Annotated in this window: 215 protein-coding genes, 2 tRNA genes, 1 pseudogene and 2 riboswitches (2 of these 220 cut by a window edge); of the genes and pseudogenes, 191 read left to right on the top strand and 27 right to left on the bottom strand. The window is 48.0% G+C overall.

What is annotated here, in order from left to right:
- From RHOM_RS01615 to RHOM_RS01670, 13 genes and pseudogenes are all read left to right on the top strand, one after another.
- Positions 1–50, top strand: partial view of an RNA polymerase sigma factor gene (locus RHOM_RS01615; protein ID WP_014078529.1) — the 3' portion only. The gene continues 373 nt to the left of window position 1, outside the view; the window shows 50 of its 423 coding nt (coding positions 374–423); the start codon falls outside the window, past its left edge; the stop codon is at positions 48–50.
- Positions 43–255 carry a helix-turn-helix domain-containing protein gene (locus RHOM_RS01620; protein ID WP_002586615.1) on the top strand — a complete coding sequence of 71 codons (213 nt, stop codon included), beginning with the start codon at positions 43–45 and terminating at the stop codon, positions 253–255. The genes RHOM_RS01615 and RHOM_RS01620 overlap by 8 nt, the downstream gene beginning before the upstream one ends.
- Before the next feature lie 520 nt (positions 256–775).
- Positions 776–1,174, top strand: coding sequence for a plasmid mobilization protein (locus RHOM_RS01625; RefSeq protein WP_044024773.1), 399 nt, complete (start codon positions 776–778; stop codon positions 1,172–1,174).
- Positions 1,146–2,768, top strand: coding sequence for a relaxase/mobilization nuclease domain-containing protein (locus tag RHOM_RS01630; RefSeq protein WP_014078531.1), 1,623 nt, complete (start codon positions 1,146–1,148; stop codon positions 2,766–2,768). Before RHOM_RS01625 ends, RHOM_RS01630 begins: the two co-directional genes overlap by 29 nt.
- A gap of 185 nt (positions 2,769–2,953) precedes the next feature.
- The gene (locus RHOM_RS16770; protein ID WP_005927784.1) at positions 2,954–3,166 is read left to right on the top strand and encodes a hypothetical protein; all 213 of its coding nucleotides are present in this window, start codon (positions 2,954–2,956) and stop codon (positions 3,164–3,166) included.
- A complete protein-coding gene (locus tag RHOM_RS01640) occupies positions 3,156–3,905 on the top strand; it encodes a phage replisome organizer N-terminal domain-containing protein (protein ID WP_014078533.1) in 750 nt (249 codons plus the stop codon). Before RHOM_RS16770 ends, RHOM_RS01640 begins: the two co-directional genes overlap by 11 nt.
- Entirely contained in the window at positions 3,902–4,759 is an 858-nt protein-coding gene (locus RHOM_RS01645; protein ID WP_014078534.1) for an ATP-binding protein, read from the top strand. The genes RHOM_RS01640 and RHOM_RS01645 overlap by 4 nt, the downstream gene beginning before the upstream one ends.
- Complete coding sequence (locus RHOM_RS01650) at positions 4,756–4,944, top strand: transposon-encoded TnpW family protein (RefSeq protein WP_014078535.1); 189 nt, start codon at positions 4,756–4,758, stop codon at positions 4,942–4,944. Before RHOM_RS01645 ends, RHOM_RS01650 begins: the two co-directional genes overlap by 4 nt.
- Before the next feature lie 111 nt (positions 4,945–5,055).
- Complete coding sequence (locus RHOM_RS01655) at positions 5,056–6,666, top strand: recombinase family protein (RefSeq protein ID WP_014078536.1); 1,611 nt, start codon at positions 5,056–5,058, stop codon at positions 6,664–6,666.
- 25 nt (positions 6,667–6,691) lie between these two features.
- Positions 6,692–6,784, top strand: a pseudogene (locus RHOM_RS18410) (Maff2 family mobile element protein); the annotation flags it as partial.
- A gap of 160 nt (positions 6,785–6,944) precedes the next feature.
- Positions 6,945–7,217 carry a helix-turn-helix domain-containing protein gene (locus RHOM_RS01660; protein ID WP_002593556.1) on the top strand — a complete coding sequence of 91 codons (273 nt, stop codon included), beginning with the start codon at positions 6,945–6,947 and terminating at the stop codon, positions 7,215–7,217.
- Complete coding sequence (locus RHOM_RS01665; RefSeq protein WP_009296082.1) at positions 7,177–7,566, top strand: TnpV protein; 390 nt, start codon at positions 7,177–7,179, stop codon at positions 7,564–7,566. The genes RHOM_RS01660 and RHOM_RS01665 overlap by 41 nt, the downstream gene beginning before the upstream one ends.
- A 16-nt stretch (positions 7,567–7,582) precedes the next feature.
- On the top strand, positions 7,583–8,545 hold the full coding sequence (locus RHOM_RS01670; RefSeq protein WP_014078537.1) for a DUF3658 domain-containing protein: 963 nt from the start codon (positions 7,583–7,585) through the stop codon (positions 8,543–8,545).
- Positions 8,546–8,606: 61 nt separating this feature from the next.
- Here the strand turns inward: RHOM_RS01670 and RHOM_RS01675 are convergent, their stop codons facing one another.
- A complete protein-coding gene (locus RHOM_RS01675; protein ID WP_006573790.1) occupies positions 8,607–9,413 on the bottom strand; it encodes a helix-turn-helix transcriptional regulator in 807 nt (268 codons plus the stop codon).
- A gap of 483 nt (positions 9,414–9,896) precedes the next feature.
- Between RHOM_RS01675 and RHOM_RS01680 the strand changes: the two genes are divergently transcribed.
- The 4 genes from RHOM_RS01680 (at position 9,897) to RHOM_RS01695 (ending at position 12,919) form a co-directional block, all read left to right on the top strand.
- Positions 9,897–10,085 (top strand): hypothetical protein, encoded by a 189-nt coding sequence (locus RHOM_RS01680; protein WP_002584330.1) that lies wholly within the window; start codon positions 9,897–9,899, stop codon positions 10,083–10,085.
- Positions 10,082–10,423 carry a DeoR family transcriptional regulator gene (locus tag RHOM_RS01685; protein ID WP_002584329.1) on the top strand — a complete coding sequence of 114 codons (342 nt, stop codon included), beginning with the start codon at positions 10,082–10,084 and terminating at the stop codon, positions 10,421–10,423. The genes RHOM_RS01680 and RHOM_RS01685 overlap by 4 nt, the downstream gene beginning before the upstream one ends.
- Positions 10,416–10,712 (top strand): DUF3847 domain-containing protein, encoded by a 297-nt coding sequence (locus RHOM_RS01690; RefSeq protein ID WP_002584328.1) that lies wholly within the window; start codon positions 10,416–10,418, stop codon positions 10,710–10,712. Before RHOM_RS01685 ends, RHOM_RS01690 begins: the two co-directional genes overlap by 8 nt.
- Before the next feature lie 746 nt (positions 10,713–11,458).
- Positions 11,459–12,919: an Lsa family ABC-F type ribosomal protection protein gene (locus RHOM_RS01695; protein ID WP_002584327.1), complete on the top strand. Its 1,461-nt coding sequence runs from the start codon at positions 11,459–11,461 to the stop codon at positions 12,917–12,919.
- A 301-nt stretch (positions 12,920–13,220) separates the two neighbouring features.
- Here the strand turns inward: RHOM_RS01695 and RHOM_RS01700 are convergent, their stop codons facing one another.
- Positions 13,221–14,516 carry a tyrosine-type recombinase/integrase gene (locus RHOM_RS01700; RefSeq protein ID WP_014078538.1) on the bottom strand — a complete coding sequence of 432 codons (1,296 nt, stop codon included), beginning with the start codon at positions 14,514–14,516 and terminating at the stop codon, positions 13,221–13,223.
- An 86-nt stretch (positions 14,517–14,602) separates the two neighbouring features.
- Positions 14,603–15,232, bottom strand: a complete 630-nt coding sequence (locus RHOM_RS01705) for a helix-turn-helix domain-containing protein (protein WP_003505395.1) — start codon at positions 15,230–15,232, stop codon at positions 14,603–14,605.
- A 174-nt stretch (positions 15,233–15,406) separates the two neighbouring features.
- Here RHOM_RS01705 and RHOM_RS01710 point away from each other — a divergent pair, with 174 nt between their 5' ends.
- From RHOM_RS01710 to RHOM_RS01730, 5 genes are all read left to right on the top strand, one after another.
- Positions 15,407–15,637: a helix-turn-helix domain-containing protein gene (locus RHOM_RS01710; RefSeq protein WP_003505382.1), complete on the top strand. Its 231-nt coding sequence runs from the start codon at positions 15,407–15,409 to the stop codon at positions 15,635–15,637.
- A gap of 144 nt (positions 15,638–15,781) precedes the next feature.
- The gene (locus RHOM_RS01715) at positions 15,782–16,096 is read left to right on the top strand and encodes a hypothetical protein (protein WP_041254741.1); all 315 of its coding nucleotides are present in this window, start codon (positions 15,782–15,784) and stop codon (positions 16,094–16,096) included.
- The gene (locus RHOM_RS01720; RefSeq protein ID WP_014078540.1) at positions 16,096–16,401 is read left to right on the top strand and encodes a hypothetical protein; all 306 of its coding nucleotides are present in this window, start codon (positions 16,096–16,098) and stop codon (positions 16,399–16,401) included. The genes RHOM_RS01715 and RHOM_RS01720 overlap by 1 nt, the downstream gene beginning before the upstream one ends.
- Positions 16,377–18,098: a MobA/MobL family protein gene (locus RHOM_RS16780; protein ID WP_014078541.1), complete on the top strand. Its 1,722-nt coding sequence runs from the start codon at positions 16,377–16,379 to the stop codon at positions 18,096–18,098. The genes RHOM_RS01720 and RHOM_RS16780 overlap by 25 nt, the downstream gene beginning before the upstream one ends.
- Positions 18,076–18,786, top strand: a complete 711-nt coding sequence (locus RHOM_RS01730) for a DUF6040 family protein (RefSeq protein ID WP_044024774.1) — start codon at positions 18,076–18,078, stop codon at positions 18,784–18,786. The genes RHOM_RS16780 and RHOM_RS01730 overlap by 23 nt, the downstream gene beginning before the upstream one ends.
- 278 nt (positions 18,787–19,064) lie before the next feature.
- On the opposite strand, the gene RHOM_RS01735 is transcribed toward RHOM_RS01730, so the two are convergent.
- Positions 19,065–20,033, bottom strand: coding sequence for an AraC family transcriptional regulator (locus RHOM_RS01735; RefSeq protein WP_014078542.1), 969 nt, complete (start codon positions 20,031–20,033; stop codon positions 19,065–19,067).
- Between the two features lie 186 nt (positions 20,034–20,219).
- Here RHOM_RS01735 and RHOM_RS01740 point away from each other — a divergent pair, with 186 nt between their 5' ends.
- From RHOM_RS01740 to RHOM_RS01760, 5 genes are read left to right on the top strand one after another with little or no spacing between them, the layout of a single operon-like run.
- Positions 20,220–20,831, top strand: coding sequence for an MptD family putative ECF transporter S component (locus RHOM_RS01740; protein ID WP_009203546.1), 612 nt, complete (start codon positions 20,220–20,222; stop codon positions 20,829–20,831).
- Positions 20,828–21,553, top strand: a complete 726-nt coding sequence (locus RHOM_RS01745) for an energy-coupling factor transporter transmembrane component T (RefSeq protein ID WP_014078543.1) — start codon at positions 20,828–20,830, stop codon at positions 21,551–21,553. The genes RHOM_RS01740 and RHOM_RS01745 overlap by 4 nt, the downstream gene beginning before the upstream one ends.
- The gene (locus RHOM_RS01750; protein WP_014078544.1) at positions 21,550–23,022 is read left to right on the top strand and encodes an ABC transporter ATP-binding protein; all 1,473 of its coding nucleotides are present in this window, start codon (positions 21,550–21,552) and stop codon (positions 23,020–23,022) included. The genes RHOM_RS01745 and RHOM_RS01750 overlap by 4 nt, the downstream gene beginning before the upstream one ends.
- 3 nt (positions 23,023–23,025) lie before the next feature.
- The gene (locus tag RHOM_RS01755; RefSeq protein WP_014078545.1) at positions 23,026–24,789 is read left to right on the top strand and encodes an ABC transporter ATP-binding protein; all 1,764 of its coding nucleotides are present in this window, start codon (positions 23,026–23,028) and stop codon (positions 24,787–24,789) included.
- Positions 24,782–26,491 (top strand): ABC transporter ATP-binding protein, encoded by a 1,710-nt coding sequence (locus RHOM_RS01760; protein WP_014078546.1) that lies wholly within the window; start codon positions 24,782–24,784, stop codon positions 26,489–26,491. The genes RHOM_RS01755 and RHOM_RS01760 overlap by 8 nt, the downstream gene beginning before the upstream one ends.
- A gap of 158 nt (positions 26,492–26,649) precedes the next feature.
- Here RHOM_RS01760 and RHOM_RS01765 read toward each other — a convergent pair whose 3' ends face one another.
- Positions 26,650–26,880 carry a DUF6061 family protein gene (locus RHOM_RS01765; RefSeq protein WP_009203541.1) on the bottom strand — a complete coding sequence of 77 codons (231 nt, stop codon included), beginning with the start codon at positions 26,878–26,880 and terminating at the stop codon, positions 26,650–26,652.
- A gap of 337 nt (positions 26,881–27,217) precedes the next feature.
- Between RHOM_RS01765 and RHOM_RS01770 the strand changes: the two genes are divergently transcribed.
- From RHOM_RS01770 to RHOM_RS01860, 21 genes are all read left to right on the top strand, one after another.
- Complete coding sequence (locus RHOM_RS01770; protein WP_002584326.1) at positions 27,218–27,763, top strand: AAA family ATPase; 546 nt, start codon at positions 27,218–27,220, stop codon at positions 27,761–27,763.
- A gap of 196 nt (positions 27,764–27,959) precedes the next feature.
- Positions 27,960–29,540 carry a MobQ family relaxase gene (gene mobQ / locus RHOM_RS01775; RefSeq protein WP_014078547.1) on the top strand — a complete coding sequence of 527 codons (1,581 nt, stop codon included), beginning with the start codon at positions 27,960–27,962 and terminating at the stop codon, positions 29,538–29,540.
- A 65-nt stretch (positions 29,541–29,605) separates the two neighbouring features.
- The gene (locus RHOM_RS01780; protein ID WP_002584324.1) at positions 29,606–30,250 is read left to right on the top strand and encodes a CHC2 zinc finger domain-containing protein; all 645 of its coding nucleotides are present in this window, start codon (positions 29,606–29,608) and stop codon (positions 30,248–30,250) included.
- Positions 30,219–31,556 carry a virulence-associated E family protein gene (locus RHOM_RS01785; protein ID WP_002584323.1) on the top strand — a complete coding sequence of 446 codons (1,338 nt, stop codon included), beginning with the start codon at positions 30,219–30,221 and terminating at the stop codon, positions 31,554–31,556. The genes RHOM_RS01780 and RHOM_RS01785 overlap by 32 nt, the downstream gene beginning before the upstream one ends.
- Before the next feature lie 241 nt (positions 31,557–31,797).
- Positions 31,798–31,995, top strand: coding sequence for a hypothetical protein (locus tag RHOM_RS01790; RefSeq protein ID WP_002592708.1), 198 nt, complete (start codon positions 31,798–31,800; stop codon positions 31,993–31,995).
- On the top strand, positions 31,996–33,666 hold the full coding sequence (locus RHOM_RS01795) for a recombinase family protein (protein WP_014078548.1): 1,671 nt from the start codon (positions 31,996–31,998) through the stop codon (positions 33,664–33,666).
- A 105-nt stretch (positions 33,667–33,771) separates the two neighbouring features.
- Complete coding sequence (locus RHOM_RS16790) at positions 33,772–33,843, top strand: hypothetical protein (protein WP_118736852.1); 72 nt, start codon at positions 33,772–33,774, stop codon at positions 33,841–33,843.
- A 69-nt stretch (positions 33,844–33,912) separates the two neighbouring features.
- The gene (locus RHOM_RS01800; RefSeq protein WP_005335866.1) at positions 33,913–34,782 is read left to right on the top strand and encodes a VirB6/TrbL-like conjugal transfer protein, CD1112 family; all 870 of its coding nucleotides are present in this window, start codon (positions 33,913–33,915) and stop codon (positions 34,780–34,782) included.
- 20 nt (positions 34,783–34,802) lie between these two features.
- Positions 34,803–35,258 carry a PrgI family protein gene (locus tag RHOM_RS01805; protein ID WP_005335865.1) on the top strand — a complete coding sequence of 152 codons (456 nt, stop codon included), beginning with the start codon at positions 34,803–34,805 and terminating at the stop codon, positions 35,256–35,258.
- The gene (locus RHOM_RS01810) at positions 35,215–37,617 is read left to right on the top strand and encodes a VirB4-like conjugal transfer ATPase, CD1110 family (protein ID WP_014078549.1); all 2,403 of its coding nucleotides are present in this window, start codon (positions 35,215–35,217) and stop codon (positions 37,615–37,617) included. The genes RHOM_RS01805 and RHOM_RS01810 overlap by 44 nt, the downstream gene beginning before the upstream one ends.
- Entirely contained in the window at positions 37,617–37,997 is a 381-nt protein-coding gene (locus tag RHOM_RS01815; RefSeq protein WP_014078550.1) for a DUF3851 domain-containing protein, read from the top strand. Before RHOM_RS01810 ends, RHOM_RS01815 begins: the two co-directional genes overlap by 1 nt.
- Positions 37,990–39,726 carry a C40 family peptidase gene (locus RHOM_RS01820; RefSeq protein ID WP_014078551.1) on the top strand — a complete coding sequence of 579 codons (1,737 nt, stop codon included), beginning with the start codon at positions 37,990–37,992 and terminating at the stop codon, positions 39,724–39,726. Before RHOM_RS01815 ends, RHOM_RS01820 begins: the two co-directional genes overlap by 8 nt.
- Before the next feature lie 28 nt (positions 39,727–39,754).
- The gene (locus RHOM_RS01825; protein WP_009003366.1) at positions 39,755–40,012 is read left to right on the top strand and encodes a DUF4315 family protein; all 258 of its coding nucleotides are present in this window, start codon (positions 39,755–39,757) and stop codon (positions 40,010–40,012) included.
- A complete protein-coding gene (locus RHOM_RS01830) occupies positions 40,002–40,766 on the top strand; it encodes a DUF4366 domain-containing protein (RefSeq protein WP_014078552.1) in 765 nt (254 codons plus the stop codon). Before RHOM_RS01825 ends, RHOM_RS01830 begins: the two co-directional genes overlap by 11 nt.
- Complete coding sequence (locus RHOM_RS16795; RefSeq protein ID WP_009003368.1) at positions 40,763–40,966, top strand: hypothetical protein; 204 nt, start codon at positions 40,763–40,765, stop codon at positions 40,964–40,966. The genes RHOM_RS01830 and RHOM_RS16795 overlap by 4 nt, the downstream gene beginning before the upstream one ends.
- A complete protein-coding gene (locus tag RHOM_RS01835; RefSeq protein WP_014078553.1) occupies positions 40,953–43,061 on the top strand; it encodes a type IA DNA topoisomerase in 2,109 nt (702 codons plus the stop codon). The genes RHOM_RS16795 and RHOM_RS01835 overlap by 14 nt, the downstream gene beginning before the upstream one ends.
- Positions 43,058–43,336: a hypothetical protein gene (locus RHOM_RS01840; RefSeq protein ID WP_014078554.1), complete on the top strand. Its 279-nt coding sequence runs from the start codon at positions 43,058–43,060 to the stop codon at positions 43,334–43,336. Before RHOM_RS01835 ends, RHOM_RS01840 begins: the two co-directional genes overlap by 4 nt.
- A 6-nt stretch (positions 43,337–43,342) precedes the next feature.
- A complete protein-coding gene (locus tag RHOM_RS01845; protein ID WP_014078555.1) occupies positions 43,343–46,627 on the top strand; it encodes a YodL domain-containing protein in 3,285 nt (1,094 codons plus the stop codon).
- 1 nt (position 46,628) lies between these two features.
- Positions 46,629–46,844, top strand: coding sequence for a transposon-transfer assisting family protein (locus RHOM_RS01850; RefSeq protein ID WP_014078556.1), 216 nt, complete (start codon positions 46,629–46,631; stop codon positions 46,842–46,844).
- Positions 46,845–46,941: 97 nt separating this feature from the next.
- On the top strand, positions 46,942–47,646 hold the full coding sequence (locus tag RHOM_RS01855; RefSeq protein WP_014078557.1) for a DNA alkylation repair protein: 705 nt from the start codon (positions 46,942–46,944) through the stop codon (positions 47,644–47,646).
- A 52-nt stretch (positions 47,647–47,698) separates the two neighbouring features.
- Positions 47,699–48,760, top strand: a complete 1,062-nt coding sequence (locus RHOM_RS01860) for a hypothetical protein (RefSeq protein WP_014078558.1) — start codon at positions 47,699–47,701, stop codon at positions 48,758–48,760.
- Positions 48,761–49,058: 298 nt separating this feature from the next.
- Here the strand turns inward: RHOM_RS01860 and RHOM_RS17870 are convergent, their stop codons facing one another.
- The gene (locus RHOM_RS17870) at positions 49,059–49,826 is read right to left on the bottom strand and encodes a hypothetical protein (RefSeq protein ID WP_014078559.1); all 768 of its coding nucleotides are present in this window, start codon (positions 49,824–49,826) and stop codon (positions 49,059–49,061) included.
- Between RHOM_RS17870 and RHOM_RS17875 the strand changes: the two genes are divergently transcribed.
- From RHOM_RS17875 to RHOM_RS01885, 6 genes are all read left to right on the top strand, one after another.
- Positions 49,825–50,169: a TnpV protein gene (locus RHOM_RS17875; protein ID WP_014078560.1), complete on the top strand. Its 345-nt coding sequence runs from the start codon at positions 49,825–49,827 to the stop codon at positions 50,167–50,169. The genes RHOM_RS17870 and RHOM_RS17875 overlap by 2 nt on opposite strands.
- A 110-nt stretch (positions 50,170–50,279) precedes the next feature.
- Entirely contained in the window at positions 50,280–57,830 is a 7,551-nt protein-coding gene (locus tag RHOM_RS01865; protein ID WP_330364848.1) for an SNF2-related protein, read from the top strand.
- A 1-nt stretch (position 57,831) separates the two neighbouring features.
- Positions 57,832–58,650: a DUF3849 domain-containing protein gene (locus tag RHOM_RS01870; protein ID WP_014078562.1), complete on the top strand. Its 819-nt coding sequence runs from the start codon at positions 57,832–57,834 to the stop codon at positions 58,648–58,650.
- Positions 58,651–58,652: 2 nt separating this feature from the next.
- Positions 58,653–58,991, top strand: a complete 339-nt coding sequence (locus RHOM_RS01875) for a plasmid mobilization protein (protein ID WP_003526263.1) — start codon at positions 58,653–58,655, stop codon at positions 58,989–58,991.
- A gap of 151 nt (positions 58,992–59,142) precedes the next feature.
- Positions 59,143–59,445 (top strand): hypothetical protein, encoded by a 303-nt coding sequence (locus RHOM_RS01880; protein ID WP_014078563.1) that lies wholly within the window; start codon positions 59,143–59,145, stop codon positions 59,443–59,445.
- On the top strand, positions 59,442–59,741 hold the full coding sequence (locus RHOM_RS01885; protein ID WP_007886655.1) for a CD1845 family protein: 300 nt from the start codon (positions 59,442–59,444) through the stop codon (positions 59,739–59,741). The genes RHOM_RS01880 and RHOM_RS01885 overlap by 4 nt, the downstream gene beginning before the upstream one ends.
- Before the next feature lie 74 nt (positions 59,742–59,815).
- Here the strand turns inward: RHOM_RS01885 and RHOM_RS01890 are convergent, their stop codons facing one another.
- Complete coding sequence (locus tag RHOM_RS01890; protein WP_005335801.1) at positions 59,816–61,228, bottom strand: ATP-binding protein; 1,413 nt, start codon at positions 61,226–61,228, stop codon at positions 59,816–59,818.
- Positions 61,229–61,354: 126 nt separating this feature from the next.
- Between RHOM_RS01890 and RHOM_RS01895 the strand changes: the two genes are divergently transcribed.
- Positions 61,355–62,767, top strand: coding sequence for a relaxase/mobilization nuclease domain-containing protein (locus RHOM_RS01895; RefSeq protein ID WP_014078564.1), 1,413 nt, complete (start codon positions 61,355–61,357; stop codon positions 62,765–62,767).
- Between the two features lie 222 nt (positions 62,768–62,989).
- Here RHOM_RS01895 and RHOM_RS01900 read toward each other — a convergent pair whose 3' ends face one another.
- Positions 62,990–63,346, bottom strand: a complete 357-nt coding sequence (locus tag RHOM_RS01900; RefSeq protein ID WP_005335798.1) for a helix-turn-helix domain-containing protein — start codon at positions 63,344–63,346, stop codon at positions 62,990–62,992.
- Between the two features lie 162 nt (positions 63,347–63,508).
- On the opposite strand from RHOM_RS01900, the gene RHOM_RS01905 reads away from it, so the two are divergent.
- The 11 genes from RHOM_RS01905 to RHOM_RS01955 all read left to right on the top strand — a co-directional run bounded on the left by RHOM_RS01905 (position 63,509) and on the right by RHOM_RS01955 (position 75,145).
- Entirely contained in the window at positions 63,509–63,688 is a 180-nt protein-coding gene (locus RHOM_RS01905; RefSeq protein WP_005335797.1) for a hypothetical protein, read from the top strand.
- 50 nt (positions 63,689–63,738) lie between these two features.
- A complete protein-coding gene (locus RHOM_RS01910) occupies positions 63,739–64,422 on the top strand; it encodes a response regulator transcription factor (RefSeq protein WP_014078565.1) in 684 nt (227 codons plus the stop codon).
- Positions 64,419–65,471 (top strand): sensor histidine kinase, encoded by a 1,053-nt coding sequence (locus RHOM_RS01915; protein WP_014078566.1) that lies wholly within the window; start codon positions 64,419–64,421, stop codon positions 65,469–65,471. Before RHOM_RS01910 ends, RHOM_RS01915 begins: the two co-directional genes overlap by 4 nt.
- 118 nt (positions 65,472–65,589) lie before the next feature.
- Positions 65,590–66,255, top strand: coding sequence for an ABC transporter ATP-binding protein (locus RHOM_RS01920; protein WP_014078567.1), 666 nt, complete (start codon positions 65,590–65,592; stop codon positions 66,253–66,255).
- A gap of 13 nt (positions 66,256–66,268) precedes the next feature.
- Positions 66,269–68,785, top strand: coding sequence for an ABC transporter permease (locus tag RHOM_RS01925; protein WP_014078568.1), 2,517 nt, complete (start codon positions 66,269–66,271; stop codon positions 68,783–68,785).
- A 179-nt stretch (positions 68,786–68,964) separates the two neighbouring features.
- A complete protein-coding gene (locus tag RHOM_RS01930) occupies positions 68,965–69,879 on the top strand; it encodes an ABC transporter ATP-binding protein (protein WP_014078569.1) in 915 nt (304 codons plus the stop codon).
- The gene (locus tag RHOM_RS01935; protein WP_014078570.1) at positions 69,872–70,726 is read left to right on the top strand and encodes an ABC transporter permease subunit; all 855 of its coding nucleotides are present in this window, start codon (positions 69,872–69,874) and stop codon (positions 70,724–70,726) included. The genes RHOM_RS01930 and RHOM_RS01935 overlap by 8 nt, the downstream gene beginning before the upstream one ends.
- Positions 70,727–71,288: 562 nt before the next feature.
- Complete coding sequence (locus RHOM_RS01940) at positions 71,289–71,702, top strand: sigma-70 family RNA polymerase sigma factor (protein WP_014078571.1); 414 nt, start codon at positions 71,289–71,291, stop codon at positions 71,700–71,702.
- A 551-nt stretch (positions 71,703–72,253) separates the two neighbouring features.
- Positions 72,254–72,484: a helix-turn-helix domain-containing protein gene (locus tag RHOM_RS01945; RefSeq protein WP_009321998.1), complete on the top strand. Its 231-nt coding sequence runs from the start codon at positions 72,254–72,256 to the stop codon at positions 72,482–72,484.
- A gap of 84 nt (positions 72,485–72,568) precedes the next feature.
- A complete protein-coding gene (locus tag RHOM_RS01950) occupies positions 72,569–73,786 on the top strand; it encodes a tyrosine-type recombinase/integrase (protein WP_014078572.1) in 1,218 nt (405 codons plus the stop codon).
- A 147-nt stretch (positions 73,787–73,933) separates the two neighbouring features.
- A complete protein-coding gene (locus tag RHOM_RS01955; protein WP_007045816.1) occupies positions 73,934–75,145 on the top strand; it encodes a tyrosine-type recombinase/integrase in 1,212 nt (403 codons plus the stop codon).
- Positions 75,146–75,476: 331 nt separating this feature from the next.
- On the opposite strand, the gene RHOM_RS01965 is transcribed toward RHOM_RS01955, so the two are convergent.
- The gene (locus RHOM_RS01965; protein ID WP_014078574.1) at positions 75,477–76,532 is read right to left on the bottom strand and encodes a tyrosine-type recombinase/integrase; all 1,056 of its coding nucleotides are present in this window, start codon (positions 76,530–76,532) and stop codon (positions 75,477–75,479) included.
- Positions 76,533–76,589: 57 nt separating this feature from the next.
- Positions 76,590–77,021 (bottom strand): helix-turn-helix domain-containing protein, encoded by a 432-nt coding sequence (locus RHOM_RS01970; protein ID WP_014078575.1) that lies wholly within the window; start codon positions 77,019–77,021, stop codon positions 76,590–76,592.
- A gap of 151 nt (positions 77,022–77,172) precedes the next feature.
- On the opposite strand from RHOM_RS01970, the gene RHOM_RS01975 reads away from it, so the two are divergent.
- From RHOM_RS01975 to RHOM_RS02030, 12 genes are all read left to right on the top strand, one after another.
- Positions 77,173–77,409, top strand: a complete 237-nt coding sequence (locus RHOM_RS01975) for a hypothetical protein (protein WP_014078576.1) — start codon at positions 77,173–77,175, stop codon at positions 77,407–77,409.
- Between the two features lie 14 nt (positions 77,410–77,423).
- Entirely contained in the window at positions 77,424–78,419 is a 996-nt protein-coding gene (locus RHOM_RS01980) for an AAA family ATPase (RefSeq protein WP_014078577.1), read from the top strand.
- Between the two features lie 257 nt (positions 78,420–78,676).
- Positions 78,677–80,062 (top strand): plasmid recombination protein, encoded by a 1,386-nt coding sequence (locus RHOM_RS01985; RefSeq protein WP_014078578.1) that lies wholly within the window; start codon positions 78,677–78,679, stop codon positions 80,060–80,062.
- Positions 80,063–80,327: 265 nt separating this feature from the next.
- Positions 80,328–81,185: a DNA-methyltransferase gene (locus RHOM_RS01990; protein WP_014078579.1), complete on the top strand. Its 858-nt coding sequence runs from the start codon at positions 80,328–80,330 to the stop codon at positions 81,183–81,185.
- An 11-nt stretch (positions 81,186–81,196) separates the two neighbouring features.
- Entirely contained in the window at positions 81,197–82,738 is a 1,542-nt protein-coding gene (locus tag RHOM_RS01995; RefSeq protein ID WP_143761640.1) for a hypothetical protein, read from the top strand.
- A 168-nt stretch (positions 82,739–82,906) separates the two neighbouring features.
- Positions 82,907–83,293, top strand: coding sequence for an IS66 family insertion sequence element accessory protein TnpA (gene tnpA / locus RHOM_RS02000; RefSeq protein ID WP_007888257.1), 387 nt, complete (start codon positions 82,907–82,909; stop codon positions 83,291–83,293).
- Positions 83,290–83,643 (top strand): IS66 family insertion sequence element accessory protein TnpB, encoded by a 354-nt coding sequence (gene tnpB, locus RHOM_RS02005; protein WP_007888256.1) that lies wholly within the window; start codon positions 83,290–83,292, stop codon positions 83,641–83,643. The genes tnpA and tnpB overlap by 4 nt, the downstream gene beginning before the upstream one ends.
- A gap of 287 nt (positions 83,644–83,930) precedes the next feature.
- The gene (gene tnpC / locus RHOM_RS02010; protein ID WP_014078582.1) at positions 83,931–85,625 is read left to right on the top strand and encodes an IS66 family transposase; all 1,695 of its coding nucleotides are present in this window, start codon (positions 83,931–83,933) and stop codon (positions 85,623–85,625) included.
- Positions 85,626–85,663: 38 nt separating this feature from the next.
- Entirely contained in the window at positions 85,664–86,908 is a 1,245-nt protein-coding gene (locus RHOM_RS02015; protein WP_143761642.1) for a hypothetical protein, read from the top strand.
- Between the two features lie 78 nt (positions 86,909–86,986).
- Positions 86,987–87,835 (top strand): DUF6414 family protein, encoded by an 849-nt coding sequence (locus RHOM_RS02020; RefSeq protein WP_014078584.1) that lies wholly within the window; start codon positions 86,987–86,989, stop codon positions 87,833–87,835.
- Entirely contained in the window at positions 87,828–88,982 is a 1,155-nt protein-coding gene (locus RHOM_RS02025) for an AAA family ATPase (RefSeq protein ID WP_014078585.1), read from the top strand. The genes RHOM_RS02020 and RHOM_RS02025 overlap by 8 nt, the downstream gene beginning before the upstream one ends.
- Entirely contained in the window at positions 88,972–89,742 is a 771-nt protein-coding gene (locus RHOM_RS02030; RefSeq protein WP_014078586.1) for a hypothetical protein, read from the top strand. The genes RHOM_RS02025 and RHOM_RS02030 overlap by 11 nt, the downstream gene beginning before the upstream one ends.
- 119 nt (positions 89,743–89,861) lie before the next feature.
- Here RHOM_RS02030 and RHOM_RS02035 read toward each other — a convergent pair whose 3' ends face one another.
- Complete coding sequence (locus RHOM_RS02035; RefSeq protein ID WP_014078587.1) at positions 89,862–90,101, bottom strand: DUF6061 family protein; 240 nt, start codon at positions 90,099–90,101, stop codon at positions 89,862–89,864.
- 326 nt (positions 90,102–90,427) lie between these two features.
- Between RHOM_RS02035 and RHOM_RS16825 the strand changes: the two genes are divergently transcribed.
- Together RHOM_RS16825 and RHOM_RS02040 are read left to right on the top strand one after the other, a co-directional pair.
- A complete protein-coding gene (locus tag RHOM_RS16825) occupies positions 90,428–90,679 on the top strand; it encodes a DUF4160 domain-containing protein (RefSeq protein WP_278244839.1) in 252 nt (83 codons plus the stop codon).
- Between the two features lie 13 nt (positions 90,680–90,692).
- Complete coding sequence (locus RHOM_RS02040; protein WP_014078588.1) at positions 90,693–90,968, top strand: DUF2442 domain-containing protein; 276 nt, start codon at positions 90,693–90,695, stop codon at positions 90,966–90,968.
- Between the two features lie 398 nt (positions 90,969–91,366).
- On the opposite strand, the gene RHOM_RS02045 is transcribed toward RHOM_RS02040, so the two are convergent.
- Positions 91,367–91,936 carry an AEC family transporter gene (locus tag RHOM_RS02045; RefSeq protein ID WP_330364890.1) on the bottom strand — a complete coding sequence of 190 codons (570 nt, stop codon included), beginning with the start codon at positions 91,934–91,936 and terminating at the stop codon, positions 91,367–91,369.
- A 373-nt stretch (positions 91,937–92,309) separates the two neighbouring features.
- On the opposite strand from RHOM_RS02045, the gene RHOM_RS16830 reads away from it, so the two are divergent.
- The 9 genes from RHOM_RS16830 (at position 92,310) to RHOM_RS02085 (ending at position 98,558) form a co-directional block, all read left to right on the top strand.
- Complete coding sequence (locus RHOM_RS16830) at positions 92,310–92,492, top strand: glutathione peroxidase (protein ID WP_197736943.1); 183 nt, start codon at positions 92,310–92,312, stop codon at positions 92,490–92,492.
- Between the two features lie 31 nt (positions 92,493–92,523).
- On the top strand, positions 92,524–93,390 hold the full coding sequence (locus RHOM_RS02050; RefSeq protein ID WP_014078594.1) for an NAD(P)/FAD-dependent oxidoreductase: 867 nt from the start codon (positions 92,524–92,526) through the stop codon (positions 93,388–93,390).
- An 11-nt stretch (positions 93,391–93,401) separates the two neighbouring features.
- Positions 93,402–93,719 (top strand): thioredoxin, encoded by a 318-nt coding sequence (trxA, locus tag RHOM_RS02055; RefSeq protein WP_014078595.1) that lies wholly within the window; start codon positions 93,402–93,404, stop codon positions 93,717–93,719.
- Between the two features lie 30 nt (positions 93,720–93,749).
- On the top strand, positions 93,750–93,950 hold the full coding sequence (locus RHOM_RS18280) for a glutathione peroxidase (protein ID WP_014078596.1): 201 nt from the start codon (positions 93,750–93,752) through the stop codon (positions 93,948–93,950).
- A gap of 15 nt (positions 93,951–93,965) precedes the next feature.
- The gene (locus RHOM_RS02065; protein WP_014078597.1) at positions 93,966–94,406 is read left to right on the top strand and encodes a MarR family winged helix-turn-helix transcriptional regulator; all 441 of its coding nucleotides are present in this window, start codon (positions 93,966–93,968) and stop codon (positions 94,404–94,406) included.
- A gap of 81 nt (positions 94,407–94,487) precedes the next feature.
- Positions 94,488–94,829 carry a DUF4234 domain-containing protein gene (locus RHOM_RS02070; protein WP_014078598.1) on the top strand — a complete coding sequence of 114 codons (342 nt, stop codon included), beginning with the start codon at positions 94,488–94,490 and terminating at the stop codon, positions 94,827–94,829.
- 17 nt (positions 94,830–94,846) lie between these two features.
- Complete coding sequence (locus tag RHOM_RS02075) at positions 94,847–95,233, top strand: DUF2752 domain-containing protein (RefSeq protein ID WP_014078599.1); 387 nt, start codon at positions 94,847–94,849, stop codon at positions 95,231–95,233.
- Positions 95,234–95,358: 125 nt separating this feature from the next.
- A complete protein-coding gene (locus RHOM_RS17880; protein ID WP_014078600.1) occupies positions 95,359–97,227 on the top strand; it encodes an ICP22 family protein in 1,869 nt (622 codons plus the stop codon).
- Positions 97,228–98,006: 779 nt separating this feature from the next.
- The gene (locus tag RHOM_RS02085) at positions 98,007–98,558 is read left to right on the top strand and encodes an NUDIX hydrolase (protein ID WP_014078601.1); all 552 of its coding nucleotides are present in this window, start codon (positions 98,007–98,009) and stop codon (positions 98,556–98,558) included.
- Between the two features lie 25 nt (positions 98,559–98,583).
- Here RHOM_RS02085 and RHOM_RS02090 read toward each other — a convergent pair whose 3' ends face one another.
- Positions 98,584–99,441 carry a hypothetical protein gene (locus RHOM_RS02090; RefSeq protein WP_014078602.1) on the bottom strand — a complete coding sequence of 286 codons (858 nt, stop codon included), beginning with the start codon at positions 99,439–99,441 and terminating at the stop codon, positions 98,584–98,586.
- Between the two features lie 162 nt (positions 99,442–99,603).
- Between RHOM_RS02090 and RHOM_RS02095 the strand changes: the two genes are divergently transcribed.
- The 15 genes from RHOM_RS02095 (at position 99,604) to RHOM_RS02165 (ending at position 115,781) form a co-directional block, all read left to right on the top strand.
- Positions 99,604–100,542: a tRNA dihydrouridine synthase gene (locus RHOM_RS02095; protein ID WP_334290587.1), complete on the top strand. Its 939-nt coding sequence runs from the start codon at positions 99,604–99,606 to the stop codon at positions 100,540–100,542.
- A gap of 186 nt (positions 100,543–100,728) precedes the next feature.
- Positions 100,729–101,646: a sensor domain-containing diguanylate cyclase gene (locus tag RHOM_RS02100; protein ID WP_014078604.1), complete on the top strand. Its 918-nt coding sequence runs from the start codon at positions 100,729–100,731 to the stop codon at positions 101,644–101,646.
- 39 nt (positions 101,647–101,685) lie between these two features.
- Positions 101,686–101,767: riboswitch (ZMP/ZTP riboswitch) on the top strand.
- A 281-nt stretch (positions 101,768–102,048) separates the two neighbouring features.
- Complete coding sequence (gene pflB, locus RHOM_RS02105) at positions 102,049–104,277, top strand: formate C-acetyltransferase (RefSeq protein WP_014078605.1); 2,229 nt, start codon at positions 102,049–102,051, stop codon at positions 104,275–104,277.
- Positions 104,278–104,421: 144 nt separating this feature from the next.
- Positions 104,422–105,183, top strand: coding sequence for a pyruvate formate-lyase-activating protein (pflA, locus tag RHOM_RS02110; protein ID WP_014078606.1), 762 nt, complete (start codon positions 104,422–104,424; stop codon positions 105,181–105,183).
- A 24-nt stretch (positions 105,184–105,207) separates the two neighbouring features.
- On the top strand, positions 105,208–105,429 hold the full coding sequence (locus tag RHOM_RS02115) for a hypothetical protein (protein WP_014078607.1): 222 nt from the start codon (positions 105,208–105,210) through the stop codon (positions 105,427–105,429).
- Positions 105,430–105,498: 69 nt separating this feature from the next.
- Positions 105,499–105,735, top strand: coding sequence for a hypothetical protein (locus RHOM_RS02120; protein WP_014078608.1), 237 nt, complete (start codon positions 105,499–105,501; stop codon positions 105,733–105,735).
- Between the two features lie 68 nt (positions 105,736–105,803).
- Positions 105,804–107,555: a GNAT family N-acetyltransferase gene (locus tag RHOM_RS17560; RefSeq protein WP_014078609.1), complete on the top strand. Its 1,752-nt coding sequence runs from the start codon at positions 105,804–105,806 to the stop codon at positions 107,553–107,555.
- Positions 107,556–107,673: 118 nt separating this feature from the next.
- Entirely contained in the window at positions 107,674–108,204 is a 531-nt protein-coding gene (gene hpf, locus RHOM_RS02130; protein ID WP_014078610.1) for a ribosome hibernation-promoting factor, HPF/YfiA family, read from the top strand.
- A gap of 235 nt (positions 108,205–108,439) precedes the next feature.
- On the top strand, positions 108,440–108,757 hold the full coding sequence (locus tag RHOM_RS02135) for a hypothetical protein (protein WP_014078611.1): 318 nt from the start codon (positions 108,440–108,442) through the stop codon (positions 108,755–108,757).
- Positions 108,758–108,881: 124 nt separating this feature from the next.
- The gene (locus RHOM_RS02140; protein ID WP_014078612.1) at positions 108,882–109,937 is read left to right on the top strand and encodes a D-alanine--D-alanine ligase family protein; all 1,056 of its coding nucleotides are present in this window, start codon (positions 108,882–108,884) and stop codon (positions 109,935–109,937) included.
- A 26-nt stretch (positions 109,938–109,963) separates the two neighbouring features.
- Complete coding sequence (locus RHOM_RS02145; RefSeq protein WP_044024784.1) at positions 109,964–111,382, top strand: UDP-N-acetylmuramoyl-tripeptide--D-alanyl-D-alanine ligase; 1,419 nt, start codon at positions 109,964–109,966, stop codon at positions 111,380–111,382.
- 15 nt (positions 111,383–111,397) lie between these two features.
- Entirely contained in the window at positions 111,398–111,904 is a 507-nt protein-coding gene (locus RHOM_RS02150) for a shikimate kinase (protein WP_014078614.1), read from the top strand.
- Positions 111,901–113,457 carry a M23 family metallopeptidase gene (locus RHOM_RS02155; RefSeq protein WP_014078615.1) on the top strand — a complete coding sequence of 519 codons (1,557 nt, stop codon included), beginning with the start codon at positions 111,901–111,903 and terminating at the stop codon, positions 113,455–113,457. Before RHOM_RS02150 ends, RHOM_RS02155 begins: the two co-directional genes overlap by 4 nt.
- Positions 113,458–113,627: 170 nt before the next feature.
- On the top strand, positions 113,628–114,920 hold the full coding sequence (locus tag RHOM_RS02160; protein ID WP_014078616.1) for a UDP-N-acetylglucosamine 1-carboxyvinyltransferase: 1,293 nt from the start codon (positions 113,628–113,630) through the stop codon (positions 114,918–114,920).
- 171 nt (positions 114,921–115,091) lie between these two features.
- A complete protein-coding gene (locus tag RHOM_RS02165; protein WP_014078617.1) occupies positions 115,092–115,781 on the top strand; it encodes a DUF6198 family protein in 690 nt (229 codons plus the stop codon).
- A gap of 300 nt (positions 115,782–116,081) precedes the next feature.
- On the opposite strand, the gene RHOM_RS02175 is transcribed toward RHOM_RS02165, so the two are convergent.
- Together RHOM_RS02175 and RHOM_RS02180 are read right to left on the bottom strand one after the other, a co-directional pair.
- Positions 116,082–117,302 carry an IS110 family RNA-guided transposase gene (locus RHOM_RS02175; protein WP_014078619.1) on the bottom strand — a complete coding sequence of 407 codons (1,221 nt, stop codon included), beginning with the start codon at positions 117,300–117,302 and terminating at the stop codon, positions 116,082–116,084.
- A 480-nt stretch (positions 117,303–117,782) separates the two neighbouring features.
- Entirely contained in the window at positions 117,783–118,847 is a 1,065-nt protein-coding gene (locus RHOM_RS02180) for an HD-GYP domain-containing protein (protein ID WP_014078621.1), read from the bottom strand.
- Positions 118,848–118,993: 146 nt separating this feature from the next.
- Positions 118,994–119,095, top strand: a riboswitch (SAM riboswitch).
- 129 nt (positions 119,096–119,224) lie between these two features.
- Here RHOM_RS02180 and metK point away from each other — a divergent pair.
- The 16 genes from metK to RHOM_RS02260 all read left to right on the top strand — a co-directional run bounded on the left by metK (position 119,225) and on the right by RHOM_RS02260 (position 133,891).
- Positions 119,225–120,406 carry a methionine adenosyltransferase gene (gene metK / locus RHOM_RS02185; RefSeq protein WP_014078622.1) on the top strand — a complete coding sequence of 394 codons (1,182 nt, stop codon included), beginning with the start codon at positions 119,225–119,227 and terminating at the stop codon, positions 120,404–120,406.
- A gap of 133 nt (positions 120,407–120,539) precedes the next feature.
- The gene (locus tag RHOM_RS02190) at positions 120,540–122,042 is read left to right on the top strand and encodes a HAMP domain-containing sensor histidine kinase (protein WP_044024786.1); all 1,503 of its coding nucleotides are present in this window, start codon (positions 120,540–120,542) and stop codon (positions 122,040–122,042) included.
- Positions 122,020–122,709: a response regulator transcription factor gene (locus tag RHOM_RS02195; protein ID WP_014078624.1), complete on the top strand. Its 690-nt coding sequence runs from the start codon at positions 122,020–122,022 to the stop codon at positions 122,707–122,709. Before RHOM_RS02190 ends, RHOM_RS02195 begins: the two co-directional genes overlap by 23 nt.
- Positions 122,710–123,117: 408 nt before the next feature.
- On the top strand, positions 123,118–123,387 hold the full coding sequence (locus tag RHOM_RS02200) for a hypothetical protein (protein WP_014078625.1): 270 nt from the start codon (positions 123,118–123,120) through the stop codon (positions 123,385–123,387).
- Between the two features lie 36 nt (positions 123,388–123,423).
- On the top strand, positions 123,424–123,939 hold the full coding sequence (gene bilS, locus RHOM_RS02205) for a flavodoxin family protein BilS (protein WP_014078626.1): 516 nt from the start codon (positions 123,424–123,426) through the stop codon (positions 123,937–123,939).
- A gap of 3 nt (positions 123,940–123,942) precedes the next feature.
- The gene (locus tag RHOM_RS02210; protein WP_014078627.1) at positions 123,943–124,596 is read left to right on the top strand and encodes an RluA family pseudouridine synthase; all 654 of its coding nucleotides are present in this window, start codon (positions 123,943–123,945) and stop codon (positions 124,594–124,596) included.
- 84 nt (positions 124,597–124,680) lie between these two features.
- Positions 124,681–126,123, top strand: a complete 1,443-nt coding sequence (proS, locus tag RHOM_RS02215; RefSeq protein ID WP_014078628.1) for a proline--tRNA ligase — start codon at positions 124,681–124,683, stop codon at positions 126,121–126,123.
- Positions 126,124–126,133: 10 nt separating this feature from the next.
- Positions 126,134–127,492 (top strand): CCA tRNA nucleotidyltransferase, encoded by a 1,359-nt coding sequence (locus tag RHOM_RS02220; protein ID WP_014078629.1) that lies wholly within the window; start codon positions 126,134–126,136, stop codon positions 127,490–127,492.
- Between the two features lie 72 nt (positions 127,493–127,564).
- Positions 127,565–128,557, top strand: coding sequence for a CotS family spore coat protein (locus RHOM_RS02225; protein ID WP_014078630.1), 993 nt, complete (start codon positions 127,565–127,567; stop codon positions 128,555–128,557).
- A gap of 171 nt (positions 128,558–128,728) precedes the next feature.
- Entirely contained in the window at positions 128,729–130,144 is a 1,416-nt protein-coding gene (locus tag RHOM_RS02230) for a hypothetical protein (RefSeq protein WP_014078631.1), read from the top strand.
- A 93-nt stretch (positions 130,145–130,237) separates the two neighbouring features.
- Entirely contained in the window at positions 130,238–131,971 is a 1,734-nt protein-coding gene (locus RHOM_RS02235; protein ID WP_014078632.1) for a phospho-sugar mutase, read from the top strand.
- A gap of 151 nt (positions 131,972–132,122) precedes the next feature.
- Positions 132,123–132,398, top strand: coding sequence for an HU family DNA-binding protein (locus tag RHOM_RS02240; protein ID WP_014078634.1), 276 nt, complete (start codon positions 132,123–132,125; stop codon positions 132,396–132,398).
- Between the two features lie 111 nt (positions 132,399–132,509).
- A complete protein-coding gene (locus RHOM_RS02245) occupies positions 132,510–132,752 on the top strand; it encodes an RNA-binding S4 domain-containing protein (protein WP_014078635.1) in 243 nt (80 codons plus the stop codon).
- A 55-nt stretch (positions 132,753–132,807) separates the two neighbouring features.
- Positions 132,808–133,101 (top strand): sporulation protein YabP, encoded by a 294-nt coding sequence (gene yabP, locus RHOM_RS02250; protein ID WP_014078636.1) that lies wholly within the window; start codon positions 132,808–132,810, stop codon positions 133,099–133,101.
- Positions 133,102–133,554, top strand: coding sequence for a spore cortex biosynthesis protein YabQ (gene yabQ, locus RHOM_RS02255; RefSeq protein WP_014078637.1), 453 nt, complete (start codon positions 133,102–133,104; stop codon positions 133,552–133,554).
- 34 nt (positions 133,555–133,588) lie between these two features.
- Entirely contained in the window at positions 133,589–133,891 is a 303-nt protein-coding gene (locus RHOM_RS02260) for an FtsB family cell division protein (protein WP_014078638.1), read from the top strand.
- Between the two features lie 73 nt (positions 133,892–133,964).
- Here RHOM_RS02260 and RHOM_RS02265 read toward each other — a convergent pair whose 3' ends face one another.
- Positions 133,965–134,957 carry an aldo/keto reductase gene (locus RHOM_RS02265; protein WP_014078639.1) on the bottom strand — a complete coding sequence of 331 codons (993 nt, stop codon included), beginning with the start codon at positions 134,955–134,957 and terminating at the stop codon, positions 133,965–133,967.
- Between the two features lie 274 nt (positions 134,958–135,231).
- Here RHOM_RS02265 and RHOM_RS02275 point away from each other — a divergent pair, with 274 nt between their 5' ends.
- Genes RHOM_RS02275 through ftsH (RHOM_RS02290) form a run of 4 tightly spaced genes read left to right on the top strand, consistent with a single transcriptional unit; the run spans position 135,232 to position 140,896 of the window.
- Complete coding sequence (locus RHOM_RS02275) at positions 135,232–137,073, top strand: SpoIIE family protein phosphatase (protein WP_014078641.1); 1,842 nt, start codon at positions 135,232–135,234, stop codon at positions 137,071–137,073.
- 30 nt (positions 137,074–137,103) lie between these two features.
- Entirely contained in the window at positions 137,104–138,543 is a 1,440-nt protein-coding gene (gene tilS / locus RHOM_RS02280) for a tRNA lysidine(34) synthetase TilS (RefSeq protein WP_014078642.1), read from the top strand.
- Complete coding sequence (gene hpt / locus RHOM_RS02285; RefSeq protein WP_014078643.1) at positions 138,524–139,054, top strand: hypoxanthine phosphoribosyltransferase; 531 nt, start codon at positions 138,524–138,526, stop codon at positions 139,052–139,054. Before tilS ends, hpt begins: the two co-directional genes overlap by 20 nt.
- A gap of 12 nt (positions 139,055–139,066) precedes the next feature.
- Entirely contained in the window at positions 139,067–140,896 is a 1,830-nt protein-coding gene (ftsH, locus tag RHOM_RS02290) for an ATP-dependent zinc metalloprotease FtsH (protein ID WP_014078644.1), read from the top strand.
- Between the two features lie 780 nt (positions 140,897–141,676).
- Here the strand turns inward: ftsH (RHOM_RS02290) and RHOM_RS02295 are convergent.
- A complete protein-coding gene (locus RHOM_RS02295; RefSeq protein ID WP_044024588.1) occupies positions 141,677–143,563 on the bottom strand; it encodes an HD-GYP domain-containing protein in 1,887 nt (628 codons plus the stop codon).
- A 261-nt stretch (positions 143,564–143,824) separates the two neighbouring features.
- Here RHOM_RS02295 and RHOM_RS02300 point away from each other — a divergent pair, with 261 nt between their 5' ends.
- The 4 genes from RHOM_RS02300 (at position 143,825) to RHOM_RS02315 (ending at position 147,337) form a co-directional block, all read left to right on the top strand.
- Positions 143,825–144,412, top strand: a complete 588-nt coding sequence (locus RHOM_RS02300) for a TetR/AcrR family transcriptional regulator (RefSeq protein ID WP_014078646.1) — start codon at positions 143,825–143,827, stop codon at positions 144,410–144,412.
- 107 nt (positions 144,413–144,519) lie between these two features.
- Entirely contained in the window at positions 144,520–146,496 is a 1,977-nt protein-coding gene (locus tag RHOM_RS02305; RefSeq protein ID WP_014078647.1) for an oleate hydratase, read from the top strand.
- A 169-nt stretch (positions 146,497–146,665) separates the two neighbouring features.
- Positions 146,666–146,747: transfer RNA gene (locus RHOM_RS02310), tRNA-Tyr, on the top strand.
- A 179-nt stretch (positions 146,748–146,926) separates the two neighbouring features.
- A complete protein-coding gene (locus RHOM_RS02315; RefSeq protein WP_014078648.1) occupies positions 146,927–147,337 on the top strand; it encodes a YbaN family protein in 411 nt (136 codons plus the stop codon).
- Between the two features lie 94 nt (positions 147,338–147,431).
- Here the strand turns inward: RHOM_RS02315 and RHOM_RS02320 are convergent, their stop codons facing one another.
- From RHOM_RS02320 to RHOM_RS02335, 4 genes are all read right to left on the bottom strand, one after another.
- The gene (locus RHOM_RS02320; protein ID WP_014078649.1) at positions 147,432–147,998 is read right to left on the bottom strand and encodes a glycerol-3-phosphate responsive antiterminator; all 567 of its coding nucleotides are present in this window, start codon (positions 147,996–147,998) and stop codon (positions 147,432–147,434) included.
- Positions 147,999–148,090: 92 nt separating this feature from the next.
- On the bottom strand, positions 148,091–148,456 hold the full coding sequence (locus tag RHOM_RS02325; protein ID WP_014078650.1) for a DUF1667 domain-containing protein: 366 nt from the start codon (positions 148,454–148,456) through the stop codon (positions 148,091–148,093).
- 19 nt (positions 148,457–148,475) lie between these two features.
- Entirely contained in the window at positions 148,476–149,765 is a 1,290-nt protein-coding gene (locus RHOM_RS02330) for an NAD(P)/FAD-dependent oxidoreductase (protein ID WP_014078651.1), read from the bottom strand.
- Between the two features lie 14 nt (positions 149,766–149,779).
- Positions 149,780–151,231 (bottom strand): NAD(P)/FAD-dependent oxidoreductase, encoded by a 1,452-nt coding sequence (locus tag RHOM_RS02335; protein ID WP_014078652.1) that lies wholly within the window; start codon positions 151,229–151,231, stop codon positions 149,780–149,782.
- Positions 151,232–152,143: 912 nt separating this feature from the next.
- Here RHOM_RS02335 and ltrA point away from each other — a divergent pair.
- From ltrA to RHOM_RS02350, 3 genes are all read left to right on the top strand, one after another.
- Positions 152,144–153,427, top strand: a complete 1,284-nt coding sequence (gene ltrA, locus RHOM_RS02340; protein ID WP_014078653.1) for a group II intron reverse transcriptase/maturase — start codon at positions 152,144–152,146, stop codon at positions 153,425–153,427.
- Between the two features lie 202 nt (positions 153,428–153,629).
- Positions 153,630–154,634, top strand: a complete 1,005-nt coding sequence (locus RHOM_RS02345; RefSeq protein ID WP_014078654.1) for a helix-turn-helix transcriptional regulator — start codon at positions 153,630–153,632, stop codon at positions 154,632–154,634.
- Positions 154,631–155,206 carry a M48 family metallopeptidase gene (locus RHOM_RS02350; RefSeq protein ID WP_014078655.1) on the top strand — a complete coding sequence of 192 codons (576 nt, stop codon included), beginning with the start codon at positions 154,631–154,633 and terminating at the stop codon, positions 155,204–155,206. Before RHOM_RS02345 ends, RHOM_RS02350 begins: the two co-directional genes overlap by 4 nt.
- A 27-nt stretch (positions 155,207–155,233) precedes the next feature.
- Here the strand turns inward: RHOM_RS02350 and RHOM_RS02355 are convergent, their stop codons facing one another.
- The gene (locus RHOM_RS02355) at positions 155,234–155,413 is read right to left on the bottom strand and encodes a DUF4250 domain-containing protein (RefSeq protein WP_014078656.1); all 180 of its coding nucleotides are present in this window, start codon (positions 155,411–155,413) and stop codon (positions 155,234–155,236) included.
- Between the two features lie 73 nt (positions 155,414–155,486).
- On the opposite strand from RHOM_RS02355, the gene RHOM_RS02360 reads away from it, so the two are divergent.
- The gene (locus tag RHOM_RS02360; protein ID WP_014078657.1) at positions 155,487–155,870 is read left to right on the top strand and encodes a hypothetical protein; all 384 of its coding nucleotides are present in this window, start codon (positions 155,487–155,489) and stop codon (positions 155,868–155,870) included.
- A gap of 28 nt (positions 155,871–155,898) precedes the next feature.
- Positions 155,899–156,078: a DUF6472 family protein gene (locus tag RHOM_RS02365; protein WP_014078658.1), complete on the top strand. Its 180-nt coding sequence runs from the start codon at positions 155,899–155,901 to the stop codon at positions 156,076–156,078.
- A gap of 51 nt (positions 156,079–156,129) precedes the next feature.
- Here RHOM_RS02365 and RHOM_RS02370 read toward each other — a convergent pair whose 3' ends face one another.
- Positions 156,130–157,737: a CTP synthase gene (locus RHOM_RS02370; RefSeq protein ID WP_014078659.1), complete on the bottom strand. Its 1,608-nt coding sequence runs from the start codon at positions 157,735–157,737 to the stop codon at positions 156,130–156,132.
- 280 nt (positions 157,738–158,017) lie between these two features.
- On the opposite strand from RHOM_RS02370, the gene ftsH (RHOM_RS02375) reads away from it, so the two are divergent.
- The 14 genes from ftsH (RHOM_RS02375) to RHOM_RS02440 all read left to right on the top strand — a co-directional run bounded on the left by ftsH (RHOM_RS02375) (position 158,018) and on the right by RHOM_RS02440 (position 174,901).
- Positions 158,018–160,066 carry an ATP-dependent zinc metalloprotease FtsH gene (ftsH, locus tag RHOM_RS02375; protein WP_014078660.1) on the top strand — a complete coding sequence of 683 codons (2,049 nt, stop codon included), beginning with the start codon at positions 158,018–158,020 and terminating at the stop codon, positions 160,064–160,066.
- Positions 160,066–161,952, top strand: coding sequence for an excinuclease ABC subunit UvrC (gene uvrC, locus RHOM_RS02380; protein ID WP_014078661.1), 1,887 nt, complete (start codon positions 160,066–160,068; stop codon positions 161,950–161,952). Before ftsH (RHOM_RS02375) ends, uvrC begins: the two co-directional genes overlap by 1 nt.
- 67 nt (positions 161,953–162,019) lie before the next feature.
- Complete coding sequence (hprK, locus tag RHOM_RS02385; RefSeq protein WP_014078662.1) at positions 162,020–162,964, top strand: HPr(Ser) kinase/phosphatase; 945 nt, start codon at positions 162,020–162,022, stop codon at positions 162,962–162,964.
- Between the two features lie 47 nt (positions 162,965–163,011).
- Complete coding sequence (locus tag RHOM_RS02390; RefSeq protein WP_014078663.1) at positions 163,012–164,409, top strand: aminopeptidase; 1,398 nt, start codon at positions 163,012–163,014, stop codon at positions 164,407–164,409.
- On the top strand, positions 164,406–165,314 hold the full coding sequence (murB, locus tag RHOM_RS02395) for a UDP-N-acetylmuramate dehydrogenase (RefSeq protein WP_014078664.1): 909 nt from the start codon (positions 164,406–164,408) through the stop codon (positions 165,312–165,314). The genes RHOM_RS02390 and murB overlap by 4 nt, the downstream gene beginning before the upstream one ends.
- A gap of 51 nt (positions 165,315–165,365) precedes the next feature.
- On the top strand, positions 165,366–166,244 hold the full coding sequence (gene rapZ / locus RHOM_RS02400) for an RNase adapter RapZ (protein ID WP_014078665.1): 879 nt from the start codon (positions 165,366–165,368) through the stop codon (positions 166,242–166,244).
- 54 nt (positions 166,245–166,298) lie between these two features.
- Positions 166,299–167,168 (top strand): DNA-binding protein WhiA, encoded by an 870-nt coding sequence (gene whiA, locus RHOM_RS02405; RefSeq protein ID WP_014078666.1) that lies wholly within the window; start codon positions 166,299–166,301, stop codon positions 167,166–167,168.
- A gap of 34 nt (positions 167,169–167,202) precedes the next feature.
- Positions 167,203–167,451, top strand: coding sequence for an HPr family phosphocarrier protein (locus RHOM_RS02410; protein WP_014078667.1), 249 nt, complete (start codon positions 167,203–167,205; stop codon positions 167,449–167,451).
- A 28-nt stretch (positions 167,452–167,479) separates the two neighbouring features.
- Positions 167,480–168,382: a diacylglycerol/lipid kinase family protein gene (locus RHOM_RS02415; protein ID WP_014078668.1), complete on the top strand. Its 903-nt coding sequence runs from the start codon at positions 167,480–167,482 to the stop codon at positions 168,380–168,382.
- 131 nt (positions 168,383–168,513) lie between these two features.
- Positions 168,514–169,383, top strand: coding sequence for a class II fructose-1,6-bisphosphate aldolase (gene fba / locus RHOM_RS02420; RefSeq protein WP_014078669.1), 870 nt, complete (start codon positions 168,514–168,516; stop codon positions 169,381–169,383).
- A gap of 325 nt (positions 169,384–169,708) precedes the next feature.
- Entirely contained in the window at positions 169,709–171,829 is a 2,121-nt protein-coding gene (locus RHOM_RS02425; RefSeq protein ID WP_014078670.1) for a glutamine synthetase III family protein, read from the top strand.
- 290 nt (positions 171,830–172,119) lie between these two features.
- Positions 172,120–172,458 carry a P-II family nitrogen regulator gene (locus RHOM_RS02430; RefSeq protein WP_014078671.1) on the top strand — a complete coding sequence of 113 codons (339 nt, stop codon included), beginning with the start codon at positions 172,120–172,122 and terminating at the stop codon, positions 172,456–172,458.
- A 180-nt stretch (positions 172,459–172,638) separates the two neighbouring features.
- Positions 172,639–173,835, top strand: coding sequence for an ammonium transporter (locus tag RHOM_RS02435; protein WP_014078672.1), 1,197 nt, complete (start codon positions 172,639–172,641; stop codon positions 173,833–173,835).
- 358 nt (positions 173,836–174,193) lie between these two features.
- Positions 174,194–174,901, top strand: coding sequence for a response regulator (locus RHOM_RS02440; RefSeq protein WP_014078673.1), 708 nt, complete (start codon positions 174,194–174,196; stop codon positions 174,899–174,901).
- Positions 174,902–174,962: 61 nt separating this feature from the next.
- Here RHOM_RS02440 and RHOM_RS02445 read toward each other — a convergent pair whose 3' ends face one another.
- Positions 174,963–177,683, bottom strand: a complete 2,721-nt coding sequence (locus tag RHOM_RS02445) for a transglycosylase domain-containing protein (protein ID WP_014078674.1) — start codon at positions 177,681–177,683, stop codon at positions 174,963–174,965.
- Positions 177,684–177,879: 196 nt separating this feature from the next.
- Here RHOM_RS02445 and RHOM_RS02450 point away from each other — a divergent pair, with 196 nt between their 5' ends.
- The 5 genes from RHOM_RS02450 (at position 177,880) to RHOM_RS02470 (ending at position 180,800) form a co-directional block, all read left to right on the top strand.
- A complete protein-coding gene (locus RHOM_RS02450; protein ID WP_014078675.1) occupies positions 177,880–178,530 on the top strand; it encodes a YigZ family protein in 651 nt (216 codons plus the stop codon).
- 44 nt (positions 178,531–178,574) lie between these two features.
- Positions 178,575–178,646, top strand: a tRNA-Gln gene (locus RHOM_RS02455).
- Positions 178,647–178,782: 136 nt separating this feature from the next.
- Positions 178,783–179,505 carry an acyl-[acyl-carrier-protein] thioesterase gene (locus tag RHOM_RS02460; protein WP_014078676.1) on the top strand — a complete coding sequence of 241 codons (723 nt, stop codon included), beginning with the start codon at positions 178,783–178,785 and terminating at the stop codon, positions 179,503–179,505.
- Between the two features lie 18 nt (positions 179,506–179,523).
- Positions 179,524–180,357, top strand: a complete 834-nt coding sequence (locus RHOM_RS02465) for a CvfB family protein (protein WP_044024590.1) — start codon at positions 179,524–179,526, stop codon at positions 180,355–180,357.
- Between the two features lie 68 nt (positions 180,358–180,425).
- Positions 180,426–180,800: a RidA family protein gene (locus RHOM_RS02470; protein WP_014078678.1), complete on the top strand. Its 375-nt coding sequence runs from the start codon at positions 180,426–180,428 to the stop codon at positions 180,798–180,800.
- Between the two features lie 124 nt (positions 180,801–180,924).
- Here the strand turns inward: RHOM_RS02470 and RHOM_RS02475 are convergent, their stop codons facing one another.
- The gene (locus tag RHOM_RS02475) at positions 180,925–181,137 is read right to left on the bottom strand and encodes a YjfB family protein (protein ID WP_014078679.1); all 213 of its coding nucleotides are present in this window, start codon (positions 181,135–181,137) and stop codon (positions 180,925–180,927) included.
- 316 nt (positions 181,138–181,453) lie between these two features.
- Here RHOM_RS02475 and RHOM_RS02480 point away from each other — a divergent pair, with 316 nt between their 5' ends.
- The 27 genes from RHOM_RS02480 (at position 181,454) to RHOM_RS18100 (ending at position 210,563) form a co-directional block, all read left to right on the top strand.
- Positions 181,454–182,662: a C40 family peptidase gene (locus RHOM_RS02480; RefSeq protein ID WP_044024591.1), complete on the top strand. Its 1,209-nt coding sequence runs from the start codon at positions 181,454–181,456 to the stop codon at positions 182,660–182,662.
- A gap of 606 nt (positions 182,663–183,268) precedes the next feature.
- Positions 183,269–183,958: a WecB/TagA/CpsF family glycosyltransferase gene (locus tag RHOM_RS02485; RefSeq protein ID WP_044024592.1), complete on the top strand. Its 690-nt coding sequence runs from the start codon at positions 183,269–183,271 to the stop codon at positions 183,956–183,958.
- A 192-nt stretch (positions 183,959–184,150) separates the two neighbouring features.
- Complete coding sequence (locus RHOM_RS02490) at positions 184,151–185,239, top strand: PucR family transcriptional regulator (RefSeq protein ID WP_014078683.1); 1,089 nt, start codon at positions 184,151–184,153, stop codon at positions 185,237–185,239.
- Between the two features lie 121 nt (positions 185,240–185,360).
- Entirely contained in the window at positions 185,361–186,116 is a 756-nt protein-coding gene (ftsE, locus tag RHOM_RS02495) for a cell division ATP-binding protein FtsE (RefSeq protein WP_014078684.1), read from the top strand.
- Complete coding sequence (gene ftsX, locus RHOM_RS02500; protein ID WP_014078685.1) at positions 186,106–187,014, top strand: permease-like cell division protein FtsX; 909 nt, start codon at positions 186,106–186,108, stop codon at positions 187,012–187,014. The genes ftsE and ftsX overlap by 11 nt, the downstream gene beginning before the upstream one ends.
- Before the next feature lie 37 nt (positions 187,015–187,051).
- Positions 187,052–188,251: a murein hydrolase activator EnvC family protein gene (locus tag RHOM_RS02505; protein WP_143761648.1), complete on the top strand. Its 1,200-nt coding sequence runs from the start codon at positions 187,052–187,054 to the stop codon at positions 188,249–188,251.
- 99 nt (positions 188,252–188,350) lie between these two features.
- Complete coding sequence (locus tag RHOM_RS02510) at positions 188,351–189,670, top strand: S41 family peptidase (RefSeq protein WP_014078687.1); 1,320 nt, start codon at positions 188,351–188,353, stop codon at positions 189,668–189,670.
- Positions 189,671–189,688: 18 nt separating this feature from the next.
- Positions 189,689–190,231 carry a VanZ family protein gene (locus RHOM_RS02515; protein WP_014078688.1) on the top strand — a complete coding sequence of 181 codons (543 nt, stop codon included), beginning with the start codon at positions 189,689–189,691 and terminating at the stop codon, positions 190,229–190,231.
- Positions 190,218–191,358, top strand: a protein-coding gene (prfB, locus tag RHOM_RS02520; protein WP_118097229.1) for a peptide chain release factor 2 whose coding sequence is annotated in 2 segments (ribosomal slippage) — positions 190,218–190,292 and positions 190,294–191,358 — 1,140 coding nt in all. Because the reading frame shifts where the segments join, the coding sequence is not laid out codon by codon here. Before RHOM_RS02515 ends, prfB begins: the two co-directional genes overlap by 14 nt.
- Complete coding sequence (locus RHOM_RS02525) at positions 191,348–192,034, top strand: TIM44-like domain-containing protein (RefSeq protein WP_014078690.1); 687 nt, start codon at positions 191,348–191,350, stop codon at positions 192,032–192,034. Before prfB ends, RHOM_RS02525 begins: the two co-directional genes overlap by 11 nt.
- Positions 192,035–192,135: 101 nt before the next feature.
- Positions 192,136–193,458: an SPFH domain-containing protein gene (locus RHOM_RS02530; RefSeq protein ID WP_014078691.1), complete on the top strand. Its 1,323-nt coding sequence runs from the start codon at positions 192,136–192,138 to the stop codon at positions 193,456–193,458.
- A 2-nt stretch (positions 193,459–193,460) separates the two neighbouring features.
- A complete protein-coding gene (locus RHOM_RS02535; protein ID WP_014078692.1) occupies positions 193,461–194,588 on the top strand; it encodes a TFIIB-type zinc ribbon-containing protein in 1,128 nt (375 codons plus the stop codon).
- Entirely contained in the window at positions 194,582–195,442 is an 861-nt protein-coding gene (locus tag RHOM_RS02540; RefSeq protein ID WP_014078693.1) for a TPM domain-containing protein, read from the top strand. Before RHOM_RS02535 ends, RHOM_RS02540 begins: the two co-directional genes overlap by 7 nt.
- 161 nt (positions 195,443–195,603) lie before the next feature.
- A complete protein-coding gene (locus RHOM_RS02545) occupies positions 195,604–196,047 on the top strand; it encodes an ACT domain-containing protein (protein ID WP_014078694.1) in 444 nt (147 codons plus the stop codon).
- A 36-nt stretch (positions 196,048–196,083) separates the two neighbouring features.
- Positions 196,084–197,289 (top strand): homoserine dehydrogenase, encoded by a 1,206-nt coding sequence (locus tag RHOM_RS02550; protein ID WP_014078695.1) that lies wholly within the window; start codon positions 196,084–196,086, stop codon positions 197,287–197,289.
- A 55-nt stretch (positions 197,290–197,344) separates the two neighbouring features.
- On the top strand, positions 197,345–198,544 hold the full coding sequence (locus RHOM_RS02555) for a cofactor-independent phosphoglycerate mutase (RefSeq protein WP_014078696.1): 1,200 nt from the start codon (positions 197,345–197,347) through the stop codon (positions 198,542–198,544).
- Positions 198,545–198,624: 80 nt separating this feature from the next.
- Positions 198,625–199,008, top strand: a complete 384-nt coding sequence (locus RHOM_RS02560; RefSeq protein ID WP_014078697.1) for a cyclomaltodextrinase — start codon at positions 198,625–198,627, stop codon at positions 199,006–199,008.
- Between the two features lie 34 nt (positions 199,009–199,042).
- A complete protein-coding gene (locus RHOM_RS02565) occupies positions 199,043–200,515 on the top strand; it encodes a sugar ABC transporter substrate-binding protein (RefSeq protein WP_143761650.1) in 1,473 nt (490 codons plus the stop codon).
- A gap of 19 nt (positions 200,516–200,534) precedes the next feature.
- Positions 200,535–201,854 carry a carbohydrate ABC transporter permease gene (locus RHOM_RS02570; protein WP_014078699.1) on the top strand — a complete coding sequence of 440 codons (1,320 nt, stop codon included), beginning with the start codon at positions 200,535–200,537 and terminating at the stop codon, positions 201,852–201,854.
- On the top strand, positions 201,851–202,708 hold the full coding sequence (locus RHOM_RS02575; protein WP_014078700.1) for a sugar ABC transporter permease: 858 nt from the start codon (positions 201,851–201,853) through the stop codon (positions 202,706–202,708). Before RHOM_RS02570 ends, RHOM_RS02575 begins: the two co-directional genes overlap by 4 nt.
- A gap of 108 nt (positions 202,709–202,816) precedes the next feature.
- Positions 202,817–203,437: a manganese efflux pump gene (locus tag RHOM_RS02580; protein WP_014078701.1), complete on the top strand. Its 621-nt coding sequence runs from the start codon at positions 202,817–202,819 to the stop codon at positions 203,435–203,437.
- A 289-nt stretch (positions 203,438–203,726) separates the two neighbouring features.
- Positions 203,727–205,241 carry a glycerol kinase GlpK gene (gene glpK / locus RHOM_RS02585; protein WP_014078702.1) on the top strand — a complete coding sequence of 505 codons (1,515 nt, stop codon included), beginning with the start codon at positions 203,727–203,729 and terminating at the stop codon, positions 205,239–205,241.
- A gap of 222 nt (positions 205,242–205,463) precedes the next feature.
- Positions 205,464–206,219 carry a GNAT family N-acetyltransferase gene (locus RHOM_RS02590; protein WP_158307315.1) on the top strand — a complete coding sequence of 252 codons (756 nt, stop codon included), beginning with the start codon at positions 205,464–205,466 and terminating at the stop codon, positions 206,217–206,219.
- A gap of 62 nt (positions 206,220–206,281) precedes the next feature.
- Entirely contained in the window at positions 206,282–206,851 is a 570-nt protein-coding gene (locus RHOM_RS02595) for a TetR/AcrR family transcriptional regulator C-terminal domain-containing protein (protein WP_014078704.1), read from the top strand.
- 130 nt (positions 206,852–206,981) lie between these two features.
- Positions 206,982–208,127 carry a lactaldehyde reductase gene (fucO, locus tag RHOM_RS02600; protein ID WP_014078705.1) on the top strand — a complete coding sequence of 382 codons (1,146 nt, stop codon included), beginning with the start codon at positions 206,982–206,984 and terminating at the stop codon, positions 208,125–208,127.
- A 354-nt stretch (positions 208,128–208,481) separates the two neighbouring features.
- Positions 208,482–210,218 carry a hypothetical protein gene (locus tag RHOM_RS16455; protein WP_014078706.1) on the top strand — a complete coding sequence of 579 codons (1,737 nt, stop codon included), beginning with the start codon at positions 208,482–208,484 and terminating at the stop codon, positions 210,216–210,218.
- Positions 210,219–210,431: 213 nt separating this feature from the next.
- Entirely contained in the window at positions 210,432–210,563 is a 132-nt protein-coding gene (locus RHOM_RS18100; protein WP_014078707.1) for a hypothetical protein, read from the top strand.
- On the opposite strand, the gene RHOM_RS02610 is transcribed toward RHOM_RS18100, so the two are convergent.
- Positions 210,558–212,453, bottom strand: a complete 1,896-nt coding sequence (locus RHOM_RS02610) for a helix-turn-helix domain-containing protein (protein ID WP_014078708.1) — start codon at positions 212,451–212,453, stop codon at positions 210,558–210,560. The two genes, RHOM_RS18100 and RHOM_RS02610, sit on opposite strands and share 6 nt — an antisense overlap.
- A gap of 191 nt (positions 212,454–212,644) precedes the next feature.
- Between RHOM_RS02610 and RHOM_RS02615 the strand changes: the two genes are divergently transcribed.
- The 7 genes from RHOM_RS02615 (at position 212,645) to RHOM_RS02645 (ending at position 223,392) form a co-directional block, all read left to right on the top strand.
- Complete coding sequence (locus RHOM_RS02615; protein ID WP_014078709.1) at positions 212,645–214,036, top strand: hypothetical protein; 1,392 nt, start codon at positions 212,645–212,647, stop codon at positions 214,034–214,036.
- An 11-nt stretch (positions 214,037–214,047) separates the two neighbouring features.
- Positions 214,048–214,779 carry an ABC transporter ATP-binding protein gene (locus RHOM_RS02620; protein ID WP_014078710.1) on the top strand — a complete coding sequence of 244 codons (732 nt, stop codon included), beginning with the start codon at positions 214,048–214,050 and terminating at the stop codon, positions 214,777–214,779.
- Complete coding sequence (locus RHOM_RS02625) at positions 214,757–215,854, top strand: ABC transporter permease subunit (RefSeq protein ID WP_014078711.1); 1,098 nt, start codon at positions 214,757–214,759, stop codon at positions 215,852–215,854. Before RHOM_RS02620 ends, RHOM_RS02625 begins: the two co-directional genes overlap by 23 nt.
- Positions 215,855–217,471 carry an ATP-binding cassette domain-containing protein gene (locus RHOM_RS02630; protein WP_014078712.1) on the top strand — a complete coding sequence of 539 codons (1,617 nt, stop codon included), beginning with the start codon at positions 215,855–215,857 and terminating at the stop codon, positions 217,469–217,471. It abuts the gene before it with no gap.
- A gap of 254 nt (positions 217,472–217,725) precedes the next feature.
- Entirely contained in the window at positions 217,726–218,811 is a 1,086-nt protein-coding gene (locus RHOM_RS02635) for a carbamoyl phosphate synthase small subunit (RefSeq protein WP_014078714.1), read from the top strand.
- Positions 218,811–222,017 (top strand): carbamoyl-phosphate synthase large subunit, encoded by a 3,207-nt coding sequence (carB, locus tag RHOM_RS02640; RefSeq protein ID WP_014078715.1) that lies wholly within the window; start codon positions 218,811–218,813, stop codon positions 222,015–222,017. Before RHOM_RS02635 ends, carB begins: the two co-directional genes overlap by 1 nt.
- 505 nt (positions 222,018–222,522) lie before the next feature.
- Positions 222,523–223,392: a helix-turn-helix transcriptional regulator gene (locus tag RHOM_RS02645; protein WP_014078717.1), complete on the top strand. Its 870-nt coding sequence runs from the start codon at positions 222,523–222,525 to the stop codon at positions 223,390–223,392.
- Between the two features lie 516 nt (positions 223,393–223,908).
- Here the strand turns inward: RHOM_RS02645 and RHOM_RS02650 are convergent.
- On the bottom strand, positions 223,909–225,216 hold the full coding sequence (locus tag RHOM_RS02650; RefSeq protein ID WP_044024795.1) for an HD-GYP domain-containing protein: 1,308 nt from the start codon (positions 225,214–225,216) through the stop codon (positions 223,909–223,911).
- A gap of 154 nt (positions 225,217–225,370) precedes the next feature.
- Between RHOM_RS02650 and RHOM_RS02655 the strand changes: the two genes are divergently transcribed.
- The 5 genes from RHOM_RS02655 to RHOM_RS02675 form a co-directional block, all read left to right on the top strand.
- A complete protein-coding gene (locus RHOM_RS02655) occupies positions 225,371–226,525 on the top strand; it encodes a cell wall hydrolase (RefSeq protein ID WP_014078719.1) in 1,155 nt (384 codons plus the stop codon).
- A 452-nt stretch (positions 226,526–226,977) separates the two neighbouring features.
- Entirely contained in the window at positions 226,978–228,162 is a 1,185-nt protein-coding gene (locus tag RHOM_RS02660) for an acetyl-CoA C-acetyltransferase (protein WP_014078720.1), read from the top strand.
- Positions 228,163–228,313: 151 nt separating this feature from the next.
- On the top strand, positions 228,314–229,186 hold the full coding sequence (locus RHOM_RS02665) for a 3-hydroxyacyl-CoA dehydrogenase family protein (protein WP_014078721.1): 873 nt from the start codon (positions 228,314–228,316) through the stop codon (positions 229,184–229,186).
- A 31-nt stretch (positions 229,187–229,217) separates the two neighbouring features.
- Positions 229,218–230,372, top strand: coding sequence for an acyl-CoA dehydrogenase (locus RHOM_RS02670; protein WP_014078722.1), 1,155 nt, complete (start codon positions 229,218–229,220; stop codon positions 230,370–230,372).
- 45 nt (positions 230,373–230,417) lie between these two features.
- Positions 230,418–230,686 carry the 5' portion of an electron transfer flavoprotein subunit beta/FixA family protein gene (locus RHOM_RS02675; protein ID WP_014078723.1) on the top strand. The gene runs 514 nt beyond the window's last position, so 269 of the gene's 783 nt are visible here — the first part of the coding sequence; the start codon lies at positions 230,418–230,420; its stop codon lies beyond the right edge, outside the window.

Consider the following 230,686-nt stretch of genomic DNA (forward strand, 5'->3'; position numbering starts at 1 on the left):
TTGCCTTGCAGCGGCTACGCGAAGAAATGGGGGTGAGCCGGTATGAGTAGACTTCTCCCCTATGAAACAATCCTCAAAGCCCGTGAGGGCGACCCAGAAGCCGTGAACGCTGTCCTGCTCCACTACGCCGGATATATCCGCTATTTCTCAAAAGTGAACGGGCAGGTCAACGCCGAGGTGGAGGACTATGTAAAGCAGCGGTTAATTGACTGTCAATTCAAGTTCCGGCTTGACGAACCACCGGACAAGTCATAAAAACTGAATACCAGCCGCCACCGACGCGGCCAGCGAAAGCAGTAAGTCTTGAAAAAGATTTACTGCTTTTTTTGTTGTCCGGCTCCGCTCCCGGCCATTTTGCCCCCTGCCGGTTGTAGTAGTAAGCGAGGAGGGAATTTTTCTGCCCTGGTGTTTGGCATTTGGAGCATTTACCCGTAGTAGAGGGCAAAGAGAAAGGATTTCTCCAACACCGGGTAGAAACCACTGCGTCCGGTGTCATTTTAGCGAAAGCGGGCAGGAATGCCCTTTACAGGATTAGTAGTAGCAGAAAAAGAGAAACAAACTTTTGTGGTTGCAGTTTTCCAAAAAAGTGGCGGACGGAAGTGAGAGAAAGTTTGCAGTCACGGAGAGCAAGATTCTACCGCAGTACCAAAATTCGCTTATCGCTCATTTTGCCCCTGCGGGAATCTTGTTGGGGAGTGCCTTCCCCAAACCCTGCCATGCGGCTTACGCCGCTTATCCCGCCGCAGCCATGCGGCAGTCGAAAGGAGGTTTTACCATGCGAAAACGATACAACACACCGCACCGCAGCCGGGTAGTCAAGACACGCATGACCGAGGAAGAATATGCCGAGTTTGCGGAAAGGCTTTCTGCCTGCAACATGAGCCAATCCGAGTTTATCCGGCAAGCCATAACCGGGGCAGCCATACGCCCCATCATAACTGTTTCCCCCGTCAATGACGAGCTGCTTGCCGCTGTTGGGAAGCTGACCGCCGAATACGGCAGGATCGGCGGCAACTTAAACCAGATAGCCCGGACGCTGAACGAGTGGCACAGCCCCTACCCGCAGCTTGCCGGGGAGGTACGGGCGGCGGTTTCCGACCTTGCTGCCCTAAAGTTTGAAATCTTGCAGAAAGTGGGTGACGCGGTTGGCAACATTCAAACATATCAGCTCTAAAAATGCAGACTATGGCGCAGCGGAAGCCTACCTCACATTTGAGCATGACGAGTTTACCATGAAGCCCACCCTTGATGAAAACGGGCGGCTGATACCGAGGGAGGATTACCGCATTTCTTCCCTTAACTGCGGGGGCGAGGATTTCGCTGTTGCCTGTATGCGGGCTAATCTCCGCTATGAGAAAAACCAAAAACGGGAAGATGTGAAAAGCCACCACTATATCATAAGCTTTGACCCACGGGACGGGACAGACAACGGCTTGACCGTAGACCGGGCGCAGGAGTTGGGCGAGCAGTTCTGCAAGGCACATTTCCCCGGACACCAAGCCCTAATCTGCACCCACCCGGACGGGCATAACCACAGCGGCAATATCCATGTGCATATCGTCATCAACTCCCTGCGGATTTATGAAGTCCCGCTTCTGCCCTACATGGACAGACCAGCCGATACACGGGAGGGCTGCAAGCACCGCTGCACCAACGCCGCTATGGAATATTTCAAGAGTGAAGTCATGGAGATGTGCCACCGGGAGGGGCTTTACCAAATCGACCTCCTAAGCGGCAGCAAGGAACGGATAACGGAACGGGAATACTGGGCGGCAAAGAAAGGGCAGCTTGCCCTTGATAAAGAGAACGCCGCCAGAGAAGCCACCGGACAGCCAACCAAGCCCACCAAGTTTGAAACGGACAAGGCGAAGCTGCGCCGGACGATACGGCAGGCACTTTCCCAAGCTGGTAGCTTTGACGAGTTTTCTTCCCTTTTGCTGCGGGAGGGTGTGACCGTCAAGGAGAGCCGGGGGCGGCTTTCCTACCTCACGCCGGACAGGACAAAGCCTATCACAGCCCGGAAGCTGGGGGACGATTTTGACAAGGCTGCTGTCCTTGCCCTGCTTACACAGAACGCCCGCAGAGCCGCAGAACAGACCAAAGCCATACCCGAATACCCTGTCGCAGTTAAAAAGCCGTCACAAGGGGAAAAAACCACAAAAACCACCCCGGCAGACAACACCTTGCAGCGCATGGTTGACCGGGAAGCCAAGCGAGCCGAGGGCAAGGGCGTGGGCTATGACCGCTGGGCGGCAAAGCACAATCTAAAGCAAATGGCGGCTACCGTTACCGCCTACCAGCAGTACGGCTTTTCTTCCCCGGAGGAACTGGACGAAGCCTGTTCTGCCGCCTATACCGCCATGCGAGAAAGCCTTACGGAGCTGAAGCAGGTGGAAAAGACGCTGGACGGGAAAAAGGAGCTGCAACGGCAGGTGCTTGCCTATTCCAAGACCCGCCCTGTCCGGGACGGGCTGAAACAGCAGAAAAACGCCAAAGCAAAAGCAGCCTACCGACAGAAGCACGAAAGCGACTTTATCATAGCAGACGCAGCCGCCCGCTATTTCAGGGAGAACGGCATTTCCAAGCTGCCGAGCCATAAAGCCCTGCAAGCAGAGATTGAAAGCCTTATCAAAGAGAAAAACAGCGGCTACAACGATTACCGGGCAAAACGGGAGGAATACCGCCGCTTACAGACTGTCAAGGGCAATATCGACCAGATTTTACGCCGGGAACGCAAGCCTGTGAAAAGGCAGGAACAGGAGCGATAAAAACCACCCCAAAATGTACCCGAACCCATACCGAACAAGGGGGCTGCCCCGTACCCTATCCGGCAATACCAAAGGATTTTTTAACGGGCTTACAGGGCAGAAAAATCCCGAAAATGATACCGAGATGATACAGAATTATCGCCGATACCGCCACACCAGCGGAAACGGCAGAAAGGAGCGCACCCATGCCAAGAATGAGCAAGAAACGGCGGCTGGAATGGTCTTTTTTCCTGCGGCAAGTAAAAGTCGGGAATACCACCTGCGACCGTATCACATACAACGACCTCTGCCGGGGCTGTACCCATAGCTGCAAGCAGAGCTTCCGGGCGGTTATCATACTCTGCCCCCGCTACTACTCCAAACGCCGGAAAAAGGAGGACAGGGACAATGGCAGATAACCGCAAGTATTACTACCTCAAGCTGAAAGAGAACTTTTTTGACAGCGACTCCATTGTGCTGCTGGAAGATATGAAAGACGGGATTTTATATTCCAATATCCTCTTGAAGCTGTACTTAAAATCGCTGAAAAACGGCGGGAAATTGCAGCTTGACGAGCATATCCCCTACACAGCACAGATGATAGCGACACTGACCCGCCACCAGATAGGGACAGTTGAGAGGGCTTTAGAGATTTTCCGGCAGTTGGGGCTTGTGGAGCAGCTTGACAGCGGGGCTTTCTATATGACCGACATTGAGCTGATGATAGGACAGTCCTCTACCGAAGCCGAGCGAAAACGGGCTGCAAGGCTGGAAAACAAGGCACTTTTACCGCCCCGGACAAAAGGCGGACATTTGTCCGACATTCGTCCACCAGAGATAGAGATAGAGTTAGAGAAAGAGATAGAGATAGAAAAAGAGAGAGAGGGAAAAACGGGGCACCCCGCCCCCGCCGCTTATGGCAGATACAACAATGTGATACTGACCGATACAGAGCTTTCCGGGCTGAAAACAGAGCTGCCCGACAAGTGGGAGTATTATATTGACCGGCTTTCCTGCCATATCGCTTCCACCGGGAAGCAGTACCACAGCCATGCAGCCACCATTTACAAGTGGGCGCAGGAGGACGCTGCCAAAGGCAAGGCTGCCCCGAAACAGGGCATACCCGATTATTCATGCAAGGAGGGCGAGAGCTTATGAAAAACGAGATTGAAGCTATGATTACGGACATTACAGCCACTACCGCCGAAGCGGAGGACTACACAGGCGAGGACGGGCTTTTATACTGCGGCAAGTGCCATACGCCCAAAGAAGCCTATTTTTCAAAAGAAACCGCCCAATGGTTAGGGCATGACCGACACCCGGCAGAGTGCGACTGCCACCGGGCAGCCCGTGAAAAACGGGAAGCCGCTGAAAGCCGACAGAAGCACCTTGAAAAAGTGGAGGACTTGAAACGCCGGGGCTTTACCGACCCCGCTATGCAAAACTGGACATTTGAGCATGACAACGGCAGAAACCCACAGACCGAAACCGCCCGCTTTTATGTGGAGAGCTGGGAAACCATGCAGGCTGAAAATATCGGCTACCTGTTTTGGGGCGGCGTGGGGACAGGAAAAAGCTACCTCGCTGCCTGTATCGCCAACGCCCTTATGGAGAAAGAAGTTGCCGTCTGCATGACAAACTTTGCAACGATACTGGGTGACCTTGCCGCCAGCTTTGAGGGCAGGAACGAATATATTTCCAGCCTTTGCAGCTATCCTCTACTGATACTTGATGATTTCGGTATGGAGCGAGGGACAGAGTACGGGCTGGAACAGGTTTACAGCGTGATTGACAGCCGTTACCGAAGCGGCAAGCCGCTGATCGCCACGACCAACCTCACGCTGGAGGAATTGCAGCACCCGCAGGACACGCCCCACGCCCGTATCTATGACAGGCTGACTTCCATGTGCGCCCCCGTCCGCTTCACGGGCAGCAACTTCCGAAAGGAAACCGCACAGGAAAAGCTGGAACGCTTAAAGCAACTGATGAAGCAGCGAAAGGAGAGCCTATGACAGAAACGAAACAGACAAGCACCACCAAAACAGACCGCCGCCCGGACTGTGTGACGGAAATCCGCATGGGCAACTCCGTCCTTACCGTTTCCGGCTTCTTCAAGCAGGGCGCAACCGATACCGCAGCCGACAAGATGATGAAAGTGCTGGAAGCGGAAGCTGCTACACAAAAAATGGCGATTTGACCGACCATAAAGAAGCAGATTTGACGCTTTTGCCGCTATACAGACAGCCACCCCATGTGGTACAATCAAGGTACGGAATAGTGGGGCTGGCTGTCGGAAACGGAGGATTTTATGTTAAGACAGACCAACCAACAACCAATTACCGCCCTTTACCCAAGACTTTCCCATGAGGACGAGCTGCAAGGCGAGAGCAATTCCATTTCCAATCAGAAGCGTATCCTTGAAACCTATGCGAAGCAGAACGGCTTTTCCAATCTGCGCTGGTACACGGACGACGGTTATTCTGGTGCGAACTTTCAAAGACCCGGTTTTCAAGCCATGCTTGCGGACATTGAAGCCGGAAAAGTCGGGACAGTTATCGTAAAGGATATGTCGAGGTTAGGGCGAAACTACCTGCAAGTGGGAATGTACACGGAAATGATTTTCCCACAGAAAGGCGTCCGCTTCATCGCTATCAATGACGGAGTGGACAGCGCACAGGGCGACAATGACTTTGCCCCGCTGCGGAATATCTTTAACGAATGGCTGGTGAGAGATACGAGCAAGAAAATACGGGCGGTAAAACGCTCAAAAGGCATGAGTGGCAAGCCCATCACAAGCAAGCCTGTGTATGGCTACCTCATGGACGAGGACGAAAATTTCATCATTGACGAGGAAGCTGCACCCGTAGTCAAGCAGATATACAACCTCTGTCTTGCCGGGAATGGTCCGACCAAGATAGCCCGTATGCTCACAGAGCAGCAAATCCCCACGCCGGGAACGCTTGAATACCGCAGGACGGGCAGCACCCGCCGCTACCACCCCGGCTATGAGTGCAAGTGGGCGACCAATACCGTAGTGCATATCCTTGAAAACCGGGAATACACAGGCTGTCTGGTAAATTTCAAGACAGAAAAACTTTCTTACAAAGTCAAGCACAGTGTAGAAAATCCCCCGGAAAAGCAAGTGATTTTCGAGAACCACCACGAGCCTATCATAGACACCCAAACATGGGAACGGGTGCAGGAGCTTCGCAAACAGCGCAAACGCCCAAACCGCTATGATGAAGTGGGCTTGTTCTCCGGCATACTGTTCTGTGCGGACTGCGGTAGTGTCATGTATCAGCAGCGATACCAGACGGACAAGCGCAAGCAGGACTGTTATATCTGCGGCAACTACAAGAAACGCACCCATGACTGTACGGCGCACTTTATCCGCACCGACCTCTTGACCGCTGGCGTACTCTCCAATCTGCGGAAAGTGACAAGCTATGCGGCAAAGCATGAAGCCCGGTTTATGAAGCTCTTGATTGAGCAGAACGAGGACGGGGGCAAGCGCAGGAACGCCGCCAAGAAAAAGGAGCTGGAAGCCACCGAGAAACGCATAGCCGAGTTATCCGCTATTTTCAAGCGGCTGTATGAGGACAGCGTGACCGGGCGCATATCAGACGAGCGTTTCACAGAGCTGTCGGCAGACTATGAAGCAGAACAACGGGAGCTGAAAGAAAGAGCCGCTGCTATCCAAGCGGAGCTTTCCAAAGCACAGGAAGCCACCGTGAACGCAGAAAAGTTTATGAATGTTGTTCGGCGGCATACCAGCTTTGAAGAACTTACCCCTACTCTGTTGCGGGAGTTTGTAGAGAAAATCGTTGTGCATGAGTGCAGCTATGACGAGAACAAGACCCGTAGGCAGGACATTGAGATTTATTATTCTTTTGTTGGCAAGGTGGACTTGCCCGAATAACCGCCCGACCTATCCGACATACCTCATGTGCCGGATAGGAACGGCAAAATTCTTTACACTTCTATTACTTCTTTATCACACATCAGTAAAATCTCAGGGCATGAAGCAGTTCATGGCTAATTAAAGGGAACAAAAAAGAAAGGAAAACCAATCCAGACGGTATCAGCGGCAGGATACAAGAATAAATTGTGATTTCACAAGATTGGTGCTATAATAAGAGAAAAGTTCCTGCCGGGGCAGCCGCCCCGGTGGTATGGATAGAAAGGCAGGAAAACAATATGCACATCAGCTATAAACCACTCTGGCACACACTGTTAGAGCGTGATATGAGGAAAGAGGATTTAAGGCTTGCTGCTGGTATGACAACAAATATGATTGCCAACATGAGCAAAGAGGGAAAGCACATCAGCATGGATACATTAGCCCGTATCTGCGAAACGCTGAATTGTGAGATTACCGATGTGATTGAGTTAGTACCAGACGAGCCTGCTTCCACAGGAGGTAAGGAACATGAGAGAATTGAAACCAAGAATAACGGAAAACGGAATTGATTATATCCTTGTCGGAGATTACTACATCCCGGACTTGAAACTGCCGGAGGAACACCGCCCTATCGGAAAGTACGGACGGATGCACCGGGAATATTTAAGGGAAGTCCACCCAGCCAGATTGAATACATTGATACTGACCGGAGAATTGTGGACATATCTTGCAGACCTGAACGAACAGGCACAGGAACGGTTAGACACTATCATGGAGCAGATGAAAGCCACCGAGGGCGTGACAGAGGAATTGAAGCGAACTCAACAAATGGAATGGGTGCAGCGTTGTAATAACATTCACAACCGGGCAGAAGAAATTGTTTTGCATGATATAATTTATTCATACGGGAGTAATTAAATCGGAGGTATATAAGATGATTGAAATTGTATTTGGTGAAAGTGCCTGTGGAAGTTTGAAAATTGCCCAAACTTACGGTAAGGGAAAGTATAGAGGAAGTGCAGTTTCGGTCTTTATGAGGCACGAAGATGGGAGTGTTCCATCTTCAGATGAAATGAAAGAAGCACAAATTCAAGCACAGGAACAAGAACATATTGCTTGGGAGAATGCTATTCCATTGGGAGGCAAGAGCAGTGATGTTTATTGTTTTGATATGGCTCTTAGTGTGGGAGATATTTCTGATAATGGAATTGGCGAACAGCGGAAAAATGTTCTCAAGAAAATGCTGTCTGTCTGGTTTGTAGAGGATTTAGACTATCAGGTTGAAGAAAAAATACAGAAAATTAAAACTACATTGTCTTCGGTTATTGAACGATATGTAGCTGGGGAAGAAGTTCGTATTTGGTATAGCTATAATCCGGATGAACTTTGCGGTATGTACTGGCTTATGAAACAACTTCGACCATTAAACTGTCAGACAACAATTTATTTGGTTAAGTTACCTGCCTGGGAATATGGAAAAGAAAATACTATGACATCCAAAATAGCATGGGGTGAGGTTTCTCCTGGCGAATGGGGAAAATATATAACTCTACAAGAAAAAGCTAAGCCTGTATTTCTTTCAGCTTGTGCTATGAAATGGAATCAACTTCAAAATGAAAATGCACCTTTGCGTGCAATGCTAAATGGTAAATTGCAAAGTGTTTCAGAAGATATATATGATAGTTTCATTCTTCGTGAAATTGCGGAACAGCCAGAGCAATTCAAAATGGCTATTGTTATAGGTAATGTTTTAGGAAAATATCAACTTGGAATTAGTGATGTATGGATTTCTAATCGCATTGATAAAATGCTTGAAGATGGTGTGTTGGAAATTATACAGGACGCACCAAAGGGAGAAACAAATTATCGCCGGATATTAAGAAAACGAATGAAATAATAACCACAGCAAGAACCGCTGCTACATGGAAGGCACCCCAACCATGCAACAGCGGTTTTTTTTACCGTTTTTTCCTCTGGCTGATAGGCGTTCCCATTTTCTTTGATTTTTTGAGAATCCGAATCAGCCAGCGAAATTCTTCGTCTGACAGATTTTTATAGTTGATGCCGAGCTGTTTGCAGTAAAGTACAACGAGCTTTTCATCCCGGCTGCCCTTGAAATTTTCGACCGCTTCCAGATTTTCTTTCAGTTCATCGGCAACGGTGGTCTGGGGCGCACTTTCACTGTCCTTTTTGTGAGCTTCCCGAATATCCCGGATAATGAGATTGAGGTCATCCCGTACCATGTGACTGAAATATTCATCATCACTGATATGGGCAGCTTGCAGCACCTTCAAATGCGGGTCATCTTCGCCGGGGCGATACCGTTCAATGATTTCATGCCGGACGGTATCGACAAGGGCGTTGAGGTTTTGAATCTGCATGGTGGCAATCCCATCCACATAAATCTCAATGTCCGCAAGAAACTTGATAAAGTCCTTATGGGTGGCAAGCTCACAGAGCAGACGGTTGTTAATCCGACCGCTTTTCAGAAGTGCTACCATCTCATCACTCAAATGCAGCTCCCTTAATGGCGTGTTGATCTCTGCCCGGTTCTCTGTCCGGCAAAAGAGATAATCAAGGGACACCCCATAAAAATCTGCCAGCAGGATAAGGTTGCCATGATTGATTTCCTTATAGTCATCTTTTTCATAACTGCCAAGAGCCGATTTTGAAATACCCGTTTGTTCAGCCAGTTCTTCCAGTTTTAATCCTTTGTTTAATCGTAAATCTTTTAGCCGTTCCTGTATTGTAGTAGCTCCGTTCATTGAAGCAGTTCCCCCTTCTGACGACATTTATAACCGTTGAATTGATTATACCATATCAATTCCGCAATCGTGGAAATTTCTGATTTTTACCCCGAATTCCTACTTTGTGGACATACGGCACAGGGCACAAAAATGTTCTATGATACAGGTAGTTCATCGATGGATTATTCCAATCGAATGACCAGCCTGTGTGGGATATGCTTCCCCGGCGATGTAGCGCCATGACTTTTGGCAGGGATATGGAGGAACCCTGACCGAAACGAGCGTACCAAAGGGAGCAATACGCCGCTGTGAGATTCAGGGGAGGAACGACACCGGGGAGAACTGGCGAACTGATACCGAAATGATACCGAAACACGACAATCTGATAGGGGGATAGTCTACCCTATTGCTGATACTTCTGGAGATTTTAGACGGCTCTATGACCGTAATTTTGCCGAAAATCGCCCCGAAACTATACACTAAAACGGGAGGAAACGCAATATGCCGAGAATGAGCAAAAAGAGGAAGCATGAGCTTTCTTTTTACCTCAATGACCGGGGGCGTGTCACTTACAACGAATTATGCCGGAAATGCAAGCATGGGTGCAAGCAGAGCTTCCGGGCGGTTGTGGTTGACTGCCCCCGTTATTTATCCAAAAGAGCAAAGAAAAAGGAGGAACACACCGAATGAATTTTGAATTTATGACGATAGGCACACCGTTGCCGCCCTGTATGCCCTTTCCCAGAGCGTTGACAGGATTTCCAGTCAGCAGCACCGCAAAGGTCATGTACTGCCGGATGTTGGACGCTATGCTATCCAACGGACAGGAGGACGAGAACGGAATCCTGTTTATCTGCTTCCCTGTCACAGCCATTGCCGCAGTCCTGTCCCGCAGCCCCATGACGGTCAAGCGTTCTCTGAATGAACTGGAAACCGCCGGACTGATCATGCGAGTGCGTCAGGGCGTTGGAGAACCAAACAGGATTTATGTGCTGATACCGGGAAAGGAGGACGCTGCCCTTGCCTGATACCTCAAAGCTGGAAAAGCTCAACCGAGAGTTGGAAAAGAGTGAAAAGAAACTGCGGAAAGCCATCAATGATGAAAAGGCATTGCAGCACCAGCTAAAGCAGCTTACCCGAAAAGAACGGACACACCGGCTCTGTACTCGTGGCGGTATGCTGGAAAGTTTTCTGCAAGAGCCGGAACGCCTGACAGATGATGATGTCATGCTGTTGTTGACACTCATTTTTCACAGGCAGGACACGCAGGAACTATTGAAGAAACTGCTGGAACGTGAGAAGCCGGAAACCCCTTAGTTTACTAAGGGCGCAATTATACACCACCCAAAGGTTGGTGCATTGCGTTCTCCGAAGGCTCCTTGCCGGAGGGCTGTGATTTTTCGCAGTCATGGTCTGCTCCAAATCATACAGGGGACGCTACGCTTCCCCTGCGCTGGCTACCGCCAGCTACCCTTTTGTGGACTTGTCATCTGGGGACACCTTGCGTTGCAAGCTGTTCCCAGCCGACAAGTTTCATAAAATATGCTATCTTTTCGATAGGCAATAAAGTATAATAAAGTCAGCAATAAATCGGAATTTTACGGTCAGTAAGGAATGCGTAAAGTTATATGATTGTATTATAAGCGATTTGTTAAATTTTTATAACCACTTGTATTTGCCTGCGATTTATGGTATAATATTTTGAAATTTAGAAAGAGGTGGGAAGATGATTAACTTTTCTTGCAAATAAAATCAAAATATGCGGTAGTGCTATACTTTGGCATTATTGTGTCTATTGCAAGAAAGTTATATGTCTATCTTACTCAATATAGTGCTGTTGCCACTTTTGCTTAGTGGTGTTATTTTATGCTATGACGAGCTGCAAGGATAAACTTTCTTGTGGCTCTTATTTTGTTTTGGAGGTGCTTTATGAATAGTGCAGAACAGATAGTTACACATGATTCACTCCGTATAGTGTCGGTTCCTTTTGGTGAAATCTATACGTAGTAAACATTCACCGAACCGACTTTGTATCGTATGACATGCAAAGGAGGATAATATTTATGTCAATGATTAAAATTGAAAACCTTACGTTTTCATATCCGACAAGTTATGATAATGTTTTTGAAAATGTCAGTTTCCAGGTTGATACCGATTGGAAGCTTGGTTTTGTGGGCAGAAACGGACGAGGTAAAACAACCTTTCTGAATCTTCTGCTTGGGAAATATGAGTATAGTGGAAAAATCCTATCATCCGTACAGTTTGATTATTTTCCTTATCCCGTTTCAGATAAGAATCGTATTACAGAGGATATATTGCAGGAGATTTGCCCACTTGCGGAAGAATGGGAACTTATGCGAGAACTTTCTTATCTTGATGTTGATGTCGATGTGCTTTGGCGACCTTTTGAAACACTTTCCAACGGAGAGCAGACAAAGGTTTTGATTGCCGCTCTTTTTCTTAATGAAGGGCATTTCCTACTGATTGATGAACCTACCAACCATTTGGATGCCAAAGCGAGAAAAAGTGTGGCGGCATATCTGAAAAAGAAAAAGGGATTCATCTTAGTTTCTCACGATCGTCGCTTTCTTGACGATTGTGTTGACTATATTCTATCGATTAACCGAGCGAATATCGAAGTGCAAAGAGGAAACTTTTCATCATGGATGTCAAATTTTGAGCGACAGCAAGAATTTGAACTGGCTCAGAACGAACGTTTGCAAAAGGACATCAGACGATTACAGCAGTCGGCAAAACGCGCTGCAGTATGGTCTGAACGTGTAGAAGCTTCCAAAATTGGGGCAGCAGATAAAGGTTATGTCGGTCATAAAGCCGCCAAAATGATGAAGCGTTCAAAATCTATAGAAGCGAGACAACAACAGACAATCGAACAAAAATCAGCATTGCTGAAAAATATGGAAACCGCAGAAGCCCTCAAGATACAACCGCTTAATTACCATACAGATTTGCTTGCATCATTATCGAATGTAGTAGTTTATTATGATGGCATTTCAGTTTGTGAACCCGTTTCGTTTGAAATAAGACAGGGAGAACGCATTGTGCTTGATGGAAAGAACGGCAGTGGCAAAAGTAGCCTGTTAAAGTTGGTAGTCGGGCAGTCCATAGATTATACGGGTACAGTAACACTTGGCTCTGGGCTTGTAATTTCTTATGTGCCACAGGATACATCGTATTTATGTGGAACCCTTTCCGAGTTTGCAGAAGAAAACAACCTTGATGAAAGTTTGTTCAAGGCAATTCTTAGGAAAATGGACTTTGAGCGTGTACAGTTTGAAAAGGATATTAAAGACTTTTCTGGCGGGCAAAAGAAGAAAGTCCTAATTGCGAAAAGCCTTTGTGAAAAGGCACACTTGTATGTATGGGATGAACCGCTCAACTTTATTGATGTGTACTCACGTATGCAGATTGAACAACTCATAACGGAGTTTGCCCCGACCATGCTCCTGGTAGAACATGACAGTGTTTTTCGAGATACTGTGGCAAGTAAAATTGTGAATATCTAAATTGGTTCTTCCGCAATTTTACGTTTTTCGCTTTAATAAAAATGGAGAATGCTGATTTACACTGGCATTCCAGTATTGAAAAATTACAAAATACGGATAATTGCGTAAGAACCTCTAAATTAAAATAATTGTATGGGTTAATTCCAGCTTTACAGAGACTCAAATTCCAGTTTGCCGAAATATTTTTATAACTTTCCCTATTTTACAGGCTTTTTAGCCTATTCATTAGTGAAATGATATGTATTTTCCCTTATTTTTGCCCTTATGAGATAATCGTAAGGGAAATAAGGGAAAGTTTTATTTAGTCGTTGCCTACCACTTTATCAAGTAACTTTGCGGATTCCCGTTTGGCTTTTCTCGTGGAGTGGGCGTAGACATTCATTGTGGTACTGACATCTGAGTGTCCTAACAGTTCCTGCACATCCTTTGGTGCTGCTCCGTTTGCCAGAAGGTTGCTTGTATAGGTGTGTCGCAGCTGGTGAAAATGAAATCCTTCAAATCCATCCAGTTTCTGAGCAATCTTCCTACAAATAGTTCCTAACGTGCTTGGCAGTTCCAAACTTCCATCCGGTCTTAAGCAGACAAAGGATATTTCCTTATAATCTTCTGGAACATTCTCTGTTCCGTCCAGATGATAGAACTCATAGTAAACTCTGTTTTTGTCTTTTACTTCTCTGTAGTAGTTTTTATGGTAAAGTTCTCCGTACTGCATTCGGTTTTTAAGTTGTTCCTTTCGGGCATTGCGAAGAATCTCTGCCAGTGTATCTCCAAAATCAACAATCCTTACCTTTTTTCGTTTGGTTGGTCCGATGATATTCTTGTGCCTTGAACCATCATATCGGATACTGCGTCTGATTGTAAGGCACTGTTCTTCAAGATTCACGTCCTGCCATGCCAGACCACAGGCTTCACCGATACGAAGTCCTGCATAATAAGCTATCTGGATTGGAAGTATTGCCGGTGGATTGTAATTCTGTAGAAATTCAATCAGTCTTTCATAATCCTCTCGTGGAATTGGCTGTATATCGCCATCCATGTCATCATCGGAAAACAGGTCAACCTCATCCGTCTGGTATTTCAGCTTAATATACTGCATCGGATTGAAAGTGATATATTGCTTTGGTGATACTGCAAATCGGAATGACTGCTGTAATACTGCCGAGAAAGAACGAATGTAATCTTTGCTATAACCTTTTCTTTCTGAACCATCTGGATAAGTGCCACCAAAGGAAAGCAGATTGAAGAAGGCTTGTAAATGCTCAGATGTTACATTTTTCAACTTTCTCTCTGAAATTGGATGCTTCTTGATGTTGGTAATGGCACCGAGGTAATTCTGGACTGTCCCATTACTGAGCGTACCGGTCTTTAATTCTTCCTCTGCCCATATATCAAGTAATTCTCCAATTGTAATATTTTCCGACTTTGCAATGAATTTCTTGCTTTCGTAATCGTCCATTGCCTGACGGAGCAGTTTTTCCGTTTCACTTTTACTTTCTGTTCCAGCGTATTCTTTCTGAACCAGATTGCCGCTTGCATCTTCTACATAGAAGCGGTAGTACCATTTCTTTCCTTTTTTTCTTACAGATCCTTTTGCCATAATCGTGTGTCTCCTTTCGATATCAGACAATCGGAACTGATGAAATGCTTCTTGCGTGTAAGTATATCATAACTCCGGTTGTCGTTCTATACCGAATCGGAATCCTCATACAAAACTTCTGATAAAAGATTTTCAAGCCTTTGTTCTGCCATTTCCGGTTTCTTGGAATAAAGCCTTACGATATCTGCCATGTCGTTAAAGGCATTAACAGTGTGGGTGATCTCCCGGAGAAACATAATCTCGTTATATTCATCATTCGATTCAAACCCCATTACTTTTGCAATATCAGCTTCATTCGTGTTGCCCTTGTAATTCTTGCAGGCAAACTGGAATGATTCCAGAAACAGGTTATATTGCTTTAACATCAACAGCAGTAAATCTTTGGAAAAAGCATCTTCCTTTTTACTAAGGTCGAGAGGTAACTGTTTGAGAATATCGCCCATTGCATCACGAATCTGTAATTCTTTCTTATCCGTAATATCGGTTTCGTATTCATCGGTTTCCCCTCTGAGCCATTCAATAGATACATGAAGTGCTTCCGAAAGACCTTCCAGCACCATCTTTTTGGTATTGTCAATCGAACCATTCTCATAACGCAGGATTGTGGAAGCTGTAACTCCCATCTTCTCTGCAACATAAGGCTGTGTCAGATTTAATTCCAGACGACGCTGTTTTGCCCTGCTGCCTATCAGCTTGCGTAGTTCTTTATCTTTCATGCTGATTGCCTCCTTTTTCGGTATGTATGAATTATAGCATGTACCTCACATAATTGCAATATGCAATTTAATGATTATTTTTAAAATTTCATAACGCTTGACAACGCAATATAAAACCGCTATACTAACAGCACAATAGAAATTGCATAATGCAATTTGCAAGGAGGTGACGAGATGACGGAAAGAAAGATTGCATTATCCATCGAGGAAGCAGCCGACTATACAGGGATTGGCAGAAACACTTTGAGAAAACTGGTTGAATGGAAGAAACTTCCGGTATTAAAGGTTGGAAGAAAAGTCCTTATTAAAACTGACATTCTGGAAAAGTTCATGGAAGCCAACGAGGGACGAGATCTGAGGGATAAAGGAAATGTAAAAGCTGTCACAAGAAATGTGGCAACTTAAAAAGGCGGCTTCTTACGAAACCGCCAAAGGTTCTATCAGACCGAAGCCATGATATACCTACACGCAAGAGGATTATACCATGTGCTTCTCCTGATATGCAACCGGGAACTGTTGTTTATCGGAAAAAGAAAGGATGAAGACGATATGGCGAAATCAACAAAGACTTATGAAGAAAGAATACGTGCATTAGAGAAAAAGGAACAGGAAAGCATTGAAGCTACAAAAAAGCTCATAGCACAGCGGAAGGAACTGGAAAAGAGAAAGAAAGCGGAAGAAAGTAAAAAACGAACCCACAGGCTCTGTCAGATTGGAGGAGCGGTGGAATCAGTTCTTGGCTGTCCGATTGAGGAGGAAGATTTACCAAAGTTGATAGGCTTCTTAAAAAGGCAGGAAACAAACGGGAAGTTTTTCTCAAAAGCGATGCAGAAAGAATTAGTTACAGACATGGAGGAAGTGTAATGGCGGAGGGAGTGGGTTTTCCATTCCCTTCATTGCCTTTGAATGAAGGGCGCACTTATGGACAACCAGAGGTCGTCCTTATAAGTTTGCCACAAGTGGCAACCGGTCTGCGCTTACGCTTGCCGGGCTCGTTCCGTCGGCGGGGCTTTCAGCCAGACCTGCTCATGCCGCAGGGGGCACTCTTGCGCAGAGGGCGTTCCGACAGCTTCACTCCTGCCAAACTAGAAGAAGATGCTGTCGGAAATCAATGCCGGATACGGCAGAAAGGGGGAATCGTATCATGGCGATATTTCACTTTACAGTAAAGATTGTCGGACGCAGTAAAGGAAAATCTGTCATATCCGCATCGGCATATCTTAATGGAGATGTGATGAAAAATGAGGAAACAGGCAGGATCAGCTACTACACTTCCAAAAAGGAAGTCGTCTACACCAGTCTGATGATGTGTGAAAATGCACCTCCTGAATGGCTGCATGTACCGGAAGAAAATATAAAAAGGTTTCAACAGTCTATCCGTTATAAAAGGGCAGGCGATAAGGAAGCTGCACTGGAAAAGTTTAAAATCACATTTCAGAAACAGCGGCTATGGAATGAGGTATTGAAGATAGAAAAAAATGCAGATGCACAGCTTGGACGCTCGTTTGAATTTTCCTTACCGAAAGAATGGAGCAGACAGGAACAGATTGATTATACAACCGAATATATTCAAAAAACTTTCGTGGACAAGGGAATGTGTGCCGATTGGAGCATACACGATAAGAACGATGGAAACCCACATGTCCATTTACTTGTAACCATGCGACCATTCAATCCGGATCATTCATGGGGCAACAAAGAAGTCAAGGACTGGGATTTTGTCAGAGATACTGAGGAAAATATCGTGGTTGATGAATCCCACCCGGATTGGTGGCAGGATAAGAAAAATCCAGACCGTCATGGAATCCGTATTCCGGTACTTGATGAAAACGGAGTACAGAAAGTCGGGGCAAGAAACAGAAAACAATGGAAACGGGTTCTGACCGATGCTACCGGCTGGAACAGTCCAAAAAATTGTGAGTTATGGCGAAGCGAATGGGCTAGGATGTGTAACCGGCATTTATCCATAGACAATCAGATTGACCACCGCTCTTATGAAAGACAGGGCAAATTGAAAGTCCCTACGATTCATGAGGGTGCAGATGCAAGGAAGATTGAGGAAAAATATCTCACCGGACAGATAAGGAAAGGTTCATGGAAGGTTGAGGAAAACCAGATGATTAAAAAACAAAATGCACTGCTGCAAAAGGTAATTGCAACCTTTGGTAAGGTATCCGGTGCATTGTCTATGTGGAGGGAGTGTTTGAATGACATTAGAAGAAAGCAAAGAAGTAATTCCCATGATGGAAGCAATGATTACACAGATAGAGGAACAGCAGAATATCATGGCAGAGATGCTTCAGGAGATACAGGAAAAGGACGAGAAGCTGATGTGTTTTCAGGAGCAGGAAGAACGATTGCAGCAATTAGAGAGCGAATTATTAGAGCTGCTTCAAATCTTGCCGGATACAGAAGAACTGTTGATGCTTCTGGAAGAAAAGACAGACCAGATACAGAAACTCACAGACGAAAATCAGCAATGGCAGAAATTGGCACAGAAATTAAACAGCGAGAACCGGCTATTGCAGAAACAGAACAGCGAATTACTGAACTTGAACAGCAATTAGAGAAAGGAAGGTTGATTGATGAACGAATTAAGAAACTCAAAGAGCGACGATCAACTGGAAGAGTTGCTTCTGCTGACAGAGCAGATGCAGGAAGAACTCGACCAGAAAGACCGGACTATTCGGGAACTGAAAATGCAGCTCGACGAATCGCTGACCTTGAACGAGAGGTTAAACAGCGAGAACAGAGCAGGGAACATTCAAGCCTTAAAGAACGACTTGAGGAAAACAAAAGAATTGTTGCAGAGCGAGAAAGAGAAAACGCACGCTGCCGAAATCATGACAGAGGAATGTCAAGATAAGCTAAGGCAGGCAGAACAGGAACGGGACTATGCACTCTCTCATCAGAAAAAAGTAGAGATACCGGTTGAAAAGCCGGTACTCTATCAAAAGTGTCAGAATTGTAATCAGACAGCTTATCTGAAAGCCAAAGAAAAGTATGATACGCAGAGGGAAAAACTGGCAGGCAGATATAAAACAAAAACAGTCATGTATGAAGCATTGATGTTTCTGCTGATATGGTATTCCGCATCAACTACTCTTTTTCAGATGATACAGTCAAAGGTATTTATTTCTGATTGCAGAATATTCTTTGATGCAATCGGAACTTTCACACAGACTATTGCTGGCTGGATTGCACTGATAGGAAAGAATGTGGCACAGATTAGTAATGGAATATCCAATCCAGTCATTGCCGGAATTATATACTGGCTGATAAGAATATTGATTTGCGGTGGATGTCTGGTGGGTGCGGGAATACTTGTAGCGTTTATAGGGATAAAGATTGCAGGGCTATATAAGAAATACTGTTGGGACATGATTACCATAATGGTAATACTTATAAGCATGGCAACAGCTATCTACTTTGGGAATTGGATAAAGACAGCATTGCCAATCAATCTGCTATTTCTCTTATTATTCGTGCAACTGGTATATGTTGGAATCAGGTGGTATGTAAAGGGATGGCGGGAAGCAAGAGGATATTATTAAAAAACTATTAGAAACTATTCATATTTACTTTCGTGCTAGGACAGATTATTCTAAAAATTCAGTGATGAGCATGTACATGAAATCTTACTTCGTTTAGGTACGAAAAAGGGCAATGGTAACTTTGTGTTCAGATGAGCTCTCACTATCTTGGTAACAACCGCAAGCAGCAGTGGAATATTGACGATGCATTCCGTATATATTCCACAACACATGGCTAAGCCCGACTAGAATGTGGGTGAAAAATTTTACAAGCGCCAGAGTTTCCTCTGGCACTCATTTTATTTTCGCTGTGCGTTTTTTCTGTACTCCAGTGGCAACAATCCAGTGCTTTTACGGAATAATTCTGCAAATCGGCTTGAAGTGGAATAGCCTACTGTTTGGGCAACTTGCCCGACTGTCAGTTCTGTATATGCCAGCAGATATTCTGCTTGACTCATGCGCCGCTGTTGAACATATTCCGTGATGGTGCAGTCGTAGTATTTCTTAAAACAGCTTTTGAGCTTTGTTGTTCCCATGCAGGCAATCTGTGTTAGCCGTTCCAGAGGAATATCAAAAGCATAGTGATCGCTAAGATAAGCGGCAACTATTTGGAGATTTTCAATATCCTGTTGAGAGAGCTTATGGGCTGGTTTATTAGGATGTTTCTTCTGATATTCCACCACCATTGAAACAGCTTCTGCGACTTTACCCTCATAAAAAAGTTTTGCTGCAATCCCTTCCCCGCGATAGTCTTTGATTTCAGTGAGTAACCGTGACATTTCTGGAAAGTCGGATGTTTGGTCGATCTTCCGAAATGCATCCACAGGATTGATCTGTGCCTCCGGGTACAGTTTTTTCAGGTAGTCCTCATAATATGCCGGTGCAATCTCAATCCCAACCGAACGGATTGGAATATTTTTATGTATCAAAGCCTTGTATGGAGTGTAGCCTCCAATAAATGTTTTGATACAACCGGCAGACAGTCTACGGTATGGAGATAATTCCTCCCCGGAAATAGAGTCATACCGAGTGATACTCAGACATTCCGGCATAGAGCATTCCAACATGAAATCTTCGTGGAAGGAAAAGTTATGGATTTTAATATCATATAAGTCTTTCTGTCCATAAGTCCAGTAGGTGCCTTCTCCAACTTCGGGAGAAAGTTTCCAGCAGTCACCTAATGCCCCATATTGCTGGTTGTCTGGGTCACGGATAAAACCGTGTTCAATTAGTAGCGGTGTATAAAACTGGTCAATAATTTCAGACATGAAAACAGACCGCCTCCTTTTTGCAACGATTAGACGAACTTTTGAAAGGAACAGACGAACATTGCCGGAACCTATTGAATGTTGTTCGATAAATGCGTATTGTATTAGACGAAGATTAGAGGTATCTAACCGAAGAATATCACAAACCACTTGTCGAGTCAAGGCAATGAAAGGTAGGAGGTCAAAATGAGTAATCAAGTAAATTCTATGAACAAAGGTCTGACAGTGAAAGACCTTGTAACAACAGGTATTTTTACTGCACTGTTATTTGTTTTTGTATTGGTGGGCGGTGTCTTTTTTGCAACGAATCCTGTACTTACTTTTTTCATGCCAGCAGGAGGTGGGCTGCTTGCTGGCCCCATTTATCTTTTGCTGATTGCAAAAGTACATAAGCGTTGGAGTCTTTCTATAATGGGCGTTATCATGGGTATTATTTGGTTCGTGACTGGTATGCACTGGGCTTTTGCATTGGGCTACATGATCATGGCGATTGTCGCGGACTTTGTTGCTGGTGCAGGGCAGTACAAAAGCAAAAAACTCAACAGCCTGTCTTATATCCTGTTCTCTCTCGGTGGCACTGGTTCATATATCGTGTTCTTTGTTGACCCCAACGGCTGGGCGCAGACCATGCTGGGGAACGGAACTGAACAGAGTTACATCGACACCATGCAGGCAACTGCAAATACCGGCATCCTGATTGCCATGTTTGCTGCTGTTATCATTACATCTGCAATCAGCGCTTTTGTAGGCTGCAAAATGCTGAAAAAGCAGTTTGAAAAAGCAGGTATTACAGCATGAGCGGTAAACGCCATAAGAAAGAGCTTTGGCTCGACCCACGGGCCAAGCTCTTTCTTATTCTTATGTGTGTTTTATCGTCCATGTTTGCGCCCTCACTTGCATATCAATTTATCCTTGTTATGCTGATTGCGATATTGGGGGCTTTCTTTGGAAAGTGGAAATATGTCATTAAGGCTGTATGCTTTTATGCGGTCATCTGTGCCCTGACAGTTTGGATCATGGCAGAAATGACAGGCACGCTGCGGACAATGTTTATTGCCTTTTTAGGCTTGTTTCATAAGGTCTATGCGTGCGGAACCTTGGCTGGGATTGTTCTGACTACTACAAAAGTCAATGAGTTCCTGTCTGCTATGAACCGTGTCCGCGCACCCAAAAAGTTAGTAATTCCTATGGCAGTTATGCTGCGGTACATTCCAACTATTCAAGAGGACTGGCGCTATATCACAGACGCTATGCGAATGAGAGATGTTTCACCATCTCTGGCGGGCTTTTTAACACATCCGGGCATGACGGTTGAGTGTATTTATGTGCCTTTATTGATGGCAGCTTCAAAAGCGGCGGATGATCTTTCTGTTGCTTCTGTCACTCGTGGAATTGAAAATCCCAATCCACGCACCTGTCTTGTCCAGATAAAATGCGGAATTTCCGATTGGGGCGTCATGGCCTTTGCCGTAGCTTATCTGATTTTTGAATTATGTGTGCGAGGAGGTGTGATCGGTTGATTGAGTTTGAAAATGTATCGTTTTCCTATACGGGGCAGGAACATGGTGGGCTGCGCGACATCAATTTGAAAATTTCGGACGGAGAATTCGTCCTGTTCTGTGGCCGCAGCGGGTGCGGAAAAACAACGATTACAAGGCTGGTGAATGGACTGATCCCTCAGTTTTATCAGGGGGAGCTTCATGGCCGTGTGCTGGTAGATGGTCAGGAAATCAGCAATATCCCCATGTATCAGATTGCCGCTAAGGTTGGCTCCGTTTTCCAAAATCCACGGACGCAGTTTTTCAATGTTGATACAGACAGTGAGATTGCCTTTGGAATTGAAAATGAAGCTCGCCCTCCTGAGAAATTGGCTGAGCGAGTAGAGCAGACAACTGAAGATTTGCATATTCAAAAGCTGCGAAACAGAAATATTTTTGAGTTGTCCGGCGGAGAAAAGCAGAAAATCGCCTTTGCTTCTGTTTATGCCATGAACCCACAGATTTATCTATTGGATGAACCATCCTCTAATCTGGATATGACTTCGATCCAGGAACTAAAGGAACATTTGCGGCTGATAAAAAAACAGGGCAAAACAGTTTTGATAGCGGAACATCGTCTGTACTACCTGATGGAGTTGGCTGACCGAATTGTTTATCTGGAAAAAGGAGAAATCAAAGGAATATACACCCCGGAAGAATTTTGGCAGCTATCTGAACCTGATCGTGAACACATGGGGCTGCGAGCTGTTGATCTACAGGCGGTATTCCCGCAAAAAGCCCACTTGCCTGCGCCTACCCCTGTATTGGAGCTGCGGAATGTGACGCTCCGTTACAAGAAGCAAACAATTTTGCATGACATTGAGCTATCCGCCGGAAAGGGCGAAGTGATTGGTGTTGTCGGCCACAACGGAGCTGGAAAGACTACATTTTCCCGCGCTCTCTGTGGGCTTCACAAAGACTGCGATGGACAATTTTTGTGGGAAAGCGAGCCGATTGAGCGTAAGGAAAGGCTGAAACGCTCTTACATGGTTATGCAGGATGTGAATTATGAACTTTTCGCTGACAGCGTGGAGGCAGAGTGCTCCTTTGGTATACGCAATCCAGATCAAACACTGGTAAATGCAACTTTGGAGGAATTAGGCCTTACCCAATATCGGGAGCGCCATCCAAACACGCTTTCTGGCGGTCAAAAGCAACGAGTAGCTGTAGCTGTTAGCATGATTTGTGGGAAAGATCTGCTGGTATTCGATGAACCGACCAGCGGCCTTGATTTTGACAGTATGACGCAGGTGGCGGGACTGATCCGCCGGTTGTCCAATATGGGAAAGGTTATTTTCATTGTCACCCACGATTTTGAATTTGTCTGCCGTACCTGCTCCCGTGTCCTGCATTTTGACGAGGGCGAAATGCCCGATGATGTACCAGTTACAATGGATGCCCTCCCGAAATTGAGAGAGCTGTTCTCTGTTTCAGATGGAAAGGAGAGGTGATCTATGAAACAGAAAAAAGAAAACAGAGTAGCTTTGCTGCTCCACTGGGCCGGTGAGCAAAAAATCTGGCTGTTCCTGGCAATTTTTCTATCGGCGGTCAGCGGTCTTTGCATTATCGTCCCTTACATTGGAATTTACCGGCTGATGGACGCCACCTTCAATCATACCTGCACGCAGGAACTTGTTGTACATACCGTGGTAATGATTGCAGTGGCGGTAACTTTGCGGTTTGCCCTGTTTGGCTGTTCCGGCGTAGCAGCCCACAAAGGGGCCTATGGCGCTCTTTTCAAAGTGCGCTGCATGGTTGCAGAACACATGGCCAGAGCGCCTTTAGGGGCCTTGAATGAACGGCGCACCGGGGACATAAAAACGGTTCTGAATGAAGATATTGAAAAGTTGGAGCTGTTTCTGGCCCATAACCTTCCTGACCTTGTGTGCTATCTGGTGGGGCCGGTAGTCATCTTTATTTATCTGATGACCGTCAATATTCCTCTGGCATTGATTTCCCTGGTTCCGCTGATCCTTGCTGTTGTTGTAATGGGGATGATGTTCCGCAATACGGATGACCTGATGGAACGGGCCAATCACTCCATTACCACACTGAACTCGGTTATGATTGAGTACATCAGCGGCATGAAATTGATTAAAGCCTATAACATGGGGAGCAAATCGTTTCAAAAGTTTTCAGACGCTATCCAGGAAGAAAACGCCATGTGGAATGAAACTTCCCGGCGCATGGGGCCACCTTATGCGGCCTTTGTTGTTATCATCGAATGTGGGATGTTGATGATGGTTCCAATCGGCGGAATGTTTTTCCTGAAAGGCTCACTGGCTGCCAGCGCATTTTTGCTGTTCGTCTATGTAGGTTCCATGTATCTGACGGAAATACGCCCCCTGCAGGAACTGGGGACTAATTTTGCCAATGTGCTGAACGCTGTTACTAAGACCAAAGAGATACTGGATATTCCAATTTATGAGGGTGGAGCGGACTTTCCCCAAAATCACGATATTGAACTTCGGAATGTTCGGTTTTCCTATGATGGCAAGACCGATGTACTGCAAGGCGTTAATCTCAAAATTAAAGATGGTGAACGCATGGCCCTTGTGGGACAGTCTGGTGCCGGTAAAAGTACCGTGATTGAGCTGATCTCCCGGTTCTATGATGTGCAGGAGGGCGAAGTGCTGATTGGCGGGAAAAATGTAAAGGAACTCAATTATGATACTATCCTAAAAAATGTCGCCATTGTGTTCCAAAAGACCTTCCTGACCCGTGACAGCGTTTTAGAAAATATCCGCATGGGCAGTAACGCCACTCTGGAAAAAGTACGGACCGCCGCAAAAGAGGCGCAGATTGATGATTTCATCATGTCTTTGCCGGATGGATATGACACGAAGGTGGGCAGCTTCGGCTCTCGCTTCTCCGGCGGTGAAAAACAGCGGATTGCCATTGCCCGCGCTATCCTGAAGAATGCCCCCATTTTGATCTTAGACGAGGCCACAAGCGCCTCTGACCCGGAAAATCAGATGGAGATTGACAAAGCCATTCAAAATCTCTGTAAGGGAAAGACTGTCATTGTGGTAGCCCATCGTTTGAGCGCGTTGAAGATGTGCGAGCGTGTAGCAGTGGTTGAAAATCACACAATTACCTGTGTCGGAACCCATGAGGAAGTCCGAAAGAACAATGCTTACTATCGGAAGGCGTGGGAGGACTACGAAACAGCCCGGAATATTACTTATCAGTTGGAGGGAGGCGAGCAGCATGAGTGAGCATGATGTATTGAAAAAGAACCGTAATTTTTATATTGGCGTTGGCGGGACTGTTCTGGAAGGGCTTCTCTCCGGCAGCCTGTTTATGCTGCTTTACTCTGTCATGCAGTTTTTGTGGTCGGGACAATTTGACATGAACCGTGTCCTGGTTCTGACCTGTATGATCGCGGTGGTTTTTCTTCTTCGTATCCTAATTTACAGCTATGGCTATACCAAAGCGCAGATCGGCGGTGCAGAGGTCAGCAAGAATACCCGCCTCTTTATGGGCGACCATTTGAAGCGTATCCCGCTTTCCCGGTTTACCCAGGGACAGACCGGCGATTATATCAATACCATCACAAGCGATGTAAACAACTATGAAAAAATCCTGACCCATAAGATCGGTGATATGGCAAAGAGTTTTGCACTTTCGCTCATGCTGATTATTTTTGTGATGACCATTTATGTGCCTGCCGGAATTATCCTGCTGATTGCCGACTTGCTTTTGATCCCTGGACTGTGGCTTTCCTTCCGTATGGTTCGGAAGTATGGTAAAGAAAAGAATGATATTTGTGCAGAGAATGTCAGCAGCATTGTGGAGTATGTGTCTGGTATTCAAACTTTCCGGGCCTATGGCGTAGGTGGTTTGAAGAATAAAACCGTTATCAACGCTATGCGGGAGTTCTGTCGGATCAGCTTTGTGTACGAATCAAAAGTGCTTCCTATTGGTGCGGTCTTTGGTATTTTGAGTTGGCTGTCCTGCCCGCTGGTTATCTTGCTGGCCTATGCACCTTGGGTCGCAGGGACACTGAACACGGTGGACTACCTTTTGATTTGTATGCTGCCCCTGTTCTGTGCAAAGCTGGCTAATTCGATTTTTGTAGACCTCACCAGTTATAAGAACCTGATGATCTCGAAAAACAAAATCTTGAGTGTAATGAATGAGCCGGAGGAAACTGGCAGCATGGAGCCGCTTCACACAGCTACCCATGAAATCACATTTGACAATGTAGATTTTGCATATGTTCCCGGTGAACCGGTACTAAAACACGCCACCTTTACGGTGCCAGATCAAAAGCTCACGGCCATTATCGGAGACTCTGGCTCCGGCAAATCTACTATTTTGAACCTGATTGCAAAATATTATGAAGCAACGGGCGGGACGATTTCTATTGGCGGTAAACCCATTAACCATGTTGCCGCAGAGCGTGTACTGGAGCAAGTTTCTATGGTAGACCAGGACATATTTCTTTTTGACGATACCATCCGGGATAATATCCGACACGCTCGCCCTAATGCTACGGACACGGAAATCGAGGCTGCCTGCCGGGAGGCTAACTGTGACAGCTTCATCCGTAAGATGGAAAAGGGATACGATACGCCGACTGGCGAGAATGGAAATCTTCTCTCTGGCGGTGAGCGTCAGCGAATTTCAATCGCCCGCGCTATCCTGAAAAACAGCCCAATCCTGCTTTTGGATGAGGCAACAGCGTCCCTTGACATCGAGAACGAACTGGCAGTAAAGCAGGCCATCGCCAATCTGCTGAAAGAGAAAAAGACTGTGGTAATGATTGCTCATACCCTTTCCATCGTCAAAAATGCAGATCAAATCCTTGTAATGGGTGATGGCAGGATTGCTGAATCTGGAACCCATGAGGAATTGCTTGCGAAAGGCGGAAAATATGCTGCTATGTGGAACGCAGAGCAAAAAATATCGGCTTGATAGAAGCTAAAGAAGAATAATTGCATAGCGCATGAACCTGCCCCGACTACGGGGAAAGAAAAAAACGCTGGCTGGGGCAGGTGATTTTGCGCGCCTATTTTAAGTTATTATCCTAACGGCGGTTTTGAGAAATCAGAGCCGCCGTTTCTTGCGTATACCTAAAAGGAATCTTCCGCATCTATCCACATTTGCATCGTTCCATCAAGATACAATCTTGCATACTCAAGTGGTTCATCAATGGCAAGTGCGTTTAATGCACAGTCAGATCCGGGAGTAGTTGTTAAATTCTTCTCCGCTTCCCAGCAGTCAATGCGGAGCATATAGCCAGCAGAAGTATAAACATCAATGCTGTTGCGTTGTGGATTGTATTCTGCAAATATCGTTCTCATCGTATCAAATCTCCTTATCGTTCAATCAATCATTTGTTGCAAAAATCAGAAGCATTTCAATCAGTTCCCCATGTCACTTTTATTTTGTGTTATACTATTTTATAAGATTTTCTTTCCCTTGTTTTTTCCCTTATCAGAGTTCGTAAAAACTCATGGGACAATATAATACAAGGGAAACAATAAGGGAAAGCTCACCTGCGACAAACTTAGTGTTTTCAAGGGCTTGAGAGATATTTGATAATAAAATATAACAGTTATTAAATCCCTTTGAATATATGAAATCTCAATTCAAGTTTGTAGAATTAAGAAAATCGTAATTTGTGGAGGTAAAATATAGATGAATCAAGGTAGAATTATTGTAATCACAGGTGCGCCGGGGACAGGAAAAACTACAACGGCATCTGCTGTTGCAAAAGAATCAGATTTGGAAAAGTCTGTGCATATGCACACAGATGACTTTTATCATTATTTGAGTAAAGGGGCAATACCACCGCATTTGCCAGAATCAAATGAGCAAAATTTGATTGTCATTGAAGCGTTTTTAGAAGCTGCGAAGCGATATGCTCGTGGTGGATATGATGTAATTGTTGACGGTATTATCGGACCGTGGTTTTTAAAGCCGTGGCAAAGTCTTGTTCGGGAACATTATGAGGTGCATTATATTATTTTAAGGGCAAGTAAGGAAGAAACCTTGAAGCGAGCTGTTGAACGCTCAAAGTTAGACCGAAAGACAAATATCGAATTGGTAGAAACCATGTGGGAGCAATTTTGCAATCTGGGAATATATGAATCGAATGTTATAGATACGACCACTTATTCCATTCAAGAAACTGTTTCCGCAGTACAAGAAAAAATCGCAAGTAGGGCAGCGTTGTTGTCTTAGATTGTTTTGGTGCAATTCCAGTTTGTTAGCTTTACATCGGGTCAACTTGTCCCGAACTTTTACAACTAAATACCCGCCGCTCACACAGTGGCACACCGAGCAGGAAATCTGAAAAAGGTCTCCTGCTTTTTTTCTGCCCAAAATGAGGTGGTAAAACGCCACCCCATCCACCAATTAGCGAAAGGAGGGACACGAAATGCCTTGTCCACACAACGAAATCACGATTGTTCAGCGCAGCCAGCGGCAGTCTGCGGTTGCCGCCGCTGCTTACCAAAGCGGCGAAAAGCTGTTCTGTGAATACGACCAGCAAGTAAAGCACTACCCGGAAAAGCGTGGTATCGTCCACAATGAAATCCTGCTCCCGGCAAATGCTCCACAGGAATATGCAGACCGCAATACTTTATGGAATGCCGCCGAAGCGGTGGAAAAGCAATGGAACTCCCAGCTTGCAAGGCGGTGGGTGCTTACCATTCCCAGAGAGATACCGCCCGACCAGTACGCTGTCCTTGTACGGGAGTTTTGTGAACAGCAGTTTGTTTCCAAAGGCATGATTGCTGATTTTGCCATCCATGCCCCCCATCCGCCGGGACACAATCCCCACGCCCATGTCCTGCTGACCATGCGGGCAATGGATGAACATGGAAAATGGCTTCCCAAGAGCCGCAAGGTTTATGACCTTGACGAGAATGGGGAACGGATAAAGCTGCCGTCCGGCAGGTGGAAAAGCCACAAGGAGGATACGGTGGACTGGAACGACCAGAAGTATTGTGAAATCTGGCGGCATGAATGGGAGGTTATCCAGAACCGCTATCTGGACGCCAATGACCGCCCGGAGCGTGTGGACTTGCGTTCCTATGCCAGACAGGGGCTTGATATAGTCCCCACTGTCCATGAGGGGACTGCTGTCCGGCAGATGGAAAAGCGAGGTATCCAGACGAATATCGGCAACCTGAACCGGGAAATCAGAGCCGCCAACCGCCTGATGAAGTCCATCCGGCAGCTTATCCAAAACCTCAAAGGCTGGATTACCGAGCTGGGAGAAAAACGGAAGGAGCTGCTTGCACAAAAGGCGGCGGAGGAAGCGACACTTCTTCCCAATCTGCTGATGAAGTATATGGAGATACGAAAGGAAGAACGGAAGGACTGGACAAGGGCTGGACAGAACCGGGGAACTTCACAGGACTTAAAGGCAGTCAGCGAAGCCCTGTCCTATCTCCGGCAAAAGGGGCTTTCCACTGTGGAGGACTTAGAAGCGTTTCTGGAATCTTCCGGGAAATCAGCCGCAGATTACCGCAATCAGATGAAGCCAAAGGAAGCCCGGAGCAAAGTGATTGACGGGATTCTTGCCAGCCGGACAGACTGCAAGGAATGTAAGGCTGTCTATGAGAAGTACCAGAAGATATTTTTTAAGAAAATAAAGGGGAAATTCAAACAGGAACACCCGGAGGTTGCCCGGTATGAGAAAGCCGCTGACTACCTTGCCAAGCACCCGGACGATAAGGATAAAACGAAAAATGAGTTGCAACAGGAGCAGGAAACGCTTCTCAGCGAAATCGCAGAGCTGAAAGTACCACTGACCGAGGTACAGGAGGATTTGAAGAAGCTGCGGGACATCCGCTACTGGGTACGGAAAGCCACACCCGGCACAGAGGAAAGCAAAGAGCCGCCCAAGAAGCAGCCCATCAAAGAAGTCTTGCAGGATAAGACTGACGAGAAAAAAGCACAAAGAACCGCCCCGGCACAGGAGAAACACAGACAACAGGATATGGAACTTTAACAGGCACTTGCCATTTTCAATTAGAGAATGTCAGGTGCTTTTCTTATTTTCAAGGAGGGATAGATTTGAATGTATTCGAAGCTGTGAAGCAGTCCGTCACAACAAGACAGGCTGCGGAGTATTATGGAATCCATGTAGGTCGGAACGGGATGGCTTGCTGCCCGTTCCATAACGATAAAACCCCAAGCATGAAGCTGGATCGGCGTTACCATTGCTTCGGCTGCGGTGCGGATGGGGATGTGATTGATTTTGCCGCCGCCCTGTATGGGCTGGGAAAGAAAGAAGCCGCCGTACAGCTGGCACAGGACTTCGGGCTTTCCTATGAGGACTGGAAACCGCCGGGAAAGGTAAAAAAGCCCAAGACCCGGCAGAAATCCCCGGAGGAACAGTTTCAGGAAGCAAAGAATCGCTGCTTCCGTATTCTTGCCGATTATCTCCATCTGCTGATGGCATGGAGAACGGACTACGCCCCGCACTCCCCGGAGGAAGCCTTTCATCCCCGGTTTGTGGAAGCCTTACAGAAGCAAGCCCAAGTGGAATATCTGCTGGATGTGCTGCTGTTCGGGGAAACAGAGGAAAAAGCGGATTTGATTACGGACTACGGAAAGGATGTGATACAGCTTGAACAGCGAATGGCAGAACTTGCAGCCGCAGACGCAGCAAGAACTAAAAAACACTATGAACGCCATGCAGCCGCCCCAGAGCGTTGAGGAAATCAAGGCGGGGCTGGAAACCACCGAGAAAGGCGGTGTCCGTCAGAGCATACGGAACTGCCTGACCGTATTCCAACGTGACCCTCTGCTTTCAGGGGCTATCGCATACAACATCCTGACTGACCGCAAGGACATCATAAAGCCCATCGGTTTTCACAGAGAAAGCACCGCCCTGAACGATACGGACATGAAGTATCTGCTTCTTTATCTGGAAGAAACCTACGGGCTTACCAATGAGAAAAAGATTGATAACGCCATCGGGATTGTGGCGAATGAAAACAAGTACCATCCCATCCGGGACTATCTCAATACCCTTGTGTGGGACGGGACAGAGCGAATCCGCTTCTGCCTGCGGCACTTTCTGGGGGCTGACGCAGACGATTACACCTATGAAGCGTTGAAGCTGTTCCTGCTGGGTGCAATCTCACGAGCCTTTCAGCCGGGGTGCAAGTTTGAAATCATGCTCTGTCTGGTAGGCGGTCAGGGGGCTGGAAAGTCCACCTTCTTCCGGCTGCTGGCAGTCCGGGACGAGTGGTTCTCCGATGATTTGCGGAAGCTGGACGATGACAATGTGTACCGCAAGCTGCAAGGTCACTGGATTATTGAAATGTCGGAAATGATGGCAACCGCCAACGCCAAGAGCATTGAGGAAATCAAGTCATTTTTAAGCCGGCAGAAAGAGGTCTACAAGATACCTTATGAAACCCACCCGGCAGACCGCCCCCGTCAGTGCGTGTTTGGCGGCACTTCCAATGCCCTTGACTTCCTGCCCCTTGACCGTTCCGGCAACCGCCGCTTTATCCCGGTCATGGTGTACCCGGAGCAGGCGGAAGTTCACATTTTGGAGGATGAAGCCGCTTCCAGAGCCTATATCGGGCAGATGTGGGCGGAAGCGATGGAGATTTATAAAAGCGGCAGGTTCAAGCTGGCTTTCAGCCCCGCCATGCAGCGGTATCTCAAAGAACACCAGCGGGATTTTATGCCGGAGGACACCAAAGCCGGGATGATACAGGCGTATCTTGATAAATACACCGGGAGCATGGTCTGCTCCAAGCAGCTCTATAAGGAAGCCTTGAACCATGCTTTTGACGAGCCGAAGCAATGGGAAATCCGGGAAATCAACGAGATTATGAACCAGTGCATTTCCAGCTGGCGGTACTTCCCAAACCCAAGAATGTTTTCCGAATATGGCAGACAAAAGGGCTGGGAGCGTGAAAACCCGGCAACGGACTCCGGCAACCCGTCTGAAAAAACGATGGACGGTTTTGTGGAGGTCACAGAACAGATGGAGCTTCCATTCTGAAAAGGACAGCCCGTTGCACCCCCTGTTGTTATCCCGTTGCCGAGCCGGTTGCCGGGAAAAACCCCTTATTTCCGGGCTTTTCTCCCTTATAACAACCAAAACAACAAAAAAATAAAAGAAAAGTATAAATAGTAACCATCGCCAGATTGAGATTGTTTGCAAGGTCTTTTGAAGTCCGTTGCCGGACTTCGTTGCCGACACCCTCTGTCTGGCTATTTTCATGTATGGAGGATAACTGCCTATGGCAAAAAACAAAACAGAGATTCATGTGACCACTGTATTTGACGGGGAGCTTGACGCCACTGATGTGTTCGTCAGCCTGATTTCCCAGAAATACGGAAAGACAAATGCAAAAGAATATCTTGCTAAAAAGAAAGATATAGGCTATAATGAAGATGAGGTTCAAAAGAGCCAGATACCGTCTGGATTGTGTGGGTAAATGGCTATGATGAACGAAATGGAATACAGAACAATCGGTTCGGCACTTGCCGGGGGTTATCGTGCGGCGGTCTATTGCAGGCTGTCAAAGGACGATGACCTGCAAGGCGAAAGTGCCAGTATCGCAAACCAGCGTGATATGCTGGAAAAATACTGCGAAAAGCAGGGATGGGAGGTTGTGGCAGTCTATCAGGACGATGGCTTCACAGGTCTTAACATGGAGCGTCCTGACCTACAGAGAATGTTGAGAGCCATTGAGCGCAGGCAGATCAACCTTGTTATCACGAAAGACCTCAGCCGACTGGGGCGTAATTATCTGCAAACCGGGCATTTGATTGAGGACTTTTTCCCAAGAAACGGTGTCCGCTATATCGCCATGAATGACGGCATCGACACCCTGCGGGATAACAACGACATTGCCCCGTTCAAGAATATCCTGAATGAAATGTACAGCAAGGATATTTCCAAGAAAGTCCATTCCTCCTATCTTCTGAAAGCGCAGAAAGGACAGTTTACCGGGTGTCTTGCCCCCTTTGGGTATCGGAAAGACCCGGAGGACAAAAACCATCTGCTCATTGACGAGGAAACCGCCCCGATTGTGCGGCTGATTTTCGGATATGCCCTGAACGGTCATGGTCCCAACTATATCCGCAGACGGCTGGAGGAAGAAAAAATCCCCTGCCCTACATGGTGGAACCGGGAACGGGGGCTTCGCAATACCCGCACCAAATGGGAAAAGAAAGACCCGGAAAACGGGCGGTATATGTGGGACTTCTCCGTTATCAAAGACCTTTTGATGAATCCCGTCTACACCGGGGCGATTGCTTCCCAGAAAAAGGACTACCGCTTCAAAATCGGCACGATTGGGGAAAAGAAGCCGGAGGACTGGATTGTGGTGGAGGGACAGCATGAACCGCTGATTGACCGCATGAGCTTTGACATTGTGCAGAACAAGCTGAAATCCCGCCAGCGTCCGGGGCAGACCAATGAAATCAGCCTGTTTGCCGGACTGATAAAATGCGGCGAGTGTGGGAAGTCGCTGACGATACGCTACACAAACGCAAAATATCCCCAGCAGATTTACTCCTGCAAGACCTACAATGCCTTTGGAAAGAACCACTGCACCCAGCACCGGATTGATTATGACACCCTTTACAGCCATGTACTGCGGAAAATCCGGGAATGTGCCAGAGCTGCCCTGATGGACGGGGAAGCGGTTGCCGACCGCCTGACCAATACCTGTGAAGCCGAGCAGCGTGAACAGCGGGAAGCAATGGAACGCTCCCTTACAAGGGACGAGGAACGGATTGAGGTTCTGGACAAAATGGTCATGCGGCTTTATGAGGATATGATTGCAGGGCGTATCAGTGAGCAGAATTTCAACACCATGCTGGAAAAGACACAGACCGAGCAGACGGAGCTTAAAACAAAAGTGTCTGAGGGCAGAAAGCGGCTGTCCGATGAAGTCCAGCTTGCCAATGACGCAAAACAATGGGTGGAAGCCATTCAGGAATACGCCAACATCACAGAGTTGGACGCAGCCACCCTCAACCGCTTAATCAAAGAAATCGTCGTGCATGAGCGCATTGACGAAGATAAAACAAGACACATTTCTATCGAAATTCATTTTAATCTCAAACCCATCCCGGAGGTGGAACAGGTCACTGCCTGACCTGTCCCGCCGGGACGGTTCTCTTAACAACACCATATAGATTTTTTGTACGCCGCCGCCCGCCATCGAGCAGAGTTTTACACCTAATTGGGGATAAAACAGCTCATGGCTGGCGCTGGTGTAGCCGTTGTTGGTATGGTTCTTGTACCTCTGCTCTCCGGGCTGTTCTCTGTCTAAGCGTTCCTGCATGAAATCCTTGCCGCTCCCGCAGCTCTGCGGGGGCGGCGGAAAGGAGGTTGACACCGTATGGATTTCTTACTTGAAGCCCTGACAAATTGGCTGAAAGAAATGCTGGTGGGCGGTATTATGAGCAACCTTTCGGGGATGTTTGACAGCGTAAACCAACAGGTCGCGGATATATCCGTACAGGTAGGACAGACCCCACAGGGATGGAATGGCAGTATTTTCAATATGATTGAGAATCTGTCAAACTCCATCATGGTGCCGATTGCAGGTGTGATCCTGGCTATCGTTATGACCGTAGACCTGATCCAGATGATTGCAGACAAGAACAACCTGCATGATGTGGATACCTGGATGATTTTCAAGTGGGTGTTCAAATCAGCTGCCGCCATCCTCATTGTCACAAACACATGGAATATCGTGATGGGCGTCTTTGATATGGCGCAGAGCGTGGTGGCGCAGGCGGCAGGGATTATCAATTCGGATGCGTCCATTGACATTTCCTCAGTTATGACCGATTTGGAACCGAGGCTGATGGAAATGGATTTGGGACCGCTGTTCGGACTGTGGTTCCAATCCCTCTTTATTGGCATTACCATGTGGGCGTTGTATATCTGTATCTTTATCGTTATTTATGGCCGTATGATCGAGATCTACCTTGTAACTTCGGTGGCTCCCGTTCCAATGGCTGCAATGATGGGCAAAGAATGGGGCGGTATGGGACAGAATTACCTCCGATCCCTGCTGGCACTGGGCTTTCAGGCGTTTCTCATTATCGTCTGCGTGGCAATTTATGCTGTGCTGGTGCAGAACATCGCTATGGAAGATGACATCATCATGGCAATCTGGAGCTGCGTGGGCTACACTGTACTGCTATGTTTTACGCTGTTCAAAACCGGCAGTCTCGCCAAATCAGTCTTTCAGGCGCACTAAAACGGAAGGAGGTTTCCACATTGGCTTATGTACCCGTACCCAAGGACTTAACAAAAGTCAAAACAAAGGTCATGTTCAATCTGACCAAGCGGCAGCTTATCTGCTTCACGGGCGGAGCGCTTATTGGCGTACCGCTTTTCTTTTTGCTCAGAAAACCTACCGGAAACAGTGTAGCGGCTATGTGTATGATGCTGGTTATGCTGCCCTTCTTTATGCTGGCTATGTACGAAAAGCATGGACAGCCCCTGGAAAAGATCGTGGGCAACATTCTCAAAGTAGCTGTGATCCGTCCAAAGCAGCGACCTTACCAGACCAACAACTTTTATGCCGTATTAAAGCGGCAGGAAATGCTCGATAAGGAGGTGTATGACATTGTTCACCGCAATAAAAAAATGGCTGCATCGGATGTTCGGAAAAACCGAGGAAAAAACTGTGCAGCCGGTAAAGACAAAGAAAAAACTGTCCCGCGCCGATAAGAAGCAGATCGAAGCGGCCATTGCCCGCGCTAACCGCACGGACAAAAAAGGAAAATCTGCGCAGGACAGTATCCCTTATGAACGGATGTGGCCGGACGGAATCTGCCGCATATCGGACAGCCACTACACAAAGACCATCCAGTTTCAGGACATCAACTATCAGCTCTCCCAAAACGAAGATAAGACGGCAATCTTTGAGGGGTGGTGTGATTTCCTCAATTATTTTGACAGCTCGATTCATTTCCAGCTGTCTTTTTTGAACCTTGCGGCATCGGAGGAGACCTTTGCTAACTCCATTTCCATCCCGCCCCAGAGGGACGCCTTTGACAGTATCCGCGAGGAATACACCACAATGCTGCAAAATCAGCTGGCCAGAGGTAACAACGGTCTCATCAAGACCAAATACCTGACCTTTGGTATCGACGCGGACAGCATCAAAGCCGCCAAGCCCCGTCTGGAGCGTATTGAGACCGATATACTTAATAACTTCAAGCGTCTTGGTGTAGCTGCCAGAACGCTGGACGGTAAAGAAAGGCTTTTTCAGCTTCATGCGGTATTCCACATGGATGAACAACTCCCGTTTCAGTTTGAATGGGACTGGCTGGCTCCTTCTGGTCTGTCCACAAAGGATTTTATTGCACCAAGCTCCTTTGAGTTCCGCACCGGCAAGCAGTTCCGTATGGGTAAGAAATACGGAGCTGTTTCTTTTTTGCAGATTCTCGCACCGGAGCTGAATGACCGTTTGCTGGCTGATTTTCTGGATATGGAAAGTTCGCTCATTGTGAGTATGCACATTCAGTCGGTGGATCAGGTGAAAGCCATCAAAACGGTAAAGCGAAAGATTACCGACCTGGACCGCAGCAAGATCGAGGAACAGAAAAAAGCAGTCCGTGCCGGATACGACATGGACATCATTCCATCTGACCTTGCTACCTACGGCAGTGAAGCGAAAAAACTCTTGCAGGATTTGCAGAGCCGCAACGAGAGAATGTTCCTTTTGACCTTTCTGGTGCTGAACACAGCGGACAATCCCCGTCAGCTTGGCAACAACATCTTTCAGGCAGGCTCTATTGCCCAGAAGTATAACTGTCAGCTGACCAGGCTGGACTTCCAGCAGGAAGAAGGGCTGATGAGCTGTCTGCCTCTGGGTCTCAATCAGATTGAGATTCAGCGAGGACTGACCACCAGTTCCACAGCTATCTTTGTGCCCTTTACTACGCAGGAACTGTTCCAGAACGGGAAAGAAGCTCTGTACTACGGTATCAATGCTCTGTCCAACAACCTCATCATGGTGGACAGAAAGCTGCTGAAAAACCCCAACGGCCTGATTCTGGGTACGCCGGGTTCCGGTAAGTCCTTCAGCGCAAAACGAGAAATTGCCAACTGCTTTTTGCTTACCAGTGATGATGTTATTATCTGTGACCCGGAAGCGGAGTACGCACCTCTGGTGGAGCGTCTGCATGGGCAGGTCATCAAGATCTCACCTACTTCAACCAACTATATCAATCCGATGGATCTGAATCTGGACTATTCGGATGATGAAAGCCCGCTGTCACTCAAGTCTGACTTTATCCTCAGCTTGTGTGAGCTGATCGTGGGCGGTAAGGAGGGCTTGCAGCCGGTGCAGAAAACCATTATTGATCGTTGTGTACGGTTGGTTTACAACGAATATCTCAATGACCCGAAGCCGGAGAATATGCCGATTTTGGAGGACCTTTATAACCTGTTGCGGGAGCAGGAAGAAAAAGAAGCTCAGTACATTGCAACGGCATTGGAAATCTATGTAACGGGTTCTTTGAATGTGTTCAATCATCAGAGCAATGTGGACATTGATAACCGGATTGTCTGCTACGACATCAAGGAACTGGGCAAGCAGCTTAAAAAAATCGGTATGCTGGTGGTACAGGATCAGGTGTGGAACCGCGTTACCATCAACCGTGCCGCCCACAAGTCCACCCGTTACTACATCGACGAGATGCACCTGCTTTTGAAGGAGGAGCAGACCGCCGCCTATACGGTGGAAATCTGGAAGCGATTCAGAAAATGGGGCGGTATTCCGACAGGTATCACCCAGAATGTCAAAGACCTTTTGAGCAGCCGCGAGGTAGAGAACATCTTTGAAAACTCGGACTTCGTGTATATGCTTAACCAGGCAGGCGGAGACCGTCAGATTTTGGCGAAGCAACTGGGGATTTCCACGCACCAGCTTAGCTATGTGACCCACTCCGGTGAGGGCGAGGGCCTGCTGTTCTATGGCTCCACGATCCTGCCGTTTGTGGATCACTTCCCGAAGAACACCGAACTTTACCGCATTATGACTACCAAACCCCAGGAACTGAAAAAGAAGGAGGATGAATGATGATGAACCCCAACATTTTGAATAAGAATCCGCTGATGTTTTTTGACAGGGCGGTAAATGCCCAGCGCAGCCAGCTGCTTACAGTCATGGCCGATGCGGTAAGTGAGTGCCGCACGGCGGCAGATCAGGCAGCCGAACTGAATGAGACCGGTCAGGTGGGGCTACTCCGTCTGGCAGAGGTCTGGAGCACCATCCGTGCCAAGGAAGGTATGGGCGGTCTGGTTCTGGAAGGAACCGAAGCGAAGATCCTGTCCGATGTGGTGGCACAGTTTTATGCCTACCTGTCCGGCTGTATGTTCAACGATCCGGTGGGAATGGCCATTTATGCAGAGCTGCACTACATGATGTCCTCCCTCATGCTGGGAGAATGGTTTGAATAAGGAGCCGCGCCTGCGCTTTACTGATGAGGAACGGTCTGATCCTGCACTGGAAAAGCCGATCCGTAAAGCGGAGAAAGCTGCGGCCAGAGCAGATAAGGCGCAGGCCAATATCCCAAAGAAAAAGGTCAGGCAGACGGTCATTGACCCGGATACCGGAAAAAAGACCTCGAAGCTGACCTTTGAGGACAAGAAAAAGCCACCTTCCAAAGTTTCTCAAGGAGTCAGGGAAGCTCCCGTCCATCTGGTCGCAGGCAAGCTCCACAAAGAGATCCGGGAAACAGAGCAGGACAATGTGGGCGTGGAAAGCGCCCACAAGTCCGAGGAAGCGGTGGAGACCGGCGCTTATCTGGTGCGGGAGGGCTATCGCAGCCACAAGCTGAAGCCGTACCGCAAAGCAGCCCAAGCAGAGCGCCAACTGGAAAAGGCAAATGTAAATGTTCTGTACCAGAAATCTTTGCAGGAAAATCCCCAGTTTGCCAGCAATCCGCTTTCCCGCTGGCAGCAAAAGCAGGCCATCAAAAGGCAGTATGCCGCCGCCAAACACGCCGGTCAGACTGCCGGAAATACCGCCCAGGCTGCGTCCAAAACCGGAAAAGCCGCAAGGACGGTGAAAGAAAAGGCACAGCAGGCAGGGGCGTTCGTCGTGCGCCACAAGAAGGGTTTCCTGATGGCAGGGGTTTTGTTCCTCATTACCTGTATGCTGATGAATACCATGTCCTCCTGCTCCATGATGGCGCAGAGCATCGGTTCCGTTCTCTCCGGCACCACTTATCCGTCGGATGACCCGGAAATGCTGGCAGTGGAGGCAGATTATGCAGCCAAAGAAGTCCAGTTGCAGGAGGAAATCGACAACATTGAAAGCAGCCACCCAGGGTATGACGAGTATCGCTATGACCTTGGTATGATCGGCCATGACCCTCATGAGCTGGCAGCATTTCTGTCTGCCGTCTTGCAAGGTTACACCCGGCAGAGCGCTCAGGCAGAGCTGGCGCGTGTGTTTGCAGCACAGTATCAGCTGACGCTTACTGAGGAAGTGGAGATTCGCTACCGCACGGAGACCTCCACCGACCCGGAGACCGGCGAGACCACCTCAGAAGAAGTCCCCTATGAGTATTACATTTTGAATGTGAAACTCACCAGCAAGCCCATTTCCGCTGTGGCGTCGGAGTTACTGACCCCGGAGCAGATGGAAATGTATCAGGTTTACCGGCAGACCATGGGCAATAAGCCGCTGTTGTTTGGCGGTGGTTCCCCTGACATGAGCAATTCCGAGGACTTGACCGGTGTACAGTTTGTAAATGGAACCCGTCCCGGAAATCCGCAGTTGGTGGAGCTGGCCAAGCGTCAGGTCGGCAATGTGGGCGGCTATCCTTATTGGAGCTGGTATGGCTTTGACAGCCGCGTGGAGTGGTGCGCCTGCTTTGTATCCTGGTGTTATAACCAGGCTGGAAAAAGTGAGCCGCGCTTTGCAGGCTGTGAGTGGCAGGGCGTTCCGTGGTTCCAGTCTCATGGACAATGGGGTGCAAGAGGCTATAACAATCTGGCTCCCGGAGATGCAATTTTCTTTGATTGGGATTTAGATGGGACAGCAGACCATGTGGGTATCGTGATCGGTACGGATGGCAGCCGTGTTTATACGGTGGAGGGAAATTCCGGCGATGCCTGCAAGATCAAAAGTTATGACCTGAATTATCAAAGTATTAAGGGCTACGGCCTGATGAACTGGTAACAGACTTTGTGGAAAGGAGTGAACGGTTATGGCAAAAAATAAAATTGAACGTATCGACCAGGAAATTGAGAAAACCCGTGAGAAGATTGCGGAATATCAGGAAAAGCTCAAGACCCTGGAAGCACAGAAAACGGAGGCAGAGAATCTGGAAATCGTTCAGATGGTTCGTGCGTTACGCATGACTCCAGCACAGCTGAACGCTATGCTTTCCGGTGGAATGAACCACGGCAGAGATACAGCACTGTCGGAATCAAATAATCAGGAGGTTACCGCTTATGAAGAATAAAAGAATTTGCAAAACACTTTCCGCCCTTTGCCTGACAATGGTTGTGGCATTTGGCTTTACGATCCCTGCTTTCGCACAGGGGTCAGAACAGGCTCCGGCGGCACCGGCAGAGGATTCTACCAATGACAGCAATGTGATTGTGGAAGAAACAGAACCGGCACCGGCACTTACACCGGAGGGGAATGCGGCATTGGTGGATGATTTTGGAGGCAATAAGCAGCTTATTACTGTTACGACCAAAGCTGGAAATTACTTTTACATCCTGATTGATAGGGCGAATGAGGACAAGGAGACTGCTGTTCACTTTCTGAATCAGGTGGACGATGCAGACCTTGCGGCGCTGATGGAAGATGGAAAACCCAAAGAGGAGATGCCTGCGGTATGCAGCTGTTCAACAAAATGTGAAGCAGGGGCAGTCAATACGGCCTGCCCGGTCTGCGCAACTGATAAGAGTAAATGTACGGGCAAAGCACCGGAACCTCCGGCAGAAACGTCGGAGCCGGAAAAAGAGAAGCCTGCCGGATTGAACCCGGCTGCGATAGTCCTTTTGCTGGCTCTGCTTGGTGGCGGTGGCGTATTTGCCTACTTGAAGCTCGTTAAGAATAAGCCTAAGACCAAGGGCAATGACAGTCTGGACGATTATGATTATGGAGAGGAAGATTCCGAGGAATGGGAAACCGAGGATGAGGAGTCGGAAGAACCGGATGCTGACGGGGGCAGCACAGAAGAAGATGATGAGGACAGTGTGAAATGACCCGTTTCACAGACAGTCCCTATGAACGTATGATGACACGCAGGCCGGAGGGCGGGAAGGAAACTTCCCGTCCTCCTTCTTTACCCCACAGCCACCCCTGCTATGGTTGCGGGAATTATGGAAGACCCTGCGTAGGTATCTGTCACCGGGAAATGTCCCGATGGCTCAAAGAGAGGAGGAACCATCATGGCTCAACATAAATTGGTAATTGCCGAAAAACCATCAGTTGCCCAGAGTTTGGCGGCTGTGATCGGTGCAACCGTCCGTAAGGACGGGTATCTGGAGGGCAACGGCTGGCGTGTCAGCTGGTGCGTGGGCCACCTGGCCGGTCTTGCGGATGCAGACAGCTATGACCCAAAGTATGCCAAGTGGCGATATGATGATCTGCCTATCCTGCCGGAACATTGGCAGATGGTGGTGGGAAAAGATAAGAAAAAGCAGTTTGATATTCTCAAAAAGCTGATGAATGCCCCGGATGTGACGGAAGTGGTAAATGCCTGTGATGCCGGACGCGAGGGCGAGATGATCTTCCGTAGCGTCTATGAGCTGGCAGGTTGCAAGAAGCCGATGAAAAGGCTCTGGATTTCTTCGATGGAGGACTCCGCCATAAGGAAAGGCTTTGCAAACCTGCGCCCCGGTGCGGACTATGACGGACTTCGGGATGCTGCCCTCTGCCGTGCCAAGGCCGACTGGCTGGTGGGGATCAATGCGACAAGGCTTTTTTCCGTGCTGTATCACCGAACCCTCAACATCGGGCGCGTGATGTCCCCGACGCTGGCGCTTATTGTTCAGCGAGAAGCTGAGATCGACACCTTTAAGCCGATTCCCTTTTATACCGTGGCGCTGGAGCTGCCCGGTCTTACCGTATCCGGGGAGCGCATGGCGGATAAGGCTGCTGCTGAGCAGCTGAAAGAAGCCTGTCAGGGTGTAAATGTCACAATCAAAAAGGTGGAGTGCAAGGAAAAGTCCGAAAAGCCGCCTGCCCTCTATGACCTGACTACTCTGCAAAGAGATGCCAACCGCCTGCTTGGATTTACAGCCCAGCAGACCCTGGACTATCTGCAAAGCCTGTATGAAAAAAAGCTCTGCACCTATCCCCGTACTGACAGCCGCTATCTGACTGGCGATATGGCAGACAGCCTGCCGGTGCTGGTCAATCTGGTTGCCAATGCTATGCCGTTTCGCAAAGGAATCGCCATTACCTGTGATCCGCAGACGGTAATCAACGATAAGAAAGTAACCGACCACCACGCAGTAATCCCTACCAGAAATCTCAAGGATGCAGACCTTTCTGCCCTTCCTGCGGGAGAAAAAGCGGTGCTGGAGCTGGTGGCCCTGCGTCTGATGTGCGCCGTAGCCCAGCCCCATATCTATTCGGAAACCGTTGTGATTGCAGCGTGTGCCGGTGGGGAGTTTACCACAAAAGGAAAAACAGTGAAGCATCCCGGATGGAAAGCACTGGAGGACGCTTATCGTGCCAAAATGAAGGATACAGAGCCGAAAAAAGAGGGCGTAGAGAAAGCCCTGCCGGAGCTGACCGAAGGACAGACACTTTCGGTTTCTGCGGCAATCGTCAAAGAAGGCAAAAGCAGTCTGCCTCAGCACTTTACGGAGGACACCCTATTGTCCGCAATGGAGACTGCCGGGAAAGATGATATGCCAGAGGATGCTGAGAGAAAAGGTCTGGGGACACCGGCCACCCGTGCCGGTATTTTGGAAAAGCTGGTATCTGCCGGTTTTCTGGAGCGAAAAAAGAACAGAAAAACGGTGCAGCTTCTTCCTTCCCACGATGCAGTATCCCTTATCACGGTGCTGCCGGAACAACTGCAATCGCCGCTTCTGACTGCCGAGTGGGAGTACCGCCTGGGAGAGATCGAGCGCGGGCAGCTTGCCCCGGAGGAGTTTCTGGACGGGATCAGCACCATGCTGAAAGATCTGGTGGGGACTTATCAGGTCATCAAGGGAACTGAGTACCTGTTCACTCCGCCCCGCGAGGTGGTGGGCAAATGCCCTCGCTGCGGCGGTGAAGTTGCAGAACTGCAAAAAGGCTTCTTCTGTCAGAATGATTCTTGCAAATTTGCAATCTGGAAAAACAACAAATGGTGGGCTGCCAAGAAAAAACAGCCGACCAAAGCTGTGGTGTCTGCGCTGCTGAACGATGGCTGTGTCCGTGTGACGGGGCTATATTCGGAGAAAACCGGAAAGACCTACGATGCCGCTGTGGTTTTGGAGGATGATGGACAGTACGCCAACTTCAAGCTGGAATTTGACCAGCGGAAAGGAGGCAGCCGATGAAGCTCTCTTTAGTGGAACGGGAAACCATTCTCCTCTATAACCAGGCAGAACCAATGGCTGAGGTCTACACCCACGATCCCCGTCTGATGGAGAAGCTGGAACTGCTGGCAAAAAAGCACCCCGACCAGATCACCCGAAAGGACGCCCATAACTTTACCGTCCCCAAGCGGTGTGTATCAGTCAGGGAGCCATACAGCGCCGAGCGCCGCAAAGCTGCCAGTGAGCGTGCGAAAGCTGCCGGATACCAGCCTCCTGTGAGAAAGCCCAGCAGTTAAAGGCACATGGCAGAGAATGTATTTGAAGCAGTCAAGCTGTCAGTCAGCACCAGAGAAGCGGCAGAGTTTTATGGGATAAAAGTCAGGCGAAATGGCATGGCCTGCTGTCCTTTTCACGATGATAAGAACCCCAGCATGAAGGTAGACCAGCGATTCCACTGCTTTGGCTGCGGTGAAGATGGGGATGTGATCGACTTTACCGCAAAGCTCTTTGACCTCTCCCCAAAAGAAGCGGCGGAGAAACTGGCGCAGGACTTTGGCCTGATCTATGACAGTCAGGCCCCGCCCCGCAGGAGATATGTCCGGCAAAAAACCGAGGCACAGAAGTTTCGGGAGGATCGACAGCGCTGTTATCGCGTACTGTCCGATTACTACTATCTGCTGAAAAAATGGGAAGCCGACCGTTCTCCCAGGACACCGGAGGAAGAACCGCACCCCCGTTTTGTGGAAGCAATCCAGAAGAAAGCCTATGTAGAATACCTGCTGGACCTTTTTCTTTATGAAAGTGAAGAAGAACAAAAGGCATGGATTGCAGAACACACAGCAGAAATCACACACTTGGAAAGGAGATTGAAAATCATGGCTGAGAACAAACCCACCAACCGAGAACGGCTAAGGGAAATCACAGATGGCATCGAGCAGGGCATCAAAGAACTGTTTGAGAGTGAAAAGTATATGCGCTATCTGTCCGTCATGTCCCGCTTCCACCGCTATTCGGTAAACAACACCATGCTCATCTATATGCAGAAGCCGGACGCCACATTGGTAGCCGGATACAATAAGTGGAAAGACCAGTTTGAGCGTCATGTAAAAAAGGGCGAGCATGGCATTACCATCATCGCTCCCACACCGTATAAGAAGAAAATCGAGGAGCAGAAGCTGGACCCAGATACCAAGGCTCCGATTCTGGATAAAGACGGAAAGATCGTCACAGAGGAAAAAGAAATCGAGATTCCCATGTTCCGCCCTGTCAAGGTCTTTGATGTGAGTCAGACCGACGGGAAACCTTTGCCGGAGCTTGCATCATCCCTTTCCGGCAATGTGCCAAATTATGAGGCATTCATGGAGGCCCTGCGCCGCAACGCACCGGTGCCGATTACTTTTGAAGCAATGGCTGCTGATACGGACGGCTATTTTTCTGCTGATCATCAGAAAATTGCCATTCGTCAGGGCATGAGTGAGGTGCAGACAGTTTCGGCCACGGTTCATGAGATTGCCCACAGCAAGCTCCATGACCCTAAAAAATATGAAATGCTACCGTCATGGAAGGTTGTGCAGGAGAGTGAAGGTGGAACCAAACATGATTTCAAGTTGGATTTTGCCACAGAAAAAGAAGCCGAACAGTTTGCTTCTGATATGGATTGGCGTTATGTGGACGAAAATCAGTTTGAATGGCGTCTTGCAGTTGAGGAAGATGCAACCGCAGAAAAACAGGCAATCAAAAACCGTCACACGGAAGAAGTGGAGGCTGAAAGCATCTCCTATGCAGTCTGCAAATATTTTGGCATCGAGACTGGAGAAAATAGCTTTGGCTATATTGCCAGTTGGAGTCAGGGCAAGGAACTGAAAGAGTTGAGAGCCAGTTTGGAGACCATCAACAAAACCTCCGGCACTTTGATCTCCGACATTGAGCGCCACTATAAGGAAATCTGCAAAGAGCGCGGAATCGACCCTCATGCAAAGGTAGAGCCGGAAACCGCCCCGATAGAGCAGCCAGCAGATGCCATTAAGGTATCTGATAGGCTGCCGACCGGCGATCTGACCTACTATGTAGCAGAGTGCATGGAATTTCCAAACCTCGGAGAATACCACGATAACCTGTCTTTGGAGGAAGCTGTCCGCATTTATCAGGAGATTCCAGTAGAGCGAATGAACGGGATCAAGGGCATTGGTTTTGAGCTGAAAGACGGAAGCGACTATGAAGGACCTTTTCCGATTTTGACCGGCCAGACCATTGACCTGGACACCATCCAGGCAATCGACTATTACCGTGATAATCCTCTGGTGCAAAAAGCGGTAAAGGAACTGGCTGCGGCAATGCCGGAAATGGAAGTGCTGGGGGCGGATGCCAACCAGCAGGAGGCTTTGTTTCTGATTGACGATGCCACCTATCTTCATATCCAGTCCTGTGACAGCGGCTGGGACTATACCCTTTACGATGCCGCGTCCATGAAAGAGTTGGATGGTGGTCAGCTGGATATGCCGGAGATTTCCCGCATGAAGGCAGTTCTCCAGATTTGTGATGACAACGATTTGGGCAGAGACTCGGTAAAATACGCACCGTTGTCCATGATTGAGACCTTGCAGGAAGCTGCCTACCAGCAGATGCAGGCAGAGGCCAGTCAGATGGCTGCTTCTTCTCAGCTGCCGGAAGCACAAGAGCAGGCGCTGGATGAATACCCTATGCCTGATGAGCAGGTATCCACACCGGATATGCAGGAATACGGCTACTTCTATGATGGGATGCTCCCTGTCACCAGAGAACGGGCGCTGGAACTGGATGCCGCTGGTTTGACTGTCTATGTGCTGCATGAGGACAATACGGAGAGCATGGTGTTTGACCCACAGGAGATCATGGATCATGGCGGCATTTTCGGTGTGGACCGTGAGGAATGGGAGAAAAGCCCTCAGTTCCACGAAAAGGTCATGGAGCGCCAGGAACATCAGCAGGAACGGGAACAGGCATTTCTTGCTCAGAACAGAGATTGCTTTGCCATCTATCAGGTGAGCCGTGACGATCCGCAGAATGTGCGCTTTATGAATCTGGACTGGCTAAAGTCCCATGACATTTCCATAGACCGTAGCAATTATGATCTCATTTACACTGCTCCGCTGAGGGAGTCTGGCACGGTACCGGAGCAGCTGGAAAAACTATATGAGCAGTTTAATCTGCAAAAACCGGCGGATTTTCACAGTCCTTCTATGAGTGTCAGTGACATCGTTGCGATCAAGCAGGAGGGTAAGGTATCCTGTCATTACTGTGACAGTGTTGGTTTTACCCAGATCCCCGGATTCCTGCCGGAAAATCCGCTGAAAAATGCGGAGATGGCCGTGGAGGACGATTACGGCATGATCGACGGTATCATCAACAATGGCGCAAAAGAGCCTACGGTGGCAGAGCTGGAACAGCAGGCCCGCAGCGGTCAGTCCATTTCCCTCATGGATTTGGCTGCCGCTGCCCATCGGGAGGAAGGGGAAAAGAAAAAGTCCGTCATGGAGCAGCTGAAAAGCCAGCCCAAGGCAGAACACAAAAAGACAGCGCCCAAAAAGAGTGCGGAAAGGGAGATTTGATATGGGAAACTTCACTTTTGAGGAAATGAACCTGATGTGCATTTACAATACCGGTAGCCGCACCGGATTGATCGACAGCCTGCGTGAGATGCGCGGCGAGCTTTCGCCAGAGGAAACGGAACTGAGGGAGCTGACCGACAGCGCCCTTTGCAAGCTCCAAACCATGACGGATGATGAATTTGCGGAATTGGAATTGTACCCGGACTTTGACCAGTAAATTTATCGTGTCGGGATGACATAGTGAGAGAAACTGTTCGATGGGAAGGCGGTTTCTCTCAACTCTTTACAAACTCCTACTATATTTGGAGGGATGAATGAGCTATAATGTAAGCAACAAATCAGAATTTGGAGAAGCAGAGATGGACAAATATAATGAACTAAAAGAGAAATTTGAAGCAAATAGAAATGATGAAAACGCCACAAAAATGGCAGCATATATGAGAAATCTGTTTGTATTTTATGGTTTACCAACACCGAAACGAAAATCCATCTATAAGGAATTTCTAAGAGCCGAAAAAACAAAAAAGGTTGTTGACTGGGATTTGCTTGACAGATGTTATGCAGACGAACATAGGGAATTCCATTATTTTGTGATGGATTATCTTGTAGCGATGCAGGAATTCTTAACATATGATGATGTTCCACACATAAAAAAGTATATTAAAACAAATCAATGGTGGGATACAATAGATGGGCTGGACAGAATTGTTGGAAATATAGCATTTTTTGACGAGAGAATAAACAACTTAATGCTTGAATGGTCAACAGATGATGATTTTTGGGTGCGAAGAATTGCTATTGACCATCAGCTGTGCAGAAAAGATAAAACAAACACACAGTTGCTTGAGAAAATATTGGTAAACAATTTTGGCAGTTCTGAATTTTTTATCAATAAAGCAATCGGTTGGAGTTTGAGGGACTATTCAAAGACCAATCCTGATTGGGTAAGGAATTTCGTTGAGACTTACAAGGATAAAATGGATAAATTGAGTATTCGGGAAGCAAGTAAATATTTATGATTGTTGCTATATTAAAGAAATAGACAACTTCAAGTTTGAGGGGGAACAAAATATGAACAATATATTAGAAACAAATTTACACTTAACTCACGCGCCTATCTCTATCAAAGATTTCAACCGTATAAAGAAAGCACCTGTACTCGATCCTGAACTCTGGAATGAGAAAGAAAGCCTCGACAATGCTTCCCTCTATATCATAGGCAAACGAGAAGTGCCAGTTTTCGTTCCACGAAGGGAAATGTCAGATGAATCTTGCTTAATCCTTGACGCTGAGGTGGGTAAAACATCCTTCCGTATCTTCATCCCCGCATCGACAAATTCAAAATACTCTTTGAACGGCTTTGCAGGAATAAAAACGGAACCAGAGGGCTTGGAGAAAGCGCAGAAAGTATGGCTGTTCGCTTTTAATGATAAAGGTGAAGCTGTTTCCACTATTGGATTTACTTTTGATGAACTGATTTATTATTGTAGTAATGACTGGTTCCAAATTTTCATGCAAAGCGATTTTACCCCAGCAATTACCTATGAGGTTCTTTATGTAGGAGAGTGTGTCGGGGAGAATCTGACACAGAGGTTTAAGGCACATCACGCCCTACAGGATATGCTTATAGAAGAGAAAGTAATATCACCCAGCTTTGATAAAAGTGAAGAACTTATATTGATGCCATTTACCATCGATTCCTATATGTGTACGATGCTCACGGGATTCAGTTCAGAGAATGACTGGATGAAAGCACTCACTGGGGATTTTGATGTAACACCTAACCAGATAAACCTTGATGCAGAAAAGGCTCTCGTTCATGGCATGAATCCAAAGTATAACCAAATACGATTTAAGAACTATCCTCTTTCAAAGGATGGTCTGTATAAATCTGATGCCAGTGTCTTTTACTACTCAATCGCGGAGAACATAATTTTGAAGTATGACGCTGGGAACATCACAGGCTGTCCAGAAACGGCATTTGCTTCATCCATTGTGGGAGATAAAGACGGGTACACTAAAGTCTTCGTTCCGGGTGAAGACAAGGCTGAATGGTATGCGAAAAAATGGTATACTGAACATGAGAAGCGAATGATTGAAAAAGGTTATACATTCACATGCTCGGATGGTTAACATGCTGACGGATGTATATGACGTTCACATAAGGTTCTTTCGCAGATTTGCGGTTTTTCTGGAAATCAAATCATAGGCTTCTGTTGAATCTGAAAGCACGTGATTATTTGAATTTGACGGAGGTATCATTATGTGTGAAATGACAACTGATCTATAAAGAAAAATAACTTGCAGTTTGTATAACCAATAATAATTTAATACTCACAGTTTTACTTAGTAGGAAATCTTTTAGGTTTCCTGCTTTTCTTTTACCCAAAAACCGAAAGGAGGACAGAACACTATGCCAACCAAAGCTGAACTATATGCACAGATGGCGGAGAAGGTGACAACGCAGCTCACGGGGAGCTGGCAGGAATGGGCAGGGTTTCTCACTACTGCTTCCCGCCTTTACAAGTACCCATTCCATGAGCAGTTGATGATCTACGCCCAGCGCCCGGACGCTACCGCCTGTGCAGAGTACGATTTGTGGAATGAAAAGATGGGCCGGTATGTAAGGCGCGGCTCCAAGGGAATCGCTCTGGTGGACGATTCCGGGGACAGACCCCGCCTGCGCTATGTTTTTGATATTTCCGACACCGGAACTCGTGAACATTCCCGCACTCCCTGGCTGTGGCAGCTGGAGGAGCGCCATTTGGATTCGGTGCAGGCCATGCTTGAGCGCACCTATGATGTTTCCGGTGATGACCTTGCCGGACAGCTCACCGAGGTAGCCGGAAAACTGGCTGAGGAATACTGGACGGAGCATCAGCAGGACTTCTTCTATATCGTTGACGGTTCCTTTTTGGAGGAATATGATGAGTTTAACATCGGAGTACAGTTCAAGGCAGCAGCCACCGTCAGCATCACTTACGCTTTGATGTCCCGCTGCGGACTGGAGCCGGAACGCTACTTCGACCACGAAGATTTCATGGCAATCTTTGATTTCAATACCCCGTCCACCATCGGGGCGCTGGGAACAGCGGTCAGCCAGATCAACCAGCAGGTGCTGCGGCAGATCGGCGTTACCGTCCGAAATGCAGAGCGCGAAGCCAACCAAGAAAGGAGCAAACAAGATGAACAATCCCATGACCTATATCCAGAACGGAGACTATCTGATTCCCGACCTGAAGTTGAGCCAGCAGCCGGAGAAACCCCTGGGCAAGTACGGCAGGATGAGGAAAACCTACCTGAAGGAACATCGTCCCATCCTCTACAACCAGATGTTGCTGAGCGAAAAGCTGTACCCGCACCTTCTGGAGATCGACGAGACCGCCCAGAGCAGACTGGAGCAGATGATGCCCCAGCTGGCGAAGGAAGCGGGAGCCACCGAGGAACTGAAAGCCAGCGATCCCATGAAGTGGGTGGGGCTGATGAACACCTGCAAAGCTCAGGCCGAGGAGATCCTGATGGCGGAGCTTATCAACAGCTGACCCTAAACCTGTTCCTCTCCGAAGCGGAACAGATCCAATCCATAGATGAAGCAGAGAATGTAGCGCATACATCCTCTGCTTTTTCTTTTGCCCAAAATGACATCGACCATGTGCTGCGTTTGGGCGGCAATACAGACCGTCAAAGGGAGCGTGTGGTTGCAGCCTTTGAAAAGCAGAAAACCACCGCTGAGATTGCCGAGATACTGAAAACGCTGTACCACGGCGGCAATGGCCTTGGCAGTGTGAGCGCATGGTATGCCGAGGATGGTATCCATCTTTCACATGGGAAGTCTGTCCGTTATGACAGGTCTGCCCAGGTCATTTCCTGGGAGAGCGCCGCAGAGCGTATCGGGGAGCTTTTGGAGAGCGGCCAGTTTGCCTCCAATGTGGAGCTTGCAGAAGCGGCAGGCTATGAACGCTCCCTTCTTTCAGAAAAGCTCTGGTATCTGTACCACGATTTCAGCGAGGAAGCCAGAGAAGCCGGATATTTGTCCTGCCTGTCAGAAATCAAAGGCAATGGTTTCCCGGAGGAGACCCGCCGCCTGATGGAGCAGCTGAGTGAACCGGCTTTCCGCCAGACCCTCAAGGAAGAATACGCTGCCTTCTTGACTGCCTATCAGCAGGACCGTGATCTGTTGCGCTTTCACTACCATAGGCCAAGGGAAATCTGGGAGAACCTGAAGGACCTTGACCTTCCACGCAGGACCTTTTCTTCAGAGCTTTCCCAAGTGCCAACCGTCCAGCACTTTATTACCGAGGATGAGATCGACGCCGCCATGACCGGCGGAAGCAGTTTCGCCGGAGGAAAAGGCCGTATCTATGCGTTCTTCATGGCAAACCATACGGATAAGGAGAAAGTGAGATTCCTCAAAGACGAGTATGGCATTGGCGGACGCTCTCATGCCCTGTCCGGCGCAACACACAGCGGCGAAGATCACGATGGGAAAGGACTGCACTATAAAAAGCAGGACTGCCCGGATGTTCACTTGAACTGGGAAAAGGTTGCCAAGCGCATTACCTCACTTGTCCAGAAAGAACGCTATCTTACCGAACAGGAACAGGCACAGTATGACAAGATCCAGTCTGAACAGGAACTGGCCGAAGAAGATGCCATTCAAGTCCAGCAGCCGGAGATGGAGGAAGAAACGCCAAAGCCTACCCTTGGGGAGCAGTTTGAGCAGTATAAGCCTGTGGTGACTGTCGCCATTTCCGAGGATACCGCATATCGCAATGCCTGCGGTCATTCTGACCGTGAAAATGCTGTCATCGAGGGTAATGCCGCTGTGCGCCGTGCAGTCCTTGGTTCTAAGGATATGGAGCTGATCCGACTCTATTCGGATGTGCCGGAGTTCCGCCAGCGTTTACACCGGGAAGTGATCGACGAGACCTATCCAAAGCTCCATGAGCTTCTGCGCCCTCTTTCTCAGGAAGATATTGATACTGCCCTTTGTGCATGGAACGGCAATATCGAGAGTAAACACGCTGTTGTCCGCTATATGAAAGACCATGCAAGAGAAAAAGATACCGCCGCATGGCTGGCTCAGGAATACCGCGGCAGTAACAGCAACAGCCTGTTCGTTGTCCGTGCCGGCAGCCCGGAGGAAACGCAGCTGCCCTGGCCGAAGGTACAGCGTAGGCTTGCCCAGCTCATTCAGGAGGAACGGTTTTATACCGAAGAAGAACAGGACCGTTTTGACGACATCGACCCAATCGCCATCCGGGAAGCTCTGGAGGAAAGAGGGATCGTCAACGGCCAGGTGGCAGACCCGGAAAAACTGGACAATGATTCGTTTATCCAACAGGTGATGTCGGATGTAGAGCAGATCGCAGCTGCTGAGACAAAGCAGACTTCCGAAGTTGCTATTTCCGATGAGGAATATGATGCAGTTCGCCGCCCAACTCCGCAAAGAACATCCTATGACCCTGCTGCCCCGGTCTATGCCGTGGGCGATACCGTGTATATCGAGGATGACGCCTATCAGATCACCGAGCTGCGGGAGGACACCGTACAGCTTCTGCCCACCGGGATGGTATATCCCATCTACCGGGCAGAGCGCAAAGAACAGTTCGAGCAGCTGCTTCGGGCAGACCGCCGCAATGCTTACTATACCGAGTTTCTTCCTACTGACCCGGACAAGGCAGATCAGGACTTGCGGGATGTATTGGCTCATGGACTGATGGATGAAGCGGATAAAAAGCAGATTTCCACGCTGCTGCAATCCGGCAGGAGCAACAGCGAGATCGCCTACTGGCTGAGCAGAGCCTATTCCGGTGAGATTGAGACACTGAATCTGGAGACCGGCGATATTGCCGATTACCGTACCACGGCACAGGGCATAGAACTGGAAGTCATGGATGCAGAGGAAAGGCGTCTGGCTATGCTGTATTTCCGCTGGGATGAGGTTGCGCCTTTGCTGCGCGGGATGTATGCCCGTCAGCAGGACGGTTTTGGACAGGAACAGTCCCAACCAGCTACCGAATCCCCGACCTTCCATTCCGAGACCATGGCCGTCTATCCGGGCGATAAGAACAATCTGCCTTATGATGTGGTGGTGGAACGACTGCATATCGAGGAGCCGGAGCCACCAGCCCCTGTGACTGAGCCGGAGAAAACCTTTGAGGAAGTGTTGGATGAACACCCGGTTTCCATTCAGGTCAATGGCCAGTGGCAGACCTTTCCCAATGCCAAAGCTGCCGAGGAAGCATCTTATGAGGAATACAAGGCTAACCTGCGCCGCAATGCAAAAAACTTCCGCATTACAGATGAGCATTTGGGTGAGGGCGGTCCGAAAGCCAAGTTCCAGGCAAATGTCAATGCGATTCGTTTGCTGAAAGAGCTGGAAGCTGCCGGACAGCAGGCAAGCCCCGAACAGCAGGAGGTTCTTTCTCGATATGTGGGCTGGGGCGGTCTCTCTGATGCGTTTGACCCGGAGAAACCGGCATGGGCTTTAGAGTATGCCCAGCTAAAAGAACTGCTGACCCCGGAGGAATATGCCGCCGCCAGAAGCTCTACCCTCAACGCCCATTACACCAGCCCTACGGTCATTCAGGCCATCTATGAAGCGGTGGACCGTATGGGATTTGAGACCGGAAATATTCTGGAGCCGTCTATGGGTGTGGGCAATTTCTTTGGTATGCTGCCGGAGAAAATGCGAAACAGCCGTCTGTACGGCGTGGAGCTGGACCCTGTTTCCGGGCGCATCGCAAAGCAGCTCTATCCCAAGGCGGACATCACAGTAGGTGGCTTTGAGACCACCGATAGGCGTGACTTCTTTGACCTTGCCATCGGCAATGTACCTTTCGGTCAGTATCAGGTCAATGACAAAGCCTACAACAAGCTGAATTTCAGTATTCACAACTACTTTTTCGCCAAAGCACTGGACCAGGTGCGTCCCGGCGGCGTGGTGGCTTTTGTAACCTCCCGATATACTATGGACGCCAAGGATTCCACCGTGCGCCGCTATCTTGCCCAGCGTGCCGAGATGCTGGGAGCTATCCGTCTGCCTAATGACGCGTTCAAAAAGAATGCCGGTGCCGAGGTTGTATCGGACATCATCTTCCTCCAAAAACGGGACCGCCCGCTGGACATCGTGCCGGAATGGACTCAAACCGGACAGACGGAGGACGGATTTGCCATCAACCGGTATTTTATCGACCACTCGGAAATGGTGCTGGGCAGACAGGAGCCGGTAAGCACTGCTCATGGTATGGACTACACCGTGAACCCTATCGAGGGACTGGAGCTTTCCGACCAGCTGCATGATGCGGTGAAGTATATTCATGGCACTTATCAGGAGGCAGAGCTGCCGGAGCTGGGCGAAGGCGAAGCTATTGACACCTCCATTCCTGCCGACCCCAATGTGAAGAACTATTCCTATGCCATTGTAGACGGGCAGGTGTACTACCGGGAAAACAGCCGTATGGTGCGCCCTGACCTCAACGCCACCGCCGAAGCCCGTGTAAAAGGTCTTGTGGGACTGCGTGATTGTGTGCAGGAACTGATCGACCTTCAGATGGATGCAGCGGTTCCGGACAGCACCATTCGGGAGAAGCAGGCGGAACTGAACAGCCTCTATGACAGCTTTTCTTCCAAATACGGTCTCATCAATGACCGTGCAAACCGTCTGGCCTATGCAGACGATTCTTCCTATTACCTGCTCTGTGCGTTGGAAGTCATCGACGAGGACGGAAAGCTGGAACGCAAGGCAGATATGTTCACCAAGCGGACCATCAAGCCCCATCAGGCGGTGGCTGTGGTGGATACGGCAAGTGAAGCACTGGCGGTGTCCATCTCGGAAAAAGCCTGCGTGGATATGGGCTATATGAGCCAGCTTACCGGAAAAACAAAAGAAGAACTGGCCGGAGAGCTGCAAGGCGTAATCTTCCGTGTACCGGGACAGCTGGAGAAAGACGGCACACCCCATTATGTGACTGCTGATGAATACCTCTCCGGCAATGTACGCCGCAAACTGCGTCAGGCGCAGCGGGCCGCACAGCAGGACCCGGTTTATGCAGTCAATGTGGAAGCCCTTACCGCCGCCCAGCCCAAAGACCTGGATGCGTCGGAGATCGAGGTGCGTCTGGGCGCTACCTGGATTGACAAGGAATATATCCAGCAGTTTATGTATGAGACCTTTAATACCCCGTTTTATCTCCAGCGAAGTATCGGGGTCAACTATTCGTCCTTTACCGCTGAATGGCAGATCAAGGGGAAATCTTCTGTATCCTACAACGATGTGGCAGCTTATACCACCTACGGAACCAGCCGTGCCAATGCCTACAAGATTTTGGAGGACAGCCTGAACCTGCGGGATGTCCGTATCTATGACACCATAGAGGACGCAGACGGAAAAGAGCGCCGCGTACTGAACGCCAAGGAGACCACCCTGGCGGCTCAAAAACAGCAGGCGATCCGGGAAGCCTTTAGGGACTGGATCTGGAGAGACCCGGAGCGCCGCCAGACTTTGGTGCGCCAGTACAACGAAGAAATGAACTCTACCCGTCCCCGCGAATATGATGGCAGCCATATCACTTTTGGGGGCATGAACCCGGCCATTACCCTGCGGGAACACCAGAAAAGCGCCATTGCCCATGTGCTGTATGGAGGAAATACCCTGTTGGCACATGAAGTAGGCGCAGGCAAAACTTTTGAGATGGTAGCTGCTTCGATGGAAGCCAAACGCCTGGGCTTGTGCCAGAAATCTCTCTTTGTGGTTCCAAACCATCTGACCGAGCAGTGGGCGTCGGAGTTTCTGCGTCTCTATCCTTCCGCCAATATCTTAGTCACCACAAAAAAGGACTTTGAAACCCATAACCGAAAGAAGTTCTGCGCTCGTATTGCGACGGGTGATTATGATGCCATTATCATGGGACACAGCCAGTTTGAGCGTATCCCCATCAGCCGGGAGCGTCAGGAACGGCTTCTCTATGAACAGATCGACGAGATCACTGAGGGGATTGCAGAGGTACAGGCCAGTGGCGGCGAGCGTTTCACCGTCAAACAGCTGGAGCGTACCAGAAAGTCTCTGGAAGCCAGACTGGAAAAGCTGCAAGCCGAGGGGCGAAAAGACGATGTGGTAACCTTCGAGCAGCTGGGTGTGGACCGTTTGTTTGTGGACGAGGCCCACAACTATAAAAACCTGTTTCTATACACAAAAATGCGGAATGTGGCTGGTCTTTCCACATCGGACGCGCAGAAATCCTCCGATATGTTTGCCAAGTGCCGCTATATGGATGAGATCACCGGAAACCGTGGCGTGATTTTTGCCACCGGCACCCCGGTCAGCAACTCCATGACCGAGCTTTACACCATGCAGCGTTATCTTCAGTATGAACGCCTGCAAGAACTGAACATGACCCACTTCGACTGCTGGGCTTCCCGATTTGGAGAGACCGTCACAGCATTGGAGCTGGCACCGGAAGGCACCGGCTACCGGGCAAGAACGAGATTCAGCAAGTTCTTTAACCTGCCGGAGCTGATGAACCTGTTCAAAGAAGTGGCCGACATTAAGACTGCCGATCAGTTGAATCTGCCTACCCCGGAGGTGGAATACCACAACATCGTGGCGCAGCCTACCGAACATCAGCAGGAAATGGTCAAGACCCTTTCGGAGCGCGCATCGCTGGTACACAGCGGAACCGTTGACCCGTCCCAGGACAATATGCTCAAGATTACCTCGGATGGCCGTAAGCTGGGCCTGGACCAGAGAATCGTCAACCAGATGCTGCCGGATGAACCTGGCACAAAGGTCAATCAGTGCGTGGACAACATCATGCAGATCTGGCGGGACGGCAAAGCTGACAAGCTGACCCAGCTGGTGTTCTGCGACATTTCTACACCGCAGGCAAAAGCTCCTGCAAGCAAGGCGGCGAAAACGTTGGATAATCCACTGCTTCACGCATTGGAAGGCGCTGTGCCTCTGCCGGAGCAGGAACCGGCCTTTACGGTATATGACGATATTCGTCAGAAACTCATTGCTCAGGGGATGCCTGCCGACCAGATCGCTTTTATCCATGAAGCCAACACCGAAGTGCGGAAAAAGGAGTTGTTCTCTAAAGTCCGTACCGGTCAGGTGCGTGTCCTTTTGGGCAGCACCGCCAAGATGGGCGCAGGCACCAATGTGCAGGACCGTCTGGTGGCACTTCATGACCTGGACTGTCCGTGGAGACCGGGAGACCTTGCCCAGCGCAAGGGCCGTATCGAGCGCCAGGGTAACCAGAATCCTCTTGTCCATGTGTACCGCTATGTGACCGAAGGAACCTTTGACGCATACCTCTGGCAGACGGTGGAGAATAAGCAAAAATTCATTAGTCAGATCATGACTTCTAAATCGCCGGTACGCTCCTGCGATGATGTGGATGAAACCGCCCTCAGTTTTGCAGAGATCAAGGCTTTGTGTGCCGGAGACCCACGTATCAAAGAGCGCATGGATTTGGATGTGGAGGTATCCCGCCTGAAGCTGATGAAAGCCGACCACCAGAGCAAGCAATATCGTCTGGAGGACCAGCTGCTCAAATACTTCCCGGAGGAGATTGAAAAGCACAAAGGCTTTATCAAGGGCTTTGAATCCGATCTGGAGGTTTTGGCAGCGCACCCGCACCCGGAGGACGGTTTTGCTGGTATGGAAATCCGTGGCGATCTGCTGACCGATAAGGAGAACGCCGGCGCAGCCCTTTTGGATGCCTGCAAGGAGGTCAAAACCTCCGATCCGGTGCAGATCGGCAGCTACCGGGGCTATGCCATATCCGTGGAATTTTCCGCATGGAAACAGGAGTATACGCTCCTGCTGAAAGGACAGATGACCCACCGGGCAACCCTTGGTATAGACCCTCGCGGAAATCTTACCCGTATCGACAATGCCCTCGCCCAGATGCCCCAGCGTCTGGAGGCGGCAAAGGCCCAGCTGGATAACCTCTATCAGCAGCAGGCTGCCGCAAAGGAGGAAGTCGGAAAGCCATTCCTTTATGAAGAAGAACTGCGAAGCAAAAATGCCCGTCTGGTGGAGCTGGATACTTTGCTCAACATCGACGGAAAGGGTCATGCCCAGCCGGAAACTGTGGTTGCCAAGAGTGCGCGGCCCTCGGTGCTGGACAGCCTGAAGCGTCCGGCGACGCCCCGCAGTACAGACAAGAAACCAAAACAGCATGAGGAGGTGCGATAACATGAATACCAATAATCTGAATACGGCCCTTTTTGAAAAGATGACTGCCGAACAGGACAAGTTCCGGGACTGGCTGAAAAGCCAGCCCCCGGAAGAAGTCTTAAACCATGCCTATGAGTACACCATCCGCGAGGACATCGTGATGGCAATGGAGGAGCTGGAGCTGACCGACACCCAGGCTCAGGCACTTTTGGAATCTCCCTCGCCGCTGGCGGATGTGTACCGTTATTTTGAAAAGCTGGAGACCGGCTATATGGATATGATCCGGGACAGCATTGAGAACCGTGCCGACGATGTGTGCAGAGCTAAAGAGGAACTGCGAACAACACCAATCTATCCCCATTCAGCTGCCTATGCGAGAGAACATGGGGAGCTGGAGCAGTACCGAGCTTCCAACAATGTAAATCTCCAATGCAAGGAGTCCATTGAAGCGGCGGTGCGGGAACACTTCGACGGAATGTATCTCAGCCACGATGCGGCAAAGGGTGTGATCGAGACCTATGGCATGGAGCGTGTATCTATGGTTCTGTCTAACACGATCCAGCTTCAGGACTGGGATGGGCGCTACTCCCGACGCAACAAAGAATGGGCCAAGACCATTCCTAATGATAATCCCGAAACCGTCCGTTGTGGTTATGCCTTAAACAGCCACCCTGCTGTGCTGGATGGTTTTATTGATCTGGTGCGTGAAGAACAGCAGCGCAGCCGTACCCAGAGAGAAAAACTGGAACCGTCCCGTCCCTCAGTACGGGATAAGCTCAAACAGGAGCTGCCCGCCAATAAGTCTGCCGCCCCGAAAAAACGGGAGCTGGAGCGATAACCATGGCAAAGCGCAAGCGGGATGTGCCGGTTCTGTTTTGGGTGTCCGCAGAAGAACTGGAACTGATCCATCAAAAGATGCAGCAATACGGGACAGAGAATTTGAGCGCTTATCTGCGGAAAATGGCGCTGGATGGTTATGTGGTCAAGCTGGAACTGCCAGAGCTGAAGGAGTTGGTCTCCCTGATGCGCCGAAGCAGCAACAACTTGAACCAGCTGACCCGCAAAGTGCATGAGACCGGGCGGGTTTATAATGCTGACTTGGAGGATATATCCCAGCGGCAGGAACAACTGTGGGAGGGTGTGAAGGAAATCCTTACCCAACTCTCCAAACTTTCATAACAGGGATAGATACTCCATTTGCGGAGGGAGGAACGGCGTTTCTTCGCCGCACCTTCCTCCGCTTTTTCTTTTTGTCTGTATCCTTGTCTTTTGCCTGTCCGTACCGGATAATATGAGTAGAATAAGAAGCGTAGCAAAGGAGTGAAAACAGATGCTGGCCTTTGAAAAGGTGCTGGAGATTTTTGCGGATTACCTGACCGCAGACGAGACCATAGAAGTTTATATCAGCCGCCATGGATGTGTAAGAGTTGAATTTGACCAAGATTTTCACTATTGCTCTGGCGAGGTGTGCCATACTCCCAAGGAACTATTCAATCTCTTAGCTGATGATTACCGGACTTATGTGGAGATTGAACTGACCAAAGGCAGACGGGAGTTGACGGAAGATGATGAGAGAGAAGCGGATGCCCTGTGCAAACGGTATCTGGAACGTTGGAGGGAGGAACTGGAATGAAGATTTTGAAATGCTTGCTGATGATTGTAACTGCACCGGTCATTTTAGTGTTGACGCTTTTTGTCTGGCTCTGCATGGGGCTGATCTACATATCTGGTCTGGTGCTTGGTCTGCTCAGCACGGTAATTGCTCTACTTGGCGTGGCTGTGCTTATTACCTATTCCCCGCAGAATGGTGCAATTTTGCTGATTATGGCATTTTTGATTAGCCCGATGGGGCTGCCGCTGGCTGCGATCTGGCTGCTGGGAAAGGTGCAGAGTTTGAAATTTGCGATCCAGGATTGGGTGTATGGGTAAATGATGTGAATATAATTTGGAATGAAAAAGAAGCAGGACAATGGGAGATGAGACCCAATGCCCTGCTTCTCTGTTTATTCGGAACGAACTGTAATATATTTTTGATTGCGACTTTTAGGTTTATCGGGAATAGTCATTTCTAATTGCCCGGATTCTAAAAGCGGATTGATATGCTTCAAGGTGAAGTTTCTTAAATCTTTGAAGCCGCAAAATACTGCAAGCTCTTTCTTGGATTTTGGTGTTGTGCAAAAAGCCAAAATCTGTTTGGATACCGTTGATAGTTCAATAACTTGGTGGGTAACTTGGTGGATAACTTGGTGGGCGTCACCCTCTAAGTTGTAGTTTACATTTTTCAAGATGACTCTGAAATCTGTCGCTGTTGAGGAAAATTCGGGCTTATATGCCTCTGTGTATCCAGGCAGCTTTTCGGTTTCACTGACGATTTTGCGTAGGCCACTTCCACGGCGTTCCATGTACTTCATGCGGTGGAACAGGTCAGCAATCACAGGGTTTCGTCGCATCGAACGGATACTGTAAATATCGTATTCCTGAATTGAGCCGCCGCCAAACATACCGCCCGGAGATGTGATTTCCACCCGATCATCAAACATATCAATATGGATTTCGCTGCCAAGTACAATATAATCACGATGGATAAGCGCATTAACAAGAGCCTCTGTCACAGCTCGTTCAGCATAATCTGGCTTGTCTACACGATACTGTGCCTCTTTGACAAAACGGACTTTGGAATTATTGCGAATAAATTCACTGCCGCTTTTCAGTAGATAAATCAGATTCCCTTCGTATTCTTTATCGTCCAGTGCATCATCAAAGATAGAGCCTTTTTCCAAGCCATTCCACCGGGTACAGAACATACGGGAGTTATAAACTGTGTGCTGATCGGTCATGAGCTTTCCGGCATTGGTCAAGACCCCATTTTTGTCAGCCAAACCGAAGGAAACATAATCGGATGGCTCAAAGCGGAGGCCGGTTCGTTCCAGATAGGTTGCCTCCAGGAGTGTGAAGCTGTAATCCTTTTTCACAGCTTCTGTTGTTAAGGTGTCAAAGGACTGATTGGTTCCCTTTAAGATCAGTTCATTTACAATGTAATCCGGGGCAATTACGCTTTCATTTCCAACACGGATATATGCTTCCATCACTCCGTCTGCCTTGTAATAATATGGGGTGCTGCGGCCGGGAGAAACCTCCAGAGCTAATAGATTTTTACCATCTTCCTGTAATGGTTTTAAGATAAACTGAGGTAATGGTGTGATACGTTCTTTGATTAAGCGGCTGATCGCTTCAGCATCCTTTTGAACATCGGACAAGCCGATAGGCTCCCGGTCATCGGAGACTCCGAAAAACAGAGTGCCGCCGATTCCATTGGAAAAGGCACTGACACTTTTTAACCAGCTTTTTGGCTTTTTTGTTTCGAGAGCAACTTTGAAATCACATTCGGTTGCTTCAGCAATGAGCTGTTCTATCATAGAAATCCCTCCTTTGAGGTTGTAGAATATTCTTTTTTATTATACCCAGCGGAGAAAGTTATTGCAACGATAGAAGCAAAGAGTTCAGCGAAAACAAAAATATTTATGAGAGGAGGACCTCCTATTATGGCAACTACAAGAATCATGCCGCTTCATGTCGGCAAAGGCCGCACAGAGAGTCGGGCAATCAGTGACATCATCGACTATGTGGCCAATCCAAAGAAAACAGATAACGGCAGGCTCATTACCGGCTATGCGTGTGACAGCCGGACTGCGGATGCGGAGTTCCTTCTGGCAAAGCGGCAGTACATTGCCGCTACCGGACGAGTGCGTGGTACAGATGATGTGATTGCCTATCATGTGCGCCAGTCCTTCCGCCCTGGTGAGATTACCCAGGAAGAAGCAAACCGGCTGGGCGTAGAATTTGCAAAGCGTTTTACTAAAGGCAATCATGCCTTTGTGGTCTGCACTCACATAGACAAGTCGCACATTCATAATCACATTATCTGGTCATCGGTCAGCTTAGAATATGACCGGAAGTTCCGAAACTTTTGGGGCAGCACCAAGGCGGTTCGTCGGCTAAGTGACACCATCTGTATTGAGAATGGACTGTCCATTGTAGAGAATCCGAAACCTCACGGAAAGAGCTATAACAAATGGCTGGGCGATCAGGCAAAGCCCTCTCACCGAGAGCTGCTTCGTGTGGCGATTGACAACGCATTATCACAAAGTCCTGCTGACTTTGAAGAACTGCTGAAGCTGTTGCAAGAGTATGGTTGTGAAGTTTCAAAGCGCGGAAAATCGTATCGACTGAAGCTCTCTGGTTGGGAGAAAGCCGCCCGTATGGACAGTCTGGGCGAAGGATATGGATTGGAAGATTTGCGGGCAGTTCTCTCCGGGAAGAAAGCACATACCCCGCGAAAGAAAACAGTCACACAGGCAGAGCCGCCAAAGGTCAATCTGCTGGTGGACATTCAGGCAAAATTGCAGGCTGGAAAAGGTGCTGGCTATGCGCGATGGGCTAAAGTTTTCAATCTGAAGCAAATGGCGCAGACCATGAATTACCTGTCAGAGAATAACCTGCTGGAGTATGCGGTTTTGGAAGAAAAGGCTGCGGCTGCCACGGCACATCACAATGAACTTTCGGCGCACATCAAAGCGGCTGAAAAGCGCATGGCAGAGATTGCTGTTCTGCGTACTCACATCGTAAATTATGCCAAGACCCGTGAGGTCTATGTGGCATACCGCAAGGCGGGCTACTCTAAGAAATTCCGGGAGGAACATGAGGAAGAAATTCTGCTCCACCAGGCTGCTAAGAATGCCTTTGATGAGATGGGCGTCAAGAAGCTGCCAAAGGTCAAAGAGTTACAGACAGAGTACGCAAAATTGCTGGAAGAAAAGAAAAAGACTTATTCCGAGTATCGGCGCTCCCGTGAAGAAATGAGGGAGCTTTTGACTGCAAAAGCGAATGTAGATCGAGTGCTGAAAATGGAGGTAGAACAGGATGTTGAAAAAGAAAAAGACCACGGCCAGCGGTAAGCTGGTCCTGGTCAAAAGCGTTCGCAGAACGCGCAGCCACAGAATGAAATTCTGTGTTCAAAGGGGCTTGGGGGCGCTGCCCTCAACAAGCAAGCGGAGAGGAAAATCACGGAGGGATTTTCTTCTCTGCGGGCCTGTGTGTATTAACACAGGCATTGCTTGCCTCTTTTCTCCGAAAATGAAAAGAACCAGTGAGAGAATCGTTAAATTTCACTCACTGGCTCAATTCGTTTCAAATTTTTTTGACAACTCTGTCAGTTCTTTCACCGTTTCCTGGGTGTGATGCAGCAGGGTGTCACGCATTTCTGGCGGACAGCTGGAATAAAGCATTTTCATCTGATTGACACCTTCATCCTCCAGAGAAACATCTGGATTTATAAGTGTATCTAAAGAGATATGCAGGACCTTGGCCAATGCTCTCAAAATCAAATAAGAAGGATTCATTTTCCCCTTTTCGATATTGGCGATTTGCTTTACAGAAACATGGCTCAAATCAGATAGCTCCTGTTGTGTTAGCTCTTTATTCTTTCGGGCTTCCCGCATTTTCTGCCCTAAAGCAGTTAAATCATCAATCGGCATAATCGTTCACCTCAATAACATTGTATCGTTCTGGTTTGTGCAAAGGAATAACCTAATTATGCCTGATGAACGGTAAGATTATGCTGATTTTTGTAGAGTAATAGGTAGGGATAAACTTGTATTCTTCGAGAAGACGAAATATAATATTTTAGGAGGTGCAAAATGGACTATATAACATTAAAAGAGGCAAGCCAAAAATGGAATGTTACGCCGCGCCAGATAAATTATTTGTGTACATCTGGGCGCATCCCCGGTGCTGTAAAAATGGCGACGATTTGGCTTATTCCTAAAAATGCAGAGAAGCCAGTAGACAGGCGGAGAAAAGAAAACAAATCTCAGTGAGGTTTCTGTGACATTTGGGTGATACACTGAAAATGAAGGAGTGTGATACCATGCGAATTTTAGTAGTCGAGGATGATCGACTTTTGAATAATGCTTTATGCTATAACTTGAATACTGCGGGCTATGCGGTTGATTCTGCACTGACAAAATCAGCGGCCGGTAGTTTCTTGACGAAGCAGGACTATGACCTGATTGTGCTGGATGTAAATTTGCCGGACGGGAACGGTTTTGACTTCTGCCGGGAGGTAAAAGAGCGCCGCCCCGATACCGCTATTATCTTTCTGACCGCAAATGATATGGAAAGCGATATGCTCAAAGGGTATGAACTGGGCGCAGAGGATTATGTGACAAAACCTTTCCCTATGAGCGTCTTTCAAAAGAAACTGGCGGTGGTGCTGGGGCGGCTGACAAAACAATATGGTGGTGATACTTATGAGGATGGCACACTGACCATCAATTTTTCAGAGATGAGTGCTGCCCTGTCAGGAAAGCCACTTACATTCACCCCACTGGAATATCGACTTTTGAAAATCCTGATGAAAAATCCACAGATCGTTTTGACGCGGCAAGTCTTGTTGGAAAAACTGTGGGACGCAGACGGAAATTTTGTGGATGAACACGCTCTGACTGCGGCTATCAGCCGGGTACGAAACAAAATCGAAACACCCGACCGTCAGTACATCAAAACGGTATATGGTATGGGCTATATGTGGATCGGAGGGGCGCTGAAATGAATGTGCGAAAACTTTCCGTCAACAAAGCCTGTATCTTTTTAGCTGTTCTCCTGCTGGCGGCAATGGTGACGGTTTCAGTGGCTTTATATGCGTTGACCCAAGGTATAACCGCTGTTTGGTATGTACTATTGTTCGGCATCTTTGTGCTGTTTTGCTCTATTTGTTTTATGGTGCTGGTTCGCCGCAAATTGGCGATGTTCTCCGATGCTTTTTGCAGTTTGATGGATGATATGTTGTCCGGGAATATGCAGCCGAAACAGACTGTGGAAGAAGAAAGTCTTTTCTATAAAATTGAATATCGGTTGAACCGTTTGTATGAAATCATGCAGGAAAACAAGAACAGCATTGCACAAGAGCGGGCTGACTTGCAAGAACTTATTTCCGATATTTCTCATCAGGTCAAGACCCCGATTGCGAACTTGAAAGTGATTAACAGCACCCTGCTTGAAAATGAAATCCCTGTGCAAAAGCAAAAAGAGTTTCTTACAGCACAGGCCACCCAACTTGATAAACTGGATTTTCTCATGCAGGCTATGATTAAAACCTCGCGTCTGGAAACAGGTGTCATTTCTCTGGAAAAGAAAAGCCAGCCGCTTTATGACACGCTTGCCGCCGCATTGGGAGGTATCCTTCTGAACGCCGAGAAAAAACAGATCAATGTTCAAGTGGACTGCCCGGAGAGCTTGATCGTTTCTCATGACAGAAAATGGACAGGTGAAGCGCTGTTCAACATTTTGGATAATGCGGTGAAATATACGCCGGAGGGCGGTCAAATCCGGGTTTCGGTTGAAAGTTGGGAAATGTATGTGAAAATTGACATTACTGATACAGGCATTGGCATCTCAGAACAGCATCAGGGGGCAATTTTCAAGCGGTTCTATCGGGAGGACATCGTACATGATGTAGATGGAATTGGTATTGGTCTGTATCTGGCTCGTGAGATCGTAACCTTGCAAGGCGGTTATATTCGGGTAACATCCGAGGTTGGGAAGGGGTCAACCTTTTCTGTTTTCCTGCTTCGAGAACAGAGTAAGTACGCCGAAGAATAAATGTCACAGGCTTATGACATTTAGAACCGAATTGTCCAAAAATAATTTATAGCTCGTGACATTCCTGTGAGGTTTGGTCGTTACAATGGGCTTAACGAAAGAAAGGATGGTGTTCTTTATGAGCATTTTGCAAACGACTGAACTAAAAAAATATTATGGTTCAAAGCCCAATATTACGAAAGCACTGGATGGCGTAACCCTCTCCATTGAGGATGGGGAGTTTGTGGCTATTGTTGGTACTTCTGGCAGTGGAAAATCCACACTTCTGAATATGATGGGAGGATTGGATACTCCAACTTCCGGCAGTATCAAAGTAAAAGGAAAAGAATTGTCGAAATTCAAGGATGAACAGCTTACCATCTTCCGCAGACGCAACATCGGTTTTATCTTTCAGAATTACAATCTTGTTCCTGTGCTGAACGTCTATGAAAATATTGTTTTGCCGGTGGAGCTGGATGGTGATACCGTTGATAAGCATTTCATGAATGAAGTCGTGAAAATGCTGGCTCTCGATGAAAAGCTGAACAGTATGCCTAACAATCTGTCCGGTGGTCAGCAGCAGCGTGTAGCGATTGCCCGCGCCCTTGTTTCTAAACCGGCTATCATCCTGGCCGACGAACCTACTGGAAATCTTGACAGCAGAACCAGCAGCGATGTATTGGGTCTTTTGAAAATGACCAGCCAGAAATTTCATCAGACCATTGTGATGATTACTCATAACAATGAGATCGCCCAGCTTGCCGACCGCATTATTCGTATTGAGGACGGCCGGATTTCCGAGTAAAGGGGGCGAAAACATGACAGATATTTTATTTGGGAATAACAACAGACCTGTCTTGAAACTTCTGGCAAAGCGCTCGTTGAAAGCTCAAAAAAATACGATTGCGGTATTGGCAATCATGCTTGCTACGTTGCTTTTTACCAGTTTGTTTACGATTGCCATTAGCTTGCAGACTGCCATGCAGGAAAGTAATATGAGGACAACCGGCACTTCTGCCCATGCTGGTATCAAGCGTTTATCCTGGGAAGAATATGAGAAGCTATCATCGGATACAGGAATAAAAGACATCGGATATTCAATTATCATAGGAAATGCCGTGGGCGATGATTTCAATAAGACGCCGACGGAACTGCGATATGGTGATGAAACTTATTCGGAACTGACCTTTAATACTCCTGATACCGGACATCTGCCGGAACAAAAAAATGAGATTGCCACCAGTCGTATTGTTCTGGATGCGATGGGACTGCCGGATAAAGTCGGCACACAAATGGAGTTGACCTTTACAACCGATACGGATACATTTACCGATACCTTTACGCTTTGCGGCATTTGGGATGGGGATGCTGTGGCGTACCGTCAAACAATGCTATTATCCAAAGCATATACGGAACAGGTAGCTCCGGTCATCCACGGGGAAACGGACGGAACAACCCCACCTGTGGGAACCGGTTATATTGATACTGTTATGATGATGCCTACGGCATGGAATATTGAAAAGCAGGCATTAGATGTGACTTCTGAATATGGTTTAGATGAACGGGTAAGTATTAACGACGCTTACGGAATGGCAACGGTCAATCTTTCTTCCATGCTGCCTCTTGTGGCCGGTATTGCGGTTATCTTTATTGCAGGTTATCTTCTAATCTACAATGTGTTTTATATTTCTATCGCACAGGATATTCGGTTTTATGGAATGTTGAAAACACTGGGAACCACCGCAAGACAAATAAGGAAAATCGTTTATAGAAAAGCAATTAAGCTATCTCTTATGGGTATTCCTATTGGACTATTGTTGGGATGGCCGATTGGTCGGTTGTTGCTGCCTGCGATTGTAAATATGCTAACTGATGATATAAGGATCGTTACTACGATAAATCCATTGATCTTTTTGGTAGCGATTGTCTTTTCTGCAATTACAGTTTTCATTAGCTGTCAAAAACCTGCGATATTGGCGGCTAAAGTTTCTCCGATGGAGGCACTGCACTATATTGAACAGACTGGTGGAAAGAAAAAGCAGCGGCGCAGTAAGCATATCAGCACAATGATGATGGCAAAGAACAATCTGACTCGAAACAAGAAAAAAGTAATGATTGTTACTTTGTCTTTTGCCCTTAGTATTGTTCTCTTGAATAGCGTTTATACCTATGTGACCTCCTTTGACTTTGATAAGTTTGTGGCTGATTTCAGCCTTACAGATTTTACAGTTTCCGATACAACAGTAATTAACAATTATGCGCCATATAACACAGCGAGTGTAAGCCAAGATTTTATTAGCCAGGCAGAAAGTTTGAATGGTCTTGAAGATATAGGAAATATCTACTTATGGACTTCCAAACAGCCGCTTTCTGAAAACGACCTCGCCCGATTACAGGAACTCTCTGCTTCTTCCGGTGATATTGCAAATGAACTGGAAAATTATAGGGTTCGACAGGAACATGGTGTGAATGTATATGGCTTGGATGATTTTCCGGCAGAATATGTACAGGTGTTAGACGGTGAACTAAACACGGAACAGTGGAAAGCCGGAACCGGCGTGTATGTAACTCCGTTGCGAATGATGGGTGATGGTTCTCTTTACTTGTATAAACCGGGCGATCAAATTAGCGTGACACAGCTTGATGGTACAAATAAAGTGTATGATGTGCTGGCTGTGGTAAGTATTCCAAGCGCATTACAAACTCCTTTGCAGGTAGACATGGGATTAGACTATATTTTCCCAACCAATGAACTTTTGGAAAATATGGTATCCGCCGACCAGCCGGCCATGAAAACAATCTTCAATGTGGATGAAGAACACCAGCTTGCCACAGAAAACTGGCTGAAAAATTACACTACGAATACGGACACTGCTTTGGATTATCTTTCAAAAGTGACCCTGCGGCAGACCTTTGACGGGATGATCAATATGTACCGTCTTGTGGGCGGTGCTCTTTGTGCGATATTGGCTCTGATCGGCATATTGAACTTTATTAACTCCATGACAACGTCTATCTTGTCTCGGTACAGAGAAATTGCAATGCTGCAATCGGTAGGTATGACAGGACGACAGGTTAAGCAAATGTTGATATATGAAGGGATTGGTTATTCTATCTTGGGCCTTTTCGGTTCTCTGATACTTTCCGTTATAGCAAGTCTAACGGTGGTGCGGATGATGGGTGCAGAATTAACCTATTTTACATGGCATTTTACTCTGCTTCCGGTATTTCTCTGTATTATCCCTCTGATCCTCATTACAGCCATTGTTCCTTTGGTTTGCTATAACAAAATGGCACAAAAAACGGTGGTAGATCGGCTACGCATTGCTGAATAAAATACGCAGACACGAAACGGTCATCCGAAAGGATGGCCGTTTTCAAATGTCACAAAAATGTGAATTTTTAGCCGACAAAAGGGGGCTGGCGGTGACATTTCTGTGAGGTTTCTATTTTATGATGGCTATAAGACAAAGGAACTCGCACACAGCGAGTATCATCAAAAGGGGGTAATATTTTGGATTATATTCTCAAAGCCGAGAATTTGACGAAGATTTACGGCCACCATAAAGCATTAGACAATTTTTCCATACACATTCCGCAGGGGAGTATCTATGGATTAGTAGGAAAAAATGGTGCTGGCAAAACAACCTTGCTTCGGATAATTTGCGGACTGCAAGAAGCTACTTTCGGGGATTATTCCCTATATGGAATTAGCAGCCGAAAACACGAAATCCTGAACGCAAGAAAAGAAATGGGGGCCGTGATTGAAACACCGGCTATCTATCTGGATATGTCGGCCACCGGAAACTTAAAGGAACAGTATCGTGTGTTGGGACTACGATCATTCGATACCATTCCTCAACTTCTGAAGTTGGTGGGCTTGGAGGATACCGGCAGGAAAAAGGCAAAGAATTTTAGCTTAGGTATGAGGCAGCGATTAGGAATTGCGATTGCTCTTGTGGGAAATCCAAGGTTTTTGGTGTTAGACGAGCCGATCAACGGACTCGACCCGCAGGGCATCATTGAAATGCGGCAGCTTCTTTTGAACCTCAATCAGCAGTATGGTATTACCATTTTGGTATCCAGCCACATTCTCGATGAGCTGTCCCGTCTTGCTACGCATTACGGCTTTATCGACAACGGAAAAATGATTAAAGAAATCAGTGCGGATGATTTGGAAAACTCGTTCCGCAAGTCTATTCGAATTGAAGTAACAGATGGCAAAGCGTTGGCCGCCGTTTTGAAGCAGACAGGCCAACCTTACAAAATGCCTGCTCCCAATGTGGCAGAGATTTATCACAGGTTAAATATTTCCCAGCTTACATCTGCCCTGGATAAGTACCATTGTGATCTGCTGTCCATTCAGGAACAGGAAGAAAATCTGGAAAGCTACTATGTTGATTTAATCGGAGGTGTTAGCCATGAGTAGACTATTGGTATCAACATTTATTCGTATGCTGAAAAAAGTTATATTTTGGTTTTTTGTGCTTTGTATGTTTGCATACGGAGTGTATAGTGCATTAAATATAGCTTCGGAGGCTCGTATAGGATTTGTGCTTGATGGATGCCTTTTTGAGTGTTTACCACTGATGGGGCTTATATCTGCAATCTTTACGAGCCTGTTTATTGGTTCCGAGTACAGCGATGGTACCATTCGCAATAAGATAATAGTCGGCCACTCTCGAATACGGATTTACTTAGCAAATCTTATTGTGTGTGCGATTGCCAGTGTATTGATTTCGCTGTCCTATACCGTTGGAGTTTTTGTAATAGGAAACATGAATGGCGGTGAACTGATAACAGAAACAGCTACAATTTTTTTGTGCATGATAAGCAGTCTTATGATTTCTGTAACCTTCGCCAGCATTATGACGCTGCTTGCTATCCTGAATACAAATAAGGCAGGCAATGTAGTTGTGAGTATGATACTGGCTTTGGTTCTACTGGTATCCGGTTCTTTTATCCATCAGAAACTTGGAGAACCAAAACTTTACGATAACTATGTGACTGTCAATGAAATGGGTATCCCTACACAAGTTGAACAGCTTCCGAACCCTCAATACATTGAAGGTACACCACGGATTGTTCTTGAAGTTCTTAGCGATCTGCTACCCTCTGGACAGGCCATCCAACTTGCAGATGCGTTTGACACAGAGGGAATGACAGATGAAAGCATAGCAAATGCCCCTTACAGATGGATGGGATATTCTCTGTTGGTGACATTTCTAACTTCTGTTTTGGGAATTGCCCTGTTTCGGAAAAAAGAAATTCGATGAAGAAAAGGCAATAAATTTTCAAATCTCACAGGCTTGTGAGATTTCAACCCATTATTCTGTCGAAACAGAGAATGTCAGTGACATTTCTGTGAGAATTGCTTGTTAAGATAAGCGCAAAAGAAACAACCTGCCGGACGACGGCAAAAGAAAAAAAGCCGTCGTAGAGCAGACAATTTGACACGCCCATTTGAAACGGCGGCTTTGATTTTCAGAGCCGCCGTTTCTTTGCGATTGCACAAACCAATGACGACTTGCAGGGACACGGTAGCCGATTGGAGGTTAATTTACCGTGTCCCGTTTGCTTTTTCAAAGCTCACATGATCTACATCAGTTAAAAAAAGCATTGCTCCTCCTCCGGGCAAGTATAATATTGTATCGGCATTATCGTTCTATGTAATTCGGTATAATAGTGGTTGTTTTTGGCGCGCCAGTTTTCCATCGCGGAAATCTGGCGTTTTCTGTTGCCATTTTTTCGGAGACGATCCGGTTGTTTGCCGGTGCCGTTCCCCGCCTCCATTCGATTCACCCGTTAATCACCCGTGAATCGAAATGGAGGTACATAATGAAGAAAATTAACCTTCGGGAACTTTATCCTGATGTTTATACAACAGACTTTTTTGTAGATGTGACAGAGGAAGTAATAGAGACTATTCGGGCAGCTGAACGTGCGGAGGCTGCGTATGAGCGAAAGATGTATCGTTATAAATCACAGTATTCTCTGGATTGCGAGAATGGCATTGAAAATGCGGTGCTGTTGAAGCCGCAAACACCGGAGATGGTTCTGGAGGAAAAACAGTTCCAGGAGCAGGTCTATGCCGCTGTGATGAAACTGCCAGAGAAACAGGCAAAGCGGATTTATGCCCGATACTACCTGGGAATGACGGTAAATGAAATTGCCGAAGTAGAAGGTGTAGACCCAAGCCGTGTTCGCGACAGTATCCGCCGTGGATTAAAGCGGCTTGGAAAATATTTTTGATAAAATTTCATTTGATGCGCCTGTTTTTTGCCTTTTTTGTCAGTGTTAATAAGAAGGACAAGTTTTCCTCCTTCATTCGTACATTGACAATCGAATAGACAGCACAACAGGTACATAACCCATGTACGAGCGAATATGAAGCGCCGCGAAGATGGAGCAGTCAGGGAGGTGATGAAAAGACTGCTTCGGAGCGATCTACGATTTCATAAAACGGATTGTGGCAGATTCGGCGCGATGACTGCATGGGGGCTTAAAGATACTTCCTCACGGCCCGCCAAAGACTTGGGGGGAACCCTGCGGCGCACGAGTAAAACGACGCCGCGGAGTTATGACAACCGCGCCAGCGGAGACCTGTTATGTTCCCATCGTCAGGGTTGCGTGGCAAATGTGACGAGAATTGAGTCATATTGAAATAGGAAGCGACTGCTCTTTTGGGTGGCCGCTTTCTATTCAAAATCAGATACCATGCGCTGGCAGTTTCGGCTGCCAGCGTATTCATGTGATTTTGAAAGCACGATGATAACCTTGACAGATTGGAGGGAATATAGTCTATGGAAAAGCTCATTACACGAAAAGAAGCTGCTGAAATCTTAGGAATCAGCATAGCAACGCTGGATGCCGCCCGTAACAACGGCTTGATCTCTTATGTGCAGTATGTTCAGAATGGCTGTGTGTATTTTACTGCGGCAGGTCTCCAGGAGTATATCGCAAAATGCACGCACAGAGCAAAACCAGTTGAGAGAAGCGCAACTTACCGTAAACCTCGAAGCGGAAGATCGTGAGCCGGTCCGTATCCTTGATGGAATCAGAGAGGTCTGATAAAACAAAGGTACAGCGCTGGAGATTATTCTTAGGAGGTGGAGGAATTGGCAAATAGAAAAATAATACTTCCTCAATATGGCACAGTCATGAAAAGAGGTGTCCTATATTATAGGACCAGAATCAAAGACGCGAATGGTAAGCTCGTAGCTATCTACGCAAAAACACCTGAAGAACTATATAACAAAGAAACGCTTGCGTTGGAACAGATTGAGAATGCTACTTTTCATCGGAAAACGCCCACAGTTGCAGAGTATTGTGAAAAGTGGCTGCTGATGCAGTCGGTTCATGTACGAGCCACTACCTTGACGGATTACACCTCAAAGGTCAGGCGGCATATTATAGCGGAATTGGGAGATAAACGGATGGGAGAGGTTAGTCTGGATGATATTCAACTTGCCCTTGTTCCGGTTTCCAAGAAATCTGCATCGGTTTATAAATCTGTGGTGATCCTTTACAAGTCTATCTTTCGCGCAGCGATGGAAAGCAGGATCATTGACCATAACCCAACGATTTATCTGACAACAAAAGGTGGCGGTGTTCCTCAAGAGGAGCGTCAGGCTTTGACAGATGAACAGGTGGAGCGACTTTTGGATGCTATCCGAGATTTGCCGCCTTATGTCTTTGTCATGATCGGTTTGTATGCGGGTCTGCGCCGGGAAGAAATTCTTGCTCTGCAATGGGATTCAGTATATCTGGATACGGATACTCCATATCTGACGGTAAGGCGGGCATGGCATACAGAACACAACAGGCCGGTGATTTCGGATGAATTGAAAACCAAGGCTGCGGAGAGAAATATCCCCCTTCCTGTTTGCTTGGCTGAGTGTTTGAAAGCAGCAAAGGAAACTTCGACTTCGGAGTACGTGGTTTCAAACCGGGATGGCGAACCGCTGTCCTACACGCAGTTTAAGCGACTTTGGCAGTATATTGTTACGAGGACGGTCAAGGAGCGGAGCTATTATCGGTATGAAGATGGAAAAAGAGTAAAGCATACTGTCACACCTGTCTTGGGAGAAAAGGCTGCTCATAACGGAAAAGTGGTTTACAGTCTGGACTTTGAAGTAACACCCCATCAGCTGCGGCATACTTACATTACCAATCTCATTCATGCATCGGTAGATCCCAAAACGGTTCAATACCTGGCAGGCCATGAAAGCAGCAAGATTACCATGGACATTTATGCAAAGGTTAAGTACAACAGACCAAATGAGTTGGTCAGATCAATGAACTGTGCGTTTGCAAGCTGGGATGCAGCACAGTAATAACAAATAGGAAATGAAGCAGGAGCGAGGCAAGGATGTCTCGCTCTTTGTTTTACCTCAGCCGTATCTTTGATTAAATCGAGGCTTTCTGATAAAAAGAGAGTGTAGATACGGAGACTACACATTATCAAGAAAGGACGATCAAAGATGGCAAAAAAGAAAACACAGATCCCGAAGTACGGGACCATTACATTGAAAGGAATCCAGTATTACAGAACCAGGATTACGGATGCAGATGGCAAAGAGTTGAGTTTGTATGCCGCAACTTGTGAAGAATTGTATGAGAAGCAGTTAGAGGCCCGGAAGCAGGTGGAAGAAATTATCTTTCACCGGCAGCACCCGACAGTAGCCGAGTATGGAGAGAAGTGGCTGCTGATGCAGTCGGCAAAGGTGTCTGCGTCTACACTCAGAGGTTATACGAGGGATATGACAAACTATATCATAAAACCTCTGGGAGAGATGTATATGGAAGAAGTGACCGCTGACGATATTCGGCTGGCGCTTGTTCCATTGTCAAAGAAATCGGAAGGCTTATACAATAAGGTCAATATGCTACTCAAGTGCATTTTTTATGCGGCAGAGAGAAACCAAATTCTTGAACACAATCCCTGTGTGGGAATATCGGGCAAGGGCGGAAAACCATCAAAAAAGAGAGAGGCATTGACAGATCAGCAGGTAGCCGTGCTTCTGGATACAGTCAAGGGGCTTCCTCCATATTTGTTTATTATGCTCGGTTTATATTCCGGTCTGCGTCGGGAAGAAATTCTTGCACTGCAATGGGATTGTGTATTTCTGGACGAGGATACACCTTATCTATCGGTGAGGCGGGCATGGCGTACAGAGCATAACAGACCCGTGATTTCTACGGTGCTAAAGACTCCGGCGGCAAAAAGGGATATTCCGATACCGAAGTGTTTGGTGGATTGTCTGAGAGAAACGAAAGAAAATTCCATATCAGATTATGTGATTGCTGACAGTAAAGGGGAGCCGCTGGCTGCTTCGCAGTTTCAAAGAGTGTGGCAGTATGTCGTTGTCCGATCCACTAAGCCCCGGAACTATTATAAGTATGTGAATGGGCAGAGCATCAAATACGCGGTTACCCCAACGCTGGGCATGACCCAGAAAAATCAACCCAAAATCAGATATACGCTGGACTTTGATGTAACCCCGCATCAGCTACGGCACACTTACATTACCAATCTTCTCTATGCTGGTGTTGATCCAAAGACCGTCCAATACCTTGCCGGACACGAAAACAGCAAAACAACTATGGACATCTATGCAAAAGTGAAGTACAATAAACCAGAGGAGCTGTTTGGGGTAGTAAATGGTGCGTTTCATCAGGCTATTGCTGAATGAAAAAAGGCCGTTTTTTATGGTCCGCACACCGGATAACTGAGAGGCAGAAAGCCGGAAAAGCCCGGAGTATCAAGGAAAAACAGCTCAAAAACTCGCGCAATACGGTCTCAAAGCAGCTCGTCGCGCTCCGCAGTTCTCAAAGAGATAATCTTTCAAGAACGAAGATATCAAGAAAAGCCCATTTTTCAAGGGTTACAGAAGTTGAGGAATGCCGTCAGATGTGCTGGAATTTACATCGAATGCAACACATATGCAGCAGGTATGCAACAAAGATATTGATATGTATAGGACATTTTTCAGTAGAGATACTGGGGAGTGTCCTTTTCTTTGTTTAAATCTTATTAATCGCATCTACAAGCTCCTTTATATCAAAGTGGGTATACACTTTCTCTGTGAGTGTCATTGCACCTGAGTGCCCCGCAATCTTTTTGATAATCGTCTGGTTAATACCAGCTTCTGCTAACATTGAGATGCATGTATGTCTGCAGCAGTGAGGTGTACGATTAATACCTAGCTGTTCCATCAATGGCTTGAAATAGCTATCGTAGTAGTTTCGGTATTCAAAATGTTTTCCAACTTCTGTATGAAGTAAATATTCACATTCAGGGCAGGATTCATACCAAGCTTTGTAATATGGCAGAACTTTGTCTGCTATTGGAACTTTTCTGATACCATTTTCTGTTTTACTACAGATAACATCAAAATACTGTTCATTCAGATGAACATTCTCTTTCTTCAAATCAAGCATTTCAGAGATACGGACTCCGCTATATAGGAGCATCAATACTATCTGATAATATTTGTCTTCCTTTTGTTCCCAGATAATCTCAATTTCATTTTTCTCAAACTTGTTTCTATCGTATTTGTTAGGGTTACGATCCTTGTATTGAACAATATCAACGAAGCTTGAAGAATCTTTGTTGCAAATATCATTTTTCAAAGCATAATCAAATAGCTGGTTAAACAGGACTTTGATTTTCTTGAGAGTAGGAAAATTCTTACCGCAGGTATCAATAACAGTCTGTAAATCAACTAATTTAATATCCTTGAAAATTTTGTTGTAAAGGGGTTCACAGGATTTATAGGATGCTGTGTATCCTTTTACATTAGATTCAGATATAGCAGGAAACTTACGCTTTGACCATTCTTCATAGACATCTGAAAATGTCATCTTAGCAGCCTTGGTATCAAATGGATTATTATTGTAATCAGCAAGCATTTGCAAGCCATCAGCTCTGGTAGCTGCATATCCAATTGTAATCATATCCTGAACCTGTTTGTCTTTCGCCTCATCGTAGTGCCAGCCTACAGTTTTTCTCACTTGATAAGGTTTTCTTCTTTTGCCGGAAAGTTTTACAACGCTTCCGTATCCGTTGGGTAACTTCATAAGCACCATCCTTTCGCTATTTACTAGAAAGCTGATAGCAAACGGATAAAATGATTGTTATTCGTGGGTTACCTTTGTCACACTTGGGCGGATAGTCTTCCATATTTCGTAATTATCCTGTGTCTGGCTGCCATTATCAAGTAATTCTTTCATAGCCTGCCAGTCTTTAAGAAACTGAACAAGATTCTTATTGGAAAAGAATATACCGGGCTCTCCGTCTAAATCCTTGATAGAAATGTCAAATGTTTCATCAATAGCAAATAGTAATGGTAGTACATCACCATCAGCCTCGATATCAAATTCCATCAATGAATTAACATTGACACCAAGTGCATCTGCAATTTTTCTAAGCTGTTCAGGCTTAGGAAGATTCTTTCCAAGCTCATACTTACGGATTGCAACTTCATGTATTCCACAAGCTTCGCCTAGTTCTTTCTGGGTTAAACCACGAAAGGTTCGTATTAATTTAATCTTTTTACCGGTATTCATTGCCTCAACCTCCTGTGATTGTAAATGTAACACACTAATATTTAATAGTCAACATTAAATTTTAAACCATTGACAGAGCAAATAAAGGTCTGCATAATACAAAACATAACAGAGCAAGAAATGCTCTATATAAAAATAGGAGGTGGTAGAGATGCCAGAAGTTATCTATCAGGGTGATTTACCAGCTTTTACAGGGAGAAATGTACCAATAAAAGAGATTGCAAGTGCAATAGGGAAGGACGCACAGTATGTAAGGCTGGGAATACAACAAGGATTACTCAAATTTGGAACGGCAATAAAGGTAGGGAGCTCAAATGAGTTCAGCTATTATTGTCCGGATAAAAAAGTTTGGGAAGAAACAGGATATTTTAACAAAGAAGCAGTATAGCAAGGAGGATGAATATGGTTAAAAAACAGAATGTTGAACTGAAACTTATTCATATGGAGGATGTGGTTTCAAAGGAGGTGGAATGGCTATGGTATCCATATATACCATACGGAAAGATAACAATTATTGAAGGAGATCCGGGAGAAGGAAAGACAACTTTGGTTCTCAAGTTAGCGGCAGCTCTTAGCAGGGGCTTGCCGCTCCCCTGTGATGATGATAAAGAATATGAACCTATTCATATCATTTATCAGACCGCAGAAGATGGAATTGAAGATACGATTAAGCCTAGATTAGAAAAGGCAGGAGCAGATTGTTCCATGATTCGGGTTATTGATGAGACAGATAAGGAATTATCAATGACAGATGATAGGCTGGAGCAGGCAATAATCGAGACTGGGGCAAGGTTAATCATTCTTGATCCGATTCAGGCATATATCGGAGCTACAGTTGATATGCACAGAGCAAATGAAATAAGACCGGTGCTAAAGCATCTTGGAATAATAGCAGAAAAGCATAATTGTGCAATTATTCTTATTGGTCATATGAATAAGGCATCTGGCAGCAAATCAACATACAGAGGACTTGGTTCTATTGATATACAGGCAACTGCCAGAAGTGTTCTGCTGGTGGCAAGGCTCCGTGATAAACCTAATATAAGAATAATGGCACATGATAAATCTTCATTAGCTCCGGCAGGGGATGCGATAGGATTTGAAATGACTGAGGATAATGGAATGGTATGCATAGGACCATATGACATTACCATAGATGAGCTGTTATCCGGCAATGAAGGAAGAGGAAAAAAGAAGCTCGACATTGCGGAGAATTTTATCAAAGAATACTTTGGTTCAAACAAGGTAATTCCATCTAATGAAATAATGATGGAAGCTGCAAAGAGGAGCATTAAGAGAAATACTCTTTTATCGGCAAAGAAAAAGCTGGGTATAACATCAGATAAAGAAAAGGCAGAAGATGGAACAATTTACTGGACTTGGGTAATGCCGGAATAAAGAGTTTAACAATCTGAATGTTTGGAAAAGCAGATTCTAAATTCTAGGAAGAGTTTAGAGTCTGCAACTATAAAAAGTACAGATTATTAAATTCTTGGTAATAGTAAAGATAATATATAAAACCCTCGGAGAACCCACTGCAATTTTGGCTTGCCAAAACTGCTAGGGGGTTATCATCTGTGGCAGAGCCAAGATGATAACTGCACTGCTCCGATAGATTTAACAGATAAAAAGGTAGTACAGATAAGGAGATGCGAATGGGAAATATTTCATATACAGCTCATGTGAGCAATAAGAAAAGTGCCATTACATCGAAATCTAAGCTTGCAGCTGTTGCAAAGCATAACCTGAGAAAATACAAATCATCAGATTATAGCAAAGACAACATCTGCATCATATATGGTACATCAAATCTGATTGATGATGTGAAAACAGTATATCATAAAGAATTCGATGAGGCATTAGAAGAATATAATAAAAAGCAGACACGACAAGACCGGAAAATCGAAGATTATTTTGAACATGTGGCAGGTAAGGAACAGGATATGGCAGTTGAAATAATAATTCAAATAGGCGACAGGGAGTTCTGGAAGCAATTTGATGATATAAAGTCATATATGAAATTGTCATATCAGATAATACTGGACGAGCTTAGAAAGAGGCTTCCACAGTTTGTAGTTGCAAATGCTGTGGTTCATCTTGATGAGGACAGTCCGCATATGCACATTGTCGGAGTTCCTGTGGCAGATGGATATAAGAAAGGTCTTAGCAAGCAGGTGTCAAAACGTAAGGTATTTACTAAAGATGTGTTATCACGAGTGCTGCAGGATGAGCTTCGAGAGGTGGCGAATAAAGAAGTGAATGACTGGTTTGGGAAACAGATAAAAGAAAAGTCGAAAGGTCGAAATCATGATTTATCTGTTGCAGAGTATAAGGTAGCTCAGGAGACAAAGCATTTGACACAATTACAAGAGCAGGTGGAAGAATCGGATAGGGCAGTTAAGGCAAATAAAGCTATTGAAAAAGAATATACGGATAAAAAAGAGAAACTGGAGTCTGATATTTCATGCCTGGAAAGTATGCGGCGGATTAGTAAGTCGCTATCAGAAATGGATAGTAGAGAATCAAAACAGATATCAATGGAACTCGATGAAAAAAGATCTGAACTTCAATCGGTAAATGAAGAGCTGGCAAATGCTATTGAAAAAGCAGAAGATGCAGCGAAATTGCTTGATAGAATCAAGAATTTTGTATCGTCATTCAGATTATTTGCACCTACGATAGAAGAATATGCTAATCAGGTAGAAGCGGATAAGACAATAGAGGCAGGAAATTCATTCCGTGGAATATTGAATGAGCTGGGCAAGCTGCTTGGGGCATTCAAGGAACTGATTAAAGAAGGCTTATGCTGGTTTCCAAGACTGATGATATGGAAAACTTCTAGAGGAGAAGTGGCACCGGTATTCATAGAGAAAAGCGATGGCTATTCATATTCATTGTATGGATATATGAATGTGGGCACTAAGGAATATTACTCAAAAGAGGGTGTTCAATGGGAGATTACGGCAGGTAATCGTACTGGTACAGTTGAACAGATGGATGTTATGTTGAGGCAATGGCAAGAGATTTGCAGGAGATATTGAGGATAGGAGCGGAGCAGAAGAGATTGTGGGAGGTGTATGAGGGGAGATAAAAATTATCAAAGGCTATTGTGACTGAAAAAGTTTTAATAGCCTTTGTGATACTTCTAAAGTGCAATAAAGGTGTTTTCTTTATAAGTGGAAAAAACGGAAGATATATGTTAAAATTTATCTTGGATTTTTATATGAAAAAACAGATATAGGAACTTGTGTTCGACAAAATAAAATGATATACTATGAACAGAAAATATGTTCGAGGAGATAAGGCATGAATAGTGAAAAAAATAATATAGATATGAGTAATGTGATCAACAAATTGTTTGAAGGCGATTGCTTAGAGTATATGAAAAAAATACCAGCTGGAAGTGTGGATATGATTTTGTGTGATTTACCATATGGTATGACACAAAATAAATGGGATAGTTATATTCCTTTAGATGAGTTATGGAAACAATATAATCGAATAATAAAACCCAATGGGGCAATTGTTTTAACATCTAATGGAGTTTTTACTGCAAAGTTGATTTTGAGCCAACCTAATATTTATAAGTATAAGTGGGTATGGGAAAAATCAAAGCCAACTAATTTTTTGAATGCTAAAAAGCAACCATTAAGAAAACATGAAGATGTTTGCGTTTTTTATAAAAAACAGCCAACATATCATCCTCAAATGACAAAGGGAGAACCATATGATAAAGGAATAAGAAAAAATCAGCTTAGTGGTAATTATGGAGACTTTGAACCAGTGCATGTAGCAAGTGATGGAGACCGTTATCCTACAGATGTTATTTATATTAAAACAGCAGAATCAGAAGGTGCAGTTCTTCATCCAACACAGAAGCCTATAGAACTGGGCAGATATATGGTAAGGACATATACAAATCCAGGGGATATAGTACTTGATAATACTTTTGGTAGCGGATCATTTTTAGTGGCAGCATTGATGGAAGGGCGAAATTTTATTGGAATTGAAAAGAATGAAGATGTTGCATTGTTTAAAAAAGAAGAAATAGATTATATTGATGTAGCAAAAAGAAGATTATTCTTAGCATGGGAAGGATTAGAAAAAAAAACTCGTAAATATATAAAAGAGGAAAATCTTATAGCAGAATTTAAAGAAAGATGAAGGTGAAATGTATGGGGACAATTATCAGAAGAAATGAAAGAAGTTGGGCAATCGTAATTATTTCAGAGATAAAAGTAATGCTGAATGGCTTGGGGTTAAAGATTAAGAGTGCAGGTGGAGAAAGTACGCTTTCTGTAAATAAGAAAAGTATGTTTCCAGACGTTTTGTTGTACGAAGATGAGGCACAAACTAAAATACTGCAAGGCTGGGAACTTAAAATGCCGGATGTATTGATTACAGATGAAGCATTGATTGCAGATGCGACAAGAAAGGCAAAAGCATTAGGCTTGAACAGTTTTGTAATATGGAATTTTACCTATGGAAAATTATATATACAGAACAAACAAGGCTTTTTCGAGGAAGCCAAAGTATGGGATGGAACAAGTCATATTAAATCAAGAGAAGATGTTACTACATACAAAGCAGAGTGGTTACCTATTATAAAAGAAATTGTAATGACAGTAAATGAGTATCTTGTTAATGGAAGAATTGTAACATCGTCTATTGTAAATACAATATCGGATGGATTAATGACAGAATTGATTCAGCGGAATAAAGAGTTAGTAGCTGAAAATATTATGATTGAGTCTAGCAAGAATATGCAGATGGAACGCAGACTAAAGGTTTGGTGGAATGCATTTCATGAAGAATACGATAAAGATGAGAATAATATGTATTCGGCATATGCTAAGTCAGTGTTGTTAAATTGGACAAATCGAGTTATGTTTGCTAATGCAATTAAAAAGTATCATAATTGTGCATATGCCATAAAAGATATTGATTATACAACATCTCCTAATGATGGAAATAATATTATTGAACATATAGTCGAACAAGGAGATTTTTATAATGTATTTAAGCCGTTGGAATTTAATGAGGTAATACCAGAAGATACATGGATTGATATTGTTGATTATAATCAATTTTTAATTGAGAATAACATTGAAAAAATAGAGCAAGGAGTATTGCAAGATATACTCGAAAAGACCGTAAATACTGCAAAGAGAGAGATTCGTGGACAATATGCGACACCATATCGTTTGGCAGATATTTTGTGTCAGATTACTGTGCAAGATTGGAACAAGGATTGTGCTGATTTGTGTGCTGGTACAGGTACGATTGCAAAAGCAATTATTAATAATAAAGCCCAAAGAATACATAGGGCAGATAAAGCGTTTATGACAACTTGGATGTCAGATAAGTATGCATATCCATTACAGATTGCTAATATTGCGGTTACAGATATTCATGCATTAAATATACCGATTAATATGTTTACAACGGATATATTTGAGGTAGAGACAGGAGATAAGATTAAAATAAAAAATCCAATAGATGGTAGTGATATAGAAGAAATCATTCCCCAATTTGGAACTATTGTATCAAATTTGCCTTTTGTAGAATACAATAAAGTCGCTGACGATGAGCAGGAATATATTGCTCAATGGAGAGAAAAGATAACAAATAGTACTGGTATTAAATTTACAAGAAAAACGGATTTATATAATTATATACCATTTAAATTATATGAGTTATTGGTAAGCGATGAATAACATACCGTTCCAAATTTAATTGAAGATTTGGGATAATACAGTCAATAAACAGTAAACGACTACTTTATCTATTTTCAGATCTGGATGCGGACGTATCACTCTTCTTTTCTTAAGCAAAGGTAGCCGTTTACGGTGTTTAACTACTTTAGCTAACAGGAGGAGCAGCTTATGCGTAATAAGAGAAGAACAGACGAAGAATGGCTGTCATTAATTCAGCAATGTCGCAGCAGTGGATTTTCTGACCGTGTCTGGTGTGAGCAGAATGATATCTCTATCAATACGTTTTATAATACTGTCACAAGGCTGAGAAAGAAATCATGTATGATTCCGGAGACAGACAGGCTAATCGTGGATGCCACACATGAAATCGTACCACTTTCCATTACAGAAGAATCGCATATACCGATATCGAATCCAGTCAGACTGCTGTCAACAGATGCAACATCAGAGGGCGAAGCACTGACAGTTATCATAAACGGCTGTAAAGTTGCAATCAATAATCATGCAGGCAGGGATGTGATCTATCATACGATATCTGCCCTGCGGAAACTTTGATCGGTGATCTGTCCAGAGTACAGAAAATCTATCTGGTTACAGGAAGGACTGATATGAGAAAATCCTTTGACGGACTCATGGCAGTCATCCGTGACAATTTCCAGATGGATCCGTTCTCCAATGCGGTCTTTCTGTTCTGTGGACGCAAAAAGAATACGATGAAAGCCCTCTATTTTGACCGGGATGGATTTGTACTCCTGCAGAAGCGCCTGGACAATGGAAAATTCCAATGGCCACGCAATGCTTCAGAAGTCAGACCTCTGACAAGGCAGGAATTCCGCTGGCTGATGGAAGGACTTTCCATTGACCAGCCGAAAGCGATACAGCCTGCGAAAGACAGGGATTACTGATTTGTGCAATATGTAGATTTTGAAAAATTTTTCTACAGCCGGAGCAGGCTGTTGACGGAAGATATCCACAGATGTGAAATCATGGGGTGCGTTGTCCGGGGATAGTTGAGCATGACATCATCATGATGTGCATAACTTTACGGAAAATCCCGGAAACTGGCTGATTTTGAGAAAAAAAGGAGCTATCTGGCTTTCGGCATAATGCCAGTCTGATTTTGGACGGCATTTGCAACCATGCCTTCCTTTTCGTACAATAAAGGTAACGAAAAAAGAGGGAGGGATTCACCGTGGATTCAAAGGGACAGGACATACTTTTTAACAGTGAGATGAATCAGAAGGACCTTATGATCCAGATGCTTTCTGAACGGTTAGATGAAAAAGACGAAACCATCACAGAACTGAAGGAAACCATCAATGACCTGAAAGATACAATTGCCGGTCTCAGGGAAACACTGGATGAATTCCAGCGGAAACTCTTTGGTACAGGCAGTGAGAAGACAAAACAGGATAAGAAAACGGAAGAAACTGTGACAACAATCGTCAAAAGCCACAAACGGACAACACGCAAAGCGAAAGCGACACGTGAAGACCAATATGGAAATCTTCCGATCCATAAGGAAGTCATCCCCCTGCTGGAAGAAGATAAGTATTGTCCTTATTGTAATTCCAAGATGGAGTATGTGACGGAAATGTTTGTCCGTGAAGAACTACGGATCACCCCGGCAAAGGTGGAACGAATCCACTATTATCAGGAGAAATGGCAGTGCCCGGAATGCAGAAAAGATGGTGACGGGACATTTGCTGAATCCAAGATACCTACAGCATTGATTCCACACAGCCCGGCTTCCCCATCCATGGTCGCATATGTTGCAATGGAAAAGATCGGCATGGCAATGCCTTACTATCGTCAGGAATTTCTGATGAACCAGCTGGGATTTACCCTGCCACGGGAAACCATGGCGAACTGGATCATTTATACGGCAGAAAACTATTTCTATCTGATCTATGATCGGCTGCATGAAGAACTTTTAAAGCGGGACCTGGTACATGCAGATGAGACAACATGTCAGGTGCTGCGGGAAAAGGGACGTACGGCGGAACAGACCTCTTATATGTGGTTATATACAACCGGAAATGATGGTCTTACACCAATTGTCCTTTATGATTACCAGCCAAGCCGGAAAGGATCCTGTGTGCAGGAATTTCTGGAAGGATTCCATGGAATGGTACAGTGTGACGGATATCAGGGTTACAACAGGCTTGAAGATGTCATACTGGTCTGCTGCCTTGCACATGCAAGACGTAAGTTCTTTGAAGCAGTCCCGGCAGCCAGACGTAAAAAGTTGAAACTTCTGGATGTTAACTCTGATGAAGCGATCGAGGATACCGGTATTCCGGATGAAGAGAAGCTGGAACAGCTGCTCCCGGCAGAAATTGGACTGCTGTATTGCAATAAGCTCTTCTACCTGGAGCGCACATTAAAAGAACTGGAGGCAGAAGAACGAAAACAACAAAGAACCATTCTGGAACAGCCTGTATGGGAACAGTTCTGGAACTGGCTTGGCACACTGCATCCAACTGGCGGAAGCAAGCTTGGGAAAGCGGTGAACTATGCCCAAAATCATCATGATACCTTGATGAACTATATGATAGATGGCCGGTGTGAAATTTCAAACAACCGTGCGGAACGGAAAGCCAAAAGTTATGCCGTTGGGCGGAAAGCCTTCCTGTTCCATACATCAGAAGCTGGAGCTGGGGCAAGTGCGGTAATGTACAGCATTGTGGAAACAGCAAAAGCAAACAATCTGAATATTTTCCAATATCTCTATATGGTACTGCTGTATATGCCGGATTATATGAACTCGTCCGCAGGTATAGAACAGCTGATGCCATGGAGTGAATTTATCAAAGAGCAGTGTTCGGGGATCATTGATGTGGAATCCAATGTCCCGGAAAACAGAATTCCCCTGCCATGTAGATAGCAGGGAAAACCTAAAGTAAATGGTAGTCGTTTACTGTTTTGGGTAGGCGGTGTGTTATTCATCGCTTACAGTTATTGGAAAAGAACGGAAAACTTGGGATTATTATTTCAAACTCTTGGTTAGGAACAGATATAGGAAAAAATTTTTTCGAAGCATTGCAGTATTATTACATTATCGAATCGGTTCTTATAAGCAATTGCAAGAGATGGTTTAATAATGCGGATGTTATTGGAACTATACTTATTTTAAGAAAAAAAGAAATTAGTATTCCAGATAAAACAAAGCGGATTAGTTTTTGGTTAACTAATAAGGATATAAATACAATCGAGGAGGAGGATAAAGAAACATTAATTAATAGTATTGTTCTTCATCAAGTTATTGATGAATCAGTTGCAACTATGAAAGAATATTCACTTAGTGATATTGATAATATTATGCAGTATGGAATTTCATTGAATGCTTTATTCCATAATATTTCGTGGATTAAAGAAATACAGGAATATATTGAACCAATTACCAAAGAATTAAGTATGATTAGAGGAGAGCGTACAGGGCAAAATAAAGTCTTTTATATAAATGGTGAAACATCAATAGCAGATAAATTTTTATATCCAATGTTGAAGTCATCGAGAAATATAAAAAAATATTCGGCTTCTCCAAATATGAAGGCATTTTGCTGTAATAAGACAATTGAACAGTTAAAAGAAGATGGAGAAGAAGGAACACTGAAATGGATTCGCAAATTCTCAAATGATAAGTATGAACCATTAGCCAAAAGTATTAACTATTCACCATGGTATCAAATGCCATCAATTAATAGAGCAGATTTAGTTACTTCGGAAAATCCTGATAAAAGACTTTTTATCGCAGAATTAAATGAAAGTGTGATAGTTGATCAAAGGCTAATTGCGATGAAATATAAAGATTCTGTAGCTAATAAAGAACTGGTTTTCGCTTTGCTTAATTCTATATATGGTATGTTTGCAATAGAAGCAAATGGATTTGGTAGAGGGCAAGGTGTTTTAGATATAAGTAAAACAGGGTTTCAAAAAATATGTATGATTAATCCAGAGTTGATTTCAAAGGAAGATGCAGCAGAGATAATAGCATTGTTTTCAAAAATTAAGAATCGTAATGTCATGGAAATTGAAGATGAATTAATGAATGCAGATAGACAAGCATTTGACAAAAAGGTGCTTCAGTCAATAGGACATGAAGAACTGTATGATTGTATTAAGGAATCATTACTTTCAATGCAACATACAAGACATTGTGTGAAATGATTGTATATATGAATATTAATAATATGGAGAATTGTAAAAATTGTATTTTATTGATTTATTCTATGGAAGCTAGTGAATATGACAAATGAAAGAAGGAATGTAATGGAAAATTCAATTTGTAAAATAGTATATTTTGATGAAGATTCAGTAACCGATTATGTACAGATTATTGCTGGAGGTGCATTAGAGAAGACAACACAGTTATTAAAAGAAACAGATAAAAATATAAATACGGATGCTTCGGTTTCTGGTAAAGCGGGAATAAGTGGTGTTTTTAAGGCTTTATTGGGATTAGAAGCTCAAGCATCTGCAGATGCATCAATGGGAATTTCTTTAAATACAAATAAAATGGCAAAAAATATTGTTAAAAACACTATTTTAACTGATTTCTTGGGAATTTTGAATGATGAAAAACAAAATAGAAAAGGCAAAATATCACAAGGAAGTATAAAGAAATTTGAAGGATACACTATATCAGTAGAAAAGGATTCGTTATCATATATTGTTATGGTGTCGCCATACTTATCAATGTTAAAAGGTGGAGCAAGCGTTCCGGCAGGTGAATTTGATATAGCAATAGAGAAGTTGGATAATGCGTTAAAGTCAGCAAAAGGATATTATGAATTTGTAGGAACTAAAGGGAAAAGTAAAGTTGTGCTACGATTTAATATCAATTCTCTAAAAAATAACTATAAAATTAATGATTTGTTAAAAATGAACCTAAGTATATATGCAATAAAAGTTGGGACAACAACATTATCACAATTAGATGTAAATAAAGAGTTAGATATTGATTTTTATAGTAGACCTAAGGATAATCCAGATTATACTTCTTCTGAAAAGAAAACATCTGATGATGATACAGATAAAAATAGAAAACTTGATGTTTATGATGTTTTATTAGCGGGAGTTGAGACGAATGATTGATGAAGTAATTGTTTTTACAGGCTCTAAAAGAGATTTTAATAGTTTGTTACAGGAAAGAATAGACACAGAAAATGACGAAGTTGTTTCTTTTATGGAATTAATACAACATTATAATGCTAGAATTCATCCAACAGAATCTGGAGTGAAGGAAATATTTCTGAAAAAAAAGATAGGCGCAAATTGTTTGATATGTAAGGCGGACGATTTTGGTTCGGTATTAGAACATACTTTATTGAATTTTACTAATATAATAAGTTTGAATTATGATGTTGAAAAATTGTTTGTACATAATCCTCCCAAAAAGGTTCTGGAAAATCTACAATCAGAATTTGGAGATGAAATCGAATATTGTAAATCAGAATACGCTAAATTAGATATTCCACGTATTAAGAGAATCTATAATGATTTGAATAAGAATATATTGGGGCAGGAAAAATGCAAGATTGAAATAATTAGTGGTTTATATAGATTGACAAAAGAAAAAAGTCAAAAGCCAGCCGTTTTTATGTTATATGGACCATCTGGAGTTGGCAAAACAGAAACGGCAAAATGTATTAGTGAATCTTTGGGTGGAGCGTTATTAAGAATTCAATTTTCTATGATGCAGACTGGTGAAGCATATAATTATGTATTTGGATCGGAACATTCAAAAGCAAGTTTCGCACGTGATATGATGGGGAGGGAGTCAAATTTAATTTTAATAGATGAGTTTGATAAGGTTAATCCCAATTTCTATAATGCATTTTATGAATTATTTGATGAAGGGAAGTATGTAGATACTAATTATGAAGTGGATCTGAAAAATTCTATTTTTATATGTACCTGTAACTTTATGAGTGAAAATGAAATAAAAAAGATTTTGGGACCTGCTATGTATTCAAGAATAGGAAAGTGTATTGAATATGATGAATTACAGAAAGAGCAGAAGATAAAAATTATTAATAATTGGTATGATGAAATACTGGAAATTTTAGATGATAATGAAAGGCAAGTTATAAAGGAAACAGATATATTAAAATGGTTTCAAGATAATGAAGAACGATATGATAATATACGTTTGTTGAAAAGCAAAATGGAACAGGCAATATATGAAAAATTAGCAACTGTTTTTGTTATAAAAAAGAGCGGAGGAGAAGATGATATTTAAAAAAAATCAAAGTAAAAGGTTTCATATTACTTCAATTATTATAGGCGTATTACTTGTAACAGTGGGTACAATTATATATTCATTATTATATAAAAATAAAGTAGAAGGGTTTTCTTACGAAAATATTACGTATATGACTGCCTGTATTGAAGTTATAATGCTTGGAATAGTATTAGTACTAATTAATTTTGAGAATAATCTACACGGAAAATTAGTGCTGGTTATAACAGGTTTTCTAATAGCGGGTTTTATATTTAATAAATCATTTAGATTTGGAATAATCTTGTTTGTGGGAACAATGTTTGCATATTTTATAACTATGAGATTTAAAAATATTTTTTCGACAGTAGTTACTATGTCAGTCTGTGCTACCATTTTTTTGGTGCTAGCGATCTTTGCTTTGAAGTTGGTAGATGAAAACTATGGCATTTTAGTATTGTATTGTATGTTTTCTTTATTTATAGTAGTCTATCGAATATTAGGAAAAATAATTAATCAATGGTTTATTAATAAAATGTTGGGGTTTGAAGAAGAGAGCAAAACCTATGATGATGAACAACTTAAAAATCAAATCTTATTGATATATATGCTGATATTTGTTTGTCTAAATGTGTGGCTATATCAAGAGAAAATTGATAGTGAAACTTGGAACTTGATAAACAATAGTTTCTTGACAGGGTTAGCAATTATCCAGATGGATTGGAAAAAAATAGTATTTTATTTTAGTAAAACTTCAAATGTAACTGAGAAAGAAAGTTAATTCTATGTAATCAGAGGGTCACAGTCCCTCTACTGAGGGACTAATCGCCTATCGAATAGGGTAATACCAGCATTATGATAACAAGAAAAGAATATAGGTGCAATATATTTATGAAATATTTAGAAACACCAATCCTCATCCATAGCATCAGCCCATGCCTGTAACTCACCATCAAGAGCTAGTGCAGCATATTTGAGTGGTTCATCAATTGCAAGATTATCAATTAGCCTTTGAGAATTAGGCGTAGTATGGAGATCCTTTTCTGATTCAGAACATGAGATAAACAGAAGTACATTGTCATCAAATGCAATGTCGATTCCGTTCTTGTATTGGTTGTAGTAAGCAAAGTATTTTTTCATAATGATTGTCCTTTCTTCAATAGAGTAATGAGTAGTTCTGGGAATGAGTAGGTAGTGCTACGCATACAACAGATATGCAACACTACCATACACAAATCCCCTATTGATGGGCTTTTCACGCTCTCAAAACGTTAGTTTTAGTTCTCAAAGAGATAGGATTTCAACAATCCAGTGCGTCTTACGACGTTTCAGAAAAGTATATTACACCTCAGGACTTTTTGTCCTGGGGTGTTTTTTTGTAAGAACTGTGGTAGAATAAATAAAGAAGATTTTACATATAAAATATTATTGTCATCAGATTATCAGGAGGTAAATAAAAGCCGGAAATTTCTTTATTTTATGGAATTCGAGTTACAATGTATTATGATGATCATAATCCGCCGCATTTTCATGCAGAGTATAATGGAAATAAGGCAATTATTGAAATTGATACAGCTAGATGCATCAAGGGAGCTTTGCCATCAAGACAGTTAAAGTTGATTTTAGCGTGGTGTGTGTTACATCAAGATGAGTTGATGCAAAATTGGGAATTATCAAAAGATGGAAAGCCGTTAAATAGAATTAATCCACTTGTATAGGAGGTGTTTGTCTATGTTTCCGAAGGTAGTTCAGGTAGTACCTATGAAAGACTACACAGTATATGTGTATTTTGAAGATGGAAAAATCGTATGTTATGATATGAAAAATATGTTGGATAAAGAAATTTTTAAACCATTGAAGGATATTTCGGTATTTACTGATACATGTACAGTTATGAATGATACATTAGCATGGGATATAAGTGGAAACAGAGATGCTTGTAAGTGTATTGATATTGATCCGGATACATTATATGAACTTCCCTATTGTAAAGAGAAAATAGCTTAGTGATAAATCTGCATGTTATTGAAATGTTTTATTGCGTAGTATATTTAAGAAGAGTAACAATTGTAAGATTAATAGAGTAATGAGTAGTTCTGGGAATTTGTGGGCTTTTCACGCTCTCAAAGCGTTAGTTTTAGTTCTCAAAGAGATAGGATTTACAACTCAAATGTCTTTACGGCATTTCAGAAAAGTGTATTACACCTCGGGATATTGGTTCCGAGGTGTTTTTTGTGAACTGTGATATTATAATAACATAATAATAAATGAGGTTGTTTGAATGGGGGAATGCTCATGTGACAACTATAAATACAAAAAGTGGCAGAATTATAAAAGCTGTATCCAGGGAAGAAGAGAAAAGTACATTGATGGAATCAGATACTGAAATGAATGAAAGAGCGGTCTTATGTTGAGCATGCAAATGGGGGAAAGAAAGTATGCAGAATAGAAAACCGATGATTAATGTACGTGTAGAGTAACACCATAAGCGGCATCGTGACAATCGCGCACAGCGTGGTCACAACATTGATGGCGCTTGCGTATTTTGCGTCATTTCCATATACCTGGCATATTTGTGTGACCGTGGATGCGGAAGGCGTAATCATTGCCAGAAACACAATGAGCATAATTTTTGGCGCATCGGAAGAAAGTGCCGCAATCCGGCTTAGCTTAATCAGGGCAAGCGCGATGAGCGGAATAACAATCATTCTTAAAGATGAAATAATATATACGCGTTTATTTCCGAAAATTTTTTTGAGATCCATTCCGGCGAAAAGCATTCCGGTCACGATCATACTGGCTGGACCAATCATATTTCCAACGATTGAGAGGGTGTTGTTTAATATTTCAGGCAGATGAATTTGGGCAAAAAATAAAACCGCTCCAAGTGCAATTGAGATCATATTAATATTTAAGATAATTTTTCTCCAGTCGTAGGAAGTCTCCCGGCTTTCACAATGATAAAACCCATTAATATCATGAGAAAAAGCTCCAAAATCTGTTCCATTAAAAGTAAACTTATATGCATAAAATCACCGTACCCTTCTACTATAAATCCCATTGTCTGCTGACTATCATAGAGCTTTCGATGAAAAAATGCAATGTTTCGTTTTGCCGGTTACGACAATCCGGCACAGAGAACGATGATTGATAAAATAATGCTTGACATCCTTAAATGGATTGTGTACAATCTAAACATAAAAAGATTGCGCACAATTAAAAATGAAACAATTTAAACACATTCATTTTTAATGACAAAGAGAAAGGAGGGTAAGAGATGGGCATTTATGATTATTCTGTGGAGCGGCCGGACGGGACAATGCAGCCGTTGTCCACTTATGAGGGAAAGTGGCGAAAGCGGCGGCGATGGGAATAATGCTCCGCAAAATAGATAAGAATTATAAGGAGAATCCCGACATCAAATGGAATTTTACGAAGTTCCTTGTGGACAGGCAGGGCACGGTAGTGGTAAGATTTGAACCAACAGGAGATATGAACGAACTGGAACGACAGATTCTTGCATTATTATAGATGCAGAGCGATATGGGGAATGGAGAACGGTATGGAACGAGTAGATATTGCCATTATTGGAACGGGACCGGCAGGTGTGTCGGCAGCGATTACCGCGAAAGTGAGAAATAAAAGTGTACTGTTAATCGGCAGCAGAGAACTCAGCGAGAAGATGAGCAAGGCGCATCAGATTTTAAACTATCCAGGGCTGCCGGAAGTTTCAGGAGCAGATCTGGTTGCCGGGTACAAGAAGCAGTTAGCAGGTCTTGGCATCGAGGTGACGGAGAAGCGCGTGAACGCGGTCTATGCGATGGGAGATTATTTTGGGATCCAGGCGTCCGGCGAGATTCTTGAGGCGTCCACCGTCATTCTGGCAGCAGGAATCGTCATGGGAAAACCGTTCCCGGGAGAAAACAAGCTGCTTGGAAGCGGCGTCAGCTACTGCGCGACCTGTGATGCGCAGTTCTTCCGCGGAAAGGAAGTTGCGGTGATCGGATACGGCAGGGAGGCAGAGCAGGAAGCAGACTATCTGGCGGAGATTGTCGGAAAGGTGCATTATTTCCCGATGGGAAAAGAGGAGCCGCAGCTGTCGGATGCCGTAGAGGTTGTGCATGAGCGGCCGAAAGCGATCACAGGCACGCAGACGGTAAGTGCGCTTGAGACGGACGCGGGTTCCCATCCGGTGGACGGCGTATTTATCTTAAGAGACGCGATCGCACCGTCACAGCTCGTGCCGGGACTTGCGACGGAGGAGAATCACGTAAAGGTTAATCTCCAGATGGAGACAAACCTTCCGGGACTCTTTGCATGCGGAGACATTACCGGAAAGCCGTATCAGTATATCAAGGCGGCAGGACAGGGAAATGTGGCGGCGCTGTCCGCGGCAGAGTACCTGGATAAGAAAAAAAGAGAGATCTAAGGAGGATTATCATGGTTAAGAAGATTCAGAACAACAATATGGACGAAGCGTTACAGGCAAAGGCAGCAGTGGTGGACTTTTCGGCAGTATGGTGCGGACCGTGCCAGATGCTTGCCCCGGTACTGGAGGAACTGGCGGATGATCTGGACGGTGAGGTGGCATTTTACAATGCAGATACCGATGAGAATACGCAGCTTGCGATCGCAAACGGCATCACAAACATTCCGGCGCTTTTATTCTTAAAGGACGGCAAGGTGGCAGGCAAGAATGTCGGATTCATGCCGAAGCCGGAACTGGAAGCATGGGTAAAAGGATGTATGGAGCAGTAACAGCACACAGAAGATACGGAGTGAACACATATGGGATTTGACGAGGAACATCCGTTAGCGACGATCGTGGAAAGCATGTTAGAGCGCACGCATCTGGATTATAAGGAGACACCGGACATCAAATGGAACTTTACCAAGTTTTTGATTGACAGAGACGGAAACGTGGTGGAGCGTTTTGAGCCGACGGCGGATATGGATGTTGTCCGCGAAAAGATTGAAAACTATTTATAAGCGACAGGTGCCGGAATGAAAGATAAGTATGATGCTTTAAAATTAGAAAATCAACTCTGTTTTCCGCTGTACGCATGCTCCAAGGAGATCGTGCGGCGCTACAAGCCATATCTGGATGAGATTGATCTGACCTACACGCAGTATATTGCGATGATGGTGCTGTGGGAGCATGGCAGGATCAATGTGAAGGATATGGGGGCGCTTTTGTACCTGGATTCGGGGACGCTGACACCGGTGTTAAAGAAGCTGGAGCAGAAGGGCTACCTCACCAGAGAGCGTGATCACGCAGATGAGCGTGTGTTAAATGTGACGATCACGGAGGCGGGAGAGCAGCTAAAGGAGCAGGCGGTCGACATTCCGCGGAAGATGGGCGGCTGTATCGGACTGTCCGGGGAGGATGCGAGGGAGCTGTACCGCATCCTGCACAAGGTGCTTGCGTTGATGGAGCAGGAATGAAAAGGCCACGGTATGAAAACAGTAGACAATATACAAAAAACTGATATAATGAATTCATACTTATTTAAAGGAGAGTTTGTTATGATTGAGAGAAGAAATATTGCGGTGTGTATTGTACTGACACTTGTAACCTGCGGAATTTATGGCATCTACTGGATCGTGTGTCTGACCAATGACGTAAATACGGTTTCTGGTGATGTGAATGGAACATCCGGCGGTATGGTGGTGCTGCTGACGATTGTGACCTGTGGAATTTACGGCATTTACTGGGCATATAAGCAGGGAGAGAAGCTTGACTTTACAAAGAATAACCGTGGAATCCCGTCAAGCAACAGCGGTGTTTTGTATCTGATTCTCCAGATTTTTGGATTTGGAATTATTGCATATGCATTGATGCAGAACGAGCTGAATAAGCTGGCATAACAGATCGGAAATGTAGGATGACGAAAAAAGCACGTTTGAAAAAATTGCTATTATATATGATGTTACTTGGAATGGCGGGACTGCTGTACGGAATATTCGTGTCGTACACAGGGCTCGCCATTCCCTGTCTGTTCCGGAAAGTGACGGGACTGTTGTGTCCGGGCTGCGGTGTGACGGGAATGTGTGTGGCTCTCCTGCATCTTGACTGGAGGGGAGCGTTTTCCTGCCATCCGGTGCTGTTTGTGCTGCTGCTTCCGCTTACGGCAGTATTCATCTGCGGTGCGGCAGGATATGTGCAGAATGGACGATTCCGGTTCGCCCGCTGGCAGAATCTCATTCTTTACGTCAGCGTCGCCGCGCTTGTAATCTTCGGTGTGGTGCGCAATCTGGTGCGTTTTTTGTGAAAAACAGGCGAAAAATAGATTCAGAATAATTTAACGTGGTCAACACATGATCTTCACATTGGCTTTCTATACTAACCCTATCAAAAGAAAACAGACATTGACAGAGTCAGAGAGGAATGAAGATCATGAAATGGAAAAAATTAGTAACATTGGGCTGCGTCGTAGTTATGACGGTATCATCCGTAACAGCATGCGGCAGTAATACAACAGAGAACCAGACGGTAGAAGCAACAGAGCAGAGTGAGGAGAACCAGAGCGATTCTGTGATCGTGCAGGTTACAGCAGTTGAAGGCGATCAGATTACAGCGGATGTAGGAACACTTACAACCGCAAGCGCAGATGCATCCGGAAATGGAGCACCGGGCGGAGAAGCACCGAGCGGAGAAGCACCGGGCGGAGACGACAGTGGAAACGGAGCGCCGGGAGAAGCACCGGGCGGAGAAGCACCGAGCGGAGAAGCACCGGGCGGAGACGACAGTGGAAACGGAGCGCCGGGAGAAGCGCCAAGTGGAGAAGCACCGGGCGGAGAAGCACCGAGCGGAGACAACAGCGGAAACGGAGCGCCGGGGGAAGCACCAAGCGGAGACGCACTGGGTGGTCAGATGCCGGGCGGCAGTAGTTTTGAGGCTTCCGGTGAGAGCATTACCTTTACCCTGACAGACGATACGGCGATCACATTAGAGTATCTGCAGGGAAGCGGCGAGGGAAATGCAGATGACATTGCAGTCGGCAGCGTATTGGAGGTAGTTCTGGACGAAGACAACCAGGCAGTGTCTGTCACTGTGCGCAACTTAAATGCAGGCGGCGGATTTGGCGGAAGCGGTGAGGTGACAAACGGAACTTCTGCAAATACGATTACCGAGGATACCGAGGTGGATAGTGAGACTTACACATCCACCGGTGATGATGAGAACGCACTTCGTGTCGACGGAGCGACTGTTACCTTAAAAGATATCACGATCGAGAAGACAGCCGGCTCCTCATCGAACACAGAGGATGGAGATTTTTACGGACTGAATGCCGGACTTCTGGTGCTAAACGGCGCAACGGCAACGATTACGGGAGCGACGGTCAATACCAGCGTGACAAACGGTAATGGTGTGTTCAGCTATGGCGAGGGCACGGTTGTAAATATTTCGGATTCCACAATCCGCACGACAGAAAATAATTCCGGCGGTATCCAGACGACCGGCGGTGGTACCATGAACGCTGCAAATCTGGATGTCGAGACACAGGGAAATTCCGCAGCCGCAATCCGAAGCGACCGGGGCGGCGGTACGGTCAATGTGGACGGCGGTTCCTATGTGACAAACGGAACGGGAAGCCCGGCAATCTACTGTACAGCAGGTATCAGTGTGTCAGACGCGACTCTGACAGCGAATGCCAGCGAGGGCGTTGTGGTAGAGGGCAAGAATTCCGTTGCACTGACCGACTGTGAAGTGACAGGAAATATGAGCAACACTTATAATGGAGACTCGGACGAAAACATTCACTGCATTATGATTTACCAGAGCATGTCCGGTGATGCAGATGTCGGAGAGGCGACCTTCTCTGCAGAGGGCGGCAGCATTACGGCGAAGACGGGAGATATGTTCTATATTACCAATACGGATTGTGAGATTACACTCAAGGACGTCGCATTTACACTTGCCAATGATGTATTCCTTCGCGTGGAAGGCAACTCTTCCTCCCGCGGATGGGGCACAGAGGGCGCAAACGGCGGAGATGTGACACTGACGGCGGATTCACAGGAGTTTGCAGGCAATATTCTCGTGGATGAGATTTCAAGCCTGGCACTTACCATGAAGAACGGCACCAGCTACGAGGGTGCCATCAATCCGGACGGGGACGGCGGTACGGTTGACGTGACCCTGGATGACGATTCGACATGGACATTGACCGGCGACAGCTATATCACAAGCTTTGACGGTGATACCTCCAATATCACGGCAAACGGATATCATCTGTACGTGAACGGAGAGCAGGTACTGTAACAGATTGGAGAGGCAGTTGAAAAGAGGCTGCCACATATCACAGGTGGCAGTTGATGATAAGTAATATTACAGGAAGCACATGATGCAGATTCCGGGTGGAACTGCATAGGAAACATTCGTTGGAGAAAAATGTGTGTATTTCTTCCAGCCGGATGACTGCATCTGATTCCGTGTCTCTTCCACGTTTGGACACTGACGGGTGCATGTCCGACACACCGGAGACAATGGGCGGACTTTCTGGTGTCCCTAATGGCACCTCTTCACAGACAATATAAAACCGCGCGAACCGAACTCGCCGGCATTTGCTATTGAAAATAGGGCAGATGCCGACTCAGACAGCGGCTTCGCGCGGTTATGTTTTGTTCGACATAAAGGTGGCATTTATGCCAGCTGTTGTCTGGTGCCAATAAGGGACACACACAAAAGTCCTACAAATTGTCTTCCGGAGTGCGGACATGCCCCGTCGGAGTGCTCCAAACTTGGAAAGACACGGATCATCGCAGATGCAGCCACCGGCTGGTTAGAAATGCCGCATTTTTTGAACAGAATGTTCCCTAGGCATTCCACCCGAAATCGTAACGGTATGCTTCTCATAATATTACTTATCTCGTCAAACAGGACGATCTGCTGAATGCGGCAGCTTTTTTTCAAGAGAGAGATTATGTATTTTAGTGGAATTATATCAGACGCTTCGGAAGAATTTCGGATATGTGGAAAAAGGCAGCAAAAGTGTGCTATAGTGAATGAAAAGAATACAATCATACTGGAGGGGAGCAGAGATGGAACTGCTGGATATTGTGGACGAAAAGGGAAATCCGACAGGAGAGACAGTGCCGCGGGAGGTGGCACACCGTGAGGGAATCCGGCACCGTACGGCGCACGTGTGGATTTTTCGCAGACGCGGCGGCGTAGTGCAGATCCTTTTGCAGAAACGGAGCGACAATAAGGATTCAGATCCGGGCTGTTATGACATTTCAAGTGCCGGTCATATTCCTGCGGGGAGTGATTATATTCCTTCCGCGGTGCGGGAGTTGAAGGAAGAACTGGGTGTGGACATGAACGGCGATGAACTGATTTATTGTGGACAACGCCGGTTCCGGTTTGAGAGGGAATTCCACGGCAGCATGTTCCGCGATAACCAGGTCAGCAATGTGTATGCACTCTGGCTTGACCGCGAGGAGGAAGCTTTTGTACTGCAGGAGGAAGAAGTGTCTGAGGTCCGGTGGATGGACTTCGCGGATTGCGTATCTGCTGTCCGGGAGAACCGAATTTCCCACTGCATTTACATGGAAGAACTGGAACTTCTGAAAAATGCACTGCATCTGCATTGATTCGAGGGGAGGCAGGGAAAACGGCTCAGTATTTCCAGCGGAGATCCAGCCGGTAGTGTCCGTCCTTCACTGTGATCGGTAGATAGTCAGAGTATGTCTCCTGTGCCTCCTTGGAGTAATAGCGGATGGTAACTGCGGTTGCCCAGGGGGTGTCGTGATATACGGTAGTTCCCTCCAGCAACGAAAGATCCCCCACATTTTTACGGAAATACACCAGATCATCATGAAAATATTCTTCTGTGTCTTCCGCGGTTACAGGGATATCTCTGCCGTTATAAGAAAGCGCGGCGAGGGAGCCATAATCCTCCTGCTGTAAAAGCGCGCAGACCTGTGCGGCAAAATCATCGGTATCCTCCCGGCAGACATATTTGCCGGTTGAAAATGGGAGAATGTGCCGTCTGGCCGGAATGTACTTCAGGCGTTTTGGATCGGAACTTTTATAGAAAATGGTGCCAAGTACAGACGAGCCGTCTGCACCGGCGCGTGCCACGCGGTTTCCGGTGAAAAATGCCTGACCGAGTGAAAGATCTGCAGTATAGCGCGTTCCATCAACCTCATATTGCACGGTTACCAGGTAATCGGAAAAACGTCTGATGATACCGGAATCGTAGGCACCGATACTCTGGTCATATTCGGTCTGCTCCACATGAAGGACTTCGTAATCATCCGGCGTGAGCCGGCCGGTATAGGCGATACTTAAAAAGATGGTCTGAAAAAGAGTAAAAACGAGCCCGAGTACAACCAGCCACAGGGCGAGATAGAGAATACCGCCATATCTGGATTCGTTGATGAAACGCCCGAGACGGGTCGCACAAAAATGCGAAAAATGGGGGCGGAACCATCGGTTGTGATTGCCCGGGCTGTCTGAAAATGTCGACTTCATAGAAATTCTCCTGAATATAATGAGCTATAAACGGGTTTGTGAAAGCTGTATCAATAGCAGTATAGCAAAAAAAGGCGGAATTTTCCACTATTTGACAGGCGGGAAGAGCTGTATTAAGATAAGGGACAGATTTCTGACAGAGGGAGAAGACAGTTGGAACAGATAAAGTATTATATGGCACCCATGGAAGGTGTCACCGGATATGTCTACCGGAATGCATACGCAAAATATTACGGCGGGATCGAACGCTATTTTACGCCGTTTGTGGCGAATAAAAAGCTTGGACACCGGGAGAAAAATGACGTCTGCCCGGAACACAATGCGGGAATGGCGGTCGTTCCGCAGATACTTACGAACCGCGCAGAAGATTTTCTGGCGATCGCAGAGATTCTGCGGGAGTATGGGTACGATACGGTCAACCTGAACCTCGGCTGCCCGTCGGGCACAGTGGCGGCAAGAGGGCGCGGCGCCGGATTCCTTGCGATGCCGGACGAGCTGGATCATTTTCTGGAAGAGATTTTTGAAAAATGTCCGCTCCGGATCTCCATCAAGACACGGATCGGAAAAGAGAACCCTGCAGAATGGGAGCGGCTGCTTGCCATATATGAAAAATATCCGTTAGAAGAACTGATCGTACACCCGAGGGTGCAGACCGATTTTTATAAGAACCGGGTCAATCTGGAGGCATTTGCACGGGCAGAGAAAAACAGCAGACATTCGCTCTGTTATAATGGCGACATTGTGGACGCAGCGTCCGCGGCGCACATCCGGGAGGGCTTTCCGTCGGTGGATAAGTTCATGATCGGCCGGGGACTGATAAAGCACCCCTGGCTTCTGGAGGAACTTTCCGGCGGCAGACAGGAAAAGCAGGAGCGAAAAGAGCGGTTTTTCCGGTTTCACAATGCGATCCTGGAGGGATACCGGCAGCAGATGTCCGGGGACAAAAATACCTTATTTAAGATGAAGGAACTGTGGGCGTACTGGGGAGAGAACTTTGCGGATGCGGACCAGCGTCTAAAAAAAATCCGAAAATGTGAGCGGGTTGCTGAGTATGAATGTCTGGTGGACGCGCTGTTTCGTGAAAAAGAGCTGTGCGTGTAGGAAAAGAGTGGGGTATGCGGCAATAGATTTGTGTGATATAACAAAAAAGAAGCTTTCCAATCTGTAACATTTATATAAAAAGACGAAAGGGACTTTTTATTTGCTGTAAAAAGTATTATACTGTACTCCGTAGTATGCTTCATGAGAACGATAGGGGAATTGGGGAAGAGGTTTTAAAGAGGGTATATGGAAAGCTATACGTTAGAGGAGAAAGTGCTTCGCAAGGTCATGCGGAATATTCCGATGGGACTGATTGTGAGCAAAGAGGGATTTCGGCGCAAGATTTACTATGTCAACGACACGGCGTGTGAGATTATGGGATACACGCGGGAAGAGTATATCAGAAAGATGCAGGACGGATGGACGGATCTGATGGATGTCGATCTGCGGGAGGTCATCCGCGAGCACAATGAACAGATTCGTTCCGGGACGCCGTTTGAGGTGCTCTCAAGACCGCAGACGAAGAACGGTGGTTACAAGTGGATATTAAGCAGGGTGAATGTGCAGATGCAGGAGGGACCGCTCTGCTATGTCAGCTTTATGGATGTTACCGACCGGATGGAGCGGGAGGAACTGTGCCGGCAGGAGAACGAGGTGCTCAGGGAGCAGGCGATGCAGGACTCCTTTACGAAGCTTCTAAACCGCGGCGCGCTGGAGAAGCATGTCTGCGAGGCGCTTCAGGAGAGAGGCGGCGATGAGGAGGATGCATTCATTCTTCTGGATGTCGATAATTTTAAGCAGATCAATGACATTTACGGTCACGGAGTCGGGGATATGATTCTGATGCGGATGGCGGGAATCTTAAACGAAGTGTTTGGAGACCATTCCTGTATCGGCAGGATGGGCGGCGATGAATTTGCTGTTTTCCTCAGAGACATCGGCGACCGGAGAGAGATTGAAGAGAAGATTCAAAAGCTTCTTACGGAGGTACGCGCCGAAAAAGAACGGATGCACCTGAGCAAGGAACCGACAGCCAGTGTCGGCGTTGCATTTGTGCCGGAATCGGGAAGCACGTTCGTGGATGTGTACCGGGCGGCGGATCAGGCGCTGTATCACGTGAAGAACTCGACGAAGAATGGAATGGCGTTCTATGATTTTGTATAATTTTTCCTATTGAAAAAAATCATCATATACTGTAAGATTAAGATGTTATATGACTGACGGAACAAGTGGAAGAACCACATGGAGTATAACGTATCTAATGCCGACCGTCTGGGCGAATGTACCCGGGCAGTCGGCTTGTTTTGAATCAGGGGCTTTTTATCGGAAAAGTACCCGGGATTCCCATCTCTAAGACAAAAGATGCTTTGGTTCAAAAAGCATAAAATACCCACTGAGAGTAAGACAAGACAAACATGCCTGGCAACAAAACTTGATATTGACAGGGAAAAGTGTGCTGTGCTATAGTCGTAAAGGTTAGCCGCAACTAACTAATATCATGTTTTGGCAATGCTGCCTGCGGGCAGGGAACATAATCACATTACAAAGTAAGCAGGAGGAAGAATCATGCAGAATGAATGGAGAGGCTTTCAGCGGGGAAGCTGGGAGGAAGAGATCAATGTCAGAGATTTTATCCAGAAAAACTATACGCCTTACGACGGGGACGACAGCTTTCTGGAAGGACCGACGCAGGATACGACAGATTTATGGAACGAAGTGTTAGAACTGTCGAAGCAGGAGCGTGAGGCAGGCGGTGTCCTCGATATGGATACCAAGATTATCTCCACGATCACATCCCACGGACCGGGCTATCTGGACAAGAGCAAGGAGAAGATTGTCGGCTTTCAGACAGATAAGCCGTTCAAGCGTTCCCTGCAGCCGTACGGCGGAATCCGCATGGCAGTGAAAGCCTGCGAGGATAACGGCTACCATGTAGATCCGGAAGTGGTGGAATATTTTACCACGCACAGAAAGACACACAACGCCGGTGTATTTGATGCTTACACACCGGAGATGCGCGCATGCCGTTCGGCACACATCATCACGGGACTTCCGGATGCATATGGCCGCGGACGTATTATCGGCGATTACAGAAGACCGGCACTCTACGGTGTGGATCGCCTGATCGAGGACAAGGAAGAACAGCTCGCAACGACCCGTACGATCATGTATTCGGATGTCATCCGTGAGCGTGAGGAGCTTTCCGAGCAGATCCGCGCACTCAAGATGCTGAAAGAGCTTGCAAAGATTTACGGCTGTGACATTTCCAAGCCGGCGAACAACGTGCTGGAAGCGACGCAGGCGGTATATTTTTCTTACCTTGCAGCAGTCAAGGAGCAGAACGGTGCGGCAATGAGCCTTGGACGTACCTCCACATTCCTCGACATCTATGCGGAGCGCGATCTCAAGGAAAGAACGTTCACAGAGAAGGAGATCCAGGAGATCATCGACCAGTTTGTCATGAAGCTGCGCTGCGTGAAGTTTGCACGTACGCCGGAGTACAACTCCATCTTCGCTGGGGATCCGACCTGGGTGACGGAGTCGATCGGCGGAATCGGTGTGGACGGCAGACATATGGTGACGAAGATGTCCTACCGCTACTTAAATACACTCAACAACATCGGAGCAGCGCCGGAGCCGAATATGACCGTGCTCTGGTCGGTACAGCTTCCAGAGAACTTTAAGCGTTTCTGCGCACAGACATCCATCAGGCACTCTGCGATCCAGTACGAGAATGATGACATCATGCGTGTGGTACACGGGGATGATTACGGAATTGCATGCTGTGTATCCTCCATGCGCATCGGTAAGGAGATGCAGTTCTTCGGCGCCCGCGCCAACCTTGCAAAGTGCCTTCTGTACGCGATCAACGGCGGTGTAGATGAGATCAGCGGCAAGCAGGTCGGACCGAAGTACCGCCCGATCACTTCCGAGTACCTGGATTACGACGAGGTGTGGGATAAGTATAAGGATATGATGAAGTGGCTGGCAGGTGTTTATGTCAATGCCTTAAACATCATTCATTATATGCATGACAAATACTGCTACGAGAAGCTGGAGATGGCGCTTCATGACAAGAAGGTGCGCCGCTGGTTCGCGACCGGAATCGCTGGTTTTTCCGTTGTGGCGGATTCCCTGTCTGCCATCAAGTACGCAAAGGTAAAGCCGATCCGCGATGAGAACGGAATCACTGTAGACTTCGAGGTGGAGGGTGACTTCCCGAAATACGGAAATGATGACGACCGCGTCGACGACATTGCAAAGGAAGTGCTTCACACATTCATCGGCTATGTCAAGGGCAACCACACCTACCGCGGCGGAATCCCGACGACATCGATCCTCACGATCACATCCAACGTATCCTACGGCAAGAACACAGGTGCGACACCGGATGGCAGAAAGAAGGGTGTTGCCTTTGCACCGGGCGCAAACCCGATGCACGGACGCGACACGAACGGTGCGGTAGCATCTCTCGCGTCGGTAGCGAAAATGCCGTTTATGGATTCCCAGGATGGTATCTCCAACACGTTTACCATCGTGCCGGATGCACTCGGCAAGGATGAGAAGGGCGAGGAGCAGAACCTTGTGGCGCTGCTGGATGCTTACGTCGAGAAGGGCGGACATCACTTGAACGTCAACGTATTGAACCGCGAGACGCTTTTGGATGCACAGAAACACCCGGAGCAGTATCCGCAGCTCACAATCCGTGTTTCCGGATATGCGGTAAACTTTATCAAGCTGACCAAAGAGCAGCAGGACGAAGTCATTGCAAGAACCTTCCACGAGCGCATGTAATTCATGTGGAAGTGATACAGACAGGATAAATCGCGCGAACCGGAACCGGTGCCCTGCTGCTTTTGCGGCTGGGACACCGGGATAAGCCGGCTCGCGCGATTGCATTATGAATATCAGATGGATGGGATTAAAAAGGAGGACTTTATGGGAAAAATTCATTCGATGGAAAGCTTTGGAACGGTGGATGGACCGGGAGTCCGCTTTGTGGTGTTCTTTGAAGGATGTCCCATGCGCTGCCTGTACTGCCATAATCCCGATACCTGGCATCTGGAGGACGGGCAGGAGATGAGCGCGGAGGAGATCCTTTCGCGCATGGAGCGCAACCGGTCGTTTTACCGGACCGGCGGAATCACTGCGACCGGCGGAGAGCCGATGCTCCAGATTGATTTTTTGACGGAGCTCTTTGCAGGGGCAAAGGAACGCGGGATTCATACCTGTCTGGACACGTCGGGCATTATGTTCCCCGGGTGTGGCGGCACGTCGGAGGAGGAGCGGGAACGCTTAAAGAAGGTGGATCTGCTGCTCTCAGTGACGGATCTTGTGATGCTTGACATCAAACATATGGATGCGGAGGAGCACCGGAAGCTGACCGGACAGGACAATGAGAAGATTCTTGCGTTTGCAAGGTATCTGGATGAAAAACAGATACCGGTCTGGATCCGGCATGTGGTTGTTCCGGGGATCACATTTCAGAGGGAAGAACTGGAGGCTCTGGGCCGGTTTCTTGCGACACTCTCGAATGTGGAAAAGCTGGAGGTGCTTCCGTATCACTCCATGGGTAAAGTGAAATATGACAATCTCGGCATTGATTATGCATTAAAAGATACGCCACAGCTCACCAAGGCGGAGGCGAAAAGTGCGGAGAGCATCATTCTGGAGGCAATGCGTCAGGCGAGAAACGTCTGACTGCCGGAACGGATCGTGCAGGGAATGATAGAGAAAGTGCATGAAGTAAACGATGCCGCGTCCAATATGGCAGCTATCACGGAAGAACAGTCGGCATCCGCGGAGAAGATTGAGGCGACTGCGGTCAGCATTCAGGAACTGGCGGAGATTGTCTCCGAGAACAGTGCAGATGTGCAGAAAGACTCGAAGGAGATGGAAAACACGGCCGAGACGCTGAAGGAACATATTTCCAGGTTTACGATTTAGAACTTGCAGAAGAGGTACTTTCGTATTATAGTGTAGATAGAGACTCAGATTAAGAAAGGAGCATGCATTATGAAGATCAAGAACATCACGGATATCGACGGATTTTTTAAGGTAATAGACTCCTGTCAGGGAAAAGTGGAACTCATTACCGGTGAGGGGGACAGACTGAACCTCAAGTCAAAGCTTTGCCAGTATGTGTCACTTACCAGTATTTTAAAGACGGATGTGGAGATTCCGGAGCTTGAGCTTGTCGCTTACGAGCCGGAAGATACAGAGAAAATTATTAAGTTCTTGATGAAGGGCTGAGAAAAAGAACCGTCAACACAGGTTGGCGGTTCTTTTTTGCCTTTTAAAAATTTAGAATTGAGGTATTTATGAAACCAGAAGAAACAGTATTTCACGAGATAACACTGCAGGATAAGGCATGGATGGATCAGAAGTTCGCGGAGGATGATCGGAATGCCTGCGAATACTCGTTTGCAAATAATTTTATGTGGAGAAATGTCTATCAGGTCAGAGTGGCGGAGCTTCACGGCTGCCTGGTAGTTCGGTTTATAGATGGAGAGATTCACTGCTTTTCATTTCCGGTTGGAAACGGCGACAAAAAAGCGGCGGTGGAGGAGCTGCTTGCGATTTGCCATGAGGAGGGAATCCAGCTGCTGATAGCACCTGCCAGCGAGCAGGACCGCGCGCAGATGCTAGAGTGGTTCCCGGGAAGGTTCTTAATCGAGGGAGACCGGAACGACTATGACTATATCTATGCAAGAGAGAAGCTTGCGACGCTTGCCGGCAAGAAACTGCACGGAAAGCGCAATCACATTGCCCGCTTTAAAGATTCGGGAGACTGGTCTTATGAGCCGATGACAGCTGAAAACATAGAAGAATGCCGCACGATGACGTATACGTGGATTCACATGCGCGAGGAAAAGTGGAATGAGGAGATGAACCAGGAGATCTCGGTACTCCATGAGGCGTTTGATCATATGCAGGAGCTGGGACTTGTCGGCGGAGTGCTCCGGAGAGACGGGCAGATCGTCGCGTTTTCGATCGGGGAGCGGCTGAACTCGGAGACGTTCGTTGTGCACTTTGAAAAGGCGTATCCGGATCTTCAGGGAGCGTATCCGATGATCAACCAGCAGTTTGTCCTGCATGAATGTGAAGGGTATGCGTATGTCAACCGCGAGGAGGACACTGGCGATCCCGGACTCAGAAAGGCAAAGCTTTCCTATTATCCGGATATTCTCCTTCCAAAATACGAACTGGAGGAGAGCGGGGTGGTCTATGCGGACCCCAAGCGGGATGCGCCGTATATTCAGGAAATCTGGCAGAAATGCTTTGGCGACGAGGAAGATTATATTCAGTTTTATCTGAAGCACCGAATGACGAGAGAGAATATGCTCGTGATTTTCCGGGATGGAAGACCGGTAGCGATGGCAAGTTTTCTGCCGGTGCAGTACCTGTGCAACGGAGCGTATGTGGACGCGCGCTATGTGTATGCGGTTGCGACACTGCCGGAATACCGGGGACAGAAGCTTGCGGAACAGATTCTGCGCTTTGCAGAAGAAAAATATCAGGTGCCGCTCATTCTGTCGCCGGCCGAGGAGTCGCTGATCCGTTACTATGAAAATCTGGGATTTAAGAATGCATTCCAGGGAGAACGCAAAAATGTGAGCGGCAGTGACATTACGGCGCTCGAGGTAAAGGACACGGAGCCGGTTGCATGCATGGAGCCTGTCACACCGGAGGAGTATGTACGGATCCGGGATGAAAAGTGCGCGAAGGAAGGGTATGTACACTGGGATGTGGATGCGGTTTCCTATGCGATGGAACTCGCGGCAAGCTGCGGCGGCGGTACGGCGGCAGTCAGCTGTGAGGATAAAAACACACGGAATGAGCAGGAAGATGACAGGGATATTCTGATGTATGATATCCGGGAAAAAGAGCTCGTGATACTGGAGACAACGCTGTCGGACGACGCTCTCTCACAGGTGCTTCCGCAGCTTATGGAAGAGACGGGAACCAGCGCAGCATCGTACGGACGGGAGCGGGGCATGATCTGGCTGCCGAAGACGATGGCAGATCTGCCGGTTGCGGGCGACGGTTATCTCGCACTGACGCTTGGTTGATGAATTTTCAGAAAAAATTATGAAAAATGCATAAATTTTCTTGCTATAAAGCCAAAATATGTTATAATATAACCATGATATATCTTGTATCAAATAAACGGCAAAGGGGTTGGACATCATGAGAATTAAGATTACAGGAAGAAACATCGAATTAACAGAGGGGCTGAAGGCAGCAGTAGAGGACAAGCTGAACAAGCTTGAGAAGTATTTTACACCGGATACCGATGTATATGTGACGCTGAGCGTGGAGAAGGAGAGACAGAAAGCCGAGGTTACAATCCCGGCAAAAGGAAATTATATCCGCTCCGAGCAGGTAAGCAACGATATGTATGTATCCATTGATCTTGTGGAGGAAGTGATTGAGCGTCAGCTTAAGAAATACAGAACCAAGCTGGTGACAAAGCAGCAGAATGCATCCGCTGTATTTAAGCAGGAATTCCTGGATGGAGCCGCAGACGAGGATGAGGAGATCAAGATCATCCGTACCAAGAAGTTCTCCATGAAGCCGATGTATCCAGAAGATGCATGTGTGCAGATGGAACTGCTGGGACATGACTTCTTCGTATTCATCAATGCAGAGACGGAAGATGTCAATGTGGTATATAAGAGAAAAGGCAACACCTACGGACTGATCGAGCCGGAGAATTAAGAGCGTTTGAGATGTGCTGTCTCATAATGAACTGATATATTTACAGAAAGAAGAGGGAGAACCGTATTGCAGATGCGGCACTCCCTCTTCTTTTTGTGGAGAAAAAAGGAGTTTGAGCTGACAGAGGGCGCTTTCTGTAAAATTTTTTGTGCAAAGGGGTGTACAGTTAGTACTAAAGTATCTTATAATTGTAGTTAAGCGTGCCCTGCGTGTGCGAGAGGTAGAAAAGTTAATCATGTGTGAAACAAAAGAAAAGGGCTCAAGTAGGAAAAGCTACGGACATACAAATGTATTGGTGGATATGATGCAGAATTATCCGGGGTTTATGGATTATATTGCATATCAGTACCCATTGGAGGGAGAACGGATTGAATTATTGGAACAGATTCTGACCGCGCTTGCGGTGGGAAGAAAGCTGGAAGCGGAGCAGATGATTTATCATTATGGCAGTATGATTCACGGGAGGGATCTCATTGCGAGGCAGGTTTTTCTGTGGCTTTTGGGGATGGCAGAATACAGCAGACGTGAGTGTATAGCGGAAGAGCGTAGATAAAAAGCAGGAAAGGGGTCGCAGCGCAGGGGCAGAGCTTTGAAAAAACAAGGAATATTCTTGTCATCAGATCGAAAAAGGTATACTATAAAGCGAGAAAAGTTTTGAAAAAGGAGAGACGGATACCATGAAGATAGTTGTTTTGGCAGGGGGGCTCAGCACAGAGAGAGATGTGTCCTTCAAGACAGGAGAGATGGTTACGAAAGCACTCAGAGAGAACGGACATCAGGTAATTTTACTTGATGTTTTTATGGGATATAGCGATAAGGAAGAAGATCTTACCGGAATTTTTGACAGAGCCGAGGCGGTCAGCGTCAAGGTGGCGGCGATTCCGGAGACCGCGCCGGACCTGGAAAAAGTAAAGGCGCAGAGAAAGGATCAGTCGGATAATTTCTTCGGACCGAATGTCATCGAGCTTTGCCGGATGGCGGACATCGTGTTTATGGCGCTTCATGGAGAGAACGGAGAGAACGGTAAGATCCAGGCGGCGTTTGACCTGTTTGGCATCCGCTACACAGGAACCGGATATCTGGGCAGTGCGCTTGCCATGAACAAAGGAATGGCAAAGCAGCTGTTCCTCGAGAATGGAATCCCGACGCCGAGAGGCACGTCCTTAAAGCGTGGCGAGGATGCGGCAAAGATCGAGACCTGTGGAATTCATTTCCCGTGCGTGGTAAAGCCGTGCAGCGGCGGATCAAGCATCGGCGTATCGATCGTGCACGACAAGGCAGAATACGAGCAGGCATTAAAGGAGGCGTTCCGCTGGGAGAATGAGCTGGTCATTGAGGAATATGTAAAAGGAAGAGAATTTTCTGTCGGCGTCATCGATTTTCAGGCGCTTCCGATCATCGAGATCGCGCCGGTGGAAGGCTTCTATGATTATAAGAACAAATACAAAGCGGGAAGTACGGTAGAGACCTGCCCGGCGGAGCTGTCCGAACAGATTACAAAGGAAATGCAGGGCTATGCAGAGAAGGTGGCAGAGGTGCTTGGACTCAACACTTACTCGCGCACAGACTTCCTTCTGGATGCGGAAGATCACATTTTCTGTCTGGAGGCGAACACACTTCCGGGCATGACGCCGACCAGTCTGCTGCCGCAGGAGGCAAAGGTGACCGGCGTGGATTTCAACCAGCTCTGTGAGAAGCTGATCGAGAGTTCCATGCGCAAGTACAAGAATTAAGAATGAAGTCTGAAATGGGAGCCATTATGAAAAATATGACATTGGAGCATATCGCGCAGGCGTGCGGCGGTACATACATCGGGGAAGAATGCGACCGCAAAAAGGAGATTCAGGGGGCGGTGATTGACAGCCGTCTGGTCGGGGAGGGATATCTGTTTATTCCCATCCGCGGAGCGCGCGTCGACGGACATGATTTCATTCCGGCGGTTTTTGAAAAGGGAGCGCTTGCCGTGCTCTCCGAGCAGCGGCTCGAGCATCCGGCAGGACCGTATATTCTGGTTGACTCTACGGAGGAAGCCATGAAGAAGATCGCGGCGTTCTACCGCCGCTCACTCGACATCAAAGTCGTGGGGATCACAGGAAGCGTTGGAAAGACCAGCACAAAAGAGATGATTGCGTCGGTGCTCTCCGAGAAATACCGCGTGTTAAAGACCGAGGGGAATCTGAACAATGAGATTGGACTTCCGCTGACGATCTTTAAGATCCGGGAGGAACATCAGGTGGCGGTGCTCGAGATGGGAATCTCTGAGTTCGGTGAGATGCACCGTCTTGCAGAGATGGCACAGCCGGATATCTGCGTCATTACCAATATCGGCTTATGTCATTTGGAGAACCTCATCACAAGAGACGGCATTTTAAAGGCGAAGACGGAGAGCTTTGAGCATCTGGCACCGGACGGGATCGCCGTATTAAACGGGGATGACGATAAGCTCTGTGACAAAAAGATGGTGAATGGCAGACCGGCGGTGTTCTATGGAATCGGACAGGAAGCAAAGACGGCAGAGACAGAGACCGGCAGCAAACGGCTCGCGGAAAAGGAAGTGTACGCGACCGATGTGGAGGCGATCGGCCTTGAGGGAACGAAGGCGGTCATTCACACGCCGGAGCAGCAGTTTGAGGTGGTGATCCCGATTGCTGGTGAGCACAATGTATACAACGCGCTTGCAGCAGTCTGCGTGGCAAGACGGCTGGGACTTGATGCGGAGGAGATGAAGCTTGGAATTGAGCATGCGCACACGATTGGCGGGCGGAGTAATCTGATCCGGAAAAACGGCATCACAATTATCGACGACTGCTACAATGCGAATCCGGTGTCCATGATGGCTTCCATAGACGTGCTGTCCCAGGCGAAGGGACGAAAGATTGCCGTGCTCGGCGATATGGGAGAACTCGGCAGTGAGGAAAAGAAGCTGCACGGAATGGTCGGCACACACTTTGCGGGGAAGAAGATCGATGCGCTGTTTGTGACCGGAACACTTGCAGGGGAGATTGCGGAGGAGGCGCGGCGTGTAGCGCCGGAGACCAGGGTCTATGCGGAACCGGACAAAGAGGCGCTGGAGGAGGCGCTGCTGGAGTACCGCAGACCGGGGGATACCATTCTGGTAAAGGCGTCCCATTTTATGGGATTTTCGGAGATTGTGAAAAAATTGGAACAGCCACAGTGAATAAGGAAGGTACACATGAAAAAGAATATCATACTGATTGGAATGCCCGGTGTCGGAAAGAGTACCGTTGGCGTGGTTCTTGCAAAAGTGATGGGATACCAGTTCATTGATGCCGATCTGGTGATACAGGAAAAGGAAGGAAAGCTTCTGCGTGAGATTATCGCTGAAGTCGGACCGGAGGGATTCCTTAAGGTGGAGAACCGCATCAACAGCGGGATCGAGGCGGAACATGCCATTATTGCAACCGGCGGGAGCGTGGTGTACGGAGCGGAAGCGATGGAACATCTTGGCCGGATCGGTACGGTGGTTTATCTGAAACTTCCGTACCGGGAATTGGAGCGCAGGCTCTCGGACATCAAGGGAAGAGGGGTTGTCTTAAGAGACGGACAGACACTTCATGATCTCTATGAGGAACGTGTGCCTTTGTACGAGAAATATGCGGATGTGATTGTGGATGAACATCATTTGAACGTGGAACAGACAATTGAGAAAATTATGGAATTGAAGGAACGCTTTCAATGAAGAAACAAACGTTTACAAAACAGGCAGTCTGGCAGGCAGCTGCGGTAGGAGTCCTGGCGGTCGGCGGAGTCCTTTTTTGCCTTTCCGGGCAGATTGGAATCGGACAGACATATCGGCAGGTGCGCGTGGATGACCGCATCATCGGGTATGCGCCGGAGAACACTGATATGGATGACATCGTCCGTCAGGCGAGACAGGAACTGACGCAAAAGACCGGGGAGAGAATCAGCGGCGAAGTCGTATGGAGCAGTGAGGAGTGTAGAAAACCGTTCCAGAAGTTGTTGTCGGAGAATGAATTAAAAGAAGCCGTAGAGAACATACTAAGTGAGAAAAATGCAGAGGAAAAGCAGCGCGTCTATACAGTGGCGATCGATGAATACCGCGCCAACTTTGCGACGATGGACGAGGTGGAGTCTTTTCTGGAAAAAGTGAAGGCTTCTGTGGATGCGGCGGATGAATACGGGGCGGTCATTGCGGATCAGGGCTCCCATGTGAGCGGAATTCTGACAGCGTCTCTTGCCAGAAGGGACGCAGGGGCTGCAGCGGATGAAAAGGTGCTGGAGGAAGCACAGGCTTCTCTGCCGCAGGCAGGAATCAGCGCCTATGTGATCTGTACGCTGGAGGAGGCATTTGCAGATCCAAAAGCCACATATGAGACAGGCATCCTTGATATGGAATTTGTGGAGCGGGTGAATGTGTTCGAGAACTATGTCGATGCCGATCAGATTGCAGATGTGGATGAACAGGTTGCCGAAGTAACAAAAGAGAAAGAATCGAATAAAATATATGTAGTGGAGAGCGGAGACTGTCTCTCCGTGATTGCGATGGATCATGATACGACAGTGTCGTCGATCGTGGCGTTAAACGGGCTGGACAGCGCGGATGCGATGATAAGGGACGGTCAGGAACTCATCATTGCGGTGCCGGAGCCGGATCTGCAGCTTCGGGTAACAAAAGGAGAGGTCTATGAGGAGGACTACATGGAAGAGCCGATCATCATAGACAACGATTCCTGGTATACGACAAAAGAGGTTGTACAGCAGGAGGGAACGACGGGACACCGGGAGCGCAATGACGTTGTGGTCTATGAGAACGGTGTGGAAACAAGCCGCGAGATGATACATCAGAACGTTATGGTGGCGTCACAGGCGGCAGTCATTGAGCGCGGTACCATCATTCCGCCGACCTATATCAAACCGATTTCCGGAGGAAGATATACGTCAGGATTCGGCAGACGATGGGGACGTATGCACAAGGGCGTTGACTGGGCATGCCCGATCGGGACGACGGTGTACGCATCCTGTGCCGGAACGGTAATCTCTGCGTCCTATAATGGCGGCTACGGCAATAACGTGGTCATCAGCCATGCGGATGGCAGACTGACGAGATATGCACACAACAGTAAGCTTCTGGTGAAGGCTGGACAGCATGTTGAGCAGGGAGAGCCGATCGCGTTAAGTGGAAGTACGGGACGTTCTACAGGACCGCATGTTCATTTTGAGATCTATATCAACGGTTCAGCAGTGGATCCGCTCAAATACATCAGCAACTGATGGGAAGAGGACACAGACTGGAAATAGTTGTATGCTGTACAAATGGATGAAATTTATGGTATAATGTACACTATATGGTTGATGAACGAAGAACTTAAGAATTACTTGACAAAAGCATGTAAGCACTAGTATAATTACGTGTTTGTATAAAGCGTTCATAGAGGTGTGATATGGAACAGTATGTGATCAAAGGTGGAAATCCGCTGGTAGGAGAAGTGGAAATCGGAGGCGCTAAGAATGCGGCGCTTGCGATCTTATCTGCTGCAGTTATGACGGATGAGACCGTTACAATAGAAAATGTACCTAATGTCAGAGATACCAACGTTTTACTCAATGCCATCGAGGAGATTGGAGCGCGGGTAGAGCGGCTGGATGCTCACACGGTAAGGATCAATGGATCTTTTATCCGGGATTTTAATGTTGACAATGAATTTATCCGAAAAATACGCGCATCTTATTATCTGATCGGCGCACTGCTCGGCAAATATAAGCGGGCGGAAGTGGCGCTTCCGGGCGGATGCAACATCGGCGGACGGCCGATCGATCTGCACATGAAGGGTTTTAGGGCTCTGGGGGCTGATGTGGATATCAAGTATGGTCTGGTGCGGGCTTATGCAGAAAAGTTAACCGGCACGCACATTTATCTGGATAAGGTGTCTGTCGGGGCAACCATCAATATTATGATGGCGGCGTCCATGGCAGAGGGCAAGACGATTATCGAGAATGCGGCGAAGGAGCCGCATGTGGTTGACGTTGCCAACTTCCTGAACAGCATGGGAGCCAATATCCGCGGTGCCGGTACGGACGTGATCCGGATTGTCGGAGTGGAGAAGCTGCATGCGACAGAGTATTCGATTATTCCGGATCAGATCGAGGCAGGTACCTTTATGCTGGCGGCAGCGGCGACCAAGGGTGACGTTACCGTGAAAAATGTGATCCCGAAACATCTGGAAGCGATCAGCGCAAAGCTGCTTGAGATTGGATGCGAAGTGGAGGAGTTCGACGACGCTGTGCGCGTGGTGGCATCGAAGCCGCTGCGTCATACACAGGTGACGACACTTCCTTACCCGGGTTTCCCGACGGATATGCAGCCGCAGATGACAGTTGTGCTGGGAGTGGCCCAGGGAACGAGTACCGTGACGGAGAGCATTTTCGAGAACCGTTTTAAGTATGTGGATGAATTGACACGCATGGGTGCAAGCATCAAGGTGGAGAGCAACATCGCTATTATCAGCGGTGTGGACCAGTACACCGGTGCCAGAGTCAATGCGCCGGATTTAAGAGCCGGAGCGGCGCTTGTGATTGCCGGACTTGGCGCAGAGGGCATTACTGTTGTGGACGATATTTATTACATTGAGCGCGGCTACGAGGCATTTGATCAGAAGCTGTCACTGCTTGGGGCATTGATTGAGAAAGTTTCCGACGAAAAAGAAATACAGAAGTTTACACTGAAAGTATCATAGAATGGAAGTTTTGAACCATCAGGTCTGCTGCGGGAGGGGATCCCGCAGCAGACATTTTTTATTTCATAGGAAATACTGTGGCACGTTAATACAAGAAAGCAGAACCTTCCTATGAAATAAAAAAACGTTCTTTTGACATGATAGCGCGGAAGACAGACTTGGAGGATAACAATGGAAGCACAGGAAATACAACAGAAAGAGTTACATACTGTGAGAGGAGAACTGGCACTGCTTGTTGCAGTGCTGATTAACAGCTTCGGGGTGGTGCTGATGCTGCACTCCGGCGCGGGAATCTCTGCCATCTCGAGCGTGCCGTTCGCGTTTTCGGAAGTGTTTACGCGGATCTCGCTCGGCACATGGACATACCTGTTCCAGGGCGTCCTGGTGCTTAGCCTGATGATTTTAAGAAAACGGTTTGTGCCGCAGTATCTGTTCAGCTTTGTGGTGGGATTTGTGTTCGGGGAACTTTTGGATGTGCATAAGGCGTGGATCAATCTTCTGCCGCTTACACTTCCGAACCGTATTCTCTATTTTGCAATCAGCTATCTGTTGATCTGCATCGGAATTGCACTGTCGAACCGCTGTGGTCTGCCGATCATACCGACAGATCTGTTCCCGAGGGAACTGGCGGACATTACGGGCGCCGCGTATTCCAACATAAAGGTCTCGTTTGATGTGATCTGTCTGGCGGTGACCGCCGGCATGACGATCTTCTTCCTGGGACATCTGGATGGACTTGGAATCGGAACAATTCTGGCAGCGTTTACGATGGGAAAGGTGATCGGGGCGATCGGGAAATGGATGGACGGGCGTTTGCGGTTCGTGTCGGTTCTGACTCCTAAAACGGCAAAGCCGTGTTAGAAAGCCCCCAGCAACCGGGAAAGTGTACAGGAGATAAGCTGTAGACAAAAAATGAGGGAACCATAACGTTCCAATGTAACCGGCAGCGGCGGATTCTTTGGAGTAAAATCCAGGTAGTTCTTCCGTGCCGCGTCCGGCATCGAATGCTGTGTCTTTCCACGTTTGGACAGTCCCCGGAGTGTGTCCGGCAACTCGCAGACAATGGGCGGACTTCCTAGACCTGTTAAGAGATGTCAACACAATTTTTGATTTTTTTGCATAAGAAATAGGCCTGATTATTCAGGCTTTTTTCTTATGCAACTATACTATATTCTTATATATTTCCATTACTCTTGCATAATAGATTTGCAAAAACTTATTTAAACCGGCTATTTTGGCTTGTTTCTTACTTTTTCCTTCATTCTCTTTTTTAATTATAAAATCATAGACACGAGTATCTGTTTTGGGCGGATGGGATTTCAGACTTTTCATAACCTCATAACCGGTTTTCCTTAATGCACTGTTTCCGCGTTTGCTTATTCTACGTTTGGTGCCGGTATATTGTCCTGATTGATAAGGCGGAGCATCAATTCCCGCATAAGCAACTAATGCTTTGCCATTATGGAAACGTCGAACGTCTCCAATGTCAGCTATAAACCTTACACATAACTTTTCACCCATGCCTCCCATTTGGCGTATCGTTTGATATTCTGGTAAAGTCTTTGCAAGATTTTGCATTTGTGATAATATTTGTTCTAGAGCATAACCTAATTGGCTTACTTGCTCTGTTGCTACTTCCATACAGAGTCTGGTTGAAGGGAACTCTGTTGGTAGTGTAGGGATACCGTCTTCCGCCAAGTGAAAAAGCTCGTCTGCCTTTTCTGATTGGAAACGGTATCCTTTTTCTTTACACCATTGCTTATAATTCTCTCGAAAAATTTCTTTTCCCATGCTTTTTATCATATCAACATGATAGAATTCTTTGGCAAAATCCACATATTTCACTTTTGAGAATTGAACACTGCTTGCTGTATCCAGCGCTTCTTTGAAACCAGGAAGCATCTCATCCATCAAATGTATTACATTCTGTTTAGCAACAATCAAAAGCTTTATGTATGTCTGATACTGCTTGGATAATAGACTTAATTCTGTGTAGCAGCTTGGATGAAATTTATATGGTTTCAGTTCACTCCAGTATGCCAAACCGTACTTTGCTAATTTTTTTGCATCAAGCGGATCTGTTTTTGCGCCATGCAGCATAATGCGTGAAAATTGTCGTATAATATATGCATTTTCAACACATACAAAAAAGCCTTTTTGATACAGAAATTGTGCAACCGGAAGATGATAATGCCCTGTTGATTCCATTACAATACGAATTTCTCCATCAAGTGATCCGATGTAATCAGCTAACATTGACATTTCTTCTACGGTATGCAAAACTTCAAACGATTCCTTAATAATCGTATTAGGATGTATCATGGCACAGACAGTGCTTTTCCCTTTTGATACATCGATTCCTACACTTACTATTTGTTTCATGCAAATCCTCCTTTTCTCCGCCAGACTTATTACCATTCAGACTTGTTCGTTACACGGATGTATTTAATCCAACCTGTTTAAACGAATGCTTATAATAAGAGGCGGAATAAACTCTAAAAAACGGGAGCTATGTCCCACCGCACTAGCCTTATCCGCCTTTTATTATAATAAAAATAAGCATGCGGATACATACATAATGTATCTACATGCTTATAGTACAAGCAGCACTAGCCGTGCTGCACGTAAGTCCTAAAATTGTCTGCAGGTTGCGGACACGCCGCGTGGAATGTTCCAAACTTGGAAAGACACAGCTCATCCAGGATGCCGGACGCGGCATGGTTAGAAATACCGGATTTTACGATCAGAATCGTCGCTGCCGGTTGCATTTGGAACGTTGCGTTTCTCTAACTTCCCAGTCTACAGCTTATCTTCTGCCGGCTATCGCAGGCGCTGGGTGCTTTCGGACACGGCTTTGCCGGTTTAGAGAACCGCCTGAATATGCAGATCGCCCGCAGTTGACAGATCAATACAGGAACCGTCGTCCAACTGCACGATCGGTCTGGAAAGCTGCTTGTCGTTGAGCATGACAATGTTGGCACTACGACCATCACTTAAGAGGATGCGGTGGTTCTGGTAGGTGCCGGCGATCCGGTTGAGGAATGCGAGAACACATTTGGTATCGTATTTCTGCAGACCGTCGCGCTCAAAGTTGGCGATAACCTGAAAAGCGCACAGGGGAGCACGGTAAGAGCGGGCGGTCGTCATGGCATCATAAACATCCGCGATCGCAACAACGCGTGCATAAGGATCAATATCGTTCGTCGTAAGACCGTTTGGATAACCGGTGCCGTCACAGCGCTCATGATGAGAGAGTGCGGCGAGCTTGATGTGTGCATCCAGCGGAAGCGGCTTTAACAGTTCGTAACCGTACTGGGTGTGCAGCCTGACCTGCGCGAACTCTTCGTCGGTGTATTTGCCCGGTTTGTTGAGAAGCTCTGTTGGAATCTTGAGCTTGCCGATGTCGTGAAGCAGTCCGGCGAGCGTCAGCATGTCTAAAGTGGCGTCGTCTGCCTTGATCCATTTTCCGATCTGCCGGCAGATCAGCGAGACATTCAGGGAATGTACATAGACGCTGTCGTCTGAGGAATGCATGTTATGTAACATATTAAACAATTCCAGAGAAGTCTTGCAGGACTGGAACAATTCGACGACCTTCGACAGGAGCGCTGATGTGTCTAACGGCTTGCCCTCGTTCACGTAGCCCTCAAAGCTGACACGGATCTGACTGAGCACGATCGTGTGATCCACCTGGAAAGACTGAAACTTCTGCGAAGTCTTGATTTTCTGCGAATAGGACTTGGGAGCCGCCTGCTTTTCTTCCCCGTCCACAATGCAGGCCGACTTGATATTATAAAAGGAAAGGCGCAGGATCGACTGCTTCGTAAGTTCTTTTCCTTTTTCAAGAACCACCTGTCCGCTGGGGGTAGTGATGTCTTTTGCAAGAACCATGCCCTCTTTTAAATTGTACAGTGCCAATTCTTTCATTTGCTTACCCCTTCTACCTATATTTACTACAACTACTTTCAGTATAGAAGTTTGAAAAAAGAAAGTCAATAAAAAGCTTGACATAGCGGAGAAAGGGGTGTAACGTATCAGACGTAGATTTGAAAATTCAATATTGTGTGTAAATTTTCTTATTCAGAGTGATGGAGATACATAGGATCTGTGAAGTCACGGCAACCCCTCTACGGAAGGTGCCAACCTGAGCGAGCAAATACTGTTATGGATGAGCGCTGTCAGAAGCGATATCCGCGATAGTTCGAACAATAAGAGGATTTGATTATCTATACGTCACTTCCACTTGTTTTTCGCAAGTGGTTTTTTTGTGTCATTTTACATGATGAGAAAGGGAGTAATAAGGAATGGAAAAGAGATTATTTACATCTGAGTCCGTCACAGAAGGACACCCGGACAAAGTCTGCGATGCAATTTCCGACGCGATTCTGGATGCGTGCATGGCAGAGGATCCAATGAGCCGTGTGGCTTGTGAGACGGCAAGCTGTACCGGATTTGTACTGGTAACCGGAGAGATTACCACAAAGGCAAAGCTGGATATTCCGGCGATCGTGAGACAGACAGTCAACGAGATCGGTTACAACGATGCGAAGACCGGATTTGACGGAAATACATGTGCAGTTATGGTAGCGCTCGATCAGCAGTCACCGGATATTGCCATGGGTGTAGACAAGGCACTCGAGGCAAAAGAGGGCGGGTTAAAGGATGAACTGGATACCGGTGCAGGAGATCAGGGTATGATGTTCGGTTATGCGACAAACGAGACACCGGAGCTTATGCCGTATCCGATTTCTCTCGCACACAAGCTGGCATTACAGCTGACCAGGGTGCGCAAGGACGGCACACTTTCCTATCTGAGACCGGACGGAAAGACACAGGTTTCCGTTGAGTATGATGAGAATGGAAAGCCGCTTCGTCTGGAAGCTGTCGTACTGTCCACACAGCATGATGATGATGTTACACAGGAGCAGATCCATGAGGATATCAAGAAATACGTGTTTGATCCGATCCTGCCGAAGGAACTGGTAGATGCACAGACAAAGTTCTTCATCAACCCGACCGGACGTTTTGTTATCGGCGGACCGCACGGAGATGCAGGTCTGACTGGGCGTAAGATTATCGTAGACACCTACGGCGGATATGCACGTCACGGCGGCGGCGCTTTTTCCGGTAAGGACTGCACCAAGGTAGACCGCTCCGCAGCTTACGCGGCACGTTATGTGGCAAAGAACATCGTTGCCGCAGGTCTTGCAGAAAAATGCGAGATTCAGCTTTCCTATGCGATCGGTGTTGCCCAGCCGACATCGGTTATGGTAGACACCTTCGGAACCGGAAAGCTTTCTGACGAGAAACTGGTGGAAATCGTTCGTGAAAACTTCGATCTCCGTCCGGCAGGAATCATCAAGATGCTGGATCTAAGAAGACCGATTTACCGTCAGACAGCGGCATACGGACATTTTGGACGCGCCGATCTGAACCTTCCGTGGGAGGCAGTCGATAAGGTGGAGACATTAAAGAAATATTTGTAGAGTTTTATGAAAAGTTTAGACAATTTTACATAAAATAAATAGGTTTTTGGATGTTTCGTGTTATAATGGGTCATAGAATTACAGTTCTATGACCCGTTTTTTTGCGGGAATTTGCGGGGTGGACAAAGCAGACATGAAGTTCAAAAATAAAATTATCATTTCATTTTGTATTATCATATTTATCCCCATTCTTCTTGCGGTGGCGGTGCTTTTCGGATTCCAGAAGATCCAGCTGAAGTCGATTGAACAGACATACGGCGTGGAGAGTGACGATTACAGTTATTTTTCTAATTCCATGCAGCTGCTCAGCCGTTTTACGCGCGAGTCCTTTGAGACGCTTCTGGATCTTTCAAAGCAGGATCCGGATAAGCTGGAGGATAAGGCGTTTCTGGAGCAGATGAATGACACTCTGCGCGAGAAGTATTCGTATCTTGTCGTGCGCAGGGGAGACGAGCTGATCTATGTGGGAGATGATAAGGAGGCGTCGCTGCTGACGGATCTGCCGGCCTACGGAGGGGAAGAGTCCGGGGCAGACACCGGCATCTATGTCGACGGAGACAAGCAGGCGCTGATCAAGCAGATTGATTTTGTGTATACGGACGGAAGCCAGGGCAGTGTTTTTATTATCACGATCCTCGAGGAGACCGTGCCGGAGTTGAAGAGCCTGATGGCGGATGTGGGGATCTCGATTATCCTGATCTTAATCCTGACAGCATGTATGCTGACCGTATGGATTTATACGAGTTTTATCAACCCGATCAAGAAGCTGCAGGTGGCGGCGCAGAACATTAAGGACGGTAATCTGGATTTTACGGTGGATGTGGAGACGAATGACGAGATCGGGGAGCTCTGCCGCAATTTCGAGGAGATGCGGCAGCGGCTGAAGGATAACGCAGAGGAAAAGCTTTCCGGTGAGCGTGAGAACAAGGCGCTGATCAGCAATATTGCCCATGATTTAAAGACGCCGATCACAGCTGTGAAGGGGTATGCGGAGGGACTTATCGACGGTGTGGCGGATACACCGGAAAAGCGTGACAAGTACATCCGGACGATTTATAATAAGGCGAATGAGATGGATACGCTCATCAATGAACTGACATTGTATGCGAAGATCGATACCAACCGCATTCCGTACAATTTTGCAAAGCTGAATGTGGCGGAGTATTTCAATGACTGCATTGAGGAGATCGGGCTCGATCTCGAGGCGAAAAACATCGGACTGGCATATTTTAATTATGCGGACGAGGATGTCCAGATTATTGCAGACCCGGAGCAGCTAAAGCGCGTGGTTAACAATATCGTGGGGAATTCGGTCAAATATCTGGACAAGCAGAAGGGATTTATCAATATCCGGATCAAGGATGTCGGTGATTTTATCCAGGTCGAGATTGAAGATAACGGCAGAGGAATTGCCGCGCGCGATCTGCCTTACATTTTTGACCGGTTTTACCGTGCGGATGCGTCGCGCAATTCTGCGACGGGAGGCAGCGGTATCGGATTATCGATTGTGAAGAAGATTATTGAAGACCACGGCGGTAAGATCTGGGCGACAAGCAAGGAGTCCATCGGAACCGTGATGTATTTTGTATTACGAAAATATCAGGAGGTGCCATATGAGCAGAGTATTGATCATTGAGGATGAGGTGGAGATTGCAGACCTTGAGAAGGATTATCTGGAACTCAGCGGATTTGAGGTGGAGATAGAGAATGACGGAACCGTCGGCCTGAAACGGGCGTTGACGGAAGATTTTGATATGTACATCCTGGATCTGATGCTCCCGGGCATTGACGGTTTTGAGATCTGTAAGCAGATCCGGGAGGAGAAAAACACGCCGATTCTGATGGTGTCGGCGAAGAAGGATGACATCGATAAAATTCGCGGCCTGGGACTGGGAGCGGATGACTATATTACCAAGCCATTTTCGCCGAGCGAGCTGGTGGCGCGCGTGAAGGCACATCTGGCGCGCTATGAGCGGCTGATCGGTAGCAATACGCCTGAGAATGATACGGTCGAGATCCGTGGAATCCGCATCGATAAGACGGCGAGACGTGTCTGGGTCAATGGCGAGGAGAAGCAGTTCACGACAAAGGAGTTTGACCTACTGACATTTCTTGCGGAGAATCCGAATCATGTATTTACGAAGGAAGAACTGTTCCGCCAGATCTGGGATATGGAATCCATCGGGGACATTGCGACGGTGACGGTACACATCAAAAAGATCCGCGAAAAGATCGAGATGAACACCAACAAACCGCAGTACATAGAAACAATCTGGGGAGTAGGGTACAGATTTAAGCTGTAGAGCTTAAATCGTAAGGATGTGTAAAGGTGTGCAAGGCAGGCGCTCCACAGCGAAGCTGTACTGAAATGAGCGCCTGCGCTGCGAAGCAGTAACAATCTGGGGAGTAGGGTACAGATTTAAGCTGTATAGCTTAAATCGTAAGGATGTGTAAAGGTGTGCAAGGCAGGCGCTCCACAGCGAAGCTGTACCGGAATGAGCGCCTGCGCTGCGAAGCAGCAACAATCTGGGGAGTAGGGTACAGATTTAAGCTGTAGAGCTTAAATCGTAAGGATGTGTAAAGGCGTGCAAGGCAGGCGCTCCACAGCGAAGCTGTACTGAAATGAGCGCCTGCGCTGCGAAGCAGCAACAATCTGGGGAGTAGGGTACCGGTTTAAGCTGTAATTTATAATTTGGAAGGAGTGCAGGAAAATGAAAAAGTATGTAAAACCAGAAGTTGTGGAGACAAAAGAGTATGCGGAGGGCGTATATCTGGCGAGCGGCGGTTCGACAGATAATTCGTCGGGACCGGAAGAAACTGTCTGTCGATTTGGCAGAAAGGAAGCAAACGCGGGTTCGGACACCTGCCAAGAGTGCTCTAAGAGCGGCGGGCAGAGAAATACGCCGCTTCCGGGCGAGGAGTCTGCGCGCGAAGCAGATTTTACCGGATGTATCGACGGCAGACCGGTAAAGAGATCATAGGCAGTAGGATGACAGAGCGGGCGAAGGAGAGCACAGATGAGTGGGAAAAAAATTGCAATCATATACAAAAGTCTGACAGGGAATACCAGACAGGTGGCAGAAGCAATACGGGATGCGCTTGGCGGTGAAGAGATTGTATACTTCGGTGAGCCGAAGCCGGACATTGTGGCGGATCTTTATTTTGTAGGATCCTGGACGGACAAGGGAAGCTGTGATGGAACGGTTGGTGAGTATTTGAAGCAGCTGGAAGGAAAAAAACTGGCGGTTTTCGGCACTGCCGGTTATGGTGGCTCCAGAGAATACTATCAGAAGCTGGCGTGCCGGGTAACGGAGTGCGTTCCGGATACCAGTGAGGTGCTCGGAAGCTTTTACTGCCAGGGGAAAATGCCGATCGGAGTGAGAAACCGCTATGTGGCGATGCTGCGGGAGCACCCAGAAGATCAGAAGTTGAATGCGAGCGTAAAAAATTTTGACGAGGCGCTTTCACATCCGGATGAGAAAGATTTTGCGGATGCACGCCAGTGGGCACAGACTATGGTGGATGCGGTTTAGAATATGGAGATCAGAATTTTATTTGAAGATGAGCAGATCATTGTCTGTGAAAAGCCGGCAGGCGTGGCAGTACAGACGAAAAGGCTCGGACAGGCGGATATGGAGAGCCTGCTCAAAAACAGGCGGGCGGGGAAGGGCGAGCCGCCGTACATCGGAGTGGTGCACCGGCTGGATCAGCCGGTATGCGGCGTGATGGTGTTCGCAAAGACGAAGGAGTCGGCGGCCGCACTCAGCCGGCAGATTGCGTCGGGGCTGGCGGACAAGTTTTACTATGCCGTGACAGACGGGGTGCCGGAAGCCGGAAAGGGGCAGTTTACAGATTATCTTCTGCGTGACGGCAGAACCAATACGTCTGCGGTTGTAGAAAGTAGTACGCCGGGAGCAAAGAGGGCAGAGCTTTCCTACGAGGTTTTAGAGCAGAAAAACGGGCGCGCCGTTCTTCGGATTCAGCTGGGAACCGGCAGACATCATCAGATCCGCGTGCAGCTGGCACATGCAGGGATGCCGATTGTGGGAGACCGGAAGTACAATTTTAAAGAGAATATGAAGCCGTCGGGGGAACCGCTCTGCCTCTGTTCGTACAAAATCGGGTTCAGACACCCGAAAACACGCAGAAATCTTGCGTTTGAAATTGACAACCCTTTCCATTTATCATAAAATCATTAGTTGTGCAGGAGCTGCACACAGACAACCTTGAAGCTGCTTGCAACGGCAGTAAGAGCTATGAAAAGGAGATAGATGATGGCAAAGGACAACAAGAAATTAGTAGAAGCGATCACATCGATGGATGTTGATTTCGCACAATGGTACACGGACGTGGTAAAAAAGGCGGAGCTGATCGATTATTCCGCGGTAAAGGGATGTATGATCATCCGTCCGGCAGGCTATGCGATCTGGGAGAATATCCAGAAAGAGCTTGACCGCAGATTCAAAGAGACCGGCGTGGAGAATGTATACATGCCGCTTTTTATTCCGGAGAGCCTGCTCGAAAAAGAGAAGGATCACGTGGAGGGATTTGCACCGGAGGTTGCATGGGTAACCTACGGCGGATTGAACCCGTTGCCGGAGCGTCTCTGTGTCAGACCTACATCTGAGACGCTGTTCTGCGATTTTTATAAAAATATTATTCACTCCTACCGTGACCTTCCGAAGGTATACAATCAGTGGTGCTCGGTAGTACGCTGGGAGAAGGAGACGAGACCGTTCCTCCGTTCCAGGGAATTCCTGTGGCAGGAGGGACACACCGCGCATGCGACCGCAGAGGAAGCCGAGCAGCGCACGATCCAGATGTTGAATCTGTACGCGGACTTCTGCGAGGAGGTACTGGCAATGCCGGTCATCCGCGGACGCAAGACCGAGAAGGAGAAGTTTGCGGGCGCGGAGGCTACCTATACGATTGAGGCGCTGATGCATGACGGAAAGGCACTGCAGTCCGGTACCAGCCATAACTTCGGCGACGGATTCGCAAAGGCGTTCGGTGTCCAGTATACCGATAAAGATAATAAGCTTCAGTATGTACATCAGACTTCCTGGGGTATGACCACACGTCTTATCGGTGCGATCATCATGGTACACGGCGATGATTCGGGTCTGGTTCTGCCGCCGAGAATTGCACCGGTACAGGCGATGGTGATTCCGATCCAGCAGTACAAAGACGGCGTCATGGATGCTGCAAAGAGCGTCTGCGAGCGCCTTGGAAAAGTATGCCGCGCGAAGCTGGATGACTCGGACAAGAGCCCGGGCTGGAAGTTCTCCGAGCAGGAGATGCGCGGAATTCCGGTTCGTATCGAACTTGGACCGAAGGACATCGAGGCAGGCAAGTGCGTGGTAGTGCGCAGAGATACCAGAGAGAAGATCGAGGTCGCACTGGAGGATCTGGAGCAGAAGATTCCGGAGATTTTAGAGACTATCCAGAAAGAGATGTTCGAGCGTGCAAAGGCACACCGCGACGCGCATATCTGGGATGCCCACAATTATGAAGAATTAAAGGACATCGCGGCAAACAAACCGGGATTTATCCGCGGTATGTGGTGCGAGGATCAGGCGTGCGAGGACAAGATCAAAGAGGAGCTTGCCGTGACATCCCGCTGTATCCCGTTCCATGATCAGGAGCAGATTTCCGGAACCTGCGTATGCTGCGGCAGACCGGCGCACAAGCTGGTATACTGGGGCAAGGCATATTAAGGAGAAGTGCGTGGATAAAAATGCAAAGATCAGCCTGCCTGCGAAGGTTGCGAGGATTCTGAATACCTTAGGCGAGCACGGATATGAAGCGTATGCGGTCGGAGGCTGCGTGCGCGATTCCCTGCTCGGGAGAACGCCGCAGGACTGGGACATTACGACCTCGGCGAGACCGGAGCAGGTCAAGGCTCTTTTCCGGCACACGATTGATACCGGGATCCAGCATGGGACGGTGACGGTCATGCTGGAGCATGAGGGATTCGAGGTCACAACCTACCGGATTGACGGAGAATACGAGGATGCGAGGCATCCAAAGGAAGTAGCGTTTACCGCGAATCTTCTGGAGGATCTGAAACGCCGCGATTTTACGATCAATGCGATGGCCTACAATGAAGTGACCGGACTGGTGGATGCCTTTGACGGAATCGGCGATCTGGAGAGAGGCGTGATCCGCTGTGTGGGAAATGCCATGGAGCGGTTTTCGGAGGATGCCCTTCGCATGCTCCGGGCGGTCCGTTTTGCGGCGCAGCTTGGTTTTTCGATTGAACAGGAGACACAGGAAGCCATTGCCGGACTGGCGGGCAATATAAAAAAGGTCAGTGCGGAACGGATTCAGGTCGAACTGGTAAAGCTTTTGACTTCGCCGAATCCGGGAGAGCTGAAAGTGGCATATCGCATGGGACTTACGGCTGTTTTTCTGCCGGAGTTTGACGTGATGATGGAGACGCCGCAGAACAATCCGCATCACTGCTGCAGTGTGGGAGAACATACGCTAAAGGCGATCGAAGCGGTGCCGGCGGATAAGGTGCTCCGGCTTACGATGCTGCTGCATGACATTGCAAAGCCTGCCTGCAGGACGACGGACAAAAAAGGTGTGGATCATTTTTACGGACATCCGGTGCGCGGAAGCGAGATGGCGCGTGGAATTCTGCGCCGGCTGAAGTTCGACAACGATACCACCGACCGGGTGTGCCGGCTGGTGCACTGGCACGATGATAATCCGGAGCTTTCCGGGAAGGCGGTCCGCAGGGCGGTGCACAGGATCGGCGTGGAACAGTATCCGGCATTGTTTGCGGTCAAGCGCGCGGATATTCTGGCGCAGAGCGGGTACCGGCGCGCGGAAAAGCTGGCGTATGTGGACGCATATGAACAGCTGTATCGGGAGTGCATGGAGAAAAAAGAGTGTCTTACGATCCGGCAACTGGCGGTTTCCGGTCAGGATCTGATTGCAGCCGGAATGCAGCCGGGAAAGCAGATCGGGGAGATGCTGAATGAACTGCTGGAACGGGTACTGGAAGATCCCGGGCTGAATACGAAGGAACAATTATTAAAAATTGTGACAGGAAAGATTTCTGATCAAAACAGGTCATGAAATAAAAACCCCTCACATATGATGAAGAGACACGGCAGAGCAGCCGCAGATCAATCATATGGAGGGGTTTTTGTGTATAATCGACCGGAGCAGGTATTGGAGCAGTACGACCTGGAAGTGAGAGCGGTTTCCAAAGGGCGTGAAAGTTATATTTGTGATACAACACAGGGGCAGTTACTTTTAAAAGAATACAAAGGCTCGGCGGAGCGGGCAGAGTTTCTCTCTGCCATACTCGGGCATCTGGGTGGACAGGGACTCTTAACGGAGCAGGTCGTGCGGACGAAGGAGGACGCCCCGATTGCCGTCGCGGAGGATGAGACAAAGTATATGGTATTGACGGCTGTTTCCGGGAGCGAGTGTGACACCAGAAACCGGGCGGACATGATCGCGGGGGCGGAGAAACTGGCAATGCTGCACAATGCGGCGGAAACTTATTCGGAGACGGTTCCGGAGTTTGTCTGCAACGACCCGAATGAACTGCAGGAACTGTATGAGAAGCATAACCGGGAACTGGTCAAAGTCCGGAATTACATACGGTCCAAGAAGAAAAAGAATGATTTTGAAGTGCTCTTTTACGGGCAGTATGAGCGCTTTATGGAAAAAGCAAGGCAGGTGGCACAGGAACTTTCGGCGATGGGACAGGGCGGGCAGAGCGCCGGGTTTTGTCACGGCGATTATAACCAGCACAATATTCTGTTTTCCAAAACCGGAATCGGCATTGTCCATTTTGAGTGCTTTTCCTACCAGATACAGGTCAGCGATCTGGCGAACTACATGCGGAAAATGCTGGAAAAAAACAACTGGAACACCGGACTTGGCATGGATCTCATCTGTGCGTATGACCATGTGCGCCGGCTGACTGCCGTGGAACTAAACTATCTGTATCTGTATATGGCATATCCGGAAAAATTCTGGAAAATTGCGAACCGCTACTATAACACACACAAGGCATGGGTGTCCGGACGCAATATTGAAAAGCTGGAAAAATTCATACGGCAGGAGGATGAGCGGGAACGATTCCTGGAAATGATGCGCCATTTCACCTTGCAGCCGCCCGCGTCCTGAGATAAAAGTTCCGCTGAGTTGTTTAATATGATATAATGAATCTTGACAGATTCATATTAGAAGTTCCGGTGGAACTTCGGATGCGCAGAAAGCAGCGCAAAAAAGAGGATATAATCAATCTGGCGGTACTTTTGCCGTAGAATTGTGTACACGATAAAGGAGCAGATATACTTGAAGAAGAAAATAGTTCGATGGATCCTGCCGGTCTGCATGATGCTGTTACTGGCAGGATGCGGAAAAAGCAGCAATACAGTTGTGACAGGAACTTACTATAATCCGTCAAAGGATGCGGAAAACACAGCACAGACCGTCGGGACGGAGGCGGATGCGAACGACGTGCTGGATGCAATGGAACAGGGGACGGAGCAGGAAGGCACGTCGATCGGAGCAGACCTGTTTTTAATCACTAACAATGATATGCAGGCGGAGTGTCTGATTTTAACACAGTTGAACTCCGGCAAGCAGTATATGTATAATTACACGATTGCTACCCGGTTCCTTGACAAATATGGCAGCCGGATGCCGGTGTCTGGATTTGACGCGGGTCGCATTATCCGTGTCGGGGAAAAAGATAAGCAGGGCAGGCTTGTGGAAGCGCAGATCTCCGATCTGGCGTGGGAATACCCGGATGTGACCAGATACAGTGTAGATGAGGAGCACGGTGCATTTAAGATTGCGGATACAAATTATTCGTATGATGAGGATCTGTTTGTGGTTTCGGACGGAAGTCCCCTCCAGCTTTCAGATCTGACGGCACTGGATACGCTTCGGGTGGTCGGAATTGACAAGAAAATATATTCCATCTCGGTGACCACCGGGCACGGTTCGTTAAAGCTGGTCAATACCAGTGTCTTTGATGGAAGTTACATTCAGGTGGGAAGCAAGGTGTTTGCCCAGATTACCGGAGAGATGACGATTGAGATTCCTGAGGGAACATACACGGCAGCTGTCGCGAATAACGGATACGGCGGAAGTACGGAGATTACGATCACGAGAGGTCAGGAGACGGTTCTGGATCTTGAGACGTTAAAGGGCGAGGGACCGAAGTACGGAAGCATTCTCTTCGCAGTCAATGTTGAGGGCGCATGGCTTCAGGTAGACGGGCAGCTGGTGGATTACAGCCAGCCGGTGGAACTACAGTATGGAGTGCATACGCTCACCGTGACGGCGGACGGTTATGATACATACAGCAAAAAGCTGTTTGTGAATTCACCGGAGGCAACGATCGCCATCGGAATGACAGGAGAATCGGGAAGCTCGTCGACTACGACCGGAAGTGAGACGCAGTCATCGGAGGCAGACAGCAGTACATCCACAGGAGAGAGCGCAGACGGACAGGCGGGAAGTCTCGCGGGAAGCCTGGCAGGAAGTCACTCGGACAGCAGTTCCTCGGGTTCATCTTCAAGTTCGTCTTCTACATCGACGGGAACATCGGACACGACGAGTGACGCTGCGCTGGATGCCATCGTAAACGAGATTCTGGACAAGAATGGAGACAGCTCCAGCAGCAGTTCCAACAGTAGCAGCACTTCGGATTATCTTTCCACCCTTACGTCCCTGCTCAATGCGCTTAAGGGAAATAATTGAGAGAATTGTATCAATTTATGACAGGAATGGTACTTGAAAAAGCAAAACAGGAAAGATAAGATAGGCTTAGAAAAAAAGCAGGAGGAATCTGAGATGGGATATAGAGAAACATATGAGTCATGGCTGAACAATCCGTATTTTGACGAGGCGACCAGAGCGGAGCTTCAGGCGATCGCTGGGAATGAGAAGGAGATTGAAGAGCGCTTTTACATGGATCTGGAGTTCGGTACTGCCGGACTGCGCGGCGTGATCGGAGCGGGAACCAACCGCATGAATATCTACACGGTGCGCAAAGCGACACAGGGACTGGCGAATTATATCTGCAAAGTGGGAGCACAGGCAAAAGGTGTTGCCATCGCGTATGATTCCAGACATATGTCCCCGGAGTTCGCCGACGAGGCGGCGCTTTGTCTTGCAGCGAACGGCATTAAGGCATATGTATTTGAATCGTTAAGACCGACGCCGGAGCTTTCCTATGCGGTGCGCAAGCTTGGCTGTACGGCGGGCATCAACATCACGGCAAGCCATAATCCGCCGGAATACAATGGATACAAAGTATACTGGGAGGACGGCGCGCAGATCACACCTCCGCATGACACAGGGATTATGGATGAAGTGAGAAACGTGACGGATTATGCTTCTGTGAAGACGATGCCGCTTGAAGAGGCAAAGGCAGACGGTCTGTATCAGACGATCGGTGCGGATATTGACGATCCGTATATTGCGGAACTGAAAAAACTGGTGCTTCATCAGGACTGCATTGACAAAGTTGCATCCGAGTTAAAGATTGTATACACACCGCTTCACGGAACCGGCAACCTTCCGGTACGCCGTGTGCTCAAAGAGCTTGGATTCACGAATGTCTACGTTGTGCCGGAGCAGGAACTGCCGGACGGCGATTTCCCGACGGTAAGCTATCCGAATCCGGAGGCGGCAGAGGCATTTGCATTAGGACTTGCACTGGGCAAAAAAGTAGATGCCGACCTGATTCTTGCGACAGATCCGGACGCGGATCGTCTGGGTGTTTATGTGAAGGATGCACAGACCGGAGAATACCACAGCCTGACCGGAAATATGTCCGGATGCCTGATTGGCGACTATGTGATCGGACAGCGCAAGGAGCTCTTCGGACTGCCGGAGGACGGCGCATTTATCCGTTCGATCGTATCCACGAATATGGCAGATGCGATTGCGGCATACTACGAAATAGATCTGATCGAGGTGCTGACCGGATTTAAGTTTATCGGACAGAAGATTTTAGAGTTTGAGGAGACAGGAAAGGGCACATACCTCTTTGGTATGGAGGAGAGCTATGGCTGCCTGCCGGGAACTTACGCGAGAGATAAGGATGCCGTTGCAGCATCGATGATGCTGTGCGAGGCGGCGGCTTACTATAAGACGAAGAACATGACACTCTGGGATGCAATGCTTGCCATGTATGAGCGTTATGGCTACTACAAGGATGATGTGACTTCCATCACATTAAAGGGAATCGAAGGACTGGCGAAGATCCAGGAGATTATGAATACGCTCCGTGAAAATGCTCCGGCAGAGATCGGTGGATACAAAGTGACGGCGGTGCGGGATTATAAGCTGGACACCATCACGGATACGGCAGCGGGTGCAGTGCGGCCGACAGGTCTGCCGAAGTCGAATGTTCTTTATTACGAGATGACCGACGGGGCATGGGTGTGCGTCAGACCGTCCGGAACCGAACCGAAAGTCAAATTTTATCTCGGCGTAAAGGGGACATCGCTCGCGGATGCGGACGCAAAATCAGAAGCGCTCTCAAAAGCGGTTCACGCATTGATCGACACCATGATGTAAACGCTTCCCAAACGTAAAAAAGCTCGGAAAATCCCCATATTTTGGGGATTTTTCTTGACAAAGAAAGAAAAAACAAGTATAAATATGAAGTAGGTATTTTGAGAACCTCGAATATTATTTATATTGAAAATCCAGAGGAGGAATTTTTAACATGAACAAAGCAGAGTTAGTTGCAGCAATGGCTGAGAAGACTGAGTTAAGCAAGAAGGACGCAGAGGCAGCATTAAAGGCATTTACAGATGTTGTTGCTGAGGAATTAAAGAAGGGTGAGAAGATCCAGTTAGTAGGATTCGGTACATTTGAGGTATCTGAGAGAGCAGAGAGAACAGGAAGAAATCCGCAGACTGGTAAAGAGATGACAATCGCAGCTTCCAAGGCTCCGAAGTTCAAGGCTGGTAAGGCTTTAAAGGATATGATCAACGCCTAAGTGATATAGAGATAGCAGAGTGGATTTTGCGGTTGCAGAATCCACTTTTTTGCTTTCAAGGAAAAGGAGCCTTTGGAAGCAGGAACGCTCCGCAGGCATAAGGAGAAGAAGATGAGACTGGATAAATTTTTAAAAGTGTCCCGGCTGATCAAGAGACGCACAGTGGCGAATGAAGCTTGTGACGCCGGCCGTGTGATGGTCAACGGCAAACCGGCGAAGGCTTCCGTGAATGTAAAAGTCGGCGACATTATTGAGATCGGTTTTGGAACGAAGACCGTGAAAGTTCGCGTGCTGGATCTGCAGGATACGACGAAAAAGGAAGAAGCCAAGGATTTGTTTGAATATGTATCATAATATGAAAAACCTCCCATATACTTTCTAATAGAAAAGGAAAGCGGGAGGTTTTTTTATGGAGGAAAAGAATTATAATAATACGGCAAAATCACATAAGGTCCTGCTGGTAAACCGGGGAAACGGCGCGTTTTCCGGTGTTGTGGATGTGCTGTCTTTTGATGTGGCGGAGATTCTGCTCGAGACGGAACTGGGGATGCTGCTCATCAAGGGACAGGATCTGCACGTGAACCGACTGAGCCTGGAAAAAGGGGAAGTGGATATTGAGGGACGGATTGATTCCCTGACCTATTCGGATGTCAAAACGGCGGGAAAACAGGCGGAATCTCTTCTGGGAAGGCTGTTCCGGTAGATGGCGGTAAGCACATCAATCTATCAGGAACTGCTGTTTCTCGGGAGCTCTGTGCTGGTAGGAATGGGACTTTTCTTTCTCTATGATATCCTGCGCATTTTCCGCCGGATTCTTCCGCACGGAAATATCTGGATCGGCGTGGAGGATTTTCTGTACTGGATCATTTTTACAGGCGTGGTCTTTGTCCTTTTATACCGGGAAAATGACGGCATGGTGCGCGGGTTTGCGTTTGGCGGTCTGCTGGTCGGAATGGCGTGTTATTATCTGCTGCTCAGCCGCCTGATCGTGCACTGTCAGGTGTGGATCTGGAAAAAAATACTGGGAATTATTGGAAAAGTGCTGGGATTTTTCGTGCGTCCGGTGTGGAAAACCTTAAAAAAAGTTGGGGCATTTTGTGGAAAACGATTGAAAAAGTTTGTGAGAGCGGTTAAAATAGGTTTATGTAAACTGTAAATTGCTACACAGATGCAGGAAATGAGGGACAGGAATGGCAGCAAAGAAGAGAAAATCAAATCGGAATAACAGGGCGGGCAAGATCTGTATCAGCATGATTCTGGTTGTATTTGCAGCGGCAATGTCTGTCCAGATTGTAAAAGCTTATCAGAAAGATCAGGAGTACGCCAGAAAGCAGGAACAGCTGGAGGTGCAGCTTCAGGATGAGACGGCAAGGCAGGAGGAACTTCAGAATTACCAGTCCTATACACAGTCCCAGGAGTATGTGGAGGATATTGCGAAGAGCAAACTGGGACTAGCCTATGACAATGAGATTATATTTAAGGAAGAACCTTAAGAACATAAGAATGACAGAATAAAAGGAGCCTTACCCGGAGAGATCATCCCGGATAAGGCTTCTTTTTTGGCTGTTAAAGTGTAATCTGATCGATCGCGTCGAGTTCTTCTGGCGTAAAGGAAGTATGTCCGACAATGGCGATATTGTCGAGAATCTGTTCCGGGCGGGAAGCACCAATCAGCACGCTGGTCACGTCACCGTCCTTTAAGATCCAGCTTAATGCCATCTCCGCGAGCGTCTGTCCACGCTTTTTGGCAAGCTCATTGAGAGCGCGGATCTGTGAGAGACGCTCCGGCGTAAGTGCGGTCTCCTTGAGGAAACGTCCGTCGGTCGCGATGCGGCTGTCAGCCGGAATACCGTTTAAATAGCGGTCGGTGAGCATGCCCTGTGCCAGCGGTGAAAAGGCGATAATGCCTCTTTGCAGCCTTCTGGCAGTATCTTTCAAACCGTTTTTCTCGATCGTGCGGTCAAAGATGGAGTAGCGGTTCTGGTTGATGATAAACGGGCACTTCAAGTCGTTTAGAATCGCACATGCACGTTCCAGTGTCGGACCGTCATAGTTGGACAGACCGACATAGAGTGCCTTTCCGCTTTTGACAATGGAATCGAGAGCGCCCATCGTCTCTTCGAGCGGTGTCTCAGGATCCATGCGGTGATGATAAAAAATATCCACATAATCCAGCCCCAGGCGCTTTAAGCTGGCGTCCAGGCTTGCGATGAGGTACTTGCGGCTGCCCCAGTTGCCGTAAGGTCCCGGCCACATATCGTAGCCGGCTTTGGTGCTGATTAGAAGCTCGTCCCGGTACGCAGAAAAGTCGTCCCGCAGGATTTGTCCCAGGTTGCGCTCTGCGCTGCCGTAAGCGGGACCGTAATTGTTCGCAAGATCAAAATGCGTGATACCGTTATCAAAAGCGGTGCGGCACATTGCCTTCATGTTGTCATAATGTCCGGTGTCCCCAAAATTGTGCCAGAAACCGAGAGAAACCATTGGAAGCTTTAAACCGCTGGCGCCGCAGCGATTGTACTGCATGGTATCATAGCGGCTTTCTTTTGCCATATAACCCATAAGAAAATCTCCTTTCATATCATGGTGGCTATGCTTTTGCGTACATTATAACACCGGCATGAAAAAATGTGGTAGAGGAATATTTCTGGATGAACTTCCTAAAAGGCACGAAGCGCTTCAAAGTCCATGAAACAGACAATGGAACCGATATTTTGGCGAAAAGTTTTTCAAAAGGGGTCCTTCCTTTGACAAAGATTTTCCGGGAACAACCCTATAATCGATGTCACCCGCGAAAAACACCGGGACAGACCGGAGGCGGGAATGGAGGTAGGCGATGAAAAAAATGAATGCAAGACAAATGATGCTCTGTATGGCGGGAAGTGTAATGTGCAGTGTGGGCGTGATGGGGTGTTACCCTCTGGTGCCGGCGTATTTTGCGGCGCTGTATCTGGAGCGGGTCAGCGGGCCGGTGCTGCTCGGTATGATGTACATAGGAATGTTTGTGTTTATGCCGACGGCGGCAGCAGTAAAGTATGCGGTGGCGCTTGTCGTGGTGATGGGAGCAATCCGGCTCGTGGAATGGGCCAACGAGGGATGCCCCTCCTATATGGCGGGCAGTATGGCAGCGATTATTACCATGATCCTGTCGGTGGCGGGGGGACTTCTTGAATGGAAGGATCAGCCCGGAATTCTGGCGGCGGCGCTGGAGGGCGCGTTTATATTGGGAGCCGTGATTCTTTTTAACCGTGCCCTGCATATGATATTACACTGGGGAAGAAAGGCGGGGGTGCCGGAGCGGCCGGATGGAGGAAGAGAGGAGCGGCTGCTGGGGTATGCGGAATCGTTTCAGGGCTTGTCCCAGGTTTTTCACAGTATGAGTGCCGCACATCAGAACGGTGCGGCGGAGGAACTGGGACAGATACAGAACGAGCTGACTGGAAAGATCTGCGCGTCGTGTGACGCGTGTGCAGTCTGCTGGGAGAGAGATCCTGCACCCTTATACGGCGCGCTGTCGGGGATCCTTTCCGCGATCTGGAACGGAGAGACTCCCGGGGAGGAGAAAAAGCAGGAGCTTGTACAGTATTGCAGGCACAGCAGCGATATGGTGGAGGAGGCGGTGCGCGTCTTTGAGCGCGTCAGCTTAAACCGGGCATGGTACCAGAGACTGGTGGAGAACCGGGAGGTGATAGCGGAACAGCTGGATGCGATGGCGTATATCATGCAGGACTGCGCCAGGGAGGAAAAAATTCTGGACGTGGGGGAACGCCATGTCCTCTCGGAGATTCAATACCGTGCGAAGGAGCAGGGGATTGTGGTGGAAGAACTGCACCTGATCGAGGCGGTGGACGGAAGGATCCGGATTGACGCAGTGCTAAAAAGCCGGCTGGGAGGCTGTGTCGCGGTGAAGACATTTCTGACGCTCTCCGGCGCCGTGCTTGGAAAAAAGCTCCGGACAACCGCGGATGCGCGGACGTTTATTGCAAAGGAGCCGTTCCGGTTCCTGATCTACGAGGACACCGCATACCGGAGCGTGCAGGGAATTGCGCGGGTGAAGAAGGATGAGGCAAAAATTTCAGGCGACAACTTTTCTTTTCTGGAACTCGAGCGAGGGGAAATGCTGCTTGGACTGTCGGACGGCATGGGCTCCGGGAGCAGTGCCTGCAAGGAGAGCGAGATGGTGCTGGATCTTGTGGAACGTTTTCTGGAAGCAGGGTTTTCCCTGGAGACGGCAATACGCATGATGAATTCGGCGATGGTGATGAAAGGGGAAAATGACATCTACTCCACGTTAGACCTCTGCATGGTGAACCTGTACAGCGGTATGGCACGCCTGTACAAGGTGGGAGCGGCGGCTGCATTTATCCGGCGGGAGGATGAGGTGGAGTGCATTGCATCGGAAAATCTGCCGGTGGGGGCGCGTGCGCACCTGGATGCAAAACCGAGGGAGATACAGCTGAACGACGGTGATTTTATTGTCATGGTGACGGATGGTGTGTTAGAATACTTACATGTTCCGAAGCCGGAGGAGACGATGCGGGAAATGATTCTCAGTATCAAAACCAACAATCCGGGAATTCTGGCAAAAAAGATTATGGACAGAGTGATGCTTTTTACCGGCGGGCGCGCACAGGACGATATGACGGTACTTGCGGCGTGCATCTGGAAAAAGGCATAGAATAGAATGTGAAACGATAGAGGAAATGCGATGCAGAAGAAAGGAATGGAACTGGAGGGGCTTGTTAAATCCGGGGATGTGGTGCTTGCGGGCGTCTCCGGAGGAGCGGACTCGGTATGTCTGCTGCTTATGCTGCTTGAGTACCGGAAGCACTGCGATTTTCTCCTGGAGGCGGTGCACGTGGAACACGGGATCCGGGGAGAGGCCAGCAGGAGAGACGCCGCGTTTGTTAAAAGGCTTTGCGAAAAGCGGGGCGTTTGCTGCAGGATTTATCCGGTGGATGTCCCGGCGTATGCCAAGGGACACGGCCTCGGCGTTGAGGAGGCGGCGAGGAAGCTCCGCTATGAGTGCTTCAGGGAGGCAGCAGAGGACTATGACGGCAGACCGGTGAAGATCGCGCTCGCGCATCATGCGGATGATAATGCGGAGACCATGCTGTTCCGGCTGATCCGGGGGAGCGGAATCCACGGACTCTACGGTATGCGCCCGGCGCGCAGGCTCGCGGAGGGTGTCACGGTGATCCGTCCGCTGCTTGGAATGGAGAGAGCGGAGATCGAGGCGTATCTTAAGGCACAGGGACAGCCTTACTGCCGGGATGCGACCAATGAGGATACCGACTACAGCAGAAACCGGATTCGCCATAAGGTGATGCCGGAATTAAAAGCGGTGAATACGGGGGCGGTGCATCATATGATGCAGAGCGCACAGATGTTAATGGAATTGTCGGATTACCTGGAGGAAGAGACGCGCCGGGCGACGGAGCGTGTGTGCCGTGACACCCCGGATGCCTGTGTGATCGATGCGGTTCTTTTTTCAGAATATCCCGCACTTTTAATCCGGGAAGTACTGCTTGTGACGCTGCAAAAAGTGGCGGGCAGCAACCGTGACATCGGAAGTGTGCATGTAGAAGAACTGTGCACACTGTATACAAGACAGGTCGGCCGTGTGATCTGCCTGCCCTACGGCGTGCGTGCGGAGCGTGTGTATGAGGGAATCCGGCTGTACAGGGAAGAGCCGGCGGTTGATATGGAACGGGAGAGCATTGAGGTTACCGGGGAGATGCTTTCGCGCGCAGAAAAGGAAGAGGTGGTGCTTGCGCTGCCGGATGGCAGACTGCACCTGCGGATACGTGATTTTTCGGGGAATATGCAGGAAATCCCGAAAAAAACATATACGAAATGGTTTGATTATGGTAAAATAAAATCTGGTCTGCGGCTGCGCAGAAGAGAGAGCGGCGATTACCTGATGATAGATGCTGCCGGACATACCAAGAAGCTGAAGGAATATTTTGTCAATGAGAAGATTCCGGCGGCGAAGAGAGACGCTATATGGCTTCTGGCAACGGGATCCGAGATCCTGTGGGTGGCAGGCGGGCGCATCGGCGCCGGCTGCAAAGTCGGAGAGAATACAGAAAAGATATTAGAAGTACGGTTAAGTGGAGGAAACGATTGTGAAGATCAAGAAAATTAACGTTCATCTCACAGAGGAACAGATTGAGCAGAGAGTAAGAGAGTTGGGAGCCGAGATCAGCAAGGTGTACGGAGATGAGCCGGTATGTCTGATCTGTATTTTGAAGGGATCGGTATTTTTTACCTGCGAACTGGCAAAGCGTATTACTTCACCGGTTGAGATAGAGTTTATGTCGGTATCCAGCTATGGATCAGGCACAAGTTCCAGCGGCGTGGTGCGTATCGTAAATGATCTTGGAACCAGTATTGAAGGCAAGAATGTGCTGGTAATTGAGGACATCATCGATTCCGGCAGAACTTTAAGCTATTTGTTGGAGAATTTGAAGACAAGAAATCCGAAGACACTCAGACTGTGTACGCTTCTGGATAAGCCGGACCGGAGAGTGGTGGATGTCAATGTGGATTATGTGGGATTTGTCATTCCGGATGAATTTGTGGTAGGATACGGTCTCGACTATGACCAGAAGTACCGCAATCTGCCGTATATCGGATTTGTTGAGATAGAGGAATAAAGGAGAAATCGATTGAATAGTAAGAGAAGCAGTTACAGAGGATTTGGCATCTATCTGCTCCTGATACTTGCCATCATAGGTATCTGGTATTGGATGGACGGAAACACGTCAACCAACAGTTACACGCGGGCACAGTTTGAGACTGCGGTTGCAGATGGAAATGTTGCACAGCTGAAGATTGTACCGAACCGCGGCGAGGTGCCGACCGGTAATGTATACATTACATTTAAGGACTCCTCGACACAGGTTCTGGCGGTAAACGATGTAAATGATATAGAAGATTATCTGCGCGATCAGCAGTTTACGTCTTACACCGTGGAGAATCCGCCGGAGCAGAGCTGGATCGTGACGATACTTCCGTATCTGATTATTTTTGCGGCGATGTTCATTTTCTTCATGATTATGACCAATCAGGCGGCTGCCAATTCCGGCGGCGGCGGTAAGATGATGAACTTCGGCAAGAGCCGCGCAAAGCTCATGACAGATGACCCGGCAAAGCGGGTGACATTTGCCAATGTGGCAGGTCTGAAAGAGGAAAAGGAAGAGCTTGAGGAGATCGTGGATTTCCTGCGTGCCCCGAAGAAGTATACCAAGCTTGGCGCGCGTATTCCAAAGGGTGTTCTTCTCGTGGGACCTCCGGGAACCGGTAAGACACTTCTGGCAAAGGCGATTGCCGGTGAGGCAGGCGTGCCGTTCTTTAGTATTTCCGGTTCGGATTTTGTGGAGATGTTTGTTGGCGTCGGCGCTTCGCGTGTCCGTGATCTGTTTGAGGAAGCCAAGAAAAATGCGCCGTGTATCGTGTTTATCGATGAGATCGATGCTGTCGCAAGACGGCGTGGTACCGGTATGGGCGGCGGTCACGATGAGCGCGAGCAGACATTGAACCAGATGCTCGTTGAGATGGACGGTTTCGGTGTCAATGAGGGAATTATCGTTATGGCGGCGACGAACCGTGTGGATATTTTGGACCCGGCGATCATGCGTCCGGGACGTTTCGACCGGAAGGTGCATGTGGGACGTCCGGATGTCGGCGGAAGAGAGGAGATTCTTTCCGTTCATGCGAAGAACAAGCCGCTCGGGGATGATGTCGACTTAAAACAGATCGCACAGACGACTGCGGGCTTTACCGGCGCGGATCTTGAGAATCTTCTGAATGAGGCGGCTATTATCGCAGCGAAGGAAGACCGTGCGTATATTACACAGGCGGACATCAAGAAGGCGTTTGTGAAGGTGGGAATCGGCGCGGAGAAAAAGAGCCGCGTGATCTCCGAGAAGGAAAAGCGTATCACCGCATTCCACGAATCCGGTCATGCGATTCTGTTCCATCTGCTTCCGGATGTCGGTCCGGTCTATTCCGTATCGATCATTCCGACGGGAGCGGGAGCTGCCGGTTACACGATGCCGCTGCCGGAGCGTGACGACATGTTCAACACGAAAGGCAAGATGCTGCAGGATATTATCGTATCTCTGGGAGGACGTGTGGCGGAGGAACTTGTATTTGATGACATCACGACAGGGGCATCTCAGGACATCAAGCAGGCGACCCGGATGGCAAAGGATATGGTCACAAAATACGGAATGTCAGAGAACATTGGTCTGATCTGCTACGACAATGACGACGATGAGGTATTTATCGGCAGAGACCTGGCGCACACGAGAGGCTATGGAGAGGGCGTTGCGACCACCATTGACCTGGAAGTGAAGCGGATCATTGACGAATGTTATGAAAAAGCGAAGCAGATGATTGCGGAGCACCGCGACGTGCTGGATGCCTGCGCGAATCTTCTGCTGGAGAAGGAAAAAATCAGCCAGCAGGAGTTTGAGGAATTGTTTGAGCAGTAATTGTGCATAACGGCAATGAAAAAAGAAAAACCGGGCAGAAGGTACTATACAAAATGAATAAAAACGTGCACACAAAATTGTGAAGTTTGTGCACACTTATCTGGCGGGGCATGCTATTATAATAACCGTAAAAACCCCCCAATACATTATATATAGTTTTTGCTATACCCCATAGTAAAAATACCTTCTCCTAAAAAGACAGCAGTTCGACAGGCTGTCTTTTTTTTACCTTCTAATAAAAATATTTGAAATGGGATATGTTTTATTATAAGAAACAGAGACTATCACGTTCCAGATGCAACCGGGGGCGGCAATTCTAATCGCAAAATCCAGTATTTCTAACCATGCCGCGTCGGACATCCCTGATCATCTGTGTTTTTCCAAGTTTGGAACATTCCTCGTGGTGTGTCCGCAAACCACAGACAATTTAAGGACTTTTGTGCGTGCCCCTTCGTGGCACCAGCAAACAGAACATAACCGCGCGAAGCCGCTGTCTGAGTTGTCATCTGCCCTGTTTTCAATAGCAGATGATAACGAGTTCGGTTCGCGCGGTTTTATATTGTCTGTGAAGCGGTGCCACTAGGGGCACCAGAAAGTCCGCTCATTGTCTGCGGTTTTGCCGGACACACCACGGGGACTGTCCAAACTTGGAAAGACACAGAACCCGATGCCCGACGCAGCACGGAAGAAATCCTCGGATTTTGCTTCAAAGAATTGCCGCCCCGGTTACATTCTGGAACTTCATATTTTCTGATATTCTCATAATAAAACGTATCCCATTTATTGTCTTTTCTTGCGGAGATTCACAAACGTGAGATAGATATCATAGTAGATATTTTCACGGTTCTGCTCCGTAAGCATCTTTAAATCGTTATATAATTCCCGGTCGCTTAGAATCACATCCACCATATCAGGATTGTACTCGGTGCCGCGCCCTGCTTTCAGTTCGTTCAATACCACATCGAACGGTTTCGCGCGGTGGTAATTGCGGCTTAAGTAATCGGTCGCTGCATCCAGACAGTCACAGATGTGGATCAGGTCGATGGCGTCCCGGTACGGCGAGGCGGTATTGTCAAAACTGAGCGGATAACCGCGGGTACCGTCGTAGGAGCGGTGATGTCCGAGCGCAACCGGCTGGTAGATTAAAAAGTCCGGATCGGACGACAGATAGTCGGAGCCCTTCTGCGGATGTGTCTGAATAATGTTAAATTCGTAGTCATTTAACTTGCGGTGCTGCGTGTTGATGATCGGGATCATGCCGTTTTTCCCAATATCGTGGAATAAAGCTGCGGGAACGATATAGTCCAGTACTTCCGCGGGGGAGGCATAGACATTTCCCTCCAGATAGGAGGACGGAATCCGCAAAAGCTCCGGCCGTGCGGCTAAAATATGCTTTCCGATCGCTTCTGCAAGATAGGAAACCATAACGGAGTGTGTGAATGTCGTGAGATGTCTGGTTACGACCAGATCTACGATAAAGTTCATTTTTTCCATACGGTTCTGGAAAGTCCCGAGGATCAGCGGGTGAAACGCCACCAGCTGGACACCGTTGTTTAACGTGTAGGAATTGAGACTGGCAGGCTGATTCATCAGATAGCTGGTAATCAGATTGCGGTAGCGCCGGTAAGTTGCCTGCTTAAACTCTTCCTTGAAATGCGTATGCCCCAGCACGTCGATCAGGTTGAGCGGCAGATTGGTATAAAAAGCAAGCAGGTCAGGCGAGGAAACCTGACCGATGGTCTGCATCTTGTGGACATAATAATCGTCCAGGATCTGCCAGGCGGCTTCCCAGGTGATTGTACCATTGCGTGCCTGCACATAGTGGTAATTAAATACTGTGAATGCAGGGCACTCATAGATGGAACCATGCTCGTGCAATATCTCGGAGTAATAGATCTGCGTCATATTCTCCAGAGAGGACAGGATCGCGGATGGTGCAATAACACGTTCAACGTTAAGAACAGCGCCGTACGCGCGGAAATCGTTGATTGCACAGTCACAGAGCTGCGGAATCCGTGGATTGGTGGTATCGTACTGACAGAATTTGGGCATGGTACGGATCTGACAGAGCTCCTCCCAGAGCCGGTAAGCGGTCTCAATGTCTAAGATGCCAAGACCCGGCGCCACCCGGATCAGATTGTAATAGGCAATAAAAATATAGTCGCGGCTTGCAGCTGATTCAAAGAATTCAATCTGATCGCGGTAAGAGAGCACTTTGGTGTAGAAATATATAGTCTTATCACGAGAGGTGGGCTCTCCGGTTCGTGAGAGCTCCATGTATGAAAAGCCGGCGCAGATGTAGAGAAAAAGCAGGCTTTCCGTATCGCTGCGGTCTTCATAATGTGGAAGCAGGATATCAATAATGCGGATCAGCAGAGCCGGTTCGGTATAGTTGCTGTAGTAAAAATCACGGCAAAAAGAAAGTAAAAGATCATATCCCTCATCGGACAGAAGAGCAGGATTGCTGCTTAGCGGATAGAGATACTGCTCAAGCAGTATCTGATTGTCCGCACAGCGCTGCTGCTGGTCGTCTGCACATGCGCGAAGCGTTGCCAGCCATTCCTCACGGCTGGCAGGCTCCAGAAGGTGATCCTCCCAGGCGAGACTGTGCATGAAGTTGTCATAGTAAGTATCAAAAAAGTAACGGATATCCGTGTTGCTGATCATGTATTCCTCCGCCTGCGCATTCAAATATGTGTGAAAACCACCCAATTTGTCCATAAGCGCAAATATAATAATATTATAACAAATAGATCATAAATGTATATAGTAATTTGGATGTGCAGGTGGTCAAAAACGTGCATTAACGGCTAAAAAAGAATTAAGAAAATTTAGAAATTCTTTATTTGCCCATACCTGCGAGGAGGAATACAATAAAGGTGCGGACGGTAAGATCCGTTGCCGCAAGAACGGAACAGGGAGGCAGCCATGTCCAACACGACAAAACTTGCACTGGAGGCATCACTTAAAAAGCTTTTGCTTAAGAAGCCGGTGGATAAGATTACGATCAACGATCTGACGGAGGACTGCGGGATCAGCCGCATGGCGTTTTACTATCACTTCAAGGATATTTACGACCTGATTGAGTGGGCGTGCCTGGAGGACGGAAAGCGTGCACTTGCGGATAAGAAAACTTACAGTACGTGGAGTGAAGGACTGGAGCAGATCTTTGAGGCGGTATTGGAGAACAAGCCGTTTATTTTGAATGTTTATCACTCGGTCAGCCAGAAGAAGATCGAGAGCTATCTCTATAAGCTGACCTATGATCTGCTCGCAGATGTGGTAGAGGAAGAATGCCGCGATGCGGCTGTCAGCGGGGAGGACAAGGCACTGATTGCGGAGTTCTACAAATACGGCTTTGTAGGTATGATGCTGCACTGGATCGACGGCGGTATGAAGGCGGATTACAGAGAGCTTGTGCAGCGGCTGAGTACGATGCTGCACGGCAGTATCTTAAATGCCGCCCGGAATTTTGAACAGAAGCAATCCGCAAGCTTATCAAAAGAGACGGAATGATAAGTTTTTTATCATTTTGATCTTTTTGTAAATTGTGTCATTCATCTGGGCAGACTAAGATAAGGACACAAAGAATTTACAGCATAAGTGGAAAGGTGGTAGTTACGATGGGAAAAGGAAAACATATAGGACTTGGCGTGGCTGCGCTGGCAGCCGGAGCGGGTGTGGCGGCACTGGCGGCAGGCAGCCATAAGAACAGCAGCGAGCGTGCGCAGAAGAAAGCAATCGAGGAGAAGGCGAGAGCGGAATACCGCAATACCGAGCGCGGCAAGCATGAGAAGAACAGCAAGGGTATTTACTATACCAACGGTAATTACGAGGCTTTTGCGAGACCGAGAAAGCCGGAGGGTGTGGATGAGAAGAGCGCCTATATTGTCGGAAGCGGACTGGCCTCTCTGGCAGCAGCCTGCTTCCTGGTAAGAGACGGTCAGATGGAAGGTTCCCACATTCACATTCTTGAGGCGATGGACATCGCGGGAGGCGCCTGCGACGGTATCAATGATCCGACCAGAGGCTATGTGATGCGCGGCGGTCGTGAGATGGAGAACCATTTTGAGTGCCTGTGGGATTTGTTCCGCAGCATTCCGTCGATTGAGACGCCGGGCGTCTCCGTTCTGGACGAGTATTACTGGCTGAACAAGGAAGACCCGAACTATTCCCTGTGCCGTGCCACAGAGGAGCGCGGCAAGGATGCGCACACAGACGGCAAGTTCAATCTGAGCCAGAAGGGCTGCATGGAGATCATGAAGCTGTTCATGACAAAGGATGAGGATCTCTACGACAAGACGATCGAGGATGTGTTCGACGACGAGGTATTCAATTCTACGTTCTGGCTGTACTGGCGCACGATGTTTGCTTTTGAGAACTGGCACAGTGCACTGGAGATGAAGCTCTATTTCCAGCGTTTCATCCATCACATCGCGGGACTGCCGGATTTCAGCGCTTTGAAGTTCACGAAGTACAATCAGTATGAGTCGCTGATTCTGCCGATGCAGAGATACCTTGAGGAAGCCGGTGTTGACTTCCAGTTTAACACCGAGGTAACGAATGTCATTTTCGACATCAAAGATGACAAGAAGGTTGCCAAGGCGCTCGAGTGCAAGGTCAACGGTGTGGAGAAAGGTATTGTGCTTACGGAGAATGATCTCGTGTTCGTGACAAACGGAAGCTGTACCGAGGGTACGATTTACGGTGATCAGAACCATGCGCCGAACGGGGACGCGGAAGTGCGCACGAGCGGCTGCTGGAGCCTGTGGAAGAATATTGCAAAGCAGGATCCGTCTTTTGGACATCCGGAGAAGTTCTGCTCGGATGTAGCGAAGACGAACTGGGAATCTGCAACCGTGACCACGTTGGACGACAAGATCATTCCGTACATCACGAATATCTGCAAGCGTGATCCGAGAAGCGGAAAAGTTGTGACCGGAGGTATCGTAAGCTGTAAGGATTCCAGCTGGCTGCTCAGCTGGACGATCAACCGCCAGGGACAGTTCAAGGATCAGGATAAGGATAAAGTATGCGTGTGGGTATACGGTCTGTTCACCGATGTGCCGGGCGATTATGTGAAGAAGCCGATGAAGGAGTGTACCGGTAAGGAGATCACCGAGGAGTGGCTGTATCATCTGGGTGTTCCGGTGGAGGAGATCCCGGATCTGGCAGAGAACAGCGCCGTATGTGTACCGACGATGATGCCGTACATCACAGCGTTCTTTATGCCGAGAACCAAGGGCGACCGCCCGGACGTCATCCCGGATGGCTGTGTGAACTTTGCGTTCCTCGGACAGTTCGCGGACACACCGCGTGATACGGTCTTCACGACGGAATATTCGGTCAGAACCGCAATGGAGGCGGTATACGGACTGCTCGGTGTAGACAGAGGCGTTCCTGAGGTATGGGGAAGTGTCTATGATGTCAGAGAGCTGCTCGACAGCAGTGTGAAGCTGATGGATGGAAAGTCTCCGCTTGAGATCGAACTGCCGGGACCGCTCAATGTATTGAAGAAGCCGCTGCTTCGTGTGGTCAAGGGAACCGTCGTGGAGAAGCTGCTCCGGGATCATGATGTGATCAAGGATGGTATGTTATAGGGAATCCTGATGTGTAGAAAACTCTGATTTCCTGAATGAACGGCAACGCCCGGAAAGCCTTTGGTTTTCCGGGCATTTATTGAAAATAGGTGACACTTTTTAAATTTATAACTTGCATATCTGCTTAGGCTGTGATATAATTTACCTCTGTCAGGACACATTGACAAATGGGCAGATTCCCGAGTGGCCAAAGGGGACAGACTGTAAATCTGCTGCAAATTGCTTCGGTGGTTCGAATCCACCTCTGCCCATGAATTGTTGAAAGAACCATTGCCGTAAGGTAGTGGTTCTTTTTTTTGCACAGCTCGCAAAAAGCAGCTGAAAAGCGAAAATGGATTTTGAAAAAAGGCTTGCACTGCGGAACAACTTATGGTATGATTTTGCAGATTAGTCACGACTAACCAACAAAACATAACAAAGGAGTCAGAGATTGAAGATTAAAAAATATTTTTTCGCAGCCGCCGGGTGTATCAGCCTTGCGCTGGGCTGTATCGGTATTGTGCTTCCGATTCTGCCGACGGTTCCATTTTTTCTGTTGACGCTTTTTTGCTTTTCACAAAGTTCAACGCGCCTTCATGACTGGTTTACCGGTACCGATCTTTACAAAAAGAATCTGGAATCCTATGTGAGAAAAGAAGGTATGCAGATGAAAACCAAGGTCAGTATTGTCGCCACTGTGACGCTTCTTATGGCGATCGGATTTATCTGTATGAAAAATGTGCCCGTCGGACGGATTGTTTTATCCGTTGTGTGGGTATGTCATGTCATCTACTTTTTTTGCTTTGTAAAGACACTTCCGGAAGAAAAAACAGGAAGCGGGGGAATCGAATATGAAGAATAAACGCAGCCTGCATTTTTGTAATCCTGCTGGTGGCGCATATGATCCAGCACAGAATGTCTGGCACTGCATCATAATACATGCAGGAGAGGAGTGCTTATAAAAACCAGATTTTCTCGTTTGTGGAGGAGATACTGGTCGCGCCTGCATCCAAAAGAGCGAGGATGTCTTCCTTTTCGGAGACCAGCCCGCCGGCAATGACCGGTGTGGAGGTGGACTGACAGACTTTGGCGATGACCTTGGGCATCAGTGCCGGCAGGATTTCGATCAGATCCGGGCGGGAGGATTTGACCTGGCGGTCGATGTTCTCGTATGCCATGGAGTCAATCAGAAACAGCCGGAGGATTGTAAAGAGCCCCAGCTCCTTGGCGCGTTTGATAAGTGTCGGCTTCGTTGTGATAATGCCGTCGGCATTCGTGTATTTTTGAAGAAAGTCGACTGCCACTTCTTTGGAACTCAGTCCGTTGATGAGATCCAGATGGACGATCGCAAGCTTTCCGGCGGATTTGACGGTCTCCACGATGTCACTGATGGTGACGATGTCGCCGTATAAGATAAAGATAATGCGGCTGTCGCTGGTCAGGCATCTGGAAAGACCTTCGTCGTCTTTGACCGCTGCAATGATGGGAGAATCCTCCAGGGCTTCTTTAAATAATTTCTTCATGACAATCTCCTGTATTCGGTGAATCAATAAGGTCATCATGCCGATCGCATGATGACCTTATTATATAATAAAGTGAGATTCTTTGAAAGCGCTTATTTTGCAGGAACATTTCTGGCGGCAATGATGTCGACACCAGTTCCGGCAACGTCGGATAAGACCACATCGCCGATCTTAAGCGGTGCATTGACGGTGATATCCTTTAAGGCGTTGACACAGTCGAAAATCCTGCCTTTCGGAATGTCGGAGGCTGTTTTCACGTTTGCCATTGGGTAGATGCCTCCGTTCACCCGGACCGTCGATGTTACGATACGGGTCGGATTCGTAACTTCCTTTCTGGCGTAGGCATCGCCTCTCGGACAGGTATTGCCGGTGACGGCGGTGACGGTAGATCCGTCCATGGTAACTGTGATGGCGCACCCGAGCGGGCAGCCGATACAGGTCAATTCTCTTGTGCTCATGATGATTCCTCCATTCTATTTATGAATTTTCTTCAATGCGGATTGTGATTCTGGACAGATCCGGGAATTCAGCAAGTTTTTTCTTGTCGAGAATTACCTGCTCCATCTCGCCGGGAGCCATAACCGGACGTTTGCGCTTGCTGATTAAGGTGTCATCAAAGTAAGTCGCAATCGAGCAGTTCTTGTATACCGCGCCCACACGGAAGCGGACGGTTAAAGTGTCGTCCATCTCGGTCGGACGGACATATTTCGGAACGGTGTAGCGCACGCCGTCCACCGGGAAAATCTCGACGGATGCGGCATCTTTGCTGGAGCCGTTTTGGATATAAGCGGCGGCATTTTTCCCGGCTGCGGTTGCTTCCTGGGAAACATAGTCCACAAGGTCATGTACATGAAGGACATTTCCACAGGCGAACACGCCGTCGATGCTGGTCTCTAAGCTGTCATTGACGATTGGACCGGAGGTGACAGGATTGATGGCAACGCCTGCGCTGCGGCTCAGTTCGTTCTCAGGGATCAGTCCGCAGGAGAGAAGCAGGGTGTCGCAGGTGTAGCGCTCCTCGGTTCCCGGAATCGGTTTGCGGTCCGGACCGACTTCTGCAATCGTGACAGCCTCGACACGGTTTTTGCCCTCAATGTCGATGACGGTGTGGCTGAGCTTCAACGGGATGCCGAAATCATCCAGACACTGTACGATGTTTCGCTTCAGACCGCCGGAGTAAGGCATCAGTTCGGCAACTACCTTGACCTTCGCGCCTTCCAGCGTCATGCGGCGTGCCATGATCAGACCAATGTCACCGGAACCTAAGATGACAACTTCGCGGCCCGGCATATAGCCTTCCATGTTGACCAGACGCTGTGCCGTACCTGCGGAAAAAATACCGGCCGGACGATAGCCCGGAATATTTAAGGCACCTCTGGAACGCTCGCGGCAGCCCATGGCGAGAATGACCGCTTTTGTGTGGATCTCAAACATGCCGTCCTCGCGGTTCATGGCGGTTACTTTTTTTGTGATTACGTTTCCGGACGGGGCATCGGCAGCGATGTCCATGACCATGGTATTTAATTTGTACTCGATGCCGCGCTCTGCCACCTGCTCGATGAAGCGGGAAGCGTATTCCGGTCCGGTCAGCTCCTCCTTGAAGGTATGTAAGCCGAAACCGTTGTGGATGCACTGGTTTAAGATACCGCCGAGCTCTTTGTCTCTCTCGATGATTAAGATGCTCTCGATGCCGTGGTCTCTTGCGGATACAGCGGCTGCAAGTCCGGCAGGACCTCCGCCGACGATGACTAAATCATAGTTTTTCATAGTAGAATCCCCCTTTAAATCTCTTTGTTGATGCCGATGACGATATTGCCGCCGACGCCGTTTTTGGTAATATCAAACATACTCATTGGTACTTCTCGCTCTAAGATCTCCATGGTACGCGGGGAGCAGAAACCTGCCTGACAGCGCCCCATGCCGGCTCTTGTGCGGCGTTTTACTCCGTCGAGGGAGCGGGCACCGAGCGGACGGTGAATGGCGTCCATGATCTCGCCCTCGCTGATCATCTCGCAGCGGCAGATGATGTTGCCATATTCCGGATGCTCTTTGATCAGCTGATTGCGCTCCTCCATGGAAAGTGTCTCCGGTCTTAAGATGCCTTTTCTTGTGGAGATAAAATCTGTTTTTTTCGTAAGGGAAAGAAGATCAGCGGCGATACCTGCGACCATCTCTCCGATTGCCGGTGCGGAGGAGAGTCCCGGAGATTCAATGCCGGCTGCGTTGATAAAACCTTTCGCGTCTTCCGCTTCCCCAATGATGAAATCGTTGCCGTCTTCGTGTGCGCGCAGACCTGCAAATGAGGTGATAACCTGGCGCATCGGAACATTTTTGACGCTCAAAGCAGCAGTCTTTGCGAGGGAATCCAGTCCGTCCTGTGTGGTGTTGACTGCTTCCTTATTCGTGACATCCACTGCGGTTGGGCCGACTAAGAGGTTGCCGTGTACGGTAGGAGTGACAAGCACGCCTTTTCCCATTTTGGATGGAAGCTGGAAAATCGTGTGCGATACATGCGTTCCGGCTTCTTTGTCGAGCAGGCAGTATTCGCCTTTGCGGGCGGTAATATGAAGCTTGTGTTCACTTACCATATTGTTAAATTCGTCAGCGTGAACGCCGGCGGCATTGATGATGACCTTCGCCTCAAAGGTTTCCGGTGTATCCGTGTCGGTGTGGATGGTCTCTAACGTGTAACTGCCGTCTTTTTTCCGAATGGAAGTGACTTTGGTATTTAAGAAAAAGGAAACACCGTTGGTGTATGCGTTTTCCGCAAATGCCATGGTCATGTGGAACGGGCAGACGATGCCGCCGGTCGGGGCATACAGACCGCAGGTCACGTCGTCGCTTAAATTCGGCTCCATCTGAAGCAGCTCTTCGCGCTCTAAGATGCGAAGACCAGGTACTCCGTTTTTCTCACCCTTTTCTAAAAGGGCATCAAGACCGCTGCGGTCCTGATCTTTGGTACATACGACGAGGGAACCGTTTCTCTTAAACGGAATGTCGAGGTCTTTTGAGAGGGCATCCATCATCTCGTTGCCGCGGACATTTAACTTTGCCTTTAAGGAACCCGGGGCTGCGTCGAAGCCTGCGTGGATGATGGCACTGTTGGCTTTGGAGGTGCCGTCACAGACATCCTCTTCGCGCTCGATGACACAGACGTTCGCCTGGTATCTGGATAATTCTCTTGCGATTGCACTGCCGATGACTCCGGCACCGATAATTGCTACATCATACATAATACATTCTCCTTTTCTTTGAAATACAAAAAGAGCAAGGCAAACAAAAACGATCTCATCGTCTCTGCTCTTACCTTGCTCATGTCTCTCGGTAATTCTTATGAACTTAACTATATTATAACACGAAATGAACAGGATGCAAGACCTGATTGAAAAAACAGACATTGCACCTGGCTTTGCAAGAAAGTGCCCCATATCATCACGAATTAGGGTATAATGTGAATAAGCAATGAGCAGTGCAGACAGGAGAAGTGGCGCGTTCTGTGCTGGCACAGAGAACGCGCCGCTGCGAGTGGCTGATAGTGCGAATGCACGTCAGCGTGAAAAAAGCGAAGCGTTTTCACGCGGCACTGCGAAACCGAGGTGGACGAATTTGCTCCATATGAACGCGCCAGCGAGCCGGGGAAACCGGAGGTTTTCCCGGCTTTTGGTTTGCGCGCCATGGGCGCGCTCTAACGGGTGAAAGTCCCGAACACGCCTAGGCAACGAGGAAGTGTATAGCCGAACAGCAAGGGTGTCTATCGTGAGGTGGAATCTGAAGGAAGCTGTAAGCAAACTCTTGGTCCGACGGACAGAAATCACATATAAGGCTCGGAAATAGGGATAAGTCTGCCAAAAGAGATGAAGTCCAAAAGTTGCTGGAAGTACGAGTAGATGTGGCGGATAGGTGAGAGGAAAGAGCGTGCACCTTAAGCGTGGAGGTCTCACAGAGGTTTCATTAGCCTAGTAACAACAAACTGTGAGAAGTCAGCCGAGCCCATAGTAGTGAGGAAGTCTCTGTAATGGAGATGGAGCGAAGGGGCGAACAATCAACAAGTTTGAGTATGTCTTGAATTGCAGAAGAGATAACATCTGCCGTAACTAATCGGGCAAAAGATGGTCAAATCAAGCGAGACGGAAGGAAAAGAACGCATGGAGACAAGTAGTCTAATGGAGCAGATACTATCCAGCGATAACCTCAACAGAGCATATCTGCAAGTCGTACGAAATAAAGGTGCCGAGGGAGTGGACGGAATGAAGTACACAGAACTTAAAGAACATCTTACAAAGAACGGCGAAATCATCAAGGAACAGTTGAGGACAAGAAAATATAAACCTCAGCCAGTACGAAGAGTGGAGATACCAAAGCCTGGTGGCGGTGTCAGAAACCTGGGAGTACCAACAGTAACAGACAGATTTATACAACAAGCCATTGCGCAGATATTAACACCAATCTATGAGGAGCAGTTTCATGACCATAGTTACGGATTCAGACCGAATAGATGTGCACAGCAGGCAATCCTGACAGCACTCGATATAATGAATGATGGTAATGACTGGATTGTAGACATTGACTTGGAAAAGTTCTTTGACACAGTAAATCATGACAAACTGATGACGATTATTGGAAGAACAATTAAAGATGGAGATGTTATCTCTATTATTAGAAAATATCTTGTCAGTGGAATCATGATTGACGACGAATATGAGGATTCTATTGTGGGAACACCACAAGGCGGAAATCTCTCGCCACTATTGGCGAATATTATGCTGAATGAACTAGATAAGGAAATGGAGAAGCGAGGACTCAACTTTGTGCGATATGCGGATGACTGTATTATCATGGTCGGAAGTGAAATGTCTGCGAATAGAGTTATGAGAAATATCTCACGATTCATAGAGGAGAAACTAGGACTTAAGGTCAACATGACTAAAAGCAAAGTAGATAGACCGCAAGGGTTAAAATGCCTTGGGTTTGGATTCTACTACGATACAAGTGCACAGCAATTCAAGGCAAAACCACATGCAAAATCAGTAGCCAAGTTTAAGAAGAGAATGAGGGAACTCACTTGCCGTAGCTGGGGCGTTAGCAACAGCTATAAAGTGGGGAAACTTAATCAGCTTATCAGAGGATGGATAAACTACTTTAAGATAGGTAGTATGAAAACTCTCTGTAGAGAACTTGATGGAAACATTAGATATAGACTACGCATGTGTATTTGGAAACATTGGAAAACACCACAAAACAAAGAGAAGAATTTAGTTAAGCTCGGTGTTCCAAGATGGGCGGCACATAAAGTGGCAAATACAGGAAATCGTTATGCACACATGTGTCATAATGGATGGATACAAAAGGCTATAAGCATAAAGAGACTAACCTCATTCGGATTAGTCTCAATGTTAGATTACTACACCGAAAGGTGTACAACTTGTTAAGTTGATTGAACCGCCGTGTACCGAACGGTACGCACGGTGGTGTGAGAGGTCGGAATTTCTTATTTAAGAGAAATTCCTCCTACTCGATCCGGAGCGTGATATGCAGTGCGAAGAATATACGAGTGGCTGATAGTGCGAATGCCTGTCATCACGCGGCACTGCGAAGAAATGCCGGACACCTGCGTGGAAAGGACAACATGTCATGGGAAGAGGAAGAAGCGAGAAGCAGAAACAGAAGCTGCTTTACATGGCGCAGCTTTTATATGAGAGAACGGACGAGGATCATCCTGTGACGACGCAGGAGGTGATCGACTATCTGGAGGCGAACGGAATCCGTTCGGAGCGCAAGACAGTGTACACCGATATGGAGGAACTGGAAGATTTCGGGCTGGATATTATACGGGTGAAGGAGCGACCCGGCGGATATTATCTTGCCAGCCGCAAATTTGAACTGGCGGAGTTAAAACTTCTCGTGGATGCCGTGCAGGCGTCGAAGTTCATCACGACGAAGAAGTCGAGAGAGCTGATTGCCAAGCTGGAGACGCTTTGCGGCAGGGAACAGGCAAAGCAGCTCCACAGGCAGGTCGTGGTGACCAACCGCAGCAAGGCGGTCAATGAAAACATTTATTATAATGTAGATATGATTTACAATGCCATCGCGGAAAATGTGAAGATCCGTTTTCAGTATTTTGAATGGACGGTCAATAAAGAGATGAAACTGCGGCGGGACGGCAGTTACTATGAAGTGAGTCCCTGGCTGCTCTCGTGGGATGACGAAAACTATTATCTGATCGCCTACGACGACAGAAGCCGCGACATCCGCCATTACCGTGTGGATAAAATGCTAAAGATCGAACTTACGGCGGAAAGCAGAGAGGGGAAGGAGCAGTTCGGGAGCTTTGACGTGGCGGCATATTCCCGAAAAACGTTCGGCATGTTCGCGGGGGAGGACGAGACTGTGACCTTAATCTGCGAAGACGCCCTCACGGGAGTCATGATCGACCGTTTCGGCAAGGAGGTCGCGATGCGCCGGTATGATGAGACAAGAATCCGGGTGCGGGTGAGTGTCGCGGTCAGCCGCCAGTTTTTCGGCTGGCTGGCTGGACTTGGCGCGGCAGTGCGGATCGAGTCGCCGGAATCTGTTGTGCGGGAATACCGCGAGTATCTGGAAACTATTTTGAAAACATACGGGGAGCAGGAACTATGAGAGAGCGCACTTATGAGATAAAGATAGAGGGCGTGCCGATCATTGTCACGAAAAAACGGATGAAAAACATGTATCTGCGCATCAGTAAAGAGGACGGTACAGTGCGGATCTCAGCGCCGCATCAGATGAGTGATGCGCGGATTGCGGCATTTGCCAGAGAACGGATCGAATGGATACGGAAATATCAGCAGAAATACAAAGAAGCCGGAGAGCGCCGTTCGGAAAAACGGGAGCTGGATGCGGCAGAAATCGCGCGCAGAAAGAAACAGTTAAAGCGTGAGGTGGAGCGTCTTGTGGCAAAATGGGAGCCGGTGATGAGGGTGAAAGTCTCCGGAATCACCATCCGGCAGATGAAGACGAGATGGGGGTCCTGCAATGTGCAGACACATCACATCAACATCAATCTGGCGCTCTTGTCCAAGCCTCCGGAGTGCCTCGAGTATGTCGTGGTACATGAGATGACACATATTCTGGAGGCGAGCCACAATCAGCGCTTCTGGGGATTCATGACGAAGTTTTACCCGGACTGGAAGCGCGTGCGAAAATATCTAAGTGACGAGACTGTGGATTAGCGTGCCGGAAGAAGCGGGGCTGACGGATCAGATAAACTGATTGGTCGCCGGATCGTACTCGTAGTCTATATTTTTTAATGCAGAGATAACCTCTGTAGCATCAATCTGGTAGGTTGCGGCAAATTCTTCCAGCGACGGGTAGTGGTCACGAAGCTGTGTGTTGACAAAGCTTAAGAGCATGACGGGATCTTTGGGAAGTGTATTCATGGTATGGGTTCCTCTTTTCTTAATTTTATGTTAAAATAGCACGGCACACGAGAAATTGCAAGAGGTGAAACGAATGGGACAGAAGATAGACAAGGAAGTATTTGATAAATTTTTTAAAGAGAGTTACTGCACCGTCGAATATGAGACGGTCAAGGAAGAGTTTGAGCGGATCGCATCGATCGGGAACGATCTGTTTACGGGAAGCTATGAGGCGAGAAACCTGAACCGGGAGAATTTTATCCTATATCTGACCAGTGACAGCTATTGTGATTTTGAGGCTGCCGTGCAGGAGGCGATGGATGATCTGAACCCGGAGATTCTGGATGCGGTGATGGATGTGACGGAAGCGCAGGAGGACGGTGATGAGATCACGGAGGTCTACTGGGATACACAGAGGGAATTGCTGCACGATTTTCTGTTGCGGCTGTACGATGAAGTGATTTCAACATGGAAATAGAACAGAAATGCGAAAAGGAGGACGTCTTATGGCGAAGGCAAGCTGTGACAGCTGTGTATACAATGTGTACGATGAAGATGACGAGACCTACTACTGTGAAGTGGATATGGATGAGGATGATGCGGCGAGACTGATGCAGGGACATTACAGAGAATGTCCGTATTATCAGCTGGACGATGAATATGCGGTGGTAAGACACCAGATGTAAAAAGGGAAGGGCGCAACTTTAAAGCTGCGCTCCCTTCCTTTTTTATCTATCTTATTTCTCGCTGCACCGAATCGAAGCTTCCACAAAGCCTTTAAAGAGCGGATGCGGACGGTTCGGTCTGGACTTTAACTCCGGATGAGCCTGTGTGGCAACGAACCACGGATGCTCCGGAATCTCAATCATCTCTACGATTCTGCCGTCCGGAGAGGTACCGCAGAGCTTCATGCCGCTCTCGGTGAGAGAAGCGCGGAAGTCGTTGTTGACCTCATAACGGTGTCTGTGTCTCTCATGGATCTCCTCAGCACCGTATACCTCGTATGCCTTGGAGGTCTTGTCCAGAATACACGGATAAGAACCAAGACGTAAGGTTCCGCCGATGTCCTCGATGCCGTTCTGATCCGGCATGAGTGCGATGACCGGATGCGTGGTGTTTGGATCAAGCTCGATGCTGTGCGCATCGTTGAAGCCGCAGACATGTCTTGCGTACTCGATGATCGCAACCTGCATGCCGAGGCACAGACCAAGGTACGGAATCTGATGCTCACGTGCGTATTTTGCGGCAAGGATCATTCCCTCGACACCGCGGGAACCGAATCCACCCGGTACGAGAATACCGGATACATCGGATAAGATCTCGTCCACGTTCTCTGTTGTGACGTCCTCAGAATCCACCCACTTGATATTCACGGTTGCGCGCTCCGCAATGCCGCCGTGCTTCAACGCCTCCACAACGGAGATATAAGCGTCGTGAAGTGCGGTATATTTTCCAACTAATGCGACAGTCACTTCCTTGTTCGGATGACGGAGTGCGTCGACCATTGCCTCCCAGTCCTTTAAATCCGGTTCCGGACAGTCCAGATGAAGCGCTTCGCAGGCAACCTTGGCGAGATTCTCCTTCTCCATGGCAAGCGGCGCCTCATAGAGATATTCAACGTCAAGATTCTGAAGTACATTGCGGTTCGGCACGTTACAGAACAGCGCGATCTTGTCCTTGAGACTCTGATCGAGCGGATGCTCGGAACGGCAGACGATGATATCCGGCTGGATACCCATTCCCTGCAGCTCTTTGACGCTCGCCTGTGTCGGCTTTGTCTTAAGCTCGCCGGATGCCTTGATATATGGAATCAATGTTACATGAATGAGGATGGCATTCTCGTGCCCTACTTCGTGCTGGAACTGACGGATTGCCTCGAGGAACGGCTGGCTCTCGATGTCGCCGACGGTACCGCCGACTTCAATGATGGCAATGTGTGTCTCCTCGGAAGTAAAGTTCCGGTAAAAGCGGCTCTTGATCTCGTTTGTGATGTGAGGGATGACCTGTACGGTACCTCCGCCGAAATCGCCGCGGCGCTCCTTCTGAAGAACAGACCAGTATACCTTACCGGTTGTAACGTTGGAATTCTTGGTCAGGCTCTCGTCGATGAAACGCTCATAATGTCCTAAGTCCAGGTCTGTTTCTGCACCGTCATCGGTCACAAATACCTCGCCGTGCTGGATCGGGTTCATGGTTCCGGGATCGATGTTGATGTACGGGTCGAATTTCTGCATGGTCACTTTGTAGCCACGGGCTTTTAAAAGTCTTCCCAGAGAAGCAGCCGTGATACCTTTCCCAAGGCCGGAAACGACACCACCGGTGACAAAGACATATTTTACAGGCATAGGGTTTTCCTCCTCATATAAAAGTACAGTTGTGTGAATAATAGTAATACGATCTATATAACCCATACAGTATACAACTAAGTGTCCGGAAAATCCAGCACAATTTCAAAAACACAGAAAATAGTATGCCGGGAAATTTTAGAATTATTTTAGAAATGACAGGAAAACTTCACGAAGAACGTATTGCTTTTAAATTCCATTTTCAATATAATATAGAAGATATACGATAAGAATCCAGACTCTGAACTGGCGGAGCCTGTTGGAAAGGATAAATACTTCAATGGACAATCAGGGATCGAATAACAATTACAATAACGGTAATTCAAACGGAGGGAATAACGGAGACGGCGGCAAAGGGAATCACAATGGTCAGATTTTGATGGCATTTATACTGATTTCACTGATTGCGCTGTTTATTATGAGTCTTGTAACCAATCAGTTCAACCAGATGAGCACGCAGGAGGTGTCTTACTCGGAGTTTCTCGACATGGTGAACGGCACTGGCAAATGGGAAGGCAGAAGCGTGAAGTCAGTGGAGATCGGTTCGTACCAGATCGACATCACACTGAATTCCGATGAGAAAACACCTTACGAGGTGACTTACTACTGCGGGCGTGTGGCGGATGATGAGCTGATTCCGTTACTTAAGGAAAAGGGCGTGGATATCAGCGGAGTGATTCCGGATAACACATCCACCTGGATTTACAGTATTTTAAGCTACCTGATTCCGCTGGTGCTGATCTGGGTTGTGCTCGGCGTGGTGATGCGCCGGATGGGCGGCGGCGCTATGGGCGTCGGCAAGAGCAACGCCAAGGTTTATGTGGAGAAGCAGACCGGCGTGACGTTCAAGGATGTTGCGGGACAGGATGAGGCGAAGGAATCGCTGCAGGAGGTTGTCGATTTCCTGCACAACCCGAAAAAGTACCGCGACATCGGTGCGAAGCTGCCGAAGGGTGCACTTCTTGTGGGACCTCCGGGAACCGGTAAGACGCTCCTTGCCAAGGCAGTGGCGGGCGAGGCGAAGGTACCGTTTTTCTCGCTGGCAGGTTCGGATTTTGTGGAGATGTTCGTCGGTGTCGGAGCTTCCCGTGTGAGGGATCTGTTTAAGGAAGCACAGAAGCAGGCACCGTGTATCATCTTTATCGATGAGATCGATGCGATCGGTAAGAGCCGTGACACCCGTTACGGCGGCAACGACGAGAGAGAGCAGACATTGAACCAGCTCCTTGCGGAGATGGACGGCTTTGACACGTCCAAGGGAATTCTGATTCTCGCTGCAACCAACCGTCCGGAGGTACTGGACAAGGCGTTGCTCCGTCCGGGACGTTTTGACCGCCGGATCATTGTCGACAAGCCGGATCTGAAGGGACGTCTGGAGACACTCAAGGTACATTCCAAGGACGTCATGATGGATGAGACCGTGGATCTGGATGCACTGGCACTTGCGACGGCAGGTCTGGTGGGTTCCGATCTTGCCAATATGATCAATGAGGCAGCAATCAATGCCGTCAAGAACGGCAGAAAGTTTGTCAACCAGTCCGATCTGTTTGACGCGTTTGAACTTGTGGCAGTCGGCGGCAAGGAGAAGAAGGACCGCGTGATGAGTGACAAGGAGCGCAAGATCGTGTCCTACCATGAGGTCGGACACGCGATGGTGACGGCGCTTCAGAAGAACACCGAGCCGGTACAGAAGATCACGATTGTTCCGCGTACGATGGGAGCGCTCGGCTACACGCTGCAGACGCCGGAGGAGGAGAAGTATCTCCAGACCAAGGATGAACTTTTAGCGAAGATTACCACTTACATGGCAGGACGTGCAGCGGAGGTGCTGGTATTCCAGTCGGCAACCAGCGGTGCGGCGAACGATATTGAGCAGGCGACGGCGATTGCCAGGGCAATGGTAACGCAGTACGGTATGTCCGATAAGTTCGGTATGATGTGCCTGGCGACGGTGGAGAACCAGTATCTGGACAACCGCGCAGGACTGATCTGCGGTGAGGACACGGCGGCGCAGATTGATAAGGAGGTACTTGCCATTATCAATCACGCATATGATGAGGCGATACGTCTCCTCACGGAGAACCGGGAGGTGCTCGATCATATCGCAGAATACCTCTACGAGCATGAGACGATTACCGGTAAGGAATTCATGAAGATTTTCCGTGAACTGAAAGGAATCCCGGAGCCGGAGGACGAGGCAGAGAAGAAGACGTTCTTCGAGCAGGCGGAGGAAGCCCGTCAGGAACTCGAGGAGGGAAAAACTGCCGCAGAGAGTCAGAACATGGATGATGTATTGCTGCGCAATACGCAGGATCATGAGGAACAGTAATGTTTGTAATTGAAGAAGAACTTAAAAAACTCCCGGATCAGCCGGGAGTTTATATTATGCATGACAGCCGTGATGCCATTATCTACATTGGCAAGGCGGTCAGTCTGCGCAAGCGGGTGCACCAGTATTTTCAGCCAAGCCATGATGAGGGTATCAAAAAAGCGCAGATGGTAAAACAGATTGCGCGGTTTGAGTACATTGTGACGGATTCCGAACTGGAGGCGCTGGTACTGGAATGTAATCTGATCAAAGAACATCGGCCGAAGTACAACACCATGCTGCGGGACGATAAGACATATCCGTACATCAGAGTGACTCTCGGGGAAGATTTTCCGAGAGTTCTCTTTTCCCGCCAGCAGAAAAAAGACAAATCGCGGTACTTTGGTCCTTACACGAGCGCGGGAGCAGTCAAGGATACGATCGAGCTGGTGAACAAGATCTATCAGCTGCGCACCTGCAACCGGAACCTGCCGCGCGACACGGGAAAGGACCGCCCGTGTCTGAATTATCACATTCATCAGTGCACGGCGCCCTGCCAGGGATATATCACAAAGGAAGCGTACCGTGAGCGCGTGGATGCGGTGGTGGAATTTTTAAATGGCAATTATGCGCCGGTGCTAAAGTCTCTGGAAGAGAAGATGAATACGGCGTCGGCCAATCTGGAATTTGAAAAGGCGATTGAGTACCGGGAGCTTTTAAACAGTGTCAGACAGATCGCACAGAAGCAGAAGATTACGCACACGGACGGCGAGGACAAGGACATTATTGCGCTGGCGGCGGATGACCGCGACGCGGTGGTGCAGGTATTTTTTATCCGTGATGGCAAGCTGATCGGCAGAGACCATTTTTATGTGAAGATCGGAACGGAGGACACCAAAGCCCAGATCCTTACCACATTCTTAAAGCAGTTCTATTCGGGAACGCCGTTCATTCCGAGAGAGATTATGCTGCCGCAGGAGATCGAGGAGCAGGAGGTGCTTGCCGACTGGCTTGGCGAGAAGCGGGGCAGCAAGGTTTACATCCGGGTACCGCAGAAGGGCATGAAAGAAAAGCTGGTGGAACTCGCACAGAAGAATGCCAAGATGGTTCTTGCGCAGGATCGCGAGAAGATCAAGCGCGAGGAAGGCAGGACGATCGGCGCGTTAAAGGAGATTGAACAGCTTTTAGATATGAAAGGATTAAACCGCGTGGAGGCGTACGATATCTCAAATACGAGCGGTTTTGAGTCGGTCGGTTCCATGATTGTGTATGAGAAAGGCAAGCCAAAGCGGAGTGACTACCGGAAGTTCAAGCTGCGGACGGTGTCGGGACCGGATGACTATGCCTCCATGTATGAGGTGCTGACGAGAAGATTTACGCATGGCATGCGTGAGATGGAGGAGATGGAAGAAAAGGACCTGTCGGAGGAGTACGGCAGTTTCACAAGATTTCCGGATCTGATCATGATGGACGGCGGCCGCGGGCAGGTGAACATTGCGCTCAAAGTGCTGGAGGAGCTGCATCTTAATATTCCGGTCTGTGGAATGGTCAAAGATGATAATCACCGCACGCGCGGGCTATACTATCATAATGTAGAGATACCCATCGACCGTGGAAGCGAGGGATTTAAGCTGATTACGCGAATTCAGGACGAGGCGCACCGTTTTGCGATTGAGTACCACCGGTCGCTCCGGAGCAAGGAGCAGGTACATTCCGTGCTGGATGACATTCCGGATATCGGACCGGCAAGGCGCAAGGCGCTGATGAAAAAATATCAGTCGCTGGAGGCAATCCGGGAGGCGACGGAGGAAGACCTCGCACAGACGGACAGCATGAGCCCGCAGGCAGCGCGCTCGGTTTATCGGTTTTTCCGGGAGAAAGAACGGGAAAACCAGCCGTCCGATTAGTTGAAGATTCCATGTGCCTATGGTATAATTTGCACAAAAGTAAATCACATACAAAGGAGCGTAAGGGATGAGTGGTGTTGGTGTAGCAAAAGTGGCGCAGATTCTCGATCTGTGCAATTTTATTCCGCAGATGGAATTAAAAGGACATCGGATCATGATCCGTGATGTCAACCGTCCGGCATTGCAGCTGAGCGGCTATTTCGAGCATTTTGAGCAGTCTCGTGTGCAGATCATTGGTACCGTGGAATACACGTATCTGCAACAGCTGGATGAGAAGAAAAAAGAAGCGATTTACCGGGAGTTTATGGCTTACGATATTCCGTGCGTCATTTTCTGCCGTGATTTAAAGCCGGACGAGATGTTCCTCAAAATTGCGGAGGAGAGCAACCTGCCGGTATTCGGAACCAAGCGAAGCACATCCGAGTTCATGGCGGAGCTGATCTACTGCCTGAGCGAGCAGCTGGCACCGTGCATCACCATTCACGGCGTGCTTGTAGATGTCTACGGCGAGGGACTTCTGATTATGGGAGAGAGCGGTATCGGTAAGAGCGAGGCAGCACTCGAGCTTGTGCGCAGAGGACATCGTCTGGTAACCGATGATGTCGTGGAGATCCGCAAGATCAACGAGCATACGCTGATCGGTACTTCACCGGACATCACACGTTACTTTATCGAGCTGCGCGGAATCGGCATCATTGATGTGAAGACGCTGTTCGGTGTCGAGGGCGTCAAGGAGAAGCAGCAGATCGATCTGGTCATCAAGCTGGAAGACTGGAAGAAGGATAATGAGTATGACCGTCTGGGACTTGAGGAGGAGTACACAGAGTTCCTCGGCAATAAAGTCGTATGTCATTCGCTTCCGATCCGCGCCGGACGTAACCTTGCAGTCATCTGTGAGGCAGCGGCAGTCAACCACAGACAGAAGAAGATGGGTTACAATGCCGCACAGGAGCTGTACCGCCGTGTACAAGAGAACCTGACGAAGAAGTCCGACGATGAGGAAGACGAATAGATCAATAAAGACGAATAGATCAATATAGGTTAGGAGAAACAACAGCAATGGAAAGAAAGAATGCATGGGAGAAATACCCGGAAGGAAAAAAGAGAGACGAAGTTTTTGATTTTGCGGAGGAGTACCGTAAGTTTTTGTCAGACTGCAAGACGGAGCGCGAGTGCGTGACCTATTTTGCCAAGAAAGCAGAGAAGGCGGGATTCGTAAATCTGGATACCGTGCTGGAGAAGGGTACAAAGCTTGCAGCCGGAGATAAAGTATATGCAAACAATATGGGAAAAGGACTTGCCCTGTTCGTAATCGGTGAGAAGAGCATGGAGCACGGCATGAATATTCTCGGCGCACATATTGATTCCCCGCGCATGGACTTAAAGCAGGACCCGCTGTATGAAGACACGGATTTCGCGATGCTGGATACCCACTATTACGGCGGTATCAAGAAGTACCAGTGGGTGACACTGCCGCTGGCTCTGCACGGCGTCATTGCGAAAAAGGACGGCACCGTGGTCAAAGTGAGTGTCGGAGACAAGCCGGGTGATCCGGTATTCGGCGTGAGCGATCTTTTGATCCACCTTTCCGGAGAGCAGATGGAGAAAAAGGCAGCCAAGGTCATTGAGGGAGAAAACCTCGATCTGATCATCGGCAGCATTCCGGCGGAAGCGGATGAAAAAGACGACGTCAAGGAAAAGGTAAAAGCCAATATCATGAAGATCCTTGCAAAGGAATATGATATAGAGGAAGAGGATTTCCTCTCTGCGGAGATTGAGGTCGTACCGGCCGGCGAAGCGAGAGACTACGGCTTTGACAGAAGCATGATTATGGGCTACGGACACGATGACAGAGTGTGCGCATATCCTTCCTTTGAGGCGATTGCGGCGATGGAGAAGCCGGAGATCACAAGTGTATGCCTTCTGGTAGACAAGGAAGAGATCGGAAGTGTCGGTGCGAGCGGTATGCAGTCCCGTTTCTTCGAGAATACGGTCGCAGAGGTGATGAATGCGGCAGGAACGTATTCTGAACTGGCACTCAGACGTGCACTGAAGAACTCGAGCGTTCTCTCTTCGGATGTATCGGCGGCATTTGACCCGAACTTCCCGTCCGTGATGACGAAGCGCAACGCAGCATATTTTGGAAGAGGACTTGTGTTTAACAAATATACCGGAGCCAGAGGCAAATCCGGATCGAACGATGCGAATGCAGAGTACGTGGGAGCACTCCGCGCGATCATGGACCGCAACGAGGTGTCATTCCAGACGGCAGAACTCGGCAAGGTAGACCAGGGCGGCGGCGGAACGATCGCCTACATTCTTGCCAACTATGGCATGCGTGTGATTGACAGCGGTGTGGCAGTGCTGAACATGCATGCACCGTGGGAGATCATCAGCAAGGTGGATCTGTATGAGGCATATCGCGGCTATATTGCATTTTTAAAGGAACAGGCATGAAACAACAGTTATTGGATACGTTAGAACAGATCGCAGGAAAAGAAAATATTCATCCGAACGAGCCGATGAGCCGCCACACGACCTTTCGTGTGGGCGGTCCGGCGGATGTGCTGGTGACGCCGGAAGCGGAGAAACTTGCAGCAGTTACCGGTGCATGCCGGGAGGCGGGAGAGCCATATTACATTGTCGGAAACGGCAGTAACCTCCTGGTGGGAGATGGTGGTATCCGTGGGGTGGTCATTCTTACCAGAGACGGGATGGATGAGATTTCGGCAGACGGCGTGCGGATTACGGCGGGAGCGGGAGCACTCCTGTCACGCACGGCGTCGCTTGCTGCGTCACATGCGCTGACCGGGATGGAATTTGCAGCCGGGATTCCGGGAACGATCGGCGGTGCAGTTGTGATGAATGCGGGAGCTTACGGCGGAGAGATGCGGGACATCATAGAGACTGTGACCGTGCTCGATGAGACGGGAGTACAGCATGTGCTGTCCGTGGAGGAGCTGGAGCTTGGCTACCGCACGAGCTGCATTTTAAAGAAGCACTATATTGTCACACAGGCGGTATTGAAGCTTGCAGCGGGAGAGGAGCAGGCCATCCGGGCACGGATGAAGGAACTTGCCACGCAGCGCGCCGAAAAGCAGCCGCTCGAATATCCGAGTGCGGGAAGCACATTTAAACGGCCGGAGGGATATTTTGCCGGAAAGCTGATCATGGATGCGGGATTGCGCGGATACCGGGTCGGCGGAGCACAGGTATCGCAGAAACACTGCGGATTTGTGGTCAACACAGGGAATGCGACCGCACAGGATGTGAGGACGCTGATTGCGGATGTGAGCGCAGAGGTGGACAGACAGTTTCAGGTGAAGCTGGAACCGGAGATTAAGATGCTTGGCGAATTTTAGCCCGATAGACAAAGATAACAGCAGGATACGCAGGAATGGAGAGTGACTGGCATGAAGTTCGTGATTTTGACCGGAATGTCCGGAGCCGGAAAGAGTACGGCAATTAAGATGATGGAAGATATCGGATACTACTGTGTGGATAATCTTCCGATTGCATTGCTTGAAAAGTTCGTGGAGCTGTCGAGCCTGCAGGAAAATGCAGAACTGCAGAAAGTGGCGGTCGGTATTGACATCCGGAACGGCCAGGCACTGGAAGAGATACGCGACGTGCTTGCGCGGATCAAAAAAAAGAAGGTTCACTACGAGATTCTGTTTCTGGATGCAGAGGATTCTGTATTGGTCAAGCGCTACAAGGAGACCAGAAGAAACCATCCGCTGTCCGGCGGAGACCGGGTGGACAAGGGCATTGAAGAAGAGAGAAAGCGTCTGGCATTTTTGAAAGAGAGTGCAGACTATATTATAGATACCAGCCAGCTTCTGACCAGGGAGCTGAAAGCGGAGCTGGATAAGATTTTTGTGCAGAATCAGGACTATAAGAATCTGTTTATCACGATTCTGTCGTTTGGATTTAAGTATGGGATTCCGGCGGACTCCGATCTGGTCTTTGACGTGCGTTTTCTGCCGAATCCGTATTATGTGGAAGGATTGCGGGCAAAGACGGGCAATGACAAGGAGATTCAGGACTATGTGTTCCAGTATGAGGAGGCGCATACGTTTTTGGACAAGCTCGAGGATATGCTGAACTTCCTGATTCCGAATTATATTGCAGAAGGGAAGAACCAGCTTGTAATCTCCATTGGCTGCACCGGAGGAAAGCACCGGTCGGTCACGCTCGCCAATGCGCTGTATGAACGGCTTTCCGGACAAAAGGGATACGGACTGAAAATAGAGCACCGCGACATCGGTAAAGATGCGCTCCGCGGGAAATAGACCCCGCAGACAAAAGGAAGAGCCGATGGACGCGAGGGACGGTTGGAGTAAGCTATGTCATTTTCAAGTGAGGTAAAAACGGAACTGGCAAAACATCTGGGAAAAAGCAGACATTGCCAGATTGCAGAGCTGGCGGCGCTGATTGCATTTGAGGGAAGAATCCCTGCGGCGGAATCGGAGAACCGGCTGCTGATGCAAAAATATCAGCTGCTGTTAGCAGAACTGTTTCATATAGAAGAAATCCATACCGAGGAGGAGGCGCGCAGCGTTTTTTCCACGGTTAAAATGTACAACGATGCCACGGGGGAGGCGGAGCCGGAAGATACGGTCAAGGGACTCCTCATTCAGCAGAACTGCTGCAAGAGGGCGTACATAAGAGGGGCGTTTCTGGCGGGAGGATCGATCAGCGATCCCAACAAATCCTACCATTTTGAGATTGTATGCCGCAGTATCCCACAGGCCGAACAGCTTCGGGATGTAATCAACAGCTTTGACATGGACGCCAAGATTGTGGCACGCAAAAAATATCAGGTTGTGTACTTGAAGGAAGGCTCGCAGATTGTAGATATTCTAAACATTATGGAGGCGCATGTTGCGCTCATGAATCTGGAGAATGTGCGGATTCTGAAGGAAATGCGTAATTCGGTGAACCGCAAGGTGAACTGCGAGACAGCGAATATCAGCAAGACGGTAAACGCTGCAGTCAAACAGCTTGCGGACATTGAATATATAAGAGAGACGGCCGGCTTGTCATATCTGCCGGAGAATCTCAAAGAGATGGCACTGCTTCGGCTGGAATACCCGGATGCGCCGCTTGCAGAACTGGGAACCTACCTGAATCCTCCTGTGGGAAAATCAGGTGTGAATCACAGGCTTCGCAGAATCAGCGAGATGGCAGACAGCCTCCGGCAGCAGACAGTGTAAGGTGTAAGTTAAAAAGCGAGGATGGGAGGATGCAATGAAAAAGAGTGTGGTAGTAAAGATGCAGCAGGATTTTGAGGCAAGACCGATCGCAAATCTCGTGCAGGTGGCAAACCGGTATGAAAGCAAAATCTATCTGGAACATGGTGACAGCCGTGTCAATGCGAAGAGCATTATGGGGATGATGAGTCTGGCGTTGTTAAACGGTGAGGAGATTCTTGTGGATGCAGAGGGAGCGGACGAAGCGGAAGCCGTTGCAGCGATTGAGGAATTCCTCGTCTCATAGAAAGAAATAAGATAAGGGTGTATAAATAATGGGTACAAAGAAAAAGTTACTGTTTGTGTTTAATCCGTTTTCAGGCAAGGCACAGATCAAGAATCAGCTGTTGGATATTGTGGATGTGATGGTGAAGGCGGATTATGAGGTCACCATCTATCCGACACAGGCACAGGGAGACGCGATACATAAGATCGAGATGGAAGCCGGCGATTATGATCTCGTCGTGTGCAGCGGCGGGGACGGTACGCTGGATGAAGTGGTGACGGGGATGATGCACCGTGAGAAAAAGGTACCGCTCGGCTATATTGCGGCGGGCAGCACGAATGATTTTGCCACATCGCTCGGCATTCCGAAAAATATGGTCAAGGCGGCGGAGACAGCCGTTGCAGGTCGGGCGTTCCCGTGTGATATCGGGGCGTTTAACGGGGACTTCTTCGTGTACGTGGCGGCATTTGGGCTGTTTACGGAAGTCTCCTACAAGACGAGTCAGGAGTGGAAGAATGTGCTGGGACATGCGGCTTACATCTTAGAGGGCGCGAAGTGCCTGCACGACATCCCGTCGTTCCTCATGCAGGTAGAGTACGACAATGTGCGTCTTCAGGACGAGTTCATCTACGGGATGATCAGCAATTCCACCTCCGTGGGCGGATTTAAGGGGATGACCGGAAAGGACGTCCTGCTGGATGACGGAGTCTTCGAGGTCACACTCATCAAAAAGCCGAAGAACCCGATCGAGTTAAACGAGATCATCGCATCGTTGATCAATCTTGTGGACGATACGGACATGATTTATTCGTTTAAGACCAGCGAAGTGCGGTTCACGGCGAAGAACACAATCCCGTGGACGCTGGATGGAGAATTCGGCGGCGACCATGAGGAGGTCGTGGTGAAGAACCTGTGCAAGGCAGTCGAGATTATGGTGCCGCAGGGCGAGTGAGAGACCTTGTCGGGAAGTATGTTTTGTTAAAAATTTAACTTTATTTTTTACAGGAAGTAATATATAATAGCGGTAGGGTAAAAACAACTGCCGCATTGCGGCAAATTGATTAAGTTATGGAGGAATTCATTATGTTAGTATCTGCAAAAGAAATGTTAGAAAAAGCAAAAGCTGGTCACTATGCAGTAGGTCAGTTCAACATCAACAACCTTGAGTGGACAAAGTCTGTTCTCCTGACAGCAGAAGAGTTACAGTCTCCGGTAATCCTTGGTGTTTCCGAGGGCGCTGGTAAGTATATGACCGGTTTCGGTACAGTTGCAGCGATGGTAAAGGCAATGCATGATGAGCTCGGTATCACAGTTCCGGTTGCACTTCATCTGGATCATGGTACATACGAAGGATGCTACAAGTGCATCAAGGCTGGATTCACATCCATCATGTTCGACGGTTCCCACTATCCGATCGACGAGAACGTTGAGAAGACCAAGGAGCTGGTTCAGGTTGCACATGCAATGGGAATGTCCATCGAGGCTGAGGTTGGTTCCATCGGCGGCGAGGAAGACGGCGTTGTCGGCATGGGCGAGTGCGCAGATCCGGACGAGTGCAAGCGTGTAGCTGATCTTGGTGTAGATATGCTTGCAGCAGGTATCGGTAACATTCACGGAAAATATCCGGCAAACTGGAAGGGCTTAAGCTTTGAGACTCTGGATGCAATCCAGCAGAAGACAGGCGTTATGCCGTTAGTTCTTCACGGTGGTACAGGTATCCCGGCTGACATGATCAAGAAAGCAATCTCTCTCGGTGTTGCAAAGATCAACGTAAACACAGAGTGCCAGTTATCTTTCGCAGATGCTACACGTAAATATATCGAGGCTGGCAAGGATCTGGAAGGCAAGGGCTTTGACCCGCGTAAACTTCTTGCTCCTGGCGCAGAGGCAATCAAGGCAACTGTAAAAGAGAAGATGGAGCTGTTCGGTTCCGTAGGTAAGGCAAACGACTAATTCTTTATGGAATGAAGTTGTTTTGTCGGACAACAGAATTTTTTCACAATAATTTGACTAGAACTTTATTATTTTTGTTAGAAGTGTAAAAATTAAAAATATATAAAGTTTTCGCTTGCATTTCGTTTTAAAAAGTATTATCTTAATACCAACAAAACAATGTGAGCGATGAACAAGGGTGTTCCAATAGACTTGGAATGCCCTTTTTTCTGTATACAGAACTTTACATGAAGTTCTGGTTGAAATCCGACAGGAAATCGCGTACATTAGAATAAGCAAGTCTGGTCTTAGGGGATTGGATTAGTGAGAAGAAAGGATGTAGAAGATGAGCGAAACAGGATACCTTAATGCAGCAGAGATTTTCGGTGAAAACGTATTCAACGATGCAGTAATGCAGGAACGTCTTCCGAAGAAAGTCTACAAGAAGTTAAAGGAAGTAATCAACGAGGGAAAAGAACTGGATCTCGAGACAGCGGATGTTGTCGCACATGAGATGAAAGAGTGGGCGATTGAAAAAGGCGCTACCCATTACACACACTGGTTCCAGCCGCTGACAGGCGTGACCGCAGAGAAGCACGATGCATTTATCACAGCTCCGATGGAGAATGGTAAAGTGCTGATGAGCTTTTCCGGTAAGGAATTGATCAAGGGCGAGCCGGATGCTTCTTCTTTCCCGTCAGGAGGTCTTAGAGCAACATTTGAAGCCAGAGGCTATACCGCATGGGATTGTACATCACCGGCATTCGTGAGACAGGATGCAGCAGGTGCAACCCTTTGTATTCCAACCGCGTTCTGTTCTTACACAGGTGAGGCACTTGACCAGAAGACGCCGCTTCTCCGCTCTATGGAAGCAATCAATGAGCAGTCACTTCGCTTATTAAAATTATTCGGAAATACTACATCAAAGAAAGTAACACCGTCCGTTGGACCGGAGCAGGAATACTTTATCGTAGACCGCGAGAAGTATTTACAGAGAAAGGATCTCATCTTTACCGGACGTACCTTATTCGGAGCAATGCCGCCGAAGGGACAGGAGATGGACGATCACTATTTCGGATCAATTCGTGAGCGCATCGGTGCATACATGAAGGACGTCAATGAGGAACTCTGGAAGCTTGGCGTTACGGCAAAGACACAGCACAACGAGGTGGCCCCGGCACAGCATGAGCTTGCTCCGATCTACGCAGAGGCGAACGTGGCAGTCGATCACAACCAGCTCGTTATGGAGACATTGAAGAAAGTTGCCGGCCGTCATGGTTTACAGTGTCTGCTTCATGAGAAGCCATTCGCAGGTGTGAACGGTTCCGGTAAGCACAACAACTGGTCGATCACGACAGACGATGGCATCAACCTCTTAGAGCCGGGCAAGACACCGCATGAGAACATCCAGTTCCTGTTAGTCCTTACCTGCATCTTAAAAGCAGTAGATAGGCATGCAGATCTCTTGAGAGAGGCAGCAGCAGATGTCGGAAACGATCACAGATTAGGAGCAAACGAGGCACCGCCAGCAATCGTATCCATATATCTTGGTGAGCAGCTGCAGGATGTGCTTTCACAGCTGATCAGCACTGGTGAGGCAACACACAGTATCTCCGGCAAGAAGTTAGAGACCGGTGTTAAGACGCTTCCGGATTTCATGAAGGATGCAACCGACCGTAACCGTACATCACCGTTTGCATTCACAGGCAATAAATTCGAGTTCCGTATGGTAGGTTCCCAGGATTCCATCGCCCAGTCGAACGTGGTACTCAACACGATCGTGGCAGAGGCATTTGCAGAGGCATGCGACGTCTTAGAGAAGGCAGATGACTTTGACATGGCAGTACATGATCTGATCAAGGAGTATGCAACCGAGCATCAGAGAATCGTATTCAACGGCAACGGATATTCAGACGAGTGGGTAGCAGAGGCAGAGAAGCGCGGTCTTCCGAACATCCGCTCCATGGTAGATGCGATCCCGGCACTCAACACAGAGAAGGCAGTGACACTGTTTGAGAAGTTCAAGGTATTTACCAAGGCTGAGCTGGATTCCCGTGTGGAGATCGAGTATGAGACCTATGCAAAAGAGATCAATATCGAGGCAAAGGCAATGATCGACATTGCTGCAAAGCAGATCATTCCGGCAGTTATCAAATATACAACGGTACTGGCACAGTCCATCAATGCCGTAAAGAGTGCATGCGGCGCAGATATCAGCGCGCAGACAGAGATCCTCACAGAGGTATCCGATCTTCTGGCAGACGCACAGAATGCTCTCGACAAGTTAAAGGATGTGACAGAGAAAGCATCTGCAATGGATGAGGGCAGAGAGCAGGCTGTATACTACAGAGATACGGTAAAGACAGCGATGGATGAACTCAGAGCGCCGGTAGATAAGCTGGAGATGTTAGTTGATAAGTCAATGTGGCCGATGCCGTCCTATGGAGATTTGATTTTCGAGGTATAGTTGCTACCATCAACCTCCTAAATAAAAAATCCCCCCTAAAGGGAGAAAAAACTCCCCGAAAGGGGAGGATTGCCAGGTGACAACCGTCACCTGGCAGATTATGAAAAAGTTTTGTGGGTAGTAACAAATACTGATAACTATCATTTGTATGGTTATAGTATATGGAGCAGAAATGAAAATTTCATGTTTACAGGATGAAAGATTTTTGAATCTTAAATGAATAAACTGTGAACAGCAGAGGGATGGGAGTAGCGCTTTCGCTAAAACTGAATATAAAGGAGGAGCTTGGCATGAAAAAACTGGAAATTATTATTAAGCCGGAAAAACTGGAAGACTTAAAGGGCGTGCTGGATACCGAGGAAGTAAACGGTTTGAATATCGTCAACAGCATGGGCTATGGTAACCAGAAGGGAATTATTAAGAACTACCGCGGTGCAGAGTATTCCGTGAATCTGCTTCCGAAGATCAAAGTCGAGACGGTTGTGGCAGACGAAGTTGCACCGAAGCTGATTGACAAGATCGTAGATGAGATTAACACCGGACATTTCGGAGATGGTAAGATCTTCGTGTATGATGTCGAAGATGCAATCCGTATTCGTACAGGTGAGCATGGCACGAAAGCATTGTAAGCCTGTTTGAGGAGTGCTGTTATAGGAGGAATTGAGGAGCCTGCTATAGGAGCGATGAAGGAGCACTACAGATTATTATGAAAAAATCAAATATTGTAACATATTATCAAAGGGGATAATAGAGAACACAGGAATGTCTGTGCTCGCTGTTATCCTCTTTTTTTGCAGGAGGATAAGCTTATGGATATGAGTGTATGGTTCCTTATGGGAGCAGCGTTAGTCTTTTTTATGCAATGTGGATTCGCCATGGTAGAGGCAGGATTTACGAGAGCAAAGAACGTCGGAAATATCACGATGAAGAACCTGATGGATTTCTGTATCGGAACCGTGGCGTTTTATCTGCTCGGTTACAACCTTTTGTGCGGCGATGGAAAATTTGTCGGCTGGGGACTGAACCCGTTTACGAATTTCGGCGAGACCGACTGGTCGGCGTTTGTGTTTAACCTGGTATTTTGTGCAACCGCTGCAACGATTGTATCCGGTGCCATGGCAGAGAGAACAAAGTTCATTACCTACTGTATCTACAGTTTTATCATCAGCTTATGTGTGTACCCGATCGAAGCTCACTGGGTATGGGGCGGTACACCGTGGCTGACCGACATGGGATTTACAGATTTCGCGGGCTCTGCCTGCATCCATATGGTTGGCGGTATCACTGCTTTCATCGGTGCGGCAATGTTGGGACCGCGTATTGGAAAATATGACAAGAACGGCAAGCCGAAGCCTATTCTCGGTCACAACCTGTTGATCGGTGCCCTTGGCGTATTTATTCTCTGGTTCGGCTGGTACGGCTTCAACGGCGCAGCAGCAACCGACACCATGCAGCTGTCACAGATTTTTGCAACCACAACGATTGCACCGGCAGTTGCAACCGTAACCGCAATGCTTTATACCTGGATCAGAAACGGAAAACCGGATGTGTCCATGTCCTTAAACGGTTCGCTGGCAGGCCTTGTGGCAATCACAGCCGGATGCTCGAACGTAGATGCAATCGGAGCTTTTGTTATCGGAGCAGTCGCAGGTGTGCTTGTCTGCGTGGCAGTATACTTTATTGAGGATAAACTGAAAGTAGATGATCCGGTCGGTGCAGTGGCAGTACACGGCTGCAACGGTATCTGGGGTACCCTCGCGGTAGGATTCTTTGATTACAAGGACGGACTGTTCTACGGCGGCGGTGTACATCACCTTGCCATCCAGTGCCTGGGAATCCTCTGCATCGCAGGATGGACGATCATCACAATGACAATCGTGTTTACCGTATTAAAGAAAACGATCGGTCTCAGAGTCACCGCAGAGGAGGAGATCGAGGGTCTTGACTCGACAGAGCATGGATTAGAGTCCGGCTATCCGGATTTCGTATCCAGAGAGTTACACTAATATGCACTAATCTAATTTGATTAGATTGGTGAATCTAATCCCCTTAGTTAGTATATACATCAACGCGGGAACGCCCGGCAGATTGCCGGGCGCTTTCGCGTTTTTGACTGTAAAGGCCATAAATTGTGATTGTACAGTAAATACGAAGAAAAAATCTGCGAAGGCAGTTTTGCGGATAGAATATCTGAGGGAGAAAGTGGAGAAGAAGTCTATTGAATAGTTGGGGACATTCCATTATAATTCAAGATAAGAAAATAAACGAAAAGTAGTGTGGGAAATATCAGCAGATATATAGGGTTGGAAAAATAATTTGAGACCTGTGGAAGAAGTAAAGGCAACGACATAGGAGGAATGTGATATGGGACAGGACGATACAAAGCATAATCTGCTGTTCATCAGCAAGTATCCCCAGATCATTCATGAATTTACAGATGCGATGAAGGATCGGGATATTGAGATTGAGACGGCGATAAACGGCATAGAGGCGGCGGCAAAGATCAAGAAAAAGAATTACGACATCGTGATAACGGGACTATCCCTGGAGGGGTACAACGGGGAGCAGATCATAACGTATCTGAACAAGACGGCACCCAGTACCGTTTGTATCATCTATACGACCACAATCAGTTCGGCGCAGCTTCATTTCTTCATCAACGAGCGGAATGTATTCCGTGTATTTTTACGTCCGGTAGACTTCCGTGGAGCATTCTGGGAGGCGCTTGAGGAGGCGTATGAATATCATGCCGTGCAGGTCAAAAATGAGGAGGATACAGGCGCGCGGAGACAGGAGCAGGAAAAGCAGGAGCGCGAGATTGAGATCATGGATCAGCGCATGCGCAGTCAGCGCCAGGCCAGAGAGACGACGAATCGTTATATGAAGCGGCTGGCAGGACTTACGATCAAAGAATACACGCCGGAGGCACTCAGCGCGGAGGCCAGAGGGCATCTGGAGCGTATTGAGGCGAGAACCATCGATTTTTGCAGTGAGCAGGGAGAACATGCAGCGGAATCGCTGGACAAGGCGGAGGAGGTACTGCAGACGGTAAGATCCTTTACAGAGAATTAAAACATGACAGATAAAAAAATGCGCCCGGGTTTTGAGAGTTTCAAAACCCGGGCGCATCTTTTTATTGACTGCCGTCGGCGTTGCCGCCGGTATTCTCAGCAGAGCCGCCGGTATTGTCACCGGTGGTCTGATTCTCACCCGTCGATGTGCCGCTGTCACCCGGGGAGGTGCTGTTGTCTGTGGTTCCGGTATTGGTATCCTGCGACGGGAGATCCGTCACGCCCGGAACAGGTGTGTACGGCGTCGACTCATACGGTGTGGACGGTGCATTGTGCATCGTACAGGTATTGGCGAGAGCCTCTTCGGTCAGAAGATAAGGAGCATCCTCTGTGTTCGCAGAGCCGCCAATCACGTATACGCCGGTTGCGTAGGTGTTCGGACAATTTGCGCCGGCGAGTTGTCCGGAATCCGCACAGATGTTGGCCAGAATATGGTGGTCACAGTAATCGGTCGGTGCCGTGCCGGTTGCAAAATATTCGGTATATGCCATGTTGCCGCGCGGATCGTTCGTACATACGCCGTCGATGGCAAGCTTTCCGGATTCTTTGCAGACGGTAGCAGTGACGATGCCGTCCGGTTTTTCAAAGTCCGCATAAGGAAGATCCTCGTGAATCCGGCTCATGACCGCTTTCCAGATCTTCTTCGGATAGGTGGTCTGTCCGCTGTTCTGAACCGCATTGTCGTCGTAACCGCCCCATACCACGCAGGTGTAATAAGGTGTGAATCCGGCAAACAGGGCATCACGGTTCTTGGTGGTGGTACCGGATTTTCCTGCCTGCGCCATACTGCTTCCGAAGTAGGCCGGCGTACCGGTTCCCTGTGTCATGACGTCCTTCATGGCGTCGGTCAGAAGCCATGCAGTGGTCTCCTTCAGGACGGTGTGCGATTCCGGTGCCGTATTGTCAAGCAGTACATTTCCGTCATGGTCCAGAATTCTTGTATAGAATTTTGGCTTGATGTAGGTTCCGCTGTTGGCGATGGTGGCGTAAGCGGCGGTCAGCTCCAGGTTGGTGACACCGTTGGTGAGACCTCCGAGTGCCAGTGTCTCGTTGCCGCTCTCGTCGATGCCGACGGTGGTAAAACCAAAGTTGCGGATGTAATCGTAACCCAGGGAAGGACCGATCTGCGCCAGCGTCTTAACCGCTACGACGTTGATGGAATCAATGATACCTTCGCGCAGTGTGGTGAAACCGCGGTAGCGCTTGTCGTAGTTATTTACCGCTCCGCCCTGTCCGGAACCGTAATTGTACGGCGCATCATCCTGGACATCGGCAAGTGTGAGACCTCCCGCGTCCAGTGCAGGTGCATAGGCAGCGATAATCTTAAAGGTAGAACCCGGCTGTCTTGTGGTGTCCGTTGCACGGTTTAACGTCTTGTTGGCCGTCTTGTCGCCGCGTCCGCCGACGAGTGCCTTCACTTCTCCTGTGGACTGATCCATGACGGTTAAAGCAGCCTGCGGTTGGACGGTAAAGGTAAGCGTCTCGCTGCCATCCACAACGACGTCTCCGTCCTGCATAAGATCCATCTTATACTGCTCGATCGCTGCGCGGGCGTCATCCTCGCTGGCAAAGTTGATGCTGTAGTTCTTGTTTGACTTCTGATAATAGGAAAGCATCGTCTGCTGGCTGTAATTTGAGATGGTGCCGTCCGGGGACTGGATCGATACGCGGTAGGAGAAGGATACCTTCGGATCGGTCGGGTAGTTCTCCAGATTGTTGACCTCTTCATCGCAGATATTCTGGATATCCGGGTCCTGCGTGGACTCGATGGTAAGTCCGCCCTGATAGAGAGCTTTGTAAGCCTGCGTCTCCGTGTAGCCCAGACGGTCGATCATATCCTGAACGATCTGATCCGTCATTTCATCTACAAAATAGGAATTGATATTCTCATCCTGCGACTCTACATTGACGACCTGAATCCGGTCGTACACATTGTCTGCAACGGCCTCATCATACTCGGTCTGTGAGATATAGCCCTGATCAAGCATGTTGTTCAAGACTTTCTGCCGGCGTTCTTTGTTGTGATCCGGGTGTGTGATCGGGTTGTAGTAGCTCGGGCTCTGGGTAATCGCCGCGAGCACGGCACATTCGGAAAGTGTCAGCTCCGAGACATCTTTTCCGAAATAGCGCTCCGATGCGACGCCGACGCCCAGCGTATTCTGACCAAGATTGATAGCGTTTAAGTAATTTTCCAGAATCCAGTCCTTGTCCACAACCTTTTCCAGCTGGAGAGCCAGGTACTGTTCCTGGAATTTTCGCTCGAACTTGTCCGCCATGGACTGTTCGCTTGTCCACTGGGTAAACACGGTATTTTTGAGCAGCTGCTGTGTGATGGTACTTGCGCCTTCCGAAAAATGAAAACCGGATGCGACGCCTTTTAATCCTGCACGCAGAATACCCTGCAGATCGATACCGTTGTGATCGTAAAAACGCTCATCCTCGATCGCAACAAAAGCATGCTGCAGATTGATCGGAATCTCGTTGATCGTCACGTATTTACGGTTGGAACCGGATGCAACGAGCGTTGCGGTCTGGTTGCCCTGGTTGTCCAACACGGTCGTAAGGTATCCAGTCGGGGTTGCATCGATATCTTCGATTGAGGGAGCGGAAGCAATAATTCCGGAGATCACTCCGAACGCGGAGCATCCGCCGACAATCACGACTGCAAAAAAGCATATAAGCAATGCCTTACAAAAAATTACGTTGAATTTTTTGCGAATCATGGTACCCTTGGAAGCAAGTTCATGCTCGCGCTTCCGAGTACGTTTCTTTCCATAATTCATAGTAGGCCTCCTTTTCTGATTCACCATCAATGTATTATACCAAAGAACTGTGTCAGAATAAAGAAAAAACTGAAAATACGGACATTCTTCACAGTTTCTTAAGGATTCGTATTGCAAAAAAGAAAGCTGCCGTGTTACTATTTGAAAAGAGTGGAAAGCGAAGGGAAAGGACCCGGGTGGCGGGATTGTGGATCATATGAAGACAGTGTATATCGGCGGCGAGGGTGAGATTGTAGAAAAGAAGTCCAGATTTATAGCGACGGTCCGGCCGGTTGCCTCGGAGGAGGAGGCGGTGGCATTCATCGCGGAGATGAAGAAAAAATACTGGGACGCCAGACACAACTGTTCCGCATTTGTGATCGGAGACCGGCAGGAGTTAAGTCGCTGTTCGGATGACGGTGAGCCGGCGCAGACGGCGGGCAGACCGATGCTTGATGTGCTGCTGCGGGAGGAGATTCACAACGTGGCGGTCGTGGTTACACGGTATTTCGGCGGCGTGCTGCTCGGCACCGGCGGTCTGGTGCGGGCGTATCAGGGAGCCGTGCAGGCGGGGCTTGCGTCGAGTACCATTATAGATAAGAAGGAAGGCATACAGCTTACGGTAGGCACGGACTATACCGGGCTTGGAAAGCTGCAGTATCTGATCGCGCAGCAGAACCTCACGCTGATCGACACCGTGTATACAGAAAAAGTGAAACTTCAGCTTATGGTTCCGGCAGAACAGCAGCAGGAAGTGGAAAAAGAAATTGTGGAGGCGACGAACGGAAGCGCCCGGATTTCCTGGGGTGAGAAGGTGTTGTACGCACTCGTAGACAAAAAAATCGAAATTTTTGAAAAAAACACTTGATTTTTTCTGCCGACCTGTTATAATAGCTTTTGTTGACAGCACTTAGGGCTATCGCCAAATGGTAAGGCAACGGACTCTGACTCCGTCATTTCAAGGTTCGAATCCTTGTAGCCCTGCTTCTAAGACCTCATGAACATCGTTCATGAGGTCTTTTCTTTATCCGGCATCTGCTTCCTGTCATTGAAAAACCTGTTCCCCTGTGTTACTATTACTACGATAATAACAGACACAGGCATTGAAAGAAGGGACTCCATGTATCAGTTTGAAAGTCGCGTACGTTACAGTGAAGTGGACAGCGAACGGCATTTGACACTGCCGGCGGTGATGGATTATCTGCAGGATTGCTGCACGTTCCAGTCGGAAGATATGGACATCGGCGTGGAATATCTGGCAGAGCAGAAGCAGGCGTGGGTATTGTCTTCCTGGGAGATTAAGATCAGACGCTACCCGGTTATGGGAGAGAAAATCTGCGTGGAGACATGGCCGTATGCATTTAAGGGATTTTATGGATACCGCAACTTCCGGATCACGAACGGACAGGGAGAGGAACTGGTGCTGGCGAATTCTGTCTGGGTATACATGGATATGGAGCGGATGCGCCCGATGCGCATCCCGGAGAAAGTGGCGGATGCCTACCGGCCGGAGATCGGAGAAGAACTGCCGGGCGAGTGGGGCGCGAGAAAGCTATCGGTTCCGGAGGGCGGAACTGCGATGCAGCCGGTTCCGGTGGCGGGATTTTTTATTGACACCAACCACCACATGAACAACGGGAAATACATTCTGGTGGCAAAGGAATCTGTGCCGGAGGATTTTGCAATCGGCGGCGTGCGGGCAGAGTACCGACGTGCGGCAATGCTGGGCGACGTGCTGCATCCGGTTGTTGCGGTGGCAGAGGAAAAGATAACGGTGGTGCTGACTGACGGCGGAGACCAGATCTATGCGATCGTGGAATTTGCGGCGGCAGAGAAGAATTGATGGAAAATGAGGATCGAGATGAAATTAGGCGAATATCAGAAGTTAAAAGTGATCAAAAAAGTAGAATTTGGAGTCTATCTGGCGGAGCATGAGGGAGATGAGACGCGTGTGCTTCTGCCGCAGAAGCAGGTGCCGGCGGACGCAAAGCTCGGGGATGAGATCGAAGTATTCCTGTACAAGGATTCCAAGGACCGCATCATTGCGACGACCAACCAGCCGAAACTTACGCTTGGCGGACTGGCGGTGCTTGAGGTTGCCGAGATTGGAAAAATCGGTGCGTTCCTGGACTGGGGACTGGAAAAAGACCTGTTTCTTCCATATAAAGAGATGACGAAAAAGGTGCAGCCGGGGGATGAGGTTCTGGTGACGCTCTACATCGATAAGAGCCGCAGACTCTGTGCAAGCATGAAAAAGCTGTACGACCTGATGCGCACGGATTCTCCTTATAAAAAAGGAGACACGGTAAACGGACGGATCTACGAGTTCGGTCATGATTTCGGAACGTTTGTGGCAGTGGATGATTGCTACTCGGCGATGATACCGGCACATGAGGACTGCAGCCATCTTCAGATCGGCGATGTGATTGAGGCGAAGGTCACCGGGGTGAAGCCGGACGGCAAGCTTGACATCACGATGCGGGAAAAGGCGTATCTGCAGATGGATGCGGACGCCGAGAAGGTCATGGAAGTGATTGAGGAATTCGCGGGCGTGCTTCCGTTTACGGACAAGGCTTCACCGGAAGTCATCATGCGTGAGACGGGGCTGAGCAAAAATGCATTCAAGCGTGCGGTCGGCAGACTGTACAAGGAGCGCCGCATCGAGATTACGGAGCGCGCAATCCGCAAATTATAGTAGCATCGCTGTTTCAGGTGTGCTATGATAGATGAAACCGACAGACTATAAGAAAGAAGGAATACAGCATGAAAAATGTAATCAGCACGGACAAGGCACCGGCAGCGATCGGACCATATTCCCAGGCGATTGAGGTAAACGGCATGGTATACACATCCGGTATTATTCCGGTTGTACCGGCAACAGGCGAGATCCCGGAGGGATCTGTGGCGCAGGCAAAGCAGGCGCTGACGAACCTGTCCCATCTGCTTGAGGCAGCAGGCACCAGCATGGCGAACGTGGTAAAAACAACCGTATTTATTAAGGAAATGAATGATTTCGCAGCGATCAACGAAGTATATGCGACATTTTTTGAGGGCGCGTACCCGGCGAGAAGCTGCGTTGAGGTGGCACGTCTTCCGAAGGACGTTATGCTCGAGATCGAAGCGATTGCTACCAAATAATTGCTGCGACAGGAACAGGAATACCTGAGACTGCCGGAGGAGATCCGGAACATAAAAAGACGCGGCACACTGTTACATCGTGTGCCGCGTCTTTTCTTTTCAGAGAGCATCTGTTACATGATCCCTATACGTACATATCGATATTGCCGCCGAGCTCCGGGTTCACCGAATGTTCCATCATCTGAATCATGGAGGCTCCCATCTGCTGGGTCAGGTCTAATGACTGACTGAGAACGGCCGTGCCGACTGCATAGGCGAGACTGCCGGAGCTGACAGAAGAACCGGAGTCGTAGGCCATCAGTGTGCCAAGCGCCAGATCAACATTGGAAAAATCCATACGAATCCCACCTTTCCTTCTTATGATGGCTTTATTATGCCACAGATGGAGGAGAATGGCAATTATGAAAAATGCAACAAACTATAAAACCGGAAAGGCATAAGGCAGCAGCAGGAAGGGAAAATCTGGGAGCATATGTAACCCGGATTTGTCGGAAAATGGCGCAGATTGTGGAAAAGACGTGTCGAAAAAGAAAATATTGTGTAAAATCTGCGGAGTATTACAAAATATAGCGGGTTGACATCATATAGACGCTTTGTTATAATAACCATGTAATAAATGTAACAAATTTGTAATAAATCCGTTGGAGGCATTCATGAACAGAAGAACACTGAGAGCTACAGGGATTGTATTGACTGGAATGTTATTGGCAGGAGATCCTGTATCTATGATATATGCAGCACCGGTTGCGGGTGTGTCCGTTGCTACCACAGCAGAAGCAGTGGCAGTCGGAACGGGAAGCAGCAGCCCGAGCGCAGGCGTTTCGCTTGCAGTGGCAGATTGTCTGGTCGCAAGCAATGAGGAAGTGGCGCAGGAAGCAGCAGCGCAGCAGGAACAGGTAAGCGAGAATGAGACGCCGGTGGTAGAGTCCGAATATGCAGACATTGCCATTGCGCAGGTAGATAACTATGTAAACGTGCGTACCGAGCCGAACACAGAGAGCGAGGTAGTCGGTAAGCTTTACAATAATTCAGCGGCAACGATTTTACAGACCACAGAGGATGGCTGGTATGAGATCACATCCGGCAATGTTACCGGTTATGTGAAGTGTGAGTACGTGGTTGCCGGAGATGAGGAACTTGCAAAGTCTGTAAGTACCCGCTATGCAAAAGTTACGACGACAACGCTTTATGTGCGTACAGAGCCGTCCACAGATGCAGCGGTTTTAACCATGGTTCCGATTGAGGATGACCTTGTGGTAACCGATGAGTCCATTCCGGGCTGGGCACTTGTGACGACAGAAGAGGGAGACGGCTATGTATCCACCGATTATGTCACATTGACGACAGAGTATGTGCAGGCGGAGTCCAAAGCAGAAGAGGAAGCACGTCTTGCGAAGGAAGAGGCAGAGCGTGAGGCGGCGGCAGCAGCGGCAGCTAGCGCCAGAAAGAAGAACTCTGAGAGTTCATCCAGTTCATCCAGCTCCTCAGATTCCAGTGCATCCTACAGTGCACCGACCAGTTCAAACGGTCAGGCAGTTGCAAGCTATGCATGTCAGTTTGTCGGTAATCCGTATGTATATGGCGGAAGCAGCCTTACGAATGGAACGGACTGTTCCGGATTTGTTATGAGTGTGTATTCAGCATTTGGAATTGGTCTTCCGCATTCATCCAGTGCGTTGAGAGGCTGTGGTTATGAAGTAAGCCTTTCATCTGCACAGCCGGGTGACATTGTATGTTACAGCGGACATGTTGGAATCTATATCGGAAATGGAACGATCGTGCATGCCAGCACACCGTCCAGCGGTATCACTTACTCCAGTGTTACCTACCGCAGCCCGATCTGTGTAAGAAGAATTTTCTAAACGAGAATATAAAATGGGACTATCACTTGTGATAGTCCCATTTTTGCGTCATAAGAAGAGGAAGAGAAGCGGAAGCTCTTTTGATTTTCAGTTACATTCTGCCTGATAACGAAGGGACATGATTTTCTCAATATTGCACCCCAAAACGCAGGATTATTGCAAAAAATGAAGGAATAGGACAAAAGGCACAGTCTATACAATGTGCACAAATTGTAAAAAATGAAAAAGGAAAACTGACTAAATGAGTGTGAATTGCAAAAAAGTTATCCACAATGCAGAAACGGAAAAACAGGAAAAATCGAGTTATACACGAAGTTATTCACATTATCCACAGAAAAGTGGGAAAAAAAATCTGGTTTACATAGTAAAATAATCGAATGTCTGTTTTGTGAAGAAATAATAAAGTTGTCCGATTTCGTGGAAAGTTTGGAAAAGTTATTGACATTTCAAATATAAAATAATTATAAAAAAGCAGTAAAAGAAGTCTGTAAATTTGACCGGAATGGAAGAATCTTGAAATACGAATACAAGTTTGCTATACTAAAAACATATCTTTCGCAGACGAAGGTATGTTTTTTCAAATAATGGTAATGATATAGGTGCACAATGATTAAAAAAATAGATATTATGGGGATCGGTCTTGACAACTATACCGTGCGGGAATCGATGCGGCAGGTCGAGAACTATCTGAGTAATGATGTTTTAAATACAATCGAAAACATTTCCATGCAGATGCTGATTGCGTCAGAGACGGACCCGGTGGTACACAACGTGATCTCGGAGCTAGATCTTTCCGTCATTGGGGAGAAGGAGATCTTAAAGGCGGCGGATGCGGACAGCATGCAGCGTGTGCAGGAGACGGAGCAGAATGATTTTTCATATGAATTCTATCGGAGGATCGAGCGCAATAAGCGGAGCATTTTTGTGCTGGGACAGACGGAGGAGGACGTGCAGAAGGTCAAAGCGGAACTGCAGGAAGCATTCCCGAAGCTGATTCTGGCGGGAGAATATGCACTGGAAAATTGTGTGGGGAATCTGGATGCCGTCATCAATGAGATGAATGCGACGACGCCGGATGTGATCGTTTCGATTCTGCCGTCTCCGCTGCAGGAACATTTTTTCGCGGAGCATAAGGATAAGATGAGCGCGACCATATGGTTCGGCATGGGAGAACTCGGCGTTCATGGAAAAAAGCATGGACTTGGAAGTTTCGTTAAGAACCGGCTGCATCTGGGAAGATTGAAGAACAGTATGAACAAGTATCAGGATCAGGAAAAGTCCGGGGAAGCGGAGTGAAAAAGAGGAAATGCATAAAAAAAAATGCATTTCCTCTTTCTTTTTTTGCTGTTTTGCATTAAAATATAGCTTAGATATTTTTGTTCCGAGGTAGAAAGGCGGCTTTTTATTGTGAAAGTTGCTCATAGGGAAGAAACACAGTGACCGGACAGAAGAGTTTCAGCAGAAGCAGGATGAGAAGGAGCGGAGCTTATGATTTCAAATCAAATACTTCAGAATACAATCGATGGATTAAAGGGAATCACCAGAATAGATCTGTGCATTATTGATGTGGAGGGGAAGGTGTTAGCAGCCACTTTTCCGGAGGCGGATCAGTACATTGAGCCGGCGCAGGCGTTCGTGGAGTCACCGGCAGACAGCCAGGTGGTGAACGGATATCAGTTTTTCAAGGTATTTGATGAGCACCAGCTTGAGTATATTCTTCTGGCAAGCGGAGACAGCGATGATGTATACATGGTGGGAAAGATTGCCAGTTTCCAGATCCAGAATCTTCTGGTAGCATATAAGGAGCGGTTCGATAAGGATAATTTTATCAAGAATCTGCTGCTCGACAACCTGTTGCTGGTTGATATTTATAACCGTGCCAAGAAGCTTCACATCGACACCGAGGTGCGCCGCGTGGTATTCATTGTGGAGACGAACCGCGACAAGGACGGCAATGAACTGGAGAAGATCCGCGGAATCTTCGGCACGAAGACGAAGGATTTTGTCACAGCAGTCGATGAGAAGAATATTATCGTTGTGAAGGAAGTCGGCGAGAACGAAGGTTACGAGGAACTGAACAAGATCGCGGAGAGCATGGTCAACCTGTTCCGTGCGGATGCGGACAGCGACGTTCATGTGGCATACGGAACGATTGTCGGCGAGATCAAAGAGGTATCCAGATCCTACAAGGAGGCGCGGATGGCACTTGATGTCGGCAAGATCTTCTTCGAGGAGAAGGATGTAATCGCTTACTCCACACTCGGTATCGGTCGTCTGATCTACCAGCTGCCGATTCCGCTGTGCAAGATGTTCATCAAGGAGATTTTTGACAATAAGTCCCCGGATGATTTCGATGAGGAGACGTTGACGACGATCAACAAGTTCTTTGAGAACAGCCTGAACGTATCAGAGACTTCCAGACAGCTTTACATCCACCGCAACACGTTAGTGTACCGTCTGGATAAGCTGCAGAAGAGCACCGGACTGGATCTGCGTGTGTTCGAGGATGCCATCACGTTCAAGATCGCACTGATGGTCGTAAAATATATGAAGTATATGGAGTCTCTGGACTACTAATTCTTAAAATTTGCATACGGGTATTGCAACAACTGCATACATTGAGTAGACTATATGGGATGGGACAGAGCATTTGATTCTCCGGAACCATCGGAGATGCATACAGAAATGAGGTAATTTCATGATAAAGTTAGAGCATGTCAGCAAGTCGTACTCTGCGGGAATTCCTGCACTTAATGACGTGAGTCTTAACATTGAGGAGGGAGAGTTTGTATTTGTTGTCGGTGACAGCGGTTCGGGCAAGTCGACGCTGATCAAGCTCCTGTTGAAGGAACTGGAACCGACGGAGGGAACCATTACAATCAATGGCAGAAAATTAAATAAAATCAGACGAAGACAAATCCCGAAATTCCGCCGCAACATTGGGGTGGTTTTTCAGGATTTCCGATTGTTAAAGGATAGAAATATTTATGACAATGTAGCTTTTGCACAAAAGGTCATTGGCGAATCCAACCGCTCCATCAAGAAAAATGTTCCAAAACTGTTGTCGATGGTGGGACTGGCGGCAAAATACCGCTCATACCCGAGACAGCTTTCCGGAGGGGAGCAGCAGCGTGTGGCGATTGCGCGCGCGCTGATTAACAAGCCGAAGATTCTGCTGGCGGACGAGCCTACCGGTAATCTCGATGCGAATAATGCATGGGAGATTATGAAGCTGATGGAGGAGATCAACGAGCAGGGAACAACGGTGGTTGTAGTAACACACAATCTGGAGATTGTGAAAGCAATGAATAAGCGTGTCATCACGATGCAAAAAGGCGTTGTGGTAGACGATACCGCTTCGGATCATTACGGTAAGGATACCTCTGTCGAACAGGACGATGATCTGTTTGATGATTTCTTGGATGATGGAGGTGACGACGACTATGCGAATTAGTACGTTTTTTTATACAATTAAGCAGGGAATCGTGAATATCTGGAAGAACAAGCTGTTCTCACTGGCGTCGATTGCCACGATGACGGCATGCATTTTCCTGTTCGGTCTGTTCTATATGATTGTCGTGAACTTCCAGTCCATGGTAAAGGATGCGGAGTCCGGCGTGGCAGTGACGGTGCTGTTTGATGAGGGAATCTCGGATCAGCGGATCGAGGAGATCGGGGAGCTGATTTCGGAGAGACCGGAAGTATCACATTATGACTTTATCTCAGCAGATGAAGCATGGGAAAGCTTCAAGGAAGTGTACTTTGAGGGAAATGAAGCGGCGGCTGCAAGTTTTGCTGGCGATAACCCGCTGGCGAATTCCGCGAGCTATGCCATCTACATGAATGATATATCGATGCAGGACTCGCTGGTTACCTACCTGAAGTCCGTCGATGGAGTGCGTGAAGTAAAGCAGTCCCAGCAGGTGGCCAACACGCTGACCGACTTTAACAGTCTGATCGGGTACATCTCGGCGGGCGTCATCCTGATTCTGCTCGGTGTTGCCGTCTTTTTGATCAGCAATACGATCACGGTGGGTATCTCCGTCCGCAAGGAAGAGATTGCGATCATGAAGCTGATCGGAGCGACGGATTATTTTGTGCGCGCACCGTTTGTGGTCGAAGGTATTGTAATCGGACTGATCGGAGCGGCAATTCCGCTTGGCATTCTGTACGCATTGTACGGGAAGATTGTAATGTACATCAGCGATAAGTTCAGCTTTATCAGCAATATGATGAAGTTCCTTAGCGTGAACGAGATTTTCCATAATCTGATCCCGGTGGCATTGATTCTGGGTGTGGGAATCGGTTTTATCGGAAGCCGCATCACAATTCGCAAGCATTTGAGGGTATAATGATAAGATGCCATACAGGAAACACATGAAGTTTACAATGATACGAAGAATAACAGCGCTCGGACTGATTCTGGTGCTGGCGGCGGGCATACCGATCCAGGCATCGTCGGCTTCCACAGAGAAAGTGACGGAGGACGCCGCTTCCACAAAATCCCTGCAGGAGGCGCAGGACGAGAAAGCCCAGCTGGAAAAAGCGCTCAAAGAGGCGCAGAGCACGATTGAGGATCTCAGGGATTCCAAGGGTGATATCGAGAGCAAGGTAACAGAATTGAACCAGCAGCTGATAGATATATCCGCGCGGATCACGGATCTTGAGAATCAGCTGACGGCAAAGAGCGAGGATATCCAGGAGACGAAGGACGAGCTTGCCGGAGCCAAAGAGAGGGAAGCACAGCAGTACGCGGATATGAAAGTGCGGATCCAGTTCATGTATGAGAACGGGCAGACCTCTTATCTGGAGGCGCTTTTATCTTCCAGAAACATTTCTGAATTTTTAAATTCCGCAGATTATATCGCACAGATACAGAGCTATGACAGACAAAAGCTTACCGAGTACCAGGACACCGTGGAGTCGATTGTGAATCTGGAAGCCCAGCTGGAGCAGGAGTATACTGATCTGGAGGCACTCAAGTCGACGGTCGAGAGCAATAAAGCGACTGTTGCCGCTATGATGCGGCAGAAGGAGTCGGAGCTTGCGGACATCTCGGGAGATATTGAAGATGCGCAGAGCGACGCCGACTATTATGCGGCGGAGATTCAGGCGCAGGAAGAACTGATTGCGGCGATCAAGAGAGCGGAAGCGGAGAAAGCGGCAGCCGGGGTGGAGGAACATCCGTATACCGGAGGAGCGTTCCGGTGGCCGTGCCCGAGCAGCACACGGGTGACCAGCGATTATGGAACGAGAGTATCCCCGATGTCGGGAGCGTCGTCGAACCATAAGGGAATTGATATCGGAGCATCGGCGGGAGCGGACATTATCGCGGCGGCGGATGGAACGGTAACAGCGGCATCCTACAGCAGTGCGGCGGGCAATTATGTGATGATCGACCACGGCGGAGGACTCTACACCGTCTACATGCACGCATCATCCCTGCTGGTATCGCCCGGACAGACCGTGTCGGCGGGAGATGTGATCGCAAAAGTCGGAAGTACCGGCATTTCAACCGGAAGCCATCTGCATTTCGGCGTCTCTTTAAATGGAAGTTACGTCAGCCCGTGGAGTTACCTGGGCGGCTGATGGAGAAAGTACACGTAGGCATTGACCGAAATTCCCTGTCCTTGGACAGGGAATTTTTACATATCTTATTACGGATAGCATACAGAAATGAGGGAAACTATGGACGAACAAAGAGAAAATATGCAAAACGGCATGATAGAAAATGAGACAACCGGAGAGCAGAAGCCGGACGGCGGAAAAGAGCGCAGACGCCGTGGAATGGGAGCCGGCATCCTTCTTGGAATCTGCGGAACACTGGTCGTCGGAGCGCTTGGCATTTATCTGACCTGCCGCTTTACCGGAAGCCAGATACTCATCACCAATGCAGCGGCAGATACGGACGGAACGACCCTGCTGGATGCAAAGACAACCGCAAAGATCAACGAACTGTCAGCTTACGTTGATCTGTATTATTATGAAGATACCGATGTTCAGGATTTAAAGGACGGTCTGTATGCGGGACTGCTGGAGGGACTGGATGACAGATATTCGGTTTACTACACGGCGGATGAGTACGCGCAGACGCAGGTCAGCATGACGGGTCAGTATTACGGAATCGGGGCAGGGCTTGCGCAGGATAAAGATACCATGCAGGTCACAATCACAAAGGTTTACGAGGGAACACCGTCCGAGAGTGCGGGACTTCGCAACGAAGACGTAATTCTGTCGGTGGACGGAACCGAGGCGGATACGATGGATGTCACGGATCTCGTGAAGCTGATCCGCGGGGAAGCCGGGACGACGGTACATCTTGAGATCTACCGCCCGTCTACCGGAGAGAATCTCTCGTTTGACGTGGAGCGTGCCGATGTGACGCTGCCGAGCGTATCTTCACAGATGTTAAACGATACGATCGGTTATATCCGGATTGAATCTTTTGAGAAGGATACGGCAAACCAGTTTGAGAAGGCACTTGCGGAACTGGAAGGGGAAGGGCTTACATCGCTGGTGGTCGACCTTCGCTATAACGGCGGCGGACTTGTCGATTCCGTGGTACAGATTCTTGACGATATTCTGCCGGAAGGTCTGATCGTCTACACGGAGGATAAGAACGGACACCGCGAGGAGTACCGCTCCAGCGGAGACACGCATTTTGACTATCCGATGGCGGTGTTAATCAATCAGGACAGCGCCAGCGCTTCCGAGATTTTTGCAGGAGCCATCAAGGATTACAACTACGGAACGCTGATCGGAACGACGACATTCGGCAAGGGCATCGTGCAGAGCCTGTTCCCGTTGGAAGACGGAGACGCCATCAAGCTGACAACCGCGAAATATTTTACGCCGAACGGCAACTATATCCACGGTGTCGGAATCGATCCGGACATTGAACTGGAATATGAGTATCTCGACCCGGACGGAGAGCAGTATGAGATCCAATACGATAATCAGGTGCAGAAGGCAATCGAAGTGCTGAGTGAGAAGACACAGAACGACTGATCGGAGTGAGGAGACGGGATGAAGCTTCGGATATACCGTGTGATAACAGGAGGACTTCTGCTTCTTTGTATGGTGATGATTTTCCGGTTTTCGGCACAGCCGGCATCGGAATCGGAGCAGGTCAGCGGTGGGGTTGCCTACCGCATTGTGGAAACATGGAGTCATCTGACAGGAACAGAATATACACAGAGCGAGATGGAAGCATATGCCGACCGGATTGATTATCCGGTGCGCAAGCTGGCGCATATGACAGAATATGGAATACTCTGTCTGCTGGCGTGCGCTTTTGTGCACGGATATTCCGGTAACTGGAAAGTGTGCGGAATTTCGGCGGTTGCGGTCGCGGCGCTTTACGCGGCGACCGATGAGATCCACCAGCTGTCTGTCCCGGGGCGCGCCGGACGGTTCCCGGATGTGTGTATTGATACGCTGGGAGCGGTGATCTGGCTGCTGCTTTTTACAGCGCTGCGAAAATTGTGGGAAAAGATTGCGAAAAGACGGGGCTTCCAGTACAATAAGAATAGAAAAAATGAAAGAGGTGATAACTGTGGTAGAACTTGATCAATTTAAAGTGACCCTGAACACATACAGGGAACCGCTGCAGGAAGTGAGGGATTCACTTTGACCTGGTAAACAAAGAACAGCGGATCCAGGAGTTAGAGAGGGAGATGGAAGCTGCGGATTTCTGGAATGATCCGGAGGTCTCCCAGAAAAAAATGAAAGAGTTAAAGAGCATGAAGGACGATGTTGCCACATATGCTTCTTTGACGACACAGTTTGAAGATATTGAGACACTGATCGAGATGGGATATGAGGAGAATGACGCCACGCTGATCCCGGAGATCGAAGAAATGCTAACGGAGTTTACGACGACGTACGATGCCATCCGCGCAAAGACGCTTCTGTCCGGCGAGTACGATGGGGACAATGCCATTGTGTCGCTTCATGCGGGCGCGGGCGGTACGGAGTCCTGTGACTGGGCGGCAATGCTTTACCGCATGTATACACGTTGGGCAGATGACAAGGGATACAGCGTGGAAGTGCTGGACTCCCTGGACGGAGAGGAAGCAGGCATCAAGTCCGTGACATTCCAGGTAAATGGAGAAAATGCCTACGGCTATCTGAAATCAGAAAAAGGTGTGCACCGTCTGGTGCGTATCTCACCGTTCAATGCAGCGGGAAAGAGACAGACCTCTTTTGTGTCCTGCGATGTCATGCCGGATATTGAGGAAGATCTGGATGTGGAGATTAATGACGATGATCTTCGGATCGATACGTACCGCTCCAGCGGTGCGGGCGGACAGCATATCAATAAGACGTCTTCCGCGATCCGTATCACGCATCTTCCGACCGGTATTGTGGTACAGTGCCAGAATGAGCGTTCCCAGTTCCAGAACAAGGACAAAGCGATGCAGATGTTAAAGGCAAAGCTGTACCTGTTAAAGCAGCAGGAGAATGCCGAGAAGGCGGCGGGAATCCGCGGCGAAGTGACGGAGATCGGGTGGGGCAACCAGATCCGCTCCTATGTCATGCAGCCGTATACGATGGTGAAGGATCACCGCACCGGTGTGGAGACCGGTAATGTGGACAGCGTGCTGGACGGAAAGCTGGATATCTTTATGAATGGATATCTGAAGTGGCTCTCCCTCGGCTGCCCGAAGGGACTTGGAGGAGACGATGAGCAGTGATGTGATCCGCACCTTAAAGTGGGTGTTTGGAAAAGGCGGTCTGATTGAGGAATATAAGCGTCAGGAACAGATGTTGGAGGAGACACCGAAGTCGGTCGCTTCCATGACGCGGATTTTTGCACCCCAGATTTCCCGTGATTTTCCGGGAATGAATCTGGAGCAGTTTGAGGCGCTCGCACAGCAGCAGCTTGTGGCGGCGCTTCAGGCAGTGTCGGCGGGGAATCTGGAAAGTGTCGCGCGCGCTTCCGATGAACTGAAGGAGCAGGTCAGCCGTCAGATTGAGGGAAACCGTGCGGCAGGAGTGCGTGAGACCTATGAGCAGATCCGCATTCATCAGACAGAGATTTCCAATTACGAAAAAAAGAACGGCACTTGTGTGATCACATTTCAGAGTGCGGTAGAGCATTACCACTACAAGGAAAAAGCGGGCAAAATTATCTGGGGATACAAAGACCGGAAGCTGCAGACAAAGTACAATATGGAGCTGCTCTATGTACAGGATGCGGCGCAGCAGACGGAGGGAAATGCCTTCGGGCTGAACTGCCCGAACTGCGGGGCTCCGATGAAGGGACTTGGACAGCAGATCTGTGAATACTGCGGCAGCCCGGTTGTACCGGTAGACACCAGAGTCTGGCGGATGGTACGTTTTTCTGAGGTGGATTATCACCATGTGTGAATACATTTTTGGCGCATGATTCTGTGCATATGAAGTTTTGCAGGAACTTCCAATAAGAACTCGTCAGAGTACAACGAAAGAATAGAACAGGAGGAATTGTTATGGGAATTATCAAGGCAATCGGTAGTGCGATCAGCGGAGGACTGGCGGATCAGTGGCTCGAGGTGTTCGAGGCGGATGATATGGGGGAACAGACCGTCTTTACGAGTGGTGTGCTGATCCGGAGAGGACAGAATACCAAGGGGACGAACAATACGGTGAGCAATGGCTCCGTGATTCACGTGTACGACAACCAGTTTATGATGCTTGTGGATGGAGGAAAAGTAGTCGATTACACGGCAGAACCGGGATATTATAAGGTAGATAATTCTTCCCTGCCGTCCATGCTAAACGGTGAACTGGGAGAATCAGTAAAAGAGACGTTCAACCGTATCAAGTACGGTGGACAGACGCCGACGGCACAGAAAGTATATTTCCTGAATCTGCAGGAGATCAAAGGGATCAAGTTTGGAACGAGAAACCCGATCAATTACTTTGATAATTTTTATAACGCAGAGCTTTTCCTGCGCGCACACGGTAATTATTCCATCAAGATCACGAATCCGCTGCAGTTCTATGCGGAAGTGATCCCGAGAAACAAAGACCGTGTCAATTACGATGAGATCGGCGAGCAGTACCTGTCAGAGTTTTTAGAGGCACTGCAGTCGGCGATCAACCAGATGTCGGCGGACGGAACACGTATTTCCTATGTGACTTCCAAGGCGATGGAACTGGGCAAGTACATGCAGGACATTCTGGATGCTGATTGGAACCAGATGCGCGGTATGGAGATCCAGAAGGTCGGTATCGCGGGCATTTCCTATGACGAAGAGTCCCAGAAGCTGATCAACATGCGCAATGAGGGCGCAATGCTCGGAAGCGATTTCAACGTCATGCGCGGTATGGCGGTCAAGAATATTACGGAGGGTGTGCGTGACGCCGGAAGCAATGCGAACGGTGCCATGGCAGGCTTTATGGGAGTTGGCATGGGAATGAATGCCATGAACCAGACGCTGTCCGGACTTGGCGCGATGCAGACACCGGCAGACATGCAGGCAAATGCAGGAATGCAGCAGGGCAGCGCGGCACCGGCAGGACAGATGCCAGCGGCAGGCGCAGTGCCGGCAGGACAGACACCGGGGGCAGGTACTCAGGCGGGCTGGACATGTGAGTGCGGTCATGTGAACACCGGAAAGTTCTGCAGCGAGTGCGGAAAACCGATGCCGGTATCTGACGAATGGACGTGTGAGTGCGGCCATGTGAACACCGGAAAGTTCTGCAGCGAGTGTGGAAAACCAAAGCCGGTATCCGGTGAGTGGACGTGCGAGTGCGGACAGACGAACACCGGAAAATTCTGCAGCAACTGTGGGAAAGCGAGGAACTAGCGATGGCAATTATCAGTTTTAAGTGTCCAAACTGTGGCGGAGAACTGATTTTTGACCCGGCGACACAGAAGTATAAGTGTGAATACTGTAATTCGCTGTTCACACAGGAAGAACTCGATGCGATGAAGCCGATGCAGGGTGAGGAGCCGGAAGCTGCCGCACAGGAGCGGGCAGCACAAGCGGCAGCCGGGGCAGCGGCAGGTGAGAAGGCAGAGACCGGGCAGACAGTGGGAGAGCGGGAAAGCGAACCGGAGGGCGAGGCGGTGTATTACAGCTGTCCGTCCTGCGGCGCAGAGATTGTGACGGATGCGACGACTGCGGCAACCTTCTGCTATTACTGCCATAATCCGGTCGTGCTCGGAAAACGGCTGGAAGGCAGCTATCTGCCGAATAAGATCATTCCGTTTGAGATCGGCAGAGAGGATGCAGAGAAGAAGTTTCTGGATTTTGTCAGCAAAAAGAAATATGTGCCGAAGGCATTTTTTAACAAAAAACAGATTGAGAGCATGACAGGCGTTTATTTCCCATACTGGGTCTACGACGTGGAGCTGGAGGGAAAGATGCAGGGAGACGCGAGAAGTGTGCGCATGTGGACGACGGGCAATACCCAGTACACGGAGACCAAATATTATGCGGTGGAGCGCGAGGGCAATGTGTCGCTTCGCAATCTGACGGAGAACGCGTTGAAGAAGGCGAATGTAAAGCTTACCAGCGGTGTGATGCCGTACGCCTATGACAAGATGAAAGATTTTCACATGGGATACCTCTCCGGATTCCTTGCGGAGCGCAGAGATATTGAGCAGAATGCTGTGCAGGGCAAGATGCAGCACACCATGCGTGAGAGCGCTGAAAAGCTGATGCGCGATACCATCAGCGGTTACAACAGCGTATCGGTCAAGAATACGTTTTTTGCACCGAAGAAGGAAATCTGGTCGTATGTGCTGCTCCCGGTATGGACGATTACATATAAGGGCAGAGACGGAAAAGTATACTACTATTCCATGAACGGACAGAATGGAAATATCTGCGGTGATCTGCCGGTTGACCGCCCGAGACTTGCGCTCACCAGTCTGTTGATAGCGCTTGGCATTCTGGTATTCGGACTGTTAGGAGGGTATTTCTTATGGTAGAGAAGATGAAAAAATCGCTCCTGTGGTGTCTGGTATGCCTGGTGTGTCTTGTTCCGTGCAGCGGTGCGGCACTGGCGGCGGAGGCGGACGCGGCGCAGGATGCAGCGGATGGTTATGTGTACGATGAGGCGGGACTTCTTATGGCAGATGAGATCGCGGACTTAAACGATGAGATCGCCTCGTTTATGGAAGAATCCGGCTGGAATGTCTATGCGGTCACGACAGATGATGCACAGGGGAAAAGTGCGACCGCATACGCGGATGATTTCTTTGACGAACATTCGCCGGAACAGGAAGACGGTGTGGCATTACTGATTGATATGGATAACCGCGAGATCACGATCTCCACCTGCGGTATCGCGATCCGTTATTTGACGGATTCGAGAATTGACGATATCCTGGATGCCGCGTACGCGAAGATCAGCAATGGCGATTACAATGGCTGTATGCATTCCATGCTGACCGGTGTGGAGAATTACTATGAAAAAGGGATTTCAGAGGGACAGTACAATTATGACTCCGAGACGGGGAAGATTTCCAGATACCATGTTCTGACGCTTGGGGAGATCTTCGGCGTGCTGGCGGTCGCCATCGGAGCCGGCTGCATCATTTATTTTACGATCAGCAACAGTTACAAGGTGCGCGGAAAGGGATATTATTACGCTTACCAGCAGAATTCCAAGGTCAATCTGCGCGTCAAGGAAGATCGTCTGGTGAATCAGACGACGACGCATCACAGGATCTCAACGAGCAGCGGCAGCAGTGGAGGACATTCCTCCTCGCACAGCGGAAGAAGCACGACGCACACGAGCAGCAGCGGCAGATCACACGGCGGAGGAAGCCGCAAGTTTTAAAGGGAGAATAGCTTCCATAACTAAATTTTATTACGGATATTCACAAAAGAGGTTGCCTGTGCAGCCTCTTTGTGTTATTATCTTCCTCATGAGGACAAGTGTCAGCGTGCTGCACACATACACTCGTGAGGGATACCAGAAGAAAGAGGATTATGAGGAACATGAAAGAGAAAGGTCAGTATTATGTATTAAAGGAAAAGGCGGTGCCGGATGTACTGCTTCGTGTCGTGGAGGCAAAGCGGCTGCTGGATTCGGGGAAGACGGACTCCGTGCAGGATGCGACAGAGCAGGTCGGGATCAGCCGGAGTTCTTTCTATAAATACAAGGATGATATTTTTCCGTTTCATGAGACAGCAAAGGGGAAGACGATCACCATGGTCATCCAGCTGGATGATGAACCGGGACTGCTGTCGATTGTGCTCAAGACGGTGGCAGAGTTTCACGCCAATATCCTGACGATTCATCAGAGTATTCCGATCAACGGGATCGCATCGCTGACACTCTCGGTCGATGTTCTGCCGGAGACGGGAGATGTGACACAGATGGTGGCGAGCATCGAGGAGCAGACAGGGATACATTATGTGAAGATCCTCGGAAGAGAGTAGGAACAGAATAGGATAGAAGACGAAAGTGGAGGCAGTATGATCAGAGTAGCAGTAATGGGATATGGAACCATCGGTTCCGGCGTAGTGGAAGTATTAGACATCAATAAGAACAGCATTGCAAAGCGTGCCGGAGAAGAGATTGGTGTGAAATATATTCTGGACTTAAGAGATTTTCCGGGGGATCCGATTCAGGAAAAGGTGGTACATGATTATAAGGTGATCGCAAATGACCCGGAAGTGCAGATCGTCGTCGAGACGATGGGCGGTGTGGAGCCGGCGTACACGTTCGTAAAGGCAATGCTTACCGCGGGAAAACATGTGACGACCTCCAACAAGGCGCTCGTTGCGGCAAAGGGTGCGGAGCTGATTGCACTCGCCAAGAAGAAAAATGTCAATTTCATGTTCGAGGCGAGCGTCGGCGGCGGTATCCCGATTATCCGGCCGCTCAATTCCTGTCTGACGGCAGATGAGATCGAGGAGATCACCGGAATTGTGAACGGAACCACGAACTACATGCTGACGAAAATGACCGAGGAGGGATCGGAGTTCGACGATGTGTTAAAGGATGCGCAGGCGAAGGGTTATGCGGAGAAAGACCCGACCGCTGACATTGAAGGATACGATGCCTGCCGCAAGATCGCCATCCTGACATCCCTGGTATGCGGACAGCAGGTGGACTTTGAGGATATTCACACAGAGGGTATTACGAAGATCACAGCGACCGATATCCGGTATGCGAAGACAATGGGCAGAGCCATCAAGCTTTTGGCATCCAGCCACAAGGTGGGAGACGGATATGTGGCGATGGTAGCGCCGTTCCTTTTACCGGCGACACACCCTCTCTACAATGTCAACGATGTGTTCAATGCCATCTTTGTACACGGCAATGTGCTCGGCGATGCCATGTTTTACGGAAGCGGCGCCGGCAAGCTCCCGACGGCGAGCGCGGTTGTAGCGGATATCGTGGATATGGCGAAGCATCTGGACACCAATATCGCGGTGGAGTGGAGCTCTAAGAAACTGGAACTGGTGGATTACCGCAACGTCGAGAACTGCTATTTTGTGCGCACGTCCGCAGATGAGAAGCGCATAGAAGAAGTCTTCGGTGAAGTGAGTTATGTAACGGCGGAAGGCGTATCCGGAGAGACCGGATTTGTGACGGCGCGCATGAGCGAAGCTGATTATGAGAAAAAGGCGGCGGAGCTTGGCAGTGTACTTCAGATGATCCGCGTGGCACAGTAAAACAGGGATCCGATGTGAAACAGCAGGCTGATAACAGCAGAAAGTGAAGTGTGAGATGAAGTATTTGGTAATTCTTGGAGATGGCATGGCAGACCGCCCGATCGAGAGTCTGGGCGGCAGGACTCCGTTAGAGTATGCAAAGACACCAAAGATGGATGAACTGGCAGCGAAAGGTGAGATCGGCATGGTACATACGATCCCGGACGGCATGAAGCCGGGCAGCGACACTGCCAATCTCTCCGTGCTGGGATACAACCCGAGAGAATTTTATTCGGGGCGTTCTCCGCTTGAGGCACTCTCTATCGGTGTTCCAATGAAAGACACGGATGTGGCTCTGCGCTGCAACATCGTCACGCTTTCCGAGGAGGACAATTACGAGGACCGTACGATCATCGACCACAGTTCGGGTGAGATCAGTACCGAGGAATGTGCAGTGCTCTTGGAGGCGGTGAAGAAGGAACTGGAGACAGACATTTTTCATTTTTATGTGGGCACAAGCTACCGCCACTGTCTGATCTGGGAGAACGGCGAGGTGGTGGATCTGGTGCAGCCGCACGATGTGCTGGGACAGAAGATCGGAGACAAGCTTCCGGAGAACGAAGCGCTTCGCACCATGATGAAGAAAAGCTATGACATTCTCGTGAATCATCCGATCAACATCGAGCGTAAGAAAAAGGGATTAAATCCTGCGAACTCCTGCTGGTTCTGGGGCGCAGGCACAAAGCCGGCACTCTATCCGTTTACGGAGCGCACCCACAAACAGGGCGCGATGATTTCTGCAGTTGATCTTCTGAAGGGAATTGCGGTCGGCACTTCCATGAAAGTCATCACAGTGGACGGTGCGAACGGCGGTCTGGATACAAATTATGAGGGAAAAGCGAACGCGGCGTTAGATGTCCTGACGAAGGACGGATATGACTTTGTCTACGTGCATCTGGAAGGACCGGATGAGATGGGACACCAGGGCAGCGTTGAGAAGAAGGTAAAGGCGATCGAGCGCCTGGATGAGCGCATTATCCGGCCGATCGCCGAGGGACTTGCGGAGGCAGGAGAGGATTTCCGCATGGTGGTGCTTCCGGATCATCCGACACCGATTTCCCTGCGCACACACACGGCGGACAATGTACCGTATCTGCTCTATGACAGCACGGCAGAGCGCAGTGAGAACTGGCATTACAATGAGCGCGAGGCGGCGCAGACAGCCAACTTTATTCCGGAAGGACATAAACTGATCGAATATCTGCTGCAGATGTAAGAAAAATCCATCTTCCTATTTAGGGTAGGAAGGTGGATTTTTTTGTGTCATAGCAAACTTCGTTTCTATGACACAAAAACGTGCCGGGCGGCTATGATCCGGATTCCCGCAGATGCTTTGACTGGGAAAAGGTGCACACCGATACCGACGTGCGAAAGAAGCTGACGGAGCTGACGCATATCCGCAGCTGCACCGCGATCACCGACGGAAATGTGGAGCTTGCAGCGGAAAACGGGATGCTCTGTGTCAGGCGGAAGGCCGGGGGCGAGGGCGTATCGCTGTACATCAATATGACGGAGGAGCAGAGGCGGCAGGAGCATTGCCTGAAAGCGGACAGCAAGGTGCTTTCTGCTCACCGGGCATCGGTTCTTCCGGCAGCTGGTGATGGGAAAATGACCTGCGGCGTCTGCGTGGAGCCGGAAGGGTATCTGATTGTGAGAGAGCAGAGGGAAGCGTTGGATTGATATGGGCGGAAATTCCGCAGAAAAGAGGAAGCAGATGAAACGAAAAAAAGAGGTGGCACTGTTACTTCTGACAGCCGTCCTTGCGGCAGCAGGATGTGCGGATGAGAAGACGACGGGGGAGAAGACGACGGAGAGCGGCAGCGCTGCCGCGGTATCCGGAAGCAGTGTTTTTGACGGTGAACTGGAGGAGAATGTCACGATCCGGGTATTGGAAAATGACACCGCCATTTCCAAGGGATATTTTGAGGAGCTGATTACCGCATTCAATGAGGCGTACGCCGATCAGGGAATCACGGCGGTGGATGCCAACATGGATCAGTACCTGGATCTGGCAAATGACGGACCTTATGGCTATGGACCGGATGTGTTATACCAGGCGAACGATGTCATCATGCAGTACGCCAAGGGAAAACATATCTATCCGCTTCCGGTACAGCAGCTGTCCTGCTATGAGCAGATTCCGGAGAGCGCGTGGAAGGCATATGAGACGACCGTGGACAGCACGACCTACTGCTGCGGTGTCCCGGTCAATGTGCAGGCGCCGATGCTGTACTATCGGGCGGATCTGCTGCCGGAGGACTGGCAGGAGAACTGGGATGAGGATCAGAACGGCGTGCCGGATATGGTGGAGAACTGGAACGATCTGTATGCATATTCCAAAGAACGCCATGAAGAAAATCCGGCGCAGTACGGGTATATGAAGTCGCTGTACGATGTGTATTTTTCCAGCGGATTCTTATTTTCCTACGGCGGCTATGTGTTCGGCGAGGAGAATACGAACCCGGAGGACGTCGGATTTTCTGCCGGCGAGGCGGAAAAAGGCGCGTGGGTTCTGCAGCAGCTTGCGGGTGTGATGAACGAGGAATGTATCGACGACACGATCACAACCAACGCATACAGCAAACTGGGGGATGGCACCTATTTTGCGACGCTCTCGACACCGGATATGTACTCCACGTTCGCAGATGAACTGGAAAAAGAATACGAGGCGGAGGGCATGAACGAGGAGGAAGCCAGGGAGACAGCAAAGCAGAATCTGATCATGACGACACTGCCGAAGCTTCCGGAAAGCGGCGATCTGTCGGAGAGCGATCCGGTACTGATCGATATGAAAGCGATGGGCGGAGTCAACGGATACGCAGTGAGCGCGTACACCAAGGCGCCGAATGCCTGCCTGGCATTTATTGATTTTGCGACAAGCTATGAGATGGTCACCAGACGGAGCGAGATGCTCGGAATTGCACCGGCGCGCGGCGATGCGGCGGAGAGTGCGGGGGACATATCGGAGAAAATCTATGCAAATCTCGAGAACGGAAATGTGGTGCTGATGCCGTCCATCTCCGAGGTGTCGCAGATCTGGACGCCGGCACAGACCTTTTTTACAGATTTAGCGAAGGACGCGTTCCGAAGCGGCAGTGGGAAAAAGTATCAGGATCTGCCTGCGCTAAAGAGCGGGCTGGAACAGGTGGATACACAGATCCATGACGCAATATATACGTTAAAGTAGCAGATATGGAGAGAACGGTATGAAGCAAAAAATAAAGCGTGCTGCTGCCTGGTTTGGTGACAGCAGCGGGAACGTAAAATTATCAATGGTCATCATGGGGGCAGGGCAGTTCCGCTATGGCGCAAAGGGAAAAGGCGTGTGCTTTTTCCTGGCGGAAGTCCTGATGATCTGCTATATGGCAATGCGCGGGTGTCGTGATCTCGCCGGTTTTTTTACACTGGGTACGACCAGAGGGGATGCATGGCTTGGCGTAGAGGGAGATAACTCGGTTGTCATGCTGCTGATGGGAATATTTGCGTGGATCGTTCTGGCGGCGTTTGTGTGTATCTACTGTGGAAACGTGCGCGACACCTACCGGATGCAGAAGCGGATCGAGCAGGGAAGAAGCGTGTTGTCCTTCCGCGAGGAGGCGGCACAGCTGCTCGACAAAAAGTTCTATGTCACGGTGCTCGCGCTGCCGGTCATCGGTGTATTCATCTTTCAGATCCTGCCGGTTCTGTTCATGATCCTGATTGCATTTACGAACTATGGCGGAGACATTGTACCCCCGGAACTCGTGGACTGGGTGGGACTTGCAAATTTTAAAAAACTGCTGACGCTGACGCAGTTTGCACAGACCTTTTTTAAGATTCTGGGATGGAATGTCGTGTGGGCGCTTGTCTCCACTGCACTCAATTATTTTGCCGGTCTCGGGCTGGCGCTGCTCCTGAATAAAGACTGCGTCAGGGGAAAAGCCATCTGGCGCGCATTTCCGGTGCTGGCATACGCAATTCCGGGATTTATCACCCTGCTGGCGTTTAAGTTCATGTTTTCTTACGGCGGACCGGTCAATCAGATCATTGTGGCGCACGGGGGCAGTGCGGTTGGCTTTCTGGATCTCGATGCCAAGTGGACGGCGCGCCTGATCGGACTTTTGGTCAACTGCTGGATCAGTACACCGCAGATCATGCTGCTCGCCACAGGAATCCTGTCAAACCGGGATGCTTCCTTATATGAAGCGGCGCGCATTGACGGGGCGGGACGCATGCAGCAGTTCCGGAAACTGACGCTGCCGTTCGTGCTTTTTTCGACAATGCCGGTGCTGATCGGACAGTTTATCGGAAATTTCAATAATTTCGGGATCTTTTACTTCCTGCGGGGCGGGCTGTATATGGACGGCTATTTCCTTGCGAGCGATACGGATCTTCTGATTAACTGGCTCTATAACCTGTCCATCGACAACAATTATTACTGCATCGGCGCGGCGATCAGTCTGATTATTTTCTTTATCACATCGGCAATATCACTTGTGGTTTACATAAAGTCACCGTCTTACAGGGAGGAGGATACGTTTCAATGAGCAGAAAAACAGAGAAAAAGCGGCGGATGTCCGCAGGAAGAATCCTCGATACCGGAATGACCTATCTCATATTGCTTGCAGTGGCGTTTGTATTCTTCTTTCCGTGCCTGTGGCTGATCCTTGCATCGTTTTCCAAATCGGGAACGATCTATTCGTTTGACGGTTTTTTCCCGGCCGGATACAGTCTGGTGAGCTTCAAACGGCTGTTTACGGATACGGCACTGTACAACTATCCGCGCTGGTTTGCCAATACACTTTTTGTGGCGGCAGGCAGCTGCATCCTCGGCACGTTTCTGGTGATTCTGACCGCCTATACCATGTCACGTTTTACGTTCGCGGCGCGCAAACCGATGATGAAGATTACGATGGTGCTCGGAATGTTTCCTTCCTTTATGGGAATGATTGCGGTGTACCTTCTGATGACGCAGTTTAATCTGATCAATCATCTCTGGGGACTGATCTTAATCTACAGTGCGGGAGCGCCGATGGGCTATCTGACGCAGAAAGGCTTTTTCGATACGATTCCCAAGGCGATCGACGAGGCGGCGAGAATTGACGGAGCCACGAATTTTCAGGTTTTTATGAAAATCAATCTGCCGCTCTCCCGGCCGATCATCGTTTATACTGCGCTCTCTTCTTTTACCTGGCCGTGGAGCGACTTTATTCTGCCGAAGCTTTTGCTGAAGGAAAAGAACCTGTATACGGTGGCGGTCGGTCTGATGAGCCTCGATGAGACGGAATTTGCAAGATTTGCGGCGGGAAGCGTGTTCATCGCGGTGCCGATTGTCCTGCTTTATTTTTTCCTGGTCAAGGACATGGTGAACGGCATGGCTGCGGGCGCGGTGAAAGGGTGATCCGGAATACAAAGTGGCAGCAGCCGCGGAACGGTGATCCGGAATACAAAGTGGCAGCAGCCGCGGATTTGAATAAGATAGAATGAGAAAGCCGTTTCGAGGAAAAATGTGCAGACAGTTTTATTGATCGTAGCGCTCTCTATGGACGTCTTTCTGGCATCCGTGGCGTGCGGGGCGGAACAGATCCGGATCGAAAAGAAGACAGCACTCTGCATCGGCGCGGTATGCAGCGGAGTGCTGTTTTTTTCATTAGTGTGCGGAAAACTGATCGATGGAGTGGTCAGGGAAAAATATGCGGCGTATCTGTGTTTTGCGGGATTGTTTCTGGTCGGCGCTTATAAGCTGACGGAGTACGGAATCCGGGCGTATATCAGGAGACACCATTTCCTGTGCAAGCAGGTAAAAATGAAATTTTCACAGCTGAATTTTATCATCAGCATTTACAATAATCCGGCGGCGGCAGATAGGGATTGCTCTGCGACCATGTCAGTGACGGAAGGAATATGTTTCGCGCTCGCCATGTCGGTGGACGGATTTTTCGGCGGTCTGGGGGCGGCGTTTCTGGATATTTCGATTGCCGGCACGGTATGCCTGAATCTGGTATTCAGTGCACTTGCGGTGCTTGGCGGAAGCGCTGTCGGGAAATATGCGGCGGACCGGTGCAAAAGAGATTACTCCTGGATCGGCGGCGCCCTGTTTGTGGTGCTGGCATTCAGCAAGATTTTGTAGATTTATAGTAAATGTGTCAAAAAAAGCTTGCGTTTTCATTGCGGTATGGTATAATATGCCTATACATGAAGCAGTGGAAACGCACAGCTCTTGTAAAATATAATTAGATATTGTGGGATCTGAGAGTGGAGATGATTTTAATTCCTGTGCACATGAGGGGTGCTTACAGGTTTTATGACGATGTCTCCTTTTTTTATGCGCTGCGCATGGGGAGCACGGGGCAGGAACGGATTTCACAATAGAGGGAAGCATAAATAAGCAATAAGGGGCAAACAAGGAGGAACATGGTATGGCAAAGTATGTGATGGCACTGGATGCAGGAACGACGAGCAACCGTTGTATTTTATTTAACGAGCAGGGAGAGATCTGTTCGATGGCACAGAAAGAGTTCCGGCAGTTTTTTCCGAATCCGGGCTGGGTGGAGCACGATGCCAATGAGATCTGGTCTACAATGCTTGGCGTGGCGGTTGAGGCGATGAACATGATCCGCGCGACGGCGGCGGATATTGCGGCGATCGGTATCACCAATCAGCGTGAGACGGCGATTGTCTGGAACAAGGAGACTGGAGAACCGGTCTATAATGCGATCGTGTGGCAGTGCCGCAGAACTTCGGACATTGCGGATGCATTGAAGGCGAAGGGTCTCGAGGAGACATACCGTCAGAAGACGGGACTGATCATTGACGCGTATTTTTCCGCGACGAAGATCAAGTGGATTCTCGATAATGTTGAGGGTGCGAGAGAGCTTGCAGAGCAGGGCAAGCTGCTGTTCGGAACGGTGGAGACCTGGCTGATCTGGAAGTTCACCAAGGGTGCGGTGCATGTGACCGATTATTCCAACGCATCCCGTACGATGCTGTTCAACATCAACGATCTGTGCTGGGACAAGGAGATCCTGGAGGAGCTGGAGATTCCGGAGTGCATGCTGCCGACACCGCGTCCGTCCAGCGAAGTCTACGGCTACACAGATCCTTCGTTTTTAGGAGATGCGATCCCGATTGCGGGAGCTGCAGGCGATCAGCAGGCGGCGCTTTTCGGACAGACCTGTTTCCACGAGGGCGAGGCGAAGAATACCTACGGTACCGGATGTTTCCTCTTAATGAATACCGGAGAGAAGCCGGTATTTTCCAAGAATGGCCTGGTCACTACGATTGCGTGGGGACTCGACGGAAAGGTGAATTACGCATTGGAAGGTTCCATCTTTGTGGCGGGCGCTGCGATTCAGTGGCTGCGCGACAACATGAAGATGATTGATTCTTCCATGGATTCGGAATATATGGCGAAGAAGGTTCACGGAACACACGGCTGCTATGTGGTTCCGGCGTTTACGGGACTCGGTGCGCCGCACTGGGATCAGTATGCGAGAGGCACGATCGTGGGATTGACGAGAGGAACGAACAAGAACCACATTATCCGCGCGACGCTCGAATCGATTGCACTGCAGGTGTGCGACGTCATCGATGCGATGCGTGCAGATGCCGGCATTGATTTAAAGTCCCTGAAAGTCGACGGCGGTGCAAGTGCGAATAATTTCCTGATGCAGTTTCAGGCGGATATGATCAATGCGCCGGTGAAGCGTCCGCAGTGCGTCGAGACGACTGCAATGGGAGCCGCTTATCTGGCAGGTCTGGCAGTCGGATACTGGAAGGATAAGGAGGACGTGGTCAACAACCAGAAGATCGACCGCATCTTTACCCCGGAGATGGAGGAGGAAGAGCGCAAGGCAAAACGCAAGGGCTGGAATAAGGCAGTCAAGTATGCGTACGGCTGGGCAAAAGACGAGCCGGAGGAAGAAGAGGAATAGTAGACGCGTTAGAAGCAAGCTTACCATATACTATAGGATGAAACGAAACCGCGCAGAGCCGGAAACGGACTCGCGCGGTTTTTCACTCCAGAGGATGCGGTGCTTCCTGTGCAGCTGCCGGTATCCCGGATATTGTTGAATTTTCAGATTCATGGTAGAATGAGTTAAAATGTGATGGAAGAGTTCTATGGATCGGGCATTGTGAAAGAGGAGCAGATACAGATGGAGATTCGATTATTATACGGAAATGAGATACAGTGGGCGGTGCAGACGGCGCATGAGGTCTATGAGCAGTGTGTGCGTCCGTATACAAGAAATGCGGCGGAGGTGCAGCAGTATTATGACTATATGAATCTGCCCAATCTTTCACAGGAGATGCTGGCGGGAAGGCTGTTTTTATGGGGCGCATTTGAAAACGGGCAGATGTGCGGCGTCAGTGCCATGCAGAATGTCGGACATATCACAGCGCTGTATGTAAGACCGCAGTATTTTAGAAGACGGATCGGCAGCAATCTGGTGGACCGGATGTGCAACTTTGCGGCATCCCGATTGCAGTGCGGGCGAGTGACGGTGCAGGCTGCGCCGTCAGCAGCGAATTATTTTTACCACACGGGATTTACGCTGATTCAGGGGGCACCGGCGGGAATGTACGTGCCGTTGGAGAGAAGAATCTGGTCGGTTCCGATGACCCAGGGATACATGGGAAATATCGGGGGAAGCGGCAGTACATCCGCGCAGGGCGGTGGTGTGCCGGTGGCGCAGCCGCGGCGCACAAAGCCGGAGATCACTTATCCGAAAAAGAAGGTAAGCGCCCGGGTGGTGCTTTGGCTTACTGCGGTAACCATCGCCTTCGCAGTGGCGGTAGTGACGGGAATTACCGTATATCATATCACACAGGAGGGAATCACGGGCGGATATGAGATGCCTGATCCGGTGGGGGACGAAAATACGGAAACGGACGATGGACAGGAACTGTAGCAAAAGAGCAGGCATTTAACCGGACAAAGAAGCGCAGGACGCGAAGCGGAAGGAGACGGAAGGTGGATACGACGACAAAGGGAACCCGCACAAAATACCGTCTGGCGGAGGCGATGAAGGAATGCATGAAGACGACACCGGTCGATAACATTACCGTGACACAGCTGACGGAATTGTGCGGTGTTACAAGGCAGACATTTTATCGCAATTTTATTGACAAGTACGATCTGATCAACTGGTATTTTGATATTTTACTTCACAAGTCTTTTGAACATATGGGGAGCGGGAAAAATATTTATGAGAGTCTCGTGAAAAAATTTATCTACATTCGGGAAGAGCGGGTCTTTTTTTCCGCCGGTTTTAAGTCTGCGGATCAGAATAATCTCAAAGATCATGATTTCAGGCTGATTCTGGCGTTTTACGAGGATCTGATCCGACAGAAAACAGGGAAAATGCCTGATGAGGAGATTGGATTTTTACTCGAGATGTACTGCCAGAGTTCCGTGTATATGACAGTGAAATGGGTGACGGAGGGGACGAAGATGCCGCCGGAGCGCTTAGCAGAACTTATGGTGAAGGCGATGCCCGAGAAAATAAGCGAGTTGTTTGAACAATTAGAAATATTGTATTGATAATAGAGGATTTTGAAATAGAAATTGTGATAAATAGTTACACTTCCCGGATTCTGTCACTTCCCTTTTGTACATTGTGTTGTTAAAATACGATCAAAGATCATTATGTATGGGAAAGGGGAACAAAAAAATGGCAAACAGAATTATGTTGAATCAGACATCCTATCATGGGGCGGGAGCGATTGCGGAGATCGTGAATGAGGCGAAAGCGCACGACTACAAAAAGGCATTTGTCTGCTCAGACCCGGATCTGATTAAGTTTCAGGTATCCACAAAGGTAACGGATCTGCTGGATCAGGCAGGGCTTTCCTACGAGATTTATTCCAACATCAAGGCAAATCCTACGATTGAGAACGTGCAGACCGGTGTGGCTGCGTTCAAAAAATCCGGAGCGGACTATATTATTGCAATCGGCGGCGGATCTTCTATGGATACGGCAAAAGCGATCGGCATTATCATCGCAAATCCGGAATTTGAGGACGTCAGAAGCCTGGAGGGCGTTGCGCCGACCAGGAAGCCGTGTGTGCCGATCATTGCTGTGCCGACAACCGCAGGTACCGCTGCAGAGGTTACGATCAACTATGTTATCACGGATGTTGAGAGAAAGAGAAAGTTTGTATGCGTAGATCCGCATGATATGCCGATCATTGCTGTGGTAGATCCGGAAATGATGTCCTCCATGCCGAAGGGGCTGACGGCATCGACCGGAATGGATGCGCTGACACATGCCATCGAGGGTTACACGACGAAGGCGGCATGGGAGATGACAGATATGTTCCATTTAAAGGCCATCGAGATTATTTCAAAATCTCTGCGCGGCGCGGTGGCAAACACGCCGGAAGGACGCGAGGGTATGGCACTCGGACAGTATATCGCAGGTATGGGATTTTCCAATGTCGGTCTTGGAATTGCCCACTCCATGGCACATACATTAGGTGCGGTTTATGATACGCCGCACGGTGTGGCATGTGCGATGATGCTCCCGATTGTGATGGAGTACAATGCAGACTGCACAGGCGAGAAGTACCGTGAAATTGCACGGGCGATGGGCGTAGAAGGTGTGGATGCCATGTCGCAGGAAGAGTACCGGAAAGCCGCTGTTGCAGCAGTCAGAAAGCTCTCCGAGGATGTGGGAATTCCGTCAAAACTGGAAGCTATCAAAGAGTCAGATCTTGATTTCCTTGCAGAGTCCGCGCATGCGGATGCCTGCGCACCGGGCAATCCGAAGGATGCATCGGTGGAGGATTTAAAAGAGCTGTTCCGCAAGATTATGTAATCCATCTTACATGAACGCAATTAAGAAGTCAGGTTAGGACAGATCCCTTCTTTGCCGGATTGCCGGCGGAGAGGGGATTTTTTTGTTTCATAGGAAATACCGTGATATATTAATATGTGAAAGCAGAACATTCCTATGAAATAAAAAACGCTCCGCGAGGATGCGCAGCTCGCGGTAAGGAAAATATCGCTTTGCGAACCGCTCGCGCGCGGAGAATCTCGCAAGCGAGATTCTTTTTACATACCGTTTGAGTGCGCCGGTGCGTGTCAGAAACAGGTGAGAAAAGTCGTGGCGGGAAGCTGCCAGGTATGATAGTATAAAAGAGAAAGAAGAAAATGAGGAGTGGTGGTAAAAATGAAAATCAGACAGTTGTATGCGTATGAACTCCGACCGGCGGCAGCGCTGGTGATGGAGACATACAGCAGGATGGAGCAGCCGTATGTGGCGAATCCAAAAGAGATAGAGGATTTCAAACGCTATGCAGATGAAGACCATCTATGGGTGGAATCATGTAAAAATAAGCTCTTTTTATTTGGAGCGTTTGATGACAATGACCAGATGTGCGCCGTCGGTGCGATCGATGCGGCGGGTGCGGTCACGCTTCTCTACGCAGGGCTGAATTTCCAGCATCGGGGACTGGAAGCGGAAGTGCTGCGCGAGATGGAGGAGTTTGCGACTGTCGGGCGCAGTATTGCAAGAGAAGAGATAAAGATTCCGGAGAAGTGGATGCAGTATACAGCGACAGCGGGTGCGCCGGAGCAGTCGTCTGTGACAGGACAGCAGACCGCGCCGGGGCAGCAGTCGTTTGCGGCAGGGCAGCAGACCGCGCCGGGGCAGCAGCCGTTTGCGGCAGGGCAGCAGCCTACGCCGGAGCAGTCGTTTGCGACAGAGCAGCAGCCTACGCCGGAGCCGCAGGCGTACCGGAATCAGAACACAGGCTACGGACAGGACTATGGTCAGCAGCAATATCAGAACACAGGGTATGGACAGGGCTACGGCCAGCAGCAGAATCAGAATATGGGCTACGGACAGAGTTACGGTCAGCAGTCCTATCAGAACACAGGATATGGACAGGGGTACGGAGAGAGTTACGGTCAGCAGACAGCACCTCAAAAAAAGAGCCGTGCTCTGCTGTGGGTTGTGCTGGCGATCATAGGTTGTGCCGTGCTGCTTGTGACCGTGCCTTCGTTCATCCTTTTTCACGCGGTCAACCGTACCGTGCAGGATACGTTGACGTGGAATGAGTCGTCTGCGGAGGCGTACAGAGACGGGGCAGATGGCAGCTATACGGAGGACGATACGGAGGTAGAAGACACCGGGGAGGAACGTGAGGTATTAGAACTGGCGGATTCTCTGGGAAAAGACTTTTTTGTCACGCAGGATGACATTTATGTGGCAGATCAACTTTCCTATACGGTTACCGCACAGCATATCGAGGTCCCGAATCAGCGGAAAGACGGATTTGAGGAGTACGATGTTTCGTATCCGGTTATTACCTATGCGGATGGAAGAGATGCGACCGGAGTAAATGAGATTCTGCGGAATGCCGCCTGTGCGCAGCTGGATACCATGTATCCGGAACCGCAGGAAGAATATCTGTATCTGGATGAAGACTACCCGTATCTGGCATGTTATGTGGATTATGAGATCACGTATATGAGTGATGAGATTCTGTGCGTGGCATTTCAGGATCACTATTTTAACGGAAGTATGTGGGGCGAGTTTTGTGACCTGCGCACAAGAGTCATCAATCTTGCCACGGCAGAGCGATATGAGGTTGAGGACGTACTGCGTTCGGATGATACATTTGCGGAGGTTTATTATGAAAAAATCTGTGAGAAGTCGGATTCTTTCAACGATGCGCCCGCATTTACCGCCCAGATGGCGGGACAGACGATGGACGGGGAGATTCTGGACGGGAGATATTACAGCAACTATGTCCTCTGCAAAAATGATATTTATGTGAATCTTACCTATCATTATTACGATGAAGGACTGATTATGCACGGCTGGGATTCCACGCAGTGGACGATGGAGGAACTGGAACCGTACCGGACGGACAGCGATCTGTGGGAGAAATATTTGAAGTGATTTTACGAAAGTGGAAACAAAAATGTTTCCACTTTTGTTATTTTATTTTTTGTAGAAAAGAGATACTATATATGTAAGATACTATATATTTCAAAGGCGAATACAAGCGTGAAAGAGAATGAAAGATTCTGCACATTATATAGTATGAGAAACGGGTGGATTTGATATACTGTGTGGATTTTTACATAGTAAGTGGACGAAGGAGAATGTGAAATGAAGGGAAATAATTTAAAAAAAGTAATTGCTACCATAGTAATGGCATGCTTGCTGCTTACCATGGTTGGAGTAAGCAGCAAGGAGATTGTACCCTACTGGTCTTCAGAAGAGAATATTGAAATTTTATAGTAAAGAAATATTGTAATTTTTTTTCAGATCATTTTTCAGACCGGATGCATTGTAGATGTCCTCCATAAGGAGGGCATTGTAATAGGCATAGTGTGCAAATTCCTTTGCGGAATTTGTGAGACCAAGTGATCCTAATGCCTGACAGTAGTGTGAAAAAATGTTCCCTGTAAAATACATTGAACTTATAGCATCGGAAAAAAGCGGGACTAACGCAACGATTTCCGAAAGACGATTTTCTGTATAAAGAAATCTTATAAGCATTCCCAAGGTTACGGGGAAGGAACGCTTTTTCTCGAGAACATCCAACGGAACATGGCTGGTATATTCCAGAAGCTTATAAAAACAGTAAATGCCATGTGTAGGATTTATAGTTGCATAAGTGCGGCAGATATTGTTTAAAATGGTAAGTTCTATCCACGATAATCGATAGTCAAGAATTTCATCAAATTGAAAGCCGGGCAAAGTCATAAAAAGAGCATTTTTTAACCCCTTTAATTTTTGATTATTGTCGGGTTCGCAGATGGCTGATTTGTAAGCAGCAAATTGTAAATAGCAGATATCTTTGGAGGTGCATAGCATCTCCATTTTTTTTACAAGATCAAGCTGTAAGGTTTTATGGTTCATACGAGTTTTTGCTAAACGAAACTGCAGTTCCTGCAGTTTGTTCTCTTTTTCACTCCCGTAAAATGTAAAAACAAGATCCGAAATACCTAGGCGCTGGAGCAAAGTCTGAGCAAGAATGATATCAGGCTGCTGTGTTTCGTTTTCGATTTTTGAAAGCTTGGATTTGCTGCATAATCCCCGACAAAGCGCCGGTTGAGATAATTTTTGCTCTTTGCGTAGAGAGCGGATCAGGCCACCCAGCGTGAAAACCTTGTGAGAAAAAAAGTCATAGGTGCCATCTCCCATAGAAGAGACATCCCTAGGAACCTTGGGGGAAAACGATATAAGCGGAATATCGGAAAATATGTTTAAGTCTTCAGCCAAAGTGGTAGAAAGGTGGTTGGAAACATAATTTTTACAGATGGTGGCATAACAGCTGTTAATGGAATGGGCAGAGAAAAAGGCAGTTTTAAATAAGGTCAGAAAACGATCCTGTTGTCCCGTATAGTAGCATCCGAGTGCGGTTAAAAACGTCAGCTCATGCATAAGCCCGTCGTCAAGATTTGAAATCATTTGATGGCGGTAGAAGTTCGACAGTTCAAGTGCAGACTTATAATCACAGACAGTCAGCAGATATTTGGTATATACCACCGCATTTTCCGCAAGTAAACGATCCCGTTCAAGAAAAGAAAGCGAACGGGCAGAGAGATAGGAAGAAATCTGCTGGCAGACATGATGAGCAGTAGCTGTATCACCAATGTACAGTGCTTCCTGCGCAAGATATATAAATAGTTCTATTTCGACAGAAGACAAAAACAGAGAATGGATCGCTGCATTGTCGATATCAGATCTTGTGATTTTTAAAGCAAAGCGAACCAGCTCATAAGTATGGGCGTGATTTGCATGACCAGAACGTAATTGCAGCTTGCAGTGAAGCAGAAGCCATTCCTGATAGTAAAATTTATTGTCTGCCCAATTCAGCATTTCAATGTGATCCAATAACTGGCAGGCGGGCGTGAGTTGCCAGGAATCCAGATAAAAGCGTACTTCCTTCAAGGCGTAAAAGCAGTCAAAGTCTGCGCGCGTCGAGAAAGTAGGATAAGCTTCACAAAAGATACCAGCATGTGCCATTAAAGTCTGAAAAGTGGCAGGGCTGACACCGGCAGAGCCGTTCTCAATGCGGGACAGAGAGAGGGTAGAACAGACTCCATCGGATAATTGTTCCTGGGTTAGACCCGCATTAAGGCGGGCCTGTCTAATAATAGAACCGGCATGTTGTACACTCATAGAAAATAGCTCCTTTATATGAAACTACAAACAGTATAAAACGGACATAGGGAAAATGCAAGGTTTTGAAAAACCTGCATAAATGTCGGAAAAGTTTCCATTTATGAAATTAAAAATGTGAGAAACTTCAAGTATCATAAAGGTAAGGTGTGGCAGCACACCTTACCTTTATGATAAAGACGGAGAAAAGTATGTTGAAATATGAGATAGTATCGATTCTTAGAAATAAGGCAGCCTATATTTTTCTGTTGGTTGTTCTGCTTTTTGGATTAAAAGCTACGGTGGAACTGCAAAGATCGATTACATCCAGTCAGGACACGAACTATATAAAGCGGGAACTGCAATATGAACTTGTGATGCATCGGCAGCTGTTAGAATCGGAGCTTGCTACTGCGCGCAGAGATGCAGGAGATGCAGAACGGCGAAAATTTAATACAAATGCAATACAATTTCGTAAATGGAGAATAGAAGAATTACAGGAACTTATTGCATTGCTTGAGGTGGGTGGGACAGAGTCACAGCAGTTCCAGAAGGAATATAAGGCATATGGGGTGATATGCAGTATTGTATCATACCAGATGTTTGTTTATCCAGAGCGTGGATGCAGCCCTGTTGAAGTACGTTGTGCAGATATGTTTCAGAAATGGGGCAGGCAGCTGGGACTTTATGACCTTCCGTTTGACATTTCTTCTATGACTGCGAATCCATATGTATCATCCGAACTGATGGAAGCTTCTGTTGCAGCGTATGAGAATAATATGAGCCGTCTGGAACATTTATTAAATGATTATGATAAAAAAAGTCTGGGATTGGATTCGGGATCGCCCTATGCTTTTTTGGAGATTCTATTTTGTGAAAATGCGTATGTACCTACAATATTAGATATTTGCATCCTGTTATTTTCCTTTGGCTACATTATGGAGGGAAAAAATGACCACAGGTATGAATTTATGACAGTGCAGCCATGCAGTGAGTGGAAGAAATACAGGCATTATGTGACATCCTTTTTCCTGGCGGCAGGAGTTGTGTGTGTGATTGGAATAGGTGTGTGGTTTTTGTATTGGGGAATGCGATACGGCTTTAATGGGATTGACAGCCATATGTTTGTGGATGCTAAAACCTATAAGGGGTTTTATTCATACGAGCATTTGGAAGATTACTCCTATGAGGGGCTAGCCCGCATGTATGCGGATTATAAGTATACAGACGGAGGAAGAGGAGTCATGTTGTATACAACTTATCCGTTGGGATCACTTCCGTTATATCGTTTCTTGCTATATATGTGTATACTTGCAGTATTAAAAGTTTTGTTTTTTGCAATGCTTGGAAGCGGGATTCGAGTGCTGATACAGCATTCACAGGGCGGAACTTTCGTGGTGGCAGCAGCAACCGTACTTACAGGATACAGTCAGTTGACAGGCTGGGGAAAACCATATAATCCGTTTGCGATTGGATCCTGCTGGAATGTGACGCTGGGATCAGAAAGGATCACATGGCTATATGCGGTATTGGAACTAACATTCAGCTGTATTTTGATTATGATAATAACGTGTACTGTATCCGGGAAAAAAGACAGAATATAGGGGAGAGCGGAATGAAGGTTTTACAGGTTGAGGATATTGAAAAGTCTAAGAAAAGAAAAAAGATTCTGAAGGGATTAAGTTTTTCCGTGGGCGAACGGGAGATTGTAGGACTTTTAGGACCAAATGGGAGCGGAAAATCGACTACAATAAAATGCATCAGTGGATTATACAGGACAGATAGAGGGAGAATCAGAATCTGTGGGAATGACATCAAAAGCAACCGCTTAGAAGCATTAAAACAGATTGGAATTGCCATGGAAGTCCCCGCTCTTTATCCGGAATTAAGTGGTATACAGAATTTGCGGATGGCAGCAACAGCCAGAAAGGTACCCAAAGAGCGGGTGGAGGAACTTGCCGTTTTCACAGATCTGGGGGACAGACTTTTGGATCGCACCGGAACTTATTCCATGGGAATGAAAATGCGACTGAATCTGGCAATAGCGATTGTGGATCAACCCAAACTGGTAATTCTGGACGAGCCGACCAATGGCCTTGACCCGGAAGCAGTTTTTCGTCTGCGACGGGAAATCGAGGAGATTCGCCAGAGGGGGAGCGCTGTTTTGATCTCTTCCCATCAACTTTCGGAAATGGAAAAGATTGCAGATCGAATCGTTGCTATTGACGATGGCATTGTTTGTTTTGATGGAAAGCTTGATGATCTTTCAGGCAGGTTTGAAAATCTTGAAGAATTTTACAAAAATTTGTATGGAGCAGATAAGAATGAAAGCATTTTTGCAAAATGAAATACAGCTTTTCTTTAGCCGGAAAAATTACTTGGTCTGGATAGTAGGGGCGCTGGCGGTTGTTTTTGCATATAGATTTTACTATGTTACACAGTATGAGAATTATGCGCAGACAGTGTTGGAAGAACTGGAAGAAAATGCAAAAGATATTACGATCTGGGAATCTGAGTATCAGAGGCAGTGCATGGAACTATGGGGGGACAATAGTGCAGAAAAATTTGCACATGCCAGTTTATTGCTAAATGCATGGAAACAGTACGAACAGACCAATATTCGGTTGCGTTATTATTGGGAACAGGCTTGGGATGAGAATGGAATTCGCAGGACGGTGCTGGAGGAAGACGAAAATTTAATAGCGATTGAGGAACTGGGAGAGGAAGTGGAGTATACGGGCATATTCAGAGGGAGTGTTGCTGATTGGAGAGCACGTATGCTGTTACATAAAGCATATCAGCAGAGCGGAACAGAGGAACCGGTCTGTCCGGTTGTGCCTCAGGCTGCATGGTTATGGAAAGAGGCTTTTTCTGGAAACAGTGTATTATTTTTGATTTTTACAGTTTTGATTATTTTGCTGCATTTTGATGCGTGGGCGAATGAATTTGAATATGCAACTTGTTACAGACTATACATCCTGCCAATAAAAAAGGAATGGTTGTATCTGGAACGATTTTTTGTACGTGTACTGGTGAGTGTCGTATGTGTTGGCAGTGCGGCAGGCATATTATTTCTGCTTGGAACAGCACGATATGGAACCGGAGGACAGATGCTTCTGGTGATTTCTGAACAAGGGACGCAGACGGTGATATCGATATGGAGTCTTGTGCGAGAAGAAATATTAGGAATGCTTCTGTATATAGTTTTTCTGACGGCTGCAGTTCTGCTCATTTCTTTTATTGTAAAAACGAAAATGAACGCATTGATGATATGTGCAGCTTTTTGTATGACAGGGATTGTTCAAACGACAGCCTCAGATGGAACCGGTAAAGGCATCGTGGAATGGCTGCCACAGCTTTCTGCCTTAACGTTGCTTATGCTGTTGGCAGGCTGTATTCTGATCCGTATAAGAGAGGACTAGATGATGACGGGGTTTCATGAATTGGTATATCCTGAACTTGAAAAAAAGCAGTTGACGGGATATATCATAATAAGCACTATCTCTGGAGTAGTGGGAATTTGTTTAACTTATCTTGTGGGACATTTCCTGGATCTGATTATAGCTTCATGCCAAGAGAGGGAATGGGTGGAATATATTGTGGTGTATGTGGGATTGAATATAATAAATAGGATATGCTACATACGAATGGAATATCAGCGGGTGTCTATTGAGGGAAAATTAAGTTATGGCATGACACGGAAAGTGCTGAAAATAGTATATAATACTTCGTATTTAAACTATTGCAAGGAAAATCCGGCAGCAATAAGCCAGAAGATTAATAATGATACTGGGATAATAGCATCATTTTATGTATCTTTTTTTAAAAATATAATTGTTCAGACGGTTTCTACAATTGTGTATCTTTTGGTGCTGATAAAAAACTCCTTGTTAATAGGGAGTCTTGTTATATTGATGATGATTGCATACACGGGCGTTTATTTAATTTCAAAAAAGCTGATATACCGGACAGAAAAGGAGGTTATTGAACAAAAAACAAATTATGCTACAACATTGTTCGAGCTAATTGAAAAGTCGGTATCTATTCGTATGAATGGGATGAGTCAATATCATTTCGGATGTATGGAGAATGACTATCAGAATTTGTTGCGCGTTTTAAAAAAACAAATTGGAGCATACAGCATATATAATGTTCTAAAAGATATATTGATATTGATATTTCAGACCGCATTATTTTTAGCAGGCGGCAGAATGATTCAAATGGATAGTATGTCTGTAGGAACATTGGTTGTTATGCTAAATTATTTTGTATATGTATTGGGGTGTATGGAATTTTTCTTGAATATAGGAAGTTCTTATCAGACGGTAAAGGCAAGCGAAGAACGATTAAAAAAATATTTAGTATTAGATGAAATTCCGACAGGAAAAGAAAGGCAAAGGATAATTGAGAAAATAGAATTAAAAAATTTGGAATTTGCTTATCCTGGACAAAATAGACTTTTTGACATTACAACGGAATTTTGCATGGGAAAGATATATTGGATCAGAGGTAGAAATGGGGTGGGAAAATCATCTCTTGTTAATATAATGCTTGGAATTTATGGAACCTCGTATACGGGGCAAGTGATATATAATGGCTACAGACTGGGTGAATTGGATTATAAGTGGTTTATTAACAACAATACGGCTGTTATAGAGCAGGATCCCTATATATTTGATGGAACAATTCAAGAGAATATATGTTTGAAGGGGAATCGGATAGATATGGATGAATTGAAAGCATTAGTGAGCCAAATGAAATTGGATTCGCTGATGAAGTTTGTAGATATGGATAGTACAAAGCATAGAGAGAATAAGATATATTCAGGGGGAGAAAAGCAAAAGATAGCAATTGTCAGAACATTGTTATCGGATTCATGCATATGGATTTTAGATGAACCGACAGCAAACCTTGATGAAGAAAGTAAAATTATCTTCTATAAGGAGTTAGAGCAACGAAAAAAGGAACACATTATATTGCTGATTTCGCATGAAACGCCATTGTGTCGGTGGGATCATATTGTTGATATAGGACGATGAACGTCCAATTTGTCCATAATGTATAATTTTTATACATCACAGTGTAAAAATTATACATTATTTGGTTCCGGAAAAAGGTTGAAAAATATCCTGTGATATGATAAACTTTTTACAATTTAGGAAAAAGGCATAGCACTGCCCATAATGGCACGAAGACGATGCATCACACACCGTGTGCATGTGCGTTCTGGAAAAAAGAAGAAAAACGGAAACGTTTTTTTTTTTGGGAAAAAAGTGAAAGGACAGGGAGACGAATGAAAGCTTTTTTGATACTCGAAGATGGGAATGTATTTACAGGAACCAGCATTGGTTCCACCAGAGAGGTCATCAGTGAGATCGTGTTTAACACATCGATGACCGGTTATCTGGAGGTTCTGACCGATCCGTCCTATGCGGGACAGGCAGTTGTGATGACCTATCCGCTGATTGGAAATTACGGAATCACGCCGGATATGGAGTCGGGACGGCCGTGGCCGGACGGTTATATCGTGAGGGAACTGTCCAGAATGCCGAGCAATTTCCGGTGCGAGGGGACGATTCAGGATTTTCTCGCAAAATACGATATTCCGGGAATTGCCGGAATTGATACGCGTGCGCTTACCAAGATCCTTCGTGAGAAGGGAACGATGAACGGTATGATCACGACGAATGAGAACTATAATATAGAAGAAATCATTCCTAAATTAAAAGCATACACGACAGGCAACGTGGTAGATAAAGTTACCTGTACGGAAAAACGAGTATTAAAAAAGCAGGGAAATGCCCCTGAGACGAAAAAAGTGGCGCTTCTTGACCTTGGAGCAAAGCGCAATATTGTCCAGTCCTTACGAGAGAGAGGCTGTGAGGTGACGGTATACCCGGCACATACTTCTGCGGAGGAGATTCTGGCGGCGAACCCGGACGGCATTATGTTAAGCAACGGACCGGGAGACCCGAAAGAGTGCAAGGAGATCATTGCAGAGATCCGCAAGCTGTATGAATCCGATACGCCGATTTTTGCAATCTGCCTGGGACATCAGCTCATGGCGCTTGCAACGGGGGCTGACACGCACAAGATGAAGTACGGACACCGCGGAGGCAATCATCCGGTCAAGGATCTGGCGACGAACCGCGTCTACATTTCTTCACAGAATCACGGCTATGTGGTAGACACCGATACTCTGGATCCGAAGGTGGCGACACCAGCATTTGTCAATGTCAACGACGGAACGAACGAGGGACTTTCCTATGTCGGCAAGAACATTTTCACGGTGCAGTTCCATCCGGAAGCGTGTCCGGGACCGCAGGATTCTGCATATCTGTTTGACAGATTTATAAACATGATGGGAGGAGCGAAATAATGCCAAGAAATCAGGAGATTAAGAAGGTACTTGTAATCGGTTCCGGTCCGATTGTCATCGGACAGGCGGCGGAGTTCGACTATGCAGGAACACAGGCATGCCGTTCCCTGAAGGAAGAGGGCGTGGAAGTTGTTCTGGTCAATTCCAACCCGGCGACTATCATGACGGATAAAGACATTGCAGATCAGGTCTACATCGAGCCGCTCACCGTGCCGGTGTTAGAGCAGATCATTGCAAAGGAAAAGCCGGATTCCATCCTTCCGACCCTTGGCGGACAGGCCGGATTAAATCTCGGCATGGAGCTTTCCGAGAAAGGAATTCTGGATAAGTACGGCGTGAAGCTGATCGGTACGACCGCAGAGACCATTTTCAAAGCGGAAGACCGCCAGGCATTCAAAGACACGATGGAGAAGATCGGAGAGCCTTGTGCGGCATCCGAGGTCGTGCACAATGTGCAGGATGGTATTAAGTTCACAAACACCATCGGCTATCCGGTTGTGCTCCGCCCGGCGTACACGCTTGGCGGAAGCGGCGGCGGTATTGCACACGATGAGACCGAGCTGATCGAGATCCTGACAAACGGACTCCGTTTAAGCCGTGTCGGAGAGGTGCTCGTGGAGCGCTGCATCGCAGGCTGGAAAGAGATCGAGTATGAGGTAATGCGTGATGCGAATGGCAACTGCATCACGGTATGTAACATGGAGAACATTGATCCGGTCGGCGTGCATACCGGCGATTCCATCGTAGTCGCACCGTCACAGACGCTGGGCGACAAGGAATATCAGATGCTCCGTACCTCTGCTTTAAATATTATATCTGAATTAAATATCACGGGCGGATGTAACGTGCAGTATGCACTCAATCCGGAGAGCTTTGAGTATTGCGTCATCGAGGTAAACCCGCGTGTGTCCCGTTCCTCCGCGCTTGCATCCAAGGCGACCGGTTATCCGATTGCAAAAGTTGCTGCAAAGATCGCGCTTGGCTATACGCTTGACGAGATCAAGAACGCCATCACCGGAAAAACCTACGCAAGCTTTGAGCCGATGCTTGACTACTGCGTTGTCAAGATTCCGAGACTGCCGTTCGATAAATTCATTACCGCAAAACGTACACTGACCACACAGATGAAGGCAACCGGAGAGGTTATGAGTATCTGCAATAACTTCGAGGGAGCCTTGATGAAGGCGATCCGTTCCTTAGAGCAGCATGTGGACAGCCTGATGTCCTATGATTTTACCGGACTTTCCAGAGAGGAACTGGTAAAACAGCTTCACGTTGTGGATGACCGGAGAATCTGGGTGATCGCAGAGGCACTGCGCCGCGGTATGGATTACGATGTGATTCACGACATCACCAAGATTGATAAGTGGTTCATCGATAAGCTGGCAATCCTGGTTGAGATGGAGCAGAAGTTAAAGAGCGAGCCGCTTACGGTAGAACTGTTAAAAGAGGCAAAACGAATCGAGTTCCCGGATAAGGTGATCGCAGAACTGACCGGAAAGACCGAGACAGAGATCCATGATATGCGCTACGCAAACGGTATTGTGGCAGCATACAAGATGGTAGATACCTGTGCGGCGGAGTTCGAGGCGACCACACCGTACTACTATTCCGTATTCGGCAGCGAGAATGAGGCGGAAGAGACGCACCCGAACAAGAAGGTGCTGGTACTTGGTTCCGGACCGATCCGTATCGGACAGGGAATTGAGTTTGATTACTGCTCTGTACATTGTACCTGGGCATTCGCAAAAGAAGGCTGGGAGACCGTCATCGTCAACAACAACCCGGAGACCGTATCAACAGACTTTGATATTGCGGATAAGCTGTACTTTGAGCCATTGACGCCGGAGGATGTGGAAGCCATCGTAAAACTTGAGAAGCCGGACGGTGCGGTGGTGCAGTTTGGTGGACAGACTGCGATCAAGCTGACGGAGAGCCTGATGAAGATGGGTGTGAAGATCCTCGGAACCAAGGCGGAGGACGTCGACGCTGCGGAGGATCGTGAGCTTTTCGATGAGATTCTCGAGAAGACCAAAATTCCGAGAGCAGCAGGCGGAACGGTATTTACCGCGGAGGAAGCGAAGGAAGTGGCGAACCGTCTGGGCTATCCGGTGCTTGTGCGCCCGTCCTATGTACTCGGCGGACAGGGCATGAAGATTGCATTTAACGATGACGAGATCGAGGAATTCATCGGCATCATCAACCGGATTGCACAGGATCACCCGATCCTTGTTGATAAATATCTGCAGGGCAAGGAGATCGAGGTCGACGCTGTGTGTGATGGAACGGACATCCTGATTCCGGGTATCATGGAGCATATCGAGAGAACCGGTGTCCATTCGGGAGACAGTATTTCCGTCTATCCGGCACCGACGATCAGCGATCATGTAAAAGAGACGATCGTGGAATATACGAAGCGCCTGGCACAGGCACTGCATGTCATCGGACTGATCAACATCCAGTTTATCGCGATGAATGAAGAGGTCTATGTTATCGAGGTAAACCCGAGATCTTCAAGAACCGTGCCGTACATCAGCAAGGTGACCGGTATTCCGATTGTCGATCTCGCAACGAAGGTCATTATCGGAAACACAATCCGCGGACTTGGCTATGAGCCGGGACTTGCACCGACGGCTGATTACATTGCCATCAAGATGCCGGTATTCTCGTTTGAGAAGCTGCGCGGAGCGGAGATTTCCCTTGGACCGGAGATGAAGTCCACAGGTGAGTGCCTTGGTATTGCAAAGACATTCAACGAGGCATTATATAAGGCTTTCCTTGGTGCCGGTGTGACACTGCCAAAATATAAGCAGATGATTATGACGGTAAAGGATGCGGACAAGCCGGAGGCCGTTGGCGTTGCAAAGCGTTTTGAAGCGCTCGGCTACAAGATTTACGCGACCAGAAGCACCGCGAAATATTTGCAGGAGCATGGGGTGAATGCGCTGCGTGTCAATAAGATTACACAGGAATCCCCGAATGTCATGGATCTGATCCTTGGTCATAAGATTGATCTTGTGATCGATACTCCGACACAGGGCAATGGAGACAAGACGCGCGACGGCTTTTTGATCCGCCGAAATGCGATCGAGACCGGCGTGTACTGTATCACAGCGATGGATACGGCAAACGCACTTGCAAGAAGCCTTGAGACAGCGATGGATACGCTGACTCCGGTTGATATTGCGAAAGTGAAGAATTTATAAACAAAAAAAAGAATCTCGCTTGCGAGATTCTCCGCGCGCGAGCGGTTCGCAAAGCGATATTTTCCATACCGCGAGCTGCGCATCCGCGCGGAGCGATTCTTATTTCATAGGAAGGACCTACTTTCGTACATTAATGTGTCAAGGTATTTCTTATGAAATAAGAAAGAGCCTGTATACGGATGGATGAGAACTCATCGCACCGTTACAGGCTCTTTTTTGGTAAAATTTTCTGTTGTCATGGCGTTGCTCCGGGATTAGTTGTAATATGGATGAATGTCAACTCCGTACATTGCTTCAACACCCATTGCGACTCCGTCGATATTCTCCATGAAGAATGCTTTGATTTTTGCTAACATAATAATTTCCTCCTTTATTGAATTGGTACATTTTTGCTTGTTCATCAAAGGTTTTCCCTTTGACAGCTATTATAATACACGGAAATATGGTAATATTATAGATAAGATATTAGCAAAAAGTTGGGTGATATTGACTTTTAGGAGAAAAAATGGAAGAACAGAAAAATACATATGAAAATGTTACGCTCGAACCGGACGTCGGCTTTGATATCCGGTTTGTTACGATGGATCATAACTCTCCGTTTCACTGGCACCGGGAGATGGAGATTCTCTACATATTAAACGGGCATGCCACTGTGCATATGGAGGGTGAGGAATACGAACTGAATCCGTTGGACGCGGTTGTGATGGACTATGCCAGAATTCATGAAGTCATCTATGCGCTGCCGCAGACAATGGGAATCTGTATCCACGTGTCAAGGCAGCTTCTGCGGCGCTATCTGCCGGAGGCGGAACCTTTTGCGATCCGCTGCGCGGGACAGCGTCTCCGTCCAGGGCAGCAGGAATATTACAATGAAATCTGCGGGTATTTAAAAGAACTGACGGTGCTTTATGTGAATCAGAATGAGACGTACCGGTTAAAAAGCACGGCGCGGATTCTGGAATTGCTGGCATGTCTGGTGGAACATTTTTCGGAACCTGTCTCCATGGTGGCAACGCAGACGAGGGCGGGGAAGATGGAGCGGCTGGAGCAGATCTGTATGTATGTGGATCATCACTACAGGGAAGAAATGACGCTGCAGGAAGCGGCGGATGAACTGGGGCTCAACCGGGAATACTTCTGCCGGTTCTTTAAGCAGAGCACCGGCAGCTCGTTTATGCGCTATGTAAATCAGGTGCGGCTCAATTATATCTATCAGGATCTGCTGCACACGGACGATCCGGTACAGGAGATCATGGAGCGGCATGGCTTCTTTAATCAGAAGCTTTTTTACCGGATGTTCAAGGAGCGTTACCACTGTACTCCGCGCCAGGCGCGCCGGATGGCGGAAAACAATCCTTATGTGGAAGCAAAATAACCGCGCTGTATATGCAGGGGGGAGGATATAAGTTCCGGATGCAGCCCGGTGTGAAGCATCCTTGAAGCAAAATACGAGCATTTCTTCCACGTCGTGTTTGACATTTTATTCTGTGTCTTTGCCACGTTTTGACAATCCACAGGATGTGTCCGACAGGTTGCAGACAATGGGCGGACTTCCTGGTGTCCCTAATGTCATCGCTTCACAGACAATATAAAACCGCGCGAACCGAAACTCGCAGGCATCTGCTATTGAAGACACGGCAGATACCTGCTCAGACATCGGCTTCGCGCGGTTATGTTTTGTTCAGCGATGACAGTAAGGGACACACACGAAAGTCCTAAAATTGTCTGCAACCTGCGGACACACCTCGTGGAGTGCTCAAAACTTGGAAAGACACGGATCATCGAGAATGTCAAACACGATGCGGCTAGAAATGCCGGATTTGGCGGTTAGAATGCTTCACACCGGGCTGCATCCGGAACGATACGCCGTTCCCACCCTTCACATAAAATATTAAACCAGTTTCATGCGCTTGCGGGGAGCTTTCCTGATCGGGGAAGCGTCCTCTTCCGGCACTGGTGCGATGGGCGGAGGTGTAAGCACTCTGGCATTGTCCAAAAGATCATCCATGCTCTTCTTCTGGGCAGCTTTCTGCTTGCGCTGTGCGATGGCAAGCTTTTTCTGCCGGAAACGGTCAGCCGTCTCACGGATGTACTGGTCTGCGACAAAATGCTCGAGCGCCTCCTCGTCGATCGCAATCCGGTTGTCCATGGTTTTCATGATGTCCGTCACACGCAGGGAATCTCCGATGACCGGATCACTCAGATCGTAGATCATATTGTTGGAGAACTTTAAGATCATCGGGCGGGTAAAATCCGCGGCATTTTCCACGAGGACGAGCGCCTTCTCACCGTCGGAGAGATCAACGCACGCGCCGGTCGGGAGAATGTGGATGCATTCCGCCAGTGCGGCAACGACGCGCGGATTGTAGGTCCGGCTGTGTCTGCGCAAAAAAGACATCGCGGCAACCTCCGAGACCGGCGGATTGTTAATATTCATGGCGGTAAGCCGGTCAAACTGATCTGCCACCTTTAAAATATCACAGAGCAGACGTGTCTCCGGGGAAGGATCCTTGATCTTTAAGGTCTGACTCTTCTGGAAGATGAACTGCTGGATAATCTCTAAGGAAATCTTCGGAAGATTGCACTCCTCATAGCGCGGGCGGATTGATTCATAACCGCGTTCCAGATTCATCTGGATAAAATTCTGGTCGCTGTCCGAGAGGTCGTCGCCCTTGTCGAGGATGGCCTGCGGAACATACAGATAACCGAAATCATACAGCAGGGAAGCCGTGATCAGCGCCCGGATATCTTCTGCCGGGAGCTGCATCTCATTGGAGATCATTGCGGATAGGATACCGACACTGATCGAGTGTTTGTATACAAAGTCCGCGGAACTGCGGAGTGTCTGCGTAAAATTCAGCTTGTGGTCAAGACTGCCGTAATGCCGCTGGATATCATCGACCAGCGAGAGCAGTGTGGACGGGACAAGATTGTCGACAAGCTTGTCCATGTTGTCCTTTAACTTGAACATGTAGATGGTCTGGAACTGTTCAAACTCCAGATCTTCCCGCGAAAGCGGCGGCAGCGGTTCAGCCGGCTCCAGAATAAAAATGCCGATCAGACCAAAATTCTCAATACTGTTAATACCCTGGATCGTGAGCCTTGTATCCCGTTCGTATAACAGAACCCCCATCCTGTTGTAGATTGGCTTTGCAAGGCGCATACCGGGCTTTAGATCAGCAGTTTTGACAAATTGCATGCTTATCTCCCCCTCTTCCGGTATTGTCATACCAAAATCCTCTTTATCTTCCCTCTATGATAGCATATTGAAAGCTGAAATACAATCTGATATGATACTCTTAGAACCGGGGTTTTTGAAAGAAAATCCTACTTTTCCGGAGAAAGAGGTACTTATGATACAGATTCCGTGGAGACGCGTGGCGGGAGCAGCGCTGGTAATGTGCCTGCTTCTGGCAAATACATCTTATGCCGAGACGACACAGGACAACATAAATGATGCGAAGAATCAGATTGAGGATCTGAAAGATCAGAAAAAGGATGCCGAGGATACCGTCAATGACATCTCCGGCAAAAAGGATGCACTGGAGTCGGATCTTAGCGGGTTAAACGGTCAGCTTTCCGATATTGTCGCACAGATCAATGATCTGGAGGGGCAGATTTCGGACAAACAGGGGGAGATTGACCAGGCGAAGGAGGATCTGGCTGCGGCGGAGGCACAGTCTGCGAAACAGTATGAGGATATGAAGCTGCGGATTCAGTTCATGTATGAGAACGGAAGCACGCCGGTATGGCAGATGCTTGCGGAGGCGGAATCTTTTTCCGACTTCCTGAACCGCACGGAATATATTACCGACATCAACGCCTACGACAGAAAAAAGCTTGTGGAATACCAGGATCTGCAGGAGCAGATAGCCGCCCAGAAGGAAGATCTGGAGAGTGATATGACCGAGCTGGTGGCGATGCAGGATGACATGAAGAAAAAGCAGGCGAACGTCAGCAGTCTCATCAACACCACCAAGGCGAATCTGGCGCAGACACAGGAAGATCTGGCGGATGCGCAGTCCAACGTCGCGGACCTGGAGGATAAGATCAACCAGATGGTCGAGTACGAGAAGCAGCTGGAGATCCAGAAGGCGAAGGAGGACGCTGCGCGTCTGGCGGCGATTAAGGAGCAGGAGAAGGAGGATACCTCCACCGTGGTCTATGTGCCGACGGACAGTGACCAGTACCTGCTTGGAGCAATCATCCAGTGCGAGGCGGGCGGAGAATCCTACGACGGGAAGCTTGCGGTCGGAAGCGTTGTGATAAACCGTGTGAAGAGTTCGTATTTTCCGAACTCTGTCTCGGGTGTGATTTACCAGAGCGGTCAGTTCTCGCCGGTGGCGAGCGGCAGACTGGCGTATCGTCTGGAAGCGGGTGTGGACGGAAGCTGCCTTCAGGCGGCACAGGATGTGCTAAACGGCAATATTACGGTGGGCTGCCTGTATTTCAGACAGAATAACGGCATCATACAGGGAACCGTAATTGGAAACCATGTATTCTATTAGAAGTGAAAAAAGTGCGGAAAACCGCAGAATGGCAGCAGGGCGATTTTTGTGAAAAGTACACAAGAATCGCTTTGCTTTTGTTTGGAAAATAAAATTTGCATGATAAATTTTTAACAAAAAAAAGACTGTAAAACAGACGTATAGAGGGGGAAAAAGGAGCGTAAAGAAAACATTAGAAAGATGAAAAAAGAAGAAAGTTATTGCATTTAAGAGTGAAATATGGTAGCATGAAAAAGTATTAAAAAGCTAGTAAAAACGCCGATTATTTAAAATGCACCTTGTGAAAAAAAGAGGGAGAAACATAAATTTTAACTGCAAAGTTGAATTTATTTTTTTTAGCAAAAAGATTGTTAAAAAATTAACAGCGTTTTTCGGCAAAATTATTTTTTAAAGAGGAACAAATTCCCCGTACATACGGGGTTTTGTGTGTAAAACTGAAAGGAGAATTCAAAATGGCAAAGAAAGTAGTTTTAGCAGGCGCATGCCGTACCGCTATCGGCAAGATGGGTGGAGCACTGAGCAATACTCCGGCAGCGGAGCTGGGATCAATCGTAATCAAAGAGGCATTGAACAGAGCTGGCGTAAAGCCGGAGCAGGTAGATGAAGTATTGATGGGATGTGTTATCCAGGCAGCACAGGGACAGAACGTTGCACGTCAGGCTTCCATCAAGGCAGGACTTCCGATCGAAGTACCGGCAGTTACTCTGAACGTTGTATGTGGTTCCGGACTGAAATGTGTCAATGAAGCAGCTACTATGATTCTGGCTGGTCAGGCAGATATCGTTGTTGCAGGTGGTATGGAGAACATGTCCATGGCTCCTTATGCCATGACGAAGGCTCGTTTTGGATATCGTATGAACAATGCGACCATCATTGATACCATGGTAAACGATGCACTCACCGATGCATTCAACCACTATCACATGATGATCACAGCTGAGAACGTATGTGAGAAGTATGGTCTTACAAGAGAAGAACTCGATGAGTTCTCCGCAAACAGCCAGCAGAAGTGCGAGAAGGCAATCGCTGAGGGCAAGTTCGATGACGAGATCGTTCCGGTTCCGGTTAAGGTTAAGAAAGAGACCGTTATGTTCGCAAAAGATGAGGGACCGCGTCCTGGCACAACAGCTGAGTCACTGTCCAAGTTAAAATGTTGCTCCGGCAAAGAGGGCGGACTGGTAACCGCAGGTAACGCTTCCGGTATTAACGATGGTGCAGCTGCAATCGTTGTTATGAGCGAGGAGAAGGCAAAAGAGCTTGGCGTTAAGCCGATGGCAACATGGGTAGCCGGAGCACTCGGCGGAGTAGAGCCTGAGATCATGGGTGTCGGACCTGTTGCATCTACCAGAAAGGTACTTGAGAGAACAGGACTTACCATCGATGATATGGATCTGATCGAGGCAAACGAGGCATTCGCAGCACAGTCTGTTGCAGTTGCAAGAGATCTGAAGTTTGATATGTCCAAGGTAAACGTAAACGGCGGTGCAATCGCACTTGGTCACCCGGTAGGAGCTTCCGGATGCCGTATCCTTGTTACCTTATTACATGAGATGCAGAAGAGAGACGCAAAGAGAGGTCTTGCTACTCTGTGCATCGGTGGTGGTATGGGATGCTCTACCATCGTTGAGAGAGACTAATGCAGTTATGAGAACTTCTGAACCGGCGCCAGCCTGTGGGCGGCACCGGAGAAGTTCTTGCTTTGCGTAATAGGAATCTTTGTTCCTATTTTATTAAAAGGCATAGAATCAGTTATTAGAATATATATATGATATTTCAGGAGGTACAGACATGAAAGTTGGAGTTATTGGTGCAGGAACAATGGGACAGGGTATTGCAAAAGCATTTGCCCAGGTAGACGGATATGAAGTAGCACTCTGCGACATCAAGCAGGAGTGGGCTGACGGCGGAAAAGAGAAGATCAAGAAAGGCTATGCAAGACTTGTCGAGAAAGGAAAAATGACACAGGAAGCAGTAGACGGCATTCTCGCAAAGATTACCCCAGGTTTAAAGGAAGACCTTTGCAAGGATTGTGACCTCATCGTAGAGGCGGCTTTCGAGGATATGGGCGTTAAGAAGACTACATTCCAGGAGCTGGATAAGATTGCAAAGCCAGAGTGCATTTTTGCATCCAACACATCCAGCCTTTCCATCACAGAGATCGGCAACGGACTGACCCGTCCAATGGTAGGTATGCATTTCTTCAACCCGGCAGACCGTATGAAGTTAATCGAGGTTATCGCAGGTGTGAATACACCGGAAGAGACCGTTGAGGCGATCAAGAAGATTTCCGTAGAGATCGGCAAGACTCCGGTACAGGTAAATGAGGCAGCAGGCTTCGTTGTAAACCGTATTTTAATCCCGATGATCAATGAGGCAGCTTTCATTAAGATGGAAGGTGTATCTGATATCGCAGGTATCGATGCAGCAATGAAACTCGGCGCAAATCATCCGATGGGACCGCTTGAGTTAGGTGATTTTATTGGTCTGGATATCTGCCTTGCAATCATGGATGTTCTCTACAAAGAGACAGGCGACAGCAAGTACCGCGCATGCCCGTTAATCCGCAAGATGGTTCGCGGCGGCAATCTTGGCGCAAAGAGCGGCAAGGGATTCTATGTATACAATGCTGACCGTACAAAGACCCCGGTTGATGCTCAGTAAAATATAAGGTAATAATGGAGGAAATGATATCATGGATTTCACTTTAGACAAGAAACATGAAATGGCGCGCTCCCTGTTCAGAGAGTTCGCTGAGAACGAGGTAAAGCCTCTCGCTCAGGAAGTAGATGAGACAGAGGAATTCCCGGTTGAGAACGTGAAGAAGATGCAGAAGCTCGGCTTCATGGGCATCCCGGTACCGAAGGAGTACGGCGGACAGGGCTGTGACCCGCTCACCTATGTAATGTGCGTAGAGGAGCTGTCCAAGGTATGCGCTACAACAGGTGTTATTGTTTCTGCACATACTTCTCTCTGCATTGATCCGATTATGACCTACGGTACAGAGGATCAGAAGCAGAAATACGTTAAGCCGCTTGCAACAGGCGAGAAGCTCGGTGCATTCGCACTGACTGAGCCGGGTGCAGGAACCGATGCGCAGGGCGCACAGACCAAGGCTGTATTAGACGGAGACGAGTGGGTATTAAACGGCTCCAAGTGCTTCATCACAAATGGTAAGGTTGCAGATGTTTATATCGTAATCGCAATCACAAGCGTAACAGAGGATAAGAGAGGCAGAAAGAAGAAGAACTTCTCTGCATTTATCGTAGATAAGGGAGCTCCGGGCTTCTCCTTCGGAACCAAGGAGAAGAAGATGGGTATCCGCGGATCATCTACATACGAGCTGATCTTCGAGGATTGCAGAATCCCGAAGGAGAACCTGCTTGGCGTAGAGGGCAAGGGATTCCCGATCGCTATGCACACACTGGATGGCGGACGTATCGGTATTGCTGCTCAGGCACTTGGTATCGCAGAGGGCGCATTAGACCGCGCAATCGCATACACCAAGGAGAGAAAACAGTTCGGCCGTACGATTGCCCAGCAGCAGAATACACAGTTCAAGCTGGCTGACATGGCTGCAAGAATTGAGGCTGCACAGCTTCTTGTATACAAAGCTGCTATGGCAAAGGCAACACAGAAGGTATATTCTGTAGAGGCTGCAAAGGCAAAACTGTTCGCAGCAGAGACTGCTATGGCTGTTACCACAGAGGTTGTCCAGCTGTTTGGTGGATACGGTTACATCAGAGAGTACGATGTAGAGCGTATGATGCGTGACGCAAAGATCACAGAGATCTACGAGGGAACCAGTGAGGTTCAGAGAATGGTTATCTCTGGTGCATTACTGAAATAGTCGTAATCCGTGGCATAATATAAAAATATAAGGAGTGAAAAATACATGAATATCGTAGTATGTATTAAACAGGTACCAGATACCAAGGGCGGCGTTAAGTTCAACCCGGACGGTACATTAGACAGAGCTGCAATGCTTACCATCATGAACCCGGATGACAAAGCAGGTCTTGAGGCAGCACTTAGATTAAAAGAGCAGTACGGCGCAGAAGTAACCGTTCTTACCATGGGTCTTCCGAAGGCAGACGAGGTGCTTCGTGAGGCAATGGCAATGGGCGCAGACAAAGGAATCCTTGTAACAGATCGTGTGTTAGG

Origin of the sequence: Roseburia hominis A2-183 (assembly GCF_000225345.1) — a bacterium.
In the GTDB taxonomy this organism is placed as follows: Bacteria; Bacillota; Clostridia; order Lachnospirales; family Lachnospiraceae; genus Roseburia; species Roseburia hominis.

Bases quoted from the DNA above. Each gene is read 5' to 3' on its own strand.
- RHOM_RS02530 (WP_014078691.1), top strand. From the start codon at position 192,136: ATGGGAATTATCAAGGCAATCGGTAGTGCGATCAGCGGAGGACTGGCG.
- RHOM_RS01790 (WP_002592708.1), top strand. From the start codon at position 31,798: ATGGCAAAAAACAAAACAGAGATTCATGTGACCACTGTATTTGACGGG.
- RHOM_RS02575 (WP_014078700.1), top strand. From the start codon at position 201,851: ATGAGCAGAAAAACAGAGAAAAAGCGGCGGATGTCCGCAGGAAGAATC.
- RHOM_RS02590 (WP_158307315.1), top strand. From the start codon at position 205,464: ATGGAGATTCGATTATTATACGGAAATGAGATACAGTGGGCGGTGCAG.
- RHOM_RS01855 (WP_014078557.1), top strand. From the start codon at position 46,942: ATGAGCTATAATGTAAGCAACAAATCAGAATTTGGAGAAGCAGAGATG.
- RHOM_RS02615 (WP_014078709.1), top strand. From the start codon at position 212,645: ATGTTGAAATATGAGATAGTATCGATTCTTAGAAATAAGGCAGCCTAT.
- RHOM_RS02065 (WP_014078597.1), top strand. From the start codon at position 93,966: ATGAAAGATAAGTATGATGCTTTAAAATTAGAAAATCAACTCTGTTTT.
- RHOM_RS02515 (WP_014078688.1), top strand. From the start codon at position 189,689: ATGAAGCTTCGGATATACCGTGTGATAACAGGAGGACTTCTGCTTCTT.
- RHOM_RS01745 (WP_014078543.1), top strand. From the start codon at position 20,828: ATGAGCGGTAAACGCCATAAGAAAGAGCTTTGGCTCGACCCACGGGCC.
- RHOM_RS02200 (WP_014078625.1), top strand. From the start codon at position 123,118: ATGAAAAAGTATGTAAAACCAGAAGTTGTGGAGACAAAAGAGTATGCG.
- RHOM_RS02490 (WP_014078683.1), top strand. From the start codon at position 184,151: ATGATTTCAAATCAAATACTTCAGAATACAATCGATGGATTAAAGGGA.
- RHOM_RS02510 (WP_014078687.1), top strand. From the start codon at position 188,351: ATGGACGAACAAAGAGAAAATATGCAAAACGGCATGATAGAAAATGAG.
- RHOM_RS02135 (WP_014078611.1), top strand. From the start codon at position 108,440: ATGTGTGAAACAAAAGAAAAGGGCTCAAGTAGGAAAAGCTACGGACAT.
- RHOM_RS02050 (WP_014078594.1), top strand. From the start codon at position 92,524: ATGGAACGAGTAGATATTGCCATTATTGGAACGGGACCGGCAGGTGTG.
- fba (WP_014078669.1), top strand. From the start codon at position 168,514: ATGTTAGTATCTGCAAAAGAAATGTTAGAAAAAGCAAAAGCTGGTCAC.
- RHOM_RS02370 (WP_014078659.1), bottom strand. From the start codon at position 157,737: ATGCCTGTAAAATATGTCTTTGTCACCGGTGGTGTCGTTTCCGGCCTT.
- glpK (WP_014078702.1), top strand. From the start codon at position 203,727: ATGGCAAAGTATGTGATGGCACTGGATGCAGGAACGACGAGCAACCGT.
- RHOM_RS01730 (WP_044024774.1), top strand. From the start codon at position 18,076: ATGACAGAGGAATGTCAAGATAAGCTAAGGCAGGCAGAACAGGAACGG.
- RHOM_RS01835 (WP_014078553.1), top strand. From the start codon at position 40,953: ATGGCTCAACATAAATTGGTAATTGCCGAAAAACCATCAGTTGCCCAG.
- RHOM_RS02645 (WP_014078717.1), top strand. From the start codon at position 222,523: ATGGAAGAACAGAAAAATACATATGAAAATGTTACGCTCGAACCGGAC.
- hprK (WP_014078662.1), top strand. From the start codon at position 162,020: ATGAGTGGTGTTGGTGTAGCAAAAGTGGCGCAGATTCTCGATCTGTGC.
- RHOM_RS01675 (WP_006573790.1), bottom strand. From the start codon at position 9,413: ATGAACGGAGCTACTACAATACAGGAACGGCTAAAAGATTTACGATTA.
- RHOM_RS01640 (WP_014078533.1), top strand. From the start codon at position 3,156: ATGGCAGATAACCGCAAGTATTACTACCTCAAGCTGAAAGAGAACTTT.
- RHOM_RS01910 (WP_014078565.1), top strand. From the start codon at position 63,739: ATGCGAATTTTAGTAGTCGAGGATGATCGACTTTTGAATAATGCTTTA.
- mobQ (WP_014078547.1), top strand. From the start codon at position 27,960: ATGCCTTGTCCACACAACGAAATCACGATTGTTCAGCGCAGCCAGCGG.
- RHOM_RS02410 (WP_014078667.1), top strand. From the start codon at position 167,203: ATGAAAAAGAGTGTGGTAGTAAAGATGCAGCAGGATTTTGAGGCAAGA.
- RHOM_RS01990 (WP_014078579.1), top strand. From the start codon at position 80,328: ATGAATAGTGAAAAAAATAATATAGATATGAGTAATGTGATCAACAAA.
- RHOM_RS17875 (WP_014078560.1), top strand. From the start codon at position 49,825: ATGACCTATATCCAGAACGGAGACTATCTGATTCCCGACCTGAAGTTG.
- RHOM_RS02295 (WP_044024588.1), bottom strand. From the start codon at position 143,563: ATGATCAGCAACACGGATATCCGTTACTTTTTTGATACTTACTATGAC.
- RHOM_RS02190 (WP_044024786.1), top strand. From the start codon at position 120,540: ATGAAGTTCAAAAATAAAATTATCATTTCATTTTGTATTATCATATTT.
- RHOM_RS01830 (WP_014078552.1), top strand. From the start codon at position 40,002: ATGAAGAATAAAAGAATTTGCAAAACACTTTCCGCCCTTTGCCTGACA.
- RHOM_RS01765 (WP_009203541.1), bottom strand. From the start codon at position 26,880: ATGAGAACGATATTTGCAGAATACAATCCACAACGCAACAGCATTGAT.
- tilS (WP_014078642.1), top strand. From the start codon at position 137,104: ATGCAGAAGAAAGGAATGGAACTGGAGGGGCTTGTTAAATCCGGGGAT.
- RHOM_RS17560 (WP_014078609.1), top strand. From the start codon at position 105,804: ATGAAACCAGAAGAAACAGTATTTCACGAGATAACACTGCAGGATAAG.
- RHOM_RS02655 (WP_014078719.1), top strand. From the start codon at position 225,371: ATGATACAGATTCCGTGGAGACGCGTGGCGGGAGCAGCGCTGGTAATG.
- RHOM_RS02335 (WP_014078652.1), bottom strand. From the start codon at position 151,231: ATGTATGATGTAGCAATTATCGGTGCCGGAGTCATCGGCAGTGCAATC.
- RHOM_RS16770 (WP_005927784.1), top strand. From the start codon at position 2,954: ATGCCAAGAATGAGCAAGAAACGGCGGCTGGAATGGTCTTTTTTCCTG.
- RHOM_RS01900 (WP_005335798.1), bottom strand. From the start codon at position 63,346: ATGCCGATTGATGATTTAACTGCTTTAGGGCAGAAAATGCGGGAAGCC.
- RHOM_RS02475 (WP_014078679.1), bottom strand. From the start codon at position 181,137: ATGGATTTTTCCAATGTTGATCTGGCGCTTGGCACACTGATGGCCTAC.
- rapZ (WP_014078665.1), top strand. From the start codon at position 165,366: ATGAAGTTCGTGATTTTGACCGGAATGTCCGGAGCCGGAAAGAGTACG.
- RHOM_RS01710 (WP_003505382.1), top strand. From the start codon at position 15,407: ATGACGGAAAGAAAGATTGCATTATCCATCGAGGAAGCAGCCGACTAT.
- RHOM_RS01735 (WP_014078542.1), bottom strand. From the start codon at position 20,033: ATGTCTGAAATTATTGACCAGTTTTATACACCGCTACTAATTGAACAC.
- RHOM_RS02670 (WP_014078722.1), top strand. From the start codon at position 229,218: ATGGATTTCACTTTAGACAAGAAACATGAAATGGCGCGCTCCCTGTTC.
- proS (WP_014078628.1), top strand. From the start codon at position 124,681: ATGGCAAAGGACAACAAGAAATTAGTAGAAGCGATCACATCGATGGAT.
- RHOM_RS02085 (WP_014078601.1), top strand. From the start codon at position 98,007: ATGGAACTGCTGGATATTGTGGACGAAAAGGGAAATCCGACAGGAGAG.
- RHOM_RS01650 (WP_014078535.1), top strand. From the start codon at position 4,756: ATGACAGAAACGAAACAGACAAGCACCACCAAAACAGACCGCCGCCCG.
- RHOM_RS01685 (WP_002584329.1), top strand. From the start codon at position 10,082: ATGAATTTTGAATTTATGACGATAGGCACACCGTTGCCGCCCTGTATG.
- RHOM_RS02160 (WP_014078616.1), top strand. From the start codon at position 113,628: ATGGAACAGTATGTGATCAAAGGTGGAAATCCGCTGGTAGGAGAAGTG.
- RHOM_RS01880 (WP_014078563.1), top strand. From the start codon at position 59,143: ATGCTGGCCTTTGAAAAGGTGCTGGAGATTTTTGCGGATTACCTGACC.
- RHOM_RS02145 (WP_044024784.1), top strand. From the start codon at position 109,964: ATGAAAAATATGACATTGGAGCATATCGCGCAGGCGTGCGGCGGTACA.
- RHOM_RS16455 (WP_014078706.1), top strand. From the start codon at position 208,482: ATGAAAATCAGACAGTTGTATGCGTATGAACTCCGACCGGCGGCAGCG.
- ftsH (WP_014078660.1), top strand. From the start codon at position 158,018: ATGGACAATCAGGGATCGAATAACAATTACAATAACGGTAATTCAAAC.
- RHOM_RS02625 (WP_014078711.1), top strand. From the start codon at position 214,757: ATGAAAGCATTTTTGCAAAATGAAATACAGCTTTTCTTTAGCCGGAAA.
- RHOM_RS02175 (WP_014078619.1), bottom strand. From the start codon at position 117,302: ATGAAACAAATAGTAAGTGTAGGAATCGATGTATCAAAAGGGAAAAGC.
- RHOM_RS01955 (WP_007045816.1), top strand. From the start codon at position 73,934: ATGGCAAAAAAGAAAACACAGATCCCGAAGTACGGGACCATTACATTG.
- RHOM_RS02275 (WP_014078641.1), top strand. From the start codon at position 135,232: ATGAAAAAAATGAATGCAAGACAAATGATGCTCTGTATGGCGGGAAGT.
- RHOM_RS01905 (WP_005335797.1), top strand. From the start codon at position 63,509: ATGGACTATATAACATTAAAAGAGGCAAGCCAAAAATGGAATGTTACG.
- RHOM_RS02660 (WP_014078720.1), top strand. From the start codon at position 226,978: ATGGCAAAGAAAGTAGTTTTAGCAGGCGCATGCCGTACCGCTATCGGC.
- RHOM_RS01665 (WP_009296082.1), top strand. From the start codon at position 7,177: ATGAGAGAATTGAAACCAAGAATAACGGAAAACGGAATTGATTATATC.
- RHOM_RS02545 (WP_014078694.1), top strand. From the start codon at position 195,604: ATGAAAGAGAAAGGTCAGTATTATGTATTAAAGGAAAAGGCGGTGCCG.
- RHOM_RS02425 (WP_014078670.1), top strand. From the start codon at position 169,709: ATGAGCGAAACAGGATACCTTAATGCAGCAGAGATTTTCGGTGAAAAC.
- RHOM_RS01920 (WP_014078567.1), top strand. From the start codon at position 65,590: ATGAGCATTTTGCAAACGACTGAACTAAAAAAATATTATGGTTCAAAG.
- RHOM_RS02360 (WP_014078657.1), top strand. From the start codon at position 155,487: ATGGGACAGAAGATAGACAAGGAAGTATTTGATAAATTTTTTAAAGAG.
- RHOM_RS01755 (WP_014078545.1), top strand. From the start codon at position 23,026: ATGAAACAGAAAAAAGAAAACAGAGTAGCTTTGCTGCTCCACTGGGCC.
- RHOM_RS01705 (WP_003505395.1), bottom strand. From the start codon at position 15,232: ATGAAAGATAAAGAACTACGCAAGCTGATAGGCAGCAGGGCAAAACAG.
- RHOM_RS02485 (WP_044024592.1), top strand. From the start codon at position 183,269: ATGATTAAAAAAATAGATATTATGGGGATCGGTCTTGACAACTATACC.
- RHOM_RS02610 (WP_014078708.1), bottom strand. From the start codon at position 212,453: ATGAGTGTACAACATGCCGGTTCTATTATTAGACAGGCCCGCCTTAAT.
- RHOM_RS01785 (WP_002584323.1), top strand. From the start codon at position 30,219: ATGAACGCCATGCAGCCGCCCCAGAGCGTTGAGGAAATCAAGGCGGGG.
- RHOM_RS02365 (WP_014078658.1), top strand. From the start codon at position 155,899: ATGGCGAAGGCAAGCTGTGACAGCTGTGTATACAATGTGTACGATGAA.
- RHOM_RS02180 (WP_014078621.1), bottom strand. From the start codon at position 118,847: ATGAAAGAATTGGCACTGTACAATTTAAAAGAGGGCATGGTTCTTGCA.
- RHOM_RS02155 (WP_014078615.1), top strand. From the start codon at position 111,901: ATGAAGAAACAAACGTTTACAAAACAGGCAGTCTGGCAGGCAGCTGCG.
- RHOM_RS01720 (WP_014078540.1), top strand. From the start codon at position 16,096: ATGGCGGAGGGAGTGGGTTTTCCATTCCCTTCATTGCCTTTGAATGAA.
- RHOM_RS16795 (WP_009003368.1), top strand. From the start codon at position 40,763: ATGACCCGTTTCACAGACAGTCCCTATGAACGTATGATGACACGCAGG.
- RHOM_RS01625 (WP_044024773.1), top strand. From the start codon at position 776: ATGCGAAAACGATACAACACACCGCACCGCAGCCGGGTAGTCAAGACA.
- RHOM_RS01695 (WP_002584327.1), top strand. From the start codon at position 11,459: ATGTCAATGATTAAAATTGAAAACCTTACGTTTTCATATCCGACAAGT.
- RHOM_RS01915 (WP_014078566.1), top strand. From the start codon at position 64,419: ATGAATGTGCGAAAACTTTCCGTCAACAAAGCCTGTATCTTTTTAGCT.
- RHOM_RS02025 (WP_014078585.1), top strand. From the start codon at position 87,828: ATGATTGATGAAGTAATTGTTTTTACAGGCTCTAAAAGAGATTTTAAT.
- RHOM_RS02505 (WP_143761648.1), top strand. From the start codon at position 187,052: ATGATACGAAGAATAACAGCGCTCGGACTGATTCTGGTGCTGGCGGCG.
- RHOM_RS01770 (WP_002584326.1), top strand. From the start codon at position 27,218: ATGAATCAAGGTAGAATTATTGTAATCACAGGTGCGCCGGGGACAGGA.
- RHOM_RS02320 (WP_014078649.1), bottom strand. From the start codon at position 147,998: ATGAAGAAATTATTTAAAGAAGCCCTGGAGGATTCTCCCATCATTGCA.
- RHOM_RS02150 (WP_014078614.1), top strand. From the start codon at position 111,398: ATGAAAAAGAATATCATACTGATTGGAATGCCCGGTGTCGGAAAGAGT.
- uvrC (WP_014078661.1), top strand. From the start codon at position 160,066: ATGTTTGTAATTGAAGAAGAACTTAAAAAACTCCCGGATCAGCCGGGA.
- RHOM_RS01655 (WP_014078536.1), top strand. From the start codon at position 5,056: ATGTTAAGACAGACCAACCAACAACCAATTACCGCCCTTTACCCAAGA.
- RHOM_RS02635 (WP_014078714.1), top strand. From the start codon at position 217,726: ATGAAAGCTTTTTTGATACTCGAAGATGGGAATGTATTTACAGGAACC.
- RHOM_RS02070 (WP_014078598.1), top strand. From the start codon at position 94,488: ATGATTGAGAGAAGAAATATTGCGGTGTGTATTGTACTGACACTTGTA.
- RHOM_RS02650 (WP_044024795.1), bottom strand. From the start codon at position 225,216: ATGCAATTTGTCAAAACTGCTGATCTAAAGCCCGGTATGCGCCTTGCA.
- RHOM_RS01995 (WP_143761640.1), top strand. From the start codon at position 81,197: ATGGGGACAATTATCAGAAGAAATGAAAGAAGTTGGGCAATCGTAATT.
- RHOM_RS17880 (WP_014078600.1), top strand. From the start codon at position 95,359: ATGAAATGGAAAAAATTAGTAACATTGGGCTGCGTCGTAGTTATGACG.
- RHOM_RS02245 (WP_014078635.1), top strand. From the start codon at position 132,510: ATGAGACTGGATAAATTTTTAAAAGTGTCCCGGCTGATCAAGAGACGC.
- RHOM_RS17870 (WP_014078559.1), bottom strand. From the start codon at position 49,826: ATGGGATTGTTCATCTTGTTTGCTCCTTTCTTGGTTGGCTTCGCGCTC.
- RHOM_RS02260 (WP_014078638.1), top strand. From the start codon at position 133,589: ATGGCAGCAAAGAAGAGAAAATCAAATCGGAATAACAGGGCGGGCAAG.
- RHOM_RS02565 (WP_143761650.1), top strand. From the start codon at position 199,043: ATGAAACGAAAAAAAGAGGTGGCACTGTTACTTCTGACAGCCGTCCTT.
- RHOM_RS01715 (WP_041254741.1), top strand. From the start codon at position 15,782: ATGGCGAAATCAACAAAGACTTATGAAGAAAGAATACGTGCATTAGAG.
- RHOM_RS02020 (WP_014078584.1), top strand. From the start codon at position 86,987: ATGACAAATGAAAGAAGGAATGTAATGGAAAATTCAATTTGTAAAATA.
- RHOM_RS02570 (WP_014078699.1), top strand. From the start codon at position 200,535: ATGAAGCAAAAAATAAAGCGTGCTGCTGCCTGGTTTGGTGACAGCAGC.
- RHOM_RS01970 (WP_014078575.1), bottom strand. From the start codon at position 77,021: ATGAATACCGGTAAAAAGATTAAATTAATACGAACCTTTCGTGGTTTA.
- RHOM_RS02550 (WP_014078695.1), top strand. From the start codon at position 196,084: ATGATCAGAGTAGCAGTAATGGGATATGGAACCATCGGTTCCGGCGTA.
- RHOM_RS01975 (WP_014078576.1), top strand. From the start codon at position 77,173: ATGCCAGAAGTTATCTATCAGGGTGATTTACCAGCTTTTACAGGGAGA.
- RHOM_RS01980 (WP_014078577.1), top strand. From the start codon at position 77,424: ATGGTTAAAAAACAGAATGTTGAACTGAAACTTATTCATATGGAGGAT.
- RHOM_RS02390 (WP_014078663.1), top strand. From the start codon at position 163,012: ATGGAAAGAAAGAATGCATGGGAGAAATACCCGGAAGGAAAAAAGAGA.
- RHOM_RS02480 (WP_044024591.1), top strand. From the start codon at position 181,454: ATGAACAGAAGAACACTGAGAGCTACAGGGATTGTATTGACTGGAATG.
- RHOM_RS01845 (WP_014078555.1), top strand. From the start codon at position 43,343: ATGGCAGAGAATGTATTTGAAGCAGTCAAGCTGTCAGTCAGCACCAGA.
- RHOM_RS02665 (WP_014078721.1), top strand. From the start codon at position 228,314: ATGAAAGTTGGAGTTATTGGTGCAGGAACAATGGGACAGGGTATTGCA.
- RHOM_RS02210 (WP_014078627.1), top strand. From the start codon at position 123,943: ATGGAGATCAGAATTTTATTTGAAGATGAGCAGATCATTGTCTGTGAA.
- RHOM_RS02430 (WP_014078671.1), top strand. From the start codon at position 172,120: ATGAAAAAACTGGAAATTATTATTAAGCCGGAAAAACTGGAAGACTTA.
- RHOM_RS01875 (WP_003526263.1), top strand. From the start codon at position 58,653: ATGGCAAAGCGCAAGCGGGATGTGCCGGTTCTGTTTTGGGTGTCCGCA.
- RHOM_RS01925 (WP_014078568.1), top strand. From the start codon at position 66,269: ATGACAGATATTTTATTTGGGAATAACAACAGACCTGTCTTGAAACTT.
- RHOM_RS01825 (WP_009003366.1), top strand. From the start codon at position 39,755: ATGGCAAAAAATAAAATTGAACGTATCGACCAGGAAATTGAGAAAACC.
- RHOM_RS02555 (WP_014078696.1), top strand. From the start codon at position 197,345: ATGAAGTATTTGGTAATTCTTGGAGATGGCATGGCAGACCGCCCGATC.
- hpf (WP_014078610.1), top strand. From the start codon at position 107,674: ATGAGAATTAAGATTACAGGAAGAAACATCGAATTAACAGAGGGGCTG.
- RHOM_RS02240 (WP_014078634.1), top strand. From the start codon at position 132,123: ATGAACAAAGCAGAGTTAGTTGCAGCAATGGCTGAGAAGACTGAGTTA.
- RHOM_RS02325 (WP_014078650.1), bottom strand. From the start codon at position 148,456: ATGAGCACAAGAGAATTGACCTGTATCGGCTGCCCGCTCGGGTGCGCC.
- RHOM_RS01890 (WP_005335801.1), bottom strand. From the start codon at position 61,228: ATGATAGAACAGCTCATTGCTGAAGCAACCGAATGTGATTTCAAAGTT.
- RHOM_RS02415 (WP_014078668.1), top strand. From the start codon at position 167,480: ATGGGTACAAAGAAAAAGTTACTGTTTGTGTTTAATCCGTTTTCAGGC.
- RHOM_RS01760 (WP_014078546.1), top strand. From the start codon at position 24,782: ATGAGTGAGCATGATGTATTGAAAAAGAACCGTAATTTTTATATTGGC.
- RHOM_RS02445 (WP_014078674.1), bottom strand. From the start codon at position 177,683: ATGAATTATGGAAAGAAACGTACTCGGAAGCGCGAGCATGAACTTGCT.
- ftsX (WP_014078685.1), top strand. From the start codon at position 186,106: ATGCGAATTAGTACGTTTTTTTATACAATTAAGCAGGGAATCGTGAAT.
- RHOM_RS02345 (WP_014078654.1), top strand. From the start codon at position 153,630: ATGGGAAGAGGAAGAAGCGAGAAGCAGAAACAGAAGCTGCTTTACATG.
- RHOM_RS02235 (WP_014078632.1), top strand. From the start codon at position 130,238: ATGGGATATAGAGAAACATATGAGTCATGGCTGAACAATCCGTATTTT.
- pflA (WP_014078606.1), top strand. From the start codon at position 104,422: ATGGGAAAAATTCATTCGATGGAAAGCTTTGGAACGGTGGATGGACCG.
- ftsE (WP_014078684.1), top strand. From the start codon at position 185,361: ATGATAAAGTTAGAGCATGTCAGCAAGTCGTACTCTGCGGGAATTCCT.
- RHOM_RS02165 (WP_014078617.1), top strand. From the start codon at position 115,092: ATGGAAGCACAGGAAATACAACAGAAAGAGTTACATACTGTGAGAGGA.
- RHOM_RS01885 (WP_007886655.1), top strand. From the start codon at position 59,442: ATGAAGATTTTGAAATGCTTGCTGATGATTGTAACTGCACCGGTCATT.
- RHOM_RS01940 (WP_014078571.1), top strand. From the start codon at position 71,289: ATGAAGAAAATTAACCTTCGGGAACTTTATCCTGATGTTTATACAACA.
- RHOM_RS02435 (WP_014078672.1), top strand. From the start codon at position 172,639: ATGGATATGAGTGTATGGTTCCTTATGGGAGCAGCGTTAGTCTTTTTT.
- RHOM_RS16780 (WP_014078541.1), top strand. From the start codon at position 16,377: ATGGCGATATTTCACTTTACAGTAAAGATTGTCGGACGCAGTAAAGGA.
- RHOM_RS02090 (WP_014078602.1), bottom strand. From the start codon at position 99,441: ATGAAGTCGACATTTTCAGACAGCCCGGGCAATCACAACCGATGGTTC.
- RHOM_RS02355 (WP_014078656.1), bottom strand. From the start codon at position 155,413: ATGAATACACTTCCCAAAGATCCCGTCATGCTCTTAAGCTTTGTCAAC.
- RHOM_RS01660 (WP_002593556.1), top strand. From the start codon at position 6,945: ATGCACATCAGCTATAAACCACTCTGGCACACACTGTTAGAGCGTGAT.
- yabP (WP_014078636.1), top strand. From the start codon at position 132,808: ATGGAGGAAAAGAATTATAATAATACGGCAAAATCACATAAGGTCCTG.
- tnpA (WP_007888257.1), top strand. From the start codon at position 82,907: ATGCGTAATAAGAGAAGAACAGACGAAGAATGGCTGTCATTAATTCAG.
- ltrA (WP_014078653.1), top strand. From the start codon at position 152,144: ATGGAGACAAGTAGTCTAATGGAGCAGATACTATCCAGCGATAACCTC.
- RHOM_RS01700 (WP_014078538.1), bottom strand. From the start codon at position 14,516: ATGGCAAAAGGATCTGTAAGAAAAAAAGGAAAGAAATGGTACTACCGC.
- RHOM_RS18280 (WP_014078596.1), top strand. From the start codon at position 93,750: ATGGGATTTGACGAGGAACATCCGTTAGCGACGATCGTGGAAAGCATG.
- RHOM_RS02035 (WP_014078587.1), bottom strand. From the start codon at position 90,101: ATGAAAAAATACTTTGCTTACTACAACCAATACAAGAACGGAATCGAC.
- RHOM_RS01645 (WP_014078534.1), top strand. From the start codon at position 3,902: ATGAAAAACGAGATTGAAGCTATGATTACGGACATTACAGCCACTACC.
- RHOM_RS01985 (WP_014078578.1), top strand. From the start codon at position 78,677: ATGGGAAATATTTCATATACAGCTCATGTGAGCAATAAGAAAAGTGCC.
- carB (WP_014078715.1), top strand. From the start codon at position 218,811: ATGCCAAGAAATCAGGAGATTAAGAAGGTACTTGTAATCGGTTCCGGT.
- bilS (WP_014078626.1), top strand. From the start codon at position 123,424: ATGAGTGGGAAAAAAATTGCAATCATATACAAAAGTCTGACAGGGAAT.
- RHOM_RS01815 (WP_014078550.1), top strand. From the start codon at position 37,617: ATGATGAACCCCAACATTTTGAATAAGAATCCGCTGATGTTTTTTGAC.
- murB (WP_014078664.1), top strand. From the start codon at position 164,406: ATGAAACAACAGTTATTGGATACGTTAGAACAGATCGCAGGAAAAGAA.
- RHOM_RS02525 (WP_014078690.1), top strand. From the start codon at position 191,348: ATGAGCAGTGATGTGATCCGCACCTTAAAGTGGGTGTTTGGAAAAGGC.
- RHOM_RS01795 (WP_014078548.1), top strand. From the start codon at position 31,996: ATGGCTATGATGAACGAAATGGAATACAGAACAATCGGTTCGGCACTT.
- RHOM_RS01945 (WP_009321998.1), top strand. From the start codon at position 72,254: ATGGAAAAGCTCATTACACGAAAAGAAGCTGCTGAAATCTTAGGAATC.
- metK (WP_014078622.1), top strand. From the start codon at position 119,225: ATGGAAAAGAGATTATTTACATCTGAGTCCGTCACAGAAGGACACCCG.
- RHOM_RS02450 (WP_014078675.1), top strand. From the start codon at position 177,880: ATGAAGACAGTGTATATCGGCGGCGAGGGTGAGATTGTAGAAAAGAAG.
- RHOM_RS01840 (WP_014078554.1), top strand. From the start codon at position 43,058: ATGAAGCTCTCTTTAGTGGAACGGGAAACCATTCTCCTCTATAACCAG.
- RHOM_RS02540 (WP_014078693.1), top strand. From the start codon at position 194,582: ATGGTAGAGAAGATGAAAAAATCGCTCCTGTGGTGTCTGGTATGCCTG.
- RHOM_RS18100 (WP_014078707.1), top strand. From the start codon at position 210,432: ATGAAGGGAAATAATTTAAAAAAAGTAATTGCTACCATAGTAATGGCA.
- RHOM_RS02620 (WP_014078710.1), top strand. From the start codon at position 214,048: ATGAAGGTTTTACAGGTTGAGGATATTGAAAAGTCTAAGAAAAGAAAA.
- RHOM_RS01740 (WP_009203546.1), top strand. From the start codon at position 20,220: ATGAGTAATCAAGTAAATTCTATGAACAAAGGTCTGACAGTGAAAGAC.
- RHOM_RS02040 (WP_014078588.1), top strand. From the start codon at position 90,693: ATGTTTCCGAAGGTAGTTCAGGTAGTACCTATGAAAGACTACACAGTA.
- RHOM_RS01895 (WP_014078564.1), top strand. From the start codon at position 61,355: ATGGCAACTACAAGAATCATGCCGCTTCATGTCGGCAAAGGCCGCACA.
- RHOM_RS02535 (WP_014078692.1), top strand. From the start codon at position 193,461: ATGGCAATTATCAGTTTTAAGTGTCCAAACTGTGGCGGAGAACTGATT.
- trxA (WP_014078595.1), top strand. From the start codon at position 93,402: ATGGTTAAGAAGATTCAGAACAACAATATGGACGAAGCGTTACAGGCA.
- RHOM_RS02100 (WP_014078604.1), top strand. From the start codon at position 100,729: ATGGAAAGCTATACGTTAGAGGAGAAAGTGCTTCGCAAGGTCATGCGG.
- RHOM_RS01965 (WP_014078574.1), bottom strand. From the start codon at position 76,532: ATGAAGTTACCCAACGGATACGGAAGCGTTGTAAAACTTTCCGGCAAA.
- RHOM_RS01935 (WP_014078570.1), top strand. From the start codon at position 69,872: ATGAGTAGACTATTGGTATCAACATTTATTCGTATGCTGAAAAAAGTT.
- RHOM_RS01620 (WP_002586615.1), top strand. From the start codon at position 43: ATGAGTAGACTTCTCCCCTATGAAACAATCCTCAAAGCCCGTGAGGGC.
- RHOM_RS02630 (WP_014078712.1), top strand. From the start codon at position 215,855: ATGATGACGGGGTTTCATGAATTGGTATATCCTGAACTTGAAAAAAAG.
- RHOM_RS02115 (WP_014078607.1), top strand. From the start codon at position 105,208: ATGATAGAGAAAGTGCATGAAGTAAACGATGCCGCGTCCAATATGGCA.
- RHOM_RS01860 (WP_014078558.1), top strand. From the start codon at position 47,699: ATGAACAATATATTAGAAACAAATTTACACTTAACTCACGCGCCTATC.
- RHOM_RS02075 (WP_014078599.1), top strand. From the start codon at position 94,847: ATGACGAAAAAAGCACGTTTGAAAAAATTGCTATTATATATGATGTTA.
- RHOM_RS02465 (WP_044024590.1), top strand. From the start codon at position 179,524: ATGAAATTAGGCGAATATCAGAAGTTAAAAGTGATCAAAAAAGTAGAA.
- RHOM_RS02120 (WP_014078608.1), top strand. From the start codon at position 105,499: ATGAAGATCAAGAACATCACGGATATCGACGGATTTTTTAAGGTAATA.
- RHOM_RS02440 (WP_014078673.1), top strand. From the start codon at position 174,194: ATGGGACAGGACGATACAAAGCATAATCTGCTGTTCATCAGCAAGTAT.
- RHOM_RS02350 (WP_014078655.1), top strand. From the start codon at position 154,631: ATGAGAGAGCGCACTTATGAGATAAAGATAGAGGGCGTGCCGATCATT.
- RHOM_RS02300 (WP_014078646.1), top strand. From the start codon at position 143,825: ATGTCCAACACGACAAAACTTGCACTGGAGGCATCACTTAAAAAGCTT.
- RHOM_RS01670 (WP_014078537.1), top strand. From the start codon at position 7,583: ATGATTGAAATTGTATTTGGTGAAAGTGCCTGTGGAAGTTTGAAAATT.
- RHOM_RS02265 (WP_014078639.1), bottom strand. From the start codon at position 134,957: ATGGGTTATATGGCAAAAGAAAGCCGCTATGATACCATGCAGTACAAT.
- RHOM_RS01870 (WP_014078562.1), top strand. From the start codon at position 57,832: ATGAATACCAATAATCTGAATACGGCCCTTTTTGAAAAGATGACTGCC.
- RHOM_RS01680 (WP_002584330.1), top strand. From the start codon at position 9,897: ATGCCGAGAATGAGCAAAAAGAGGAAGCATGAGCTTTCTTTTTACCTC.
- yabQ (WP_014078637.1), top strand. From the start codon at position 133,102: ATGGCGGTAAGCACATCAATCTATCAGGAACTGCTGTTTCTCGGGAGC.
- RHOM_RS01850 (WP_014078556.1), top strand. From the start codon at position 46,629: ATGGGAAACTTCACTTTTGAGGAAATGAACCTGATGTGCATTTACAAT.
- RHOM_RS02140 (WP_014078612.1), top strand. From the start codon at position 108,882: ATGAAGATAGTTGTTTTGGCAGGGGGGCTCAGCACAGAGAGAGATGTG.
- whiA (WP_014078666.1), top strand. From the start codon at position 166,299: ATGTCATTTTCAAGTGAGGTAAAAACGGAACTGGCAAAACATCTGGGA.
- RHOM_RS02305 (WP_014078647.1), top strand. From the start codon at position 144,520: ATGGGAAAAGGAAAACATATAGGACTTGGCGTGGCTGCGCTGGCAGCC.
- pflB (WP_014078605.1), top strand. From the start codon at position 102,049: ATGCAGAATGAATGGAGAGGCTTTCAGCGGGGAAGCTGGGAGGAAGAG.
- RHOM_RS02460 (WP_014078676.1), top strand. From the start codon at position 178,783: ATGTATCAGTTTGAAAGTCGCGTACGTTACAGTGAAGTGGACAGCGAA.
- RHOM_RS01800 (WP_005335866.1), top strand. From the start codon at position 33,913: ATGGATTTCTTACTTGAAGCCCTGACAAATTGGCTGAAAGAAATGCTG.
- RHOM_RS02330 (WP_014078651.1), bottom strand. From the start codon at position 149,765: ATGAAAAACTATGATTTAGTCATCGTCGGCGGAGGTCCTGCCGGACTT.
- fucO (WP_014078705.1), top strand. From the start codon at position 206,982: ATGGCAAACAGAATTATGTTGAATCAGACATCCTATCATGGGGCGGGA.
- RHOM_RS02030 (WP_014078586.1), top strand. From the start codon at position 88,972: ATGATATTTAAAAAAAATCAAAGTAAAAGGTTTCATATTACTTCAATT.
- RHOM_RS02470 (WP_014078678.1), top strand. From the start codon at position 180,426: ATGAAAAATGTAATCAGCACGGACAAGGCACCGGCAGCGATCGGACCA.
- RHOM_RS02195 (WP_014078624.1), top strand. From the start codon at position 122,020: ATGAGCAGAGTATTGATCATTGAGGATGAGGTGGAGATTGCAGACCTT.